220 protein-coding genes, 4 tRNA genes, 1 other RNA gene, 11 pseudogenes and 1 riboswitch (1 of these 237 running past the window's edge) are annotated in these 227,800 nt (G+C 60.2%); of the genes and pseudogenes, 112 read left to right on the plus strand and 124 right to left on the minus strand.

Annotated elements, in window-relative coordinates:
* Positions 1–190 precede the first annotated feature (190 nt).
* The 3 genes from ACWGKN_RS00515 to ACWGKN_RS00525 all read left to right on the plus strand — a co-directional run bounded on the left by ACWGKN_RS00515 (position 191) and on the right by ACWGKN_RS00525 (position 2,525).
* The gene (locus ACWGKN_RS00515) at positions 191–661 is read left to right on the plus strand and encodes a hypothetical protein (RefSeq protein ID WP_035229857.1); all 471 of its coding nucleotides are present in this window, start codon (positions 191–193) and stop codon (positions 659–661) included.
* Positions 662–861: 200 nt separating this feature from the next.
* Entirely contained in the window at positions 862–1,470 is a 609-nt protein-coding gene (locus ACWGKN_RS00520; RefSeq protein WP_035229883.1) for a hypothetical protein, read from the plus strand.
* A 149-nt stretch (positions 1,471–1,619) separates the two neighbouring features.
* A complete protein-coding gene (locus ACWGKN_RS00525; RefSeq protein ID WP_424256252.1) occupies positions 1,620–2,525 on the plus strand; it encodes a HAMP domain-containing protein in 906 nt (301 codons plus the stop codon).
* 390 nt (positions 2,526–2,915) lie between these two features.
* On the opposite strand, the gene ACWGKN_RS00530 is transcribed toward ACWGKN_RS00525, so the two are convergent.
* A complete protein-coding gene (locus ACWGKN_RS00530; protein WP_424256253.1) occupies positions 2,916–3,800 on the minus strand; it encodes a rhomboid family intramembrane serine protease in 885 nt (294 codons plus the stop codon).
* A 138-nt stretch (positions 3,801–3,938) separates the two neighbouring features.
* Positions 3,939–5,333, minus strand: a complete 1,395-nt coding sequence (locus ACWGKN_RS00535; RefSeq protein ID WP_035229859.1) for a sigma-54-dependent transcriptional regulator — start codon at positions 5,331–5,333, stop codon at positions 3,939–3,941.
* 678 nt (positions 5,334–6,011) lie between these two features.
* On the opposite strand from ACWGKN_RS00535, the gene ACWGKN_RS00540 reads away from it, so the two are divergent.
* The 6 genes from ACWGKN_RS00540 (at position 6,012) to ACWGKN_RS00565 (ending at position 9,780) form a co-directional block, all read left to right on the plus strand.
* Positions 6,012–6,494 carry a hypothetical protein gene (locus tag ACWGKN_RS00540; protein ID WP_424256255.1) on the plus strand — a complete coding sequence of 161 codons (483 nt, stop codon included), beginning with the start codon at positions 6,012–6,014 and terminating at the stop codon, positions 6,492–6,494.
* A 35-nt stretch (positions 6,495–6,529) separates the two neighbouring features.
* A complete protein-coding gene (locus tag ACWGKN_RS00545) occupies positions 6,530–6,916 on the plus strand; it encodes a response regulator transcription factor (protein ID WP_452094482.1) in 387 nt (128 codons plus the stop codon).
* A gap of 30 nt (positions 6,917–6,946) precedes the next feature.
* The gene (locus ACWGKN_RS00550) at positions 6,947–7,234 is read left to right on the plus strand and encodes a response regulator (protein ID WP_052159976.1); all 288 of its coding nucleotides are present in this window, start codon (positions 6,947–6,949) and stop codon (positions 7,232–7,234) included.
* Positions 7,176–7,805, plus strand: a complete 630-nt coding sequence (locus ACWGKN_RS00555) for a PAS domain-containing protein (protein WP_452094483.1) — start codon at positions 7,176–7,178, stop codon at positions 7,803–7,805. The genes ACWGKN_RS00550 and ACWGKN_RS00555 overlap by 59 nt, the downstream gene beginning before the upstream one ends.
* A gap of 118 nt (positions 7,806–7,923) precedes the next feature.
* On the plus strand, positions 7,924–9,063 hold the full coding sequence (locus ACWGKN_RS00560; RefSeq protein WP_424256257.1) for an MFS transporter: 1,140 nt from the start codon (positions 7,924–7,926) through the stop codon (positions 9,061–9,063).
* A 213-nt stretch (positions 9,064–9,276) separates the two neighbouring features.
* Positions 9,277–9,780 carry a hypothetical protein gene (locus ACWGKN_RS00565; protein WP_424256258.1) on the plus strand — a complete coding sequence of 168 codons (504 nt, stop codon included), beginning with the start codon at positions 9,277–9,279 and terminating at the stop codon, positions 9,778–9,780.
* Positions 9,781–9,850: 70 nt separating this feature from the next.
* Here the strand turns inward: ACWGKN_RS00565 and ACWGKN_RS00570 are convergent, their stop codons facing one another.
* Positions 9,851–10,165, minus strand: a complete 315-nt coding sequence (locus ACWGKN_RS00570) for a BON domain-containing protein (protein WP_035229874.1) — start codon at positions 10,163–10,165, stop codon at positions 9,851–9,853.
* Positions 10,166–10,296: 131 nt separating this feature from the next.
* On the opposite strand from ACWGKN_RS00570, the gene ACWGKN_RS00575 reads away from it, so the two are divergent.
* A complete protein-coding gene (locus tag ACWGKN_RS00575) occupies positions 10,297–10,866 on the plus strand; it encodes a YkgJ family cysteine cluster protein (RefSeq protein WP_035234446.1) in 570 nt (189 codons plus the stop codon).
* Positions 10,867–10,895: 29 nt separating this feature from the next.
* Here the strand turns inward: ACWGKN_RS00575 and ACWGKN_RS00580 are convergent, their stop codons facing one another.
* The 8 genes and pseudogenes from ACWGKN_RS00580 to ACWGKN_RS00615 form a co-directional block, all read right to left on the minus strand.
* On the minus strand, positions 10,896–11,507 hold the full coding sequence (locus ACWGKN_RS00580) for a nitroreductase family protein (protein WP_035234444.1): 612 nt from the start codon (positions 11,505–11,507) through the stop codon (positions 10,896–10,898).
* A gap of 158 nt (positions 11,508–11,665) precedes the next feature.
* Positions 11,666–12,040 carry a DUF2784 domain-containing protein gene (locus ACWGKN_RS00585; protein ID WP_035234442.1) on the minus strand — a complete coding sequence of 125 codons (375 nt, stop codon included), beginning with the start codon at positions 12,038–12,040 and terminating at the stop codon, positions 11,666–11,668.
* Positions 12,041–12,126: 86 nt separating this feature from the next.
* Positions 12,127–13,203 carry a peptide-methionine (R)-S-oxide reductase MsrB gene (msrB, locus tag ACWGKN_RS00590; RefSeq protein WP_035234439.1) on the minus strand — a complete coding sequence of 359 codons (1,077 nt, stop codon included), beginning with the start codon at positions 13,201–13,203 and terminating at the stop codon, positions 12,127–12,129.
* Positions 13,204–13,234: 31 nt separating this feature from the next.
* The gene (locus ACWGKN_RS00595) at positions 13,235–13,504 is read right to left on the minus strand and encodes a hypothetical protein (protein WP_035234437.1); all 270 of its coding nucleotides are present in this window, start codon (positions 13,502–13,504) and stop codon (positions 13,235–13,237) included.
* Positions 13,505–13,637: 133 nt separating this feature from the next.
* Entirely contained in the window at positions 13,638–14,711 is a 1,074-nt protein-coding gene (locus ACWGKN_RS00600; RefSeq protein ID WP_052160370.1) for a sensor histidine kinase, read from the minus strand.
* Positions 14,708–14,992, minus strand: a complete 285-nt coding sequence (locus ACWGKN_RS00605) for a winged helix-turn-helix domain-containing protein (RefSeq protein ID WP_424256271.1) — start codon at positions 14,990–14,992, stop codon at positions 14,708–14,710. Before ACWGKN_RS00605 ends, ACWGKN_RS00600 begins: the two co-directional genes overlap by 4 nt.
* Positions 14,993–15,121: 129 nt before the next feature.
* A pseudogene (locus tag ACWGKN_RS00610) lies at positions 15,122–15,412 on the minus strand (response regulator); the annotation flags it as partial.
* Positions 15,413–15,634: 222 nt separating this feature from the next.
* On the minus strand, positions 15,635–16,573 hold the full coding sequence (locus ACWGKN_RS00615; protein ID WP_424256259.1) for a DMT family transporter: 939 nt from the start codon (positions 16,571–16,573) through the stop codon (positions 15,635–15,637).
* Positions 16,574–16,858: 285 nt separating this feature from the next.
* On the opposite strand from ACWGKN_RS00615, the gene ACWGKN_RS00620 reads away from it, so the two are divergent.
* On the plus strand, positions 16,859–17,242 hold the full coding sequence (locus tag ACWGKN_RS00620) for a gamma-glutamylcyclotransferase family protein (RefSeq protein WP_035234433.1): 384 nt from the start codon (positions 16,859–16,861) through the stop codon (positions 17,240–17,242).
* A 124-nt stretch (positions 17,243–17,366) separates the two neighbouring features.
* Here the strand turns inward: ACWGKN_RS00620 and ACWGKN_RS00625 are convergent, their stop codons facing one another.
* From ACWGKN_RS00625 to ACWGKN_RS00665, 9 genes are all read right to left on the minus strand, one after another.
* Positions 17,367–18,752: an aspartate kinase gene (locus ACWGKN_RS00625; RefSeq protein WP_424256260.1), complete on the minus strand. Its 1,386-nt coding sequence runs from the start codon at positions 18,750–18,752 to the stop codon at positions 17,367–17,369.
* Positions 18,753–18,975: 223 nt separating this feature from the next.
* Positions 18,976–19,545, minus strand: coding sequence for an acyloxyacyl hydrolase (locus tag ACWGKN_RS00630; RefSeq protein ID WP_052159943.1), 570 nt, complete (start codon positions 19,543–19,545; stop codon positions 18,976–18,978).
* A gap of 31 nt (positions 19,546–19,576) precedes the next feature.
* Positions 19,577–20,503 carry a selenium metabolism-associated LysR family transcriptional regulator gene (locus ACWGKN_RS00635; protein WP_052159944.1) on the minus strand — a complete coding sequence of 309 codons (927 nt, stop codon included), beginning with the start codon at positions 20,501–20,503 and terminating at the stop codon, positions 19,577–19,579.
* 106 nt (positions 20,504–20,609) lie between these two features.
* Positions 20,610–21,521 carry a cysteine synthase A gene (cysK, locus tag ACWGKN_RS00640; protein WP_452094484.1) on the minus strand — a complete coding sequence of 304 codons (912 nt, stop codon included), beginning with the start codon at positions 21,519–21,521 and terminating at the stop codon, positions 20,610–20,612.
* 30 nt (positions 21,522–21,551) lie between these two features.
* On the minus strand, positions 21,552–22,535 hold the full coding sequence (locus ACWGKN_RS00645; RefSeq protein ID WP_424256262.1) for a serine O-acetyltransferase: 984 nt from the start codon (positions 22,533–22,535) through the stop codon (positions 21,552–21,554).
* Between the two features lie 45 nt (positions 22,536–22,580).
* Positions 22,581–23,213 (minus strand): methionine biosynthesis protein MetW, encoded by a 633-nt coding sequence (gene metW, locus ACWGKN_RS00650; RefSeq protein ID WP_424256263.1) that lies wholly within the window; start codon positions 23,211–23,213, stop codon positions 22,581–22,583.
* Positions 23,194–24,351 (minus strand): homoserine O-acetyltransferase MetX, encoded by a 1,158-nt coding sequence (gene metX / locus ACWGKN_RS00655; protein ID WP_452094485.1) that lies wholly within the window; start codon positions 24,349–24,351, stop codon positions 23,194–23,196. Before metX ends, metW begins: the two co-directional genes overlap by 20 nt.
* Positions 24,352–24,360: 9 nt before the next feature.
* The gene (locus tag ACWGKN_RS00660) at positions 24,361–25,650 is read right to left on the minus strand and encodes an O-acetylhomoserine aminocarboxypropyltransferase/cysteine synthase family protein (protein WP_452094565.1); all 1,290 of its coding nucleotides are present in this window, start codon (positions 25,648–25,650) and stop codon (positions 24,361–24,363) included.
* An 86-nt stretch (positions 25,651–25,736) separates the two neighbouring features.
* Positions 25,737–26,342, minus strand: a complete 606-nt coding sequence (locus tag ACWGKN_RS00665) for a tetratricopeptide repeat protein (protein ID WP_052159945.1) — start codon at positions 26,340–26,342, stop codon at positions 25,737–25,739.
* Between the two features lie 331 nt (positions 26,343–26,673).
* Between ACWGKN_RS00665 and ACWGKN_RS00670 the strand changes: the two genes are divergently transcribed.
* Complete coding sequence (locus ACWGKN_RS00670) at positions 26,674–29,181, plus strand: glycogen/starch/alpha-glucan phosphorylase (RefSeq protein WP_452094486.1); 2,508 nt, start codon at positions 26,674–26,676, stop codon at positions 29,179–29,181.
* A gap of 142 nt (positions 29,182–29,323) precedes the next feature.
* On the opposite strand, the gene ACWGKN_RS00675 is transcribed toward ACWGKN_RS00670, so the two are convergent.
* Positions 29,324–29,399, minus strand: a tRNA-Cys gene (locus ACWGKN_RS00675).
* A gap of 61 nt (positions 29,400–29,460) precedes the next feature.
* Here ACWGKN_RS00675 and rnc point away from each other — a divergent pair.
* The 7 genes from rnc (at position 29,461) to ACWGKN_RS00710 (ending at position 36,607) form a co-directional block, all read left to right on the plus strand.
* A complete protein-coding gene (rnc, locus tag ACWGKN_RS00680; protein ID WP_035229596.1) occupies positions 29,461–30,189 on the plus strand; it encodes a ribonuclease III in 729 nt (242 codons plus the stop codon).
* Between the two features lie 6 nt (positions 30,190–30,195).
* Positions 30,196–31,224: an elongator complex protein 3 gene (locus tag ACWGKN_RS00685; protein ID WP_052159946.1), complete on the plus strand. Its 1,029-nt coding sequence runs from the start codon at positions 30,196–30,198 to the stop codon at positions 31,222–31,224.
* Between the two features lie 186 nt (positions 31,225–31,410).
* A complete protein-coding gene (locus ACWGKN_RS00690) occupies positions 31,411–32,019 on the plus strand; it encodes a TetR/AcrR family transcriptional regulator (protein ID WP_424256267.1) in 609 nt (202 codons plus the stop codon).
* A complete protein-coding gene (locus ACWGKN_RS00695) occupies positions 32,016–33,167 on the plus strand; it encodes an efflux RND transporter periplasmic adaptor subunit (protein WP_424256268.1) in 1,152 nt (383 codons plus the stop codon). Before ACWGKN_RS00690 ends, ACWGKN_RS00695 begins: the two co-directional genes overlap by 4 nt.
* Positions 33,164–34,369 carry an ABC transporter permease gene (locus ACWGKN_RS00700; RefSeq protein ID WP_452094487.1) on the plus strand — a complete coding sequence of 402 codons (1,206 nt, stop codon included), beginning with the start codon at positions 33,164–33,166 and terminating at the stop codon, positions 34,367–34,369. The genes ACWGKN_RS00695 and ACWGKN_RS00700 overlap by 4 nt, the downstream gene beginning before the upstream one ends.
* 1 nt (position 34,370) lies before the next feature.
* Entirely contained in the window at positions 34,371–35,081 is a 711-nt protein-coding gene (locus tag ACWGKN_RS00705; protein WP_035229603.1) for an ABC transporter ATP-binding protein, read from the plus strand.
* A gap of 26 nt (positions 35,082–35,107) precedes the next feature.
* On the plus strand, positions 35,108–36,607 hold the full coding sequence (locus ACWGKN_RS00710) for an efflux transporter outer membrane subunit (RefSeq protein ID WP_452094488.1): 1,500 nt from the start codon (positions 35,108–35,110) through the stop codon (positions 36,605–36,607).
* A gap of 58 nt (positions 36,608–36,665) precedes the next feature.
* Here ACWGKN_RS00710 and ACWGKN_RS00715 read toward each other — a convergent pair whose 3' ends face one another.
* Entirely contained in the window at positions 36,666–37,691 is a 1,026-nt protein-coding gene (locus ACWGKN_RS00715; RefSeq protein WP_452094489.1) for a hypothetical protein, read from the minus strand.
* A gap of 361 nt (positions 37,692–38,052) precedes the next feature.
* Between ACWGKN_RS00715 and ACWGKN_RS00720 the strand changes: the two genes are divergently transcribed.
* Both ACWGKN_RS00720 and ACWGKN_RS00725 read left to right on the plus strand, forming a co-directional pair.
* On the plus strand, positions 38,053–39,315 hold the full coding sequence (locus ACWGKN_RS00720) for a M48 family metallopeptidase (RefSeq protein WP_052159949.1): 1,263 nt from the start codon (positions 38,053–38,055) through the stop codon (positions 39,313–39,315).
* 87 nt (positions 39,316–39,402) lie between these two features.
* Positions 39,403–40,110, plus strand: a complete 708-nt coding sequence (locus tag ACWGKN_RS00725; RefSeq protein ID WP_452094490.1) for an O-methyltransferase — start codon at positions 39,403–39,405, stop codon at positions 40,108–40,110.
* A 753-nt stretch (positions 40,111–40,863) separates the two neighbouring features.
* Here the strand turns inward: ACWGKN_RS00725 and ACWGKN_RS00730 are convergent.
* Positions 40,864–41,073: a phage integrase N-terminal SAM-like domain-containing protein gene (locus tag ACWGKN_RS00730; protein WP_452094566.1), complete on the minus strand. Its 210-nt coding sequence runs from the start codon at positions 41,071–41,073 to the stop codon at positions 40,864–40,866.
* On the opposite strand from ACWGKN_RS00730, the pseudogene ACWGKN_RS00735 reads away from it, so the two are divergent.
* From ACWGKN_RS00735 to ACWGKN_RS00745, 3 genes and pseudogenes are all read left to right on the plus strand, one after another.
* Positions 41,056–41,547 (plus strand): annotated as a pseudogene (locus ACWGKN_RS00735) (formate/nitrite transporter family protein); the annotation flags it as partial. The gene ACWGKN_RS00730 and the pseudogene ACWGKN_RS00735 sit on opposite strands and share 18 nt — an antisense overlap.
* Positions 41,548–41,718: 171 nt before the next feature.
* On the plus strand, positions 41,719–41,961 hold the full coding sequence (locus tag ACWGKN_RS00740) for a DUF6364 family protein (RefSeq protein ID WP_035229611.1): 243 nt from the start codon (positions 41,719–41,721) through the stop codon (positions 41,959–41,961).
* Positions 41,958–42,386 carry a type II toxin-antitoxin system VapC family toxin gene (locus tag ACWGKN_RS00745; protein ID WP_424255780.1) on the plus strand — a complete coding sequence of 143 codons (429 nt, stop codon included), beginning with the start codon at positions 41,958–41,960 and terminating at the stop codon, positions 42,384–42,386. Before ACWGKN_RS00740 ends, ACWGKN_RS00745 begins: the two co-directional genes overlap by 4 nt.
* Before the next feature lie 106 nt (positions 42,387–42,492).
* Here the strand turns inward: ACWGKN_RS00745 and ACWGKN_RS00750 are convergent, their stop codons facing one another.
* Complete coding sequence (locus ACWGKN_RS00750; protein WP_452094491.1) at positions 42,493–42,747, minus strand: Txe/YoeB family addiction module toxin; 255 nt, start codon at positions 42,745–42,747, stop codon at positions 42,493–42,495.
* A complete protein-coding gene (locus ACWGKN_RS00755; protein ID WP_035229613.1) occupies positions 42,744–42,995 on the minus strand; it encodes a type II toxin-antitoxin system Phd/YefM family antitoxin in 252 nt (83 codons plus the stop codon). The genes ACWGKN_RS00750 and ACWGKN_RS00755 overlap by 4 nt, the downstream gene beginning before the upstream one ends.
* Positions 42,996–43,218: 223 nt before the next feature.
* On the opposite strand from ACWGKN_RS00755, the gene ACWGKN_RS00760 reads away from it, so the two are divergent.
* From ACWGKN_RS00760 to ACWGKN_RS00780, 5 genes are all read left to right on the plus strand, one after another.
* Positions 43,219–43,476 carry a ribbon-helix-helix protein, CopG family gene (locus tag ACWGKN_RS00760; protein ID WP_424255774.1) on the plus strand — a complete coding sequence of 86 codons (258 nt, stop codon included), beginning with the start codon at positions 43,219–43,221 and terminating at the stop codon, positions 43,474–43,476.
* Positions 43,470–43,823: a type II toxin-antitoxin system PemK/MazF family toxin gene (locus tag ACWGKN_RS00765; protein WP_424255772.1), complete on the plus strand. Its 354-nt coding sequence runs from the start codon at positions 43,470–43,472 to the stop codon at positions 43,821–43,823. The genes ACWGKN_RS00760 and ACWGKN_RS00765 overlap by 7 nt, the downstream gene beginning before the upstream one ends.
* A gap of 358 nt (positions 43,824–44,181) precedes the next feature.
* The gene (locus tag ACWGKN_RS00770; RefSeq protein ID WP_452094492.1) at positions 44,182–46,158 is read left to right on the plus strand and encodes an ABC-F family ATP-binding cassette domain-containing protein; all 1,977 of its coding nucleotides are present in this window, start codon (positions 44,182–44,184) and stop codon (positions 46,156–46,158) included.
* A 396-nt stretch (positions 46,159–46,554) separates the two neighbouring features.
* Entirely contained in the window at positions 46,555–47,208 is a 654-nt protein-coding gene (locus ACWGKN_RS00775) for a DUF2231 domain-containing protein (RefSeq protein WP_035229621.1), read from the plus strand.
* Between the two features lie 113 nt (positions 47,209–47,321).
* On the plus strand, positions 47,322–49,835 hold the full coding sequence (locus ACWGKN_RS00780) for a CHASE4 domain-containing protein (RefSeq protein ID WP_452094493.1): 2,514 nt from the start codon (positions 47,322–47,324) through the stop codon (positions 49,833–49,835).
* A gap of 15 nt (positions 49,836–49,850) precedes the next feature.
* On the opposite strand, the gene ACWGKN_RS00785 is transcribed toward ACWGKN_RS00780, so the two are convergent.
* Positions 49,851–50,528 (minus strand): CBS and ACT domain-containing protein, encoded by a 678-nt coding sequence (locus ACWGKN_RS00785; RefSeq protein WP_424254181.1) that lies wholly within the window; start codon positions 50,526–50,528, stop codon positions 49,851–49,853.
* Positions 50,529–50,837: 309 nt separating this feature from the next.
* Here ACWGKN_RS00785 and iorA point away from each other — a divergent pair, with 309 nt between their 5' ends.
* From iorA to ACWGKN_RS00880, 19 genes are all read left to right on the plus strand, one after another.
* Positions 50,838–52,625, plus strand: coding sequence for an indolepyruvate ferredoxin oxidoreductase subunit alpha (gene iorA, locus ACWGKN_RS00790; RefSeq protein ID WP_035232477.1), 1,788 nt, complete (start codon positions 50,838–50,840; stop codon positions 52,623–52,625).
* Complete coding sequence (locus tag ACWGKN_RS00795; protein ID WP_424254179.1) at positions 52,626–53,210, plus strand: indolepyruvate oxidoreductase subunit beta; 585 nt, start codon at positions 52,626–52,628, stop codon at positions 53,208–53,210.
* Positions 53,211–53,220: 10 nt separating this feature from the next.
* The gene (locus ACWGKN_RS00800) at positions 53,221–54,531 is read left to right on the plus strand and encodes a phenylacetate--CoA ligase family protein (RefSeq protein ID WP_424254177.1); all 1,311 of its coding nucleotides are present in this window, start codon (positions 53,221–53,223) and stop codon (positions 54,529–54,531) included.
* A 15-nt stretch (positions 54,532–54,546) separates the two neighbouring features.
* Positions 54,547–54,978 carry an ACT domain-containing protein gene (locus ACWGKN_RS00805; protein WP_035233640.1) on the plus strand — a complete coding sequence of 144 codons (432 nt, stop codon included), beginning with the start codon at positions 54,547–54,549 and terminating at the stop codon, positions 54,976–54,978.
* A gap of 268 nt (positions 54,979–55,246) precedes the next feature.
* Complete coding sequence (locus ACWGKN_RS00810) at positions 55,247–56,398, plus strand: ABC transporter substrate-binding protein (protein WP_424254175.1); 1,152 nt, start codon at positions 55,247–55,249, stop codon at positions 56,396–56,398.
* 72 nt (positions 56,399–56,470) lie between these two features.
* Positions 56,471–57,358, plus strand: coding sequence for a branched-chain amino acid ABC transporter permease (locus ACWGKN_RS00815; protein ID WP_035233638.1), 888 nt, complete (start codon positions 56,471–56,473; stop codon positions 57,356–57,358).
* A gap of 2 nt (positions 57,359–57,360) precedes the next feature.
* The gene (locus tag ACWGKN_RS00820) at positions 57,361–58,440 is read left to right on the plus strand and encodes a branched-chain amino acid ABC transporter permease (protein WP_035233635.1); all 1,080 of its coding nucleotides are present in this window, start codon (positions 57,361–57,363) and stop codon (positions 58,438–58,440) included.
* A complete protein-coding gene (locus ACWGKN_RS00825; RefSeq protein ID WP_035233632.1) occupies positions 58,440–59,195 on the plus strand; it encodes an ABC transporter ATP-binding protein in 756 nt (251 codons plus the stop codon). The genes ACWGKN_RS00820 and ACWGKN_RS00825 overlap by 1 nt, the downstream gene beginning before the upstream one ends.
* Before the next feature lie 15 nt (positions 59,196–59,210).
* Entirely contained in the window at positions 59,211–59,933 is a 723-nt protein-coding gene (locus ACWGKN_RS00830; protein ID WP_452094494.1) for an ABC transporter ATP-binding protein, read from the plus strand.
* A gap of 122 nt (positions 59,934–60,055) precedes the next feature.
* Complete coding sequence (locus ACWGKN_RS00835) at positions 60,056–61,354, plus strand: phenylacetate--CoA ligase family protein (protein WP_035233629.1); 1,299 nt, start codon at positions 60,056–60,058, stop codon at positions 61,352–61,354.
* A gap of 92 nt (positions 61,355–61,446) precedes the next feature.
* Positions 61,447–62,151: a ribonuclease PH gene (gene rph, locus ACWGKN_RS00840; protein ID WP_452094495.1), complete on the plus strand. Its 705-nt coding sequence runs from the start codon at positions 61,447–61,449 to the stop codon at positions 62,149–62,151.
* A 21-nt stretch (positions 62,152–62,172) separates the two neighbouring features.
* Complete coding sequence (locus tag ACWGKN_RS00845; RefSeq protein ID WP_452094496.1) at positions 62,173–62,973, plus strand: hypothetical protein; 801 nt, start codon at positions 62,173–62,175, stop codon at positions 62,971–62,973.
* A gap of 17 nt (positions 62,974–62,990) precedes the next feature.
* Entirely contained in the window at positions 62,991–63,572 is a 582-nt protein-coding gene (locus tag ACWGKN_RS00850) for a pyridoxamine 5'-phosphate oxidase family protein (RefSeq protein ID WP_424254165.1), read from the plus strand.
* Entirely contained in the window at positions 63,572–63,781 is a 210-nt protein-coding gene (locus tag ACWGKN_RS00855; RefSeq protein ID WP_452094497.1) for a hypothetical protein, read from the plus strand. The genes ACWGKN_RS00850 and ACWGKN_RS00855 overlap by 1 nt, the downstream gene beginning before the upstream one ends.
* Positions 63,782–64,182: 401 nt before the next feature.
* Positions 64,183–64,794 carry a TetR/AcrR family transcriptional regulator gene (locus ACWGKN_RS00860; RefSeq protein WP_452094498.1) on the plus strand — a complete coding sequence of 204 codons (612 nt, stop codon included), beginning with the start codon at positions 64,183–64,185 and terminating at the stop codon, positions 64,792–64,794.
* Between the two features lie 554 nt (positions 64,795–65,348).
* Positions 65,349–65,468: an acyloxyacyl hydrolase gene (locus ACWGKN_RS00865; protein ID WP_452094499.1), complete on the plus strand. Its 120-nt coding sequence runs from the start codon at positions 65,349–65,351 to the stop codon at positions 65,466–65,468.
* A 430-nt stretch (positions 65,469–65,898) separates the two neighbouring features.
* Entirely contained in the window at positions 65,899–66,987 is a 1,089-nt protein-coding gene (locus ACWGKN_RS00870; protein ID WP_035233618.1) for an HlyD family secretion protein, read from the plus strand.
* Positions 66,984–69,752: a ribosome-associated ATPase/putative transporter RbbA gene (rbbA, locus tag ACWGKN_RS00875; RefSeq protein ID WP_452094500.1), complete on the plus strand. Its 2,769-nt coding sequence runs from the start codon at positions 66,984–66,986 to the stop codon at positions 69,750–69,752. The genes ACWGKN_RS00870 and rbbA overlap by 4 nt, the downstream gene beginning before the upstream one ends.
* A 2-nt stretch (positions 69,753–69,754) precedes the next feature.
* Positions 69,755–70,876 (plus strand): ABC transporter permease, encoded by a 1,122-nt coding sequence (locus tag ACWGKN_RS00880; RefSeq protein ID WP_035228793.1) that lies wholly within the window; start codon positions 69,755–69,757, stop codon positions 70,874–70,876.
* A 44-nt stretch (positions 70,877–70,920) separates the two neighbouring features.
* Here the strand turns inward: ACWGKN_RS00880 and ACWGKN_RS00885 are convergent, their stop codons facing one another.
* Complete coding sequence (locus ACWGKN_RS00885; RefSeq protein WP_424254153.1) at positions 70,921–72,621, minus strand: cation:proton antiporter; 1,701 nt, start codon at positions 72,619–72,621, stop codon at positions 70,921–70,923.
* A gap of 249 nt (positions 72,622–72,870) precedes the next feature.
* Positions 72,871–73,266 (minus strand): GatB/YqeY domain-containing protein, encoded by a 396-nt coding sequence (locus tag ACWGKN_RS00890; protein WP_452094501.1) that lies wholly within the window; start codon positions 73,264–73,266, stop codon positions 72,871–72,873.
* A 1,199-nt stretch (positions 73,267–74,465) separates the two neighbouring features.
* Here ACWGKN_RS00890 and ACWGKN_RS00895 point away from each other — a divergent pair.
* The 3 genes from ACWGKN_RS00895 to ACWGKN_RS00905 all read left to right on the plus strand — a co-directional run bounded on the left by ACWGKN_RS00895 (position 74,466) and on the right by ACWGKN_RS00905 (position 78,602).
* Complete coding sequence (locus ACWGKN_RS00895) at positions 74,466–75,725, plus strand: L-lactate MFS transporter (protein ID WP_452094502.1); 1,260 nt, start codon at positions 74,466–74,468, stop codon at positions 75,723–75,725.
* A 77-nt stretch (positions 75,726–75,802) separates the two neighbouring features.
* Complete coding sequence (acs, locus tag ACWGKN_RS00900; protein WP_452094503.1) at positions 75,803–77,839, plus strand: acetate--CoA ligase; 2,037 nt, start codon at positions 75,803–75,805, stop codon at positions 77,837–77,839.
* Between the two features lie 97 nt (positions 77,840–77,936).
* Positions 77,937–78,602 carry a site-2 protease family protein gene (locus ACWGKN_RS00905; RefSeq protein WP_452094504.1) on the plus strand — a complete coding sequence of 222 codons (666 nt, stop codon included), beginning with the start codon at positions 77,937–77,939 and terminating at the stop codon, positions 78,600–78,602.
* Positions 78,603–78,753: 151 nt separating this feature from the next.
* On the opposite strand, the gene ACWGKN_RS00910 is transcribed toward ACWGKN_RS00905, so the two are convergent.
* Genes ACWGKN_RS00910 through ACWGKN_RS00920 form a run of 3 tightly spaced genes read right to left on the minus strand, consistent with a single transcriptional unit; the run spans position 78,754 to position 81,553 of the window.
* On the minus strand, positions 78,754–79,392 hold the full coding sequence (locus ACWGKN_RS00910) for an HDIG domain-containing metalloprotein (RefSeq protein WP_052159869.1): 639 nt from the start codon (positions 79,390–79,392) through the stop codon (positions 78,754–78,756).
* Positions 79,389–80,411, minus strand: a complete 1,023-nt coding sequence (gene hemE / locus ACWGKN_RS00915) for a uroporphyrinogen decarboxylase (protein WP_035228822.1) — start codon at positions 80,409–80,411, stop codon at positions 79,389–79,391. The genes ACWGKN_RS00910 and hemE overlap by 4 nt, the downstream gene beginning before the upstream one ends.
* Before the next feature lie 20 nt (positions 80,412–80,431).
* Positions 80,432–81,553 (minus strand): radical SAM protein, encoded by a 1,122-nt coding sequence (locus ACWGKN_RS00920; protein WP_424254145.1) that lies wholly within the window; start codon positions 81,551–81,553, stop codon positions 80,432–80,434.
* Between the two features lie 409 nt (positions 81,554–81,962).
* On the opposite strand from ACWGKN_RS00920, the gene hisD reads away from it, so the two are divergent.
* From hisD to ACWGKN_RS01000, 16 genes and pseudogenes are all read left to right on the plus strand, one after another.
* Positions 81,963–83,276, plus strand: coding sequence for a histidinol dehydrogenase (gene hisD, locus ACWGKN_RS00925; protein ID WP_452094505.1), 1,314 nt, complete (start codon positions 81,963–81,965; stop codon positions 83,274–83,276).
* A complete protein-coding gene (rsmG, locus tag ACWGKN_RS00930) occupies positions 83,266–83,985 on the plus strand; it encodes a 16S rRNA (guanine(527)-N(7))-methyltransferase RsmG (protein WP_452094506.1) in 720 nt (239 codons plus the stop codon). The genes hisD and rsmG overlap by 11 nt, the downstream gene beginning before the upstream one ends.
* A gap of 82 nt (positions 83,986–84,067) precedes the next feature.
* Entirely contained in the window at positions 84,068–85,141 is a 1,074-nt protein-coding gene (gene leuB, locus ACWGKN_RS00935) for a 3-isopropylmalate dehydrogenase (RefSeq protein WP_035228818.1), read from the plus strand.
* Positions 85,142–85,159: 18 nt separating this feature from the next.
* The gene (gene prs / locus ACWGKN_RS00940; RefSeq protein WP_035228785.1) at positions 85,160–86,077 is read left to right on the plus strand and encodes a ribose-phosphate diphosphokinase; all 918 of its coding nucleotides are present in this window, start codon (positions 85,160–85,162) and stop codon (positions 86,075–86,077) included.
* 72 nt (positions 86,078–86,149) lie between these two features.
* Positions 86,150–88,819 (plus strand): sigma 54-interacting transcriptional regulator, encoded by a 2,670-nt coding sequence (locus tag ACWGKN_RS00945; protein ID WP_035228784.1) that lies wholly within the window; start codon positions 86,150–86,152, stop codon positions 88,817–88,819.
* A gap of 217 nt (positions 88,820–89,036) precedes the next feature.
* Positions 89,037–89,336, plus strand: a pseudogene (locus ACWGKN_RS00950) (helix-turn-helix transcriptional regulator); the annotation flags it as partial.
* Between the two features lie 226 nt (positions 89,337–89,562).
* Positions 89,563–89,895, plus strand: coding sequence for a response regulator transcription factor (locus tag ACWGKN_RS00955; protein WP_052159866.1), 333 nt, complete (start codon positions 89,563–89,565; stop codon positions 89,893–89,895).
* 60 nt (positions 89,896–89,955) lie between these two features.
* Positions 89,956–90,624 carry an NAD(P)H-binding protein gene (locus ACWGKN_RS00960; protein ID WP_052159865.1) on the plus strand — a complete coding sequence of 223 codons (669 nt, stop codon included), beginning with the start codon at positions 89,956–89,958 and terminating at the stop codon, positions 90,622–90,624.
* A complete protein-coding gene (locus ACWGKN_RS00965; RefSeq protein ID WP_424254135.1) occupies positions 90,534–91,400 on the plus strand; it encodes a DUF2867 domain-containing protein in 867 nt (288 codons plus the stop codon). The genes ACWGKN_RS00960 and ACWGKN_RS00965 overlap by 91 nt, the downstream gene beginning before the upstream one ends.
* Positions 91,401–91,833: 433 nt before the next feature.
* Positions 91,834–92,232, plus strand: coding sequence for an apurinic/apyrimidinic endonuclease family protein (locus ACWGKN_RS00970; protein WP_052159863.1), 399 nt, complete (start codon positions 91,834–91,836; stop codon positions 92,230–92,232).
* 16 nt (positions 92,233–92,248) lie between these two features.
* Entirely contained in the window at positions 92,249–93,154 is a 906-nt protein-coding gene (gene gnd, locus ACWGKN_RS00975) for a phosphogluconate dehydrogenase (NAD(+)-dependent, decarboxylating) (protein WP_035228779.1), read from the plus strand.
* A gap of 3 nt (positions 93,155–93,157) precedes the next feature.
* A complete protein-coding gene (locus ACWGKN_RS00980) occupies positions 93,158–94,528 on the plus strand; it encodes a glucose-6-phosphate dehydrogenase (protein ID WP_035228778.1) in 1,371 nt (456 codons plus the stop codon).
* On the plus strand, positions 94,528–95,181 hold the full coding sequence (locus ACWGKN_RS00985) for a cyclase family protein (RefSeq protein ID WP_052159862.1): 654 nt from the start codon (positions 94,528–94,530) through the stop codon (positions 95,179–95,181). Before ACWGKN_RS00980 ends, ACWGKN_RS00985 begins: the two co-directional genes overlap by 1 nt.
* Positions 95,182–95,641: 460 nt before the next feature.
* Positions 95,642–96,793, plus strand: a complete 1,152-nt coding sequence (locus ACWGKN_RS00990; RefSeq protein ID WP_424254466.1) for an ABC transporter substrate-binding protein — start codon at positions 95,642–95,644, stop codon at positions 96,791–96,793.
* A gap of 4 nt (positions 96,794–96,797) precedes the next feature.
* Positions 96,798–97,472, plus strand: coding sequence for a cache domain-containing protein (locus tag ACWGKN_RS00995; protein WP_424254468.1), 675 nt, complete (start codon positions 96,798–96,800; stop codon positions 97,470–97,472).
* A gap of 247 nt (positions 97,473–97,719) precedes the next feature.
* Positions 97,720–98,757: a response regulator gene (locus ACWGKN_RS01000; RefSeq protein WP_424254470.1), complete on the plus strand. Its 1,038-nt coding sequence runs from the start codon at positions 97,720–97,722 to the stop codon at positions 98,755–98,757.
* A gap of 322 nt (positions 98,758–99,079) precedes the next feature.
* Here the strand turns inward: ACWGKN_RS01000 and ACWGKN_RS01005 are convergent, their stop codons facing one another.
* Complete coding sequence (locus ACWGKN_RS01005; protein ID WP_035228772.1) at positions 99,080–99,985, minus strand: ADP-ribosylglycohydrolase family protein; 906 nt, start codon at positions 99,983–99,985, stop codon at positions 99,080–99,082.
* Between the two features lie 300 nt (positions 99,986–100,285).
* Here ACWGKN_RS01005 and ACWGKN_RS01010 point away from each other — a divergent pair, with 300 nt between their 5' ends.
* A complete protein-coding gene (locus ACWGKN_RS01010; protein WP_424254472.1) occupies positions 100,286–101,416 on the plus strand; it encodes an HD-GYP domain-containing protein in 1,131 nt (376 codons plus the stop codon).
* A 10-nt stretch (positions 101,417–101,426) separates the two neighbouring features.
* Here the strand turns inward: ACWGKN_RS01010 and dmeF are convergent, their stop codons facing one another.
* From dmeF to ACWGKN_RS01035, 5 genes are all read right to left on the minus strand, one after another.
* Entirely contained in the window at positions 101,427–102,395 is a 969-nt protein-coding gene (dmeF, locus tag ACWGKN_RS01015) for a CDF family Co(II)/Ni(II) efflux transporter DmeF (protein WP_424254475.1), read from the minus strand.
* 78 nt (positions 102,396–102,473) lie between these two features.
* The gene (locus ACWGKN_RS01020) at positions 102,474–103,166 is read right to left on the minus strand and encodes an ABC transporter ATP-binding protein (RefSeq protein ID WP_424254477.1); all 693 of its coding nucleotides are present in this window, start codon (positions 103,164–103,166) and stop codon (positions 102,474–102,476) included.
* The gene (locus ACWGKN_RS01025) at positions 103,163–104,389 is read right to left on the minus strand and encodes a lipoprotein-releasing ABC transporter permease subunit (protein WP_035228768.1); all 1,227 of its coding nucleotides are present in this window, start codon (positions 104,387–104,389) and stop codon (positions 103,163–103,165) included. Before ACWGKN_RS01025 ends, ACWGKN_RS01020 begins: the two co-directional genes overlap by 4 nt.
* Before the next feature lies 1 nt (position 104,390).
* Positions 104,391–105,914 carry a lysine--tRNA ligase gene (gene lysS, locus ACWGKN_RS01030; RefSeq protein ID WP_424254479.1) on the minus strand — a complete coding sequence of 508 codons (1,524 nt, stop codon included), beginning with the start codon at positions 105,912–105,914 and terminating at the stop codon, positions 104,391–104,393.
* 120 nt (positions 105,915–106,034) lie between these two features.
* Positions 106,035–107,366 carry a class I SAM-dependent RNA methyltransferase gene (locus tag ACWGKN_RS01035; RefSeq protein WP_424254481.1) on the minus strand — a complete coding sequence of 444 codons (1,332 nt, stop codon included), beginning with the start codon at positions 107,364–107,366 and terminating at the stop codon, positions 106,035–106,037.
* A 124-nt stretch (positions 107,367–107,490) separates the two neighbouring features.
* Between ACWGKN_RS01035 and ACWGKN_RS01040 the strand changes: the two genes are divergently transcribed.
* Together ACWGKN_RS01040 and ACWGKN_RS01045 are read left to right on the plus strand one after the other, a co-directional pair.
* Positions 107,491–109,242: an autotransporter assembly complex protein TamA gene (locus ACWGKN_RS01040; protein ID WP_452094507.1), complete on the plus strand. Its 1,752-nt coding sequence runs from the start codon at positions 107,491–107,493 to the stop codon at positions 109,240–109,242.
* Entirely contained in the window at positions 109,239–112,745 is a 3,507-nt protein-coding gene (locus ACWGKN_RS01045; RefSeq protein ID WP_035228761.1) for a translocation/assembly module TamB domain-containing protein, read from the plus strand. Before ACWGKN_RS01040 ends, ACWGKN_RS01045 begins: the two co-directional genes overlap by 4 nt.
* 13 nt (positions 112,746–112,758) lie before the next feature.
* Here the strand turns inward: ACWGKN_RS01045 and ACWGKN_RS01050 are convergent, their stop codons facing one another.
* From ACWGKN_RS01050 to ACWGKN_RS01070, 5 genes are all read right to left on the minus strand, one after another.
* Complete coding sequence (locus tag ACWGKN_RS01050; protein WP_035228760.1) at positions 112,759–113,253, minus strand: asparaginase domain-containing protein; 495 nt, start codon at positions 113,251–113,253, stop codon at positions 112,759–112,761.
* Positions 113,254–113,268: 15 nt separating this feature from the next.
* Positions 113,269–113,721, minus strand: a complete 453-nt coding sequence (locus tag ACWGKN_RS01055; RefSeq protein ID WP_035228758.1) for a DUF4442 domain-containing protein — start codon at positions 113,719–113,721, stop codon at positions 113,269–113,271.
* 51 nt (positions 113,722–113,772) lie between these two features.
* Positions 113,773–114,525 (minus strand): energy-coupling factor ABC transporter ATP-binding protein, encoded by a 753-nt coding sequence (locus tag ACWGKN_RS01060; protein ID WP_035228756.1) that lies wholly within the window; start codon positions 114,523–114,525, stop codon positions 113,773–113,775.
* A complete protein-coding gene (gene cbiQ / locus ACWGKN_RS01065) occupies positions 114,522–115,334 on the minus strand; it encodes a cobalt ECF transporter T component CbiQ (protein ID WP_035228752.1) in 813 nt (270 codons plus the stop codon). The genes ACWGKN_RS01060 and cbiQ overlap by 4 nt, the downstream gene beginning before the upstream one ends.
* Positions 115,335–115,434: 100 nt before the next feature.
* Complete coding sequence (locus ACWGKN_RS01070; protein WP_035228750.1) at positions 115,435–116,472, minus strand: energy-coupling factor ABC transporter permease; 1,038 nt, start codon at positions 116,470–116,472, stop codon at positions 115,435–115,437.
* Between the two features lie 298 nt (positions 116,473–116,770).
* Here ACWGKN_RS01070 and ACWGKN_RS01075 point away from each other — a divergent pair, with 298 nt between their 5' ends.
* The 7 genes from ACWGKN_RS01075 to ACWGKN_RS01105 all read left to right on the plus strand — a co-directional run bounded on the left by ACWGKN_RS01075 (position 116,771) and on the right by ACWGKN_RS01105 (position 124,764).
* Positions 116,771–117,190: a PilZ domain-containing protein gene (locus tag ACWGKN_RS01075; protein WP_035228749.1), complete on the plus strand. Its 420-nt coding sequence runs from the start codon at positions 116,771–116,773 to the stop codon at positions 117,188–117,190.
* A gap of 51 nt (positions 117,191–117,241) precedes the next feature.
* Complete coding sequence (locus tag ACWGKN_RS01080; RefSeq protein ID WP_035228746.1) at positions 117,242–118,603, plus strand: sigma-54-dependent transcriptional regulator; 1,362 nt, start codon at positions 117,242–117,244, stop codon at positions 118,601–118,603.
* A gap of 250 nt (positions 118,604–118,853) precedes the next feature.
* Positions 118,854–120,158, plus strand: coding sequence for a pyridoxal phosphate-dependent aminotransferase (locus tag ACWGKN_RS01085; RefSeq protein ID WP_035228745.1), 1,305 nt, complete (start codon positions 118,854–118,856; stop codon positions 120,156–120,158).
* Positions 120,159–120,387: 229 nt separating this feature from the next.
* Entirely contained in the window at positions 120,388–121,020 is a 633-nt protein-coding gene (locus ACWGKN_RS01090; RefSeq protein WP_035228744.1) for a nucleotide exchange factor GrpE, read from the plus strand.
* Positions 121,021–121,173: 153 nt separating this feature from the next.
* A complete protein-coding gene (gene dnaK / locus ACWGKN_RS01095) occupies positions 121,174–123,081 on the plus strand; it encodes a molecular chaperone DnaK (protein WP_035228741.1) in 1,908 nt (635 codons plus the stop codon).
* Positions 123,082–123,219: 138 nt separating this feature from the next.
* Complete coding sequence (gene trpS / locus ACWGKN_RS01100; RefSeq protein ID WP_035228738.1) at positions 123,220–124,185, plus strand: tryptophan--tRNA ligase; 966 nt, start codon at positions 123,220–123,222, stop codon at positions 124,183–124,185.
* A 12-nt stretch (positions 124,186–124,197) separates the two neighbouring features.
* Positions 124,198–124,764, plus strand: a complete 567-nt coding sequence (locus ACWGKN_RS01105; RefSeq protein WP_052159859.1) for an HDIG domain-containing metalloprotein — start codon at positions 124,198–124,200, stop codon at positions 124,762–124,764.
* 72 nt (positions 124,765–124,836) lie between these two features.
* Here the strand turns inward: ACWGKN_RS01105 and ACWGKN_RS01110 are convergent, their stop codons facing one another.
* Positions 124,837–125,802 carry a peptidylprolyl isomerase gene (locus tag ACWGKN_RS01110; RefSeq protein ID WP_452094508.1) on the minus strand — a complete coding sequence of 322 codons (966 nt, stop codon included), beginning with the start codon at positions 125,800–125,802 and terminating at the stop codon, positions 124,837–124,839.
* Between the two features lie 225 nt (positions 125,803–126,027).
* Here ACWGKN_RS01110 and ACWGKN_RS01115 point away from each other — a divergent pair, with 225 nt between their 5' ends.
* The gene (locus ACWGKN_RS01115; RefSeq protein ID WP_452094567.1) at positions 126,028–127,302 is read left to right on the plus strand and encodes a 3-deoxy-D-manno-octulosonic acid transferase; all 1,275 of its coding nucleotides are present in this window, start codon (positions 126,028–126,030) and stop codon (positions 127,300–127,302) included.
* Here the strand turns inward: ACWGKN_RS01115 and cfa are convergent, their stop codons facing one another.
* Positions 127,303–128,415: a cyclopropane fatty acyl phospholipid synthase gene (gene cfa / locus ACWGKN_RS01120; RefSeq protein WP_035228734.1), complete on the minus strand. Its 1,113-nt coding sequence runs from the start codon at positions 128,413–128,415 to the stop codon at positions 127,303–127,305.
* A gap of 223 nt (positions 128,416–128,638) precedes the next feature.
* A complete protein-coding gene (locus ACWGKN_RS01125) occupies positions 128,639–131,710 on the minus strand; it encodes a ChaN family lipoprotein (RefSeq protein WP_452094509.1) in 3,072 nt (1,023 codons plus the stop codon).
* A gap of 105 nt (positions 131,711–131,815) precedes the next feature.
* On the opposite strand from ACWGKN_RS01125, the gene ACWGKN_RS01130 reads away from it, so the two are divergent.
* From ACWGKN_RS01130 to ACWGKN_RS01190, 13 genes are all read left to right on the plus strand, one after another.
* Entirely contained in the window at positions 131,816–133,507 is a 1,692-nt protein-coding gene (locus tag ACWGKN_RS01130) for a B12-binding domain-containing radical SAM protein (protein ID WP_424254499.1), read from the plus strand.
* Positions 133,508–133,622: 115 nt separating this feature from the next.
* Positions 133,623–134,804, plus strand: a complete 1,182-nt coding sequence (locus tag ACWGKN_RS01135; RefSeq protein WP_424254502.1) for a 3-phosphoglycerate dehydrogenase family protein — start codon at positions 133,623–133,625, stop codon at positions 134,802–134,804.
* A 367-nt stretch (positions 134,805–135,171) separates the two neighbouring features.
* Entirely contained in the window at positions 135,172–136,107 is a 936-nt protein-coding gene (locus ACWGKN_RS01140) for a DUF362 domain-containing protein (protein ID WP_452094510.1), read from the plus strand.
* Between the two features lie 80 nt (positions 136,108–136,187).
* On the plus strand, positions 136,188–136,934 hold the full coding sequence (gene fabL, locus ACWGKN_RS01145; protein ID WP_452094568.1) for an enoyl-[acyl-carrier-protein] reductase FabL: 747 nt from the start codon (positions 136,188–136,190) through the stop codon (positions 136,932–136,934).
* Positions 136,935–137,013: 79 nt separating this feature from the next.
* Entirely contained in the window at positions 137,014–137,454 is a 441-nt protein-coding gene (locus tag ACWGKN_RS01150; RefSeq protein WP_452094511.1) for a hypothetical protein, read from the plus strand.
* 163 nt (positions 137,455–137,617) lie between these two features.
* Positions 137,618–138,562: an efflux RND transporter periplasmic adaptor subunit gene (locus ACWGKN_RS01155; protein WP_452094512.1), complete on the plus strand. Its 945-nt coding sequence runs from the start codon at positions 137,618–137,620 to the stop codon at positions 138,560–138,562.
* A gap of 44 nt (positions 138,563–138,606) precedes the next feature.
* Positions 138,607–138,759 (plus strand): hypothetical protein, encoded by a 153-nt coding sequence (locus ACWGKN_RS01160; RefSeq protein ID WP_452094513.1) that lies wholly within the window; start codon positions 138,607–138,609, stop codon positions 138,757–138,759.
* Positions 138,756–139,424, plus strand: coding sequence for an ABC transporter ATP-binding protein (locus ACWGKN_RS01165; RefSeq protein ID WP_035228728.1), 669 nt, complete (start codon positions 138,756–138,758; stop codon positions 139,422–139,424). Before ACWGKN_RS01160 ends, ACWGKN_RS01165 begins: the two co-directional genes overlap by 4 nt.
* A gap of 24 nt (positions 139,425–139,448) precedes the next feature.
* Positions 139,449–140,654, plus strand: coding sequence for an ABC transporter permease (locus ACWGKN_RS01170; RefSeq protein ID WP_452094514.1), 1,206 nt, complete (start codon positions 139,449–139,451; stop codon positions 140,652–140,654).
* A gap of 5 nt (positions 140,655–140,659) precedes the next feature.
* Positions 140,660–141,223 carry an ABC transporter permease gene (locus ACWGKN_RS01175; RefSeq protein WP_452094515.1) on the plus strand — a complete coding sequence of 188 codons (564 nt, stop codon included), beginning with the start codon at positions 140,660–140,662 and terminating at the stop codon, positions 141,221–141,223.
* Positions 141,223–141,858 (plus strand): ABC transporter permease, encoded by a 636-nt coding sequence (locus ACWGKN_RS01180; RefSeq protein WP_452094516.1) that lies wholly within the window; start codon positions 141,223–141,225, stop codon positions 141,856–141,858. Before ACWGKN_RS01175 ends, ACWGKN_RS01180 begins: the two co-directional genes overlap by 1 nt.
* 87 nt (positions 141,859–141,945) lie before the next feature.
* Positions 141,946–142,956: an amidohydrolase family protein gene (locus tag ACWGKN_RS01185; protein ID WP_452094517.1), complete on the plus strand. Its 1,011-nt coding sequence runs from the start codon at positions 141,946–141,948 to the stop codon at positions 142,954–142,956.
* Positions 142,957–143,268: 312 nt separating this feature from the next.
* Complete coding sequence (locus ACWGKN_RS01190) at positions 143,269–146,049, plus strand: PAS domain S-box protein (RefSeq protein WP_452094518.1); 2,781 nt, start codon at positions 143,269–143,271, stop codon at positions 146,047–146,049.
* Between the two features lie 56 nt (positions 146,050–146,105).
* Here the strand turns inward: ACWGKN_RS01190 and ACWGKN_RS01195 are convergent, their stop codons facing one another.
* The 10 genes from ACWGKN_RS01195 to ACWGKN_RS01240 form a co-directional block, all read right to left on the minus strand.
* Positions 146,106–148,742 (minus strand): ABC transporter substrate binding protein, encoded by a 2,637-nt coding sequence (locus ACWGKN_RS01195; RefSeq protein ID WP_452094519.1) that lies wholly within the window; start codon positions 148,740–148,742, stop codon positions 146,106–146,108.
* A 206-nt stretch (positions 148,743–148,948) separates the two neighbouring features.
* A complete protein-coding gene (locus ACWGKN_RS01200; RefSeq protein WP_035233193.1) occupies positions 148,949–149,224 on the minus strand; it encodes a hypothetical protein in 276 nt (91 codons plus the stop codon).
* Positions 149,225–149,413: 189 nt separating this feature from the next.
* Positions 149,414–149,857, minus strand: a complete 444-nt coding sequence (locus ACWGKN_RS01205) for a hypothetical protein (RefSeq protein WP_452094520.1) — start codon at positions 149,855–149,857, stop codon at positions 149,414–149,416.
* 76 nt (positions 149,858–149,933) lie between these two features.
* Positions 149,934–150,638, minus strand: a complete 705-nt coding sequence (locus tag ACWGKN_RS01210; protein ID WP_035233197.1) for a hypothetical protein — start codon at positions 150,636–150,638, stop codon at positions 149,934–149,936.
* A gap of 253 nt (positions 150,639–150,891) precedes the next feature.
* Entirely contained in the window at positions 150,892–151,398 is a 507-nt protein-coding gene (locus ACWGKN_RS01215; protein WP_035233199.1) for a hypothetical protein, read from the minus strand.
* Between the two features lie 102 nt (positions 151,399–151,500).
* Positions 151,501–151,974 (minus strand): Cys-tRNA(Pro) deacylase, encoded by a 474-nt coding sequence (ybaK, locus tag ACWGKN_RS01220; RefSeq protein ID WP_035233201.1) that lies wholly within the window; start codon positions 151,972–151,974, stop codon positions 151,501–151,503.
* Positions 151,975–152,110: 136 nt separating this feature from the next.
* Positions 152,111–153,658, minus strand: coding sequence for an AMP-binding protein (locus ACWGKN_RS01225; protein WP_452094521.1), 1,548 nt, complete (start codon positions 153,656–153,658; stop codon positions 152,111–152,113).
* Positions 153,659–153,728: 70 nt separating this feature from the next.
* Complete coding sequence (locus ACWGKN_RS01230) at positions 153,729–154,043, minus strand: hypothetical protein (protein ID WP_452094522.1); 315 nt, start codon at positions 154,041–154,043, stop codon at positions 153,729–153,731.
* 248 nt (positions 154,044–154,291) lie between these two features.
* Positions 154,292–154,999, minus strand: coding sequence for a 4Fe-4S double cluster binding domain-containing protein (locus ACWGKN_RS01235; RefSeq protein WP_035233203.1), 708 nt, complete (start codon positions 154,997–154,999; stop codon positions 154,292–154,294).
* A gap of 262 nt (positions 155,000–155,261) precedes the next feature.
* A complete protein-coding gene (locus ACWGKN_RS01240) occupies positions 155,262–155,453 on the minus strand; it encodes a hypothetical protein (protein WP_035233206.1) in 192 nt (63 codons plus the stop codon).
* A 507-nt stretch (positions 155,454–155,960) separates the two neighbouring features.
* Here ACWGKN_RS01240 and ACWGKN_RS01245 point away from each other — a divergent pair.
* Positions 155,961–156,863, plus strand: a complete 903-nt coding sequence (locus ACWGKN_RS01245; RefSeq protein ID WP_035233208.1) for a patatin-like phospholipase family protein — start codon at positions 155,961–155,963, stop codon at positions 156,861–156,863.
* 117 nt (positions 156,864–156,980) lie between these two features.
* On the opposite strand, the gene ACWGKN_RS01250 is transcribed toward ACWGKN_RS01245, so the two are convergent.
* Complete coding sequence (locus ACWGKN_RS01250; RefSeq protein ID WP_452094523.1) at positions 156,981–158,207, minus strand: hypothetical protein; 1,227 nt, start codon at positions 158,205–158,207, stop codon at positions 156,981–156,983.
* Positions 158,208–158,520: 313 nt separating this feature from the next.
* The gene (locus tag ACWGKN_RS01255) at positions 158,521–158,802 is read right to left on the minus strand and encodes a hypothetical protein (RefSeq protein ID WP_452094524.1); all 282 of its coding nucleotides are present in this window, start codon (positions 158,800–158,802) and stop codon (positions 158,521–158,523) included.
* Between the two features lie 218 nt (positions 158,803–159,020).
* Between ACWGKN_RS01255 and ACWGKN_RS01260 the strand changes: the two genes are divergently transcribed.
* Positions 159,021–159,650, plus strand: coding sequence for an outer membrane protein (locus ACWGKN_RS01260; RefSeq protein ID WP_424254527.1), 630 nt, complete (start codon positions 159,021–159,023; stop codon positions 159,648–159,650).
* 135 nt (positions 159,651–159,785) lie between these two features.
* Here ACWGKN_RS01260 and ACWGKN_RS01265 read toward each other — a convergent pair whose 3' ends face one another.
* The 3 genes from ACWGKN_RS01265 to ACWGKN_RS01275 all read right to left on the minus strand — a co-directional run bounded on the left by ACWGKN_RS01265 (position 159,786) and on the right by ACWGKN_RS01275 (position 161,169).
* Positions 159,786–160,103 (minus strand): transcriptional regulator, encoded by a 318-nt coding sequence (locus ACWGKN_RS01265; RefSeq protein ID WP_452094525.1) that lies wholly within the window; start codon positions 160,101–160,103, stop codon positions 159,786–159,788.
* Positions 160,104–160,188: 85 nt separating this feature from the next.
* Positions 160,189–160,938: a Mut7-C RNAse domain-containing protein gene (locus tag ACWGKN_RS01270; protein WP_452094526.1), complete on the minus strand. Its 750-nt coding sequence runs from the start codon at positions 160,936–160,938 to the stop codon at positions 160,189–160,191.
* An 18-nt stretch (positions 160,939–160,956) separates the two neighbouring features.
* Positions 160,957–161,169: a hypothetical protein gene (locus ACWGKN_RS01275; RefSeq protein WP_035233215.1), complete on the minus strand. Its 213-nt coding sequence runs from the start codon at positions 161,167–161,169 to the stop codon at positions 160,957–160,959.
* On the opposite strand from ACWGKN_RS01275, the gene ACWGKN_RS01280 reads away from it, so the two are divergent.
* On the plus strand, positions 161,157–161,315 hold the full coding sequence (locus tag ACWGKN_RS01280) for a hypothetical protein (RefSeq protein WP_452094527.1): 159 nt from the start codon (positions 161,157–161,159) through the stop codon (positions 161,313–161,315). The genes ACWGKN_RS01275 and ACWGKN_RS01280 overlap by 13 nt on opposite strands.
* A 181-nt stretch (positions 161,316–161,496) precedes the next feature.
* On the opposite strand, the gene ACWGKN_RS01285 is transcribed toward ACWGKN_RS01280, so the two are convergent.
* Positions 161,497–162,099, minus strand: a complete 603-nt coding sequence (locus ACWGKN_RS01285) for a DUF3786 domain-containing protein (protein WP_452094528.1) — start codon at positions 162,097–162,099, stop codon at positions 161,497–161,499.
* Between the two features lie 310 nt (positions 162,100–162,409).
* On the opposite strand from ACWGKN_RS01285, the gene ACWGKN_RS01290 reads away from it, so the two are divergent.
* The gene (locus ACWGKN_RS01290; protein WP_424254535.1) at positions 162,410–162,931 is read left to right on the plus strand and encodes a lipid-binding SYLF domain-containing protein; all 522 of its coding nucleotides are present in this window, start codon (positions 162,410–162,412) and stop codon (positions 162,929–162,931) included.
* 193 nt (positions 162,932–163,124) lie between these two features.
* On the opposite strand, the gene ACWGKN_RS01295 is transcribed toward ACWGKN_RS01290, so the two are convergent.
* Positions 163,125–163,391: a hypothetical protein gene (locus ACWGKN_RS01295; protein ID WP_452094529.1), complete on the minus strand. Its 267-nt coding sequence runs from the start codon at positions 163,389–163,391 to the stop codon at positions 163,125–163,127.
* Positions 163,392–163,776: 385 nt separating this feature from the next.
* Here ACWGKN_RS01295 and ACWGKN_RS01300 point away from each other — a divergent pair, with 385 nt between their 5' ends.
* Entirely contained in the window at positions 163,777–164,376 is a 600-nt protein-coding gene (locus ACWGKN_RS01300) for a PAS domain-containing protein (RefSeq protein ID WP_424254539.1), read from the plus strand.
* A gap of 129 nt (positions 164,377–164,505) precedes the next feature.
* Here the strand turns inward: ACWGKN_RS01300 and pckA are convergent, their stop codons facing one another.
* The 9 genes from pckA to sodC all read right to left on the minus strand — a co-directional run bounded on the left by pckA (position 164,506) and on the right by sodC (position 171,397).
* Positions 164,506–166,098, minus strand: coding sequence for a phosphoenolpyruvate carboxykinase (ATP) (gene pckA, locus ACWGKN_RS01305; RefSeq protein ID WP_035233222.1), 1,593 nt, complete (start codon positions 166,096–166,098; stop codon positions 164,506–164,508).
* 164 nt (positions 166,099–166,262) lie between these two features.
* Positions 166,263–166,517: a hypothetical protein gene (locus ACWGKN_RS01310; protein WP_052160304.1), complete on the minus strand. Its 255-nt coding sequence runs from the start codon at positions 166,515–166,517 to the stop codon at positions 166,263–166,265.
* A 288-nt stretch (positions 166,518–166,805) separates the two neighbouring features.
* Positions 166,806–167,234 (minus strand): hypothetical protein, encoded by a 429-nt coding sequence (locus tag ACWGKN_RS01315; protein WP_052160305.1) that lies wholly within the window; start codon positions 167,232–167,234, stop codon positions 166,806–166,808.
* 363 nt (positions 167,235–167,597) lie between these two features.
* The gene (locus tag ACWGKN_RS01320; RefSeq protein WP_452094530.1) at positions 167,598–168,062 is read right to left on the minus strand and encodes a YHS domain-containing (seleno)protein; all 465 of its coding nucleotides are present in this window, start codon (positions 168,060–168,062) and stop codon (positions 167,598–167,600) included.
* A gap of 92 nt (positions 168,063–168,154) precedes the next feature.
* Positions 168,155–168,589: a hypothetical protein gene (locus ACWGKN_RS01325; protein ID WP_452094531.1), complete on the minus strand. Its 435-nt coding sequence runs from the start codon at positions 168,587–168,589 to the stop codon at positions 168,155–168,157.
* A 59-nt stretch (positions 168,590–168,648) separates the two neighbouring features.
* Positions 168,649–169,227 (minus strand): class I SAM-dependent methyltransferase, encoded by a 579-nt coding sequence (locus ACWGKN_RS01330; protein ID WP_452094532.1) that lies wholly within the window; start codon positions 169,225–169,227, stop codon positions 168,649–168,651.
* Positions 169,228–169,858: 631 nt separating this feature from the next.
* Positions 169,859–170,071 (minus strand): hypothetical protein, encoded by a 213-nt coding sequence (locus ACWGKN_RS01335; protein WP_424254548.1) that lies wholly within the window; start codon positions 170,069–170,071, stop codon positions 169,859–169,861.
* Between the two features lie 253 nt (positions 170,072–170,324).
* Entirely contained in the window at positions 170,325–170,732 is a 408-nt protein-coding gene (locus ACWGKN_RS01340) for a DUF2703 domain-containing protein (RefSeq protein WP_035233228.1), read from the minus strand.
* Between the two features lie 137 nt (positions 170,733–170,869).
* Positions 170,870–171,397: a superoxide dismutase [Cu-Zn] SodC gene (gene sodC / locus ACWGKN_RS01345; RefSeq protein WP_452094533.1), complete on the minus strand. Its 528-nt coding sequence runs from the start codon at positions 171,395–171,397 to the stop codon at positions 170,870–170,872.
* Positions 171,398–171,810: 413 nt separating this feature from the next.
* On the opposite strand from sodC, the gene ACWGKN_RS01350 reads away from it, so the two are divergent.
* Positions 171,811–172,845 (plus strand): HD-GYP domain-containing protein, encoded by a 1,035-nt coding sequence (locus ACWGKN_RS01350; RefSeq protein WP_452094534.1) that lies wholly within the window; start codon positions 171,811–171,813, stop codon positions 172,843–172,845.
* 252 nt (positions 172,846–173,097) lie between these two features.
* On the opposite strand, the gene ACWGKN_RS01355 is transcribed toward ACWGKN_RS01350, so the two are convergent.
* From ACWGKN_RS01355 to ACWGKN_RS01365, 3 genes are all read right to left on the minus strand, one after another.
* Positions 173,098–173,343 (minus strand): hypothetical protein, encoded by a 246-nt coding sequence (locus tag ACWGKN_RS01355; RefSeq protein ID WP_452094535.1) that lies wholly within the window; start codon positions 173,341–173,343, stop codon positions 173,098–173,100.
* A 647-nt stretch (positions 173,344–173,990) separates the two neighbouring features.
* On the minus strand, positions 173,991–174,203 hold the full coding sequence (locus ACWGKN_RS01360; protein ID WP_035233231.1) for a hypothetical protein: 213 nt from the start codon (positions 174,201–174,203) through the stop codon (positions 173,991–173,993).
* Between the two features lie 274 nt (positions 174,204–174,477).
* Entirely contained in the window at positions 174,478–175,314 is an 837-nt protein-coding gene (locus tag ACWGKN_RS01365) for an OmpA family protein (protein ID WP_452094536.1), read from the minus strand.
* A gap of 251 nt (positions 175,315–175,565) precedes the next feature.
* Here ACWGKN_RS01365 and ACWGKN_RS01370 point away from each other — a divergent pair, with 251 nt between their 5' ends.
* Together ACWGKN_RS01370 and ACWGKN_RS01375 are read left to right on the plus strand one after the other, a co-directional pair.
* Complete coding sequence (locus ACWGKN_RS01370) at positions 175,566–175,823, plus strand: hypothetical protein (protein ID WP_452094537.1); 258 nt, start codon at positions 175,566–175,568, stop codon at positions 175,821–175,823.
* 129 nt (positions 175,824–175,952) lie between these two features.
* Entirely contained in the window at positions 175,953–177,011 is a 1,059-nt protein-coding gene (locus ACWGKN_RS01375) for a sensor histidine kinase (protein ID WP_452094538.1), read from the plus strand.
* Between the two features lie 84 nt (positions 177,012–177,095).
* Here ACWGKN_RS01375 and ACWGKN_RS01380 read toward each other — a convergent pair whose 3' ends face one another.
* Entirely contained in the window at positions 177,096–177,302 is a 207-nt protein-coding gene (locus tag ACWGKN_RS01380) for an excalibur calcium-binding domain-containing protein (protein WP_452094539.1), read from the minus strand.
* A gap of 281 nt (positions 177,303–177,583) precedes the next feature.
* Here ACWGKN_RS01380 and ACWGKN_RS01385 point away from each other — a divergent pair.
* A pseudogene (locus ACWGKN_RS01385) lies at positions 177,584–178,813 on the plus strand (IS1634 family transposase); the annotation flags it as partial.
* On the opposite strand, the pseudogene ACWGKN_RS01390 reads toward ACWGKN_RS01385, so the two are convergent.
* The 5 genes and pseudogenes from ACWGKN_RS01390 to ACWGKN_RS01410 form a co-directional block, all read right to left on the minus strand.
* A pseudogene (locus ACWGKN_RS01390) lies at positions 178,741–179,798 on the minus strand (DUF2235 domain-containing protein). The pseudogenes ACWGKN_RS01385 and ACWGKN_RS01390 sit on opposite strands and share 73 nt — an antisense overlap.
* Positions 179,799–179,872: 74 nt before the next feature.
* The gene (locus tag ACWGKN_RS01395; protein ID WP_424254341.1) at positions 179,873–180,346 is read right to left on the minus strand and encodes a CreA family protein; all 474 of its coding nucleotides are present in this window, start codon (positions 180,344–180,346) and stop codon (positions 179,873–179,875) included.
* 95 nt (positions 180,347–180,441) lie between these two features.
* On the minus strand, positions 180,442–180,882 hold the full coding sequence (locus tag ACWGKN_RS01400; RefSeq protein ID WP_452094540.1) for a hypothetical protein: 441 nt from the start codon (positions 180,880–180,882) through the stop codon (positions 180,442–180,444).
* A 165-nt stretch (positions 180,883–181,047) separates the two neighbouring features.
* Positions 181,048–181,920 carry a hypothetical protein gene (locus ACWGKN_RS01405; RefSeq protein ID WP_452094541.1) on the minus strand — a complete coding sequence of 291 codons (873 nt, stop codon included), beginning with the start codon at positions 181,918–181,920 and terminating at the stop codon, positions 181,048–181,050.
* A gap of 198 nt (positions 181,921–182,118) precedes the next feature.
* Entirely contained in the window at positions 182,119–182,940 is an 822-nt protein-coding gene (locus ACWGKN_RS01410; RefSeq protein WP_035232421.1) for a nitroreductase family protein, read from the minus strand.
* 188 nt (positions 182,941–183,128) lie between these two features.
* Between ACWGKN_RS01410 and ACWGKN_RS01415 the strand changes: the two genes are divergently transcribed.
* The 5 genes and pseudogenes from ACWGKN_RS01415 to ACWGKN_RS01435 all read left to right on the plus strand — a co-directional run bounded on the left by ACWGKN_RS01415 (position 183,129) and on the right by ACWGKN_RS01435 (position 185,767).
* Positions 183,129–183,479, plus strand: a complete 351-nt coding sequence (locus tag ACWGKN_RS01415) for a hypothetical protein (protein ID WP_452094542.1) — start codon at positions 183,129–183,131, stop codon at positions 183,477–183,479.
* 120 nt (positions 183,480–183,599) lie between these two features.
* Entirely contained in the window at positions 183,600–184,235 is a 636-nt protein-coding gene (locus ACWGKN_RS01420; RefSeq protein WP_052160246.1) for a DUF6448 family protein, read from the plus strand.
* 530 nt (positions 184,236–184,765) lie between these two features.
* Positions 184,766–184,876: pseudogene (locus ACWGKN_RS01425) on the plus strand (AzlC family ABC transporter permease); the annotation flags it as partial.
* A 73-nt stretch (positions 184,877–184,949) separates the two neighbouring features.
* Positions 184,950–185,441: an AzlC family ABC transporter permease gene (locus ACWGKN_RS01430; RefSeq protein ID WP_452094569.1), complete on the plus strand. Its 492-nt coding sequence runs from the start codon at positions 184,950–184,952 to the stop codon at positions 185,439–185,441.
* A gap of 14 nt (positions 185,442–185,455) precedes the next feature.
* Entirely contained in the window at positions 185,456–185,767 is a 312-nt protein-coding gene (locus ACWGKN_RS01435) for an AzlD domain-containing protein (RefSeq protein WP_452094570.1), read from the plus strand.
* A gap of 36 nt (positions 185,768–185,803) precedes the next feature.
* Here the strand turns inward: ACWGKN_RS01435 and ACWGKN_RS01440 are convergent, their stop codons facing one another.
* The 8 genes and pseudogenes from ACWGKN_RS01440 to ACWGKN_RS01475 form a co-directional block, all read right to left on the minus strand.
* Positions 185,804–186,187, minus strand: coding sequence for a C-GCAxxG-C-C family protein (locus ACWGKN_RS01440; RefSeq protein ID WP_452094543.1), 384 nt, complete (start codon positions 186,185–186,187; stop codon positions 185,804–185,806).
* Positions 186,188–186,394: 207 nt separating this feature from the next.
* The gene (locus ACWGKN_RS01445; RefSeq protein ID WP_035232440.1) at positions 186,395–186,754 is read right to left on the minus strand and encodes a DsrE family protein; all 360 of its coding nucleotides are present in this window, start codon (positions 186,752–186,754) and stop codon (positions 186,395–186,397) included.
* A 400-nt stretch (positions 186,755–187,154) separates the two neighbouring features.
* Positions 187,155–187,250: riboswitch (cyclic di-GMP riboswitch) on the minus strand.
* Between the two features lie 437 nt (positions 187,251–187,687).
* Positions 187,688–188,335 carry a hypothetical protein gene (locus ACWGKN_RS01450; protein WP_452094544.1) on the minus strand — a complete coding sequence of 216 codons (648 nt, stop codon included), beginning with the start codon at positions 188,333–188,335 and terminating at the stop codon, positions 187,688–187,690.
* Between the two features lie 170 nt (positions 188,336–188,505).
* Positions 188,506–189,153 (minus strand): annotated as a pseudogene (locus tag ACWGKN_RS01455) (IS66 family transposase); the annotation flags it as partial.
* Positions 189,154–189,424: 271 nt separating this feature from the next.
* Complete coding sequence (locus ACWGKN_RS01460; protein ID WP_452094545.1) at positions 189,425–190,081, minus strand: flavodoxin family protein; 657 nt, start codon at positions 190,079–190,081, stop codon at positions 189,425–189,427.
* Between the two features lie 93 nt (positions 190,082–190,174).
* The gene (locus ACWGKN_RS01465) at positions 190,175–190,597 is read right to left on the minus strand and encodes a lipocalin-like domain-containing protein (RefSeq protein WP_452094546.1); all 423 of its coding nucleotides are present in this window, start codon (positions 190,595–190,597) and stop codon (positions 190,175–190,177) included.
* A 117-nt stretch (positions 190,598–190,714) separates the two neighbouring features.
* Entirely contained in the window at positions 190,715–191,524 is an 810-nt protein-coding gene (locus ACWGKN_RS01470) for a crotonase/enoyl-CoA hydratase family protein (protein WP_035232408.1), read from the minus strand.
* A gap of 199 nt (positions 191,525–191,723) precedes the next feature.
* Positions 191,724–192,047 carry a hypothetical protein gene (locus tag ACWGKN_RS01475; protein ID WP_052160243.1) on the minus strand — a complete coding sequence of 108 codons (324 nt, stop codon included), beginning with the start codon at positions 192,045–192,047 and terminating at the stop codon, positions 191,724–191,726.
* Between the two features lie 109 nt (positions 192,048–192,156).
* Here ACWGKN_RS01475 and ACWGKN_RS01480 point away from each other — a divergent pair, with 109 nt between their 5' ends.
* The gene (locus ACWGKN_RS01480) at positions 192,157–192,297 is read left to right on the plus strand and encodes a hypothetical protein (RefSeq protein ID WP_452094547.1); all 141 of its coding nucleotides are present in this window, start codon (positions 192,157–192,159) and stop codon (positions 192,295–192,297) included.
* 238 nt (positions 192,298–192,535) lie between these two features.
* Here the strand turns inward: ACWGKN_RS01480 and ACWGKN_RS01485 are convergent.
* From ACWGKN_RS01485 to tadA, 19 genes and pseudogenes are all read right to left on the minus strand, one after another.
* Positions 192,536–192,612, minus strand: a tRNA-Pro gene (locus tag ACWGKN_RS01485).
* Positions 192,613–192,675: 63 nt separating this feature from the next.
* Positions 192,676–193,065, minus strand: a complete 390-nt coding sequence (locus ACWGKN_RS01490) for a MerR family transcriptional regulator (RefSeq protein ID WP_035232403.1) — start codon at positions 193,063–193,065, stop codon at positions 192,676–192,678.
* A 38-nt stretch (positions 193,066–193,103) separates the two neighbouring features.
* Positions 193,104–193,394 carry an integration host factor subunit alpha gene (locus ACWGKN_RS01495; RefSeq protein ID WP_035232401.1) on the minus strand — a complete coding sequence of 97 codons (291 nt, stop codon included), beginning with the start codon at positions 193,392–193,394 and terminating at the stop codon, positions 193,104–193,106.
* Position 193,395: 1 nt separating this feature from the next.
* Positions 193,396–194,445, minus strand: coding sequence for a phenylalanine--tRNA ligase subunit beta-related protein (locus ACWGKN_RS01500; RefSeq protein ID WP_452094571.1), 1,050 nt, complete (start codon positions 194,443–194,445; stop codon positions 193,396–193,398).
* Positions 194,446–194,454: 9 nt separating this feature from the next.
* Positions 194,455–194,733: pseudogene (locus ACWGKN_RS01505) on the minus strand (hypothetical protein); the annotation flags it as partial.
* 14 nt (positions 194,734–194,747) lie between these two features.
* Positions 194,748–195,227, minus strand: a pseudogene (locus ACWGKN_RS01510) (phenylalanine--tRNA ligase beta subunit-related protein); the annotation flags it as partial.
* Between the two features lie 187 nt (positions 195,228–195,414).
* Positions 195,415–195,843, minus strand: a pseudogene (gene ytpR, locus ACWGKN_RS01515) (YtpR family tRNA-binding protein); the annotation flags it as partial.
* Positions 195,844–195,872: 29 nt separating this feature from the next.
* On the minus strand, positions 195,873–196,889 hold the full coding sequence (gene pheS, locus ACWGKN_RS01520; RefSeq protein ID WP_452094548.1) for a phenylalanine--tRNA ligase subunit alpha: 1,017 nt from the start codon (positions 196,887–196,889) through the stop codon (positions 195,873–195,875).
* A gap of 103 nt (positions 196,890–196,992) precedes the next feature.
* Positions 196,993–197,349, minus strand: coding sequence for a 50S ribosomal protein L20 (gene rplT / locus ACWGKN_RS01525; RefSeq protein ID WP_035232396.1), 357 nt, complete (start codon positions 197,347–197,349; stop codon positions 196,993–196,995).
* A gap of 90 nt (positions 197,350–197,439) precedes the next feature.
* Positions 197,440–197,637 (minus strand): 50S ribosomal protein L35, encoded by a 198-nt coding sequence (gene rpmI, locus ACWGKN_RS01530; RefSeq protein ID WP_035232394.1) that lies wholly within the window; start codon positions 197,635–197,637, stop codon positions 197,440–197,442.
* A gap of 148 nt (positions 197,638–197,785) precedes the next feature.
* Positions 197,786–198,328: a translation initiation factor IF-3 gene (gene infC, locus ACWGKN_RS01535; protein WP_035232392.1), complete on the minus strand. Its 543-nt coding sequence runs from the start codon at positions 198,326–198,328 to the stop codon at positions 197,786–197,788.
* A gap of 102 nt (positions 198,329–198,430) precedes the next feature.
* Positions 198,431–200,374: a threonine--tRNA ligase gene (gene thrS / locus ACWGKN_RS01540; RefSeq protein ID WP_424252965.1), complete on the minus strand. Its 1,944-nt coding sequence runs from the start codon at positions 200,372–200,374 to the stop codon at positions 198,431–198,433.
* Between the two features lie 65 nt (positions 200,375–200,439).
* Positions 200,440–200,514, minus strand: a tRNA-Val gene (locus tag ACWGKN_RS01545).
* A gap of 125 nt (positions 200,515–200,639) precedes the next feature.
* Positions 200,640–201,242 (minus strand): recombination mediator RecR, encoded by a 603-nt coding sequence (gene recR / locus ACWGKN_RS01550; protein WP_035232389.1) that lies wholly within the window; start codon positions 201,240–201,242, stop codon positions 200,640–200,642.
* A 19-nt stretch (positions 201,243–201,261) separates the two neighbouring features.
* Positions 201,262–201,579, minus strand: a complete 318-nt coding sequence (locus ACWGKN_RS01555; RefSeq protein WP_035232387.1) for a YbaB/EbfC family nucleoid-associated protein — start codon at positions 201,577–201,579, stop codon at positions 201,262–201,264.
* Between the two features lie 27 nt (positions 201,580–201,606).
* A complete protein-coding gene (gene dnaX, locus ACWGKN_RS01560; RefSeq protein ID WP_452094549.1) occupies positions 201,607–203,418 on the minus strand; it encodes a DNA polymerase III subunit gamma/tau in 1,812 nt (603 codons plus the stop codon).
* 47 nt (positions 203,419–203,465) lie between these two features.
* An RNA gene (ffs, locus tag ACWGKN_RS01565) (signal recognition particle sRNA small type) lies at positions 203,466–203,563 on the minus strand.
* A 19-nt stretch (positions 203,564–203,582) separates the two neighbouring features.
* Positions 203,583–203,668, minus strand: a tRNA-Ser gene (locus ACWGKN_RS01570).
* A 109-nt stretch (positions 203,669–203,777) separates the two neighbouring features.
* A complete protein-coding gene (tadA, locus tag ACWGKN_RS01575; RefSeq protein WP_424252968.1) occupies positions 203,778–204,293 on the minus strand; it encodes a tRNA adenosine(34) deaminase TadA in 516 nt (171 codons plus the stop codon).
* Between the two features lie 112 nt (positions 204,294–204,405).
* On the opposite strand from tadA, the gene ACWGKN_RS01580 reads away from it, so the two are divergent.
* Entirely contained in the window at positions 204,406–205,824 is a 1,419-nt protein-coding gene (locus tag ACWGKN_RS01580; protein ID WP_035232383.1) for a sigma-54-dependent transcriptional regulator, read from the plus strand.
* A 71-nt stretch (positions 205,825–205,895) separates the two neighbouring features.
* Here the strand turns inward: ACWGKN_RS01580 and trpA are convergent, their stop codons facing one another.
* From trpA to rsmI, 14 genes and pseudogenes are all read right to left on the minus strand, one after another.
* A complete protein-coding gene (gene trpA, locus ACWGKN_RS01585) occupies positions 205,896–206,660 on the minus strand; it encodes a tryptophan synthase subunit alpha (protein ID WP_035232381.1) in 765 nt (254 codons plus the stop codon).
* Positions 206,661–206,704: 44 nt separating this feature from the next.
* Complete coding sequence (gene trpB / locus ACWGKN_RS01590) at positions 206,705–207,931, minus strand: tryptophan synthase subunit beta (protein WP_035232379.1); 1,227 nt, start codon at positions 207,929–207,931, stop codon at positions 206,705–206,707.
* A 377-nt stretch (positions 207,932–208,308) separates the two neighbouring features.
* On the minus strand, positions 208,309–209,919 hold the full coding sequence (locus ACWGKN_RS01595) for a hypothetical protein (protein ID WP_452094550.1): 1,611 nt from the start codon (positions 209,917–209,919) through the stop codon (positions 208,309–208,311).
* Between the two features lie 201 nt (positions 209,920–210,120).
* The gene (locus ACWGKN_RS01600) at positions 210,121–210,723 is read right to left on the minus strand and encodes an FmdE family protein (protein WP_424252975.1); all 603 of its coding nucleotides are present in this window, start codon (positions 210,721–210,723) and stop codon (positions 210,121–210,123) included.
* A gap of 24 nt (positions 210,724–210,747) precedes the next feature.
* Positions 210,748–211,515, minus strand: coding sequence for an ABC transporter ATP-binding protein (locus ACWGKN_RS01605; RefSeq protein ID WP_035232375.1), 768 nt, complete (start codon positions 211,513–211,515; stop codon positions 210,748–210,750).
* Complete coding sequence (locus tag ACWGKN_RS01610) at positions 211,512–212,582, minus strand: FecCD family ABC transporter permease (protein ID WP_452094551.1); 1,071 nt, start codon at positions 212,580–212,582, stop codon at positions 211,512–211,514. Before ACWGKN_RS01610 ends, ACWGKN_RS01605 begins: the two co-directional genes overlap by 4 nt.
* A gap of 1 nt (position 212,583) precedes the next feature.
* On the minus strand, positions 212,584–213,690 hold the full coding sequence (locus ACWGKN_RS01615) for an iron ABC transporter substrate-binding protein (protein WP_035232369.1): 1,107 nt from the start codon (positions 213,688–213,690) through the stop codon (positions 212,584–212,586).
* Positions 213,691–213,840: 150 nt separating this feature from the next.
* Positions 213,841–214,806: an FmdE family protein gene (locus tag ACWGKN_RS01620; RefSeq protein ID WP_035232367.1), complete on the minus strand. Its 966-nt coding sequence runs from the start codon at positions 214,804–214,806 to the stop codon at positions 213,841–213,843.
* A gap of 75 nt (positions 214,807–214,881) precedes the next feature.
* Positions 214,882–215,691 carry an ATP-binding cassette domain-containing protein gene (locus ACWGKN_RS01625; protein ID WP_424252979.1) on the minus strand — a complete coding sequence of 270 codons (810 nt, stop codon included), beginning with the start codon at positions 215,689–215,691 and terminating at the stop codon, positions 214,882–214,884.
* Complete coding sequence (locus ACWGKN_RS01630) at positions 215,688–216,506, minus strand: ABC transporter ATP-binding protein (RefSeq protein WP_035232364.1); 819 nt, start codon at positions 216,504–216,506, stop codon at positions 215,688–215,690. Before ACWGKN_RS01630 ends, ACWGKN_RS01625 begins: the two co-directional genes overlap by 4 nt.
* Positions 216,503–217,336 (minus strand): nickel ABC transporter permease subunit NikC, encoded by an 834-nt coding sequence (gene nikC / locus ACWGKN_RS01635; protein WP_452094552.1) that lies wholly within the window; start codon positions 217,334–217,336, stop codon positions 216,503–216,505. Before nikC ends, ACWGKN_RS01630 begins: the two co-directional genes overlap by 4 nt.
* A gap of 107 nt (positions 217,337–217,443) precedes the next feature.
* Positions 217,444–217,596, minus strand: a pseudogene (locus tag ACWGKN_RS01640) (nickel ABC transporter permease subunit NikB); the annotation flags it as partial.
* A gap of 36 nt (positions 217,597–217,632) precedes the next feature.
* A complete protein-coding gene (gene nikA, locus ACWGKN_RS01645; RefSeq protein WP_452094553.1) occupies positions 217,633–219,231 on the minus strand; it encodes a nickel ABC transporter substrate-binding protein in 1,599 nt (532 codons plus the stop codon).
* Positions 219,232–219,743: 512 nt separating this feature from the next.
* Complete coding sequence (gene rsmI, locus ACWGKN_RS01650; RefSeq protein ID WP_035232348.1) at positions 219,744–220,616, minus strand: 16S rRNA (cytidine(1402)-2'-O)-methyltransferase; 873 nt, start codon at positions 220,614–220,616, stop codon at positions 219,744–219,746.
* A gap of 158 nt (positions 220,617–220,774) precedes the next feature.
* Between rsmI and ACWGKN_RS01655 the strand changes: the two genes are divergently transcribed.
* From ACWGKN_RS01655 to ACWGKN_RS01665, 3 genes are all read left to right on the plus strand, one after another.
* The gene (locus ACWGKN_RS01655; protein ID WP_035232345.1) at positions 220,775–221,128 is read left to right on the plus strand and encodes an ArsR/SmtB family transcription factor; all 354 of its coding nucleotides are present in this window, start codon (positions 220,775–220,777) and stop codon (positions 221,126–221,128) included.
* A gap of 55 nt (positions 221,129–221,183) precedes the next feature.
* On the plus strand, positions 221,184–222,377 hold the full coding sequence (locus ACWGKN_RS01660) for an SO_0444 family Cu/Zn efflux transporter (protein ID WP_424252985.1): 1,194 nt from the start codon (positions 221,184–221,186) through the stop codon (positions 222,375–222,377).
* Between the two features lie 112 nt (positions 222,378–222,489).
* A complete protein-coding gene (locus ACWGKN_RS01665) occupies positions 222,490–223,620 on the plus strand; it encodes a 6-phosphofructokinase (RefSeq protein ID WP_035232343.1) in 1,131 nt (376 codons plus the stop codon).
* 59 nt (positions 223,621–223,679) lie between these two features.
* On the opposite strand, the gene ACWGKN_RS01670 is transcribed toward ACWGKN_RS01665, so the two are convergent.
* From ACWGKN_RS01670 to ACWGKN_RS01680, 3 genes are read right to left on the minus strand one after another with little or no spacing between them, the layout of a single operon-like run.
* The gene (locus ACWGKN_RS01670) at positions 223,680–224,561 is read right to left on the minus strand and encodes a hypothetical protein (RefSeq protein ID WP_035232341.1); all 882 of its coding nucleotides are present in this window, start codon (positions 224,559–224,561) and stop codon (positions 223,680–223,682) included.
* Positions 224,546–225,178, minus strand: a complete 633-nt coding sequence (locus ACWGKN_RS01675; protein WP_452094554.1) for a DNA-3-methyladenine glycosylase I — start codon at positions 225,176–225,178, stop codon at positions 224,546–224,548. Before ACWGKN_RS01675 ends, ACWGKN_RS01670 begins: the two co-directional genes overlap by 16 nt.
* 35 nt (positions 225,179–225,213) lie before the next feature.
* On the minus strand, positions 225,214–225,657 hold the full coding sequence (locus ACWGKN_RS01680; protein WP_452094555.1) for a flavodoxin domain-containing protein: 444 nt from the start codon (positions 225,655–225,657) through the stop codon (positions 225,214–225,216).
* Positions 225,658–226,248: 591 nt separating this feature from the next.
* Between ACWGKN_RS01680 and ACWGKN_RS01685 the strand changes: the two genes are divergently transcribed.
* Together ACWGKN_RS01685 and ACWGKN_RS01690 are read left to right on the plus strand one after the other, a co-directional pair.
* A complete protein-coding gene (locus ACWGKN_RS01685; RefSeq protein WP_452094556.1) occupies positions 226,249–227,331 on the plus strand; it encodes an acyltransferase family protein in 1,083 nt (360 codons plus the stop codon).
* A 246-nt stretch (positions 227,332–227,577) separates the two neighbouring features.
* Positions 227,578–227,800, plus strand: partial view of an IS1634 family transposase gene (locus ACWGKN_RS01690; RefSeq protein WP_452094557.1) — the start only. 1,469 nt of this gene lie beyond the right edge of the window; only the first 223 of its 1,692 coding nucleotides appear in the window; the start codon lies at positions 227,578–227,580; the stop codon falls past the right edge of the window.

Below are 227,800 nucleotides of genomic sequence, written 5' to 3' on the forward strand. Positions count from 1 at the left end.
CGAAACCGAGGATAACCGCCGGTGTTCAAAATTCTTGAAAATCCGGATCGAAAAAGGATTGTTGCCGGCCACGTTGCATGAAACGCGTAAAACAACAATTTGTCGCAACCTGGCGACACCACAATAGAAGGAGCCGCTCCATCAGTATTGATCATTACCGACAACATTAATTCTCCAACAAGAGGGCGATATGGCACAACTCCGGGATATGTGTTTTAAACGGACCGACCTAGGGACACTCGAAAAACATTTGAACTCGGATTCAATGAAATTATTGCAGCACTTCGATGGCCGTACCCCCTTTCATCAAATACAGCAGCTGGTGGGTCTTCCCGCCGCTGTTTTCAAAAGCAGCTTCCTCGAACTCTTTCAAAAAAAATTGATCGAGGAGGTCCACGATCCTCTCACGGCTTCGGCCGGACCGGTCTCATTCGTCAATACTTCTGTGCTGGATAAGCTTCGAATGGCGGCAATTCAGGTTGCCGGACCGATCGGCGAGCTTCTGGTGTCGGACTGCATTGAGAACATGGGGCTGCAACCCTCGAAGATCCCGGTTTCTCGGCTGCCTGAGTTGATACAGGCCATATCGGAAGACATTCCCGGAGAAAAGCAGAGAAGCATGTTCCTGGGTCAGCTTCCTCCGGACCTTCGGTTTCCCTGAGCTAACATGTTTGGCGGTTGATCTTCTCCCTGTCATCTTCAAAAAGGAGGAGCTTGAAGCAAGGCGTACATTGGGACTTCCGCTTATTTTTTAACAATTCAAGTGCTATCTGTTACCGGTGGAGTGGTTTATTGCCTGGGCCGTCAAACACATGAGGAGGATGACAAATGCAGAAGTGTAAGAGATGCTTGAGACTTTCGATGGGCCTGTTGTTGTCCGTTGTCGCGGTCCTGGCAGTACTCTCCGGTACGTCAACAGTCCATGCCGCGCCAGGTGTTTCCGGAGATGACCAGAATCTGGATAGTTTTGACAGCCAGGTGCTGGATCTTGCCAGGACCTGCGCATCCAATGTCACTCGGGAGTTGGAAAAACTTCTGGATTCCAACCGTCTGACCGAAGATCAATTATTCGACACCTTTTACATCCCTATTCCCAACACTTCACCGCAGAAATTCAACACCCAGTATGACAAATTCACCGACGAAGTCCTGATCGGGATCCTGGACTCCTGTCTGGGGAAGGATCAGAGGCTGGTCTTTGCCGTGGCTGTTGACGTAAACGGATACCTTCCCACGCATAACTCCAAATTTTCGAAGCCGTTGACGGACAACCAGGATTACAACACCAAAAACAACAGAACCAAGAGGATGTTCAATGATAAGACGGGAATCACTGCGGCCAAGAATACCAGATCTTTTCTGCTGCAGACATATCCCCGGGACACCGGTCAGAACATGTACGACATGTCGGTGCCGATTATGATTCGGGGAAAACACTGGGGAGCGATCCGAATCGGTTACGAGCATTAAGCCGTTGTACAACAATGAGGGAAACCAATATCTACCGAATCGGCATAAGGGGCCGTAACGAAATTGGAGGAATGTTTGTTTCAGCTATTTCGTAACGGCACCTAACCTCGAAGCCCAAGTTCATTATTTTCAAAGGAGAGGAGATCCACATGGTTAACGCGATCAGGAAAAAAGTAGGACTCAAGGTCTCATTGATAATCAATCTGGTCCTTTTCATCGTCATGGCTTGCGGCACCTTTTACTTGATCGTCAAACAGAGTAACAGCCTGGAAGCGGAACTGATGAATCGAGGAAAGATTCAATCGCTGATCGGGGCCAAGGTGGTCGGACGCGTTCTGGAAGAGGCAGTGGACAGCACCATGATCTCGCTGGATGACGTTTTTGATCTCGATTACCAGGTGTTCGGCAAATTTGAACCGCCAAAATACCATACCAAATACGATGCCTATCTCGACAGGGCCATCCTTGCCCTGGAAGACGAATTTCTCCAGGATCCCAGTAATATCTTCGCGGTAGCCGTGGATAAAAACGGTTATCTGCCGACTCACAATACTCGATATCAGCAACCGATTACCGGGGATCCAGCGAAAGATCTGACCGGCAATCGAACCAAACGGATATTCGATGATCCCATCGGTTTGAAGGCGGCGAAAAATACCGAGAAAGGCTTTTTGCAGGTCTACCACCGGGACACCGGTGAGGAGGTTTGGGACATATCCTCCCCGATTTATGTCAAAGGGAAGCAATGGGGGGGGTTCAGGATCGGTCTGTCGCTGAATGTCATCAATGCCGAAAAACGAAAGTTGATATTCAATCTGCTGGCTATCATGAGCGCCGTACTCGTGGCCTCGATCATACTTACCTTTCTGATCGTCAACTGGAGCCTCGCCCCAGTCCGGGCCCTTGCCCAGACTGCCAACAATATCGCCGATGGCAAAAAGCTGGAATCGGAAATCAGGAAAACAACCAGTGATGAGATCGGTGAGCTGCAAGCCGCCATCGAGCGGCTGCGGATGAGCATGTTGATCGCCCTGAAGCGGGGCAGGAAAATGTAGTATCGGAATGTGATTTGGGGGTCAGGCCTGATGAATAGGCAGGTCGATTCGTGTTTTGATCAGCGCTGCCAGCCACAAATGATTATTTTAGCCGCGATTGTGTCTGGCAGCATTCCGGTACCTGTTTTTCAGGACTGATCCCCGATATATCCCAATATGACACAACCACTCAGTACCTCTCCCTCGCAACTCGGAAGGCCGAGGTGATGTATTTTGTCACTGAGCGTTAGCGAGAAGTCTCGGCTTTCAGAGTCATGATATGCTCCCTCCGGTCGAAATGACGGGGATCGCAACCGTTCAGTTTGCAAATGGCTCAGTGGGGTTGTGAATATCCCGGTGCCGGGACATCGGCGGCACAATGGCCTGAATCCACTTCCCGGCTGATTCGAATCAGGAGAGGGCCATCTTCCAGGCGAGAAGGAAGATGGCAAGTGAAATGCCGGTGAGGATAGTCTGCAGCCAGAACGAGGAACGCAGGGCGAGAACCGGCTTCGTTCCAAAGAGATAGCCGGCGATGAGGCCGATCACCAGCCCGAAAAAATGGGCGCCGAGGTCGGTGCGTTCTCCTTCGCTGCCGACCATGGCGAGCATGGCCAGGCCGGCCATCAGCGGCATCAGCAGTTGGGTGCGACCGATGGCAGCATGGCGGCGGAAATTGAGGGAGGAGAGCATGCCGATGACGGCAAATATGGCCGTCGAGAAGCCGACGAAATGATGATCCCGGCCATGGGCGACGACATTGAGCAGGTTGGCCAGGCTTGCCGCCGTCAGGAGGGCCGCCAGGCCGATCCCGTTGCCCAGGAGCTGGAAGAGGTAATGGAGGAGGAAGGCGCCGAGTACGCAGTTGCTCAGCAGGTGGAGGGGATCGGCATGCAGGGTCAGGGCGGTCACCAGGCGGAAGTACTGGCCATCGTCCAGGATGGCGGTGGAATCCCCCGCCCCGGCGGCAAACCATGGCGAATCATGCCGCCATTCACCGGTCTTGAGGTAGAGAAGGATAAGGCAGCCGATGATGAATGGGCTGAGCAGTTGGAAGGCCGGCCTGTACCTGTCATTTTCAGGCCTCGGCGGCGGCCATTCCCGGTTTTCCTCCGTATAGGCGATCAGTTCGTAGATGGCCTTTTCGGCCGATTGTGCGGCTACGGCGATCCCCCAGGTCGATTTCGACAGGCAGGTGATCGTATGCGGTATATCGGCGGCTGAAAGCACCAGCGAGCAGATCCTGATCTCCTCCGGGTCATCGGTGGTGTGCACCAGTACCGGCGGTTCACCCATGCGTTCATCCATTGAGGTTCATGGAACATCTTCGGCCGCGATTTCCCGAGAGGCCGGGGTGCGGTCGTGACCGGGGGTGATGCCGTTCCGAAAAGATCGGGAGCGGTATACGGCAACGAATGACAGCGGATCGATCCTTCAAGGTGATGGCAGGGGTGTCCTGCGTGACGGGAGTCGATCGTACTTGCCGAGAAGCTGATACAGCCTGGCCTTTGAAATTCCTGAAATTTCGCATGCTTTTCTGGTTCTACCCTGGGCCGCGCGCATCAGCCGGTCGATGTACTCGGCCTCGAATTTTTCCTTCGCCTGACGCCATGGCAACAGGTTTTCCGCCGGCTCCCGGTCTTTGGGCGTGAGATAGCCGCGGCTATGGCTGATTCTGATCCTTTCCGGCAGGTGATGAGGAAAGAGGATACGGGCATGGGTGCCATTGGCGAAGACTTCTTCCATGGTCTGGAACAGTTCGCGGACGTTGCCCGGCCAGTCGTAGCTCGCCAGGGCCTCGATGAAATCCGGAGAAACCCCCTTCAGTTCGACCTTCATCCGGTCGCAGAGGCGGCCAATGCAGTGCATGGTCAGTTCAACGATATCTTCCTTCCGTTCCCGCAAAGGCGGGAGGTGGATGGTAAAGGCCTGGAGCCGGAAATAGAGATCGCTGCGGAAGGTCCCCTGCTGCACGCAGATCTCGAGGTTCCTGTTGGTGGCCGCCACCACCCGGAAACTGCTGGCCCGTTCCTCCAGGGAACCTACGGGGCGATATCGGTGTTCCTGCAGGACCCGGAGAAAGGATTTCTGGATCGAAGGGGGCAACTCGCCGACCTCGTCGAGGAAGAGGACGCCGCCGTCGGCATGGGTGATCAGGCCGTCCCGGGCCTGATCGGCACCGGTGAAAGCGCCTCGGCTGTGGCCGAAGAGGGCGCTTTCGATCAGCGTTTCGGGCAGCGCGGCGCAATCGACGGTGACGATGTTCCGGTCCGCCCGGCTGCTGTTTTCATGGATCGCCCTGGCGAACAGCTCCTTGCCGGTGCCGGTCTCGCCGGAGATCAGGACGTTGGCTTCACTGCCGGCCGCCTTGGCGACAATATCGAAACAGGCGTTCATCCTGATGCTGCGGCCGATGATCCTGTCTCGGTTGAGGTGGAACGGCGCGACCCGGCTTTTTCTTTTTTCCTCACGGTATTCAAGGGCCCTGGTCAAGGGCGGGGCAAGCTCGTTGATGACGTTGGCCTTTTCGATATATCCCCAGGCACCGCTCCTGATCGCCTTGCCGGCGCTGTCGCTGTCACCCCTCCCGGTGAAGATGATCACCTCGGGAGAAGAGGCGAAGGTCCGGAATCGGGGTATGTATTCCAGCCCATTGCCATCGGGCATCTGAACGTCGAGCAAAACGATATCGAACTCGACCCGCTCCGCCAGCCGCAGGGCGTCGGCCAGGGTGTGGGCGACGAAGTGGTTGTGACCGGATCGGCCGAGCCGTGTTTCGAGCATCCGGCAGATATCCCTGTCGTCATCGACCACGAGTATATCAGCCATTGCCTTTCCTCAATGATGGTGAGAGCAGTTTCATCTCGTCAGTGAAATCTATCCGGCGCTGTGGATCAACGCATTTTTTGGGCGGCTCCATGAAAAATGGCTGGCCGGCATGATGGGCGGCAGATCGGGTGTCGCCGACCTCAATCCGTCAAGGATATTCCCCGGATGACTCGCGGCCGATCCCTTTGGCGGCAATCCACGTGTCAACCACTCCATGACCGTTTGGCGAAGATGCTCCAGCTTAACGGACATGGCTGTCGATGGCAACTCGGGGTATGCTGTGCAGGCTGCATTCCATGTTTGTTGATACAGCCGGGATCGGCGATACTGCTCACGGGCCGGAATTTAGCTTGTTGCATGACGACTGGCGAGGGGAGGGGCCTCTCTGGGACGATGGGGCATCCCGACAAGGGGGAGAAATCCCCAGTCGGCTGGAGATCCGGTTTGGGGACCAGTCCAATGTAATGGACTTGGTCTCGTTTGGTGGACAGTAATCGGGCGATGAGCCCGGCTGAGACCGCATCTCGCTTTTTCCTTGCGGTTGTTGCCTGGGGCGGCCTTCCGGTTCGCCGGTTCGGGGCTGTCCCTGATTCAGTCTTCGAATGTAGACCCAGTCAGTGGCGGGATTGAGTCGGTTCGAGCAGGCGTCCGGCCTCCCCGGGTGCGGAAATGGCGGGAATGACCGATGCCTCAAGAGAGCGACGTTTCTGGTACATATACTGCACGAAATTTCGGGGAAGAGAGGTGCCACTCAAGAATTTTGCAACTCTCCCGGAAATCATGAATATATATCTCTATGCCGTCAACGATACGCCCCGTGTGGAGAAACTGGCGGCGAGCATTGGACCGATCGCCGGAGCGCAGGTGATACGGCTGGGCGAGGATTTTACCTTCGACCGCTGTCACAACAGGGGCATGCGGAACGACGATATCTTCGTACTCGTGCTTGACGGCGTCGCCGAGCTCAAACGCTTCCTGAACAATAAAGAGCTCCTTGCCGATTTCCGCCTCGTCATCCTGCTGGCCGATAACTCGCAACAGATGGCGGTGCAGGCGCATGCACTGATGCCGCGGTTTATTTCCCATCTTGATCGTGATATAGATGAAATCATTTGTGTTTTCGAACGGATGATCCGTTTTTGCGGCCGGAGCGAACGATGACAAGGAACTGGAAGAGGAATTAAATCCCGAAAACCATGCGTGAGATACTGCTCATCGATGACGACGAATGTTTTCGCGGCATGCTTTTCAAGCTGCTCAGCCGAAACGGTTACGCCGTTGTTGCCTGCAACGACGGCAGAGAAGCCGTCGAGCTGTTTCGCAAGAATCCGGAATTCCTCGTCATTACCGATCTTATCATGCCGGGTCAGGAGGGGATCGAAGCCGTCGTCCGACAGATCAATGTTCTATCTACCCGATGGATCGGCATGAGCGATCAGCAGTCTCTTCTGGTGTCGGACTTGGAGATTGGGCAACAGCGGCCGGTGGCATTGAAGATGGAGGAGTCCGGCCTGCGCAAGGTCTTCGGGTGCCTGCAAGCGCTCTGCGACACCGATCGGAGGAGGGGGCCGGTTACACCCTGATTTTTGAGACGGCAAAGGAGATCGCGACCGATGACGAAGCCGGTGGTGCTGATTGTGGAGGATGACGGGCGCCTGGCCATACATCTGGAGGGCATGCTCAATCGCCTCGGTTACGAGGTGGCGGGGCTCATCGCTTCCGGCGAGGAGGCGGTGGCCTTTGTCATGGAGAGAAAGGTGGATCTGGTGCTGATGGACATCGAACCGGCCGGTTCGATGAACGGTGTCATCGCCGCTCCCTGCGGCTACCTGATCAAAACCGGTGCTGGAGCGGGAACTGACGGCAACCATAGGCATGGCCCTGCACCGGCATTCCCATGACTGCAACCTCAGGGCGAACCAACTCGCCCTCAAGCAGAGCGAGGCCAGATACCGGCATATCTTCGACAGTTCACCCCTCGGTATTTTCCGCACCACCGTGGATGGCCGCGCCCTGGCGGTCAATGCCGAAATGGCGAGGATCGTCGGATGCGCCGATCCCGAGGAGGCCCTCAGCGATTTCACCGTGCTTGCCAGCCAACTCTATGTCGATCCCCAGCGGCGGCAGGAATTCATCAACCTGCTGCGACAGACGAAAGCCGTCAACCATTTTGAATATGAGGGGAAAAGGAAGGACGGCCGGCGGATCTGGATTTCGATGAACGCCAGGTTGACCTCTGATGATCCGGTCGATGGGAATGCCGGCGAGGAGATGATCGACGGTTTCGCCATCGATATCACCGAGCGCAAGCTGGCCGAGCAGGAGGTCCTGCTCGACGAGGCTCGTCTGGAGAGTCTGCTGCGCATCCATCAGCATCCGGCCGGAGGGAGGGGTCCAGGAACTGCTCGATTTTGCCCTGCGATAGATCCTCGCGCTCACCGGCAGCGAGGTCGGCTATACCTGTCAATATGATGATCTGAGGAAGGAATTCAGCCTCTGTGCCTGGTTCGACGGCGGAGTCCGGCAATGCGGCCTGATTGATCTCCAGGCCCGCTGGCCGCTGGAGCAGTGCGGGATCTGGGGGGAGGTGGTGCGTCGGGGGCGTCCCGTCCTGGTCAATGACGGCGCGGCGGCCGACCATCCGGGACAGGGCCTGCCGCCCGGTCAGGCACCGCTGGCCACAGTCAACCTGACCCCGGTCTGTTTTTTCGCCACCTACTGCGGGTTCCTGCTGGTCTATGGACCGTTGTCCGACAGGTACGGCCGCCGGCCGCCGCTGCTCGCCGGCATCGGTCTGTTCGTTGCCGCCAGCCTGTTCTGTGCGATGGCCGGAGGGGTGGAGACGATGATTATTGCCAGGATAGCACAAGGGGCTGGAGCTGCCTCGGCCTCGGCAAGCGCCCTGGCGATCAGCAAGGATATGTTTACCGGCCAGGTGCGGCAGCGGATCTTCATTCAGCTCGGCATCATAACGGCCGCCGCTCCAATGCTGGCCCCGGTGGTCGGCGGCTGGGTCATCAGCCTGACGTCCTGGCGCTTCATCTTCGTCATCCAGGCCCTGCTGGGGTCGGTGGCGTTCTTCGGGGTCGTGCGGCTTAAGGAAACCCTTCATACCATCGTCGCCGAACCCCTGTCGCGGGTGGCCTCCAACTATGCACGTCTGTTCCGCAACCGGCGTTATATCCTCCTGGCCCTGACGTTTGCCGTCATGGGAATGCCCTTTTTTGCCTTCATCGCCGCCTCGCCCGATATCTACATCACCCGGCTCGGCTACGGCGAGCGGCAATACGGCTATTTTTTCGCCCTCAACTCGGCGGCCTTCATGGTTGCCCCGATGGCCTTCTCCCGGGCGATACGAAAAAGACCGCTGATGCGTCTCCTGCCGTTCGGCTTCCTCGGAATGGCCTGCTCGGCCCTGGTGATGGCCGTGCCGCTGTTGCCCGACACCTGGCGGATTACGCTCCCGATGTGGTTCTTCACCTTCAGCTTCTCGTTCACCCGCCCCCCCGGCAACAACCACATTCTCGAGCAGGTCGAGACGGATGTCGGCACGGCCGCATCGTTCATGGTCTTCATCTTTTTCATCACCGGCGCCTGTTCGATGTGGGCCATCTCCCTCGACTGGGCCGACAAGATCACGACCCTCGGCTGGCTCGGGGTCGGGTCATCCGTCTTCACCATCTGTGCCTGGTATCTGCTGCCCCGCCTGGTCACCCTGCGTCAACCCTGATTCCGGCGGTGATGCGGGTCTCAGGGAGACCTCGGCCACCGATCAGTGGCCGGTGGTCTCCCGGTGATTGTCATTTCACCGCTGCTCTGGTACCATAGCCATCTTACAGTTCGGAATGTGCAGGGGAAGTTCGGCCCCGATGGCAGCGGATCGTCCGAGTTGCCGGGGCTGTCGTGTTGAAGTGGAATTAACTACAGGAAAGGAGGAATGACGATGAACAGACTGTTGATGGCGATCCTGGCTCTGGGCTTGGTGCTGTTCACCGCTGATCTGCAGGCCGGCGAACACCGGATTGGCGGCGGCGCCAATTACTGGGTTGCGGTCGATGATCTTGACGAGGAAGGGGTTGATGATGACGATGGTTTTTCCTATCTCGTCAGTTATCAGCACTGGTGGGATTTTCTCGGCATCGAGGTGGATATGGAGCTGCTGCCCGATCGCTTCGGTGAGACCGCCTATGCCCCGGAGGCCTATATCCTGGTCGGCAGCACGATCTATGCCGGAGCCGGAATGGGGCTCATCCGCACCGACGGCGATTTTGCCGACGACCCGTTCTATGCCTTCAGGGTCGGTTTGAATCTCGAAATGCTGCCCAGTGTCTACGTCGATTTGTCCGCCAACTACCGATTCAACGATTCGGCGCAGTTGGAGGATGACGACACCGATATCGATACCGACACCATCTTCTTTGGCGCCGCCCTCCGCTTCGCCCTGTAGTCCCGGTTACGGGCAGATGCCGGGGGGAGGAGTCGCACTGCCGGTCCACCCCCGGCAACCGAGTGAAGCGCTATTTCACCGTCACGAGATTGTTGACCTTTTTGACGCCACGGACGGAGGAGGCGATCTCCGCGGCCTTCCGCACCTGTTCGGGGGTATCGACGGCCCCGGTGAGGGTGACCTCGCCGGAGAAGGTCTTGACGGAAATCGCGAGCCCCTCGAGTGCCTTGTTGGCCAGAAGCGAGGTCTTGACCTGGGTGGTGATGCCGGCATCGTCCACTACCTCTCCGGCGCTTCTTCCGGCCGGGGTGTAGCAGGAGATCAGCAGGGCGGAACAGAGTGTGACGACAAGGGCGAAAACGAGTCGCTTCGATTTGTGCAGCATAACGATGTCCTCCGATGAATGGCAGCAAGAGACAGCATCCCCTCATGGACGCTGCCGCATACTGTGCGTAAAGCTTAAAATATAAACACAATTGCGCCGACCGGCAAGATGGGAGAATTACCTCTCCCGCCGTGATCGGCACCGTCCTCGCTCTACTGTCGATGATCGAACCCAGGAAATTGCCACCCCCCACCCGGCAGGTGCGCGACGCGTATCTCCAACTCGCCATGGAGATCGACCGGGTTGTGAGCGGACTTGCCGCGGGCCGGCTGGCCGGAAGAATCCGCTGCCGGCCGGGGTGTTCGAACTGCTGCATGGAATTTTCGGTCCTGCCGCTGGAGGCGGCGATGCTGCTTGCGGGGCTGGATTGGCGGGCGACCGGGGGGCAGCGCCGGAAGGGCCGGAAGGGCCGGTGCCTTTTTCTCCACGACGACCGCTGCACCGTCTATCCGCGGCGGCCGATCATCTGCCGCACCCAGGGCATGGCCCTGGCCTATATCGACGAAATCGAAGAGCGGATCGAGGTCTCGGCCTGTCCCCTGAACTTCGCCGTCGACGACGTCCTCGAGCAGGAGGATCTGCTCTTCATGGACGGCTTCAACGAACGGCTTGCCGCCCTCAATCTCCGCTACAGTCAGGATAACGGAGTAGCGGCGGCGGTCAGGATCGCCCTGGCCGACCTTGCCTGCCCGCCGGCCTGATTTCTTCTCTCCATTCCGGTTTTTCGCGATCAGTCGAATTCCTTCAGGACATACTCGAGCGGTTTTTTCTGCGGTCCTCCCTGGTTCTTTTTCGGGTAGCCGATGGGGATGACCGCCATAAACTCGCCCTTGCTCTCGCCGAGAAAGGTAAGGACCTCGTCCTTGATCAGGTAGAGGATGCCGAGCCAGACGCTGCCGAGGCCAAGGGAGGTGGCGGCGAGGAGGAGATTTTCGACGGCGGCGGCCGAACTCTGGATCTCCATGGTCCGGAAAAAATCGAGGGACCGTTCCCGTTCGATGTTGAACAGCTCGCTGCCGTGGGCGATCAAACTGCCGGTGTTATTGACGCTGATCACTACCGGGGCGCTGGCCAGGCAGCGCGAGGCCATCCGCAGGATCGACGACGAGGGCTTGGGGAAGTCGCCTGCCCGACCGGCGACGAGATGGGCCAGCTCCAGGCGTTTTTTCTCCCGTAGCACGACAAAGCGCCATGATTGCTGGTTATGGGCGGAAGGGGCCTGGTTGGCGGCATCGAGGATGATCTTGACCAGTTGTTCATCGACCTGCGTTTCCTGGAACTGGCGGATGCTGTGGCGGCGAAAGATGGTCTCGAGGGTGGGATTGGCGTGCGTACTGTTCATCGATCAATTTGCTCTTGCTGGAAAAAATGGAAGGAAACAAGGGACTGCCGTCCCTGTTCCGGCAAGGCCCAATTATACCAGAAGATGGTTTCGCGGCAAACATCTTGTGGCGACGATGGTCCCCTCTCCGCGGCAGAGGCGCGGATGGGGGGGCGCCGCTATGTTCGCGTCCGGCGGAGGGCGCTGCGGAGCAGCAGCAGATAGGCGCCGGCGTTGACGGCGACGACCAGCAGGCCGAGCCCGACCTGGATCTCCCGGGTCAGTCCATCCGGATAGATGATGGGGAGCAGATAGTGTTCGATGAAGCCGCCGGCATAGCCTTTGCGACCGGCGAGCCGGCTGAAGTGATTTTCAAGAGGGGTCAGCGGGCAGATGCCGCCCGTGAATTCGATGCAGGCGCCCCACGCGACCGCCGGCACATGCAGCACGGCGAGGCGGGGCCACCGCAGGACCAGCAGACCGCCAGCGGCGACGAAGAGGATGAACAGCAGGTGGAGGACGACGACCAGGTCGCTGAGGAGGCGATAGGGCATGGGGCGGTGATACCGGTCGACGGCACAGTGGCGGAAGAAATCAGCGGGGCGGGCGTGCTATGGCCTTCACCCCCGGGTGTTGCGGTTTATTTGAACTGCTCGACAAACTCTCCGTATCCCGATTCGGCGAGTTTTTCAACCTCGATGAAGCGGAGGGCGGCGGAATTGATGCAGTAGCGCAGTCCCGTCGGCGGCGGTCCGTCGTCAAAGACATGGCCGAGATGAGAATCGCCCTTGCGGCTGCGGACCTCGGTCCGGGCGGAGAAAAGGCCCCGGTCCTCATGCTCGACGATGTTGTCCGCAACCACCGGCCGGGTGAAGCTGGGCCAGCCGGTCCCCGAATCGAACTTGTCGCGCGAGCTGAAGAGTGGCTCACCGGAGACGATATCGACGTAGAGACCGGCTTTCTTGTTGTCCCAGTATTCGTTCTTGAAAGGCGGCTCGGTGCCGTTTTCCCGGGTCACGTGATACTGCATGGCGGACAGCCTCCGCCGTAGATCCTGTCCGCTCCCTTCCCCGGAGAGATCGATCGCGACCTTTTTCCAGGTCGTGCGGAGAAAATCATCTCGTCCCGACCGTGAACGGTAGAATTTGTAACGTATCGGATTGTTCTTGTAATAATCCTGGTGATATTCCTCCGCTTTCCAGAAACGGGGCGCATCCAGAATCTCGGTGACGACCGGCCCGTTCAGGATGCCGCTGGCTGCCAGCCGCTGTCTCGAGGCCACTGCCAACCGCCGCTGTTGTTCATTGTAGACGAAGATGGCGGAAATGTATTCGTGCCCACGGTCGACAAACTGGCCGCTGCCGTCGGTCGGGTCGATCTGTCGCCAGAAGACGTCGAGCAGTCTGCTGTAGGAAATTTTCTGCGGATCGTAGACGACCTCAACGACCTCGGTGTGTCCGCCCGCGCCATAGTTTTCATAGGTCGGGTTTTCCGTGGTGCCGCCGGCATAACCGGAAATCACCGAAACAACCCCTTCCAGATCTTCGAAGGGCTTTTCCATACACCAGAAACAGCCGCCGGCAAAGAGGGCCTTCTCGGTTGCCGGAGGTGGGGAAGATGTGATCACGTCTTGATTTTCCTTCTTTGCGGTTACAGTGAAGCCGGCAGTGAACAGTATCGCCAGCGCCGTGATGACGCCTGTCCGAACCCATTTCATGCCGGCCTCCCTGCAGGTTTCCGTTTAATGGTTAGTTCTCGTGCGATTCCGTGCCTCGTGCTTCATTGGTGGGCCCGAAGGCACCCTCGTTGTGGGTGTCATTGTCGGAGACACCTGCACCCCGAGTCGGGTCGGATCGTCCGGGACCTGCGTCCGAGAAGTTGTCAGCGGTCATGCCGCTTCCGGCGCCCGGGGCCGAATAGCCCTGATAGTCAGCGGATTTTGATCCACAGCCGGCGACGAACATGGAAAGGGACAATACTGCAACGAGTGCCAAGATCGATTTTGTAAGAGTTCTCATGACGATTTCTCCTCAGGTTCAGTTAATGAAGGCGATGAGAAATCACCTCCGATGACTCAAAAATAAGGCGCCGCTGTAAGGATGGTATAACGGCTATGTAAAGATCTGGTAAAGATGGCGGGAGCTGCAATTTTCAGCAGGGGAGGATGAACCAGATGCAGGTCCGTCCATCCTTGCTGTCGGCCCCGACCCGACCGCCGTGGGCCTCGATCAGTTCCCGGGTGATCGCCAGGCCGAGACCGGAGCCCCCGGCGTTGCGGCTGCGGGAGCGGTCGGTACGGAAGAAGCGCTCGAAGATGAAGGGGAGGTCATCGCTGGAGATTTCAGGGCCGCTGTTGCAGAAGAGGACCTGCAGTCCATCGGCGTGGCGTTTGCTGGAAATGGCAACCTGTCCCCCGTGCGGGGTGTATTTGACGCAGTTGTCGAGGAGATTGCGGACCGTCTGCAGGAATTTATCCCGATCTGCCAGTACCGTGTCGGCCTCGGCCGGAAAATCGGTCGCCACCTCGATGCGTTTTTCCTCGATGCTCGGCCGGTACAGGGCGAGCATCTCCTGCAGTTGCTCGGAGATCACCAGCTGCTGGCGGTGCAGGGATGTCCTGGCGGCATCGGCGCGGGCCAGTTGCTGGAGATTGTCGACCAGCTTGACCAGGCGCAGGGTCTCGCCCAGCAGCATGTGCAGAGTCTCGGGGGAAGGGATGAGGACATGGTCGTTCAGGGCCTCGAGATAGCCGCGCAGGTTGGTCAACGGCGTCCGCAGTTCGTGGGCGACATCGGCCACCATGTTTTTGCGCAGCTGTTCGATCCGTTCCAGACTGTCGGCCATGTGGTTGAAGGAGGTGCCGAGTTGTCCCACCTCATCGCCGGTGGTGACCTCCACCCGGGACGAGAAGTTGCCTGCCGCCACCGCGCGGGTGGCGGCGTTCATCTGCGAGAGCGGTTTCAGCACCCTGCGGGTCAGCAGGTAACTGAGGACAAAACCCAGCAGCAGGGCGGCGAGGCTGGCCAAGATCAGGGTGTGGTGGATGGCGGTGACAAACGTCTGGTGGATATCTGTCGGCGGCACCGGGTTGTTTCCTGCCGGATCGGGAAAATTGCCGGTAGCGAGGTGATCGAGGGCCAGCCAGATAACCAGGATGATCGTCACCACCGGGATCCCGTTGACCAGCAGCAGTTTCCACAGCAGGCGTTGTCTGATAGGGTTCATAGATCCCCCGGGTCGGCGAAGGCGTAACCGAATCCGCGGACGGTGCGGATGTAGCGGGGTTGGGACGGCTGCTGCTCGATCTTCTGCCGCAATTTGCCGATATGGACATCTATCACCCGATCGATGACGATCTCGCCGTCATGATAGACGGTATCGAGCAGTTCGTTGCGGGAGAAGACCCGCCCGGGGGCCTGCATCAGGGCCTGGAGCAGTTTGTATTCCGAACTGGTCAGGTCGATGGTCCGGCCGTCAAGGCTGACGCGGTGTTTTTCCAGATCCATCTCCAGCCCGCCGGAAATCAGCTTCTTGCCCTGACTGTTGGCCTGCAGGCTCGAGCGCCGCAGGATGGCCTTGACCCGGGCCACCAGTTCGCGAGGGCTGAAGGGTTTGACGACGTAATCATCGGCGCCGAGCGACAGACCGGTCACCCGGTCGATCTCCTCCTCCCGGGCGGTCAGCATCAGCACCGGCACGTTGGAGAAGGTCCGTACCTGGCGGCAGACCTCCCAGCCATCGAGTCTGGGCAGCATGATGTCGAGGATGATGATGCAGGGCCGGCGACGTCGGGCCAGGAGCACGGCCGTTTCGCCATCGGTGGCGATTTCACTGGTAAACCCCTCATGCTCGAGATAGGTTTTGACCAGATTGGCGGTGTTGAGGTCGTCCTCGACGATCAACACCGGTCCGGAGCAGCGCAGCATGATTTCCTCCGTGTCTGAGTCGCGGCAGGGATGGCGGCCGGAAAAGGGTGCTTGTCACAGAATGTAGGCACTTCCGGGGAGAAAATCCAACGTCAAAAAAACATCTTGACCGCCATGGCCGGCGCTCCCGGCCGATGTATGTTTTTTCCCTGGGTCCCGTCTTGTGATCAAGGGGCTGACTTGGTAAAGTCTCTGCGGCTGAAGCACCGGGGCCAGACGTTGTCAATCGCTGCGCCCCGGTTCGGCCGGGTCAAGGGCGACCGGACAGCCTTTGACCGTCACCGGCCTGGCGCTGAGCCAGGTCTTGAAGACTCCGCTGCCGAGTATCAGCAGGCAGCCGGCGATCTGCAGCGGAGCCAGGGTCTCGTTGAAGATCAGCCAGCCGAAGGCGATGACGGCGATCGGTTCGAAGTAGGCCAGGGTGCCGAAGGTTGCGGCCGGAAGGGTGCTGAGGGCGACGACAGCGAAAAGAATGGCGAGGAACCCGGGAAAAAGGCCGGTTCCGATCAGCCACAGCCAGTTGATCGTCGAGATCGCCGGCGGTCCGGCGACGAGGAAGGGCAGCATAATGATGGCCCCGGTCAGCAGCTGGTAGAAGGTCCGGCTGTAGACATGGACATGTTCCTTGATTGTCCGGTTGATGAGGATGAAGGCGGCATAGCAGCACGATGCCAGGGCCGCCAGGCAGATGCCGGCGAAATGATTGCTGCCGCTGGAGAAGTCGATGCGGAACTCCATCATCATCGCGAAGCCGAAAAGGGCCGTGGCGATCAGCAGGACACTGGCGCGGTTGAGCCGCTCGCCGAGAAAGAAGTGGGCGAAGATGGAAGCGGTCAGCGGGGCCAGGTAGACCAGCATGATGGCGTTGGCCATCGTCGTCAGATTCATCGCCTGGACATAGAAGATGATGAAGCCGGACAACATGCCGCCGTTGATCAGGACCGGCCAGGTAGGCCACCGCCGGAGACAGCCGGTCTGTCGGCACGCAACAAGGAAGAGCAACATGAAGCCGGCACCGAAAAAGAGGCGGAAGAAGGTGACGGTTTCGGCGGGCAGGCCGGTGATCTTCGAAAAAACGCCGATGGTCCCCATAAACAGGGCGGAGAGCAGGGCGGCGACAATTCCTTTCAGGTTCATCGTTTCGGCGGGCTGCGGCGGCATTGACGGTATCCTCCGATCAAAACGGGAATGAAAAAACGGTGCCCCGTGATACCACAGGAATCATCATACGGCAACGCGAAGATAGCCCCGGCGCTCATCCGAGGCATGAAAAGTGTTCCAAGACAAACCTTATGTGGTATGTAATGACTGGTAATTGTGCCGGCGGCATTTCGTTATTCGATTGCTTTTCACGAAGGTATCATTTAAATATTATAAATATTATATCAAATTCTTTGATTATGTTCGGCGGCAATGCCGGGGAATACTTCACAGGTGGAAGATTTCATGCATTATCTCGTATTTGTCTATGGCACCCTGAAGAAGGGGTTCAGCAATCACCGTCTGCTCAGTGGCGCCGAATTTCTTGGTCCGGCGCAGACAGTGCAGAAGTTTGCGATGTATACAACCGGGACGCCGATTGTCCTCAAGGAGGAGGCGGTTTCGCCGATTTTCGGGGAACTCTACCGTGTCGATGAGAAAATCCTGGCCGCCCTCGATAGCCTGGAGGGCCATCCCGACTGGTACCGGCGGGAGGAGGTCGAGGTCCTGGTCGATGAGGGAGAGCGGGAAAAACGCCTGGAGACGGCCTGGTTGTATTTCAGCCTCGACAAGCGTGGATTCCTGGTGCCGTCGGGAAAATTTCTGAAGGAAGTTGAGCCGTCACGCTGAGAAGGGGACCGGCTCGGGGGCGCAGCTGCTGCGGGCAGTGAACACCACTGCAGAAATGGCTGATTGAGGGGTACCGGCAAGGGCCGGGCGTGTCGGAGCGGGCATGCCCGGCCCTTGCCGTTTCCTACATGCAGAGCGCCCGGTGCAGGGCCCGCTGGGCCTGGGCAAACTGGATTCTTTCGACGATGAACTGCATATTGGTCTGGCGGGGAGTCTGGGAAACTGCCAGAATATTGATTTCGTCGGCGGCCAGCGCCTGGGCGGCCCTGGCCAGGATACCCGGTTGACCGATATTCGAGCCGATGGCGCAGACAATGGCCACCGGTCGGCTGGAGACCGATTCGAATTTGTCGCCCAGATCGCCCAGCAACTCCGGCGAGCAATCGCGGTCGGCGATGATCATCGCGATGGTGTTGGCATTCGTGGCCTTGCTGATATAGGACACCTGGTGCTTGGCCAGGACCTGCATGATGCGCAGGTCGAAGCCGACCTCGCCGACCATGCGGGTGTCATGGATCTCCAGGCTGACGACCTTGTCGGAGCCGGTGACGATTTCGACCTTGGATTTTGGGGCGATGAAATCCTTGGTGATCAGTGTCCCGGAGTGGTCGGGATCGAAGGCGTTTTTGATCCGGATCGGGATGTTGTTGATCTCGAGCGGCTTCGATGCCTTGGGGTGGATCGCCTCCATGCCGACGTCGGCCAGCTGGTCGGCCACATCGAAGTTGGTGTTGCAGACCGGGTGGATCTGGTCCTCGCCGATCACCAGCGGGTCGCCGGAACACAGATGGTACTCCTTGTGGATGATCGCCTCGGTGGCACCGAGGAGGACCGCCACCTTGGAGAAGGTCACCTCGGAATAGCCGCGGTCGAATTCCCGCATGATGCCTTCCTTGCCCTTGGTGTAGCCGGTGGCGAAACAGATGGTCGCAAACGGGTCGATCGAGCTGAAGCTGTCCTTGATCCGCTCGTCGATGGTCAGCTGCCGGCTATCCTCCCAACCGCTGAGATCGACAAAAGTCGAGTTATATCCCTGGTTCTTCAGGATATTCGCCGAATTGAAGGCGCTGTGCATCTCGCCGAGGGAGGCCAGCAGTTCACGGGCGGCCAGGAGCAGGGCCTTGTGCGAGACGTATCCCGAGGAGAGGACGTTATCCATGCTGCGGAGGATATTGATGGTCAGATCGATGTGATCGCCGATGAAATCATTGGCCTCGTCGAGGTTGAGTCCGACCGGCGCCAGGGCCTCGTTCAGTTTGAAGAGGTTGTCACGCAGGTCAAGCAGTTTCCGGGGATAGTTCTGCTGCTCCCTGAACAGCTGGTAGATCCCGGGATTGCCGGTCTTCTTGTGTTCGAGGAGCTCGTTGGTGATGCCGCTGTAGGCGGAGACGATATAGATGCGGCCGTAGATGTCGTCGGGGTTGCGGAGGATGATATTGTCGACGATCTCCGGAAATCGGGACATCGAGGTGCCGCCGATTTTTTCGACGCGAAGGGGTGGGGTATGCATGGGCTGTGGTCGGGACCGTGAGAGGGTGGACAATACAACGGGCGGGACCTGTCTCTTGGCTTGTGCCGCCCCGCCGGTCATGAGAGTGAAAGGCCGTTGCCGGCATGCAGCAGCAGACCAGAAACTGGCAAAGCTAGCACAGATGAGCGTTACAGATCAAGGTCTTTTTCTCCCCGTCCGTCGGAGGGCCGGGGAGAGGTTCGGGCCGGGATCCGCTCCTGCCTCAGAAGGTGAACCGCAACTCCACCATGTTCAGGTTGAGGCTCGGGTTCTTGTCGTAGATGCTGCCATTGGACATATGCGAATAACGGTAGCCCAAAGAGAGCCAGGGGGTGAGGCGCAGCCCGGCCCCGGCATGGAAGAGAAAGAAGACCGGGCCGCCGAAATCGATATCGCCGAGGATTTCGTCCTCGAGGACGCCGGCGCCGACTCCCGTCAACAGGAAGAAGCGGTGTCCCGGTGACGACAGGATCAGGTCGGTCGAGATCGATCCGGCCACGACTTCCTCGTCATCATGCTGGAGGATGCTCAGGTCCAGCTCACCGGCGGTGCCGAGATTCCAGCCGGACGACAGATCCCTGCCCCACGGCAGTTTTCTGGCGACGAAGATGTCGGCCTGATCGGTGTCCTCACCCCTGAACGATGTGCCGAAACGGGCCCCGATCGAGTACAGGCCGGTTTCCTTCGTTGTCGCGGTCGAGGTGGGATCCGCCTTCGCTGCCGTTCCGATTGCCGGGATGATGACGAGGAGGAGGGACACGCTGAGAGCTTGGAGATACCCGAGTGGCTGCATGATTGTATCCTTTGGTGTAATGGTGAGTGGTTCAGAGCCTCCGTTCTTCCAGAAGCCGGTGGAGAAAGAGGCGGTAGTGGTTGGGCAGGCTCCGTTTGGGGGCCGAGATGATGAAGAACGAGCGTTTCATCGTCATGCCCTTGATCCTGATTTCCTTGACCAGGCATCCCTGGAGTTCGTCGTGCACCGCCAAGCGGGAGATGATCGATACTCCGAGGCCGGCCTTGACCGATTCCTTGATGGCGGTGCTTGACCCCAGGGTGGCGCAGATCTTCAGGTGCTCGATGCCGAGGTCCTTCTTGGCGAGAAAGGCCTCGATATTCTTCCGCGTCCCCGATCCCTCCTCGCGCATCAGGAAGGGCAGGGCGACCAGTCCGGACACATCGATCGTCTCCGGAATATCGGCGTCGGCGGCGGCGATGAGGATCAGTTCGTCCTCGATGAAGGGCTGGTAATTGACCTTGCGGGACGGAATCCGGGCCCCGACGATGCCGATCAGCAGGTCGTTGTCGGCGACACTGTCGACGATGCCGGCGGAATCGCCGATCCTGATCTCGAACGAGACGCCGGGATACCTCGCCTTGAACGACGATGCCAGTCTGGGGATGAGGTATTCGCCCGGTATGGTGCTGGCGCCGATGATCAGTTCGCCGGCTACGCCTTTACCGGTGGCATTGAGTTCATCCTCCAGCCGGCGCAGGTCTTCGAGTATCGCCAGGGCCCGCGGATAGAGAAGCTGCGCCTCGAGGGTCGGCAGGATCGACCGGCCGAGGCGGTCGAAGAGCCGGCAGTCGAGCCGCGACTCGAGGTTATGGATATGCTCGCTGACCGTCGGCTGGCTGGTATGCAGCAATTCGGCGGCCTTGGTGAAGCTGCGGTGCTTGTAGACGGCGACGAAAACCTTCAGGTGACGTGTTTCGATGGTCTCGGTCCTCAGATTGGAGTTTGAATCAATCACATGCTCAGCCGGGAAGTTCTTACGGTCAACGCGAAGTATAGTGCCATCCTCCGGGCTTTTCCAGTATTTTCTTCGGCTTCGTCGGCCCGGGATGGCCGGATCGCCGTCAGTCGACCACGAGCGGGGTGCTCAGGTAGCGTTCACCGGTGTCGGGCAGGATGACGACGATGGTCTGGCCCGCATGTGCCGGCCTTCGGCCGAGCTCCCGGGCCGCCCAGGCCGCGGCGCCGCTCGAGATGCCGCACAGGATGCCCTCGCTCCGCGCCAGTTCCCGGGCGGTGGCGAAGGCGTCGTCATCGCTGACGGTGACGACCTCGTCGATGATTTCCCGGTTCAGCACCCTGGGGACGAAGCCGGCGCCGATGCCCTGGATCTTGTGGGGGCCGGGGCTGCCGCCGGAGAGCACCGGCGACGCGGCCGGCTCGACCGCGACCACCCGCAGGGCGGGGTTGCGGGCCTTCAGCACCTCCGCGACGCCGGTGATCGTGCCGCCGGTGCCGACGCCGGCGACGAAGACATCGACGCGGCCGCCGCTGTCCCGCCAGATTTCCTCGGCGGTGGTGCGGCGGTGGGCGTCCGGGTTGACCGGGTTGGCGAACTGGTCCGGCATGTAGGCGTCCGGGGTCTCGGCCAGCAGACGTTCGGCCTCGGCGATCGCCCCCTTCATCCCCAGTGCCGCCGGGGTCAGCAGCAGTTCGGCGCCGAGGTGTTTGAGCAGCTTGCGCCGCTCGATGCTCATGCTCTCGGGCATCGTCAGGATCAGGCGGAGGCGGCGGCTGGCGCAGACGAAGGCCAGGCCGAGACCGGTATTGCCGCTGGTCGGCTCGATGATCGTGGTGGCCGGGGTGATTAAGCCTTCGGCCGTGGCGGCATCGATCATCGCCACCGCGATCCGGCACTTGACGCTGCCCATCGGGTTGCGGGATTCCTGTTTGCCGAGGATGGACGCGGCACAACCGACGCCGAAGTTGTCGAGGGTAAGGAGCGGGGTGTTGCCTGTGGTTTCCGTCAGTTTCATGGCTGGCCTCGTCGCAGTGGGATGATTGGGCTACCTGGCACGACCGTTGGCGTAGATCAATTCCGGGCGCTTGAGTATGACCCGGGTGCCGGCCTCGACGCTCTCGGTGAGCCAGATGTTGCCGCCGATGACCGCGCCGCGGCCGATGACCGTGTCGCCGCCGAGGATGGTGGTGTTGGCGTAGATGATGACATCGTCCTCGATCGTCGGGTGGCGTTTCCGGTGCCGCAGTGTGGTGCCGGCATCGCGGGGCAGCGACAGCGCCCCCAGGGTGACGCCCTGGTAGAGGCGGACGTTGTTGCCGATGACGGTGGTCTCGCCGATGACGACGCCGGTGCCGTGGTCGATGAAGAAGCCTTCGCCGATGGTGGCACCCGGGTGGATGTCGATGCCGGTCAGGCTGTGGGCGTATTCGGTCATGATCCGGGGGACGATCGGCACCTTGAGCCGGAACAGCTCGTGGGCCAGGCGGAAGATCGAGATGGCGAGGAGGCCGGGGTAGCTGAAGATCACCTCATCGGGGCTGTCGGTGGCGGGATCGCCTTCGAGCGCCGCCCGGATGTCGGTGGCGAGGATGGCGGTGACATCGGGCAGGGTCTCGATGAAGGCCAGGGTCAGCTCCTGGCTCAGCTCCTCGCAGTTGGTGCAGGGCAGGTTGTTGCGCCGGCAGTCGTGACGGATGGCGATGACGATCTGTTCGCTCATCTTCTCGTAGAGGTCGGTGGTCTCCTTGCCGATGTAGTATTCGAGATTGGCGGCATGCAGCCGGGTCCTGGTGAAGTAGCCGGGGAAGAGGATGCGCCGCGCCTGCTGGACAATCTCGATGATCCTGTCGTGCGAGGGGATCGACACCGGACTGATATGGTCGTAGCATTCCTTGGTGCTCCAGGAGTTCAGCAGGCGATTGACGACCGCCGGGACCTTGTCGTGCCGGCTCGACTGGCTGATCTGGATATGGTTGCAGATGTCGGTGATGGTGTCGATGGTCGGTTGCGGATGAATTTTCAGTGCCATGGGTGCGGTGCTCGCGGTTGGGGTAGGGGAGGGAGGCGGAGACGGTCAGGCGCCGCCGGAGTTTTTCTGCTCAATGATGAAGATACCATAGGTGGCCCGCCAGTTGGCCAGAAATTCGACCACCTTGCCGCTGCTGCTGGCGGTGTCGATGGCGATCTCCCGGACGATCCGGTAGCCGACGTCGCGGGCGAACCGGCGGAAATCGGCGAGGGTGATGACCCGGATGTTGGGGGTGTCGTACCAGGAGTACGGCAGCTGGTCGTTTTTCGGCGCCATGCCGCGCCACAGCAGCTGCAGCCGGATCGTCCAGTGGCTGAAGTTGGGGAAGCTGACGATCACCCGTTTGCCGATCCGGGCCAGGGAGCGGAGGAGGCGGGCCGGTTCGTAGACCTGCTGCAGGGTCTGGCTGAGGATGACGTAATCGAAGCTTGCGTCCGGGTAATCTTCGACCTCGGTGTTGAGGTCGCCGTGGAGGACGCTGAGGCCGCGGGCGATGCAGCGGGCCGCCTTGTCCTTGTCCTGTTCGATCCCGGCGCCCCTGACATCCTTGGCTGCCGCCAGCCAGGCCAGCAGGTCGCCGCCGCCGCAGCCGAGGTCGAGGACCCGGCTGCCGGGTTCGATCAGCGAGGCGATGACCTGAAGGTCGAAGCGGATGTGTTCAGGCTGCGGCGATGCCATGGAGAAATCCTCGGATCAGGTTGGTCAGCCGCTCGTCCGGGAGAAGGAAGGCATCGTGGCCGCAGTCGGCCTCGATCTCGCAGAAGCTGACATCCCGGCCGGCCCGCTTGAGCCGCCGCACCAGTTCCCTGGCCTGGTAGGTCGGGTAGAGCCAGTCGGAACTGTAGGAGACGACGAGGTACTTGATGTCCGGCCGTTCGGCATCCACCGGCTCCGGCCGCTGGGTCATGTCGAAGTAGTCGGCGGCGCGGGTGATGTAGAGCAGGGAGTTGGCGTCGAAGCGGCGGACGAATTTGCTGCCCTGGTGGCGGAGATAGCTCTCGACCTGGAAATCGGCGTCGAAGCCGAAGGAGAAATCGTTCTTGTCCTGCAGCCGCCGGCCGAACTTGCGGCGCATCGCCTGGTCGGAGAGGTAGGTGACGTGGCCGACCATCCGGGCCACGGCGAGGCCGAGATCGGGACTGCGGCCGGTGTCGTAGTAGTTGCCGCCCTGCCAGTTGGGGTCGGCCATGATCGCCTGACGGGCGATCTCGTTGAAGGCGATGGCCAGGGCCGAGTGGCGCATCGTCGTGGCGATCGGGATCGCCGACCGGATGGCCCGGGGATAGCGCCGGCACCACTCGAGGACCTGCATGCCGCCGACCGAGCCGCCGATGACGGTCAGCAGGCGGTCGATGCCGAGATGGTCGAGCAGCCGTTTCTGGGTCTCGACCATGTCGCCGATGGTCACCATCGGGAAGTCGAGGCCGTAGGGGCGGCCGGTGGCCGGGTTGATCGAGGAGGGGCCGGTGGTGCCCATGCAGGAGCCGAGGATGTTGGCACAGATCACGAAATAGCGGTCGGTGTCGATCCCCTTGCCGGGGCCGATCAGAAAGTCCCACCATCCCAACTTGTCGTCCCCGCTCTCGCCGGCATAGCGGCCGGCGGCATGGGAGTCGCCGGAGAAGGCGTGGGCGACCAGGATCGCGTTGTCGCGCCCCTCGTTCAGCCGGCCCCAGGTCTCGTAGGCGACGGTGATCGGCCCGAGCCGGGCGCCGCTCTCGAGGGCCATGGTGTCGGGCGGTTCGGCGAAACGGTGGTACCGCTTTTCGACGCTGTCGGCCGCTGCCGGCCCGCTCTGTCCGGTGGCGGCGGTCATGGCCGGGGCTCAGCCTTCATTGCCAACCGCCTGGTCCAGCGCCTGGCCGAGATCGGCGAGGATGTCGTCGATATGCTCGATCCCGATCGACAGCCGGATCATCGAGGCATCGATGCCGGCCGCTGCCAGTTGTTCCGGCGAGAGCTGCGAATGGGTGGTCGATGCCGGGTGGATGGCCAGGGACTTGGCGTCGCCGACGTTGGCCAGATGCGAGAACAGCCGCAGGCCCTCGATGAAGCGGCTGCCGGCCGCAGGACCCCCTTTGATGCCGAAGGCGACCATGCCGCCGAAGCCGTGGCGCAGGTATTTATGGGCGATCTCGTGACCGGGCGAGCCGGGGAGACCGGGATAGTTGACCCACGCCACTGCCGGGTGGCGGGGGAGGAAGTCGGCTACGGCCTGGCCGTTGGCGCTGTGCCGCTCCATCCGCAGGGCCAGGGTTTCGATGCCCTGGAGGAAGAGCCAGGCATTGTCGGGCGAGATGCAGGCGCCGAGGTTGCGCAGCGGCACCAGCCGCAGCCGCAGGGCGAAGGCGATGCGGTTCATCTCGCCGAGGTCGTGGGCGTAGCGCAGGCCGTGGTAGCTGTGGTCCGGCTCGTTGTAGAGGGTGAATTTGGGGTCGGTCCAGTCGAAGGTGCCGGCGTCGACGACGATGCCGCCGATGCCGGTGCCATGGCCGCCGATCCACTTGGTCAGCGAGTGGACGACGATGTCGGCGCCGTGTTCGATCGGCCGCAACAGGCAGGGCGGGGTGAAGGTCGAATCGACGATCAGCGGCAGCCCACGGCTGTGGCCGATATCGGCCACCGCTCGGAGGTCGGTCATGTTCAGCGCCGGGTTGCCCAGGGTCTCGCAGTAGAGGGCGCGGGTCCGTTCGGTGATGGCGCGGGCGAAGTTCTGTGGATCGCTCGGATCGACGAGATGGACCTTGATCCCGAGCTGCGGCAGGATCGAGTCGAACTGCGAAAAGGTGCCGCCGTACAGATTGTTGGCCGCCACCACCTCGTCGCCCTGGCGGCAGATATTGATGATGCTGTAGAAGATCGCCGAGGTGCCGGAGGCCAGGGCGACCGCCGCCACCCCGCCTTCGAGGGCGGCGACCCGCTCCTCGAGCACGGCCTGGGTCGGGTTGCCGATGCGGGTGTAGATATTGCCGAGCTCCTTCAGGGCGAAGAGGTTGGCGGCGTGCTCGGTGCTCCGGAACAGGTAGGCGCTGGTCCGGTATACCGGCACCGCCCGCGACAGGCTGTCCTGGTCGACGGTGTGGCCGGCATGGAGGGCGAGGGTCTCGAATTTCATCATCTCTCCTATATGGTTCGGGGCTGCACGTGCATCTTCGTTCGTTGCGCCGGGAAACACCCATTGCGGGACGGGAGCGGGCGCGGTTACTTGTCCTTCGGCTTCGCCGGATCCTTCTGCAGCCCGTCGATAAACTGGCGGACCCCGCTGCCGTCGGTCATCTTGGCCTCGGGGTTGAGGCGGAGCAGTTCCTCCCAGCTGGCGATGGCCCCCTGCGGATCATTGAGGTCGAAGAGCTGAACGATCCCCTTGTTCAGCCGCGATGGTTCGTGTTGCGGATCGAGCTGACGGGCGCGGTCGAAGGATTCGATCGCCTTTTCCTTCTGTTCGGTGTTGCGGTACATGACGCCGAGATCGGTCAGCAGGTTGGCGTCGGGCGGATGCAGCTCGATCGAACGGGTGTAGGCCTGAATCGCCTTCTCGGGCTGGTGGGTGTCGAAGTAGAGGTGGCCGAGCCTGATCCAGGCCTGGTAATCGTTCGGCTGGCTGGTGACCGCGCCTTCGAGCTGGGCGATGGCCTCGGCCTGTTCCTTCGGGATCTGCTGGGCGGCCTGTTCTCCCGTCGCCGTCGGCGGTGCCGTGCCGCTCATCTTGTAGGAGGTGAAGGCGACGCCGGTGAGAAAGCCGCCGATGAAGATCACGAGGAGGAGGATCAGGTTTCGGTTTTTCGCTGCAGGCTGTGGTGTTTTCATGGGTCTTCCGCTATCGGGGGGAACGGGTTGGCGACGGTCTCGGATGCGGCGGGGCGATGACAGTCGGATAAATTTCCGGGCACGGTCTTCCTGTATACTGCAATGTGGTACAATCCTCAACAAAAAGACGGAATGGTCTGCAAGGTCTGGACATCTTCGCTGCCGTCATGGCAGACTGAAATGATACAGATTGTTTCCCCGTCACCGGCAGCCCATAGGGATAGCAATAAGCAGGCTGCGTCCGCTGTCAATGTCAGGGAAGCGGGAAGGGGGACGGGGAAGATGCGAAAAGTGAACCGGGTTTCCCGGCAATGAGCAATGGAGACGGAATATGAAAAAGCTGCAGAAGGTCGAGTCCCAGTCGGGTCCGGGCAAGGAATCACCTTCCTGTCCCGAGGCGTTCTTCAAGACCAATACCGAGGCGATCAAGGACAACATCATCCACCATCTGATGAGTTTTCAGGGGCGCGACCCGGAGCGCTCCGGTCCGACCGACATTTACAAGGCCCTGGCCTATACGATGCGCGACATCATGGTGGAGAAGTGGATTTCGACCCAGAAGACCTTCTACGCCAAGAAAAAGAAACGGGTCTACTATCTCTCGCTCGAGTTCCTGATCGGCCGTTCGCTCGGCAACAGCCTGATCAACCTCGGGATCATGGAGGATGCGAAGAAGGCCATCGAGGATCTCGGCTTCGACATGAGCGAGATCCGGGACCAGGAAGAGGAGGCGGGGCTCGGCAACGGCGGTCTCGGCCGGCTCGCCGCCTGTTTCATGGATTCGATCGCCACCCTCAAGATCCCGGCCTACGGGTACGGTATCCGCTATGAATACGGGCTGTTCTATCAGCAGCTGATCGACGGCTACCAGGTCGAGACCCCGGACAACTGGCTGCGCTACGGCACGCCGTGGGAGTTCGAGCGGCGGGTGCCGGTCTTCCCGGTCCGCTTCTATGGCAATGTCTCCGGTTATCTCGACGACAACGGCCGCTACCGGGCCAAGTGGGTCAACACCACCGACGTCATGGCCATGCCCTGCGATATCCTGGTTCCGGGCTACCGCAACGATCATGTGATCAACATGCGGCTGTGGACGGCGCGGGCCTCGCGTGAACTCGACCTCGGCTTTTTCAGCCAGGGCGATTATATCAGCGCCGTCCAGTCCAAGGTCAGCTCCGAGACCATCTCGAAGGTCCTCTACCCGCCGGATCACAACCTCGCCGGCCAGGAACTGCGGCTCAAACAGCAGTACTTTTTCGTCGCCGCCACCCTCCAGGACGTGATGCGGCGCTTCAAGAAGAACAACAGGGACGGTTTCGACAAATTCAGCGAGTCGGTGGCGGTGCAGCTCAACGATACCCATCCATCCATCGCCATTCCCGAACTGATGCGGATGCTCCTCGACACTGAGGGCCTGACCTGGGAGAAGGCCTGGGATATCTGCGTCAAGACCTTCGCCTATACCAACCATACCCTGATGTCCGAGGCCCTGGAAAAATGGACCGTCGATCTGCTGGGCCGGGTCCTGCCCCGTCACCTTGAGATCATCTACGAGATCAACCGCCGCTTTCTCGAGGCGGTGGCCCAGTGCTATCCCGGCGACATCAACCGGTTGCGGAATATGTCGATCATCGAGGAGGGGCCGCCGAAGAAGATACGCATGGCCCATCTTGCCATCATCGGCAGCCATTCGGTCAACGGGGTGGCGGCGCTGCACACCCGGCTGTTGAAGGACCGGCTGTTCCACGACTTCCACCAGTTCTATCCGGGCAGGTTCAATTCCAAGACCAACGGCATCACTCCGCGGCGCTGGCTGCTCCATGCCAACCCCGAGCTGGCGGCGCTGATCGGCGAGTGCATCGGCGATGGCTGGATCACCGATCTTGCCCAGCTGCGCCGGCTTGAACCCCATGCCGACGACCCGGATTTTCGCCGCCGCTGGCGGGAGGTCAAACGGGCCAACAAGGTGCGGCTGGCCGGGTACGTCAAGGACCTGTGTTCGCTGACCATCGACCCCGACTCGATGTTCGACGTCCAGGTCAAGCGGATCCACGAGTACAAGCGGCAGCTGCTCAACGCCCTGCACGTCATCTATCTTTATCACAGGATCCTGCGCAACAGCGATGAGGTAATCGCCCCCCGGACCGTGATCTTCGCCGGCAAGGCGGCCCCGTCCTACTGGCGGGCGAAACTGATCATCAAGCTGATCACCTCGATTGCCGACGTGATCAACAACGACCCCCGCATCCTCGGCCGGCTGAAGGTGGTCTTTCTCCCCAACTACACGGTGTCCCAGGCCGAAAAGATCATCCCGGCGGCCGACCTGTCCGAGCAGATCTCCACCGCCGGCACCGAGGCCTCCGGCACCGGCAACATGAAGTTCGCCCTCAACGGAGCCCTGACCATCGGCACCCTCGACGGGGCCAATATCGAGATCCGCGAGGAGGTCGGCGAGGACAATATCTTCATCTTCGGCATGACTGCCGAGGAGGCCGAGTACGAGCGGCTCAACGTCAGTCGCACGCCCCTGCAGATCTGTCAGGCCAACGCCGAGGTGGGTGACGTGATCGAGAGCCTGAAGAACGGCTGTTTCAGCCCCGGCAACCGTGAGCTGTTCATGCCGCTGGTCGACAGCCTGATGAACCAGTACGATCCCTACCTGCTGCTGCTCGATCTGGAGTCCTACATCCATTGTCAGCATCGGGTCAACGCCGCCTTTCTCGAGCCGGAGAACTGGACGCGGATGGCGATTCTCAACGTCGCCCGGATGGGCAAGTTCTCGACCGATCGGACGATCAGAGAGTACTCCGAGGAGATCTGGGGGATACCGGTGGCCTGATGAAGGTGCGGCGGCTGAACTTTGGCGTGCGAATCGTCTTCGTCTGTGCTATACAGGGGCAGCCTCGGGCGGGCCGGGTCGGGTGATCGGGTCGGAAATGAAAAAGGGGACCATGGCTGATACCATGGTCCCCTGCATCTGCTGGAGGCGGCGAGCGGATTCGAACCGCTGAATAATGGTTTTGCAGACCACTGCCTTAGCCACTTGGCTACGCCGCCGCAACGGTGAGGCCATCTTTATACCATAGTTAATCATTTTGACAAGAGGAATTATTTGAGCATGGCAACGGATCTCGACGCCTTGGTGCAGGAGAACAAGGAGCCGCTGAGCGAGTTAGAGAAGATCCTCGGGTACCGTTTCACCGACCTGCGGCTGTTGCAGCTGGCCCTCGTCCATTCGTCCTATTCCTTCGAACAGCCGTCCTTCGGCAAAAACAACGAGATTCTCGAGTACCTGGGCGATGCGGTCCTGTATCTGGCGGTCGGCCACCTGCTGCATAAACGGTATCCGGAGATGCGGGAAGGAGAGCTGACCCGGCTCCGTTCGGCCCTGGTCAACGAGATCCACCTGGCCCAGATGGCGCGCAACATCGAGCTCGGCCGCTTTCTTCGCCTCGGCCGGGGGGAAGAGGCCTCGAGCGGCCGCAACAAGTCCTCGATCCTCAGTTCCGCCTATGAGGCGGTGATCGGAGCGATCTTCGAGGATGCCGGGTACTACCTGGCCGCAGGGTGCATCGAGACCTTCTTCATCCCGGCAATCTCCGGCAAGAAGGAGGAGCTGCTGGTGGCCGACGCCAAGAGCCGGTTGCAGGAGGTGCTGCAGGACCGCTTCAACGAGGGGCCCCAGTACCAGCTCGATCAGGAGGAGGGGCCGTCGCATCAGCCGCTGTTCACCACTTCGGTCGTGTTCCGCGGCGAGGTCCTCGGCACCGGTCAGGCCCGGTCGAAGAAAGAGGCGGAACAGCGGGCCGCCGCTGCCGCCCTCAGTTTGCTGAAGGAAGGCGAATGAACCGTCATGCCCCTGATCATTCCACTCTTCATCCCCCATCGGGGATGCCCCCACCTCTGCCTCTTCTGTAACCAGCACAGCATAACCGCGGCGGGACAGGCGGCGAACGATGTGACGGCCATCGGCGCTATCATCCGGACCTGGATCAGGCGCAGCCCGGGGCGCGACGAGGTCCAGGCCGCATTTTTCGGCGGGTCCTTCACCTGTCTGCCCCTGGCGGAGCAGCGACGGCTGCTGGCGGCGGTGCAGCCGTTCGTCGCCTCGGGCGAGGTCCATACCATCCGTCTGTCGACCCGCCCGGATTGCATCGATATCGAGGTGTGCCGGTTTCTCCGCGACCATCGGGTCGGCATCGTCGAACTCGGTGTCCAGTCGTTCGACGACCAGGTGCTGGGGGCGGCACGGCGCGGCCATACGGCGGCCGACAGCCGGCAGGCGGTGCGGCGGCTGCGGCAGGCCGGGATCACGGTCGGCATCCAGTTGATGCCCGGTCTGCCGGGGGAGACGCATCGGTCCTTCATCGCCGGCATCCGCCAGACCATCGCCCTGGCCCCGGCCGTGGTCCGGCTCTATCCGGCGGTGGTGCTGCGCAATACCGGCCTGGCCGCCGAGTGGCTGGCCGGCCGCTATCGGCCGCTATCACTCAACCAGGCGGTGGCCAAGACCGCCCGGGCCAAAGAGATGCTCGATGATGCCGGGATCCGGGTGATCCGCATGGGTCTCCAGCCCTCGCCCGAGCTGGAGGCCGAGATCATGGCCGGCCCCTATCACCCGGCCTTCGGCGAGTGCGTCCAGTCGCGGCTGTGGTTTACGCGGCTCCGGCGGCGGCTGGCGGACCTGGCGGCCAGCGAGCATCTGACGATCCGCATCTGCCACCGCGACCGCTCGGCGCTTGCCGGTCACCGGCAGGCCAACCTCCGACGCCTGGCCGCCCTCGGCTATGGCGGGCGCTTCACCCTGGAGGAAGATCGGCAGGCGGCGCGGGGCAGCGTCGAATATCTCCTTGGTCCATCTCCCCCTCCCCGCTTGCGGTGATCACACCTGCAATGTTGTAGGACATGAACTCGGCGACACCGGCAGCCTGCCATCGATGCCGGCCGGTAACCGGCCGACCGGCTTTGGCGGTGCCTCCTGTCACAGACCGGTCCAACGCCCTTGACAACAGCGGCCGAGGTCATATATTCAAGATAGTAATCAATTACTATCCTGAATGGAGGGCGTATGCGCACCCGTGACCATCATCTCCCGGCCGAGGAACGACGGGCCGTGATCGTTCAGACCGTGATCGAGCTGGCCGCCGAGCGGAACCCGAACGGGATCACCACGGCGGCGATCGCCGAGCGCATGGGCCTGACCCAGGGGGCCCTGTTCCGCCATTTTCCCAACAAGGCCGCGGTACTGGAGGCGGTGATGGGGTGGGTGGCGGAGCGGCTGTTGGCCCGCTTGGCAAGGGCGACGGAGGGAGCGACCTCGCCCCTCGCCGCACTGGAGGCGATGTTTCTGACCCATGCCGAGTTTGTCGCCGAACACCCGGGCGTGCCCCATCTGCTGTTCGGCGAGCTGCAGAACGCCGATAGGACGGGCTCCAAGGCCAAGGTGCAGTCGCTGGTAGAGCGCTACGCCGGGCAGTTGCGGGGGCTGATCGAACAGGGCAAGGCGTTCGGCGAAATCGACCCCGACCTGGACACTGAGGCCGCCGCCATCCTGTTCATCGGCACGCTGCAGGGGTTGGTCATTCAGTCACTGCTGGCCGGTGACGTCGGCCGCATCCGCCATGACGCGCCGCGGGTCTTCGCCATCTACCAGCGCGGCATCCGGAGGAGATCATGAAACCATTCCCTGTACACAAGCGCACCCTGGTAATGCTGGCCGGGTTTTTGCCCCTGATCGCCCTCTTCGTCTATGTCGCCGTGCGGTCGGGGGCGTTGGCCCCGGTGCCGGTGACGGTGGCCAGGGTCGAAAGCCGCCCGATCGCACCGGCGCTGTTCGGCATCGGCACCGTCGAGGCCAGATACACCTACCGGATAGGGCCCACCTTCACCGGGCGGGTCAAACACCTGGAGGTGGATGTGGGCGATCGCGTCGAGGCCGGACAGATCCTCGGCGCAATGGACCCGATCGATCTCGCCGAGCGGATCCGCGCCCAGGAGGCGGCGGTCCAGCGCGCCGCAGCCCAGGTGAACGAGGCCCGGGCCCGCCATGACTACGCCCTGGCCCAGGCCCGGCGGTACCAGCAGCTGCTGGAGGCGCGGACGACCAGCGAAGAGATCGTCCTGACCAAAGAGAATGAACAACAGGCCGCCGAGGCGGGTCTGAACGCGGCGCGCGGGGAAGCGGCCCGGGTCCGCGCCGAACTGGCGGCCCTGGTCGTCCAACGCAAGAACCTCGATCTCGTCGCCCCGGCCGCCGGGCTGGTCACCGCCCGCCATGCCGATCCCGGCGTCACGATCGTCGCCGGTCAGGCGGTCATCGAACTGATCGACCCCGCACACCTGTGGGTCAATGTCCGGTTCGATCAGATCAACGCCCGTGGCCTGACTGCCGATCTGCCGGCCCGTATCGTTCTGCGCTCGCAGGGGGTCGAGCCCCGGAACGGCCGGATCATGCGGGTGGAGCCATTGGCCGATGCCGTGACCGAGGAAACCCTGGCCAAGGCGGTGTTCGACGCGTTGCCCGAACCGCTGCCGCCAATCGGGGAACTGGCCGAGGTCACCGTCGATTTACCGCCGCTGGCGGCCGGGCCGGTGATTCCCAACGCCGCCATCCAGCGAGTTGATGGCCGGTTGGGGGTGTGGCGGCTCAGCGATGGCGACCTGGGCTTCACCCCGGTGACGTTGGGTGTCGCCGATCTCGACGGCCAGGTCCAGGTGCGCGATGGCCTCGAGGTCGATGACGAGATCAGTGTGTACAGCGCCAGGGTCCTGCATTCACGCAGCCGCGTCCGGGTGGTCGAACAGCTGACGGGGGTGAAACCGTGATCAGTCTCGCCGGCCGCGATATCATGCACTCGCTGGGCAAGTTCGTCTTCACCGGCATGGGCCTGGGACTGCTGATCGGCATCACCCTGTCGATGGCCGGCATCTACCGCGGACTGGTCGATGACGGCAAGGCGTTGCTCGACAACAGCGGCGCCGACCTGTGGGTGGTGCAGCAGGACACCCTCGGGCCGTACGCCGAATCGTCGAGCATCTACGACGATGTCTGGCGGAGCATCCGCGGCCTGCCGGGGGTGGCGCGGGCGGCCAACGCCACCTATTTCACCATGCAGGTGCGGCAGGGCGAACGGGACGTCCGGGCGATGGTCGCCGGCATCGCCGCCGGCGCCCCGGGAACCCCGGGCTGGCCGCCCTATCTCGTGGCCGGCCGCCAGATCACCCGGGGCCATTACGAGGCGGTGGCCGACATCGCCACCGGCTTCGAACTCGGCGACCGCCTCCGGATCCGCCGCAATCTCTACACCGTCGTCGGGCTGACTCGGCGGATGGTCTCCTCCGGCGGCGACCCGATGGTCTTCATCCCCCTCAAGGATGCCCAGGAGGCCCAGTTCCTCAAGGACAACGACGCCATCCGGCAGCAGCGCCAGCGCACCGCCGAAAACCCGGCGTTCAACCGGCCCCAGGTGCCGGGGCTGCTCGAGGCGGTCATCGCCTCGCAGAGCACCAACCCCTACGTCAACGCGGTGCTGGTGCAGATCGAACCGGGGCATGAGGCGGAGGAAGTGGCGCAGGCGATCCGGCGCTGGAAACGGCTGACCGTCCATACCCGGAGTCAGATGGAGGAGATCCTGGTCGGCAAGATGATCGCCACCTCGGCCCGGCAGATCTTCATGTTCCTGGTGATCCTGTCGCTGGTCAGCGCCGCCATCGTCGCCTTCATCATCTATACCCTGACCCTGGGCAAGATCCGCGAGATCGCGGTGCTGAAGCTGATCGGCACCAGGAACCGCACCATCGTCGGCCTGATCATGCAACAGGCCGTCGCCCTGGGGGCGATCGGCTTCATGGTCGGCAAGATCACCGCCACCCTGGTGATGGCGCCGATCTTCCCCAAATACGTCCTGCTGCAGCCGCTCGACTCGGTCATCGGCTTCGGCGCCGTCATGGTGATCTGCCTGCTGGCGAGCATCGTCGCCATCCGCGCCGCGTTGAAGGTCGATCCGGCCGAGGCCATTGGAGGGTGACATGGATGGCAGAGGGATTCGCATCGAAGGCCTGAAAAAGCGCTACGGCCGCGGCGATACCGCCGTCGATGCCTTGAAGGGGGTGGATATGGAGGTTGGCCAGGGCGAGGTGGTTGGCCTGGTCGGCCCATCCGGATCGGGCAAGAGCACCCTGCTCAAATGCCTGGGGGCGGTGATCGAACCGACCGCCGGGCGAATGATTCTCGGCGATGAGACCATCTATGACGACGGCTGGAAGGTCGCCGACCTGCGGGCCCTGCGCCGCGACCGGATCGGCTTCATCTTCCAGGCGCCGTATCTCATCCCGTTTCTCGATGTCACCGACAACGTCGCCCTGCTGCCGATGCTCGCCGGCAGGCCCAACCCCGAGGCGCGGCGGATGGCGATCGAGCTGCTGGCGGCGCTCGAGGTCGAGCATCGCGCCCGGGCCATGCCGTCGCAGCTCTCCGGCGGGGAACAGCAGCGGGTGGCCATTGCCCGGGGGCTGGTCAACCGGCCGCCGGTGATCCTCGCCGATGAACCCACCGCCCCGCTCGACAGCGAACGCGCCCTGGCGGTGATCCGGATATTGAACGATATGGCGCGGCAATTCGAAACGGCGATCATCGTTGTCACCCACGACGAAAAAATCATCCCGACGTTCAAGCGCATCTATCACATCCGTGACGGGGTGACCTACGAGGAAGCCGGCGAAGGGCGGGACATCGCATGAGCATCGAGCGATTGGGAGGGGCGAAGATGAAATCTGCCAACCTGTTGACCTGTATTGCTGCCGCGGTCACGATCGGCCTGGTGGGAGGCTGTGCGGTGGGCCCCGATTATCAGCGCCCGACCGGACCCGGGGTCTCGGCGTATACGCCAACCCCCCTGCCTCCCCACACTGTCGAGGCTCCCGCGGCGACGGGGGAATCCCAGCGTTTCGTTGCCGGAGGAGCGGTCGAGCGGCAATGGTGGCGGGAACTTGGGTCGTTCAAGCTCGATGCCCTGGTCGACCGAGCCCTGCAGGCCAACCCGACCCTGGCGGCAGCCCGGGCCACCCTGCGCCAGGCCGAGGAGGTGTATGCCGCCCGGTCAGGATCGACCTTGTACCCCCAGGTCGATGCCAACCTCGGCGGCCAGCGGCAGCGCTTTGACCCCGGCGCCTCGGGGCAGGCGGGCGCGGCCCGGGAGTTCAGCCTGTACCATGCCGGCGTCGACGTGCGGTATACCTTCGATGCCGCCGGCGGCAACCGCCGCGCCCTCGAGGCCCTGGCGGCCAGGGTCGACCAGCAGCGTTTCCAGGTGGAGGGGGCACGGCTGACGCTGGCGGCCAACATCGTCACCACCGCCGTCACCGAGGCCCGGCTGGCAGCACAGGTCGAGGTCACGGAGGCCATCCTCGCCTCCCAGGAGTCGCAGCTGCGGTTGACGCGGGAGCGGCTGCGCCTGGGCCAGGCCGCCCCCGACGAAGTGCTGGCCCTCCAGACCCAGGTGGAACAGACCCGCGCCGGCATCCCGCTGTTGCGTCAGCAGCGCCAGCAGAACGAACACCTGTTGGCGGTGCTCGTCGGCCAGGCGCCGGGGAGCGGCGGCCTGCCCGCCATCGCCCTGGCGGAGCTCACGCTGCCCGTCGATCTGCCGCTGGCCGTGCCCTCGGAACTGGTGCGGCTTCGCCCGGACATTCAGGCCGCCGAGGCCATGCTGCAGGCAGCGAATGCGGAATACGGGGTGGCCGTCGCCAAACTCTATCCCCAGCTGAATCTGAGTGCCAACCTCGGTAGCCAGTCCTTGACCACCGGGGCCTTGTTCGGCAGCGGTTCGGCGATCTGGAATCTGGTCGGGCAGCTGACCCAGCCGCTGTTCAACCCCGGCCTGCCGGCGGAAAAACGGGCGGCCCTGGCCGCCTTCGAGGCGGCGGCGGCCAATTACCGGGTCGTCGTCCTCGAGGCGCTGCGCAATGTCGCCGATGTGCTGCGGGCGCTGGACAACGACGCCCAGCGGCTGGCGGCTCTGGCGGTCGCCGATGCCGCCGCCCGGGGGTTTCTGGCCTCGATCGAGCGCCGGTATGGGCTGGGGGCGGCCAGTTATGTCGAGCTGCTCATCGCCCGGCAGCAGGCGCAGCAGACGAGTCTGACCCTGATCGAGGCCCGGGCCGCCCGTCTCGTCGACAGCGCCGCCTTCTATCAGGCGATGGGCGGCGGGATGTTGAACGCCGCCGGAACCGTCGCGCGGTCATCCCCGACCGATGGGCTGAAGTGACCGGCGGCGGTGCACCGCGGGGCGATTGATGGGGCCACCGGTCGCCCGGGCCGATCGTTCAGGCGAGCTTATATTTTACTCTCAGCATCTGCGAAAGGTGGTTGACCAGCGTGAAGGCGTTTTCCACCGTTTTGCCCCGGTCCGGGTTGACGAGGCAGCAGGTCGCCGGCGACAGCAGGCTGCGGTCGAGGAGCAGTTCGAGATCGATCCCGTTTTTGCCTAGATGCTGCCAGATGCCTTCCAGCTTCATTGCCAGCAACCCCAGGCTTTCCTTGGCGAATACCTCATAGCCGGTCGGGACGATCCCCCAGACCAGGACCCCGCCCCGGTCAAGAAATTTTCTGATCGATCCGGTGCATGAGGCAAAGATCTCGGCATTGGTAGAGATATCCAGCGACAGGATATCGAGGTCGAGACCGAGCATGAACTCCCAGTCGGGATTGCCGCAGAGATGGATCCCCCGCGGGCCGTCGACCGTCGCCAGAAACGCATCCAGATCGGCCTTCGCCTGCTGGTCGTTGTAACCGGACATCGCCGAGAAGATGAACTGCATTCCCGGTTCGTCGATGAACATGAAGGCATTGGGGTTGCGTTCCTTCAGTCGGGCCAGTTGGACATTGATCCGTTTGGCCATGAACTCGAACATGAACGGCCGGATGGTGTCATCGAACAGGATCGGGCGGTCGTCCTGGTCGAGGATGTTGAAACCGAAACTGACCGGCCCCTCGAGCTGGCCGCGGATCGCCGGACGCCCGGCGAGATCTCTGGATAAAAAATCATGGTAGACGACCGAGTACTGCTCGCTGATATCGAAGTAGGCCGGATCGTCGAACCGGCTCATGGTCTCTTCGAACTCGTCGATGAATTTGGGCAGCGAGAAACGCAGGGTCCGTTGGTCCATATCCAGCACGATGCCGGGAAAATGCTCCGCCGCCTGGACATACATGTCTTCGTAATAACTGGAGTTCGGCAGCTGCGGCCAGAAGGGGATATCGAGGGTCAAGGCGAGATCGAGGGCCTGCCGAACATCGGTCTGGGGCATGACGGCCATGGCGGTGGTCAAGAGGTTTCCGGGGATCGGCATGGGTTGTTCTCCTGTAGACAAATCGGATAGCGGTATCGGTCTGATGGCGAGGTAGTGGTTGTGGTCAATCGGTTGCTGGAGGATTCAGTTGTTCCCGATTCCACGATACCATTTCAGGGGACAGGGATAAACGAGATCTTTCCATTCCTTTGTGTCCCAGGGGGTACGCCGACGATCTCCACCGGCACGGGCGCGAAGCAGACACCATCCTGGTGCCGACAGCTCTCCCTTGGTACCGTTGAGACAGCCGGAGAATACTTTTGCAATTTACCTGGAAGCGGCAGTCTGCTATGCCTGTTACCTGGAAAGGCCGCCGGCAACCCGCACCTGAACCATGACAATCAAGGCATTGATATCCACCATGAACAGTTATCTCATTATTATTCTATCCATTCTCCTGTTGCACTACCTGCTCGAACTGACGGCGGCCCTGCTCAACCTGCGCGCCCTCAGTCCCGAACTGCCGGCTGAATTCGCCGATGTCTATGCTGCCGATGTCTATGCCCGCTCTCAGCGATACACCCGGGCCACTACGGGCTTCTCCCTGATTCAGGCGACGATAGTGCTGGCGGTGACCTTGGCCTTTATTCTCGCCGGCGGTTTCAATCTGATCGATGGCATGGCCCGCGGTTTCGGCTTGTCCCCGATCCCCACCGGGCTGATTTTCCTCGGCCTGCTGGCCCTGCTCCAGGCGTTGCTGCACCTGCCTTTTTCGATCTACGCCACCTTCGTCATCGAACAGCGCTTCGGCTTCAATACCACCACCGTGGCCACCTTTGTCGCCGACGGCCTCAAGGCCGCACTGGTCGCGGTGGTGCTCGGCGGCCCGCTGCTGGCCGCCATCCTCTGGTTCTTCGAGACCAGCGGCCCGCTGGCCTGGCTCTACTGCTGGAGCGCGGCGGTGGTGTTCATCGTGGTGGTCCAGTTCCTGGCCCCGGTGCTCATCATGCCGTTGTTCAACCGCTTTACGCCGCTGGCCGCAGGCGAACTGAAGGAGGCCATCACCGCCTATGCCGCCGGACAGCGATTCGCCCTGCAGGGAATCTACACCATGGACGGGTCCAGGCGTTCGACCCGGGCCAACGCCTTTTTCACCGGCTTCGGCCGCTTCCGCCGCATCGTCTTTTTCGATACCCTGATCGAGCAGCTGACCACCGCCGAGATCGTCGCCGTCCTCGCCCATGAGATGGGGCATTACCGGCTCAGGCACGTCATCGGCATGATGGCGCTCTCGATCCTCCAGACCGGGCTGATGTTCTTCATCCTCTCTTTGTTCCTCGACAGTCCGGGGTTGTTCGCCGCCTTCGGGATGGAACATATCTCCATCCATGCCGGGCTGGTGTTCTTCGGTTTCCTTTACGCCCCGATATCGACGCTGATCGGTATCGGCCTCAATGCCTATTCCCGGCACAACGAATACCAGGCCGACCGTTTCGCCGCCCGGACCGGTGCCGGTGCCGAGGCCCTGATCAGCGGCCTGAAGAAACTGAGCGTTCGCAACCTCGCCAACCTCACTCCCCACCCGTTCAACGTCATTGTCCATTACAGCCATCCGCCGATGCTGGCGCGGATTGCCGCTCTCCGCCGTTGTTTTTCCGCTGCCGATACCTATTGTTCGAGGTAGGTCGACGTTACCAATCGTGACGGATCGGCGGCGAGAAGGCCGCCTGGACCATAACGGCCGCAACGCTAGCAACAACAGGAGGGAGACATGGATCGACTGCCTTCCCCGACTTCGACCCGACCGAGGGGCACCTCAAGCGATGCTTACAGCTTCATGGACATGGTGGCCCGGAACGCCGGGCTCTATGCCGCGGATCACACCTCGCCGCTGTCCGATCTCCTGGAAGAGGTCGAACGCTATACCCTGACACAGACATCCTATCCCAGCATGCTGACCGGACGAGTCGAAGGCAGATTCCTCCAATTGATCGTACAACTGGCAAATGCCCAGGACATCGTCGACATCGGTACCTTTACCGGTTACTCGGCGCTGGCGATGGCCGAAGCGATCTCCCCCTGGGGAAAAATCCTGACCATCGAACACAATCCCGGCCACGCCGATATCGCCCAGGGATTCTTCGACCGTAGCCCCTGCCGCACCAAGATCACGTTACGCCGAGGAGAGGCCCTGGAAATCCTCAGAACCCTGGCGGACGGCAAAACCGACATGGTCTTCATCGATGCCGACAAGCGCAACTACAGTGCCTATTACGGAGAATCGATGCGGCTGGTGCGGGCCGGCGGCCTGATCGTGGCCGATAACGCCCTGTGGTATGGCGAGGTGCTCGATCCGCAGGACGATGAGAGCAGGGCGATGGCGGATTTCAACGCCTTGGTGCAGGCAGACGACCGGGCCGACAAGGTGTTCCTTACCATCCGGGACGGCATCTACCTTATCCGCAGGAAACCCGATTGACGCGTCTTGCGAGATGACTCCAACCAGTCAGGGATCTGATCGGCAGGATCTCAACCAACGATGTCGTTGGTTTTTTTGTCACACTCACTGCCATGACACCTCTTGTCCCCGGCCTGTTCGTCGCTTGAATTTCCCGTGATGGTAGTTACCGTTAACTGTGTGTTTCAGTGTATTTGAGGCGCGGTTTGACCATCCCCTGGATGCAGGCGGCCTCAGGGACGCTGATCATGATTCTGTCGATGCGGTGGCGACGGAAGGCGTTGCCGCCATCCACGACCGGGAGGCCCGGGAGGAGGGTGTGCAATCGCCTCTGCCGGGGCAAATCGGAAGGAGGTGCCCGATGGTACTCAACGATACTTTACAGAAGCATCTGGAATGTCTCGAACAATGCGATCTTGAGCACACCGCGTGTGCGCTTGACCGCGAAGATGACAACACGTGCGACACCGAAAGGGAACAATGCGCGATCAACTGTGATCTCGACTACGGACCATGAGAGGTCGCCCTTCCGGCCTCCCGAACCGGCAGTTGGGCAGGGCCGGAAGCGGGGGACGGGAGGATACCGCCCCCGCTTCCGGTGATATACGAGAAGATAGTCGCTGCCCGTCAGGCCAAAGCCAAGGACATCGGCAAAAAAACCTCGTGGTCGTGGCCCGAAACTACCCATTCCGGGGGCGCACAAGAAAGATCAGGTTGATTTGACTGACGAGGAGTCCCGCATCATGCCGTCCTCGGACAAGGGCTTTGTCCAGGCTAATAATGGCCAAGCGGCTGTGGATGTCGAGACTGAGTGGAGGCCGAAACTTTACGCTGCATCGCCAGATACGCAAGGAAATTGCTGACAAGTTCGGAAGAGATTGCCGAGACCTCGCCGGTCTGTCTTTCGGCACAATAGCGCAGATTCTGCCGGGTCCAATTCAGATACGTTTTTTCCGTCCGTCTGCTGTTGTCTGCTGTGCAAATTTTATAGGTGCAGCTGGATTAGCGCTGCTGGTGTTCCTTTCCGGGCATCCTGAAATGAACAACGGCGCAATTGCAGATCAATATCTCAAAATTGCCGCTGCTAAATGCACCATGCCGTTCTGGACAGCTTTCTTTAAAGGAGTTCTGTGCAATGTTTTGGTTTGCATGGCCGTGTGGATGGCATTTGCCGGGCGAAGCGTCATCGATAAAGTCGTGGCGATCGTCTTTCCGATATCGGCATTCGTTGCCGCCGGCTTCGAACATAGCATTGCCAATATGTACATTATCCCCCTGGCCATGCTGCTGAAAACTTTTGGTCACACTGGATTGAACACCGATGCCATCACTTGGGTTGGATTTTTCAGCAATCTGGGTCCGGTAATTCTAGGCAACCTCATCGGAGGCAGTGTGATAGTGGCACTTGTTTACCACGTCATCTATCGAAGGGCGGCAAGTGGGGACGAAAACCCCTGACATGTTGCAGGACGAGGACTCATTTGACGGCTTGCCCGTTTGCAAACCATTGTGTGCAAAAATTACGTAATAATAGCAATATAAACAAAAACGCCCAAATATGATTGACTCTCTCAAAATTGTGACGTATTAATATAAACATAATATACGTCAAACGAACAGGAGGATACCATGCTTACTAAGCTGACATTACGGATGGACGACAATTTGATTGAATCAGCCAAAGAGTACTCCGCGCAAACTGGAAAATCTGTGTCGCGGATCGTTGCTGATCTATTTGAAATAATAAAAAATGAGAAGTTGAATAAGGAAGAAACGCTCACTCCAACTATAAGATCATTGAAAGGAATACTTAAAGGGAAGCAAGTAGACGAAAAAGATTACAAGAAATATCTAGACGAAAAATATTTATGAAAACCTTCTTTGATACCAATGTCATTTTAGATGTTCTTTTGGACAGAGAGCCTTTTTCAAACGAGGCATCTTTTTTATTGTCAAAAGTTGAACAGTCTGAAATTATAGGTTTTATTTGTGCAACAACAGTAACAACTATCTATTATATCGCCAGCAAAGCTCTTGGACCTCAGGAGGCTTCCCGTCATATTCAATCCCTCCTCTCGCTTTTCGTCATTGCCCCTGTAAATCGTTTAGTGCTTGAAAATGCAATTGCGTCAAAATTCAAAGACTTTGAAGATGCAGTTCTGTATGCGGCTGCATGTCATGCCGGGGCAAAATATATTGTAACAAGAAATATTGCCGATTTTAAAAATTCAAAACTACCAATTTTCGAGCCAAAAGAATTTATCAATGCTCTAGAATCATTAAAAAATAACACATAACAAGCCGATAAACCTGATTGGAAATAGCCGCGTTCTTAAAGTGGGCAGCCCCTCGGCCGGCAGGTTATTTCACCGTTATGTTGGGAAATTGATGCGAAAGGGAATATCAATAATGATATCGAAGTTGGGCAATTATGAGGGAATCATTTTCAACCTTATAAACGATGCGGTGCTCATCCGTGATTCTACGAGACCGATATCCGGAGAGGCTATGTTTCAGAGGTTCAGGTTTCCCTATCCCCTCGTATGGCATTCGTTCAATGGCTCGAACTAATGTTTTGATCCGTTGCAAAATTTTTTTATCGGTATTTTGCCAGTAAAGATATTCGTCCCAGGCATGTTCTGAAAATATGAGCTTCAATCTGCAAACTCCCTTTCAGTCCCCTTGCCTGCTTCAAGTTGCGCAATTGACTCAAGCAATCGGCGAGCATTTTTGGGACTTCGCAGGAGGTAGGCAGTTTCTTCGAGGGCTTCATAGTCATCAAGAGACATCATTATGACGGGTCTAGCTGCTTTTCGAGTGATAATGACCGGGGCGTGATCATCGCAAACTTTTTCCATCGTTTGTGCGAGGTTGCTTCGAGCCGAGCTGTATGTAATTGTATTCATGTTATTCCTCATGGTTGATATGTACTGTTAATTGTACAATAGGTCAAAATACAGAACAAGTCAATAAACCTGAACGGAATACAGCGCGTCCTGAAAGTGGGCAGCGCTTTGGCCGGCCGGTTATCTCACCGTAGGCAGTCTCACACAAATTCCCACCGTAAGTATTGACAATAGTATAAACCGATTGCATATTATAAATATTCAACATTGCATGAGGTGAATTATGGGTGGAGTAAAAACAGCAATTTCGTTAGATGAAGAATTATTCAACAAAGTCAATAAACTAGCAAGAGATATGCACGTTTCGCGTAGTCGACTGTTTACCATTGCAGTCAAAGATTATTTGAAAAAGCAAGAAAACCAATCGTTACTTGCCCAATTAAATGAAGCATATAGTGACTACCCAGATGATGAGGAGAAAAAAATTTCTCAATCCATGAGAGCTGAACACAGCAAAATCATTAAGCAAGAGTCATGGTAATCGAACAAGGTGAAATATATTGGGTCGACCTTGGCCAACCAACGGGGTCTGAGCCAGGCTATCGCCATCCACACGTCGTTATCCAAAATAATTTATTTAACGCGAGCAGAATAAACACAGTAGTGGTTTGCGCACTTACTTCAAACCTTAAAAGATCTCAAGCACCTGGCAATGTTTTGCTCAATAAAGGTGAAGCCAACCTCTCCAAGCAAAGCGTTGTGAATATTTCTCAAATTTACACTGTCAACAAAGCAGATTTGGCTGAAAAAATTGGAAAAATTTCAGAAAAAAGATTTGATGAAATTCTTTATGGCATAAAACTCCTCACTGAGCCACGAGAGGCATAACTATTAGAATTCATATTTAAAAAACTTCTACCGTAGGTTCAGGACGAGCGCCGGGAAGCACGCGCTCCGAACCAAAGTCATGTGCGGGGGCGGCTTACCCCTGCGCTGGTGCAAAGGTCTTGCACCACAATTCACCAGGACGGCTTTCTGCTTACGACCTCTTTTGGACAGCAGTGAAAGGAATTTCAATTATTCCGCACCGCTGGTATACTCTTCCGTGCCTCTGATAACATTGTAATGTTAATACAGATATTTGGTATAAGGCAGGGGTTGCGGACATCCTTGGTGTCCGGACTCGGTAATGATGCGTTTTGCCTGGTATAACAGTTCAATATAACAAGAATAATTATATACAAGCATGTTATCGGTCAATCACCTTGATGTCCGTTTCGGCGACAAGTACCTGTTCAAGGATATTTCGGTTCAGGTCCATGCCGGCAACCGTATCGGTCTGATCGGAGTCAACGGCGCCGGCAAGTCGACGCTGCTGAAGATCATGGCCGGGATCACCGCCACCGACGACGGCGTCGTCAACCGGTCGCGCCATTTTACCGTCGGCTACCTGCCGCAGGAATCGAGCGCCCTGTTGTCGCAGAAGACCCTCTACGAGGAGGCGGAGAGCGCCTTCGCCCCGTTGCTCGCCCTGCAGCGGGAGGCCGACCAGCTGCACGAGGAACTCAAGACCTGCGATCCGGCCGGCGACGAGTTCCGCGAGATGCTGGAGCGGCAGGGGGAGATCCAGCACCGCCTCGACGGCAGCGACATCTATACGGTCCGGGCGCGGATCGAGAAGGTCCTGCTCGGTCTCGGCTTTTCCCAGCATGACCTGGCGGCCCCGGCCTCATCCTTTTCCGGCGGCTGGCTGATGCGGCTGATGCTGGCCAAGATGCTGCTCGAGGCCCCGTCGCTGCTGCTGCTCGACGAGCCGACCAATCACCTCGACCTCCAGTCGCTGACCTGGGTCGAGGAGTTTCTGCGCCACCACCGCGGGGCGATGGCGATCATCTCCCATGACCGGACCTTCCTCGACCGCACCACCGAGATCACCTGGGAGATCAGTCTCGGCCGGTTGACCGCCTACAAGGGCAATTACTCGTATTTTGTCCGGGAGAAGGAGGAGCGGCGGACGGTGGAGAAGGCGGCCTATGACAACCAGCAGGCCAAGATCCGCCAGACGATGCGGTTCGTCGAGCGGTTCCGGGCCAAGTCGACCAAGGCCAAGCAGGTCCAGAGCCGGGTCAAGCAGATGGAGAAGCTGGACTTGATCGAGCTGGAGGACGACGAACAGCAGATCCGCTTCACCTTCCCGCCGGCCCCGCCCGCCGGCCGCGATGTGCTCCAGGTCGAGGGGCTGGCCAAAGGGTTCGGCGACCGGCAGGTCTTCGGCGATGTCGAGCTGCAGCTGCAGCGGGGCGACAAGGCGGCGGTGGTCGGGGTCAACGGCGCCGGCAAGTCGACCTTCCTCAAGATCCTCGCCGGGCTGATCGAGCCGGATCGGGGCGAGGTCCGGCTCGGCGCCAATGTCCGCCGCTCCTACTTCGGCCAGCACCAGGCCCAGGAACTGTCGCCGCAGTTGTCGGCGCTCGAGACCATGGCCCTGGTCGGCGAGGACCTGACGATCACCCGGATGCGCTCGCTGCTCGGGGCCTTCCTGTTCCGCGGCGACGAGGTGGACAAGAAGGTGGCGGTGCTTTCGGGCGGCGAGAAGAGCCGGCTGGCGCTGGCGCGGATGATCGCCACCCCGGCCAACCTGATGCTGCTCGACGAGCCGACCAACCACCTCGACATGAGTTCGCAGGAGGTGCTGCAGGAGGCGATGGCCCAGTACGACGGCACCATCGTCGTCGTCTCCCACAACCGCTATTTCGTCGACAGCTTCGTCAACCGGGTGATCGAGGTCAGAGATGGCCGGATCACCTTGTATGAGGGCAATGTCTCCGACTATCTGATCAAGCAGGCCGAGCTGGGCGTGGAACAGGAGGCGGCGACGGCGGCGGCCGCCAGGGGCGAGGCGGCCGGCGACGGCGATACCTCCCGGGATAACCGGCGTGAGCGTAAGAAACAGGAGGCCCAGCTGCGCCAGGAACGCAGCCGTCGGGCCGGTCCCTGGCTGCAGAAGGTCGGGGAGGCGGAACAGCAGGTGGAAAAACTCGAGGCGGAAAAGGACGAGTTGGAGGCCCAGATGGCCGACCCCGACCTGTACCGCGACGAGAAGGCCTGGGCGGCGACCAGCCGGGCCTACGAGGAGTGCAAACGGCGATTGGAGAGATGGTATGAGCGATGGGAGACGGCCCAGGGCAAGGTTGAAGAGATCGACCGGGACCTGGCCGGCTGAATGGTTCATCTGCCTCGATCGGGCAGAGATCGGGGCGCCCGATGAAAATGAATCCCGTTGTCGAAAGGTCGCAATCACTGTATGGTAACCGACATTGATGGTTGCCCGGAATCTTTTGTAAAATGATCTGCTACAGATTCCGTCATTTCGACCGGAGGGACAAATCTCATCGTCCTGAAAACCGAGATTTCTCTCTATCGCTCGAAATGACGATATAAATTGTATCGGTCCTCCGAGATACGAGTGGGACGAACGGTGTTATTTTGTTCATTTTGCTAAAGGCTCCATGTTCAGGAATTGCAGGGGCAACAGCGACGGAACAGGGAGGTGGCGTCGTTGGCAGGAAAGGGCTTTTCCAGCCATGACCGATTGATACTCTATTGAAGGGGGATTGCGATGCGAAGGTGGAAGTGCAAGGTCTGCGGCTATATTCATGAAGGGGCGGAACCCCCGGAGAAATGTCCGATCTGCATGGCCGACAGGATTCAATTTGCCGAGATCGATGCGAATGGCAATGAAATGAACGCCGCTCCGGCCGAGGAGGCCACGACGGCGCCTGTCAGCCAGGAGACGGCTGCGGTTCCCGGACCGCAACCATCACGATTCGGCGGGATACTGGTCAAGCTGGTGCTCCGACTTCATCTGCACCCTATATCGGTTCATTTTCCGAACGGCCTGCTGCCGGCATCGGTGGTTTTTCTCGTCATCGGTGCGTTTCTCGGCCTCGAAAGCTTCAGGGAGGCAGCCTTTTTCAACATGGTCTTCGTCCTGGCGACGATGCCGTTCGTCATCGTCACCGGCTATCTCGAGTGGCAGCGGCGCTACCAGGGGGCAAAGACCTTTCTCTTCCTGCTCAAGATATCCTGCAGCATCATTGTTCTCGTCTGCCTTCTCATCCTGGTGATCTGGCGGTTCATCGATCCGATGGTGACCGATCCGGCTTCGACCAATCGGCTGGTCTATCTCGGCATCAGCCTGGTCATGCTTGCCGGTGCCGCGATTACCGGGCACATCGGCGGCAAGCTGGTCTTTGCCGGCCGGGGGAGATGAACGGAAACGGATGAGGTCTGAAAAACGCCTCGGGAATTTTACATAGGGTTGAATCTGGGAGATTGATCGGCGGCGAGGGGACATTCTCCGAATTTACGGAATATCCATTAGCCATGCGCATTGACACGAAAAAATGGGTCGTCCTTGTCACGGTTTTCACCCTCACGATGGTGGCCGGTGATCATTTCATCCGCTTCAACCTGATCCTGCCCGGTTTCGCCGAGCTCGAACTCAGGCAACTCGCTATGAATCTGGCCCGTAGCAAAGGCGCCATCGAGCGGGAGGTCCTCCATGTCCAGACCCTGACCACCGACTGGGCCCAGTGGGATGACATGTACACCTTCGCCGAAGATGGCAACCAGAAGTTCATTGAATCGAATTTCGCCTGGGATACCCTTGTCACGACCGGCATTCACCTGATCTACGTCCTCAATGTCAAAGGGGAAATTGTCTACGGCAAGGCGATCGACCCGGCAACCGTCGAACCGGTCAGACTGGAGCAGTTTCCCGACAAGGTCTTTCCTCCCGGTCATCCCCTGTTACATTCTTCCAATGACAAGGCGATCAACTTTTCCGGCATTCTCCTCACCCATTACGGTCCGCTGCTCATCACCTCACACAAGATCCTGACCAGCGACGCAAAAGGCCCGAGTCATGGGACCATGTTCCTCGGCCGTTTCCTGGAGAAGGAGACAGTCATCGATCTCAATCGGCAGACTCAGGTCGACTTCACGGTCAAGGATCCTCTGACATCGGTCTTTACGGAAAAGGAACGGAGACTGGTCGCCGATCTGCAGGACAAAGAGCTGATCAGCGAACCGGTCGATGAAAATTTCATCAACGCCATCGGCCTGCTCAAGGATCTGCGGGGGCGGCCGGGCCTGCTCGTCACCGCCTCCAACCCCCGCACGATCATGGAGCAGGGGAAAAAAACGGCACATGTTTCGTCGTTTGTCGTTCTCATCAGTCTCAGTCTGGCGATATCCTTTATTGTCATCCTTGCCTTCATGTCGATCCACAAGTCACGCCGGCGACAGGTTGAGATCGAGGAATTGGTCGATCAGCGGACCGATCAGCTGCGCCTGTCGGAAAAGCGGTTGAATGCCTTGTCAGATGCGGCCTTCGAGGCAATTTTTCTGACCGAGAAGGGCTGCTGCCTGGAGCAGAACCGGGCGGCCGAGGCGATGTTCGGTTACAGCCGGGAGGAGGCGATCGGCCAGCATGCGAATATGTGGGTCGCGCCGGAGGACCGGGAGTATGTCATTCGCAAGGTTCTCGAGAAGGAGGAACGGCCGTTCGAGGCCACCGGGCTGAAGAAGGATGGCAGCACGTTCCCGGTCGAGATCCAGATCCGCGGGGCCGAGTTTCTGGGACGCCGGATCAGGGTCAACGCTATCCGCGATCTCACCGAAAAGAAGCGGGCGGAGCAGGAAAAGGAGGCGATGGAGGACAAGCTGCGCCGGTCGCAGAAGATGGAATCCCTCGGTCTGATGGCCGGCGGTGTCGCCCACGACCTGAACAACATCCTCTGCGGCATTGTCAATTATCCGGAACTGATCCTGATGAGCCTGTCGCCGGACAGCCCCCTGGGCACGCCGCTCAAGGCCATCCGCGAATCGGGCAAGAGCGCTGCGGCGGTGGTCGACGATCTGCTGTCGCTGGCCCGCGGCGTTTCCACCAGTCGCGAGAACAACAACCTCAACGCCATTATCGGTGAATATACTGCGTCCTCGGAATTCAATGCCCTCAAGGCATTGCACAGCCATGTGACCTTCAGGGCCGTGCTGGCGCCGGATCTCCTCAACATCAGCTGTTCGACGATCCACATCAAGAAATGCGTGATGAACCTGGTGACCAACGCCGCCGAGGCGATCCGCGACAAAGGGGAGATCCGGGTGTCGACCCGCAACCAGTACTGCGACGGAGATCTGCCGGGTCATCCGGGGATGGAGCGGGGCGAGTATGCAGTACTGACGGTGGCCGACACCGGCATCGGGATTCCGGAAGGGAGCCTGGAACGGATATTCGAGCCCTTCTATTCGCGCAAGGTCGTCGGCCGGAGCGGTACCGGACTGGGGCTGGCGATGGCCTGGAGCACGGTCCAGGACCATCATGGGGTCATCACCGTTGAAAGCGGCGAAGGCGGAACGACATTCGAGCTCTATTTCCCGGCCAACAGGGATGAGATCGATGCCGTCTCCGAAAACGTCGACCTCGATCGCTACCGGGGCAATGGGGAGACGGTGCTGGTGGTGGATGACGACGAGCGGCAGCGGATGATCGCCCTCCATATCCTCAAGAACCTCGGCTATCGCGGCGAATCAGTCCCCAGCGGCGAGGAGGCGGTGCGGTACCTGGCCGAGCGCAGGGTCGACCTGGTCATCCTCGATATGGTCATGGATCCCGGGATCAATGGCTGCGAAACCTACCGCCGCATCATCGAGACCCATCCGCGACAGAAGGCGATCATTACCAGCGGCTTCTCCGAGAGTGCCGATGTCCAGCAGGCGCTGGCTCTCGGAGTGCACCGATTTGTCAAGAAGCCATATTTCGTCGGCAGGATCGCCACCGTCATCCATGACGTCCTGCAGGCCGACAGCGGCCGGGACGGCCGCAGCCAGAGCTGACCCCCGGGTGCCTGGTCAGGTCATCGGCGGCAGGAACGGGACGATATCCTTCTCGTAGCGGGTCTTGACCTTGAAGCCACCATCGGTCAGGGTCCTGATCGCGCTGTCGCCGTCGGCTGCCGCCACCCGTATGACCAGCTGGGTGACGCCGGGATGATCCTTTTCCGGCCAGCAGAACAGGCTCTGGATGTTGATCGCAGCCTTGCGCAGCAGTTCCATGACCTCGGCCAGCGCCCCGATGCTGTCGCGGACGAAGATGCCGAGACGAACGCTGTCGTCGCTGATGCCGATGGCCTCGAGCAGGACCTCCATGACATCGGTGCTGGTGATGATGCCGACCAGCTCTTCCCCCTCCATGACCGGCAGCGAGCTGATGTCCCGGGTCTGCATGATGTAGGCGGCGCGCTCGATGGTGGTGTCCGGTGACACGGTGACGACCGTTTTGGTCATGATCATCTTCACCTCGACCTTCTGCAGCAGATAGTTGAGTTCGTGGACGCTGAGCGAGGTGGCGGGCGAGGCCCAGTTCTGTTTGAGATCGCGGTCGGAGACGATCCCCACCAGCTTCTTGTGCCGGTCGACCACCAGCAGGTGGTCGATCTTCTTTTCCTCGATCAGATCCCGCGCATCCGACAGCGAGGTCTCCGGGGCGACTGTGATCAGGTCGGTGTGCATGATTCTGCCGATATACATGACATATCTCCCTATGCAGAAGGTTGTTGACTGGTGGCGACTGTTTTCCGGTACTGCCGTCAGTATATCATAATGACGGTGATTGCAGCCAGTTATATTATAAATGCAGCGATGCCGATCCCGGTTCGGCCGGGCATGGCGGCGGGCCGTGAGAGGGACAAAAAAAGGCTTGCCGGGGAGAAGACTTTCAGGGTAACTTGCTCTGTTATTTCACTGCGGGTGCGCTGCTGTCGGGGCCGCTGGGCCTGTTGTTCGGCGTATCGAGAAAAACAACCATCAGGAGAAACCGTGACGAACGCAAAGGACGAAATGCTGTGGATGTCCGGCAATGAGGCCATCGCCCTCGGCGCCTGGGAGGCGGGAGTGAAGGTAGCCTCCGGTTATCCGGGCACCCCCTCGACCGAAATCCTCGAAAACCTGTGTCGGTATGAGGGGGTCTACAGCGAATGGGCGCCCAACGAGAAGGTCGGTCTGGAGGTGGCAATCGGTGCCTCCTTCGCCGGGGCCCGGGCCCTGGCGACGATGAAGCACGTCGGGGTCAACGTCGCCGCCGATCCGCTGTTCACCGCTTCCTATACCGGGGTCGGGGGCGGCCTGGTGCTGGTGACCGCCGATGATCCGGAAATGCATTCGTCGCAGAACGAGCAGGATAACCGCAACTACGCCTTCGCCGCCAAGCTGCCGATGTTCGAGCCCTCCGACCCGATGGAGGCCAAGGAGATGCTGAAGGCGGCCTACGTCCTGAGCGAGGACTTCGATACCCCGGTCATGCTGCGGATCACCACCCGGGTGGCGCATGTCAAGGGGGTGGTGGCACCTGGCAAAAAAATGGTGCCGCAGGTGGAGGTCGGGATCACCAAGGTGCCGGCCAAGCTGGTGATGCTGCCCGGCCTCGCCAAGAAACGCCGCGAGGTAGTCGACCAGCGGATGCACCGGCTGCGGGAACTGGTGGAGATCTCGCCGTTCAACAGTATCGAGATGGGGGACCGGAAGCGCGGCTTCATCACCTCCGGGGTATCCTATCTCTACGTCAAGGAGGCCTTCCCCGACGCCTCCGTTCTCAAGCTCGGGATCTGCTGGCCGCTGCCGTCCGAGAAAATTCGTGAATTCGCGGCGTTGGTCAATGAACTGTATATCGTCGAGGAACTCGATCCCTTCCTCGAGACCCATGTCAAGGCGATGGGCATCAGCTGCCACGGCAAGGACCTGATCCCGGCCATCGGTGAACTGAACACCGCGATCATCCGGGGCGCCATCGATCCGACCTCCCGCCGGCAGGGTTTCGCCCCGGTGGAACTGCCGCCCCGGCCGCCGAACATGTGCGCCGGCTGCCCGCACCGCGGCATCTTCTACAACCTGTCGCGGATGAAGGTCTTCGTCTCCGGCGATATCGGCTGCTACACCCTGGGGTTCCTGCCGCCGCTGTCGAGCATGGACGCCTGCGTCTGCATGGGCGCCTCGGTGCCGATCGCCCACGGCATGGCCAAGGCCCTGGGTGAAGGCGCCCACGACAAGGTGGTGTCGATCATCGGCGACTCGACCTTCGTCCATTCCGGCATCACCGGCCTGATCAACACCGTCTACAACCAATCCGCCTCGACGCTGATCATCCTCGACAACCGGATCACGGCGATGACCGGCCAGCAGCCCAACCCCGCCTCAGGGGCGACGATTACGGGCGAGCCGGCCCATGCCCTCGATATCGAAGGGCTGTGCCGGGCGATCGGCGTCAAGCACGTCTTCGTCGTCAACCCCCATGACGTGCCCGAGACCCGGAAGGTGCTGAAGGAGGCGGTCGATTTGAGCGAGCCGTCGGTGGTCATCTCGCGGGCGCCCTGTGTCCTGCTGCCGGAGATGAAGGCGCGCCGGCCGGTGTCCTATTTCACCAACCAGGAGAACTGCGTCGGCTGCATGGCCTGCATCCGCCTCGGCTGTCCGGCGATCAGCTGGAATTCCTTTGCCGAAGGCGAGGCTGAGAAGCGTGGCTACAAGAAGGGCCAGAAAGGGGTGTCGAAGATCGATGAGATCATCTGTAACGACTGCGGCCAGTGTGCGTCGCTGTGCAAATTCAATGCAATTACCAGGAAGGAGGAGTAGATGATGGAGTCGATGGGAAACATCCTCTTTTCCGGGGTTGGCGGCCAGGGCATCCTGCTCGCCAGTGAGATCACCGCCTATAGTCTGCTGGCGGCCGGCTACGACGCCAAGAAGAGCGAGGTGCACGGCATGGCCCAGCGCGGCGGATCGGTCACCGCCCAGCTGCGCTACGGCAAAAAAGTCTGGTCGCCGCTGATCGAACCGGGTTGCGCCGACATCCAGGTGGCCTTCGAGATGATGGAGGCGGTGCGCTATGTCGGCGCGCTGCACCAGGGCAGCACGGTGATCGTCAATACCCAGCGGATCCTGCCGCCGGCGGTGGCCACCGGCCAGACCGCCTATCCGGAGAATATCCTCGATCATCTCACCGCCCTGGGCATCAAGGTGGTGCCGGTCGACGCCTTCGAGCTGGCGCGGCAGGTCGGGGAGGTGCGCACCGCCAATGTGGTAATGGTCGGGGTCCTCTCGGTTTTCCTGCCGGTGAAGGCGGCAATCTTTGCCGAGGTGATCGGGAGCCGGGTGCCGGAGCGGTTCCGGGAAGTGAATCTGAAGGCGTTTGAGGCCGGGCGTAAGGCCGGCGCATAGGAGAAGAGCAATGACGACAACGTATTGGGAAGAGGAGATGGAAACGCTGCCCCGGGCCGGTCTGGAATCGATCCAGCTCAGGCGGCTGCGGCGGCTGGTGGCGCGGGTCTACGACAAGGTCGAGCCCTATCGGCGGAAGATGGATGCGGCGGGGGTCAAACCCGACGACATCAGGACCCTGGCCGATCTGCAGAAGCTGCCCTTCACCTACAAGGATGATCTGCGCGACAACTATCCCTTCGGCCTGTTCACCGTGCCGCTCGATGAAGTCGTCCGGGTGCACGCCTCCTCCGGCACCACCGGCAAGTCGACGGTCGTCGGTTACACCAGGAAGGATATCGACACCTGGGCCAATCTGATGGCCCGGGCCATGACCTGCGCCGGCGCCGGTCGGGGGGATATCGTCCACAATGCCTACGGCTACGGTCTGTTCACCGGCGGCCTCGGCGCCCATTACGGCGCCGAACGGCTCGGTGCCGCGGTCATCCCGGTGTCCGGCGGCAATACCAAGCGCCAGGTCACGATCATGCAGGACTTCGGTCCGACGGTGCTGATGTCGACGCCCTCCTATGCCCTCAACCTCGCCGACACTATGGACGCCATGGGGGTCGATCCGGCCACCCTGTCGCTTAGGATCGGGATCTTCGGCGCCGAGCCCTGGAGCGAGAACATGCGCGAAGAGGTGGAGAAGAAGCTCAACATCAGGGCGGTCGACATCTATGGCCTGTCCGAGGTCATCGGCCCGGGGGTGGCGATGGAATGCCTCCAGACCAGCGGCGGCCTGCACATCTTCGAGGACCACTTCCTGCCCGAGGTCATCGATCCCGATACCGGCCGCGTCCTGCCGCCCGGCGAACTGGGAGAACTGGTCTTCACCACCCTGACCAAGGAGGCCATCCCGCTGATCCGCTACCGGACCAAGGATATCTCCCGGCTGTTCTACGAGACCTGTGCCTGCGGCCGGACCCTGGTGCGGATGGAGAAGGTCTCCGGCCGTACCGACGACATGCTGATCATCCGCGGCGTCAACGTCTTCCCGTCCCAGGTCGAGCATGTCCTGGTCGGCATCGAGGGGGTCGAACCCCATTACCAGATCGTCGTCGAACGGCAGGGCAACCTCGACACCATGCAGGTGCGGGTCGAGGTCAGCGAGAAGACCTTCTCCGACGAGATCCGGATCCTGGAAAATCTCGCCAAGAAGATCCAGGTCGAGATCAAGGATATGCTCGGGGTGACCTGTACGGTCAAACTGGTCGAACCGAGGACGATCCAGCGCAGCGAGGGCAAGGCCCAGCGCGTCATCGACAAACGCAAGATATAATCGCAGGAGGCCACAATGCGTGTTGAACAGATTGCAGTGTTCCTGGAGAATAAATCCGGGCGGTTGGCGGAGATCACCGCGGTTCTCGCCGACAACAACATCAACATCAGGGCCCTGTCGGTGGCCGATACCGCCGATTTCGGCATCCTCCGGCTCATCGTCGACAAGGTCGAACTGGCCAAGAAGGTGCTCAAGGAAAACGGGTTCACCGTCGGCAAGACCAATGTCCTGGCGGTCGAGGTGCCGGACCGGACCGGCGGTCTGGCGACCGTCCTGAAGAGCATCGAGAAGGCCGGTCTCAATGTCGAGTACATGTATGCCTTCGTCAACAAGACAGGCGAGAACGCGGTCCTGATCTTCCGCTTCGAGGACATGGACAAGGCCATCAGCTCGCTGCAGGCCGCCGGTTTCACGATGCTGACCGGTGAGCAGATCTGCGCGTTATAGTCCTTTGCAACAGCAGGTGATCATGGTAGGTACACAATTTGATTGCAGGTGATCAACAGCAGGAGCGGGAGGGCAGGGCGGTTGAGGGATCCTTTATCCCTACAACGGCACTTATGAACATGCGTTCCGCATGCTGTGGGTCGCTTCGGAGTACGAATACTGCATGTTGTGTCTATATTGACATGTTGCGTTGTAGGGTTATTGGCTCCGGCTTTGCTGGTTGCCTATTCGAACCATGCGGGGCGATTTCATAAACAGGAGGAGATTTATGAAGGGAATCATGCGCAGGACTGTAAGTGCGGCGGCCGCGGCCTGTCTGTTGCTGGCCTCGTCGTCCTGGGCCGAGACGATCAAGGTGGGGGCGGTCCTGGCCGTCACCGGACCGGCCTCGTTTCTCGGGGGGCCCGAAGCCAACACCCTCGAGATGCTGGTCGAGGAAGTCAATGCCAAGGGCGGTATCAACGGCCGCAAGGTCGAGCTGTTCCTGAAGGACACCGCCGGCAGCCCGGAGAAGGCGATCTCGATGGCCAAGCAGCTGCTCGAGGAACAGCAGGTCGTGGCGGTGCTCGGCCCGTCCACCTCCGGCGAGACGATGAGCCTGAAGAAGATCTTCGAGGACGCCAGGACCCCGCTGATCAGCTGTGCCGCCGCCGAGGCGATCGTCGACCCGGTGGCCTCCTATGTCTTCAAGACCCCGCAGAACGATTCCTACGCCGCCCGCAAGATCTTCATGGAGATGAACAAACTGGGGATCTCCAAAATCGCGGTCCTGGTCGACAATTCCGGCTTCGGCAAGGCCGGCCGGGAACAGATCCTCAAGATCGCCCCCGAGTACAAGATCGAGGTGGTCGAGGCCGAGGTGTATGACGCCAAGGCCACCGACCTCTCCGCTGCCGTGGCCAAGATCAAGGCCAACCCCGCAATCCAGGGCGTCATCAACTGGTCGGTGGTTCCGGCCCAGTCGATCGTCGTCAAGAATATCCGCCAGGCCGGGTGGAAGGTCCCGATCTTCCAGAGCCATGGGTTCGGCAATATCAAGTATGTCGATGCCGCCGGGGCCGCCGCCGAGGGCGTCATCTTCCCGGCCGGCCGGCTGCTGATGGCCGACCAGCTGCCCGACGGTCATCCCCAGAAGGCCCTGCTGGTCAAATACGTCAAGGACTACGAGTCGAAATACAAGGAAACCGCCTCCACCTTCGGCGGCCATGGCTACGACGCCTTCATGATCTTCGAGAAGGCGGTGACCGTCGCCGGCCCCGACAAGGACAAGATCCGGGCGGCGATCGAGGGTCTGAAGAACCTGCCGGGGACCGGCGGCGTCTACAATTTTTCGGCCACCGATCATAACGGGCTGACCCTCGATGCCTTCGAGATGATGACCGTCAAGGATGGCAAATTCGTCCCCTATATCGGCAGATAGCCGGTAATTCCAGGCCGGGACGGTGATCGTTCCGGCCTTTTTTTGTCGATTCGTTCCGGGACGTTGTATCCTATGACAGTGGAACTCTTCATCCAGTACCTGGTTGCCGGCATCACCTACGGCAGCATCTACGCGATTGTCGCCATCGGCTTCAACATCATCTACAACACCACCGGCATCATCAATTTCGCCCAGGGAGAATTCGTCATGCTCGGCGGTATGCTGGCGATCACCTTTCTCCACTTTCTGCCGCTGCCGCTGGCGATCGCCGTCGCCGTTCTCTGCACCATGGCCATCGGCGCCGCCATCGAGATCCTGTTCATCCGCTGGCTGCACAATCCGGGCGTGCTGCGGTTGGTCATCATCACCGTCGGCATTTCGATCCTGATCCGGGAGGCGGCCCTCCATATCTGGGGCGACAATGTCCATTCCCTGCCCTATTTCGTCGGCAACGAGGTCAGCACCATCGCCGTCCTCGGTGCCCGGGTGTCGCCCCAGGTCCTGTGGGTGATCGGCGCCTGCGGTCTGATGGTCCTGTTTCTCAACGTCTTTTTCCAGATGACGTCGGTTGGGCGGGAGATGCGGGCCTGCGCCGCCAACCGCACCGCCGCCGTCCTCTGCGGCATCGATACCCGCAACATGGTGACCCTGTCGTTCGTCCTCAGCGCCGGCATCGGCGCCGTGGCCGGGGCGGTGATGTCACCGATCACCTATACCCAGTACGATATCGGCACCGGTCTGGCGATCAAGGGCTTCACCGTCGCCATCCTCGGCGGGCTCGGCAACTCGCTGGGCGCCGTCGCCGCCGGGTTGCTCCTCGGGGTGATCGAGGCCTTCTCGGTGTCCGTGGTGCCGCTCGCCTTCCAGGACGCCATCTCCATCGCCCTCCTGCTCGTGATTCTCTTCGTCCGACCGCACGGCCTGTTCGGGTCGAGCGCCGCCGGGTTGAAGGAGTTCTGACCGTGAAGTGGAGCAACCTCGCCCTGCTGCCTCTTTTTGCCGTCATTGGCCTGGTCCAGGTGGTGTGCAGCGCCACCGACAGCCTCTTCTACCTGACGCAGTTGACGATGTCGGCCTACTATTCGCTGCTCATCATCGGTCTCTGCGTGCTGATGGGCTATGCCGGCCAGATCTCGATGGGCCATGCCGGTTTTTTCGCCATCGGCGGCTACCTGGCGGCGGCCCTGACCACCCGGAGTCTCGTCGCCTTCCAGGACACTCTCCTCGTGCGGCTGCTCGATGCCGCCGGCTGCCTGATCGCCGGCCAGGACATCTACGGCGAGGCCCAGCTGGTGGTGACGCCGTGGGCCGCCTGCGCCATCGCCGTCCTGACGGCCGCCGCCGTCGCCTTCCTGCTCGGCATTCCGGTCCTGAAGCTGAAGGGCCATTACCTGGCGATGGCCACCCTCGGTTTCGGCATCATCATCTACCGGATCGTCCTGGCCAGCAGCTATTTCGGCGAGGCCGACGGCATTTCCGGCGTTCCGGGGTTCACGCTGCTGCCGGGACTCAGTGTCAGCGGCGAGTTTTCCAGCCGGGTCGAAAACTACTACATCGCCTGGGGCGTGCTCCTCCTCGGCATGCTGCTGCTGCGCAACCTGATCGACTCGCGGGCCGGCCGGGCGCTCAGGGCGATCCATGGCTCGATCGAAGCGGCCGATGCGGTGGGCGTCGATACCGCCCGTTTCAAGCTCTATACCTTCGTGCTGTCGGCGGTCTTCGCCGCCCTCGCCGGGGTCCTGCTTACCCATTACAACGGCGGCATCGGCCCTTCCGAGGCCGGTATCATGAAATCGGTGCGCTATGTGGCGATCGTCGCCGTCGGCGGCATGGCTAACATCTGGGGCGCCATGATCATGGGGGTGGTTCTCAATTTCCTGTCGCTGCGCGGCCTGTTCGGCTCCTACGACGATGCGGTGTTCGGCCTGATCCTGATCCTCATCATGCTCTTCGCTCCCGGCGGGATCCTCAATCTTCGCCTCGGTGCCCTGTGGAACCGGGTTGGATCGAAGGCCAAGGGCAGGAAAGAGGGGGCATCCTGATGGCGCTCCTGCGATTGCAGCAACTGGGCAAGCGCTTCGGCGGCCTTCAGGCGGTCAACGATGTCAGCTTTTCACTGAAGGAAGGGGTGATCAAGGCGGTCATCGGTCCCAACGGGGCCGGCAAGACGACGCTGTTCAACCTGATCTCCGGGGCCCTCGCCCCCACCTCAGGCGAGGTCCGTTTTCACGGCAAGGCGATACAGGGACTGAAGCCGTACCGCATTGCCGCCCTCGGTATTGCCAGGACCTTCCAGAATATCAAGCTGTTCGCCGGGATGACGGCGCTCGAGAACGTGATGGTCGGCCGCCATGTCCAGTCGGGAGTCGGCTTTATCGCCTCGATGTTGCGGACGCCGCGCTGTCGCCGGGAGGAGTCGGCCATCCGGGCAAAGGCGCTGGAACTGCTTGATCTCCTCGGCATCGCCGACTGCGCCGACAGCGAGGCGACCAGTCTGTCCTTCGGCCAGCAACGTGCCGTCGAACTGGCCCGAGCCCTGGCCCTGGAACCGAAACTCCTCCTTCTCGACGAACCGGCGGCCGGTCTCAACATCTACGAGACCGCCGCGGTCGGCCGGCTGATCACCAGGATCAGGGACCTGGGGGTGACGATCCTCCTGGTCGAGCATGACATGTCGCTGGTCATGGATATCTCGGAGGAGATCGTGGTCCTCAGCTTCGGCGAGAAGATCGCCGAGGGATTGCCGGCCGAGATCCAGAAGGATCCGGAGGTGATCAAGGTGTATCTCGGTGAATAGGGGGACGGCGACGGGATGCTGAGAATACGGAATCTCGAGTCCGGTTACGGCCGGCTGCGGGTATTGAAGAATACCTCGATGCATGTCAATCCCGGCGAGATCGTTACCATTATCGGGGCCAACGGCGCCGGCAAGACCACCCTGCTGTCGACGATCGCCGGCCTCATCCGCGCCACTTCCGGGGAAATCCGCTTCCAGGGCCAGGAGCTCACCAGGCTGGCGGCCTCGAGAATACCGCGTCAGGGCTGCGTCATGGTACCCGAGGGACGGCAGGTCTTCGCCTCGATGACGGTGGAGGAGAACCTGCTGCTCGGCGGTCATTGTCTGGGCCGGGCGGGGCGAAGGGATCTGTCCGCGCTGCTCGAGCGCCAGTACGGTCTGTTTCCGATCCTCCGGGATCGCCGCAGTCAGTTTGCCGGGACCCTGTCCGGCGGCGAGCAGCAGATGCTGGCGATGGCCAGGGCCCTGATGTCGCGACCGTCGCTGCTGATGATGGACGAACCGTCGACCGGTCTGGCGCCGCTGATCGTCCGCGATATCTTCCAGATCATTGTCCGGCTGCGGCAGGAGGGCAACACCGTCCTCCTGGTCGAGCAGAACGCCAAGGCGGCGCTGGGCATCGCCGATCGCGGCTATGTGCTCGAAACCGGCAAGGTCATTCTCCAGGGATCCGCCGAGGACCTGCTGGCCAACAAGGATGTCCAGCGGGCCTATCTCGGCCGGGAAAAGATCGAATAGCCGGAACGTTCCGACAGCGGGCCTCCCCGGCGACAACCGGTTCCGCGGGGGCGGCGGAGTCCGGCCGGAGCCCCTGGAACCGGGGCCAGGGAACAATTTCAACTTCAGCCGGAGAAGATCCTATGTTTTGGGAAAAGGAACTTGAATGCATGGCCAGGGAGGACCTGGAGCAGCTCCAACTGGAACGGTTGCAGTCCACCCTCTACCGGGTGGGGACGCATGTGCCCTTTTATCGGCAGAAATTCAACGAGCTCAAGGTCGATTACGAGGCCATCACCTCGCTGGATGAACTGCGGCGGCTGCCGTTCACGACGAAGCAGGACCTGCGCAACAACTATCCCTACGGGCTTTTCGCCGTGCCCCTGCGCGACGTCGTCCGGGTCCACTCCTCGTCCGGGACGACCGGCATGGCCACCGTCGTCGGGTATACCCGAAACGATATCAGGACCTGGTCGAATCTGGCGGCGCGGATCCTGTGCAGCGCCGGGGTGACCGCCGACGACGTGATCCAGATCGCCTTCGGCTACGGGCTGTTCACCGGCGGCTTCGGTCTGCACTACGGCGCCGAACGGCTGGGGGCCTCGGTCATCCCGATCTCCTCCGGCAACACCAAACGCCAGATCCAGATCATGCAGGACTTCAAGACCACGGCCCTGGTCTGCACCCCGTCGTATGCCCTGAAGATCGCCGATGTGATGATGGAGATGGGGATCAATCCGAATGGTCTGTCGCTCAGGTACGGGCTGTTCGGCGCCGAACCATGGTCGGAGGCGATGCGGCGGGAGATCAACGAGCGCCTCGGCATCATCGCCACCGACAACTACGGCCTGTCGGAGGTCATGGGACCCGGGGTGGCCGGCGAGTGCCTGGAATGCAACGGCCTGCATCTCAATGAGGACCATTTCCTGGTCGAGATCCTTCACCCGGCGACCCTCGAGCCGGTGCCGCCCGGCGAGGTGGGGGAACTGGTCATCACCACCCTGACCAAGGAGGCCTTTCCGGTGATCCGCTACCGCACCCGCGACCTGGCCCGCTTCCTGCCCGGAGACTGCCCCTGCGGCCGGACCTTGAAGCGGATCAGCCGGATCATGGGGCGCTCCGACGACATGCTGATCATCAAGGGGGTCAATGTCTTTCCGACGCAGTTCGAGTCGGTGCTGTTTGAAATCGAGGGTACCCAGCCGCATTACCGGATCATCGTCGAGCGCGAGCGCAATGAGGACAAAGTGACGGTCATGGTCGAGGCGGTCGAGTCGATCTTCTTCGACGAGATGAAGAAGCAGCGGGCCCTGGTCGAGACGATCCAGCGCCGCCTGGCCTCGGAACTCGGGATCAGCGTCGAGGTGAAACTGGTCGAGGAGAAGACCCTGGAGCGGTTCGACGGCAAGGGCTCCCGGGTGATCGATAAGAGAGAGTTCTAGCCGTTCAGCCGGGAACTACCTTGTTCCAACCCACGGCCTGGATCGCCCGTCACGGTGGCCAGGCCTTTTGCATCCGAGGAAACCGAAACACCATGCGTTATCTGAACCGGGCCGCCGACTGCCTGCGACCACTGTCCATCGAGAGAGGTTTCCAGCCCCAGGCCGATGCCTCGGTGCTGATCAGGATGGGTCATACCCATGTCCTCTGTGCCGTCACGATCGAAGAGGCGGTGCCGCCCTTTCTCAAGGATCGGGGACAGGGCTGGATCACTGCCGAGTACGGCATGCTGCCCTGTGCCACCTCGACCCGTCATCGCCGCGAGACCGCGGGCCAATCCGGCCGCAGCCTCGAGATCCAGCGGTTGATCGGCCGCAGCCTGCGGATGATGGTCGACCTGAAGGCGCTCGGCGAACGGACCCTGCGGGTCGACTGCGACGTGCTCAACGCCGACGGCGGCACCCGCACCGCCTCGATCACCGGGGCGGCGCTGGCCGTCCGTGAGGCCATCGGCCGCTTGGTTGCCGACGGACGCCTGGCGGTGCTGCCGCCGGTCCTGCCGGTCGCCGCCGTTTCGGTCGGCCTGGTCGGCGGCCTGGCCTTGCTCGATCTCGACTACGCCGAGGACTCGGCGGCCGAGGCCGATGCCAATTTCGTCATGGCCGGTGACGGCCGCTGGATCGAGATCCAGTCGACGGCCGAGGGAGTCCCCTTTGCGCACGAGAGTTTTGTGGCGATGGCGGCGTTGGCGCGCAAGGGGATCACCGATCTCCTGGGACTCTGGGAGGACGGGCGGTAGCAAGCACGATCGCCCGGACGGATGGAAAGGGAATTCAAAAAACCGGTCCGCGGCACCGCCGAGTGGGCTGTCGCCACCGTCGACTGCGGCCTCGGCTGCCCCCACGGCTGCCGCTATTGCTACGCCCGCGCCAAGCAGGTCGACCGCCTGCGCCTGGTATCGGCGGCGGACTGGCCGACCTTCCGGATCGATGCCGGGGCCGTGCAGCGCCGGTACCCGTTGTATCCCGGCCAGGTGATGTTTCCGGCCCACCACGATATCGTCCCGGAAAATCTGGCTGTCTGCTGTGCCGTTCTGGTCAACCTGCTGGCGGCCGGCAATCGGGTGCTGGTGGTGTCGAAACCGCATCGCCGCTGCATCGAGGCACTGTGCCGGGAGTTGCAGCGGTTCCGGCGGCAGCTGCTCTTCCGGTTCACCATCACCGCCCGCGACGACGGCATCCTGTCGTTCTGGGAACCGCAGGCGCCGGGGTATGCCGAGCGTCGGGCCAGTCTCGCTTTGGCCTTCAACCAGGGATTCGCGACCTCGGTGAGCGTCGAGCCGATGCTCGACAGCGGTGATGTGGTGGCAATGGTCCATGACCTGTTGCCGGTGGTCAGCCACTCGATCTGGATCGGCAAAATGAACCGGATCGGCGAACGGGTGCTCTGTGATTCGCCGGAGATGGCCCGGGAGATCGAGCAGATCGAACGGCAGCAGGATGATGCCCGGATATGGGAGATTTATCGGCAACTCCGTGATCTGCCGACCATCCACTGGAAGGAATCAATCAAGGAGGTGGTCGGTCTCGAAGCGGCGGCCGTCCCAGGTCTGGATATATAATAACGAGGGGGAGAGCAATGCGGCGCAGCCAGTGCGAGGTGCAGGACAAGGAAAAGATCGAAGAGATTCTGGGGCGCTGCCGGATCGGCAGGCTGGCCACGGTCGGCGCCGATGGCTACCCTTATATCACCCCGCTCAACTATGTCTACTGGCAGGGGGCGATCTATTTCCACTGCGCCCGGAAAGGGGAAAAGCTCGACAACATCGCCGCCGACGCCAGGGTCTGCTTCGAGGTCGATATCCCGCTGGCCTACAAGGGGACCGATTGCGACCCCGAGGCCCCGGCCTGCCAGGTGCACCAGTTCTACCACTCGGTGGTCATCCGCGGCCGGGCTGAGGTCGTCACTGCGGTAGAGGAGAAGGTTGCCGCCCTCAACGCCCTGATGGCGGTCCACGAGGGGGAACCCGGGTTCAGCCGGATCACCGCTGCCGATCCGGAGGCGGCGGCTTGTCATGTGGTCGCCGTGCGGATTGAGAGAATGACTGGGAAGAGCGACCTGGCCCAGAAGAAGAACGAGGCCGACAAGGCCAGGATCCGCGCCTATCTCGAGAAACGGGGCCTGCCGGGTGACCTGGAGGCGTCCCGGTTGATCCGCTGATGCCCCCCGTCGTCCTGTTTGACTGGGGGGACACCATGATGCGGGATTTCCATCAGTATTCCGGCAGGATGTGCGACTGGCCGGAGGTCGCCCCCATGTCCCTGGGGATTCAAGTTGTCCGTACGCTGGGTGAACTCTACCGGCAAGAGATGGGGAACAGTTCCGGCATCAGGGTTGCTGCCCCGGCGGTGATTGTCCGACAACCTTAACCGGCAATGCGATCTAACCAACCGTACCCGTCTACCGGTAGCGATTGAATACCGGCTATACTCTCGTAAGATTCCAGCGCATTATTGGAGGACTGCACGTCGATATTCCTCCGAGGGCTCTCTTCCTTTCAACTTTCATGATACATCGCGCCTCGACAGTATAATAACCGATACGATCTGTTGCGGTCAGAACCGGCATATCTGATCAATTCCGCCATGCACCAGGGGAAATCAATCGCCTGAGACAGGCTGGAAGAGATCTGAAGGGGTGATCGGAGCCTCCTCTTGCTTCGATAATAATCAGCTGGCCGACTTATATATTTGACAAGGAAGAACCTTGCTTCTATTATTTTACTAAACGTTCGTTTAGTTTCTGAGTGGCCTTTAACCAAGGTGATTCAATGAGTCAATTTATCGGCAAGGGAGGAAAACGGGAAGAGATTATGGAATTGTCAGTGCCCCTCTTCGCGGTGTTCGGCTACGATGGGGTTTCCATGCGGGACGTCGCTGCCGTCTGCGGTCTCACTCCGGCAGCACTTTACTATCACTTTTCCCACAAGGAGGATCTCTATCTAGAGGTTGTGGCGCATGCATTCAGGGAAAAGTCGACTGCCCTGTTAATCAATCTCAAGGACTCTGATTCACCGTGGGTGCAACTCGAGAATTTCATTACCAACCTGGCCGATCTGGCGGCAAAGGACGAAGACTTCCTGCGTCTTATGCAATGGGTGAGACTGGACAGCGAAGAGGTGCGGCAGCAAAAGCTGGCGACCCATGTCTTCAAGGATCTCTTTCTCGCTGTGCATGCATTGGTGGCCAAATTGAATACTCGTTACGATCCCTATATGCTTTCCATGTCGATCATCCATCTGGTGCTCATCCCTTCTGAGGGGAAAAAGATTCGTAAGTTCATGCCGGGATACAGGCCTGAACATGATCAGCCTGATCTGTTGGCAAGACATGTCATCGATCTGCTGCGAATGGGGTTATTCGAATACCGTACTTCTGATTAGAAGGTGCTGTATCAGTTTTTGGCCAATCCGTGCCATAGTACTCATCGGGAAGAGGATCTGTAGCTCTGCCGGCAACTGGTGGAAAGATTCCCGGAAGGACAGTTGACGTATCAACACATTTTCAAAGGGGAAGGAATGCGGGTAAACAGGATTGGTCTGGTGCTCATTGTTTTTGTTGGCTGCCTTCTCCACATGCCGACAGACGGGGTGTCGGCAGCAACGGGCGCGTATTCGGCGGGAATGCGTGTCGGTGATTCGATTAATGGAGAAGAAATCGAGCAGTATGACATCTTCGTCGCCAGGAAATTGCCGTGGAGTCGACAGCTTTCATCCGGCTGGAATCTCGGTACTCTGTGTGAATTTTCTGTGAACGTCCTGAACCGGGATGAAGAGGATGGATTGAGCGCCTCTATTTCCACCGACTTATTGCTGACTTCCCCTCAACACAAAGTAGTCTATTTCGCAGGAGTCGGGGCTGGCGCCATGGAAGACTCGGTTCTGGGTGATTACGACTTCGGGGGGCTCTATTTTTCCTATCCCATGCAGGAGTCAGATTGCCCCTGTCCTCCATCTTCTCTGTCGCCGTACGATTGTCCCATCAGTCGAATGGCAGCATTTATGACAAGAACCCGAGTTTGAACCTCGCCCAGATCGAACTTCGTTTCACTTTCTGATGTGGATCTCGACAGGAAGTGGAGAGAAAATCAACAACTTGCCCGGAAAATGATCGCGCTAACCCATCAGGTCAATTGGCTTGATTCCATTGTCATGCAAGCGCAACTGCAACATATTGGTGGAGCGGCAATCATGCGTTGGGAATGACAGGTTCTATAGGATAGAAACATGTCGGGGAAAAACCTGAGACAGGTTGTCACAGGGCGACGCTCCAACAGACTGCACGAGCGGAGGAAATTTCCTATGGTAAAGGAAGGCGGAAATATCATAACAAGAAACATACTCCTGCTATTCCTGTTTGTGACGTACTGCTGGTGTCGTCTTTCGACAAGACGGAATGCGGCGTCCCGGCAGCCCTGCAACATCAAGAATCGAACGATTTGATGCGTGACCAGGGAACACGCCGTCCACAAAGATGGAGGTTTTTTGATGGGTAATCTGAATGGAAAACGGCTATGGCTGATCGTCGCTGTCGCCGTGGCCGCTGGTGCTTTCTACTCCTGGCGATACATGCAACCGAAAGCATCGGAAGATAGTTTGGTCAGTGGTAACGGCAGGATCGAAGCGGTTGAGCTCGATATCGCCGCCAAGAGCGCCGGCCGCATCCAGGAAATCCTGGCGGATGAGGGCGATTTTGTGACCGCCGGACAGATTCTGGCACGCATGGATACCCAGCAACTTGAGGCGCAGCGTCGCGAGGCCGAGGCCCAATTGCAGCAGGCCCATTATGCAGTCGAAACGGCCAAGAGCCAGGTCAACCAGAGACTGAGCGAAAAGGAGGCCGCTTTGGCCGGGCTCGCCCAGCGCAAGGCCGAACTGGAGGCATTGCGAAAACGACTGAATCGCTTTGAGGTCCTGGCGAAAAAGGATGCGATTGCGGTGCAAGAGCTTGATGATGTTCGGGCCCGCTTTCTGAGCGGACAGGCAGCCGTCAGTGCCGCCGAGGCCCAGATTGCGGCAACCGAGGCGGCTGTAGCGACGGCCAGATCGCAAATTCTTGGCAGTCGGTCGGCGATAACAGCGGTAGAGGCCAGTATTGAACGCCTGCAGGTTGATATTGAAGATGGCGCCCTCAAGGCGCCCTGCGATGGCCGCATTCAGTACCGGGTGGCTCAGCCGGGTGAAATTTTGGCCGGAGGCGGCAAGATTCTCAATCTGGTCAATCTCTGGGATGTGTACATGACATTTTTCCTGCCGACCGCTGTTGCCGGGAAAATAGAACTTGGCTCTGAAGTCCATCTGGTGCTCGACGCCGCACCCCAGTTTGTAGTTCCGGCACGGATTTCCTTTGTCGCCGATGTTGCCCAGTTTACCCCCAAGACTGTGGAAACAGCCAGTGAGCGGGAAAAGTTGATGTTCCGGGTCAAGGCCCGAATCGATCCCGAATTGCTGAAAACCAATATAACCCGGGTGAAAACGGGCCTGCCCGGCATGGCGTATGTCCGTCTGGACCAAAGCCGTGCCTGGCCGTCCCACCTGCAGGTCAAACTGCCCGAGGCACCAACGACGCAACCATGAAAAATGACCAGGCAATTTCACCGGTCGCGCGTCTGCTGGGGGTCAGCCAGCGCTACGGCAAGACCCTGGCGCTGGATGCTGTCGACCTGGAATTGCCGGCCGGCTGCATGGTCGGGGTCATCGGCCCCGATGGCGTAGGCAAGTCGACGCTGTTGTCACTGATTGCCGGTTCAAAACGGATCCAGTCCGGTCAGGTTCATGTGCTGGGTGGCAGCATGGCCGACAGGGGCCATCGTCAGGCGGTTTGCCCACAGGTGGCCTACATGCCCCAGGGATTGGGCAGGAATCTCTATCCGACGTTGTCGGTGTTCGAGAATGTCGATTTTTTTTCCCGTTTGTTCGGCCAAGGCCGTCAGGAGCGTGAACGGCGCATCAATGAGCTGTTGCAGACAACCGGCCTGGGGCCTTTTGCCGGTCGTCCCGCCGGTAAGCTCTCCGGCGGCATGAAACAGAAACTGGGGCTCTGCTGCGCCCTGATCCACGATCCGGAACTCCTTATCCTCGACGAGCCCACAACCGGCGTCGACCCGTTGTCGCGACGCCAGTTCTGGGGGCTGATCGACCGTATTCGGAGCAAACAGCCGGGCATGAGCGTACTGGTAGCCACTGCCTACATGGAGGAGGCAGCGCGTTTCGACTGGCTGGTGACGATGAACGGCGGGCGGGTTCTTGCCACCGGCGCCCCGAAAACACTGCTGGCGCAGACCGGAGCCGCGACGCTGGAGGAGGCGTTCATCGCCCTGCTGCCTCAGTCGCAGCGGGACGGCCACCAATCGGTCATCATCCCGCCCCGTCAGGACGACGCAACCGGAGAAGCTGCCATCGAGGCCCACGACCTGACCATGCGCTTTGGGAATTTCACCGCCGTCGATCATGTAAGCTTCCGAATCGACCGGGGAGAGATCTTCGGCTTCCTCGGTTCCAACGGCTGCGGCAAGACCACCACCATGAAGATGCTCACCGGCCTGTTGCCCGCCAGCGAGGGACAAGCCTGGCTGTTCGGCCGTCCGGTGGACTCGCACGATATCGACACCAGGCGGCGGGTCGGCTATATGACTCAGTCCTTCTCCCTGTATGGCGAGTTGACGGTGCGGCAGAACCTGGTCCTCCATGCCCGCCTGTTCAAAATACCGGAAGAACGTATTGCCACTCGGGTACAGGAGATGGTGCGGCGTTTCGGTCTGGAAAAGGTTCTGGAGAGCCTCCCCAACGCCCTGCCGCTTGGCCTGAGACAGCGGCTCTCCCTGGCGGTGGCGATGATCCACGGGCCGGAGATGCTGATCCTCGACGAACCGACTTCGGGGGTTGATCCGATTGCCCGGGACGCCTTCTGGCGGATGATGATCGACCTGGCGCGCCGGGACAAGGTGACCATCTTCATCTCCACCCATTTCATGAACGAGGCCGAACGGTGCGACCGGATCTCGTTGATGCACGCGGGCCGGGTGCTGGTCAGCGATGCACCGGCGGCGCTGATCGAGAAGCGCGGGACCAGGACGTTGGAGGAGGCCTTCATCAGCTATCTTGAAGAGGCGGCTGATACAGGCGAGAAGAGGCCTGCAGCGGCTGCCGGGAGGGTGGCCGTCGCTGCTCCCCGGCTCGGGGAGCAGCCCCCGGCCTTGGCTGCACCGAGCGGTTGGTTCAGTCTCCGTCGCCTGCTCAGCTATACCCGGCGAGAATCCCTTGAGTTGCGACGGGATCCGATCCGCCTGACCCTGGCTTTGCTGGGCAGCGTCATATTGATGTTCGTCATGGGCTACGGCATCAGCCTGGATGTTGAGGATCTCGCCTTTGCGGTGCTCGACCGGGATCAAACCGCCACCAGCCACAATTACGTCCTCAATCTCGCCGGTTCGCGCTACTTCATCGAACGTCCTCCTATCAGTGATTACGCTGAGTTGGATCAGCGCATGCGGGCCGGTGAGATCAGCTTGGCCATCGAACTGCCGCCCGGCTTCGCCCGTGACATGCAACGCGGCACTCCGGTTGCCGTCGGCGCCTGGATTGACGGGGCCATGCCGACCCGGGCTGAAACGGTACGCGGCTATGTCCAGGGAATGCATTCCCACTGGCTGTCGACCATGGCGCGACAGGCCTCCGGCACCAAGGTAACCGCCGGAGCGGCCACGATCGAGACCCGCTTCCGCTACAATCCGGATGTGAAAAGCCTGCCGGCCATGGTGCCGGCAGTGATTCCTCTGCTGTTGATGATGATTCCGGCCATGCTGTCGGCGTTGTCGGTCGTGCGGGAAAAGGAGCTGGGCTCCATCGTCAATCTCTACGTCACCCCGGTGACCCGGCTGGAGTTCCTGCTCGGCAAGCAGATACCCTATGTGCTGCTGGCGATGATCAACTTTCTGCTTCTGACCATGCTGGCAGTTGCCCTGTTTCAAGTCCCGGTCAAGGGAAATTTTCCGACCCTGGCACTTGCGGCACTTCTGTATGTCATTGCCGCCACCGGGTTCGGGCTGGTGATCTCGACCTTTATGCGCAGCCAGGTGGCTGCCCTGTTCGGAACTGCCGTCCTGACCCTCCTGCCGGCGGTCCAGTTCTCCGGGATGATCGATCCGGTCTCTTCCTTGGAAGGGGTCGGCGCCGCCATCGGCGGGGTCTACCCTACCACCCATTTCCTGACCATCGCACGCGGGACCTTCTCCAAGGGACTCGGGTTCCATGATCTCCAGGCTTCGTTTGTTCCTCTGCTTCTGGCCGTGCCCATCCTGATCGTTCTGGGCACAGTCCTGCTCAGGAAACAGGAGCATTGATCATGCGCACCGCCAACATTCTCCACCTCGGCATCAAAGAGCTGCGCAGTCTGCTGCGTGACCCGATGATGGTGGTGCTGATCGTCTACTCTTTCAGCTTTTCCATTTACACTGCCGCCACGGCCATGCCCGAGACCCTGCACAAGGCGCCCATCGCCATTGTCGACGAGGACCGCTCCCAGCTGTCAGAGCGAATTATCGACGCCTTTTATCCGCCATACTTCGCCCCGCCGGCGTTGATCATGCAGGCGGAGATGGACGCCCGGATGGATGCCGGCCTGGATACCTTCGCCGTCAATATTCCACCGGATTTCCAGCGTGACGTGCTGGCCGGACGCGCTCCCGCCATCCAGCTCAATATCGACGCCACCAGGATGAGCCAGGCCTTCACCGGCAACGGCTATGTCCAATCCATTATCGGCAGCGAGGTGAGCGCCTTTGTGCAAGGCTACCGGTCGAATGCGACCCCGACAGTGGATCTGGTCTTGCGGGCGCGTTTCAACCCCGAGATGAACAAGACATGGTTCGGAGGTGTCATGGAAATCATCAGCAGTATTACCATGCTCTCCATCGTCCTGACCGGAGCGGCTCTGATCCGCGAGCGCGAACATGGCACGGTCGAGCACCTGCTGGTGATGCCGGTCACCCCCTTCGAGATCATGGCCGGCAAGGTGTGGGCAATGGCGCTGGTGGTCCTCGTCGCCTCGGCCTGTTCGTTGCTCTTTGTGGTCCAGGGACTGCTGAAGGTTCCGATCGAAGGCTCTATCCCCCTCTTTCTCGGCGGAACGGCGCTGCATCTGTTCGCCACCACGTCGCTCGGGATCTTTCTCGGTACGCTGGCGCGCACGATGCCGCAATTCGGCCTGCTGCTGATGCTGGTTCTGCTGCCGCTGCAGATCCTTTCCGGGAGCGTCACCCCCCGCGAAAGCATGCCCGGCTTTGTCCAGGCAGGCATGCTCGCGGCGCCGAATACCCACTTCGTTATGCTGGCCCAGGCGATCCTGTATCGTGGTGCCGGGTTCGAGGTTGTGTGGCCACAGTTCATCAGCCTGGTTCTGATTGGGCTGTCCTTATTCGCCCTTTCCCTGGCGCGGTTCCGCAAGACGCTGGCGACGATGGCTTGATTGGTGTCCGGAGCGGTGACGATTCCCGGGAACTGACTGGCCGTTTATGCCGATTTCTCCTCTTCCGCCAGAAAGGGGGCATAGAGCTTCTCGCGCACCAGATCGGTGAAATGACGGACATCGCTGTCCGCAACATTCATTTCCAGCAAGGCCTGACGGGTGATCTCCAGCCCGGCCTCGAATTCCGGCTGGACCACCCCGCGCACCCCGAGATCCCGCAGCAGCCGCATGTGTTCCCGCCCGCCCGAGCGGGCAACGATATGCAGCCCCGGGTTGAGCGCCAGGGCCTGCTCGGCGATGGTCTTGGTGGTGATCGGTGAGGGGGTGGTGATGATCAGCAGCCGGGCCTTCTCGATCGAGGCCGCCTCGAGCACCAGATGCTGGCTGGCATCACCGAAGACCAGCGGCATCTTGATCTCCTTGAAATGGTCGACCTGGAGACTGTTGAACTCGATGATGACGAAATCGAGGCCCAGGTGTTTCAGAACCTGGGCGGTATAGGCCCCGGTCTGGCCGCCGCCGGCAATGACGACATGGTCGTGCAGTCCCGATTCGGGGATGTTGACGGTCTGCAGGATTTCATGGCGGAACCATTTTTTCTTCAGGGCGTACAGGGGTGCCGTCAGGCTCGACAACGCCGGGGTCAGGAGCATCGTGAAGATGGCGGTGTTGAGCATCAGGGCGTAAAGATCGTTGTCGATCGATTTGCTGCTCAGGCCGACGCCGGCCAGGACGAAGGAGAACTCGCCGATCTGGAACAGACCGAAGCCGACGGCGAGGGGGATAACGTTGCCGTAGCCGAAAAAACTGACCAAAGTCGCAAAAATAAACCCCTTGCCGACAACGATCAGCAGCACCAGCAGCAGGATCTCCTTGAAGTGGGCGAAGAGAAAGGACGGGTCGAGCAGCATCCCCACCGAGACGAAGAACAGCAGGCCGAAGATGTCGCGCAGCGGGATGATCTCGCTTAAGGCCTGGTGACTGTACTCCGACTCGCTCAGGATCATGCCGGCGACAAAGGCGCCGAAGGCGAAGGACAGGCCGGACAGGTAGGTGGCGTACCCGACGCCGAGACCGATGGCGGTGACCGAGAGGAGAAAGAGTTCGCGCGAGTTCCAGGAGGCGATGTAAGTCAGCAGTCGGGGGATCAGTCTGGTGCCGACGACGACCATCGTCGCCAGGAAGGCGGCGGCCTTCAAGGCGGCCCAGGCGACGAGCGGCAGGCCGGCCTCGGGGTCGCTGATCTGGGGGAGGATGATCATCAGCGGGATGACCGCGAGGTCCTGGACGATCAGCATGCCGATCATCACCCGGCTCGACAGGGTTCCCATCAGGCCGCGCGCCATCATGGTCTTGAGAATCACCATGGTGCTGGAGAGCGACATGATCGATCCGATCCACAGCGAGGGGATGCGGTCATAGCCGAGCCAGCGGCCGGCGGCGTAACCGTAGGCGATGGTCAGCAGCATCTGGATCGGCGTCCCGATCAGGGCGACATGGCGGACCGGCTGCAGGTCGCGGAAGGAAAACTCGAGGCCGAGGGCGAAGAGCAGCAGGGCGACGCCGATCTCCGCCAGCAGTCCGATGTCGTGGATCTCCGAGACCGTGATCCCGCCGGTGTTGGGGCCGACCAGGATGCCGGCGAGGATATAGCCGAGGATCAGGGGCTGCCTGAGCCTCTGGGCAATGAGACCGCCCAGCAGGGCGGCGACGACGATGATGGCGATGTCGGCGGCAATTCCCATGTTCACTTCACGGATTGGTTGGTGACGGCATATCGGCACCCCGGCACAGACGGAACCGGCCGGCGGCCGTACGGTAGCGCCAGGATGTGAGATCGAGACGGCCGGGAGGGTTGGAGCGGTCGGCGTCCGGTTGGACTCTGCTGCAGTGATTGCTGTTATTCGGCAGAATAGGATGACCTGTCGCTCATCCCCCGGTGCGATGTTCGCCGACCTGGATCCTGTCCGGCCATCGACCGGAAAGAGCCGCTATCACATGTTCCGGAGAATATCCTTGACCGTCTTGCCATCGACAGCGCTGCCGAAATGGGCCATGATCGGTTTCATCGCCTGCATCTTGTTGGCGTAGGTCGAGAAATCGATGTTGGAATTGATCCAGGCGACGATTTCGTCCCTGCCGGCCTGACGGGGCAGATAGCCTTCCATGATCGTCAGAAAATCGGATGTCTCCTGTTTTGCCGATGCCAGGAACTCTTTTTCGGATTTGATCAATTTCTTGATAATGGCGATCACCTGATCATCGGTCAGGGTTTTCTGCGGCTGACGCTGGAATTCACCGATCAGAATGCGGACCGCGCCGGTTCTGGCCGCGTCTCTGGCCTTGATGGCGGTCTTCAACTCCGCCTGGATTGTTTCCTGTAGACTCATTGTGTTCCTCTCTGGCGGCAGTGCAATTTTATCGCAGGCGTTGTTGGGTGTTCTTGAAATCTCCGTGAATTCGAGGGCCTGATGAACGACCGGATTGAACTCATCCCGCCAGAATACCCAGTTTGACGACAAAAGTAAACAATTCCCATGTGTTCAGATATGTATCACGGTGTTTTGCCACAAGAAGAGGGGTGGCGGCAACGCAACTGCAACCGTGGGGATCTCCGCCGACAGGATGGAGTTGCCACGGAGTGCCGGCACTCTTGTCGCCAAGTCCCCTCGGCTTTGAGATCGGCGAAATATGTCCGGGCCGGTTATCGGAGGTGATGAGCGCCGATGCATGAACGTTCCTCGAACCTCTTTCTCGATCCTATCGTAAAGTACTTTGCGATACAACCATTGGCGAAGAAGTTTCCATCATCTTGAGGATCCCTGGCGGTTTTTTGTTTTACTCACATCATCCATCAATTTAGTTCAAACGAAATTGATTTTGGCGGCGATCTGCAGCGCATCCCGTTGATACCTGGTCTACAAGGATACCATCCCGCAGGTAAAGCGGATGAGTTGCATTGAGAAAGATAAGATGAGAATTAGTCTCACTTTTTCTTTGTGAAAAATAGTTGACGAATGAAAAATTATGGAATAATGGTTTATCTAAATACTTAATGCACTTTATTTGTAAAATTGATGTATATACTTCATTTACAAAATTGATAAGTGCATCCAGGTCACCATCAGGAGAGGTGGCCGGTATCCTTATCTTTGCAGATCCTGAAAGCGCTTTGTTGTAGTTGCAGGAAAAAGCTGGCTTCACGGATTGCGACTGATCCGTTTGTTATCCGATTTACTGGAGAAATGGTTTTCGATTGGTATTTTTTTGAAACCGGTTTCTCTCGTGCAACACATCTTCCGTCAGTAAAGGTTGAAGAACGACCGGTAAAAGCATGCGCTTGACCTGATGGAGCAGTATTATTGCCCTTTGGTTGATAAATAATCTGTGATAACAGATTGATACAATATAAACGCGTTGTTTCTGGCTGAGATGGGAAGCAAGGGTGCCACATGGAATACTTAAAAAAGGAGGTGGATTAATAAAAAACCGCAGGACCTGAAGCTTTATTTGCTCTCTTAAACTTAACTTTTCGATAAAGGAGTGGGAAATGGGGCAGACGATGCAAAAAGAACCAACGCAAGCGTGGGTGACAGTTCTTGCCGGAACGGCAATTAATCTCTGTCTGGGCATCCTCTACGCCTGGAGCATGTGGGGGACTGCCCTGACCGATGTGGAAAAAGCCGGTCAGCCGATGACCGGCCTCAATGAAGGTTGGATTTATCTGACCAATGCGCAGGCTTCAACACCGTATTCTCTCTGTGTCATCATCTTTGCTTTGCTGATGATCCCCGGCGGTAAAATTCAGGATAAGATCAGCCCGAAGTTCGGCGCCACCCTGGGCGGTCTTCTTCTCGCGGCAGGTTGTATCATTGCCGGAATGATGAAAAGTTATACCGGCCTGATCATCGGCTTCGGAATCTTCGGCGGTATCGGTATGGGCATCGGTTATGCCGCTCCCACCCCGGCAGCATTGAAATGGTTCGGACCACACCGACGGGGCCTGATCGCCGGTATCGTGGTCGGCGGCTATGGCGGCGCCGCCCTGTATGTCGGCCCGCTCGCCAATTATCTGATCAAGAACTTCGGCCTTACAGGAAGTTTCGTGACCCTGGGAGTCCTCTTCGCCGTGGTATGTATCGTCGCCGGGCAGTTGCTGAAGACTCCTCCGGCCGGCTATGTTCCGCCGACCCTGGCCGGAGCAGGTATTGCGACCAAGGGTTCGACCATTACCAACTGGGAACCGGGCGAGATCGTCAAGACCTGGCAGTTCTATGCCCTGGTCGTCATGTTCATCCTGACCACCCAGTCCGGCCTTTTGATCATCGCCTTTGCCAGCAAGATCCTCAAGGAGGCGGCCAAGGATTCGCCATTCCTTATCGCCAACAGCTGGATTCTCGTGTCCTTCGGCGGGCTCATCAATGCCAGCGGCCGCGTCGGCACCGGTTTCTACTCGGACAAGATAGGCCGGCTCAACGCCTACTGCCTCAACTGCGGAGTATCGGCTATCTGTCTGTTCTCGCTGCCATATATCATGACTTCCGGGAGCATCCCGCTGTTGTTCCTGGCCGTTGGTATCGCCTACTGGCAGTACGGCGGCGGACTGTCGCTGATGCCGTCCTTTGCCGCTGACTTCTATGGTCCGAAGAATCTCGGTGTGAACTACGGGTTGATCTTCCTCGGCTGGGGGCTCGGTTTCTTCATGGCCCGTCTCGGCGGCACCATCAAGGATCTGACCGGAAGCCTGGATATGGCCTTTTATATCTCCGGCGCGTTGCTGGTCTCGGCTGTCGTACTCGCTAAGTTGACCAGAAGACCGATGTACCACGGTGAGACTGTCGTGGCGTGAGTGATAACGGGCAGGGTGGTCAAGTTGGCCCATTCTTGCCCACAGGGTTCATCCATTACGTAATGAGGAGTACGTATATGTCTGAAAAAACGAAAGATGTAGTCGAAACATCAGAAGCTGAAATCGCCGTCCATTGGCAGGAAGAAGCATATTATCATGCATCGCCGGGGTTTATCGGTCAGGCCAACCTGACGGATGAATCGATCTTCGAGCGGTTTGCCCTGAAGAATTTTCCCGATTACTATACTGAATTCGCGGAGATGCTCACCTGGTACAAGTACTGGGACGAGGTCCTCGACACCAGCGATGCCCCCTGTTTCAAATGGTTCAGGGGCGGCCAGATCAATGCCAGCTACAACTGCATCGACCGTCATCTCAAGGCCAACAAGAACAAGACCGCGATCCATTTTGTCTCCGAGTTGGAGGAAGAGGCGATTCAGCACATCACCTATCAGGAACTGTATGTCCGGGTCAACGAGTTTGCCGCCCTGCTGCGCGACACCGCGAAGCTCAAACGCGGCGACCGGGTGACGATCCACATGCCGATGTCGGCCGAGCTGCCGATTACCATGCTGGCCTGCTCGCGTCTCGGCGTCATCCATTCGGTGGTCTTCGGCGGATTCTCGGCCAGCGCCTGCGCCGACCGGATCGTCGACTCCCAGAGCCGGGTCCTGATCACGATGGACGCCTATTACCGCGGCGGCAAGCTGCTCAATCACAAGGCCGTCGATGAAGAAGCCTGCCAGATAGCCGCCGAAGGCGGCCAGAAGGTCGATACCCTTCTGGTCTGGCAGCGTTATCCCGGCAAGAACTCATCGGATACCCCAGCCGTTGAGGGCCGCGACATTATCGTCAATGATGAATTGAAGAAGTATTACGGGGTCAGGGTCGAGCCGGAGAGGATGCTGTCGGAAGATCCGCTGTTCCTGATGTATACCAGCGGTACGACCGGCAAGCCCAAGGGCTGCCAGCACGGCACCGGCGGTTACCTGGCCTATGTCACGGCGATGTCGAAATATATCCAGGACATCCATCCCGAGGATGTCTACTGGTGCATGGCCGATATCGGCTGGATCACCGGCCACAGCTTTATCGTCTACGGCCCGCTGGCCCTGTGCGCTTCGACGGTCATCTACGAGGGCGTGCCGACCTATCCCGATGCCGGCCGCTGCTGGCGTATCGCCCAGGCCCTCGATGTCAATATCTTCCACACCGCGCCGACGGCTATCCGCGCCCTGCGGAAGGTCGGACCGGACGAGCCGGCCAAGTACACCTACAACTTCAAGCACATGACCACGGTCGGCGAGCCCATCGAGCCCGAGGTCTGGAAGTGGTACCAGAAAGAGGTCGGCAAGGAGAAGGCGGTCATCGTCGACACTTGGTGGCAGACCGAGACCGGCGGTTTCCTCTGTTCGACCGTACCCGGTCTTCAGCCGATGAAACCGGGCAGCGCCGGCCCAGGCGTACCGGGTATCCACCCGGTCATCTTTGATGAGGACGGTAACGAACTGCCTGCAGGCTCCGGCAAGGCCGGTAACATCTGCATCCAGAACCCGTGGCCGGGCATGTTCCAGACCATCTGGGGCGATCGGCCCCGATTCGTCAAGAACTACTTCGAGCGCTACTGCAAGAACCCCGACAGCAAAGACTGGCGCGACTGGCCGTACCTGACCGGTGACGCCGCAGTCCAGGCACCGGACGGCTATTTCCGTATCCTCGGCCGGATCGATGACGTCATCAACGTCTCCGGGCATCGTCTCGGTACCAAGGAGATCGAGTCGGCGGCCCTGACCGTGAACGAGGTCGCCGAGGCTGCGGTTGTGCCGGTCGCCCATGAAGTCAAGGGCAAGGAACCGGATCTGTACGTCGCCCTGAAACCTGGTTTCAAGGCCTCGGATGAGATCGTCAAGAAGATCGATGACGCCATCACCTACCAGATCGGCAAGATCGCCAAATGCCGCAGGATCTGGATTGTGCCGGATATGCCCAAGACCCGCTCCGGCAAGATCATGCGGCGTGTTCTCGGTGCCATCTCCAACCACGGTGATGTCGGCAACGTCATGACCCTGGCCAATCCAGAGGTTGTCGAGGAGATCAAGAAGATGGTAGGATAACGGGCATATTCGGTTGAATATCTGCCTGTTGGGAGGGCGGAGGTCAGTCCTGCGGCCTTCGCCCTCCCGTTTTTTGTCGAAACATAAAGAGAGAACGATGCCTGCACCGCTTGCCGTACCCGTGCCTTTCCTGCTGCACCTTCCCGGATCGACGGTGGAGGATGTCGCCATCTTCTGCGTCGCTGTCCTCGTCGCCGTCACTGTCAGCGCCGAAAGCCAGGGTCTGGCCGCCACCCTCCTTGGCGACCGGCAGCCCGGCGGGGGAACGCGATTCCAATTCAATGCCTTTCTCCATCTCGATCCCATAGGCACCCTCTGTTTTTTCGTCGCCGGTTTCGGCTGGGCGAAAGAGGTTAAGATCAATGTGGCCAATTTCAGGCATCCCCGTGTCTATCTGATGTTGAGCCGGCTCGCCGGTCCTCTGGGCAATTTCATGATGGCCAGCATTGCCGCCAGCATCTATGCGTTGCTCACGAATTTCGGGTTCGAGGACAAGGCCTTCTCGTCCGTCGTTGTCGTCAACCTGATGATGGCGGTCTACGGTTGCATATGCATATATCCGCTGCCGGGGTCATCAATCGTGGGCGCCATCTTCCACGGCGGCGAGGGTTTTGCTAAGATGGTGCGCTATTTCTGTCTGGTCAGCCCGTTCCTGCTGCTTGCCTGGTTCATCGTGGCCAGACTGCTCGATCGGGATGTGATCGGAGCAGTCCTCCATCCAATCGTTCGATCGATCGCCCATTTTCTGGCGACCGGGATGTAAATCCACGAGCGAAAAAGATCCGGACTTCGCCCGCCTGTTCCAATTCCCGGTCGAATGCAACGGAATTATTCGCGATAGGAATGGTCAATCCGATCGTTGGGTCCGGAGTGGCTCCTCACTGCAGCCGATCCCGGTATCAACTGAAGAGGAACTACAGATAAGATCGGCTGGGTTCTTTCCGGGCTGCAGACAGGGCCGTGGGGATGAAACGGGGCAGCTCTTCGGGCAGGTAGTCGAGGAATTCGAAGAGGTGGCGTTCGAGTTCCTGGCAGCGCCTGAAGTTGGTGACGATCATCCTCTCCCTGAGGGGATCGTTGTCCCCGTACCGCTCCAGGATGTATGCCAGGCGGCTTTCCAGCGGCACCACGACATCGTGCCGCACCCGTTTGTCGGCGTAGTAGACCAATTCGCCGGCGGTGAAGATGCCCCGGCGATAACGTTCGATGGAAAAATCGGAGAGGACCACGTGCTCGCCGACGATCTCGCCGATCTCGGGGTAGCCGAGATCCCGGCAGATCTCCTGGCCGACCTCGGCATGACGGCAGTTTTCCTTGAGACACAGGGTCTTGGCGATGTCATGGAGCAGGGCCCCGGCGATCACCAGGTCATCCGGCGGCAGGGGGCAATCGACCCTGTCCGCCCGCTTCAATCCCTCCAGCAGGGCCGCGGCCGCCTTCGCCACCATGAAGGAGTGGTCGCGGATGTTGGCATACATCGCGAAATCGTCCATGTAGGCGACACACTGGGCGATGGTCGGGACATTCATCTGCAGCTGCCGGTCGTGGTTCATCGTCTGCGGCTCAGTTCGTGCACCGCATCGACGGCGATTCTGGCCTGCTGCGGCGGGGTAAACTGGTGGATGCCGTGGCCGAGGTTGAAGATATGGCCGAAGGCCTCCTTCGCCCCGTCGAGGATGCCCTGGATCCGTTGGCGCAGTTCGTCCTTCGGCAGCAGCAGGGCGAAGGGGTCGAGATTGCCCTGCACCGCCTTGCGGCCAACCCGCCGCACCGCCTCGCCGATGTTGATCCGCCAGTCGAGGCCGATGACGTCGGCTCCGGAAGAGACCGAGAGGTCGAGCAATGTCGCGCCGTTGTTGGCAAAATAGATGATCGGCAGCCCGGTCTGCCGCAGCCCGATGATGATCTCCCGGACATAGGGGAGGGCAAATCGTTCGAAATCGCAGGGGGCGAGGATGCCGGCCCAGGTGTCGAACAGCTGCAGGGCCTGGGCTCCGGCTTTGGCCTGGGCCTCGAGGTAGAGGAGGATGGTGCGGGTGATTTTGTCCATCAGGTGGTGAAAGACCTCGGGCTGGGTGTACATCAGCTTCTTCGTTTCCCAGAAGGTCTTCGACGAGCCGCCCTCGATGATGTACGTGGCGCAGGTGAAGGGGGCGCCGGCAAAACCGATCAGCGGTACCTTGAGTTCCCGGCGCAGCTGGCGGATGGTCTCCATGACGAACGGCATCGTCGCGTCGGGATCGGGGACGATCAGCCGATCGATCGCCGCATCGGTCTTGATCTTGTCCGGCAGGAGCGGTCCCTGTCCTTCGTGGAACTCCAGCCTGGCTCCCATGGCCTCGATCGGGATGAGGATATCGGAGAAGAGGATGGCCGCATCCATGTCGAGGAGATCCACCGGTTGCAGGGTCACCTCGACGCACAGTTCCGGTGTCTTGCACAGCTCGAGGAAGGAGACGTTGCCCCGCACCTTCTGGTATTCCGGGAGATAGCGGCCGGCCTGGCGCATCATCCAGATCGGGGTGTAATCGGTCTTCTCGCCGCGGCAGGCCTTGAGAAAGGTATCGTTCATGGTGATCACCGGTGTGGGGTTCATGGCCGTTCCGCCACCGGCAGTTTGCCAGTGCCGGGAGTGGTGGCCGTCTTGTCGTGTTCCCGCCGCAGTTTGAGCGGGATATAGCTGCAGAAAGGCTCCTGGGCGAGATAGTCGCCGGTCATGGCGTAGGCCCTGGCCCGGCAACCGCCGCAGACCCCGACGTATTCGCAGCTGCCGCAGTTGTTCTTGTAACTCTTGAAGTCGCGGAGCTGCAGGAAAAGCTCGGATTTCTCCCAGATCTCCCGGAACGGGGTCCGAAAAACATTGCCCGCCGATTTGGGGAAGTAGCTGCAGGGCAGGACCTCGCCGTCGACGTCGATCAGGCAGATCAGCTGGCCGGCCAGGCAGCCCTTGGAGCCGCCGGTCGAGAATTGCAGGTTCCGACGCTTGAAGGAGGAGCCCTCCTCCTTCGCCTTCTGGCGAACGATGCGGTAGTAATGCGGGGCGCAGGTCGGCCGCATCAGCAACTCGTCTTCTTCCTTCTCCACCCGGTAATGCCAATCGAGGATCTCGTCGTAGATGTTCTCCGGGATCAGCTCGTCCATGATGTCCTCGCCGCGGCCGGTCGGCACGATCATGAACATGTACCAGGCCTTGGCGCCGAGTTGTTTGACCAAGCGGTAGATGTCCGGGATCTCCTCCCGGTTGCGGACGGTGAAGGAGGAATTGACCAGGAAGGGGATGCCGCGCTCGTTGAACAGGCGGATGGCGTTCATGGTGCCGGCGAAGGCCCCGGCCTGGTTGCGGAAATTATCGTGGGTCTCGGCCCTGGCGCCATCGAGACTGAGGGAGACCATCTTGATGCCGCTGTCCTTGATCCCGTCGCAGACCGCCTCGGTCACCAGGGTGCCGTTGGTCGCCATGCACATCCGCAGCCCGAGGGCGGTTCCATGCCTGGCGATATCGAAGACGTCCGGGCGCAGCAGCGGCTCGCCGCCGGACAGGACCACGACCGGGCTGGCATAGGAGGCGATGTCGTCAAGGACCAGTCGGGCCTGGTGAAGGGAAAAATCGGGATGATTCCCGGCCTCGAGCAGGGAGGAGGAGCGGCAATGGACGCATCTGAGGTTGCAGCGGCGGGTAATTTCCCAGGCGACCCATTTCGGTTCGAAATCCATGATTGCTCCGCAGAAAGAATATCAGGAAGGAATGCAGCGGCAATCTCCGCCTGGTCGGCGGGGAGCCGGATCATCCTCCAAGTAATTCAGTATATTGTCTTTTCTCAGGATAAAAAAGACAAAATGGCCATCAATCGAAAAACAGTAAACATTTCCACCGGTGAAATAAAGGTCCGGCATGCCGGGTTGGATCCGGCAACCTTGTGCGACGGGGACAATCCATGCGCACCGAGGATTTCTGTTTCCACTTGCCTTGAAGTTGAATATACTTTCCCTTCGTGCCGTCACTGCCGCGAACCTGGAATCGTCAGCCGGTTGCGACCTGCCGTCATGGAGAACTTCGCCGCTGTCGTCATAATCGCCAAAACCAACGGGCCTCGGGCCTGATTCAGAGAGAAACGGAAACACTATGCCAATCGTGCCAGTAACCACAGCCAGCCCGGCGGGCCGGGAACGGATCACCAGCCTGCTTAACCGGTTCCAGGCCGCCGATTCCTCCTGTCGCACCGCCGTGGCCGAGATCCTGCAGCGGGTACGGACCGAAGGGGACGCGGCGGTACTCGACTACTGCCGGCGGTTCGACGCCCCGGCGATGACCGGCGCCGGTCTGCGGGTGACGGAGACGGAGATGCGGGCCGCCTACGACAAGGTCGACCAGGAATTTCTTGCCACGCTGAAGGTGGCGATCGACCGGATCCGCGTCTTCCATGAGCGGGAGATGGAGGACAGCTGGCTGCAGACCCGCAATGACGGGGCCATCGTCGGTCGGCTGGTCCGCCCCGTCGATTCGGCCGGCCTCTACGTCCCCGGCGGGCGGGGCGGCTCAACGCCGCTGGTGTCGTCGGTGCTGATGAACGGCATTCCGGCGGGGATCGCCGGGGTTGGCCGCCGGGTGATGGTGACCCCGCCGGACGACAAGGGCGGGGTCAGCCCCCACCTGCTGGTGGCGGCGCAGGAGATCGGCATCGCCGAGGTCTACAAGGTCGGGTCGGCCTGGGCCATCGCCGCCCTGGCCTTCGGCACCGAGACCATCCCGCGGGTCGATGTCATCGTCGGACCGGGCAACCAGTATGTCGCCGAGGCCAAGAGCCAGGTGTCGGGGATGGTGCGGATCGACATGATCGCCGGGCCGTCCGAGGTCCTCATCGTCGCCGACGGCGGCGCCAATGCCGCTGCGGTCGCCGCCGACATGCTGGCCCAGGCCGAACACGATCCCCAGGCCCTGTCGGTGCTGGTGACGACCGACGCCGATCTGGCCGGCCGGGTCCCGGCCGAACTCGAGCGCCAGCTCGCCGCCCTGTCGCGGCAGGAGATAGCCCGTCAATCCCTGGCCGACCGCGGGGTCATCCTGGTGGCGGCCGACCTTCCCGAGGCCATCGCCCTGGCCAATGCCGTCGCCATCGAGCATCTCGAACTGATGATCGCCGATCCCTGGTCCCAGATCCCCCATATCCGCCACGCCGGGGCCATCTTCCTCGGCCATCATACCCCGGAGGCGGCCGGCGACTACCTCGCCGGCCCCAACCACGTCCTGCCGACCATGGGAACGGCCCGCTATGCCTCGGCCCTCGGGGTCGACACCTTCCTCAAGAAGAGCTCGATCATCTCCTATTCCCGGACGGCGCTGGTTCAGGACGCCGACCATATCCGCCGCCTGGCCGGTCTTGAAGGATTGACCGCCCATGCCGCCTCGGTGACGGTCCGGCTCGGGGATGGGGAGTAGGCCGGAGACGGGGCGGCGGGAGGCATTCCAGGACCTCCTGCTGCGCGGAGCGGCGGCGCTGGGGCTGGAACTCGATCGGGAGGCGGTTGCCGCCCTGGCCCTTTACCATCGTGAGCTGCAGCGGTGGAGCGGCAAGGTCAACCTGATCGCCAGGAATACCCCGGAGGCGCAGGTCGTCGAAAGTCATTTTCTCGATTCGCTGACCCTGCTGCCGCTGCTGCCGCCCGCTGCCCGTTTGCTCGATATCGGCACCGGCGCCGGTTTCCCGGGGCTGGCGTGCAAGGCGGTGCGGCCGGATCTGCTCCTGACCCTGGTCGAACCGCGGCTCAAGCGGGTCTCATTCCTCCGTCATATCGTCCGGACCCTGGGGATGAACGAGGTGACGATCGTTGCCGACCGCATCGAAGATGAACGGCAGCTGCCCGCGACGACGCCCTTCACCAATGTCACCAGCCGGGCCGTTGCCGATATCGCCGGTTTTTTGACGATGGCCGGACGGTTTTCGCAGCCGGGACTGAAGCTGGTCTGCATGAAGGGGCCGAAATGGCGGGAAGAACTCGCCGCCGCCGGTCCCGTCATCGCCACCCTGGCGTTCGCGCTCGAAGAGGTGATCGAGACAACCCTGCCGTTTTCCGGCGCCATGCGGGCGCTGCTGGTCTTTGCCGCCACCGGTGACGCGATACTGGCCAAACCGGCCGCATTCTGTTAAAGAAGAGCACGCAGCGTACCAGTTTGTCATACCCAGAGGTTCCGAAAGGAAGAAATCGATATATATTATTCAGGTGATACCAATGAAGAAGATAGCGGTGCTGGCCGGCGACGGGATCGGCCCGGAGGTGATGGCCGAGGCCGTCAAGGTTCTCGAGGCGGTGCAGAAAAAATTTTCCGTCGAATTGTCCTTTACCGCCGCCGATGTCGGCGGCTGCGCCATCGATCGGCATGGCGAGGCCCTGCCGGCGGCTACCCTGGCCCTCTGCGAAGGAAGCGATGCCATTCTCTTCGGCTCGGTCGGCGGGCCGAAGTGGGAGAACCTGCCGCCGGCGCAGCAGCCGGAACGGGCGGCCCTGCTGCCGTTGCGCAAGCATTTCGACCTGTTCTGCAATTTCCGTCCGGCCAGGGTGTTCAAGTCCCTGACCGCCGCCTGCCCGCTCCGCCCCGATATCGTCGGTGACGGGTTCGATATCCTCTGCGTCCGCGAACTGACCTCGGACATCTACTTCGGCCAGCCGAAGGGACGGGAGGGCGAGGGACCGGAAGAGCAGGCCTTCGACACGATGCGCTACAGCCGCTTCGAGATCCAGCGGATCGCCCGGATGGCCTTCGAGGCGGCCCGCCTCAGGCGCAAAATCGTCACCTCGGTCGACAAGGCCAACGTCCTGACGACGATGGTCCTGTGGCGCGAGGTCGTGATCGAGGTGGCACAGGAATACCCGGACGTGCAGCTCAACCATATCTATGTCGACAATGCGACGATGCAGCTGGTCCGCGACCCGCATCAGTTCGACGTCCTGCTGTGCGGCAACATGTTCGGCGACATCATCTCCGACGAGGCGGCGATGCTGACCGGATCGATGGGTCTGCTCGCCTCGGCCTCGATCAACAAGGACCGCTTCGGTCTCTATGAGCCGGCCGGCGGTTCGGCCCCGGACATCGCCGGCCGTGGCATCGCCAACCCGATCGCCCAGATCCTGTCGGCGGCGATGATGCTGCGCTACGGTTTCGGCTGGGACGAGGCCGCCGCCGCCATCGATCGGGCGGTCGAGACGACCTTGGAGCAGGGCATCTGCACCGCCGACATCGCCGTCGATCGCAGCCGGGCGGTGGGCACGGCGGCGATGGGCGATGCCATTGTCGCGGCGCTGTAATACCAGGGGGAGGAGGAGATGTCGCTGAAGGAAGATATCATCCTGGTGGCCAACGAGGCCTCGACCGATCTGGCCTGCAAGGTGGCGGCCCGGCTGGACGTCCCCTTCTCCGAGATGCTGCGCCGGCGGTTCGCCGACGGCGAGACCTATCACGCCTTTCCCCGTTCGATCTCCGGCAGGAACCTGATCATCATCGGCGCCACCCATACCGAATACTCGTACCAGGAACTGCTCGACCTGATCCAGGGCGGGCGGTACTGCAACGCCGCCTCGATCAACGTGGTCATCCCCTATCTCGGCTATTCGACGATGGAGCGGGCCAAGCCCGATTCGCACGAGATCCCGAAGGGGATCACCCGCACCCGCCAGATCTTCAAGTCCAGGCCCGATTTCGTCGCCTTCGTCGACCTCCACTCCGAGGCGGTGCTGCACGCCCATGGCGGCGAGATCAGCACCAAGCATGTCTGGACCGACAGCCTGGCGGTGGAGAAGATCCAGTCGATGGGGCTGGAGGATTTCGTCCTCGTCTCGCCCGACTACGGCTTTTCGAAGCGGGTCGCCCGGCTGGCGAGCATGCTCGACTGTCCGCATACCGCTGCCGATAAGGACCGCTTCGACACCGACAAGACCATCGTCGGCCAGATCTCCAGCGTCGTCCATGGCCGGACCGCAGTGGTCTGCGACGACATGATCCGCACCGGCGGCTCGATCATCCAGACCGCCCAGCGCTGTCTCGATGCCGGGGCCGCCGATGTGGTCGTCATGGCCACTCATCTGGTGATGGCGGGGGATTCGCGCGAAAAATTCAAGAAGAGCCCGATCAGCAGGATCATCGGCTCCGATACCTACCCCGGCTGTGTCTCCGACGACCTTCTCGATGTCTATTCGGTGGCCCCGCTGCTGGCGGAAATCCTCGAGAAACATCTCCAGCTCTGAGTCCGGCGGAGGGGAGGACCGGTCGGGCAGGACGCCGGAGGGTGGGATCACGGCCGTCGGTGACCCGAGCGGTTGGCCCGTATCAATGCGGCGAAGTACGGCATGAACAAGGGACACATCCAACAGAGCCTGCAGCGGTCGATTCTTTTTCGCGACGTCGATGCCTCCGACCTCGCCGCCTTCAGCGAGGTCTGCCGCGTCCAGACGGTCCCGGCGGGGAGGTACGTCTACCGGCAGGGCGAGGCCAGCGAGGTGTTCTATATCATCGCCTGCGGCGAGGCCGAGATGATCCTCGAGCGGGGCGAGAAGGGGACCTGCATCGTCGGCCGGATCGGCCCCGGCGGTCATTTCGGCGAGACCGGCCTGCTTGCCGGCAAGCCCCATTCCCTCAGCCTTCGCGCGCTCTCCGATCTGACCCTGATCTGTTTTGACCGGCGGACCTTCCGCAACGTGCTGCTGGCAAACAGCCGCATCCACCGGCAGCTCGATGCGATCCTGGCGGAGCGGCTGCGCGTCGCCTTTCTCGACCAGGCCGATACGCTCTCCAGTCTGCGGCCGGCCACCGAGCCGACGAGCGGGTTCGACGAGGTCATCCTGATGAAGGAGAAGGTCCCGAATCTGATCCGCGCCAAGGGGCAGGCCGCCGAATGGCAGAAGGCGATCTGCGAGTCGCCGACGGCCCGCCGGACCCATATCATCATCAATCGGTTCGCCGCCAACAGTGAGCCGTTCATGGTGACCGGGGAGGCCGGGACCGGCAAGGCCATCATTGCCCGCCAGGTTCACAACCAGAGCGGCAGGAGGGATGGTCCGTACATGGAGATCGATGTGCGGCAGCATGACCCGATCGATCTCTACAAGGACCTGTTCGGCAACGAGCAGACCCCCTTCCCCTTCGTTCAATCGCGCCAGGCCGGCTATCTGGAACAGACCTGCGGCGGTACCCTGGTTTTCTCCCATGCCGAACGGCTTGCCGCCAACCTGCAGCACAGGATTCTCCAGGCTATCGACAGCGGCTCGTTTACCCATACCGATAGCGACCGGCCGATCGTCCTGCAGTCTCGGATCGTTTTCGTCTGCAACCAGGATCTCGATCATCTGAAAGAAAACGGCAAGCTGCTCCCGGGCCTGCTCGCTCTGTTCGCCAGGCAGCACTTCTGGGTGCCGCCCCTGCGCGAGCACAAGCGCGACCTGCCGCGCCTGATCGAACATTATCTCGAGCGGTTCGGCAAGGAGTTCGGCAAGAAGATCAAAAAGCTGTCGCCGGAGACACTGGGCCTCCTGATGAACTACGACTGGCCGGGCAACCTCACCGAGCTCTCGAGCGTGATCCGGCGGGCGGTAATGCTGGCGAAAACGGACGAGATCATCGCCAACCAGATCCTTCTTGGCCTGCCGAAGACCGAAGGCAAATGGGAGTTCAACATCCTGCGGATCGGCTGGATCAGCAGGATTCTCAGGAGTCCGTTTTTTCCCAGGGTCCCCCGGATGATTGTCGGCGCGATACTGCTGCTGGCGGTGGTCACCCTGTTCTTCGGGCCGCAGGAGGCGGAGCGCAACCTCGGCATCACCCTGAGCTGGTCGATCGGCTGGCCCCTGCTGTTCTTCTCCTTCTTCTTTCTGGCAAGGACCTGGTGCAACGTCTGCACCCTGGCCATGCCGGGCCTGCTGGCGCAGCACCTGCTCAAGCCCCAGCGCAAGTTGCCGGAGATCATCAAACGGTTCTCCGGCTGGATCATGGCCGTCTTCTGCATCCTCGTTCTGTGGGTCGAGGTCGTCTGGAACTCCTATCAGAATCCGGTGCTGACCGGCTGGATCATCCTCGTCATCACCCTCGGTTCGCTGCTGACAAGCATCATTTACTCCCGGCGGGCCTGGTGCCGCTATCTCTGTCCGCTGGGGGCGATCAACGCCATCTTCGCGATGCCCTCGATCATCGAGCTGCGTTCCAATCGCCACGTCTGCCTCAACCGCTGCGAGACCCACACCTGTTTTGCCGGCGGCGAAGAAAACACCGGCTGCCCGATGTTCCGCCATCCGTACCTGGTCGACAACAACCGGGACTGCATTTTCTGCGCCGCCTGCATCAAGAGCTGCACCCACCGGGCGGTCCATCTCAACCTGCGTCTGGCCCCGCAGGAACTGTGGACCCTGCAGACCCCGCGGTGGGAGGACAGTTTCCTCATCGTTTCCCTCGGGGCGATCTTCTTCCCCTTCGCCCTGCACCAGAGCTATACCGAGCTTATAACGGCCATCCAGGAGCTGAGCGGACGATACGGTCTCCACCTGCCCGGCCCGGTCGTCGGCAGCCTGATCTTCTTCTCGATGATCCTGATCTTTCAGGTGGTCTACCATCTGATGGTCACCGTCGAGGCGCGCACGTTGAAGGTCAACAAGAAGCTGCTGCTGCCGCTGCTTGGTTACGGCTTCATCCCGCTCATTCTCGGCGGCTATCTGGCGGCCCATCTCGAGTTCTTCGTCAGGGATTCCTGGAATCTGGTCCTGATTGTCCAGGAGGCATTGAAACTGCCGGTTTCCACCGGCGACACCCGTCTGATCAGCCGTGATTCGACCGCCGTTCTCCAGACACTGACGGTGATCGGCGGTCTGCTCGCCTCGATGTACGCCACCTACCGGATTGTCAATCGGGTGCTGGAGGGTGACAATCTGGAGTCGAGGATGGTCGTACTGCCCTTCGGTTTCCTGATCACCATGGCCGCGCTCTTCATCGTCATGCTCTGATTCCGCTCCAGCCGCATACCTGACGGAGCAAGGATATCCAGCGATGCCCCGCCATCATCGGGGGACGGCGGCGATCCCTGCTGTTCCACCTTCCCTCCCACGATTCCACAGGCGAACGTGGCGCAGCAGCCCGATGTCCCGCAAATTCATCCTTGACGCCGTGACCGACAGGCCATATGACCACAGGAAGAGCAACCCGCAACGGAGGGACGATTTCATGGCCGGCGATGATCTGTACCAAGTGGTGGTCAATTCCGTTTCGGCGAATATCGCCATCCTTGATGAACGTGGCGTTATTATCGAAACCAACGATGCCTGGCGGGAGTATGGCCGCAGCAACGGCATGCCGGATTCCTACGACAGCGTCGGGATCAACTATCTCTCCGTCTGCCAGGTCGCGAGCGCAGAGGAGGATATCGATGCGGGACGGGTGGCCGAAGGGATCCGGCGGGTGATGCAGGGAGAGATCGAGGAGTTCTTCATGCAGTACCCCTGTCACTCGCCGGAGGAAAAACGCTGGTATGCTCTCCGGGTTGTGCCCTACCGCGATGCCCGGGTCCACCGGGTGATCGTCACCCATGACAACATCACCCCGATCATGGCCGCACAGGAGGAACTGGAGCGAAAGGAAGCCGAACTGCGGCGGCAGGCCGAGCGCCTCGAAGAGACCAATATCGCCCTCAAGGTGGTGCTGCGCCAGCGGGAGGAGGATCGCCGCCATATCGAGGCGACCGTCCTCGCCAATGTCGAGCGGCCTGGTCCTTCCCTACGTGGAACGCCTGCTGCAGGTCAATCTCCCGGAAAAGCAGCGGACCCTGGCGGAGATCATCGACACCACTATCAGGGAGATTACCGCCCCGTTCCTGCGATCGCTGTCCAGTCTGGCGCTCAAGCTGACCCCGCAGGAGATCGAGGTGGCCGGCATGGTGCGCAACGGCCGGTCCAGCAAGGAGATCGCCGACATGCTCAACCTCTCGGTCGCCGGAGTCGATTTTTATCGCAAGAGCCTGCGCCGGAAACTGGGGTTGACCCACTCGGCGCAGAACCTGCGCTCGTATCTGCTCTCCCTCGAATGACGGAAGGTGTGCGGGAATCGTATCGCCTGCCATCAACCGTGTGGCCAAGGAGGAACGCAAGTGACCGATCCAACCCCAAAAACCGTGCTGATCACCGGCGCGACCGGCTATATCGGCCGCCGCCTGACCCATCGGCTGCTTGATGCCGGCGATTGCCGGGTGCGTCTGCTGGTCCGCAACCGCAACAAGGTCCAGGTGGCGATCGCCGGGCGGGTCGACGTCCGCGAGGGATCGACGTTCGACGCCGCATCGCTTGCGGCCGCGCTGGACGGGGTCGATTGCGCCTTCTACCTGATCCATTCGATGGGGGAGGGCGAGGATTACCGCCGCCTCGACCGGGAGAGCGCCGAGAACTTCCGCCGCGCCTGCATCGCCGCCGGGGTGCGCCGCATCGTCTACCTGGGCGGTCTCGGCCGAAAAGAGAGCGCCAGCACCCATCTGCTGAGCCGGATCGAAACCGGGGAAGTGCTGTCGGCCGAGCCGGACAAGATCCAGACCATCTGGCTGCGGGCCGGGGTGATCATCGGTTTCGGCAGCGCCAGTTTCGAGATCATCCGCAACCTGGCCCAGAAACTGCCGCTGCTGATTCCCCCCGGTGGGTCCGCACCAGAACGCAGCCGATCGCGATCGCCGACGTGTTGTCCTACCTCCAGCATTCCGCCGACCTGGAGGTTGCCGGCAATCTGGTGGTCGACATCGGCGGGGAGGCCCTCCGCTTCCAGGACATGATCGGCCAGGCCGGTGCGGCGATGGGGCTGAAGCGCGTCATCCTCCCCGTTCCGGTCCTTTCGCCCCGGCTGTCATCCTACTGGCTGATCCTCTTCACCCCGGTTCCCTACAAGATCGCCTCGGCCCTGGTGGAGGGGCTGAAAAGCGAAACCATCCTCCAGAACGACCACGCCGCACGCTACTATCCGCAGGTCCGGCCCCGGAACTTCAGGGAGGCGGTGGCCGCCGCCGAGCTCGACCTGGCCCACAACCAGGTCGTCAGCCGCTGGTGCGACAGCTGCGCCCTCCGGGCCTGCGATATCCGCGATTACGATGATCCGGCCGGGGCGGTCCTGCGCGATGTCCGGGTTGTGCCGTTCGCCCGGGGCGAGAGGCAGCAGGATGTCTTTCGCTCTGCCTGCCGGCGCGGCGGCAAATTCGGCTGGTCCAGGTATACCTTCCTCTGGCGTCTGCGCGGCCTGATGGACAAAATGGCCGGCGGCTACGGTCTCAACCGCGGCAGACGGGCACCTGACAGTCTGCGGGTCGGCGACGCCATCGATTTCTGGAAAGTCGTCGATATCCGCGAAGACAAACTTTTTATGTCGTTACCAGCGGTCGGTGCCGATGAAGTCGTTGGTGTTGATGCAGTCGGCCCGCTCGCTGTCCGACAGGGCTTCGAGTTCTTTCCTGTTGACCGCCTTGTCACTGGCGATACAGACGTATTCGTGTCCTTGCCTGTCATTGACCCATACCAGGGATCCGAAATCAGCGTTCATGATACACCTCTCGTGTAATTGTTGTCGTTGTCAGGGAATCCTTGCCTGTTGTCTTCCCTTGCCTCTACTATAGGTCTGGCAGCTATGTATACAATGGGAGTTTTATAATAAGAAAATGATAGTGATAGCTATCATTGAAAAACCTGTCATTCATGGGCTTGTACGAGGTATAAAGAACGAGAGAGAACAATTTGCAGCAGGTTGCCGTACTGGAGCGGCGATGTCAGGATGGATGAGGAGCTGGTGAGGTGATGTGTGCGACTGGGCTTGTGCTGCCTTTTCAAAACAGAAGCGATCTCCTTCAAGACCATTACGGCCAGGACGTTGCTGAACGTGGCTGTCGAGGACCGGCCGCACCGGCTATCCGCGGTCTGCGTCGCCAACGCCGACAGTCTGCTGCGGGCGGTCAAGGCCGTGCAGCGGCTCGGCATCGGCGCCTTCCGCATATACCGTGCGGGATCTGCTGCCGCTGGCCGAATGCCTGCGGATTCCCCTGGTCTATGATGTCCACCACCACCGCTGCCTGCCGGACGGGTTGTCGGTCGAGGAGGCGACGAGGCTGGCGGGGGCGACCTGGCAGGCGACCGGCGGTGAACAGTACTGCCATATCTCATCGCCGCGTCTGGGCTGGCAGGGCGGCAACCCGAAACCGCATGCCGATTATATCGATCCGGATGATGTGCCGGTCTGCTGGCGGGGACGGTCGATGACGGTAGACGTCGAGGCCAAGGCCAAGGAACTGGCGGTGCTCCGCCTGATGCGGGATCTGGCGGAGGCGGCGGGGCCGGCGGCTGCAGCCCGTGAGCCGGAATGGGCCGGGGTGGCTGGGCCGGTAGAGGGTGACAACTGAAAGGGGAGGAAAGCGCATGGAACTCGGCATCATCGGCATGGGAAAAATGGGTCTGCCGCTCGCTTTGAACGGGCGGGACAAGGGGCTCGCTATCGTCGTCCACACGGAAAAGAGCGAGAAGCTGGCGCTGCTGGAACGAGAGGGGGTGCGGGGATTCGCCCGGCTGGAGGAATTCGTCGCCGCCTTGCACCGCCCGCGCGCCGTCTGGCTGATGGTGCCGGCCGGCCAGGCGGTGGATGACACCATCGCCAGACTGCTGCCCCTGCTCGAGGGCGGCGACTGCATCATCGACGGCGGCAACTCCCACTACCGTGACAGCCGGCGGCGGCATCGGGAACTGCGCGACCGGGACATCCGCTTCCTCGATGTCGGCACCAGCGGCGGCACCGGCGGGGCCAGGCACGGCGCCTGCCTGATGATCGGCGGCGATGCCGAGGTCTATGCCGGGCTGGAACCGGTGTTCAACGCCCTGAGCGGGGGCATGGGCTGCGCCCTGCTCGGACCGGCGGGGTCCGGCCACTACGTCAAGATGATCCATAACGGCATCGAATACGGGATGATGCAGGCGATCGGCGAGGGGCTGGATATCCTCCGCCACAGTCCCCTGCCCCTGGAACCGGACCGGGTCACCGCGGTGTGGCGGCGGGGCTCGATCGTCTCCGGCCTGCTGATGGATATGACCGCGGCGGCGCTGGCCCGGGAGCCGGGGCTGGAATCGATCCAGGGCGTCGTCGCGGTCTCGGGCGAGGCCAACTGGACCGTCGAGGAGGCGGTGCGTATCGGCGTCTCGGCACCGGTGATCGCCACTGCCCTGTTCTCCCGCTTCAAATCCCAGGACCGGGAGAGATATGCGGAGAAGACCGTGGCGGCGATGCGCCGCGAATTCGGCGGCCACAGCGTCGTGGCCGACGCAGGGGAGTGAGCCATGGAAAAGAAGGGAGCGCTGCTGTTTATCTTTGGCGCCACCGGCGATCTGGCCACCAGGAAGATCCTGCCGGCCTTGCAGCAATGGGATGGCGAGGATTTGCCCTTTGCCCGGATCTGGTGCATCGGACGACGGTCCCTGGACACGCGGGGCTATTGCCGTCTGGTGGAGAAAAAAGGCGGTTATCACCTGTCCGAGCCCCTGCGGACGCGGATCGGCTACCACCGTCTGGAGTTCGATGACCCCTGGGCCTATGCCGACCTGCGCGACCGGTGCGATACGGAACCTGCCGTCGATGGACGGAGGCTGTTCTTCCTCGCGGTCAAGCCCGAGGCCTTCGTCACCATCGCCACCCGCCTCCACCAGGCAGGCCTCTTTGTCAGTGGCGATTCCAACCATCGGTTGCTGTTTGAAAAGCCTTTCGGCGAGAGCCGGACCTCGGCCGAGGAGATCCAGGCCAGACTGATGACCCTGGCCGACGAGGAGCAGGTGTACCGGATCGATCATTATCTCGGCAAGGAGATGATCCGCAATGTCCTCGCCATCCGCTTCGCCAACCGGATCTTTTCCGAGAGCTGGAACGGACGGGCCATCGAAACGGTCGAAATTTCCAGCATTGAGACCGCCGGGGCCGAGGAGCGGTTCGAGTATTACGACCGGGCCGGCGCCATCAACGACATGGTCCAGAGTCATCTCCTGCAGATGCTGGCGTTGGTGGCGATGGCGGCGCCGGACAACTTCGAGGCGGAGCCGGTCCGCCGGCGCAAGATCGACATTCTCCATCATGTCGGCCTCGCCCCCGATCGCCCACCCGTTCTCGGCCAGTACCGGGGCTATGGACCCGAGGGGTTCGCGTCGACGACGGAGACCTATGTCGAGGCTGCCTTGCGGGTCGATACCGGGCAGTGGCCCGACACCGTCTTTGTCCTCCGGACCGGCAAGAAAATGGGGGAAAAACGCACCGAAATCCGCCTCCGCTACCGGCCGAATTCGATGTGCCTGAACTGCAGCGAAGTGGTGACGGCGGAGGCCAACGAACTGGTGATCGAGGTCTATCCCCGGGAAGGAGTCCTCTTCCGTTTCAATTCCAAGGTCCCAGGCTACGGTTACGCGCTGGAACCGGTGCTGGCCCGCTACTGCCACAGCTGCAGGGTCGAGGGTGACATGCCGGAGGCCTATGTCAAGCTGTTGAAGGACGCCCTGGCCGGCGACAAGACCCTGTTCGCCGGTTTTGCCGAACTGCTGGTGCAATGGCGGATTGCCGACCGGATCCGCGGTGCCGCCCGGATCCGCGGTGCCGCCCGCGGCCAAAGCCCGGTGATCTATGAACCCGGGGCGATGACGGTCAGCGGCGAAGGAGGGGCGGGGTGATGAACTGGATAGCGGTGTCGCAGCCGATCCACGAGGACATGGCGGTGTACAGGAATGATCCGCAAAAGCGGCCGGTCATCGAGACCAGCCGGGAACTTGCTGTGCACGGGATGCATGAGAGCATCCTCCACCTGCCGCTGCACACCGGCACCCATATCGATTATCCCCTGCATGCGCTTCCGGGAGGTAAAAGTTCGAGCGATTACCGGATGTTCCCGGCCGAATTCGACGCCCTGGTGGTCGATGTGACGAGGGCTCCGGTCTGCATCGGCCTGGACGAGGTGCGCGACCTGCCGCTGCCGGGGGTGGAGGCGGTGTTCATCAAGACTCGGCGGACCCTGCTGCGGCGATTTGATCCCGACTTTCCCTGGCTGACCGGCGAGGGTGCCGCCTGGCTGGCGCAATTTCCCCTGCGTTTCGTCGGCATCGACCAACTCGGGATCGAACGCAACCAGCCGGATCATCCCACCCATCGTCACCTCCTGGGGCGGGATATCCTCATCATCGAAGGTCTGGACTTATCATCGATCGATGCCGGCCGGCGCCGTTTCCGGGCCTTCTCCCTCGGCCTCAGGGGGGTGGAGGCGGAGCCGCTGCTGGTCTTTGCCGCCCCGGTGCAGGGCCGGGCACAACCTTCTCTCACCTTCTGGTGATCCCCGCGTCTTCTCAATATCCCTCAGGTGGTCGATCTTCTTCTCCATGCCTGTCAAATTCATTCTGCAAAAAGCCGTGGACGGGAACGGGACAGCGAAAGCTTCAGGGGCAGTTACGAGATAACCATGACATATTCATCCATTTGGTTACGGCCTCTGATGCCGGTAACGACGCTCCACTGCGGCGGTCATGTTTATACAACGGCTTGCCGGAGTGCGCCGTGCAGGGCAGCCGATCAGGGGTCCGGACCGGGTCCGGGGCCGGCCGGAGAATCCGTCATTTCCTTGAATTCAAATTGAGTTTGCATATACACTGGACCTAGCCGATGATGGTTGCTGTTGTGCGGCCGATCGGCCGTACCGTCTGGCCGACTGGATATCACCGGGACTGCAATTGCATGCTCATGAACACGCGCGTCCGAGGCCTGTTTTTTACCGGTTTGGATAGAAGAGGAACCCCATGTCTCAGGTTCACCGTAACTTCCTGGTTTCCGGCGCGCAGCGGCTCCCGCTCGCGCTGCTGGCCGCTTTGCTCCTTCTCGGCGGTTCCTCCGGCTGTTCGCCTCCGGATCCTGTGCGCATCGGCTATGTCGGTGGGATCTCGGGAAGGGTTGCCGATCTCGGGATCACCGGGCGGGATGGGGTGCAACTGGCGGTGGAACGGATAAACCAGGCGGGAGGTGTTTCCGGCCACCCCGTCGAAATCATCTCCAGAGATGATCACCAGGATCCGGCGGCAGCGCGCAGGGTCGTTGAAGAACTCATCGAACTTGGCGTTTCGGCTATCGTCGGGCCGATGACGAGCGCCATGGGGGTGGCGGTGGCACCGATCGTCAACGAGCACAAAGTCCTTATGGTCAGCCCGACCGTCACGACCGAGGAACTGTCCGGCCTCGACGATTATTTCTTCCGGGTTTCATCGACAACCGGATATTTCTCGACCAGAAATGCCAAGTACCAGTTGAGCCAGAAAAAGCTGAGGCGGATGGCGGCAATCTACGACCTGGGGAATCGGTCCTTCAGCGTCAACTGGCTGCAGAACTTCCGTCGGACCTTCGTCGCCGGAGGCGGCGAGATGGTCACCGAGGTAAGCTTCGTGTCGGGAGGCGATGAGAAGTACATCGAGCTGGCGAGAAGGGCGTTGACGAGTGGGCCGGACGGGGTCCTGATCATTGCCAACTCCGTTGATTCGGCGCTGCTCTGCCAACAGATCCGCAAACTCGACAGCATGGTTCCGATCACCCTGGCGGACTGGGGGGCAACCGAGAGGCTCCTGGAACTCGGCGGGCGCGCCGTCGAGGGGGTGACCGTCATCCAGACATTCGATCGCGCCAGCAACAATCCCCGCTACAAGGAATTCCGGCAGGCATATCTGCTGAGATTCAACCGTGAGCCCGGATTCGCCGGGGTCTATGCCTTCGAATCGATCAACGTCATTCTCAAGGCGCTGGAGAGGATGGAACAGGGAAAAGACCTGAAGCAGGTCCTGCTGGACATACCGGAATTCGAAGGCCTGCAGAGTTCGTTTCGTTTCGATCGGTTCGGTGATGTAACGCGACCTCATGCCTCGATCAGCATCGTTGAAAACGGACAATTTGTCGTCAAGGACTGAATCCATGGCATCGCAACGGCCGCTTGGACAATTGCTGGGGATACAGATGACGTTCATCGCCGTCATCCCCCTGCTGATGGTCGCGTTGCTGCTGTGGCAACTGGCCCTCCCGCGGATCCACGAAGGTATCTCGGTCCGGCATCAGGTACTTGCCGGCTCGATATCGGGGCGGATTACGACACTGCTGGCGGGGGCGGAACATGAACTGGAGTCCCTCGGCACCTATATCGAGACCCGGGGAGTCCAATCTCAGGAGTACTGGTGCAACCTTCTGGATTCCCATGTCGGCGAGGGAGAGATCTTCGAGGTCGTCTACCTCAGCGATGAAGGCGAACGGGTCGAGGCCGTCGGTCTGCCGGTCTCCCAGAACTACAAGAGGGAGGACATGCTGGGACTGGACCTGTCCCTCAGACCCTTCTTCCGCAGGGTGAAGACCGGATACGCCTCGACCTGGTCGGAAACCTTCCTCTCCACGATCAGCGGCAGACTGGCCATCGCCTTGCTGATCCCGGTTGAGGACAGGGTCCTGATCGGAGAGATCACCATCGAACACCTGTCGGAGTTCATCAGCTTCAAATTCGGCGGGTCGGCGCTGCTCATCATGATCGTCGACGGGGACGGCAGGGCCATCGCCGACTCGCAGAACGTCTACAGCTGCCAATCGCTCGATACCTCGTAGATCCCTGTCCTGCGGCAGCAGTCCCCGGGCGAGGCGGTGTCGGCAACGGCACAGGTTTTCTTTGCCGATCACGAGTATATCGGCACCGCGGTGACGGTGGGCAAACTGGGGTGGAGGGTTCTCGTCGCCCAACCTTCCAGGGAGGCATTCCAGGACCTGACCGAAACCTTCTGGTTCGTGGCCGCCGCAGTCGTGATCGCCCTGGTGTTGGCGGTGGTCGCGCTCGTTCAGGCGCTATATCACACAGGTGCAGGAGATAGCCGGCGGGAACTACGACCGGCCATGGCCAGGGTCGACCATAGCCGAATTTTCCGAACTGGAAGGCCATCTGCAGACCATGGCTGTGGCAATCCAGGCGCGGGAGAAGGCATTGTCGGCAAGCGAGGCGAAATACCGGCCGGTGGTCAGCAATGCCCCGGTCATCATCGTCCAGATCGACCCCGATGGAATGATCGGCCTCATCGAGGGGAAGGGGCTGGCGGCCATGGGCATGAAACCGGGGGAAGGCGAGGGAAAATCGTGGTTCGACCTGTTCCGGTATGACAACGACCTGTGCGACCGTGTCCGAAAGGCGATCGCCGGCAAGGAGCAGCAGTTCACCTCGGAGCACGAACGAGGGGTCTTTGACATCCACCTCGCACCGGTGCCCGATGGCGGCGACTCCTGTTCGGTTCTCTGCATCGCCGTAGACATCACCCGGAGGGTCATGGCGGAAAAGGCGCTCCAGGAATACGCCTGTCTGCTGGAAGAATCGCAGAAGGTGGCCCGGCTCGGATTCTATATCTTTCATCCTCCGGCAATGACCTGGCAGGCTTCCGAGGTGCTTGATGAGATCCTCGGCATCGACGATACCTATTCCCGGTCGCAGGAGGGTTTTCTCGACCTGGTGCATCCCGAGGACCGGCCGATGATATCCGCCTATCTCTTTAGGTCGATGCAGAAACTCCATGTTCCGTTTGATGAGGACTTCAGGATCGTCCGGGCCGACAACCGCAAGGAACGGTATATCGCCGGCAGCGGCGAAGATGGCCTGCGTTTTCTGCAGACGGCCGAGGTCGACCTGGTGATACTCGATATGCTGATGGGACCGGGAATGAACGGATACGAGACCTACTTGAAGATCCTGGAAATACACCCGGGACAGAAGGCGATCATCGCCAGCGGCTATTCGCAGAGCGCCGATGTGCGGGAGGCCATGGAGTCCGGGGTGAAGAAATTCGTCAGGAAACCCTACTCGATCCGCAAACTGGCCGTAGTTCTCCGGGAAACGCTGCGGCAGGAGTGATCCACGACGGAGGCTGTGCGGCGGGATTGAATAAAAAAACCGGGGAGAACCAGCAGACTGCACTGGCTCAACCCGGTTGGGGGGGCTTGGGAATCATCCTCGTGTGGATTGATAACAATTTTGCAATTCCCATGCCACTGACACGCAGCGGTTTCTTCGCGGTTTGAATTAAATGTTCTTATGCCATGTGCTGGAGTTTTGCTCTTCCCCCAACCGGTCATACCGGTTTCATAATCCTCCTCCAGATTACAAAACTGTCGGCGGGATAGGGTTCTTGTAATTCCTGCCGTCCATTCAATTGCCCGGCGGATGTCCGTGCCCTTCAGGGGATGCGGGACAGGCAGAGGCGGATCTGCGGCAGGGCAATCAGGTCCTCGATCCAGTCCGTGGGGATCGCCGACGGTCCGCCGGCCGCTCCGAGGATCATCCCGACCACCAGACCACGGGCCGCCGAATCGCCACCGGCCATGACGTTTTCGATCAGGGCCTCCCGCAGATTCGTCTCGTATCGAAGGATGAGATGGACGGCCGCCGGCAGGGCGGCATTGACGGCGCACATCTGACCGAATTCCTTGATCACCGTCAGGCTGTCGCGGCCGGCCGAATCGACCGCCGTGCGCAGCCGGAGATCGAGATCGATATCGCCGATACCATGCTCCAGCCCCTCGGTGATCGCCTCCTGCGCCGTCGCACCGTGGAGCACGGCAAAGGCGCACCGGGCGATGAAGGCGGTGCCGTCCTTGATCCCCGGACCGGCATGGGTCATTGCCGTCTGCTGCTGCGCCGCCTGCAGCAGGGTGTCGAGATCGTCACGGTATCGGTAGACCAGCGGGGCGATCCGCGCCGGCCCGCCGAGATCGGTCGATGGCGACCCGCTGTCGGCGGCGGTCAGGCCCTGGGCGAAGCGGGCCAGGGTGTCCTTGGTCGCCCGGTCGAGATAGCCGGTGGTCGTCGTGCCGAAACGCCGCCAGCGGTCGGCGAAATCGACCAGCGAAAAATCGCCGGTCTCGGCCAGCGACTCGAGCAGGAGCAGCGTCTGATCACCGTAATGGGTGAATTCGCCGCGGTTTTTGGTCGGGTGATAGGATCCATGGGGCGGCGCCAGCAGGCGGTCGACCCGTCCGATCTCCTGGGCGAGCTTGGTGGTATCGTAGATCCAGTGCGCGCCGAGGGCGAGTGAATCGGCTGCCAGCGAGGCGAGCACCATGGCCTGGGCCTTGTCGTTCATGGCATCTCCTTCAATGTTGAGGAACAGTGGTGGCGACCGGCAGTCGCCGTCTATCGTCTACGATAAGGATGGATGATCGGCTGTCAAAGGATTGAAGCGGGGAACCGGCTGCCATTCCGCTCCGGCGGTGATTTTTTTATTGGCCGAATAGGTGCCTGTGGGGTAAATGAATGCCCGGTGCCGTAACACACGTCGAGGTCTACCGGTTTTGGGCACCCATCGTCATCTCAATCCGGACCCGGGAGAAGCAGGCCGCCGCCGCCCCGGTTTCTCTCCGGCCATCAGTGAAAGGAAGATCCCGTGTCATCCACTGCCATTCGTTATTTACTGGCCAGACCCCTGGCCATACCCTTCGCCGGCGGTCTTCTGCTGGTAGCCGCCCTGATCCTGATCGATTGTCCCAACGGCCCCATCTGTCCGGTCATTGACAAAGGTCTTGCTGCCGGACTGGACACATATCTCCACCTCCCCGTCCCGGCTGGACCCGATATCCGGCCACCGGCCGCGTCCCTGGTCCCGCTGGCCCTCAGCGGTGCCGTGTGGCTGATTCTGACAGCGGTTTTCATCCTGCGCCGTCCCCTTCTGCCCGTCGCGTCGCTGCTCCTGCTCGCGGTGATGATCGGGGCCGACATCCTCCTTGTCCAGATCAAGGGATGGCTTGTCTCTCCGTCCCTGCCCCTGCTTTCGGTCCTGTTGTATACCCTCTTCCTGACCGGGTTCGGGTCGCTTCCCCTCCGTTTGCGGCGTTCCTTCCGGATGCACCGGCAGGGCAACTTCCAGCAGCGGGTGCTCGAATTGCTGGCGACGCTGGTCGAAACGAGGGACCCCTCATGTATCGGTCATATCGCCAGGATGCAGAACTATGTCCGGGTCCTGGCCGAGCGCCTGGCGCGCGGCGGCAGGCATGCCGCCATTCTGACCCCGCGCTACCGCGAGCTTCTGGTCCTTCTCTGTCCGCTCCATGACATCGGCAAGGCGGCGGTGCGGGATGCCGTGTTGTTGAAGCGGGATCGGCTGACGGAGGAGGAGACGGTGGAGATGCAGCGGCATGTGGAACACGGTGAGGCCCTCCTGCAGGCGGTTAACTGGCGGGCGGTTGATCGGGAATTCGTCGAACTGGCACTGGACATCATCGGCAGCCACCATGAGCGTTGGGACGGCGGCGGCTACCCCCGCGGGCTCCGGGGAGAGGAGATCCCGCTGGCCGGGCGGATCGTCGCCGTCGCCGAGATCTACGACGCCCTGATCAGCCGCCGCTGCTACAAAAACGCCTACACCCGCGAGCAGTCGCGGGCCATCCTGATGAAGGGAAAGGGAACCTCCTTCGAGCCGGCCCTGGCTGACGCCTTCCTCGAGGTTGAGGAAGAGTTGTGGAAGATCAGTCTGACCTACAGCGATACCGCCGATATGTTGGAAGGGATGCGTCCCTGAAAAAATTGACTCACGGGCCGGCGGCGAGGACGGGGATACAGGGTTCGCCGTCGCAGGCATGGATCTCGATCGAGACATGCGACAGCGTGGCGACCTGCTGCAGCAGGTCCTTGTAGTGGTCGATCGGCATCGGCGCATGGGTGACGATGGCGATGATCGCGGCGTAGTCGGCCGGACCGACCCGCCAGATATGGATGTCGGAGACCCGGTTGTCCCGGTCGCGTTCGATCGTCGACCGGATCGTTGTCAGAATCTCCCTGTCTATGCCGCTGTCGAGCAGGATCGGACCGGTCTGCCGCAGGAGGGAGAGCGACCAGCGGGTGATGACCACCGCCCCGACGATCCCCATCAGCGGGTCGAGCCACTGCCAGCCCAGGTACTTGCCGAAGACAAGGGCGACGATGGCCAGCACCGATGTCAGGGCGTCGGCCATGACGTGGAGATAGGCCGCCCTGAGGTTGTGATCGTGGTGGTGATGTCCATGTCCAGCCCCGTCGCCATGGTCGTGACCGTCGTCATGGTGGTGGTGATCCTGCAGCAGGAAGGCGGAGGCGATGTTGACGGCCAGGCCGAGACAGGCGACGGCGATCGCCTCGTTGAAGCGGATGGTCTGGGGCTCGGCCAGGCGCAGGAGCGATTCGGCCATCATCATCAGGGCGACGCTGGCCAGGGCGATGGCGCTGGCGAAGCCCCCGAGGACGCTGACCTTGCCGGTGCCGAAGGCGAACGAGGGGTTGCCGGCGTTCTTCGCCGCGTAGCGGTAGGCGAAGATGGTGATGAGGAAGGCGGCGGTGTGGGTGCCCATGTGCCAGCCATCGGCGAGCAGGGCCATCGAGCCGAAGGCGAGGCCGGCGGCGATCTCGGTCACCATCGTCAGGGTTGTCAGGTAGAGGACCAGGCGGGTCCTTTTCTCGCCGTGCCGGCTGACGGCGTTGAAGTCATGACTGTGCTGCCATTGTTCGATCGTGTGATTGTGCATGGATATCGTGGGTGGAGGTGTCGTCTCCGGTGGGAGACGGCAAAGCGTACCGTCTCGTCCACCGGGACCGGGCGGGTTTCAGGCTTTCTCTCTCCGGCCTGCCAGCAGCACGCCGTCCTTCAGGGTGCAGCAGCGGTCCATGCGTTCGGCCAGGTCCATGTTATGGGTCACCATGACGGTGGCAAGCGAACGTTCACGGCACATGCCGTGCAGCAGGTCGAAGACCAGGTTGCCGGCGCGGCTGTCGAGATTGCCGGTCGGTTCATCGGCGAGGAGCAGGGCCGGCTCCATGATCAGGGCCCGGGCCAGCGCCGTCCGCTGCTGTTCGCCGCCGGACAGTTCGGCGACGCGGTGGTCGCGACGGTGGTCGAGTTCGACCCGGGCCAGCAGTTCCCGTGCCGCCGGTTCGATCTGGGACTTTTTCCTGCCGGCGATCAGGGCCGGCATCATCACATTCTCCAGGGCGGTGAATTCCGGCATCAGGTGGTGGAACTGGAAGATGAAGCCGAGGGCGCTGTTTCTGAACCATGCCAGTTCCCGGTCGTTTTTCCTGGCCAGGGAGTCGCCGTTGAACAACAGTTCGCCCCCCGAGGGGGTATCGAGGGTGCCGAGGATCTTCAGCAGCGTGCTCTTGCCCGAACCCGAGGCGCCGACGATGGCCAGCATCTCCCCGGCCTCGACCTCGAGGTTGATCTCGTGCAGCACCGTCAACTCCCCGTCGCCGACCGTAAAGGTCTTCGATATCGCCCTCGCCTCGAGCAGCGGCCTCATGACAGCACCTCGGCGGGCCGGACCTGGGCGGCCTTCCACGACGGGTAGAGGGTGGCGGTCAGGGTGATGATGATCGAACTGACGGCGACGATGGCGACGTCGAGCGGCAGTACCTTGATCGGCAGGGTGGTCATCGGATAGACGTTCGAGGGCAGCTCGATGAACTGGTAGCGGGACAGGATCTCGCACAGGCCGAGGCCGCCGATCACCCCGAGGGTGGTTCCGGCCAGGGCGATGACCGCCCCCTGGAAGAAGAAGATCCGCATGATCGAGGTCGAGGTCGCGCCCATCGACATGAGGATGGCGATATCGCGTCCCTTCTCCATCACCACCATCACCAAAGCGCTGATGATGTTCAGCGCCGCCACCAGGATGATCAGGGCCAGGCAGATGAACATGCCGATCTTCTCCAGTTTGAAGGCGGCGAAGAGGTTGTGGTTCATCGACATCCAGTCCTTGCCGATGAACCCGGGCCCCAGTCCGGCGACGAGCCGGCCGGCGACCTGGTCGGCCCGGTTCAGCTCCCGGTCCTCGATTTTGACCTCGATGCCGTGGACGATATCGCCGCTGCCGAGAAAGGCCTGGACGTTGGCGATCGACATGTAGGCCAGGGTCGAATCGTACTCGAACATTCCCGATTCGAAGATCCCGGTGACCAGGCAGGTCTTGACCTTGGGGATGACACCGGTCGGGGTCAGGGGCCCCGAGGGCGAGATCAGCCGGACCCGGTCGCCGACCCCGACCTGCATGTCCTGGGCCAGGTTCTTGCCGAGAATGATGGGCGGTATCCTTGCCGTTTCGTCCTGGACCAGATCGCCGATGCTGCCCGACTTCATCTGTGTCGGCAGTTTGATCACCGTTGCCGCCGTCTCCGGGTCGATGCCGCGCAGGACGACGCCGGTACCGCCGCTGGTGCCGCTGAGGAGGGTCTGGGCATAGAGATAGGGGGTGGCGGCAACGACGTTGTCGGCGTCGAGAATCTGCTCGCGGACCTGGCGGTAGTTATGGATGCTGCCGCCGACCTGCTGGACGATGATGTGGGAATTGATGCCGAGGATCTGGTCGCGCAGCCCGTCGGTGAATCCCGAGTAGACCGAGAGGACGACGATCAGGGCGATGACCCCGACGGTGATGCCGGCGACGCTGATCAACGAGATCAACGAGATGAAGCCGTGCCGGTGCTTGGCCTTGAGATACCTGCGGCTGATGAACCACTCGTACATTTCAGCCCTCTGCCCCTGCCGCTTCCCGGTCCTTTGCCGCTCCCCTGGCCTCCGGCTTGAGGTGGGGGAAGAGGATGACGTCGCGGATCGACGGCGCATCGGCCAGCAGCATGACCAGCCGGTCGATGCCGATGCCTTCGCCGGCGGCCGACGGCATCCCGTACTCGAGGGCGCGGATGTAGTCCTCGTCCAGTACCGGATGGACCTCCTCGTCGTTGCCGCGCTCGGCGATCTGCTTTTCGAAGCGCCGGCGCTGGTCGACCGGGTCGTTCAGTTCGCTGAAGGCGTTGGCGATCTCGCGGCCGGTGATGAACAGCTCGAAGCGGTCGGTCACGGTCGGGTCAACCTCGTTGCGGCGGGCCAGCGGCGACACCTCGGTCGGATAGGAGGTGATGAAGGTCGGGTCGATGAGCAGTTCCTCGACCAGCAGTTCGAACAGCTCGGTCTTGGCCTTGCCGACCCCGGCCTGGGGCTCGAGCTTGATCCCTTTTTCCTGTGCCAGGGCAAAGACCGCCGCCTCATCGGCGAGCACCGCCGGGTCGAGGCCGGCGATCTCGACCAGGGCCTGCTCCATGGTCAGCCGCCGCCAGGGCGGAGTGAGGTCGACCGGCGTCCCCTGGTAGCTGATCTGCAGCGTGCCGTTGACCTCCCGGCAGATCGACGCGATCAGCTCCTCGGTGAGGTCCATCAGGTCGTCATAGGTGGCGTAGGCCTGGTAGAACTCGAGCATCGTGAACTCCGGGTTGTGGCGGGTCGACAGGCCTTCGTTGCGGAAGTTGCGGTTGATCTCGAAGACCCGCTCGAGACCGCCGACCAGCAGCCGTTTGAGGTAGAGCTCGGGGGCGATGCGGAGAAAGAGGTCCATGTCGAGGGCATTGTGGTGGGTCCGAAACGGCTTGGCGGTGGCGCCGCCGGGCACCGGCTGCATCATCGGCGTCTCGACCTCCATGAAGCCGTGATCGTTCATGTATTGCCGGACCAGACGGATGATCTCGACCCGCTTGCGGAAGGTCTCGCGGCTCTCCGGAGTGACGATCAGGTCGACATAGCGCTGCCGGTAGCGGGTCTCGACATCGGTCAGGCCGTGCCATTTCTCCGGCAGCGGTCTGAGCGATTTCGAGATCATGGTGATGGTCGAGGCCATCAGCGACAACTCGCCGGTCTTGGTCTTGAACAGGGTGCCGACGACCCCGACGATGTCGCCGATGTCCCATTTCTTGAAGATGTCGTACTGAGCCTCGCCCAGGGCATCGCGCTGCAGGTAGACCTGGAGTCGGCCGGAGGCGTCGGCGAGATGGCAGAAGGCGGCCTTGCCGAACTTGCGCAACGACAGCACCCGGCCGGCGATGCTGTAGCGGCTGTTGCCGGGTTCGGCCTGTTCCGGCTGCAGGCTGTCGCCCCTGGGCAGCAGGTCCTGCACCGAATTGGCAGGCTTGAAGGAGTTGCCATAGAGGTTGACGCCAAGGGCGGCGAGGGCGTCGGCCTTCTCCCGGCGCTGGGTCAGTACTTGGTTGTCCTTGTTCATGGTCCGTGATGGGCTGAGATTGACCGAAGGTCTTCGGCAGGCTATAAAAAAAAGCGGCAGAATCTGCCGCTTCTCCAGGTACACGAGTACCCTACGACTTACCGGGATTCATCCGCGCTGTCAATTCTTTTCCAATAGGGCGACGGTCTCGATATGGTGGGTCTGGGGGAACATGTCGACCGGCTGCAGCCGCCTGACGGTGAAGCCGGCGGCGAGCAGGTCGCCGAGATCGCGGCACAGGGTCGCCGGATCGCAGGAGATGTAGACCAGGCGGCGGCCGGTGAGCTCCGCCAGCTGCCGGGCCAGGCCGGGGGTCCCCTGGCGCGGCGGGTCGATGACCACGCAGTCGAAGTCCGGCCCTTGGGCGGCCAACTGGTCGCAGGCGGCATGGATCGGCGACTGGTGGAACTCGGCATTGCCGAGACCGGCGCGTCGGGCATTGGCCCTGGCGCTGCGGATCGCCGAGCCCTGGCCCTCGATGCCGAGCAGGCGGCGGCATTCCCTTGCCAGCGGGATCGAGAAGTTGCCCATGCCGCAGAAGAGGTCGAGGACCGATTCCTCCGGGCCGGGCGCGGCCAGTTCGACGACGGCGGCGATCAGCCGGCGGTTCTGTTCGAGGTTGACCTGGCAGAAACCGCCGGCCTCCCAGCCCAGCGCCAGCACCGGTCTTCCCGCTTCCGCCGGATAGGTGACGGAAAGGCCGTGGCCGATCTGCGGGTCACGTCCGGCGGCGGGGGTGAGGGGAAAATCCCGGCCGGCGAAGAAGATCCGGTCGATGGGCGCCGACTCGCGGCAGAGTATGGCCGCCTGGTCGAAATCGCGGGGCCGCGGCCGCCGGTTGAGGACAAAGACGCAGACCGTGCCGCCGCCGTCGGGATCGGCCATGATCTCCAGTTCCGTCGTCTGCTGCAGCAGGGAGGAACACGCCGGGTGGGAGCGGAGGGCGGCGAGGGTCCGGTTGACATCGTCGCGGGCGATCAGGCATCGTGCCACCGCCACGATCTCGTGGCGGTGAAAGCGGCGGAAGCCGGCCCGGCCCCGGGAATCGATCTGCAGGCGGATGCGCTGGCGGTAGCCGAAAGCGAGGGGCGAGGGCAGCGGTTCGGCGAGGATGGCCGAAGCTTGCCGCACCGCCGGCTCGGGATGGCGCTCGAGCAGATCGCCGATGATCGCTTTTTTGAGCGCGAGCTGGCAGGGGTAATCGCCGTGCTGCAGGTCGCAGCCGCCGCAGGCGCCGTAGTAGGGGCAGGGCGGCTCGACCCGCCGGGGATGCGGAGTATGGACTCGGACCGCCACCCCTTCGACGAGCGATTTCCCTTCCCGCTCGATACGGACATCGACGGTCTCACCGGGCAGGGCCAACCGGACCATGGCCGCCCGGCCGTCGTCGAGACGGCCCAGGCCGTAGCCGCCGTTGATCACTTTGCTAATCGCGAGGTGATGGATATTCATTTTCCAAATACCGACCAGTGGTGTAGAATATCTGAAATTACACCAGGAATTAAGGCGGTGGGCCGATCTTCCGGGTGCCGCGGGCGACCCGCCCGGATTCTGAACCTTTCATACTATAACATCCTTGTCTTGTCGAAACCTCTTCTTCCTGCTGGCCCTCTTCTTCCTGCTGGCCCTCTTCTTCCTGCTGCCGTCGCCGCTGGCTGCCGCGGTGACGGTCGATGTCCAGGTCAAGGGGGTCAAGGATGCCATCTATGACAATATCCTCTCCCGCTTGAAGATCTTTCTCCACAAGGACAGCCGGCGTCTCACCGCGTTCGAGATCAGGCGCCTGCACCGTCGGGCGCAGGCCGATATCGAGGAGGCCCTGGCGCCGTTCGGCTACTATGCGCCGGTCATCGTCGGCACCCTGGAACAGGAGGGGGACACCTGGAGGGCCGTATATACCGTCAGCCAGGGAGAACCGGTGCGGGTGTCGGCGGTGCGGGTCGAGGTTGAGGGGCCGGGCTGGTCCGACATGGCCGGGGGGGGCGAGGATTTCCCTCTCAAGGCTGGTGATGTCCTCAACCAGCATCTCTACGAACAGGGCAAGAAGCGGCTGCTGCGCTGGGCCTTGCGGATGGGGTTTCTCACCGCCCGCTATTCCCGGAACGAGCTGCGGATCAACCGGATGGCGAAGACCGGCGAGGTCGACCTGATGCTCGATACCGGGCCTCGTTATCTCTTCGGCGTCACCACCTCCGACCAGGAGAGCATCAAACCGGGGCTGCTCGCCCGTTATCTGCCCTACAAGGTCGGTGACCCTTGGGCCCCGGCCAGGCTCTTTGAACTGCAGCGGATCCTCTATGCCACCGATTTCTTCAGCCGGGTGTCGGTGCGGGGCGATATCGGCGCGGCCAGCGACCTGCAGATTCCGGTGACCGTCGAGCTCGAGACGCCGGAGCACCTGAACCGCTACAGCTTCGGTCTCGGCTACGCTACCGACACCGGCGCCAGGACCCAGTTCGAGTGGCGCAACCGCCTGCTCAATACCAGCGGCCACAAGGCGCGGGGGACGCTGCAGGTCGCCGAGCGGGAGAACAAGTTCACCTTCCGCTACGACATCCCGCGCGGCGATCCCCGCTATGACAGCTATGTCATCGGCACCTCCTATAACGACCAGTCGTGGGACCAGACCGAAACCCAGCTGGTGGCCGCCGGCCTGACCCTCGACCATGGCGAGCCCCGCATCCGCTACGGCGCCTCGATCGAGGTGCGGGACGAGCAGTACGATGTCGGGGCCACCAGCGGCACCAGCAAGCTGCTGATGCCGGGGGCGAACCTGGCGATGATCTGGGCCGACAGTCTGCTCAACACCAGAAATGGTCTGCAGCTGGCGGTCAATCTCAACGGGGCGAGCGAGGCGACCGGGTCCGACGCCACCTTCCTCCAGGTCACCGGGTCATCGAAACTCATCCTTTCGCCGTTCAGGTCCTGGCGGCTGATCGGCCGCGGCACCCTCGGCGCGACCCTGGTGGACTCGATCGATGACCTGCCGCCCTCACTCAGGTTTTATGCCGGCGGCGATCAGAGCATCAGGGGATTCGACTACAAGGAGCTGGGCACCAGGGACTCTTCCGGGACGGTGGTCGGCGGCCGCTACCTGGTGGTCGGCAGTGCCGAACTGGAGCGGATCATCAACGAACGCTGGAGTCTTGCCACCTTTTTCGATGTCGGCAATGCGATGGATGATCCCAAGGTCGATTTTGAACAGGGGGCCGGTTTTGGGCTGCGGTTCCGGCTGCCCTTCGGTCAGGTGCGGCTTGATCTGGCGTCGGCGATCTCCGATGAAAACCATCCGGTCCGGCTGCATCTCTCCGTTGGAGGCGATCTATGAAAAAGTTGCTGCTGCCGGTACTTCTGTTGTTTCTTGCGGCCGGGATCGTCGTCTTTGCCGCGTCGCCTACAGGGCTCCGTTCCCTGCTGCGGCTGGCCGCGGATCTCTCGCAGCGCTCGTTCGCCATCGGTCAGGCGGAGGGAAGGCTGTTTTCCGCCTGGCACCTGCGGGGTCTGGAGGTCAAACTGCCCGGGGCCGACATCGTCATCGCCGACCTGGCCTGCAGCTGGCGGCCGACGGAAATCATGAAGGGAAGACTGGCCATCGGCCGTCTCGCCGCCGACGGCATCGTCATCACCCTGAAGAAAGGGCAAGGCGAGCAACCGGCGACCGAGGCGGGGCCTTTCACCCTCCCGGCGATGCTGCTGCCGTTTGCCCTTGACATCGACGAGGTCGATATCGAGGGACTGAAGGTCGTCCTTGCCGACGGCGACATCGCCACCGATATCCACCACCTGCGCCTGGGGCTGAGCGCCGACCGGGAGCGCATCGAGATCCGCGAAGGGGCGGTCGACGCTGCGCGCTACGGGCTGCGGCTCAGCGGTTTCATCGATGCCGGCGCCGGCCGGGCCACCGACGTCATCGGCGCCTGGCGCATCAGCCCGGCCGGCGGCTATGCCGAGATGGCCGGGACCTATTCCGCCCGCGGCCCCATCGGTCGCCTGCAGGTCAACGCGGCGGCGAACCGGCCGGCCGATGTCCGGGTCGCCGGGATCCTGCAGGATCTCCCCGCCGATCCGCACTGGCAGGCCCGGGCCGTCGGCCGCCAGGTGTGGTTCCCGGTGTTCCATGACGGCTGGCCGCGGCTGATGCTGGATGCCACCGTCGACGCCGCCGGCGATTTCGGCCGCTACCACGGCACCGTCAAGGCCGGCGGCTCCTTCCTCGATTTCCATGATATCACCGGGACCGCCGCCGTCGACGGCAGCGGCCGGGGGCTGACCGCCAGGGTCGTGCAACTGAGGTCTCCCGATGGCGAGGTCGATGTCGCCAATCTCGTCCTGGGGTGGATGGACGCCTTCAGCTGGAGCGGCGAGGCCAAAACCAGAACCTTCAATCCCGCCGGATTCGACCAGCGTTTCGAAGGCGTCCTGACCGCCGATCTGCGGTCGACCGGCCATCTCGGCTACGAGGATGCCGACGAACTGCAGACGGAGACCGACGTTCATTCCGTCGAAGGCACCCTGCGTGGCTTCCCGGTCGACGGCAAGGGCCGGATCCGCTCCGATGCCGCGCGCTTCGAGATGGAGGAGGTCTTTGTGCAGAGCGGCGGCTCCTTCGTCAAGGCGGCGGGAACGATTGCCGAGACGTATGACCTGCAGTTCGAACTCGCCTCCCCCGATATCGGCGAGGTGCTGCCGGATGGCGAGGGGGAACTCAGCGCCAGCGGCCGGGTCGGCGGCGACCGGGATTTCCCCGCCCTTGATCTCGAGCTCGATGCGGCCGGCATCCGCTACGGCGGACAGCAGATCGGCCGGATCACCGCCCAGGTCCATGCCGATACCCGAGCGGGCGCCGGTATGGAGGCGACGGTGGACCTCGCGGATATCGACTGGGCCGGGATAGTCATCAACGAGGGGAAACTGCATCTCGACGGAACCACCGAGACGCATGCTCTCTCGGCATCTCTGCACTCCGCCGCCGGCGACCTGCAGTTCGCCATCCATGGCGGGATCAAGGATCGGCAGTGGCAGGGCCGGCTCGAGGATACGATCCTGTCCGGAGCCGATCTCGGCACCTGGCGCCAGCCCGCCGGGGCCGATCTGCAGATTTCGGAGACGGGTGCCGATCTCGTCGGCCTGTGCCTGGCCCGCGACCCGGGGCGGATCTGCCTTCATGCCGATTGGCGCAACGACGAGGCCCAGGGCGGCTGGACGGTCAAGGGTGAGATCGCCGACCTGCCGCTCGAGTTTTTCAGCGACAGGGGGCTCACCCCCTGGCCACTTGCCGGTAACCTCACGGCGGCGCTTGCGGCGAGCGGCGACAGGGAACGGGTGGAGAGCGGCGATTTAACCGTGTCGATTCCGGAGATCCGCATCGAGTCGGGGTTGGCGGAAGAAAATTTCGAAAATGTCGCCCTGCATGACAATGCCCTCGAGTTTCATCTTGCCGACGGCCGGCTCGAGGCGGCACTGCAGTCGCATTTTCAGGACAAGAGCTCGCTGGTGCTGGAGTTGGCGATCGCCGACGCCGGCAACATCTCCGCCTCCCTGCTGCGGCAGCCGGTCAACGGCCGACTGCGGCTCAACTTCCAGGATCTCGGGCCGATCGCTCCCCTGACCGATTTCCTGTTGCGACCGACAGGCAGGATCGACAGCACCCTGGCCATCGCCGGCACCTTGTCGCGCCCGGTGTTCGAGGGGCGCATCGACCTCCAGGATGGACGAATTGCCCTGCCGTCGCTCGGTATTTTTCTCGAGGAGGTCGGGATCTCCCTGGCCGCCGCCGGCGAGGAGGTCGAGATGCAGGTCGAGGCCAGGTCCGGTCCCGGCAAGGCTGCGGCCGAGGGCACTCTCAGCTATGACGACGGGTCCGGGCTGCGTGGCGATTTCGCCGTCACCGGGCAGCAGTTTGAGGCGGTCAGCCTGCCGGAGTACGAGGCCCTCGTCGATCCTGATCTCCGCCTCACCTTCACCCGGGAAGGGGGGGAATTGAGCGGGGTCGTCACCGTGCCGAAGGCCCATATCGCCCCCAGCGAGATGAAGGACACTGTCGCGGTGTCCAGGGATGTGGTCTATACCGATCTGGAGAAGGAGGAAAAGGTCCGGCACTGGCCGCTCGTCTCGCGGGTGGAACTGCGACTGGGCGACGACGTGCGGCTCGAAGGGTATGGCCTGAAGGGAAGGCTGAGCGGCTCGCTGGCCATCCGCGACACCTCGGATACCTTTGTCAGCGGCAAGGGCGAGTTGTCCCTCCACGACGGCACCTTCAACTTGTATGGCCGCTCGCTGGCCATCGAACGGGGTCGGATGTTTTTCAGCGACGGTCCGGTCGACAACCCCGGCATCGACGCCCGCGCCGTTCAGTTTATCCGGGAAAAGAGCGATCTCGGCGGCAACATGACCATCGGTGTCGACGTCAGCGGTTCTCTCCAGGAGCTGGAATTCAAGCTCTTTTCCGATCCGAGCATGGATGAGGGCGATATCCTCGCCTATATGGTGGTCGGTCACTCGATGGCGGATGTCAAGGAGGGGGAAGGCGGGGTGCTGCAGGCGGCGGCCTCGACCATCGGTCTGGAGGAAGGGGCGGGACTGGTGACGACCCTGACCGGGTTGCTGCCGGTCGACGAGATGCATCTCGAAGGAACCGAGGAGGACGGCGATTACTCGCTGGTGGTCGGCAAGAAGCTGACCGACCGACTGTATATCGGCTATGACCACAATTTCTTCGACCAGAAGGGGTCCTTCCTTGCCGGCTACGACCTCGGCCTGGGATTTTCGGTGGTCACCAGGAGTTCCGCCGATTCGAATGCCGCCGATATTTTCTACTCGATCGAACGGTAAGCGGTTCCTCGTTTCATCCTGTCGCTTCACTTTCCTCGAAGCGGTTCTGCTCCAGGTTCTTGACCACCCGGTCGGCGGCGAAGATCGCTCCATTCATGGCGATATAGACCCCGGCCGGCAGGATCTGGACGGCCGCCAGGGCGCAGCCGATGTTGAACACGGCGTCGCTGGTCTTGAACAGGGCCGGTTCCATGGCCCCGGTCAGAACGATGGTCTTGGCCGGGACCGCGGCCAGGCGGCGGGCGGTCGTGATCATCGTGTCGGTCCCATGGGTGATCAGGATGCGCGGGGCGGGATCGGCCTGGACCGTGTCGTAGATGAACCGGCGGTCGGCATCGGTGAGATCGAGGCTGTCCTTGCGCAGCAGCGGGTTGACCGTATAGCTGATCGACAGGGTCAACTCGCCGAGGATTCTGGCGACATTCGGCGGCCCGACCTCATAGCGGCTTTTGGCGTCGAAATAGACCTTGTCGATGGTGCCGCCGACGGTGATGATCGAGACGTGCATGGCATATCCTCTCATTCAGCCTGTCTTTCTTTTGATATAGAGGGTTTTCTGGACCCGGGCCACCGCTTCCCCCTTGTCGTCCTCGATGTTGATCGTGAACTGTGGCAGATACCTGCCGCCCCCTTTGGTATTGATGCGGATCTGACTCAGTTCGGCGTCGGTGACGGCGATGTCGGCGTGCACCTTTCCCCGTCCGGGGCGAAGGAATTCGATCGCGGCCGATCGGTCCCGGACGATATACTCCTTGCCGAGGAGGTTCATCAGCATCAGCATCGGGTGCGGGTCAACCATCGAGTACAGGCTGCCACCGAAATGGGTGCCGACGGCGTTGCGATTGTACCATCGCAGCTGCATCGATAGCCGGATGCGCCGCCAGTCGGTGCTGATGGAGTCGGTATGGATCCCGGCCCCGAGGTAGGGGCTGTAGATATTGAGGATCAGCCTGAATAGCTGTGGCGACAGGTACATGGGGGCTCCTGTACGGTGGGGGGATGGTGGAAAGGGATGGACGGGACACGGTCAGCGTTGCGAACAGATCGGGCAGGCCTGCATCCGCAGCGGTCGTTCGAGATGGCTCTTCCTCAGCAGGAGGTCGTCATTGAAGATGTCGGCGGTCAGTCCATCGGCCATGATCGTCCCCTCATGGATGACGATGGTCCGCTCGCATAGATCGATGACCATGTCAAGGTCGTGGGTGGCGATGATCTTGGTGTGATGAAAACCGGCCAGCAGTTCGATCAGGGTCCGGCGCGACAGCGGGTCGAGATTGGAGGTCGGCTCGTCCATGACTAAAATATCCGGCGACATCGCCAGCACGGTGGCAATCGCCACCGCTCGTTTTTCCCCGCCGGAGAGTTTATAGGGCGGCCGGTCGCGGAGATGCTCGACGCCGGTCCGCTGCAGCGCCTGCTGCACCCGGTGCTCGACCTCCTCCGGCGGCAGACCGAGATTGAGCGGGCCGAAGGCGACATCCTCATAGACGGTGGGCATGAACAACTGGTCGTCGGGGTCCTGGAAGATCATGCCGACGGTCTTACGGATATCCTTGACCGTCTCTTTGGTCAGCGGGAAATCGCCGATCCGCACCGTCCCGCTCTGCGGGGTGAGATAGCCGTTGAGGTGGAGCAGCAGGGTCGACTTGCCCGCGCCGTTGGCCCCGACCACGGCCACCGCCTCTCCATGATGGATGCGGAAGGAGATCCCCCTGACGGCGGCGGTGCCGTCGGGGTAGGTGTGGGTGAGATCCTGGACTTCGACGATATGATGGCTCATTGCAGCAGTTCCGTGATAAAATTGCCGAGCAGCAGGGCGATGTTGAACCGGCGCATGGCGACCAGGACCATGCCGCCGGCCAGGAACACGACAATATCCCGGGTGGTGATCCGCAGGGTCTGCCTGATCCTGATCGTGCCGTCGAAGCCGCGGCAGAGCATGGCCAGATGGATGCGCTGGCCGCGATCGATCGTGCGCAGCAGCAGTTGGCCGAGGAGGTAGGCGTACTGCTTCATGCCCATGCCCCGTTGCTGAAAACTGCGGAGGGTGCGGGCCCGGTGCATGCGCTGACCCTCTTCGAGCAAAACAAAGATGTAACGGTAGAGCATCAGCAGCTGGGCCGCGAAGATATTCGGGATGCCAAGTCGTTCCAGGGCCAGGCAGACCTGATTGAAACCGGTGGTGGCGATCAGGACCAGCATGGCGGTCACCGTCAGGCAGAAACGGAGCAGGATCGACAGAAAGGAGACCCAGCCGCCGGATATCGCCCATGACCCAAGCAGGAGGACGGTCTGCTGGTCCAGAAAGGGATTGAACATCCCGACCATGAGCGCAAACGGCGAGGCGACGATGAGCTTGTTGATGACATACCCCGCCGGGATCTCGCCCAGCCGCATGATGATCATCAGATACACGGCGAACGGCAGCATCGCCGCAACCACGTATTTGTCGAAGGAGACGACGCAGACCACGAACAGGGCGGCGGTCAGCACCTTGACCCGGGGATCCAGTCGATGCACGACGGTGGTGCCGGTGGCCAGCCTGTCGAGATAGGTCAGGTCGAGAAATGCGGATTCGATTTTGGCCATGCAGGGTGTGGTTGAGGGGCTGGGCGGAATTGGCTGCGCAGCGGCGGCGCTTGCCCGCCGCTGCCAGAGGAACACGAATGGCCGCGACCGGCGTCGCCGGTTACGGGGTCTGTTTCCGTTTTCTGAACAGCAGGCCGATCATGATCGCCAGGGCCAGGGTCAGGCTGCCGCCGACCAGGCCGGCGGTACTGGTGCCCTTGTCCACCGCCGGCCATGAAGGTTGAGATTGTGCGGCGCTTGCCGGTTCGGTGCCGTTGTTCTTGAAACCGTAATCAGGCAGAAACGAGGTGTGTTCCTGGATCCCGGCCAGCAGCCGGTGGATGCCGGTAGCCGGGGTCTCCAGTTCTTCCCTGCCGGATGCTTTCGCCATTGACCATTCCAGACCATCGGGATTCGATGAGGCAAACCAGGAGAGGGCGCCGCCGGTGATCAGGGCTGCCGCCCCGAGCCCGACCAGCACCTTTTTCAGGCCGAGATGGCCGAGAGGGCGCGACTCGGCCGTATACCGCAGAATCTCCGGACGGGCCTTCCAGATGAAGGAAACCACGGCCGCCGTCACCAACCCTTCCACCAGGCCGATGCCCAGATGGATCGGCAGCATCGCCGCCAGGAATGCCTGCAGCGGCAATTCGGATATGTTCGACAGAACGGTCTCGGTCACCACTGCCAGGGCGCCCAGCTGCAGCCCGACGATGCCGCCGAGGACGGCGCCGACAGCGATGCGCATCGGGGTCGGGTTGCTGCCGGCAAACGGACGGTAGAGGAAAGGATAAGCGATGAAGCAGGGGAAGAACCCGAGATTGAAGATATTGCAGCCGAGCGCCAGAAGACCGCCATCGGCAAAAAACAGGGCCTGTACGGTGAGCACCGAGGCAATGGTGAGAAAGGCCGCATACGGGCCCAGCAGGATCGCCAGTATCATGCCGCCGCCAAGGTGGCCGGAGGACCCGGTGGCCGGGATCGTGAAATTGATCATCTGGGCGGCGAAGACGAAGGCCCCGAGGACCCCCATCAATGGGACCTTGCGGTCGTCGAGATCCCGCTGCACCTTTCTGGCGCAGACGGCGATGGTGCCGGCGGTCGCCGTCCACATTGCGCCGCCGACGGTTGGGGAGAGAAGGGCGTCTGCCATGTGCATGATATTTCTCCTGTGAAGTCGATCAGGTCGAGGAAGATCATTGTAGACACACAATGTGTAACACAAATCAACAATCGGTAACACATTTTTCTTACAAAAATTCATTCCGTGTGTCGATCGGGGGGGAGACGATGACGACGCCTGCGGTCAAGGCCTGATAGACATCCTTTTCTTTGACTTTTTGGAAATGACATGACAATATCGGCCCAGGGGCGGCGACACGGACCAGGGTATCGAATTCCAGTCCCCGCCGGCGGGTTTCAGGCAGTGCAGCATGGCGGGGGATGGGAGAGGTTGAATGGGATACAGAAGGATCCATGTCCGCGTGCCGTTTGTCGCTGATGCGACCCTGCCGGGAAAAAAGAAGGAGGGCGTCAAGGCCCGCACGGTCGATATCGGCGAGGGAGGGTTCTGTATCACCGAACCGTCGGACGTCCTGGCCGAGTCGTACTACCATATCACCATCACCACCGCCGGTGGCGACCAATTCGGGATGTTCGCCCGGCTGGTCCGCCAGGACGGCAACATTGCCGGATTCCAGACCGTGGAGATGGACAGCCGTGCCAGGGAGGTGATCACCCTCCTCGTCGCCGAATACCAGATGACCCCGGAATTCATCCGGCAGCTCGACGAGTTTGAACTCCTCAGTCAGCGGTTTGTCGACGATCAGGGCAACGAGCTGGATATCAGCTTCGATACCGATACCGACAGCGACTGACGGTCCGCCCGGCTGATCGGCTGCGGCCGGTCAACGGGGTAAAGGGAAACCATGGGCAGAAAGGAAAGGCAGACGACGATACTGGTCGTCGACGACGAACAGGTCCACCGCTACATGCTCTGTTCGATGCTGCGGGAATGGGGGTGGCGCTGTGTCGAGGCCGACGATGGCGAAACTGCCGTAGCCGCAGTCGAGAAGCATACTTACGATGCCGTGCTGATGGACGTGCGGATGGCGAGGATGGATGGGCGCGAGGCGTTCTCCCGGATCCACGCCCTGCAGCCGTCCGTGCCGGTCGTGATCATGACCGCCTATTCCTCGGTCGATGATGCCGTCGAGGCGATCCGCCACGGGGCCCATGACTATCTCACCAAACCGCTGGATTTCGACCGTCTGCGCCTGACCCTGGAGCGGGCGGTCGACCGCCGCCAGGTCATCGAACGGCAGCAGCACGGCACGGAGGAGCAGACCCCGCTCGAGACCGCCATCATCGGGACATCGCCGCCGATGCTCGAACTGCTCGAGATGATCCGTTACGTGGCGCCGACCGAGGCGACAGTACTGATAGCCGGAGAATCCGGGACCGGCAAGGAGCTGGTGGCCGAGGCCCTGCACCGCAACAGCCTGCGGCGGGACCGGGCCTTCGTCAAGGTCAACTGCGCGGCGCTGGCCGAGAGCCTGCTCGAATCGGAACTCTTCGGCCATGAGAAGGGGGCCTTTACCGGCGCCGACCGGCGGCGGGAAGGCAAGTTCGTCCAGGCCGACGGCGGCACCCTGTTTCTCGACGAGATCGGCGAGACCACCCAGGCGATGCAGGTCAAACTGCTGCGGGTCCTGCAGGAACAGGAGCTGCAGCGGGTCGGCGGCGAGGAGACGATCAGCGTCGATGTCCGGATCATCGCCGCCACCAACCGCGACCTGGAGGAGGAGGTGCGCCGCGGGGCCTTCCGCGAGGACCTCTACTACCGCCTCAACGTGGTGATGCTGACGGTGCCGCCGCTGCGGGAGCGTGGCGATGACATCACCTTGCTGGTCCGCCATTTCGCCGCGCTCTTCGCCCAGAAAAACCGGCGCCGCCTGGAAGGGATCACTTCGGAATGCATCGACCTGCTGCGGCATTATCCCTGGCCCGGCAACGTCCGGGAACTGGAGAACGCCATCGAGCGGGGGATCATCCTGATGCGGGGCGAACAGTTGACGGAAAAGAGCCTGCCGCTGACCATCCAGAAGATGGCGGAGGGGCAGGATGCCGTGGCGAATGCCAGACCCCTGTCGCTGTCGGAGGTGGAGAAGGAGATGATCTTCCAGACCCTCGACGAGACCGGCGGCAACAAGAGCGAGGCCGCCCGGCGGCTCGGGATCACCAGGAAGACCCTCCTGAACAAGCTCCATAAGTATGACGAGGAAGGCTGAACCGGGCGATACCCTGACCAACTCCCTCGGTTGTGTAACTCCTTCCGCCTTGCCTGCAGGAGTGGCCGGTTCCGCTCCACGCCGTCTTTTGCGGCCCGGTGTTCTCTTTCCCGGGATTTCTCCTGCCCGTTGTTCGAAGCTTGCTTGACTTGACTCCATTGCTGTGGTAATTCTGCAGGTTTCCGGCTCGCCGGAGGATTGTGCGAAAATGGCGAAGGCCGACTATACGAGAACTGTGGAGTGAGAAGGGATGAGAACGGATATTGTTCATAGCGGTGCCGGCGAATTGACCTACGAGATTCGCAATATTGTCAATGTCGGCAACAAGCTGGAAAAGGTAGGGCTGAAGGTCAACTGGGAGAATATCGGCGATCCGGTCGCCAAGGGGGAGGTGATCCCCCGGTGGATGAAGGAGATCGTTGCCGAGGCGGTCATGGAGGATCGCAGTTATGCCTATTCTCCGACCAAAGGGGTGCTGGCGACCCGGGAATTCATCGCCGCCCAGACCAACAGCCGGGGCAAGGTGCAGATCACCGCCGAGGATATCATCTTCTTCAACGGCCTCGGCGATGCCATCTCCAAGGTCTTCGGCTTTCTCCGCCGCACCGCCCGGGTCATCGTCCCCACCCCGAGCTACACCACCCATTCCTCGGCGGAGGCCGCCCATGTCGGCGACCGGCCGCTCACCTATATCCTCGATCCGAATCACCATTGGTATCCGGATATCGACGACATCGAAAAGCACGTCAAATTCAACCCGGCGGTGGCGGGGATCCTGATCATCAATCCCGACAATCCCACCGGCGCGGTCTATCCCACCGAGATCCTCGAGCGGATCGTCGAGATCGCCCATCGCTACGATCTCTTCCTGATCTGCGACGAGATCTACCACAACATGGTCTACAACGGCACCAGCACCTCGCCGCTCTCCGATGTCGTCGGCGATGTGCCGGCGATCGCCATGCGCGGCATCTCGAAGGAGATGCCCTGGCCCGGCTCCCGCTGCGGCTGGATCGAGGTCTACAACGCCGACAAGGACCCGATGTTCGCCAGGTATATTACCTCGATCCTCCATGCCAAGATGGTCGAGGTCTGCTCGACGACCCTGCCGCAGTTGGTCTATCCGAAGGTCGTCACCCATCCGAAATACCCGGAATATCTGGCTGAACGGATCAATCGTTACGAGCGGTTCTCCAATATCGCCTACGATTGTCTCAAGGATCTCAAGGGGGTCCTGGTCAACCGGCCGAACGGCGCCTTCTACATGAGCGTCTGCTTCGAGCGCGGCATCCTCACCGCCCGCCAGACCCTGCCGATCGAGAACCGCGAGATCAGGGATCTGGTGGAGCAGCTGGTCAGCCCGCCGGATACGGCGATGGACAAGCGCTTTGTCTACCACCTGCTCGGCGCGACCGGGATCTGCGTCGTGCCGCTGACCTCCTTCGCCACCGATCTGCACGGCTTCCGCATCACCCTGCTCGAACGCAATGAAGAGGAATTTCACAAGATTTTCTGCACGATTGCCACCAGTATCAAGAAGTATCTGAAAAGCTGATCATCCCGCTGCCACACGGTTTACCGCCAACGGCCGGTGCCCGAGAGGGTTCCGGCCGTTGGCGTTTCCGGTCCCTACGCATGGTTTCGGAAGGGGATCCCGCCTTGACAATAAAAAATCGGCTACTTATTGTTGGCACAAGTTTTTATCCATACCACAAGACGGCGCCGGCGATCCCTGATGGTCCGGGCTGTTGCGAATGAGATTATATTGAAGAGCGGAGGACTGGGTGAGCGGGAATACAAAAGATAACAAACAGGAATTGCAGGAAGAAATGGAAGTGACCGGTGATGTCGAAGAGACCGTGGCGACCGGAAAGGGTGAAGTGGCTGACGATGAGAATCAGGTGGAGGCCGGGCCGACGGAGGAGCGGAATGTCGAGGCGGAACTGGCCACGGCCCTGGACGAGGTCGTTTCCCTGAAGGACCGGATGCTTCGTCTGGCGGCCGATTCCGAGAATTTTAAAAAGCGCATGGAGCGGGAGCGGGTTGCCGGCCTCAAGTATGCCGGCGAGCAGATCTTCCGGGAGATGCTCCCCGTCGTCGATAATCTCGAGCGGGCGATCGGCCAGATATCGACGGATATGCTGGCCACCGACAAGAATCTTGCCGCGCTCCACGAGGGGGTGCAGCTGACATTGAAGAGTCTTGTGACAATCCTTGATAAGTTCGAGGTCAAACCCATCGACAGTGTCGGGCTTCCCTTCGACCCGAACAGACAGGAGGCCCTGACCATGGAGCCGCATGAAACGGTGCCGGCCAGCCATGTGGTCAGCGAGTTTGAAAAGGGATACTTTTACAAGGATCGGCTGCTTCGTCCGGCCCGGGTCATCGTCTCCTCCGGCAAGCCGGCGGCGCAGTAGGAGGGCGGAAAAAGAAGGAGTTGTCTCTTGACAAATCAGTGAAGATGACCACTTTAGAAGAGGTTGCGGCAGTTTGATATCTACGTAGTGGAAATGATGGAAATTCAGAAAGGATACAGTATCCTGTCAGATTGATATAAGGAGAGAGAAGACATGGGGAAGATTATCGGCATTGATCTGGGAACCACCAATTCATGCGTGGCGGTAATGGAGGGCGGTGAACCGAAGGTCATCACCAATCTTGAGGGAAACAGAACAACGCCTTCGGTTGTGGCGTTTACCGATAATGGCGAGCGGCTGGTCGGCCAGGTGGCGAAACGCCAGGCGGTGACCAATCCTGAACGCACCCTGTATGCCATCAAGCGGCTGATCGGGCGGAAGTACACCGACAACGAGGTCAAGCGATCGATCGGGGTCAGCCCGTTCAAGATCGTCGAGGGGACCCACGGCAGCGTCTCGGTCGCCGTCGGCGACAAGACCTACACCCCGGCCGAGATCTCGGCCATGATCCTGGTCAAGATGAAACAGACCGCTGAAGAGTACCTCGGCGAGGAAGTGACCGACGCCGTCGTCACCGTTCCAGCCTACTTTAACGATTCGCAGCGCCAGGCCACCAAGGATGCCGGCAAGATCGCCGGGTTGAATGTCCAGCGCATCATCAACGAGCCGACCGCCGCCTCGCTGGCCTACGGGCTCGACAAGAAGGGCGAGGAGAAGATCGCCGTCTACGACCTCGGCGGCGGCACCTTCGATATCTCGATCCTCGAGATCGGCGACGGCGTCTTCGAGGTCAAGTCGACCAACGGCGACACTTTCCTCGGCGGCGAGGACTTCGACATGCGCATCGTCAACTGGCTGGCCGACGAGTTCAAACGCGAGCAGGGGATCGATCTGCGCTCCGACAAGATGGCGCTGCAGCGCTTGAAGGAAGAGGCCGAGAAGGCCAAGATGGAACTTTCCACCACCAAGGAAACCGACATCAACCTGCCGTTCATCACCGCCGACGCGACCGGCCCCAAGCATATGAACGTCAAGTTGAGCCGGGCCAAATTCGAGGCCCTGGTCGACGATCTGGTCGAGCGCACCGTCGGCCCCTGCCGGACTGCGCTCAAGGATGCCGGTCTCTCCGCCTCGGATATCGACGAGGTCATCCTGGTCGGCGGCATGACCCGGATGCCGAAGGTGCAGGAGAAGGTCAAGGAGATTTTCGGCAAGGATCCCCATAAGGGCGTCAACCCCGACGAGGTGGTCGCCATCGGCGCCGCCATCCAGGGCGGCGTGCTCCAGGGCGACGTCAAGGATGTCCTCCTGCTCGACGTCACCCCGCTGTCGCTCGGCATCGAGACCCTCGGCGGCGTGACCACCAAACTGATCGAGAAGAACACCACGGTGCCGACCAAGAAGAGTCAGATCTTCTCGACCGCCGCCGACAATCAACCGGCCGTGTCCATCCATGTCCTCCAGGGCGAGCGCGAGATGGCCGCCGACAACAAGACCATCGGCCGGTTCGAGCTGTCGTCGATCCCGCCGGCGCCGCGCGGCGTGCCGCAGATCGAGGTGACCTTCGACCTTGACGCCAACGGCATTCTCCACGTCTCGGCCAAGGACCTGGGCACCGGCAAGGAGCAGTCGATCAAGATCACCGCGTCCTCGGGTCTGACCGATGCCGAGATCGAGCGGATGACCCGCGATGCCGAGATGCACAAGGAAGAAGACCGGAAGCGGCGGGAACTGGTCGACACCCGTAACCAGGCGGATGCGATCGTCCACGCCAGCGAGAAGAGCCTCAAGGACCTCGGCGACAAGGTCGATGCGGCGACCAGGTCGAGTGTCGAGAAGGAGATCGAGAACGTCAGGAAGGTGATGACCGGCGATGACATCGATGCCATCAAGGCGGCCATCGATGCGCTGACTACGGCCTCGCACAAACTCGCCGAAATGATGTATGCCCAGGCCTCCAAGGACAATCCGGACCAGGGCTCCGGCGGCGGTGGCGCCGCCGGCGGCAAGGGCAAGAAGGACGACGACGTCGTCGATGCCGATTTCGAGGAAGTGAAGTAGCGCAATCCTCTCAACGACCGAAAAGGGGGAGCATGGAAATTTCTTTCCATGCTCCCCCTTTTTTTGCTTTTGTAGTAGGATGCCGGGATATTTTGTCTCAACCGCCGTTGATTATCAACCCACACCTGAAGTCGCACAATGAAAATACTCTCTGGAATACAGCCCTCCGGTCAGCTGCATATCGGTAATTATTTCGGAATGATGCAGACGATGATCGCCCAGATGGAGACTTCCGAGCTCTACGTCTTCATCGTCGATCTCCATGCCCTGACCTCGGTCCGGCAGCGCGAACGTCTGGCCTCCGGCACCCTCGAGGCGGCGGCCGATTTCCTGGCCCTGGGACTCGATCCGGACAGGTGCCAGTTCTGGGTCCAGTCCGATGTCCCCGAGGTCTGCGAGTTGACCTGGATCCTCTCGACCGTGGCGCCGATGGGCCTGATCGAGCGCTGTCACGCCTACAAGGACAAGGTCGCCAAGGGGATCGAGGCCAGCCACGGGCTCTTCTCCTATCCGGTGCTGATGGCGGCCGACATCCTCCTGTACCAGGCGGACCGGGTGCCGGTCGGCAAGGACCAGAAACAGCATCTCGAGGTGGCGCGTGACCTGGCTCAGAAATTCAACAACGAGTACGGCGAGACCTTCGTCGTTCCCGAACCGGCGATCAGCGAGTCGACCGCCATCGTCCCCGGCCTCGACGGTCAGAAAATGTCGAAGTCGTATGGCAACACCATCCCGATCTTCATCTCCGGCAAGGAACTGAAGAAACGGGTAATGGCCATCGCCACCGACGCCACGCCGGTCGAGGCGCCGAAGAATCCCGATACCTGCACCCTGTTCAATATCTTCAAACTCTTCGCGCCGCCGGACCGCCTTCAGGAGGTACGCAGCCTCTACCTCAATGGCGGGGCGGCCTACGGCTACATCAAGTTGGAACTGGTCGATCTGATTGAAAACTACTTTGCCGAGGCGCGGCGGAAGAAAGCGGAATTTCTTGCCAACCCCGATGGATTGCGAGCCATCCTGAAGAAGGGGGCGGAGAAGGCCAGGGCCAAGGCGACTGTCACCCTCGACCTGGTCCGGGACCGGGTCGGCCTCAAGTACTGAGCGGGAGGGGATATGGGCTATGGCATCACCAGGGAGGCGGCCCTCGAACTTGTCCACCGTCATCTCGACAATCAGAACCTCATCAATCATTCGCTGGCCTCGGAGGCGGTGATGCGGGCGGTTGCCGCTCGTTTGGGAGAGGATCAGGAACAATGGAGTCTGGCCGGTCTGCTCCATGATCTCGACTCTGAAAGCAATCCCGACCTCGTCACCCATACCATTGAAACTATACGGATATTGACTGAGTTGGGTGTCGATGGCGAGATCGTTGAGGCCATCCGGCTCCATAACCCGACTGCCCATCCCGGCAGCGAGCGGTCGACCCGCTTTCATCATGCCCTGGCGGCCAGCGAGACCGTGACCGGCCTGATCGCCGCCACCGCCCTGGTCTATCCCGACAGGAAGTTGGCGTCGGTCAAGCTCAAGTCGGTGACCAAACGCTTCAAGGAAAAGGCCTTCGCCCGCGGCGCGAGTCGCGAGGTCATCGCCGAATGCGAGTTGATCGGCCTGCCGCTGGCCGAGTTCTGTGCCGTCAGTCTTGCGGCGATGCAGGAGATCGCCGCCGAAATCGGTCTGTAGGCGAGTGGAGAAATAGCGGAATGAACCAAGGGGCCCCTGGTTGACCAGGGGCCCCTTGGTGTTTGGAGCAGATCAGAAGTCGACGAGTTCGACGTCGAAGACCATTGTTGCGTTGGGGGGGATCGGGCCGCGGCCGTGGACACCGTAGCCGAGGTCGGAGGGGATGATCAGCGTCCGCTTCTCGCCCTTCTTCATGCCGAGAAAGGCCTCGTCCCAACCCTTGATGACCCGGCCCTGGCCGATCGGGAAACTGATCGGCTCGCCGCGGTCGTAGGAACTGTCAAATTTCTGGCCATCAAGCAGTTTGCCGGTGTAATGGGCCTTGACCATCGTCCCGGCCTTCGGGGTTTCCTCGCCGGTTCCCTTGGCGGTGACGACATACTTGAGACCGGTGGGGGTGGTGACCGCCTCCGGCCATCGTTGCCTGATCATCTTGGCCGTTTCCTCGACGGCAGCCCGCTCCTTTTCCTTCGCCCGCCCCTCCATGCCTGCCAGCAGAGCGTCGAAGGCCTGCTGGTCGCTCTTGAAGGCCTCGGCCTCACTTCCTACCCTGATGATCTCGATGGCGTTGATGACGTCTCCGCCGGCGATCTTGTCGACAACGTCCTGGCCGGAGACGACGTGGCCGAAGACCGTGTGCTTGCCATCCAGCCAGGGGGTGGCGACATGGGTGATGAAGAACTGGCTGCCGTTGGTATTCGGTCCGGCGTTGGCCATCGACAGGATGCCGGGGCCGGTGTGCTTGAGACTCTGATCGATCTCGTCCGGGAAGGTATAGCCGGGCCCGCCGGTGCCGGAGCCGAGGGGGCAGCCGCCCTGGATCATGAAATCGGCGATCACCCGGTGGAAGGTGAGGCCGTCATAGAATCGGTCCCCTTTGGCCTTGGCGCCGCCGCCCAGATCCTTGGTCCCTTCGGCGAGGCCGACGAAGTTGGCGACAGTCAGTGGGGTCTTCTTGAACTCGAGTCTGCAGAGGATGTCCCCTTTGGTCGTTCGGAAATTGGCGTACAGGCCGTCCTTGAGTTGTGTCGTTGCCATTGCTGGTTCTCCGGCTAGAATTGTAAGTGAGATGATGAGTATGGACAGAAGTGACAAAGTATGCATACTTTCTCCAATTGCAAAGGGAAAAAGACGGTTCTTGACGGTCAAGCCTTTTCTGGGTCTATTGCCATTCGTCTGGTTCCCTGGAGTACAGGCACCCTGATCACCGGCAGATACCCCCCCATACTACCACAACAGACTTCCGGAGAGAAAGCCTTGTATGTGCTGTACCGCCTGATAATCGGGCTGATCTTTTATTGTCTTTTGCCGCTGCTGTTGCTCTTCGTGCTGATCACCGGCAGGCACCGGCAGGGGCTTGGTGAGCGGTTCGGCCTCTATCCGGCTCTTCCCGTGGAGAAGAGGGGAAAGAGGATCTGGCTGCACGCCGCCTCGGTCGGGGAGGTGCAGGCGGCGCGGGTCCTGATCGCCGAACTGCGCGCCCTCCGGCCCGACACCGGGTTCGTGGTCACGACCATGACCCTCCACGGCCGCAACGTCGCCGCCCGGCAGCTCGGACCGGATATCCCCTGCCTCCTGGCGCCGCTCGACGTCCCCGGCATCGTCGAGCGGGCGGTGACCAGGATCGGCCCGGATGCCTATGTCTGTCTCGAGACCGAACTCTGGCCGCTGCTGCTGCGGACGACCGCCGCCCGCGGGATTCCGACTGTCCATCTCAACGGCCGGCTGTCGGCCGGGGCGGCCGCCGGCTATCGGCGCTGGCGCTGGCTGTTCCGTCGGGTCCTCGCCAATTTTGCCGCCATGGCGGTGATCAGCGAGGTGGACCGCGACCGCTACCTTGCCCTCGGGGCGATCGCCTCGCGGCTGCAGGTGCTGGGAAACGTCAAGTACGACCTGCAGCTGCCGGAGCAGCCGGATCGGGTGCGGCAGGAGCTTCGACGGGTGCTGGGCATCGAGGCGGGGACCAGGGTGCTGGTGGCCGGGTCGACCCATGGCGGCGAGGTGGAACTGCTGCTGCCGCTGGTGCAGCACCTTGCGGATGACGGGGGATGGCTCGTGGTCGTCGCCCCCCGCCATCTTGAACGCCTTGCCGCCCTGGAGGCGCTCTTCGATCGGCGTGGAATCGAATTCGACCGCTTTACCGCACTCCGCGGCGGCAGCAAACGCCGTCATCCGGTGGTGATCCTCGACTCGCTGGGGGAGCTGTTCGCGATGTATGCAGTCGCCACCTACGTCTTCTGCGGCGGCAGCCTGGTCCCGCGCCACGGCCACAACCTGATGGAGGCGGCGATCTGGGACAAGGCGGTGTTCTATGGGCCGAGCATGGATGACTTCCGGGATGCGGTCCGGCTGCTCGAGGCGGCCGGCGGCGGTTTCAGGGTCGGCAGCGCGGCCGAACTGACCGACCGGATCCTGGATTTCGAGCAGGACCCCGAAGCGTACCGGATCGCCTGCCGCAATGCCGGTGTGGCGGCCAGGGCCCAGCTGGGGGCGGCGAGGCGGCAGGCACGGCTGGTCGTCGACTGCCTGGGCGGTTGATCAGGGCCGGCGGTCGGGTTGGCGGCGGCCGATGCCGAATTTGGTCATGACGATCTGCCACAGCTGGATGTTTCTCGCCCGGAAGGCCCCGGCGCAGCTCAGCAGGTAATACTCCCACATCCGTTTGAAGCGGATGTCGTAGCTCTCCTTCAGATTCTGCCATGCCTGCTGGAACCGGTCGTTCCAGGCCATCAGCGTCTTGTCGTAATGCGGGCCGAGGTTGTGGACGTCCTCGACGACGAACAGCTGGTCTGTGGCCCTGGCTATCTGCCGCATGCTGGGCAGCACGCCGTTGGGGAAGATGTACTTGTTGATCCAGGGATCGCAGCAGGTCTTCGAGGTGTTGCCGACAATTGAATGGAGGAGGAAGATGCCGTCATCCTTGAGGCAGCGGCTCACGACCTGCATGAAGGTGCGGTAGTTCTTCTGGCCGACATGTTCGAACATCCCGACCGACACCACCTTGTCGAATCGGCCCGAGAGCGAGCGGTAGTCGCAGTCCTGGAACTGGACGGGCAGCCCCTTGCAGCGCTGACGGGCGTGCTGCAGCTGTTCCTGCGAGATGTTGACCGCCGTCACCGTGCAACCATAGTGCTGCGCCGCATAGCGGGCGAGGCCGCCCCAGCCGCAGCCGATGTCGAGCAGGTGATCCTCGGCCGAGAGATCGAGCTTGTCGGCGATGAGCTGCAGTTTCCGCTCCTGGGCCCGGTCGAGGTCGTCGGTATCCTGGAAAAAACCGCAGCTGTACTGCTGGTGCGAGTCGAGGAAGGAGAAGAACAGGTCATTGCCGAGATCGTAGTGTTGCTCGGCGACCATGCGGCTCCTTCGCCGCGATTGGAGATTGACCAGGGAACCGGGCAGCAGGCGGCTGAGATACAGCAGCCCGCCTTTGATCCGTTCTTCCAGGCCGCTGCGCAGCAGTCGATGGAACATCTCGTCGAGCCGGCCGCAGTCCCACCAGCCGTCCATGTAGGATTCCCCCAGTCCGAGGTTCTTTTCCCGCAGGATCCGGCCGAACCACTTCCGGTCATGGACCTGGATATCCCACGGGTTGCCGCCGTTGATCGTAATCCCGGCGGGTTCCAGCATCTCGTTGAATTTTCTTGCCAACATGGTTCACCTCTATCGATCGCTGTTTTTCGGGTACCGGATATTCCGCTCCCCGGCCGAACAGATGGAGAAAGATGATGTGCATGCGAAATGCACGACAGAAACGCAGGGTGATGATATGGATAAGGATAGCACGACCGGCATCATGTTTTCAATGCCGGGACCGCTTCTTTCCTGACATTGGCATCGGGGCGTCCGGTATGACCGCCAGCGTCGGTCGAATCCGTTACCGCGGGTGGCCGGACGGCGTGACAAGCTCGATGGTCAGCTGCATCCGCTGCATCGCTCCCTCCGACCCCGGGCGATCGACATCGACTCTGATCCGATCGCCGGCCCTGGCGTCGAGCAGGGCGATGCGGACATCTTCCATCGCCTCGACCGGATGGCCGTCGATGGCACGGAGGATGTCGTTCTTCCGCAATCCGGCCTCATCGGCCTTGCTGGCCGCGGTGAAGTCCCCGACCTTCAGTGCCGGCCGCCCGTCCGGCGATTGCGATTCGAGGACGACGCCGATCATCGCCTGGCCGGGCAGGGAGATCGGTGCAGTGACAAAAATGAAATCGGCCGTTGCGGCCAGGTCGGCAGAGGCGTCATCGGCCGGGAGGGCGGCGACGGTCGCTTGCCGCAACTCCAGCCGCCGGGCCAGGCGGGGCGGGATGCCGGTGTCCTTGCGGGTGTGCTGGGTGCCGGCGAGGACGACCATCCGCCGGCCGGGGTGACGGGTGAGGTACTGAGCGATATGTTCGGCCATCGCCTCGTCCCACAGGGCCTGGGCCTGGATGAAGCCGCCGAGGGAGCCGTTGCCGTGGCCGGCCGTCTGGTGGAGGCCGTGGATGATCTCCAGCCGGTCGGCATAGCCGGGCAGGCTGAGGTCCCGATCGACCGGCAGGCTCTTTCTCGTCGATTCCGGCAGGGTTTCGGTCGACCCGGTCTTGAACACGGTGCTCGTCACCTCCTTGTCGATATTGAGGCCGACGAGCGGTATTCCCTTGCTGCGGGCGAAGGTGATGATCTCGCGGTAGTAACGATAGTCGTGGCTCCAAACCTGGAAGTATTTGGAAGATTTCAGGAATTTTCGTTCGTCGAAGACCTTGTCGCCGCCGCTGTAGGCATCCAGGGCCTGCTGGCTCGAGGCCGGGAACATCTCCAGGCCGATGGCCAGGTCCGGCTGCAGCCGGTACAGGGCCTCGATGATCCGCAGCTGCAGCTGGTGGTCGGCCATGCTGGTGTGGGTTTCGCCGACGAACACCACCCGGTTGTCGGCCAGTCGGGTGACGATACCGGCGAATGGCTGGAGGGCGGAGGTGGCGACCCCGGCCGGCAGTTGATCGAGGATGAACTGTATCCCGGTGTCGGCGTCGGCAATCTGTTGCCGGTCGTTGCGGCCGCCGGTGAAGTGCAGCCGGGAATATTTGCCGTAATGCCGAAGTTTATGGGCGACTGCGGCCGTTTCCTCCCGATCGGCACCGGAGACCAGGACCGCCGGTTGTCCGGGATTGAGGGGGTTGCGGCGGACATCGAGGGAAAAGCCATGCTCCGGGAGATCCGGCCGGGCAAAGAGCGAACGGCTCAACGGGTGAGCCAGGCCGAGGAAGAGCACGGCGCTGTCTCCCAGGTCGCCGGTCTTGACCTCGTCCGCCCGCTTCACTGTCCAGCTGTCGTCGGCCAGGGTGTCCAGGAGGGGCTGGTAGAGCGGTTGCATCGCCGCTGATTCGACAATCGCCAATTTTTTCGCCGCCCCCAGGAACTGCGACCAGACCGGCGGCCGCTCGGCCGGGTCGAGCCGGCGGAGAAAGGTGTATTCCGGGTCGATGCTGAATTGAAGCGGCCATCCATCTGTGGTAAGGGATACCGGTGTGTCGCCCCTGGTGGAATCGACGGTGAAACGGCTGGTGCCGCCGGCGGTGGTGACCAGGACCGGCACCTGGAGGGCAAACGGCGGGTCCGTTTTCTGCCGGAGATGAAAGGAGAGACGCGGGCCGGTCTCGGTCTGGCGGACGTCGATTTCCTCGACCGCTAGTTCCGGGATGTCCGCCCGCTCCAGTCGCTCGGTGAAGAAGGCGGCGAGATCCTGTCCGGACTCCTCGCTGAAGCCCTGCTGCAGGTCGCTCCAGCCGGCGGTCGTGCCCTGATGGCGGTTGTAGAAGCGGCGGATCGCCCGGGTGAAGACCTCCGGACCGAGTCTGGCCTCCAGTTCGGCGAACAGCAGGGCCGCCCGGTTATAGCCGATGGCCCGCACCGCCTCGGCCTGGGGCTGGCGATGGTCGGCCGAGGAAAAGGCCGCCAAGGGGACGGCGTTGTGGTCGTTGACGTAACCGAGATAGTTGACGATCCGCTCCCGGCGGTCGGCCGCCGCCTCGCCCCGGTCGGCGCGGAAGGCGTGATCGGCGAGGTAGGTGGTCAGCCCCTCGACCCAGTTGCCCCCGGCGACCGCGACCTCGACGCTGTTGCCGAACCAGGAGTGGAGGATCTCGTGGCCGAGCGAGGTCTCGCGGATGAAGGGCAGCCGCAGGACCTGCCGCCCCATCAGGGTGAAGGTCGGCAGGCCGAGCCCGGTCGGCAGCCGGTTGGCGGCGATGACGTAGTGGTTGTAGGGGAAGGGGCCGATCTGCTGCTCGTAGCGCCGCAGGTAAGCGACGGCCGATTCGAGATAGGAATCGGCCAGTTCCTGCTCCTCGGGGAAGAACAGGGTGTGGACCTGCAATCCCGGCCGGACCTCGCGACTGCTGTGCGAATATGGGGCGGCGACGAAGTGGAGGGCGTGGAGCGGCTGGGAAAAACGGGCGATGGACGCGTCACCTTCCCGGGTCAATGGAAAACGGTCGGATTCGGCAATGGCGGTGAAGCCCGGCGGCAGTTTGGCCCGGAGCGAGAACCGCATCGGCCGGTCCGGCAGCGGATGCCACAGCCCGAGCAGGACGATGCCGGATTGATCGAGCAGGTCGTCGCCACCGCCCTCCACCTGGCGGCTGTAGGAGATGTAGAGCTCGCGCGGTCCGTTCTCCGCCGTCAGCTGCAGTGTGCCCCCTTGCCCTGCGGCCGGAACGGCCTCGCTGCCGTCGGCTCGGCGGAGCAGCATGCCGCTGATCGCCAGATCGCCCATCTCCAGCCGCAGCCCGGTGCCCGCCGGCAGGGTGATCCTGGCCGTGGCGGTCAGGGTGTGGGAATTCGGCGAGAAAGAGACGGCCAGGTTGTATTCACCCGGTGGATCGGTCGTTGTCGCCATCAGGGCCGGGGCATGGGAGAGGTTGGTCGGCAGGAAAAGGACCAAGGCAAGGAAAGTCAGTAAAATCGGCATGCTGCACTCCTTTCTGCTCTGGATGGATCGGCAGGGCGACACTTCCGCCGCTGTATCGTCTAAGAGTAATGCCGTCAACGGCCTGATGCCAAGAAAAAGAGAGAGATGAAGAAGATGCGTATCCGCCTCGTCGGCCTCAATGCCCGCTTCACCCATTCCTGCCTGGCCCTGTTCTGCGTCCGCAACGAGCTGGAGCAGAACTGCCCGTCAGCGGAAATCGAGATCTATCAGGGAACGATCAACGACGGCTACTTCCAGACCCTGCTGCGGCTCACTGCGGGGGCGCCGGATGGGCTGTTTTTCTCGGCGGCAATCTGGAACAGCGAACTGGTCGTGCGGTTGATCGGCGACTGCCTCCGCGTACTCCCCGGTGTTGCGGTCGTGGTCGGCGGTCCCCAGGCGGGAGAGGTGGGCAGGTTGCTTCCTCCCGGCGGTATCACCGTGGTGCGGGGAGAGATCGAGGCCATCGGTACCGACTTCTATGCTGACCTGCCGGCCGGCCGGCTCCAACCGCACTATGCCGGTTCCTTCCTCCGGTTGCCGGTGAAACGGCTCGATTTCCCCTATCGCGACGAAGACTTCCGCTTGCACCTGCGGCATCGCCATATCTATTATGAGAGTTCGCGGGGCTGTCCCTTCGCCTGCAGCTACTGCCTGTCGGCGGCGGAAAAGGGGCTCTGGCACAAGGACCTCGAGCAGGCGTTTGGCGAACTCGGCGAGATTCTCCGTCATCGGCCGCAGGTCGTCCGGTTCGTCGACCGCACCTTCAACGACATCCCGGACCGGGCCCTGGCCATCTGGCGGTTTCTGGCGGCGCAGGGCGGTGATACGCTCTTTCATTTCGAGATCGCCCCGGACCGCTTCAGCGAGGAGATGTTGGCCTTCCTGGCGCAGGTACCGCAGGGCCGGTTCCAGTTCGAGATCGGCATCCAGTCGACGAACAGCGAAACCCTGGCCGCCATCGACCGGCGCATCGACCCGCAGCTGGCCCATGATCCGATCCGCCGGCTGGCGACCGCCGCCAACATCCACCTCCATGTCGACCTGATCCTCGGCCTGCCGCATGAGACGCGCGCGACCTTCCTCCGTTCCTTCGCCGCGGTCTTCGCCATGGGGGCCCATTACATCCAGATGGGCCTGCTGAAGATCCTGCCGGATACCCCAATCCAGCGCAGTGCCGAGGCGATGGGATATCTCCATTGCAGCGAGCCGCCCTACAGCGTCCTCGCCAACCGCTGGCTGGGGCGGGAGGACCTGGCCTCCCTCTACTGGTTCGGCGAATGTGTCGAGAGATTCCACAACAACCGCTACTTTGTCTCCCTGTGGCGCTACCTGCGCGCCGGCGGCGAGGATATGGCCCGCTTTTTTCAGGGGTTGCTGGCCCTCTGCCAGCAGCAGCGCTTCTTCGAGCTGGCGGCCACCCAGGAGTTGATGTGCCGCCTGCTCTGCCGGTACCTGACGGGACGCGACGACGAGGAGTTGACCCGGGATCTGCTCCGCTACGACTGGCTGCGCTGCGGCCATCGCTTCCTGCCGCCGTGCCTGGCCCTGGAGGAGGGGCGGGAGCAGCCCGCGGCGACCAGGGACCGTCTCTACCGAACGATGCCGGTGGCGGTGGAGGGGGTCTATGATCTCGGCGGCAGGAACCATTTCTTCCGCAAGGCCTCCTGTCTCCGCCTGTCCGCGGCGGCCATGCAGGTTCTCGGTCATGCAGGACCGGACGGCAAATCGGCCCTCTGCTTCACCGCCCGGCAGGAGGATTCGCTGTTCCGGTTCAATCAGGTCATAATCCTCTGAGGATTGTGTCCCCCGACGGGGAAAGTATTTGACGTGAGCGGCAATAGACGTATAGTGAGAACCCGCATGGCCCCGTGACGCCCCGGTACAAAGGATTGAACCACAGGAGAAGACGATGCCCGCTTTCAAAATCCGCAGGATCAATGCCATCGCCAGGGAAGGGCTCCGGCTCTTCGGCGACAACTATGCCGTTTCCCCCGAGGAGGCCGATCCCCAGGGCATCCTGGTCCGCAGTTCCCCGGTCGATGTCGACGACTATCCGTCGCTGCTCGCCGTCGCCCGGGCCGGGGCCGGGGTCAACAACATCAATGTCGACCGCGCCACCGAGAAGGGGATCTGCGTCTTCAACACCCCCGGCGCCAACGCCAATGCGGTCGTCGATCTGGTGTTCCCGATGATCGGGGTGTGGAAACGCAATATCTATGCCGGCATCCAGTTCTGCCGCTCGCTCGCCGAGATGGAGCCGGACAAGGTCGGCGCCGAGGTCGAAAAGAAGAAGGCGGCCTTCCGCGGCGACGAAATCGCCGGCAAGACCCTCGGCGTCGTCGGCCTCGGCCAGATCGGGGTGCGGCTGGCCAACGGCGGCATCCATCGCTTCATGAAGGTCAGGGGGTTCGATCCATCACCGGCCCTGGTCCATATCCATCAGCTGCTGCCGGAGGTGACGATCTGCCGGTCAATCCGCGATACCGTCGCCACCGCCGATATCGTCAGCCTCCACCTGCCGCTCACCGATGGCACGCGGGGCATGGTCAACCGGGAATTCATCGCCAGGATGAAGAAGGGGGCGATCCTCGTCAACTACTCGCGTGGCCCGATCGTCGATCAAGAGGCGGTGATCGAGGCCCTGGACTGCGGTCATCTCGAGGCCTTCATCTGCGATTTCCCGACGGCGCGGCTCGTCGCCCACCCGAAGGTGCTGACGACCCCGCATCTCGGCGCCTCGACCGCGCAGTCGGAGGAGAACTGCGCCTGCATGGCGGTGCGGGAACTGTCCAATTATCTCGAATACGGCAATGTCGTCCACAGCGTCAACTTCCCCAATATCGAATCGACCCCGACCGACAAGGTGCATACCCGGATCATCGTCATCAACCGCGACGTGCCGGGCATGATCGCCCTCGTCTCGAACATCATCGGCCATCACGGCATCAACATCGCCAGCTATTTGAACCAATCGAACGGCAAGGTCGGCTACAACATCATCGATGTCGAATCGGCGGTGCCGCCGCAGGTCCTGGCGGATATAGAGCGGAATGCCGATGTCGTCAGGACCCGGACCATCACCTTCGCCTGAGCGATGAGGGCCCGCAAACATCCTGGCTCAGGGCCGAAGGCCGACAGTAAAAAAAACTCGACATCCAACATATCGTATTTATAAGCAAAATATGAAATATAGAAAAAATTTTCCCGCCTGAATCGCTAATCGGTACAAATAATTGAATATTCTGCATGCGGCAGCGACCGGTCTGGAATTTTTATATCGAGATAAATCAGCAAGTTAATTTGATCTTAGAGCTATATTTTTATCTGGCACGCATGTTGCTATATATCAGGCATAATCTCTTCTCTCCTTTCTCCTGGAAAAGCCGGTTCTGCGCAAGTGGAACCGGCTTTTTCCGTTGTGTCCATCCCCTGTTCCCCTGTCGATGGCCGGGATGGCTGTGAATGCGATTCCTGTCTATCTCGCCAGGTGCGCCGGCTACGACCGGGCCGCCGTGGCGTCGCTCGTCGAGGAGATGGCCGGCCCCCTTGGTCTGGCGTCGTCCTATGCCGGGCGGACCGTCATCCTCAAGCCCAACCTGATCAGCGCCTCGGCGTCCTCCCTGGCCTGCACCGATGCCGGCTTTATCGCCGGTGTGGCCCTGTGGTTTCTCGACCATGGGGCTCGGGTCCGGATCGGCGATTCCCCGGCCTTCGGCACGGCCGTCCGGGCCCTGCGGCAGCATGGGATCACCGCGGCGCTGCGTGGGCTGGCGGTCGAGCCGGTGGAGTTCGTCACCCCGGTGCCGACGGTCCTTCCCTGCGGCTGTGCCGTCGACCTCGCTGCTGAGGGCCTCGACTGCGACCTCCTCGTCAACCTGCCGAAGATCAAGGCCCACAACCAGATGTATGTGACCCTGGCGGTGAAGAACATCTTCGGCCTCGTCATCGGCATGCGCAAGGCGATGCTGCATATGCGCGAGGGAGGCCGCGGCGGGCGGTTTGTCGCGGCCATCGTCGATCTCCTTGACCTCCTGCCGCCCCACCTGGCCATCGCCGACGGCATCGTCGCCATGCACCGCGACGGACCGCTCAACGGCGAGGCGTTGGCGCTCGGCTGCGTTGCCGCCTCCGGCAACTCCATCGCCCTCGATACCGCCCTGCTGTCGCTGCTCGAACTCGATCCGTCCAGGAGCCCTCTGTGGCGCGAGGCGGCGAGGCGCGGGCTGGCCGGCAGCCGCCTGGCCGATCTCGTCTATCCGGCTGTGCCGCCGGCGGCCTTCGCCGGGGCCGGATTTTCAGCCCCGGCAGAACTCAACGGCATCCGTTTCGATCCCTTCCGATTTCTGCGGGGCATGGTGCGCCGCTTTGTCCTTGCCTTGCACCCGCAACTATGATGCAATGGAATCAGCGGATTCGCCAGGTGATAGGGGGAACAGGATGCATCTTCAAGCGACGGGATTGATTTATGTTTGAATTGGACGGGAAGATCGCGCTGGTGACCGGCGGTTCCAGGGGCATCGGCCGGGCGATCGCGATCAGGCTGGCGGAGCACGGGGCCGACCTGGTTGTCAACTACGTGCGGCATCGCAAGGACGCCGAAGCAACCGCCGAGGCGGTTGAAAAACTGGGGCGGCGCTGTCTGCTCGTCAAGGCCAATGTCGCCAACGAGGCGGATGTCAGGGCGATGTTCGGCCATCTGGCCGAGACCTACGGCCGTCATCTCGACATCCTGGTCAGCAATGCCGCCTCCGGGGTCCTCAAACCGGCCCTGGAACTGACCGAGCGCCACTGGAACTGGGCGATGGAGATCAACGCCCGGGCCCTGCTGACCCTGGTCCAGCAAGGGGTGCCGCTGATGCAGCGGGGCGGCAAGGTGATCGCGGTCTCCAGCCTCGGCGCCGTCAGGGCCATCGATAACTACACCACCATCGGGGCCTCCAAGGCGGCGCTCGAATCGCTGGTCCGTCACCTGGCGGTTGAACTCGGCCGGCTGGGGATCAACGTCAACACCATCAGCGCCGGGGCAGTCGACACCGATGCCCTGAAGCACTTTCCCAACCGCGAGGAGATCCTGGCGGCGGCAAGGGAGCGAACTCCCCTTGGACGCTTGACCACCCCGGCCGATGTCGCCGATGTCGCCCTGTTCCTCTGCAGCGACCTGTCGACGATGATCCAGGGACAGGTCATCACGGTCGACGGCGGCTACGCCATACGCGGCTGACGGGATAGACCCATGTAGAGGATGTCTGTTTCGAGTCGGCCCTTGATCAGGAGTGACGCAATCAATCGAGGGGAAGGAAATGACTGAGCGTCGCTATGCCATCGCCGACCACCACCGGTATGTCACGGTCTCCTTTCCCCCCGCCACCCGGATCACCAAAGACCTGGCGAAGGAGATCCTTGCCCGTGAAATCGAGCTTCTCAGGGGGACAGGCAAGAATGATCTCTGGGATGTCCGCGGCTGCCCGATCGACCCGGATATCAATTTCGAGAGTCTCCGGGAGATCGTCCTTTTCCCGAGAAAGAACGAGGCCAGAAAAGCGAAAAGCGGGAAGACCGCTCTGCTTGTCGACACGGCGATCGCCTTCGGAATCGTCCGGACCTTCCAGTCGATCGCCGAGGTCAAGGACCTTGGCTATGAAATCGAGGTCTTTCAGGATGAGGACAGGGCCCTCGCCTGGCTGTGCCGGACCGGCACCACGGGAGATGCGGACAACGAGCGGCATGACGGCGGGAGATAGCAGCAAAGCCCCGTCGTCCAGCTGTTTACCTCCGATGTTAATTTCCATGGAATTGAGGCGGGATGCGCAACAGTTTCGAATTTCGATCGAGTACGGTAGTGATTGCTGATAAAACATCAACCTGTTTGGTCCTGGGGGGGAGTGGAGGGAGAGGATGCGCGGAATGATGCGATGGCTGGCGCTGTTCATCCTCGCCGGGGCCGTTGCAGTCCTGGTGTGGGTGAAGACGCGGCCCCAGCCGCTCGAGATCATCATCCAGCCGGTGGTCCGCGGCAAGGTCGAGCAGACCGTCGCCAATACCCGGGCCGGCACCGTCGAGGCCTGCCGCCGGGCCAAGCTGTCGCCGAGCATCGGCGGCCAGATAGGCCGGCTGCCGATCCGCGAGGGGGATCATGTCGAGACCGGCGATCTGCTGCTCGAGATCTGGAATGAGGACCTCGCGGCCCAGCTGAAGCTGGCCGAGCTCGAGGAACAGTCCGCCCGGGCCCAGGCTGCGGCCACCTGCCTCTCGGCCGCCGAGGCCGAGCGCCAGGCGAGGCGGACCAAACAGCTCCGGGATCGGGAGGTAGTACCGGAAGAGGACGCCGACCGGGCACTCACCCAGGCCGGCGCCCTCCGCGCCCAGTGCGAGGCCGCCCGGGCGGGGGTCACGATGAGCGCGGCCCGGATCGATGTCGCCCGGGCCGGTCTGTCGCGGACCCGGCTCATCGCCCCCTTTGCCGGGGTGGTGGCCAAGATCGAGGGTGAACTCAACGAGTACGTCACCCCTTCGCCGGTCGGGGTCCAGACTCCGCCGGCGGTCGACCTGATCGAGGACAACTGCTTCTATGTCACCGCCCCGATCGATGAAGTCGACGCGGCGGCGGTGCGGGTGGGGATGACCGCCCGCATCACCCTCGACGCCTTCAAGGGGCGGCAGTTCGTGGGGAAGGTCCGCCGCATCGCCCCTATGTCCTCGACGTCGAGAAACAGGCGCGGACCGTCGATGTCGAGGCATCGTTTGTCGACAAGGGCGACTTCAAGGACCTGCTCGCCGGCTACAGCGCCGATGTCGAGATCATCCTCGCCACCAAGGCCGAAGGGCTGTATATCCCGACCGAGGCGCTGATCGACGGCAAGCGGGTCTACCTCTACTCGCCGGAGAAGAAAACGGTGCACACGGTCGAGGTGACCACCGGTCTGGCCAACTGGGCCGTCACCGAGATCGTCGCCGGGCTGGCCGAGGGCCAGCAGGTAGTGGTCAATGTCGACAAGCCGGGTCTGGCCGACGGCGCCGCCGCCGTCCCCGGCGGGGGCCGGCCGTGATCACACTGGCCGGGATCTGCCGGGAGTTCATGGTCGGTGATGAGCGGGTGGCGGCGCTGCGCGATGTCGATCTGACCATCGCCACCGGCGAGTATGTCGCCGTCATGGGGCCGTCCGGGTCGGGCAAATCGACCCTGCTCAACATCATCGGCCTCCTTGACCGCCCCGATGCCGGCACCTATCTCCTCGACAACGAGGACATAACCGGTCTGAGCGATCGGCAGCAGGCGGCGCTGCGCCGTCACAAGATCGGTTTCGTCTTCCAGTTCTTCCACCTCGTGCCGCGGATGACGGCGGCGGAGAACATCGAACTGCCGATGATCCTGGCCGGCATCGATCCGGCCGAACGGCAGCGGCGGGTGGCCGAGACCATCGAGGCCTTCGCCATCGGCAACCGGGCCCGGCACCGGCCGGACCAGCTCTCCGGCGGGCAGCGGCAGCGGGTGGCGATCGCCCGGGCGGTCATCATGCAGCCCCATACCCTGCTCGCCGACGAGCCCACCGGCAACCTCGACCGGGTGTCGGGCGGCGAGGTCATCGACATCCTCGAAGGCCTCAATCACCAGGGGCTCACGCTGATCATGGTGACCCACGACCCGGAACTGGGCCACCGGGCCGGGCGGCGGATCCGGATGGTCGACGGGCGGATCGAGTCCGATTACTGACTGCGGCCCGGGAGGCGACGACCCATGTACCTGCGCGACATCATCGGTTTCAGCCTGCGGGCCTCGCTCGGTTATCCCACCAGGACCGCGCTGATGCTGCTGGCGATGGCCATCGGCGTCGGCTCGGTGGTCATCCTCTCGTCCCTGGGGGAAGGGGCCCGCCACTATGTCATCGGTCAGTTTTCCAACATCGGCACCAACCTGATCATCGTTCTCCCCGGCCGGTCGGAAACGGTCGGCGGCCCGCCGCCGCTGCTCGGCATCACCCCGCGCGATCTGACTCTCGACGACGCCATGGCGCTGCGCCGCTCGTCGGCGATCCGTTACGTGGCGCCGCTTGTCGTCGGCGCCGCCCCGGTGTCGGCGGGGGTGCGGCAGCGGGAAACCACCGTCCTCGGCTCGACCCCGTCGCTGTTTGCGCTCCGCCAGTTGGAGATGGCCCAGGGCCGTTTCCTGCCGGAGGGCGACCCGACCCGGGCGGCGGCGATCTGCGTCCTCGGCTATGAGATCAAGACCGAACTGTTCGGGGCGGCCCCGGCCGTCGGCGAGTCGGTCCGGATCGGCGACCGGCGTTTCCGGGTGATCGGGGTGCTGTCGGACAAGGGGGAGTCGGTGGGGATGGACATGGGCGATATCGTCATCGTTCCCGTGGCCTCGTCCCAGGCCCTGTTCAACACCTCCTCGCTGTTCCGGATCATGATCGAGGCCAGCGACCGCGACGCCACCGGCCGGGCGAAGGAGGCGATCGCCGCGATCATCCGCGAGCGCCATGACGGCGAGGACGATGTCACCATCATCACCCAGGATGCGATTCTCGCCACCTTCGACCGGATCTTCGTCGCCCTGACCCTGACGGTGGCCGGCATCGCCGCCATCAGCCTGGCCGTGGCCGGGATCCTGATCATGAACGTGATGCTGATCGCCGTCTCCCAGCGCCGTTCCGAGGTCGGCCTGCTCAAGGCCATCGGTGCCCCGGGCAACCGGATACCGACCCTCTTCCTGGCCGAGGCGGCGATCCTGTCGCTGATCGGTGCCGCCTTCGGCCTGGCCTTGGTCGTGGTCGGCATCTGGGTGCTCGGCCGGGTCTTTCCCGACTTCCCGCTCTCGATGCCGCTGTGGTCGCTCGCGGCCGCCGTCGGCGTGGCCCTCGGCACCGGTCTGATCTTCGGCGTCCTGCCGGCGCGGCGGGCGGCCCGGATCGACCCGGTCCAGTCGCTGTCGCGGAGGTGAGGGCCATGTTGCTGCGCGATCTGATCAAGCTCTCCCTCGGTTCCCTGGTCGACCAGCGGCTGCGCAGCTTCCTCACGGTCCTCGGCATCGCCGTCGGCATCGCCTCGGTGGTCCTTCTGACCTCGATCGGCGAGGGGGTGCGGCGGTTCATGCTTTCCGAGTTCACCCAGTTCGGCACCAACCTGATCAGCATCAATCCCGGCAAGACCACGACGATCGGGGTCTCCGGGGCGATCATCAACAACATCCGGCCGCTCTCGATCGCCGACGAGGAGGCACTGCGGCGGATCGCCGGGGTCATCGACACCATTGCCGTGGTCCAGGGCAACGCCCCGGTCGAAAGGGAGAAACGCAGCCGCCACACGACGATCCTCGGGGTCGGGCCGACGGCGGCGGCGGTCTTCACGATCGACGTGGCCCGGGGGCGGTTCCTGCCGGTCGACGACCAGCGGGCGGCGCGGGCCTATGTCGCCCTTGGCAGCAAGGTGGCCTTCGAACTCTTCCGGGAGACAAGCCCCTTGGGCAAAATCGTCCGGATCGGCGGTGAACGCTACCGGGTGATCGGGTGATGGAATCGAAGGGCCAGATGCTCGGCTTCGATCTCGACGACGCGGTTTACATCCCAACGATCCGGGCCATGAGCCTGTTCAATCTCGACAGCCTGATGGAGATCGATCTCCTCTACCAGGCCGGCATCGAGTCCAAAACCGTCGCCGACCAAGCCAGACGGGTGCTGATCGCCCGTCATGGGGCCGAGGACTTCACCCTCACCATCCAGGAGGAGATGCTCGATGTCCTCGGCTCGGTGCTCGACATCATCACCCTCTCGGTCGGCGGACTCGGCGCCATCTCGCTGCTGGTCGGCGGGGTCGGGATCCCGACGATCATGACCATCGCCGTCACCGAGCGGACCCCGGAGGTCGGACTGCTGCGGGCGATCGGCGCCGGGCGGGGCCAGATCCTGCTGCTGTTCATCGGCGAGGCGGTGGTGCTGGCGGCCATCGGCGGTCTCTGCGGCCTGGTGATCGGGGCGGGCGGGGCCTGGCTGCTGGGGGCCCTCGTCCCCAGCCTGCCGACCCACACCCCGTGGCTGTACGTCCTGTACGCCGAGATCCTGGCGGCGGCGATCGGCCTGCTGGCCGGGGTGCTGCCGGCCCGCCATGCCGCTGGTCTCGATCCGATCGAGGCCCTGCGGGCCGAGTGACGGGAGGCTGGCAATGGGTGGTGCCGGCCGGCAACTGACCTGGAGTGGGGTGACGAGATGAACTCCATTGCAAAAAGGAGAGCAGTGATGAGTGATATCCATGCCGTCCGCGCCGGCCGGCTGATCGACGGCAGCGGCGGACCTCCCGAGCGCAGCGTGCTGGTGCGGATAAAGGACGGGACCATCGCGGCGATTACACCGTATGGGCCGGGCGATGTGGCTGACTCCCCGTCGATCATCGATCTGTCCTGCGCCGTCCTCTGTCCGCCCTTCATCGACTGTCATGTCCACCTCGCCCTATCCGGCACGACCGATCTCCAGCTGAGAAGGCGGCTGGCCGAGGCAGGCTATGCGGATATCCGGCCGGTCATCCGGCGCCATCTCGACGACCTTTTCGCTCACGGCGTTCTCGCGGTACGCGATGCCGGTCACAGGCACGGATTTCTCCAGCATTACGTCGAAGAGCCGGTCCCGACAGGATCGCCGCCGGTCGTCATATGGGCCGCTGGTCAGACGGAGTGTGCCGGGGTCACGGTCATGGTCCACGCCAACGGCCGGGAGCCGGTACACACGGCCATCACCGCCGGTTGCGATGCGATCGTCCATGGCTGCGGGATGGGGCGGGACAACCTGGAGCGGATGGCGGAGAGGGGGGTGGTCCTGATCCCGACCCTCCAGGCGATGAAGGCCGCCGTCGAACAGGCGGCCGATCCATCGGCGAAAAAGCTCGCCGCCAAGGCCCTCGCCACGCAGCTCGAGCAGGTGGCCCTGGCACGGGAACTGGGGGTGACGGTGGCCCTCGGCACCGATGCCGGCAGCCCCGGCGTCCTCCATGGCGAGGCGGTGGTCGAGGAGTTGAAACTGCTGATCCGGGCGGGGTTTTCCCTCACCGAGGCGGTCCGCTGCGCGACGGTCAACGGTGCCGATCTGCTTGGCCTCGACCGGGGGCGCATCGCCGTCGGCAGCCGGGCCGATTTTCTCGTCGCCCGCGGGACGCCGGCCCAGCTGCCGCGCAAGTTCTCGTATCTCGAGGCGATCTGGCTGGCCGGTCGCCCCAGCCCGATCTATCAGAAGAATCCACAAAGGAGCGAGCGATAATGCAATGGCAGCAGGATAACTACACATTGAAGGAGCCGGGAAAATTCATGGAGATCGTCCGCCCCAACCCCTATCATGCCGCTCACTCCAGCGGATGAGCCGATCTCGGTCGGTCGCCGGTATCGATCGGGTTGATCGCCGTCCGCCATCGTTTTCACAGATTTGACAACCGGGGTGGGAGGCCATTTAATGAAATGAGGAGAGCGGGTGGAAAAATGATGGCGGTAATCGCGACAGGGACCGGATCCGGTGCATCTGTCGGGTGTCGGGTGGGTGCGGGGTGAGACGATGCCGGCGAGAAAGGGGATGGAGATGGTACGACGACTGGGCCTTGCGCTGCTTGTGAGTTTCCTGCTGCTGAGTGCGTATCCCGCCGGTGCGGAGGTAGCTGACGGCAAACGGCCGGATGCGCCCGAGTCGATCAGGGTGGTGATGGACAACAACTATCCCCCCTATGTCTTTCTCGGCGGCGATGGCCGGGTCCAGGGCCTGCTCGTCGACCAGTGGCGGCTGTGGGAAGGCAAGACCGGCATCAGGGTCGAGATCATGGCCATGGATTGGAACGATGCCCTCGCCGGGATGCGGGAAGGCCGGTTCGACGTCATCGACACCATCTTCAAGACCGAGGAGCGCCAGGGATGGCTGGATTTTACCGAACCCTACGCCCGGCTGGAGGTTCCGGTCTTCTTCAACAAGGAAATCAGTGGCATAACCGACATCGAATCCCTGCGGGGCTTTGCCGTCGCCGCCAAAAAGGGGGATGCCGTGGTCGAACTCCTCCAACGCCACGACATCGACAACCTGGTGCTGTTCACCGGTTATGAGGAGATTGTCCGGGCGGCGATGGAGCACAAGGTCAACGTGTTTGCCGTCGACAAACCGCCGGCCCTCTACTTCCTGTACAAATACGGGATCCAGGACAGGTTCAGGGAATCCGAGCCCCTCTATGTCGGCGAGTTCCACCGTGCCGTCGGCAAGGGAAATGCCGCTTTGCTCAAGGCAGTCGAGGCGGGCTTCGCTCGGATCTCGGCAACGGAATTCAAGGCGATCGAGCGGAGGTGGTATGGCGCCTCGATCAGCAGCCTCATCCCCTATCGTCTCATCCTGCCGGCGCTTGCCCTGCTGCTGCTCCTGATTCTGGTCCTGATCGGCTGGAATCAGATGTTGAAACGGGCGGTGGCCCGGCGCACCGACGATCTCAGGCTCAGTGAGGAGAGATACCGCCTGCTGTTCAACGTCGGATCGGACGCGCTGCTCGTAGTCGATGCCGACACGCATCAGCTGATCAATGTCAATGAGGCGGCGGTCGAACTGTATGGCTACTCGCGGGAGGAACTGCTCACCCTCCGCAACACCGACCTGTTCGCCGACCCCAAAGACAGCGGTCGTCAGGCCGTCAGCAGCAGCGGCAGGCTGCACATTCCGCTGCGGTACCACCGGAAAAAGGACGGCACCGTCTTTCCGGTGGAGATATCCTGCAGTTTTTTTGAGCTCAATGGACAGCATTTGCGCCTGGCGGCGATGCGGGATATCAGCGAGCGGATGCGGACGGAACAGGAATTGCGGGAGAGCCGCCGGTTTCTGAGCGAATTGATAGAGAACAGCGGCAACCTCATCTTCGTCAAGGATCACGATGGCCGCTATACCATGGTCAACCGCAAATGGGAGAGTACCAGCGGGTTGCTGCGCGAGAACGCCATCGGTCGGACCGACCACGAGTTGTTCGCTGCCGCCGATGCCGAACAGTTTCGTCGCCACGATCTCGAGGTAATGGAATCGGGGCAGGTGATCGAGCAGGAAGAGTACCTCGAGGATGCCAAGGGGCGGCGGACCTTTTGGTCGATCAAGTTCCCGCTGTTCGATGGCGAGGGCAGGATCAGCGGGATCTGCGGCATGGTGGCCGATCTGACGGAACGGCGTCAGGCCGAAGAGGAAAGGGAAAGGCTTCGTGAACAGCTGGCACAGGGACGCAAGATGGAGTCAGTCGGACGTCTTGCCGGGGGGATTGCCCATGATTTCAATGATATGATTGGTATGATCCTTGGCCATGTGGAGCAGGCGCTGTCGAACATCAAGCCGGACGACCAGCTCCACGAAAATCTCCGGGAGATCGAGACGGCGGCAAGGAGATCGGCCGATCTCACCCGTCAGCTCCTCGCCTTCGCCCGGCGGCAGACGGTCATGCCGAAGGTGCTGGACATCAACGATGCCGTGGCCGGCATGCTCAAGATGCTGGACCGGCTGATCGGCGAAAACATCGAGGTGCTCTGGCGGCCGGGTGCGAATATCTGGCCGGTGTGGATCGATCCTTCCCAGATCGACCAGATCGTGGCGAACCTGTGCACCAATTCGCGGGATGCGATCGCCGAGGCCGGCAGGATTGTCATCGCCACCGAAAATGTCGGTCTCAGCAATTCGTTCTGCACCGGCCATGAGGGATGCACCGCCGGTGAATTTGTCCTGCTCTCGGTCGCCGACAATGGCTGCGGCATGGATGAGGACGTCATCGACATGCTGTTCGAGCCGTTTTACACCACCAAGGAGATGGGCAGGGGGAGTGGACTCGGGCTGTCGACGGTCTACGGCATCGTCCGCCAGAACAACGGCTTCATCAAGGTCGACAGCAAGGTGGGCAAGGGAACGACCATCAGGGTCTACCTGCCGCGGTATGTCGAGGCCGGTGACCGGAGGGAGGGGCTGAAGACCGTCGGCGGATATTCGACCGGTCATGCAACGGTGCTGCTGGTCGAGGATGAGCCGGCCATCCTGGGCATGGCCAGAGAGATGCTGGAAAAAATCGGCTGCACCGTCCTGACGGCGACCACGCCGGTGGAGGCCATCAATCGGGTTGCCGAATACGGCGGCACGATCAACCTGCTGGTCACCGATGTCATCATGCCGGAGATGAACGGTTGGGAACTTTCCCGGAAACTGCAGGCTATCCAGCCCGGCCTGAAGCTGCTGTTCACCTCGGGCTATCCCGCCGATGTGATCGCCCGCCACGATGCCCTGGCGGAAGCCGTCCACTTTATCCATAAACCCTTCACGTTCGACGACCTGGCGGCCAAAGTTCACGAGGCCCTGGAGATCTGAGCGACGGCAGGGCGTCGTGACGGGTTCCGGACAGTGATCCTGCGTTGGACCGGTCCTCAGCTGTCGGTGTCGAGGACCTCGCGCAACTTTCGCAGCAACTGGGTTGGAGTCGCCGGTTTGGATATGAAATTGAGATGTTGTTCAAGGATGCCCTGCCGATGGATGATATCGGCGGTGTAGCCGCTGGTGAACAGGGCCTTGATGCCGGGTCGCCGCCGCCGGATCTCTTCAAAGACTTCCCGGCCGTTCTTCCTGGGCATGATGACGTCGAGGAGAAGGCAGTCGATCCGTTCGCCATACTTCTGATACTGCCGCAGGGCCTCCTCGCCGTCCGCCGCCTCGATCACCCGGTATCCGAACTGCTCCAGGACCCCCTTCTCGAGCCGGCGAAGGATCTCGTCGTCCTCGATCAGCAGAATCGTTTCGTCACCTCCGCGCGGCGTCGTGCTGTGGTTGATACCCTTTTCGGTGATGGCCGTGGTCGCCGGCAGGTAGATCCTGAAGGTCGTGCCCTGTCCCACCTCACTGGTGACATTGACTTCACCGTTGTGCTGCCTGACGATGCCGTAGAGGATGGACAGGCCCAGGCCGGTTCCCCTGCCCATATCCTTGGTGGTGAAGAATGGCTCGAAGATCCGCTGCCGGGTGGTCTCGTCCATACCCGTGCCGGTGTCGGAAACGGCTATTTCGACGTACCGCCCGGGCGTGAGGGTGGCGCAGGCGGCAACATCATGGCCATTGACATCGAGGCCCCGGGTGATGATGTGGAGCCTGCCGCCATGATCCATGGCATCCCGGCCGTTGGTGGCGAGGTTCATCAGCACCTGCTCGATCTGCCCTCTGTCGGCGAGGACGACCAGCTGTTCATCGGCCAGGGAGGTCACCAGTTCGATATCCTCGCCGATGATCCGCGACAGGAAGGACCTGAACTGCCTGATGCAGTCGTTGATGTCGAGCGGTCTGGTCTCCATCTCCTGGGTGCGGCTGAAGGTGAGAAGGCTCCTGGTGAGCGCCGCCGCCCGCTGTGATGACCGCAGGATCTCGTCGACATAGGAGCGGCAGGGATCTCCATCGTCGATTCGCATCTGCAGCAGGTTGGAATAGCCGATGATCGCCGTCAGGATGTTGTTGAAGTCGTGGGCGATGCCGCCGGTCAGGGTGCCCATGGCCTCCATCTTCTGGGTCTGGCGCAGCTGCATCTCGAGTTTTTTCTTCTCGGTGATATCCTCGAAGGTCCCGTCGATCCAGTCGATCAGCCCGGAACTGTCATGGTGGGCCTTGGCGTTGACGGCAACCCAGATAGTCGAGCCGTCTTCCTTCCGCATCTGAATCTGACGGTCGGTGAGGTCTCCGGTCAGTTGCAGGTCGTCCAGCAGCTGATCGTTACCCTGGCCATCGGCGTAAAGGGAGGTGACGGAGGCGGCCATCATTTCCCCCATCGTATCGAAGCCGAACATGGCCGCCATCGCCGGGTTGATCTGGATGAACCGGCCCTCGGCATCCGGCGATCGGCGGTAGACCCCGAGGGTCAGATTGTCGACCAGGGTGTGGAAACGCTCCTCGCTGTCGCGCAGGGCGGTTTCGGCGATGCTGCGCCGATGGATGTTGATCAGGAGGACGACCAGGGCGATGAACATCCCGGTGAATCCGATGGCGAGGCCCCAGATCAGTTTTTTGTTCACCGTGTAGAAGGAGGGAGGACGGTTGATGATGTCGCTGCCCTCGGGCAGGTCTTCCGGCCGGATGGCGAATCGCTGCATCTGCTTGAAATCGAAGCGATAGCGATTCGGACTCTTCATCACGATCGGGATCGTTTCCGCCGGCTCCCCATCGAGGATACGTCGGGCGAGCCGGCCGGCGGTCCTGCCCTGGGAATATCCGCTGGTCAACATGCCGCCGACGATGCCGTAGCCGAGATGGAAATCCCAGAGCCCGTAGACCGGCACCTTGCTTCGAAGCGACAATTCGCCCGGCACCTCGAAAAAATCGATATAGGCGCCGCTCTGGTCCTGCTGGTAGACGGTGAGCAGGACGAGATGATCGTCGGGGAGAGAGGATATGTGGGCGATGAGATCCTTGGCCGCCATGTCCGGGACGATCTGCAGCCCCACCCGGCCGCTGTAGCGGGGGTACAGTTCGAGCAGCTGGCTCTCGACGATGCGGCCGGTCGTCGTCTGGTCGGTGATGATATTGATCGTCCTGGTGCCGGGGTGGAGCATCAGCATCAGGTCGACGGTGGCCCCGATGTCCGCATCCTCGTTGACTCCGGTATAGTATCGGCGATCGGCAATCTCCTCCGGGGCGAACCAGTTGATGCCGCAGAATACCACCGGGACCTGACCGAAGATGTCGTCGCGGAAGAGCAGGAGAAAGTCGAGGGCGTCGTTGTCGGTGGCGATGATCAGGTCGAATCGGGTTTTCCGGTACTTGGTCGAGTACAGGGAACGCAGGGTGGCGGAATAGATGGGGCCGTGGATCCATTTGGTGCCCATGAACTCGATGAAGAAGCTGCAGTCGTTCCTGTCCGGATCAAGGTTCTCGAGGATGCCCTTGAGTTGCTTGTCCGTCCATTTGTACCCCTGATGATAGGAGTTGAGGACCAGCACATTCTTCTTGTCGGCAGCCATGGCGACCGATGTCCACAGGAAGAAGACGGTGGCGGCAAGAAGAAGGAGCGGACGTAAACAGCGCACGATGAATTTCTCCACAATAACGGGGCCGCCTGGTGTAACGTCGTCGGATTGAATGATCCGGTGCGGCACTCCGGGCCAGGCGTCACCCGGTCTCCGGATTGCGATGGCGTGGTCGGCCGGCCGCCTGGCGCTCCTCCGTTTCACGGTACATGCCGTCGGGACGAACGGTGGTATTGAACGCCCGGACTGATTGCCGCAGGCCTTCCTCAGTCCGGCTCTATAACATATTTTTTGCGGATTGCCTCGAACGATCCCTTGGCTTTGGCCCGGACATAGGCATCCCGGATTCTGTCGAGCAGTTCTGGCGGAACGGATTTCTTCGATACCCCGAAATAGACCCATCTGCCGGACTCGTCCTGGATGAACGTGGGTGCGTAGGCGTTGCTTTCCGGCACCCTGATCCGCATCTCGCAGCCGAGCCCGATTTCAACCGACGCCAGGAGTTGGATGATGAGCAGGAGCAGAGGCGTAAACCTGTTCATCTCCGGCCCGACTTCATCGGTTTGTCTTTTTGATGACGGTTAAGCCGGAGCGGCCGGTACCGGTACTCCGGGGACGTGGAGGTCCGGTCCGCCGGTCTGTCATCCCGACTGCAACCGGGGAACGAATCTTCAACAGGTATATGCACCACCGCCAGATATCGCATGGAAATTCCCGAGGTAATCGCTGCGTCAGTGCCACTCGAAGTGGGCCCGGATATTCTTGGCAACGATATTGATCGGCTGGGAGACGGCCCGGGGGAAATGAGCGACGTTCGGAATGGCCGGACTGATCGAATGGACGCCGACCACCGCGGTACGGACGAAATGCCAGCCGGCCTCGAGGAAGGCGTCGATATAGGTCTGGGCATCCGGATAGGGAATCGGAAAGAGTGGGTTCGGGTCCGGCAGCAGGCTGAAGATGACGTTGGGGCAGTTCCGCCTTGCGACCTCGGCGAGGAAATCCCGGGCGTTCGTCTTCGATTCCTGCAGGGTCGAAACCCGGGCATAGATCCTGATCGTCGTGCCGTCCAGCAGCTGGATATCCCGGTCGCTCCGGTTGAAGCAGCCGGTGAGACTGCGCAGCAGCGATGACTTACGCGTTCCCGGCTCGCCAATGATCAGATAGGCATTCACGTCTTTCTCCTTTTTTCTCTGGGCGCCGCTCAATTAGGCATTGACTCTGCAATGAAATAGACCGCCACCTTGGGGCTCAGCCCTTTTTGGCCCCCGGTTCGAGCCGCATGATGCACTTCCGGAAGAGATGTTTGCCATGAACCGTTATCAGGTCCCCCGATTGCCTTTTCAACGCGCCGAGGTCGCCGGCGACCACCGGGCCGATAAGTTTCATGTATTCGTATATGATCCGCAGGTTCCCCGAGTGGAACGAGACATGCAAGCCATTGGCCCACAGCGCGGTCTTGCCGAACATCCCGCTGATATGGGAGGAGACCAGGTTGTGCTCGTCGGCGTTGTCGAAGATGAAGGTCGTCACACCCAGTGCCTTCAACCGCTGGGCCAGGGGGCGGATCTCATTCTCCAGGGCCTTCGATTTGGCCGGCTGCCTCTGGCTGGCGGCGAAGATGATCAGACCATGCAGGGAGGTGTGTTCGGCCTCATCCAGGGCGTAGCGGAGGATCGCCGGGATATCGAAGTCGCAGGGGCCACCCTTGACCGTTTCGGCGAATTGCTGCAGCACGCTGTGTTTGCGGATCACCCTCAGGCTGGCATTGAGCCGGGCCTCGTTGTCCTGCCGGGTAATGCAGATCAGCCGTTTGCTGACATCCGTTCCCATCTCGTGGAAAGACTGGGCCAGGAAGGGCATGTAGTCGGTGATGACCGATGTCCAGAATGATTCGTTCATGTAGGTCGAGTCAACCGCAAGAATAACATTATAAATTTTCGTGTTTTCCGTCATTTTGCATCCTTGTTCGAAGGGGATCGCACTGCACCGAAATCATGGGAAAACCGGGAAGATCATCCAATATGCCGTTTTTCTCTCACATTTTCAAGCATCTCGACTGCTTCCAGAGAACATTGTGCCGTATCGATACGAGGAACCCGCCCAGGACGAGCGAACCAGGCGGAAGACACGGTCGGTCAGGCCGGTGGGCGGACAATGGCCGGGACGCGTCCGCCACAGGGTTGGTCTGTCGTCCGGCAGCACCGATCTACAACAGCTTTTTAATATGGCGGGCGAGCAGTTTGAGATCCTTGTACTGGTGGTTGTCTCCCGGAATTTCGACGATCTCTGCCGCCTTCATGCCGGATATCTCCTGCCGCAGGCTGGCGCAGGACCCGACGATGTCATGGGCCTGCTGGATGAAGAGCAGGGGAATGCCCAGGCCTGCCACCAACCGGCGCAGATCGATATCCTTCTCCCGGAAACCGCTCACCGGAGTGCCGATCAAAATCATTTTCTTCGGGGCGATGACCCCCTTGCCGCAGGCGACCAGGCCGATCATCACCCCCAGGGATTTGGCGATCAGGATGTCGATGTCGCGCCCTCTCAGGTTCTCGACCTCACCGTTGAAATCGAGGCATTGATCACCGCCGCCATCCCAATGGGCGTAGTGCTGCACGGCCATGGTCCGGTCCGGCCCTTCTAGCTCCTTCAGCAGGTTGGCGGCCCATTTTTCCGTCTTCTGGTTGATTCCCGGCAAGACGAAGATGTTCATGGTGTCCTCCGTGTGGTATTCCGATTGCCTGGCATGGCGGCGATACGGTTTGTTCTGGCGCCGGACCGCGATGCCGGCACCAGGTTCAATGCAACGATTATCCTAACGCTCCTGCTGGCATATCGCCGCAAAGGTGGCGCCGGTCATGCCTTTCAGGTCCATCGGGCTGAGTTCGAGCGACAAGCCGCGGCGGCCGGCGCTGACGAATAATGCGGCCAGGGCTTCGGCCGAGGTGTCGATGATCGTCTTCAGCCTTCTTTTCTGGCCCAGGGGACTGACCCCTCCCAGGACATAGCCGGTGGCGCGTTCCACTTCGGCCGCCGCCGCCATGTCCGCTTTTTTGGCTCCCGCCGCCCGGGCGAAGAGCTTCATGCTCAGCATGGATGACACCGGGATGACGGCGACGGCAAGGGCGTCATCGAGACTGACGACCAGTGTCTTGAAGACCTGCGCCGGCGGTACGCCCAGTTTTTCGGCGGCCTCGACGCCGTAGGAATCAGAGGCGGGATCGTGGGTGTACTGGTGGATCGTGTACCGGACCTTGGCCTTCTTGGCGGCGTTGATTGCAGGAGTCATAGGGAAGAAGGGCCTTCGCAGGGGAGAGGCGGTTGCAGGCCGGCGGCCGTCGCCGGAGGTGTTAAGCGGAGCTCTGATTTCATGTCGTACTTTTCCGGTTGCCGCCTGCGAGGGCGGTGGCACGATGTCCGGTCCATTACCGGGGCTGTGGCGCCGGCTCGACACCCGGGGGTGAATAGAGCTGCTTGACCTGTTTCCGGTCCGGGGCCCCGCTTGTCAGCAGCGGCATCGTGTCGACAAATTCCACATACTGCGGTTTCTTGTAGCGGGCGATCTTTTCACCGACGAAATCGATCAACTCCCGGGCGGTGAGGCGGCATCCGTCCTTGAGCTGACAGACCGCCTTGATCCCCTCCTTCCATTTCGGGTCGGGGACCCCGAAGACCACGGTCCGGGCAATGGCGGGATGCAGCAGGATCGCGTTTTCGACCTCGGCCGGATAGACGTTTTCCCCGCCCGGTTTGATCAGTTCCTTGTCGGGCTTGCGCCCCATGTAGAAGAGGAACCCGTCCCGATCGAACCGGCCGAGGTCGCCGGTATGGTGCCAGCCGTTGCGGAAGGTCTGCGCCGTGTCTTGCGGCAGGTTGATATAGCCCTTGAAGACGATCGGCCCCCGGACCACGATCTCCCCGGTGTCACCGTCCCCGACCGGCCGGTCGTCGTCATCGACGAGGCGGACCTCGGCGGCGAGGACGGGTCTGCCGGCCGATCCCGGCCGGTGATTGCAGGGGCTGACCGAGGCCAGGCAGGAGGTCTCGGTCTGGCCGAAAAAACAATAAAAAGTGCCGCCCGTCCGCGTCTGGTATCTGGCGATGGTCTCCGGCGAATCGAGGCCGATCACCTTCTGCAGCGCGGAGATATCGTTCCCCGTTTTGTCACTCTCGTCGAGTATCGCGCCGAGAATCGGGGCGAAATCGAACATCACCGTCGCCCGTTTGTCGCTGATCAGACGGACGGCGGCGGGGGCCTCGAATTTTGCCATGTTCAGACAGGATGCCCCGGCATGGAAGGTGCTGATCGTCATGAACAGTCCGCCGACGTGAAACAGGGGCAGGATGTTGAGGTGGACGTCGTTGTCGTTCAGTGCCATCGCCCGGATGAACTCGAGGCTGGAGAAGACGATATTGGCGTGGCTGAGCATGGCGCCCCGGGGGCGGCCGGCGACGGCGGCGGTATGGATGATGACGAAATCGCTGTCGTCCGGGATGTCCTCGGCTTCGAAGTCGGCGGCTGACGCCGTAAGGCCTGAAAACGAGGGCAGGGCGCCGTCCTGGTTCGAAAGGGAATAATAGTGCTCGACGGTCGGCAGGCCGTCCTTGATTTCGCCGATGATCTTCTCGAACTCCGGGTCGACGAACACGATCTTCGCCTGACCGTCGTCGAGGTTGAAACGGATCTCGCCGGCCGACAGCCGCCAGTTGATCGGCAGCATGACCGCGCCGAGGGCCGCGGCGGCGCCGTAAAGCAGGAAATATTCCAGGCTGTTCTTGCCGAGGACGCCGATCCGGTCGCCCTTGCCGATTCCTGTCGCCTTGAGCCCGGCGGCCAGTTCGTCGGTCATTCCCCTGATCTCCAGAAAGGATATCGACCTGCCGCTTTCGGCCTCAAGCCAGGCCGGCCTGTTGCCGTAAAGAGCGGCATTCCGGCTGATGATGCGGTAGTAGGTAAAATCGGACAGAGCCATGTACGCCTCCTCGTTGTGTGCCGGTCAAAACATCCGTTGCCTGAAAACAGGCCATTTCACCAGCCGTCGATCATCTGTCGGAAGATGGACGACGGAATGAGTATCCTTGCCGGGAATAGTACCAGGATCCACAATACGCTGTCAAACTGCCGGGTGACTGGGTGCTGCACCCGCCCCTGAGGTCGACGAAATCACGCCGCAGCGCCTCGTGGTTCCTGTGGTAATCGATACCGTCGCCATACTCCATGAACTTGTGGTGGCGGTTGTGAATGGCCTTCATCTTTCTCGCGTGCTTGATCGGGCACCCGTACTGTTCCGTCCCGGCCCCCATCGCCTGGACGTAGGCTATCGGGCCATTGAGGTATCCGCAAGAGTCGCAGTTCATTTTTTCTTTCGGATTGAGGGAGCTCAGATTGTGACGATCGATCCCAATATAGTCGCCTCTCCTCACTTTCGGAATCCCATGGCCCCTGAACCTCTTGCAAAAAGACCCGTTGCAGACTCTGTCATTTCGACCGGAGGGAGAAATCTCAAATTCGTTGTATTGACATACCGTGGGATCTGGTCCCCGTGACCTTCCCTTTCTGGTTCGGCGCTGTGGTCGAGGATACGGTTGCGCAGGGAGGAGGCGGGTTATCCCCGCCCGAACGGGCAGATGCGGAGGCACAGTCCGCAAACGGCAGTATCCGGATCTTTTGCCCGCATCATGTTGAAATAGCGATCGCATCTGCCGGCGTCGAACCGGACCGATCGAGGATCTTGCGCTCGAAACGACCGGCCGGTAAAGGCCCTGACCGGGCAGATGGCGACGCATTCCCGGCAGTCACCGCAACGCTCGGCCATGGCCTGGCCGGTCGGGACCAGGGGGGCATCCGTCAGCAATGTCGCCCACCGCACCCTGGGGCCCATGTCCGGGGTGATCAGCAGGCAGTTTTTGCCGATCCATCCCAGGCCGGACAGGTGCGCGCTCAGCTTATGCGGGAAGACGGCGCAAAGCCGCTGGTCGTCGACCCGTTTCGAGGCGGCAACGGGGAAGGCGCGGCAGCCGCTGCGCTGGACGATACCGGCGAGGCGGGAGACGATCTGGTCGAGCCGGGAATTGATGATGTCGTAGCAGTGGGAGAGATAGCTGACGGCAGCCGGTCTTGTGACAGTCCGGGAAAGCTGGTCGACGATTGGATGGAGGAGACTTATGCCGATCGAGATGGATCGCGGGTACACGCTGATTGGCGTGCCGCCCTGTTCGTGGATCGCGTCATGGGCCGGGGTCAGATCGGCTATCCCGAAATAATCGGCCCCGAGGGCCATGGCCGATTCGTGCAGGTGACTGTCGAGGTTCATCCGGTCCGGATCCTGCTGGGTCGGGGAAGACAGTATCTTATCTCATTGCTCATCTTCTGTGTTCCCTCCTGGCCGATTCGATGATCCCCTGTCTGATCCTGCCTGGTGAACAGCACAGTCCACCGGCGGTGGAGAAGAGATAACGTGTCGGCCATTCCGGTTGCCGCCGTCAATGGACGTCATGGTCGGCGGCCGTCGGGTGCGGGGAGGGGTCATGGCCGACCGGCGCCACGAGGGGTCCTCCCCGCCTGTTGCGTTCCCCTTATACGCTGTCCATATGCTGTTCCCGATAGGAGCGGATCGTCTCTTCATCGACAAAATTCCTGATCTGCTCGAGACAGGCTTCATCGTTGCACACCTTGGGCAGGAGTTCCTTCAGCACCTCCATGACAAGTTGTTTCTGTTGGCTCTGGTCAAGATCAAGTACAGCGGCTTTCAGTTCGTCGTATCCCATGGCTGTTCTCCCGCTGCTTTTTTAATCCGCCGGATTGCGGAAAATTGACCGATCACCGATCGATCGGGTCAGCGAAAAAAGGCGACAAGTAAACGCCTGTCGTTGATTTCTGAACACCCCTGTCTGCATTGGTGACCGAGTAAAATGGTGCTCGTATCCGGTGCAGATATATCCGGAAATCCTACATGATTATAGTTTGGACAATAAGACCTGTTTTGGCAAGGACAACCTCGATTATTCGGCAATGCAGCGAAATTGGATCGGGGAAGGATGGGGCGGGATGTTTTTCCCGGCCGTGACGGGGAATGACTGCAGATCGGTATTTAGGTGCTGGCAGGGGCGACCGCCGCCGCGTATACTGTACTCGGAGGGATTGCCGTGTGACGAGCCGCGCAAGAAAAACGTACCGTCGGGTAGAAGGTGATCCCGCCGATGGCCTGGCATTGACAGCACCATCCGGTGATTGTTGAGCGGCATCGAACAACGTGTGTTCCAACGGAGCATGGAATGAAAATCGGTTTGGCCCTCGGCAGCGGGTCTTCACGCGGGTGGGCGCATATTGGTGTCATAAGCGCCCTGATCGAACTGGGAATCGAGCCCGATATCATTTGCGGTACGTCGATTGGCTCATTGGTCGGGGCATCGTATGTGTCCAATACCCTGAATAAACTGGAGGCATGGGTGTGTTCGCTGACGAAATTCGAGACCGCCCGGTTTTTCGAGATCAACTATTCCCTGAATGGTTTTGTGAACACGGAACGGCTGAACCATTTCCTGAACGAATACGTGGCGACCGATGATTCGTTGATCGAAGACCTGGGCAGAAAGTATGCGGCGGTCGCAACGGAACTGGAAACCGGCAGGGAGGTGTGGTTGACGCGAGGGCCGGTGCTCGAGGCGGTCTGGTCGTCCATCTCGTTGCCCGGTCTCTTTCCGGCAATCCGCAACAGCAACAAATGGCTGGTCGATGGCGGCCTGGTCAATCCGGTTCCCGTCTCGGTCTGTCGGGCCATGGGTGCGGATCTTGTCATCGCGGTCAATTTGAACGGCGATATTGTCGGCAAACATTTCAAGAGACCGAAAAAACATCATAAACAAGAGGAGATTCAAGGTGTAGTCGGAAAATTCACGAATCTGGTGACGGAATATACGGCCTCGCTGCTTGCGCCCGCCAAGGTCGATGTCCAGCCGCCCAACCTGTTTGAGGCCATCGCCGCCTCGGTCAATATCACCCAGGACAGAATCACCCGCAGCCGGATGGCTGGGGACCCTCCCGAAATTCTGCTGTCACCGCGACTGTCGCATATCGGATTACTGGAATTTTACCGCGCCAATGAAGCCATCACCGAGGGGAAAGGCTGTGTCCGCAGGATGTTGCCGGCACTGCAGGAAGCCTTGGGGATGGTCTAGACACTGCCCGTCCATTGGCCGGAATGACGGGGCGGCAGGCGATGGAGGTTCGCGCCGCATCTTCGCCCGAGGCATACAAGGGTAGTTAAGGTCCTGAGATCGAAGATGCCCCACCTGTCAGCCCGCCGGTGTCACGTCGATCAGCTTCGCCAGTGCATGCCCATCTTTACCTCCCGGCCCCAGACGCTCGACGCAGAGGTCGAGAAAGTCGGTGTCGGGGACGACCACGCTCTGCCATCGGGCGCAATGGCGAAGCAGAACCTGCAGCAGATCCCTCTGCTCGGCGGGTTGCAGGTGCATGCCGTTGACATCGAGCAGGAAAATCGGCTGATTGCCGTGCAGTTGCCCGTGCAGGACGGAGGCGGCCGCCATCAGCGCCTCGATCCTGCGGACAGGCGGCAGTTCCGGCGATGACAGGGGCGCGGGCCTCTGGCGGCTTTCCAGTGTAGCTTCGCCGCCTTCAAGATCGCAATGGAGTATCAGCCCGGGATACAGGGCCTCCAGTTGACGGTTGACCTGGGATAGCCGCTGGTCCCATGATGTCCTGCCCGTATGGACTGCTGCGAGACGTGCGGCGAGAAAGGTCAGCGGCGCGGCGCCCGGTGCCTTGAATCGGGCGGCGTCTGTTTCGTCGCCCGCGAGGCCGGCGGTGGCGGCGGTGATGAGCACAAAATACGGCAGCCAGGCACTCGCCCGGGCCTTGGCCTGGCGGAAATGGTCGGCCCGATCGATGGCATTCAGGCACTGGTCGAGTTGCTCCTGTTCATATTCCGGCAGCAAGGGCCACAGGGGCTCCAGGTGCTCTTTCAATATCTCCGCCACCGGTCCCTTGATGCGATCGGTGCCGCGCAGCGGGGCAACAGCAGGGTGCAGCAGCTCGCTCAGTTCTTTGCCGGCCACGCCGGCACGGTCGAGCAGGGAGCTGATCGTCGGTTCGATCTCGCTCCAGCGGGTCGACCCGGCCAGTTCGACGAAATTCACCCACCGGCTGTGATCCCGCCGTCGGCCGAATTCGATCCGGTCCGTCGCATAGTACACCGAATCGATGGCGGTCAGTTCCCGCACCAGCTGCGGCGAAGCCGCGAAGATAGCCAGGGCGGCCGTTTTCTTGGAAGGGATGATCCTGCGGCGATATCCCGGACCGTCGAGGTACTGGAGGAGATTGCGAAACGGGTCTGTCTCGTTGATATCATACGGCGGATTGATGGTCTGGAGCATGTGGGCGAGGGCCTGGGCCTGGTCCGCATGAAAGGTCTTCAGGACATTCAGCCCTCTGCCGATCTCGATCCAGGATGAGTCGGGGACGGCTGGATGACCGATGATCCGGAACATGAGCAGATGCATAGTGGCAATTCCGATGGTGATTGCATTCCGGCATATTGCGGAACGTCGGGCATGGCTGCCGCGATAACCTGGGTCCTGTTCCCGTTGCCCCCCTGCCGTCCGACCTCACCGGTGCCCGGAGGGAGGTTGCCGGTGATCGCCGCCGCTGCCCGTTAACGGCGGCCTGAAACGGCCGATGGCGGTTGCCGGGTCTTTGTAACTGCAACATCCTCTAGTCAGAACGTCTCATAACTCCCGGGAGATGTCCAGCAGATAGTTCCTGATGACGACAGCTGACCATGGTTCGTCGGCTGCCTGACGGGACCGGTGATGGTCATCGATGGTGAACGGGTTGTGGCCAGTCGACCGGCTGCCGGTTCAGTATCGGGGAGATGAAATTGTGGGCCGCATAGGCGGACGCGGGCAGGGTGTGATCGATGAACCGGTAGGTGAGCCGGGCCAACAGGACGTTGAGCGCCAGCGTCGCGGCGCGCAGACCGGGCGAGGGGGGATCGATCTCGGCGATGCGGGGGAAGGGGAGCAGCGGCCAGTGCCAGCGATAGAGCGGGAAGCCGATCAGCTCGATGGTTGCCATCAGCGGTTGGGCGAGGATCATGTGGTTGATCCAGGCCGCCGGTCCGGCGGGATCCCGCGTTCTTTCGGTGGAGCCGGATTAAAAAAACTGTACCTTGACAAAAATTGATACGTTCCCATATGATTATAAGAGACGTTTTCATCACTCTTTGATCAAGGAGGATCATTGCATCAAGAGATGTGCTTGATGTAATGATTACATGTAGTAACGTGAACCTTATTTTGTATGAGGAGGTAGTCATGAAGAAAGTATTCTGCACTTCACTGGTTGCGGCGACGTTCGTGTTTACCGCCAGTGCCTACAGCGCCGACGGGGTGTACATCAGTGCCGATGTGGGTATGGCCCTGGCCGAGGACGCCGACATGGGAGTCGAAGGTGATCCCTTTGAGTTATCGACGGAGTTTGATTCGGGTTTGGCGGTTACCGGCGCGATCGGTTACCGGCTGGGAAGTTTCCGTATGGAAGCGGAAGTCGGCTACCAGGAGAATGATCTGGACGAATGGAGCGCTTTCGGCGTGGGCGTTCCTTTGAAGGGAGATATGAATGCTACGTCGTTTCTCGCCAATGGCTATTATGATTTTGCCAACAGCAGCCGATTCACCCCCTTTGTCACTGCCGGCATCGGTATGGCCAACGTCGAGATAAATGATCTTGCTATCCCTGGTTCAGGGCTGCAGCCGACGAGTGATGATGATACCGTGTTCGCCTGGCAGGTTGGGGCAGGGGTGAGCTATGCCGTCAATGCAAATTTCGATCTCGAAGTGAAATACCGGTATTTCATGACCGATGATCTGGAATTTTCGGATGGCGTTTATGTAGACTCACCCTCCAGTCATAACATCTACTTAGGCATGCGCTATACGTTCTGAGCTGTTGCAGCCAATCGTCTCCCGGTCGGTTCCGTCGAGGCGATTGGCTGTTCCCCCCTTCCCCTTTTTTTTCCGGAATTGCCCGATACTCCCCCCTGGTCGTGACGAACGGAGACAACCCGCTTGGGCAACTGATTACGCCGCGGCTATTGAAAAGAGGGGCGGCTCGATGCGGGTCCCCTTGCAGCGGGGGCACTTGCCGGGTTTCCGCGGTCTGGCCCGGTGTTCGAAGATATAGCCGCAATCACCGCATTCGGCGGGGATAATGACCAGGATTCCCGACCGTTGAAGGTGGTCGAGATGGTCGTAGAGCTCTTTTTCAGATTTCCTGATCTCTTTCGAAAGAACGCTGACGGGCAGCTGTCTGCCTGCAAGGAGGTGCATCAATTCCCGTCTGATGGTGGCGTCGCGTTCTTCCGGGACAGTCTCTTTTTTTCTGAGTGGACGGATCACAGCCGATGCTCCGCGTTGCCGATATCTTCAATCCACGATACCGGCTGATCTCTGTTGGTTTCGACAGCGGCTCGGAGGTAACGCCCTAATGACCCTCCAGCATCCGCTGCATCCTCGCGACATGACTCCCTTCCCAGTAGATCTTATCACATCGGCTGCAGATGCTGAAAGCATCGACATGGCGGATGGTGAGCGGTTCCAGGCGCGGCAGTATATCCTGTTTCGGCACCGGCTCCAGCACTGTGTTGCACTGAAGACAGCGGCTGAACGCCCGGAGCAGTTCCGTGACGCCGAAGACATCGAATACCTCCCGCATCTGGGCGACCGGCGACTCGGCCCTGATATAACGGCCGTATACCACCTCTTTCCTCTTCAGCAGGTCGAGGCTGCGGGTGAGAAGGATGCGCGGCTCCAGTTGAAGCACCTGCAGGATCTTCGCATCGTCCCAGGTGGAATCGTACAACGTGTCGAACCCGGCCATCCGCAGGTAGCGGGCCAGCCGGCCGGCATTGATATCGACGACAAAGCCGAGGCCCTGGAGGGGATGGGGGTGCAGCAGGGTGGGTTGTGTCACCTCCCGGGGGACAGGGATCGGGAGGATGTCGAAGCGTCGACCGGCCGCCACGAGTCGGGAAAACTGCACCGGCATGCCGTCGCAGAGAATTTCGCCGACCTCGGTGTGCGGCACGCCGAAGGACTCGATCACATCCTTGATGGAGGCGGAGCGGGTGACGGGCTGGATGATCGGCGTGGCGCCACGCCAGCGGCGGCGGAGCAGATTCGTCAGATCACCGTGAAAATGAAAGAAGGCGTTCATGTCACCAGAGCCGGCCACCGATCGTCTGCCCGGATTTCAGTCGACCCGGCTCGGACTGCACAGCGTGTTCGAGTCGGCTGAAAAGCTGCCGCAGGTCGTACAGACGAAAGTCATGTCCACCAGTTTGCTGTCGCAGATCTTCTCCAGTGAAGCGCCGCAGAACTTGTGGTTCAGGACTTCATTGGTCGGGTTGCAGAGTTTGCTGGAGTCTTCGCCGGATGCACCGCAATTTCGGCATGAATACACCATTGGGGGACCTCCTCTTGCTGGAAATGCACGGCAATCCCGTTACCCGCCGCCATGATCGGCGCCCGGTATTTCCATGGCAGTCAAATAACGAAATCGTACTGGAAGATACCTGGCTGATGAAACAGATTGCCCATATCGAAAGCTAAGAGGTGGACGCTGCATTGTCAATAGAGCCGTGGCCCGGGAACCGTGCCGGCGGCGGTGCTGCATGGCGGCAGGACACCCGGCGCCGAGGGCGGCCTTGGTGTGGAATCAAGCGGTGCCATTTCGGTTTCCGCAAACAGCGGCTCAAGGCGAGGTCGGGCGGGGCCGCTATCGATCGCTTGTTCAGCCGGATGCTGCTCCCAGCCGTTCGCATATCCCGACCGCTACGGCAAAGACGATATCGGTCGCCAGATGCTGGGCGATGGTTCGATCGAACAGGATCCCGGCCTCCGCCGGAAATTCCTCGTCACCACGCCAGTACAGGGCCGCCACCGAGATTCGTGGCGCTATCGCAAAGACATAGGCGGCATCGGCGAGGGCGAGGGGAAGGCCTCGCAGCTGTTGGCATCGGCGTTTGAATGCCGGGAGATCGTTGCCGAAACGATTGGAGATGCATTCTGTCGGGATGGCATGGGGACCGCGGAAAAAAGTGGCGCCGCCCGGGATATCCTTCTCGGAAATCCATTGCCCTGCCGGCTCGATCGCCTTTGCCCGCAGCAGGTAGTGGACGATGAAGAGGTCAAAATAGGGGTGAAGCCGTTCCGACCCGTCACCAGTGGACTCGACCTTCATCAGGTGCGGATAGACCCTGTAATCCTGATCCCAGACGGCGACGGTGTAGTACCTGTCCGTCCCGTCATAGGCACACTGGGCCCGGGTGCAGACCTCAACCGGCTCCAGGGCCGAGAGCTGTTGAAAATACATCCTGTCGATCAAGTCCGGCATAATCTGTTCAAGGAGGTTGATGGGTGTAACCAGGCCATAGCCATCGGCAGACTGGCGTCATCAGGCAAAGTGGTTATGGTGTGCCCATGCCGGAAACCCCGACGAGTAGTGATTCAGGTGCTTCCGGGGGTGGGTCCTGTCGCGGGATCCTTCACCGCACACGTGGTGCCGCGCTGGATGTGATCGGCTGTGGCGACGGATGTGGTGCGGAGGACCCCGGATCAGCGAAGATCATACCAGCAAAAGGAGGACGAAAATGAGACTATTACCGATTTCATTCATTGTCGCATGTATTTTCGGGATATCAACCATGGCCGCTGCCGCTGAAATCGAGGATTATTCGGCGACCATCAAGATTTTTCGAGAATCCCCTGTCGTTGAAAAGTTTTTCAATAATTCATATGGATATGCCGTATTCCCGCTGATCGGCAAGGGCGGGTTTGTCGTCGGCGGCTCCTATGGCAAAGGCCAGGTCTACCGTGGGGCTGCAGTGACCGGGAAATCATCGGTGATCGAGGGAACGATCGGATTTCAGGCGGGAGGGCAGGCCTTCAGTGAGATCATCTTTTTCCAGGACAAACGGGCATACGATGAATTCACCAGCGGGAATTTCGAGTTCGGCGCCACTGCCCAGGCGGTCGCCATAACGGTGGGGGCAGGGGCCAGGGCCGGAACCACAGGTGTCAGCGCCGGCGTCAGTACCGGTCCGGAGAGTGGATCCCATGCTGAGACCAAATATTCGAAGGGGATGGTTGTCTTCGTGCACGCCAAGGGCGGTCTGATGTACGAGTTTTCCGTCGGTGGCCAGAAATTCACCTTCGAGCCTCTGTAATACCTGAGAAAGACGTGGAGAACTGTTGCGAAATTCCTTCGTCACCTTAACGCTGACCTCGGGATCGTATGCATGCGTCGTCCATGTCATATCTCCGGTGGAGGCAGGCCTGAATACAGAAAGGGACCGTCCGGTTGGACGGTCCCTTTGTTGATTGCCAATGCCGATCAGGTCCCGCATCGCTTCCCATATGTCAGTGTTCGCTGCAGGTCAGCAGGTCGAAGTTATGCTTGAGCTGCCCCACCTGCACGCCGAGAGGGATGCAGAGCTTGCCTTCCAGGCAGACGCTCGCCTCATCTACGTCGACGAATGTGCGTAAATGACGATCCTCATGATGCAGGTCCACCGTCCAGGCCTGGACCTTGTCGTCAAATTCGACATCAAAATCGATGCCGCACGCTCCCACCTTAGGAAAGACCTCCTCTATTTTTTTACATAGCGCTTCTTTGGTTATCATCATTGTATCCTCCATTCTTCAAATGGATTACACAGCAGAGATGAAACTCTACTGCTACATTCACTATAAGGATGAGCCCAAGATAAACAAGAAGCTCCCCTGTGTGGCGATTTCGACAAGGTTCCGGTTGCCGGGTCTCGGCAGCGGGGTTCCGTCGTTTTTACTTGTCAGTCTTCGGAGATTGTTCTATTGTAAAAATATACATTATTCCTGATAGATGAAGATGGATTGGAGTTGAAAAAACGGATGGGGAGCGGGAATAACGATGCTCTTTCGACGTATTTCGAGGAGCGAGTGCTTGGGGCGGACCTTCCTCGGCTCCGGTATATCCCCGGTAGACAGTATTGATTCTGATATCGTTGAATTACAGCATGAGGATGTGCTGACCATGGGTGAGAGAGACAATACCGATATTCTGAGAGCGGTATTCGATGCGTTGCCGTCGCTGGTCTTTGTGGTCGACCAGGATGTCAGGATTCAAGAGTGCAATGCCGCCGCCGCCGAACTGCTGATGGCCGACAAGGGGACGGTGATCAAACAGCGCGCCGGCGACATCATGCACTGTGTGCATTCGCACGAAGGGATTGAGGGTTGCGGCACCACCCCGTCCTGCAGAAAATGCATCATCCGCGCTTCGGTGACCGAAGCATTCAACGGCGGGCGCGTGGTGCGGCGGCGGACCAGGATTGATCTTGTCAAAGGCGGGGAAAAGGTCGAGATATACGCTCTCATCACCACTTCCCCGTTTTTCTTTGAGATGAGGACCCTGGTGCTGCTGGTGATCGAGGACATCAGTGAGATCGCCGAGTTATATCGTATGATACCGATCTGTTCCGTCTGCAGAAAAGTCCGGGACGACCAGAAATCCTGGATGGTCGTTGAGGCCTATTTCAAGAATAACTGGGGTGTCGACTTCTCCCACGGCCTGTGTCCGGACTGCTACAGGATCGAGCGGGACAAGCTCGAGGCCTGCTTCAAAACCGGCTAGACCGGCCTCGCCGGGCCAAATCAACAGCCTGGTAACCTGGCCCGCCTCCGGGCCAGGTTATGATCTCACACCCGTCCTGTAATCATATGCGGGCCTGATCGCCATCGGGGCGATGCCCCCGGTCACCACTCACATGACATTGGCCACATTGGCCGTGACATCCGGTTCGTACTTCCTGAAATTTTCCTTGAACATTCCCACCAGCCTGGTTGCCGTTTCGTCATATTTCTGCTTGTCGGCCCAGGTTTGGCGCGGGTTGAGAACCTCGGCCGGCACCTCGGCGCAGCTGGTCGGGATGTCGAGGCCGAAGAATGCATCCTTCTCGAAGCCCCCGGCGTTCAGGGAGCCGTTCAAGGCCGCATTGACCAGGGCCCGGGAGTAGCCGATCTTCATCCGCGAGCCGACGCCGTATGCTCCGCCGCTCCAGCCGGTATTGACCAGCCAGCAGGTGACATTGTGCCTGGCGATCTTGTCCCGCAGCAGCTCGCCGTACACGGTCGGGTTGAGCGGCATGAACGGACCGCCGAAACAGGTGGAAAAGGTGGCCGTCGGTTCGGTGATCCCGGCCTCCGTTCCGGCCACCTTGGCGGTATAGCCGGAGAGGAAGTGGAACATTGCCTGGGCCGGGGTCAGGCGGGCGATCGGCGGCAGGACGCCGAAGGCGTCGCAGGTGAGCATGATGATATTGGCCGGATGGCCGCCGCAGCCGCTTCCGACGATATTGGGGATGTGGGTCAGCGGGTACGAAGCGCGGGTATTTTCGGTGAAGGAATCGTCCGCCAGGTCGACCCGGCGGCTGAAGGTATCGATCGCCACGTTCTCGAGGACGGTGCCGAAGCGGCGGGTCGTCTCGTAGATCTCCGGCTCGGCCTCCCTGGAGAGATTGATGATCTTGGCATAACAGCCGCCTTCGAAGTTGAACACCCCCCTGTCGTCCCAGCCATGCTCGTCATCGCCGATCAACGAGCGGTTCGGGTCGGCGGAGAGGGTGGTCTTGCCGGTGCCGGACAGGCCGAAGAAGACGGCGGTGTCGCCCTGCGGCCCGACATTGGCGGAACAGTGCATCGCCATGACCTGCTTTTCCACCGGCAGCAGGTAATTGAGGATGGTGAAGATCCCCTTCTTGATCTCGCCGGCATAGCTCGTGCCGCCGATGATGATCATCCGGCGGGCGAAATTGATAATGATGAAGGTCTCGGAATTGGTGCCGTCGATCGATGGGAGGGCGTGAAAGTTGGGCATGTTGACGACGGTAAACCGGGGTGCGTGGTGCTGCAGTTCCTCCTCCGTCGCATTGATGAACATGTTGCGGGCGAACAGGGAGTGCCAGGCCTTCTCGGTGACGACCCGGATCGGCAGCCGGTGCTCCGGGTGGGCGCCGGCAAAACAGTCCTGCACGAACAGGTCGCGGCCCTGCATGTAGGCGCACATCCGTTTGTAGAGCGCGTCGAACAGTGCAGGGTCGAAGGGCCGATTGACCTTGCCCCAAGCGATGTTGTCGTGGCTGGTCGGCTCGTCGACGATGAATTTCTCGTTGGCGGCCCGACCGGTGTAATGTCCGGTCTTGACCGCGACGGCGCCGAGGTGGGAAATCAGGCCTTCGCCGCGCTTGACGATCTGCTCGTAGAGCACCGATGTCGGCGGCGTCCAGTAGATCAGGTTGGCATTGGTGATGCCATGCGCTTCGAGCCCCGTGCCTCTGGTGATGTCGTTCAGCCTCATTGTCTCGCTCCCCCGTTGTAATAGTAAGTCTTGCCGATCAATCCTGTGTTCTTCATCATTGATCCGCCAATTGATACAGAAGATTATCCCGGTTGCTGCCGGGCAGTTGGCTGTGACCGCGCGGCTTGAGCGACGACCGGCTCCAGCGGGTTGTGGCGACGCCGTTATTCAGGATGCGGCCACGGACCGTGCTTCTCTTCGACCAGGTAACAAAAGCGATCCCACTCCACCTCCCGTCCCGAGAAGGGGCAGCGGAGCCTGATTTTGCGATCGCTCAGGCCGATCACCTTCCAGTCTCCCCGCCGGGGGCCACTTTCGATGAAGATCCGATGGCCGACCTGCAGAGGGTATGGCTTGAAAACCAGATAAGAAGACTTGGCTCCCTCTCCGTCGGAAGAGGTGACGTTGTCATCGGTCATGATGCGTACTCCTGTCACTGTGGGTGTGTGTGGCTGAATCCCGGGTTCGTAGTGGCATAAGGGTCCTGAAAATGGAAGTCGATCAGTCAATTATAGGGGACAGGGGAGAGGCGGGTCAAGGGCGGGACCAAATGATGCCGGGAGGACGAGCGACGCGTTTTCCGGGGGCGATGGGGAAATCCGCCGTCGATTGTATCCGGGCAAACGAGAGCAAGCGTGCCGCAGCCTGGCGGGTCGGGATGATCGATCTGGTGCAGCCGCCCTCTGGGCACAGGTATATGACCGGGGCTATTGCGCCGTTTCACCCGCGGCATGCTCCACTTCCCCGGCATTTTCCCCGGTGGCGGGCACACTCTCGCCAGTGATTTCCTCGGCCTTTTGCCTGACCTTGCCGGCGGCCTTTTCCGTTGCCGTTGCCGCCTCTATTGTCACTTCTGCGGCTTTTTTCTTGATCTCGCCAATGGCTTCCCTGGTGGCAGGGGCAGCCTCCTTGGCAAAATCCTCGGCCTTTTTCTTTGCTTCCCCGGCAGCTTCCCTGGCAACTGATGCCGCTTCCCGGGTCACCGCCGCTGCCCTGTCCTTCAGGTCAGAGGCTTTTTCAGTGGTGACGGTTGCGGCTTCTTCGGTCTTTTTCGTCATTTCTTTCGTTTCTTCGGTGCGGCATCCATAGCTCATCATCAGGAGAATGCCGGCAAGAATGATGGCGATTTTTTTCATGGTGCGACTCCTTTGAGTTGAATGTTGACACCGGCAGCAAGCAGCGAGATTTCTCGCTATCGCTCGAAATGACAACAGAGGAAAGCTCGAAATGACAACAGAGGAAAGCTCGGAATGACAGCAGAGGAAAGCTCGGAATGACAGCAGAGGAAAGCCCGGAATGACAGCAGAGGAAAGCCCGGAATGACACGAAAGAAAAGGTTGAAATACCTTCAAATGGCGAAATACCTTTATATGACAGACGAAAGGAAGTTGGAATAGCCCACGGAGGAAAACTCGAAATGGCGGAAATCAACGCCACCTCCGGTATTTTTCCCACACACAATCCGGTTATTTCGCCAGAGGCTCCTCTTGTCTTCACGATTACTTGCCTTGTTGAAATTCCAGCCAGTTGGCGTCGGCCTTTGCGATATTTTCGGGGATGTCCCGGCTCCATTTTGCATATGCCGCCATGCTGCAGTTGAGGTAGAGCTTGCCGTCAACGATCTTCCAGACTTCCGGATCGGTTATCGCCTTGCGCTTCTCGGTCATGGCCCAGGCACAGTACCCGTCATATTGCGGGGCGAATTCCTCCGGCGTGGCGGCAAACAGATCCCGGTTGCCGCCGGATTGGAAATGCCAGGTCAGGTTGTGCCACCGGTAGGTATGGGCTTCGCTGCCTTTCATCGCCTTGCCGGCCAGAAAATAGGCAACTGGGTCATACCCCTTGATTGCGGTATCGCTTGCCGCCGAGATCCCGACGGCCGTACCTCCCAGTCCAGCCACCAGCAGGCACGCCAGCAACCAGATGGTCAGCCTTCTCCCGGTCGAGTTCAGTGATGTCGACATCGTTCACCTCCAGATAGTATTTTTCCTGACTTCCGATACGCTCCAGCCGGTTCATCGGATGTGAAGGCGATCGTGATGAACCAGCGGGATACTCATCTTTGGATCCATTGATGGACATACATTACCCGGCGCAGTGTTGTGACGGCGAACAAGGCGGTGCGCTCAAGTTCGTTCCTCAACTCTTCCGGGGACTGTATCAGCTTGTCATCGTTCCACGGGTCGTTGATATGAACCCATTGATTGCGATACTTCCTGAGGGTGTGCAGATCTTGTCTCAGGTCTTCATCGACGGTTGCATCGTTGATCAGATCGTTGAGGCCTTGTCGCTCGCCGGCGCGGTACTCGAAGCGAAAACAGGTCTCGATCCCGGCGACGGCCGTCAGGATCGCGGCGAGAAAGGCCCCGTGGACAAAGGCGGTATCCGTCTCGTTGACGATGAAGGCACACCATGCAGAGAGGAAGACCTGCCCCCCGAGCATCTCCGCATCCAACTGGCTGATTCGTTGCCTGCGTTCCTGTTCGTTCATGGTAGGGCAGGATGATCGGAAAAAAGGCCGGGCGGTCGTGTTCCGCCGTCAGGCCTTCTTCACCCACTGATAAATACGCATCGGCGGGATGTTGAGTAACTCCATCGAAGTCTCCCAGGTCCCATGAAAGGCTGGCACAGCGTCGCGACCTGGCCGTTGACCTGGTAGGCGACGAACCGGCCGTTGGGCGGCAGCAAAGAGGTGACGGTCTCGAGAATTTGAGAGCCGGTGCTGCGGCTCATGGTTGAAAAAGGAATGCCGGAAACGATGGCGTCCGGCGGTTCCAGGCCATAGGTGGCCATGATCTCCCTGAGGTCGCCGGCGCTGCCCAGGTGCGCTATGAGCCGGCTGTCTTCTATGCTGCGCACCATCCTGTTGAAATTTTGGTTGATTTCGATGGTCAGCAGTTTGGCGTGCTGAGGCATTGCCTGCAGCATCGCCCGGGTGACGCCCCCTGTTCCCGGGCCCAGCTCGATGATGACCTTGCCGGCAGCCACTCCGGAGGCCTCGACGATTCGCCGCTCCAGATAACGGGAACTCGGGATGATCGATCCGATCTGAAGCGGATGCTTGAAGAATTCCTGAATAAAAACAAGACTACCATTAACTTTGGAGTTATTTGATTTCTTGTTGGTCATCCATGTATTCCTGAGAATGTGTTAACTGACCTTGAGTATCACCGCGGAGTGGATCGCATGCCGATGTGGAAGCGATCATCACGGTCAAATATCGGCTGAAATCATATCTCGAATTAAAAGAAACACACGAAAATTTCATTTATCAAAATGTAGGTATTCTGGTCAATCATATCAATGACTCCGCTGTCTCTTAAGCCTGAGAGGTGGTATCGCCGGCTACAGGTTCGAAGATTTGCGCATCTTATGATTAATTTGAAAAAACATGCAATAACAATAGGATCAGGTCAATATCTCACCATAACACAATGCTTGATTAAGTCATCACCGATTTTTCCGGAAGCTGTTATTTGTTGGTGGTCCAGTGATCCGCCAGTATCGGATGAACCCGCGAGCTGGCTGGTGGTGAGGAAAAACGGGCTGGAGATGACTGCGGATCCCGCTCTCGACGCGTGATGGGAATGGCGATTGTCAGGGGGCGGCGGGCGTTCGGATAACGCCTGATGGGGCAGTCTCGATGGGCGTGCCGTACCCGCTTCAGCGGCGGGGGCACCAGCGGGGAAGAGGACAGAATAGAGGGGTGGACCAGGGGCGTCCCGAGCGGCAGGTCATGGTCCACCCGCTCTGCCCGAGTTCACTTGATCGCACTCGGGCTGCAGAGATTATCAGAGGTGGCTGAAACGCTGCCGCAGGCATCACAGGCATATTTCATCTGCTCCATATTGCCGCCGCACACCTTGTCTGCTGGAACTCCGCATAAATTTCCGCTCTCCAAATCACTGGCCGGATTACAGAGCTTGCTGGACTCCTCCGCAGTCACCCCGCAGTTCTGACATGTATAGGACATTGTGTAACCTCCTTTCGTTGGAATTGCTCGCCCCACCCGTTCTCTACGTTCCAGGAACACCGGAAAGCACCCACCGGACTTGATGATAGTGTATTCATGAGATGAAAATGGAAACCATCTCCCGCGGGACAGGGGGGCCTTATGGAAAAACTAAGGGGAGGTCTGCAGGTTGTCAATGTTGGCTGAGGATAAGGAGGGGAGCCCAGCACGCTCCGTTCGGCGCCGAAAAGGCTATCGCCCCATGACGATCGCTTCATTCTGCCCTCTTGCCGTTGAACAGTGCCGCCGCCGCCAGCAGACTTGCCTTGACGATCAAATGTTCAGGAATCGCCTCATAGGTTCCGTCATCGACCGAAATCGTCCGGCAGTCAACTTCGCCGCACACCTCGCAACATCGACTCCGGCCTTCGGTGCCGCCGAGCCATTCTTCAAGGAGCCGTCCGCCGATCCAGATGCGGTTGGATTGCAGTGGATCGTTGGCAAACATTGGAAAGTCGATCGGTTCCATTTTCAACTCGACGTCGATGCCAAGTTCCGCCAGGGCCTTTCCGATCTTCTGGAACGTCTCCGAAACCGTATCGCCGGTGGATCGGCAGCGGGGACATGTCCGACCCTGTCCATCAACGAGTCTCTGCCATCGAATTGTCAATGTCTTGAGCATATTCCCGTCCTTGTGTCGATGATGCGCCGGCTCGCGGCAGCGGGATGATCCGTGCCGCCGATGCCGTATTGACGAAGGGTTCCATATCGCACTGTCCCGCAGATATGGTCCCCATTTTTGGCCCTCCGCCTTGTGGACTATTTGATGACGCCGCAGGCGATCCGCGCACCTCCACCCCCCAGCGGGGCCGGCTGGTCGGAATAGTTGTCTCCTCCGGCATGGATCATCAGCGAACGATTCCTGACATCCGACAGCTTGAGCCTCGAGGCCGTCACCGCGGTTGTGGCGGCGCCGTCAGCGCCGACGTCGAGCGACGGGAGGTCGCCGAGATGCCCCATCCCCTCGAAGCCTTCATGTTTTCCCGTTCCGTCCGGATCGTAATGGCCGCCTGCGGCAAGACCGGGGACGACCTTGCCGTCCTTGGTATCTGCGGCGCAGTCGGGGTTCTGGTGAATATGAAAACCGTGCAGGCCCGGCGTCAGGCCGGTGAGCTTCGGGGTGAAGACCAACCCATCCGGCCCTTCGGATATCACAACTGTGCCGATGCTCTTGCCGATCCCCTGTTCGTCGGTCAGATTTATCGTAACCGTCGAGTCGGCGGCGAATGCCGGGGGCGTTGCGATGAATCCCGCAATGATCGCGGCAAATAATAGTGATCGTTTCATGTGTTTTCCTCTCTCATGGTCTGAACGTGTATTCCATTGGATTTGTTGTTTATTTTGCATCAGAATAACCCAATGGCCTGATTGGCGATCAACGGTTTGTTGCGATGATCACGGTAAAAAAACCTTTATCAGCCAACCTCCGTCTCTCCGAAAGATACACAACAGTATAAGTCCTCACCTTTATGAAGTGAAGGATTGCATCGATGAACATCGAGCAGGGGATAGTCGCTGCATCCGCTCACGCATCGATGCGGCACCTTAAGAAACGATTTTTATTGCGGTTCAACGCCACAGACGAACGCCAATCATTTCGGTAAATTTCTCATCTACTGATCATCATTCTCGGCGATGGTCGGCGCCGCTTTCGCTCATCGCCTCAATTTGAAGGGATGCACCGGCGGTCTTGCCCATGTATGATGGGATCATTGCCTTGGCGTCCAAGGTTTGAACCTCCATCACCCGAGAAGGACATAGAGATGCAGGCTGCCACAATACGGGGACGAGGAAAGATCATCGTGCTCATTCTGTTCACAGGGTTGATCACTCTGTTCCATTTCCTGATCCCGACCGATCAACACTCGTTTCACGTTCTCCATATCGCGTTAAGAAAGCTCTATTTCCTCCCTCCGGTGATGGCGGCCGCCTGGTACGGGATCAGGGGGGCTGTATATGTAACCTTGTTGACCAGTCTCCTTTTTTCTCTGCACGCGATTCTGGACTGGCCGGGGAACTACATGGAACAGGCCAATCAGGGGGGAGAACTGGTCAGTTTCTGGGTCGTGGGGCTGGTGGCGGGCTGGCTGTTCAGTCGAGAACAATGTCATCTCAGGGATCTCGTGCAGGCCAACGAGGAAACGCTCCTCGGCCTTGTGTCGGCACTTGATATGAAGGAGCACAATACCAATCTCCATTCCCAGCGGGTCAGGCAGTATACGCTGCTGTTGGCCGACAGGTTCCATCTTGATGAGGCCGAAAAAAAGGCTATCGGTTTCGGGGCGCTGTTACATGATGTCGGTAAGATTGCCGTCCCGGACCACATTCTCCTGAAATCGACACCGTTTACCGGGGAAGAGCGGCGAATCATGAATGAACATCCTGCAGTTGGTTACAATATCGTCAACAGGATCAAATTTCTTCGGGGGGCCGCGGAAATCGTTCATGCCCATCATGAGCGCTTCGACGGCAGCGGATATCCGCGTGGTCTGAAGGGGAAAGATATTCCATTCGGGGCGAGGCTCTTTGCGGTGGTGGATGTGTACGATGCACTGACTTCGATTCGACCTTACCGCACTCCGGTGAGCCATGAGGAAGCGCTTGCCGAAATCGGTAAAGGAAGCGGCGGCCATTTTGATCCGCAGGTGGTCGAAGTGTTTCTAACCTTGCCCCGGCAGGAGTTCGATGCCATCAATGCCGCTGTTGCCGCGGACTCGATGTTATCAACACTGTAATTCGAAGGCGGCTCGTGCGGCCATTGACCGCAAATCCATCAGGCTCATGCCACTCATTGTATCGAATCGAAGTGGAGAAAATGACGATTCCCCGATCGCCTCGCAGATCAGAGGCGGCATGGCGCAGCCGCTAACGCCGCGGAGCCGAGTCGGACCGTGCGGTGGCCCCCTCTCCTTCAGGGCCTGGTCCAGGGTGCAGACCATATGATTGCCGGTGGGCGATCGATACGCCGATGACGCCGGTTTCTCTCGTTACAGGGTCGCCTTCAATGGACACAATTCCCATGTAAACGTGAGACCGTCGCTATGAATCTTCATTACACCGCAGACATCCAGGCCGGAGCAGTATTCGAAATTTTTGGTAATCGGGTAAATATCTTCTTTGCGGATTTCCAGCGCTTTCGATCTGGTGGTTATTTGCTGAATCAAGACGGTCTCTGTTTTTTGCGTTACCGGACACAGATATCTTTCTCCCACATGGTCGATAATCTGAATCATTCAACCCTCCTCTTGGTGGTCTACTTCGGGCATGCACGTACAGAACTGGTTTCTTACCTCACCGTTTACAAAATGATTCTAAAAAAGTTTCAGCAAACAGCCTCAGCGTAAGGTTATCGATAGGATCGACCGGCGGAGGCGCCTGATCATTCTTGAACGACAAATGCCGTACCGCGACGCCAAGAAAAAATGAAAAGGGATGACAGCAATCCTGTCCCTGGAATGGTTCGGATATTGCGATCGGCATTACCTACCTAACAGGTGACAGGCAATTTTCGCAAGAAAAAAACAGTATGTGATACTAACCTGCTGTTATAAAAAAGAAAACATGATGTAAATCAATACGGTGATGACGTCTGAATTCAATCTGTCGGCAGATTGTGAGGTATTTCGCCGGGCTGAAAAGCGGATAAACGGGAAGGGGATTTTCGTAACAAAATTGGCAGTTGCTGCTGCTCACACTGCAGATGAACCGGGCTTCTCATCCCACCCCGGCGGTGTTGCCTCCGGGCAACCCCTGGCGGAAAATATCGGACAATAAGGAAAAACGGTGCATTCGGCCCATCTTCGTCTTGAAAACGAAGGTTGAAATAGGATGGATGGTGATCTCGAATTTTCCCAATCACCGTCCATCCCTTCGCCGCCAATTATCTGATTTCGATCGGGATGCACAGATTCTCCGAGGATGCCGAAACGCTGCCGCAGGCCTCGCAGGAAAATTGCATCTCATCTTTTTTGTCGCTGCAAACTCTTTCCGCAGTGACTGCACACAAGTTTTCGAGGTCTATTTCGTTCGCCGGATTACAGAGTTTGCTGCGTTCTTTTGCCGTCGCACCGCAGTTTTGACATGTATAGGTCATGGGTGGCCTCCATTGGTTAGAGTTATCCGACAACCCCTTTCATAATTTCCCGATCACCCGGAAAACACCCGGCAGTCTGGCTGATGCAGATGAACTAAAAAAAAACTCAACACATCTGCCGGGAGAAACAGGCCGTCTTTCTGAGAAGCTAAGAGGAGGTTGCCGTCTTGTCAATATTGCCGGCGCCAGGCACACGAAGGGCGGACAGGGACGGGCGTGGCCCCGACAATCCAAACGTGCCATATTCATCGGTGCACCGGATCGCCCTTTGCCCTTATTGTTTGACCAATTCCACCCGCCGGTTTTTGGCCTTTCCATCCGCCGTGTCGTTCGATGCGACCGGAGAAAGGGACGCCACGCCATAAGAATCCATGCGAGCGGCGGCGATCCCGTGTTTGCCCGACAGGCTCCTGGCCACCGCCTCCGCCCGATCCTTTGACAGCTTCATGTTGAAATCGAAGGAGCCGTCGTTGTCCGTATGGCCGACGACATACACCTTCAGTGCCCCGACGTCCTGGAGGAGTTTGGCGATTTCCGCGATGGCGGCGTCGGACTCCGGCTTGATTTCCGATTTGCCGCTGTCGAAGTATATGCCGTAAATCGCAACATGACCGGTCGAATTTATGTCTTTTCCCATTACTTCGGCACTGGCCGCGACCTCCTGCCGCATGGTCTCCCTAACCACAATCGACAGGCGGTACTTGTTGTTGAATGACCGCACCTCGACCCACGTTTCATTACCCTCTTTCTGCAGAACGATGGTGGAAACCCTGTTGAAGTTGTCGTCAAAGACGACTTCCCCGCCGATCTTCTTCAACGCGTCCTGGATGTTTCTGCGTATTTTCAGTTCTCCAGGTTCAGCCGCCCCCTTATTCAAATTGTAGCCGATGTAGTACTTGTGGCCTTCGATGACGATCGGTTGTTTGTTCCGACCGATGAATTTATGGCTGTCGAACTCGTTATCCTTGTATTCCGAGATGAAGAAGTTCGGCATTCTGGTCAGCAGCGGATGATCCTTGCTCCCTTTCAGATCCTGATCGGCGGCCATGGACAGACTGGAAGCTGCCACCACAACAAGCAGACCGAAGATCACCGTCATTGCATTTTTCATTTTATCCCCTGGATTTCTCTTGTAGTTTTTTAGGGCAAACACCCCGAAACTCAGGCACCGCGGATCGCCGCGCCTGTTGTACGACACTGTCGTTGCCAACCTATTTTCAACGTATTGAAACCTTTGTCAATAAATTCTCGAACTCCGGATGCTTGCGGTGTTTTTTTCAGATAAATCCGATTGGTCACTGCACCACCTTTTCCCGCTGCGCGGTTGTGAATTGAAGTAATTCAAATAAGCATTTGGTATTAATGGGGAATTTCTACGTGATGGTGGTCGATGAGGAGGTGGTGGTTGAGGCAACTGTTGGGTGGAAACAGGAGCCGAACCCGATGATCCCGGTTGACGGGGCATCGGCAGCCTTTCCTGAACGCGCAGAATTTGTCATCGCCTGGTGCGCGTTTCTGTTTCCATATTCCGATATCTCAACATATACTTTTAAAGGGACGGCCGTGTTGAATATCAACCTGGCCGACAGCGGCCGGGAAGCCGGCCCAGAAAAACATTGAGAAATTCCGGATAAGCACCTTGGGGAAAAACGAGTCGGACGGTGTCCGCCGAGCGAACGGATAGTGAGAGTTGTCCTGGAAAGCGGTGGAACTTCGGCCTCGTTATCCTCTTTTTGGAGGTCCACAGGCATGGCAGATAATTTCAACCAGAGGTGCCCGGAGATGATGGCGCTTTTGGATCACACGGAAGATTCCATATTCTTCAAGGACATGGACGGAAGATTTGTCCTGGTGAGTGAAGCCAAGGCAAGGAGGTCAGGGGTAGGGTTAAAGGATATGGTCGGGAAAACCGATTTTGATTTTCTTCCCCGGGAGGAGGCCGTCAGATGCCGTGAGGATGAAATATTCGTTATGGAGACAGGCGAAGCAATCCTGGATAAGGAGGAGGAACTGACACGTCCGGACGGAACCCATACCTGGGTATCAGTCTCTAAATTTCCATGGAAACATACTGACGGAGAGATTATCGGAGTAATCGGAATTTCCCGTGATATTTCTAAACGAAAAAATCTGGAACACCACATTTTGCAAATGCTTTCAATGGCAACGCACGATATGCGGTCCCCCATAATCTCGATTGCTTCGACCATCAAATTATTGGCAAGAGGAAGATTCGGGGCGGTGAGCGAAAGCGTGAAGCAAACGCTGAACGATGTTTTCAACCGTATGGTTAAACTTGAAAAAATTGTCGGGGAATATCTGACCAAATCATGCGTGATGAATTCCAGTCGAATCGGAAGGAAGGAAAGACTCGATCTCCGAGAGGATATCATCGACCCTCTTCTCGAGGAATTTTCGCAGGAGATCGAAAATGGAGAGATTTTGATCGACAATCGGCTCGGTGGGATACCAGGTGACAGGATCTTGATATCCGCCAATAAAAATTGGCTTGTTATCGTTTATCGGAATCTTTTTTCCAACGCCATACGGTATACCCCCAGAGGGGGCGTCATTGCCTACGGTTTTGAGGATAAAGGGCAGGTGTATCAACTCAACGTTTTCAACAGCGGTCAATCAATTCCCGAGGAGAAGAGACAATCGATATTTGAAATGTATGAAAGCGAGTCCAGTACCGGGATTGGATTGACTGTGATTCGTGAACTGGTACGACGCCATGGCGGCGACTTGTGGTACGAGGATTCCCCGGGAGGGCATCCTAATTTTGTCTTTACTCTCCCCAAGGAATGAGCTGCTGGCCGGCCGGGTTGATCGAGGGGGGTAATCAATCATAATCCACATTGCTGAGGGCGGAATCGTTCATTTTCTACTTATTCAGCGAAGGCACCATTCGCTTTCGCAAGGAATGCCGTCGAGATCGCCGTCCATATCTTCGACAGGGCAATTTTTTTGAAAAAATTTCGCTTCGTCGCAGGATGTCATTTGAGGACAAGTGGTCCGACCGTCACATGCAAAACTGGTTCCCGTCGCATCTTGTCCAGACTGGCCTTTGTTCCCGTTAATTCTGAGGAAATTCACCATTTGGCTGATTATCGGGAATTCAAACTTGGGTTTGCGGCCAGTAGGCAGAAAGCCGGCCGGTTTTACTCCTGGGACAAACCGTGGATCATGTAAAATCAGCTGCTTGAATTTTTTTGTTGTTAGGGTCCGGTTGTTTTATGTAGGCATACGAATTGATAATTAATCTTTGCATAGAGTGGATTAAGATGCTATTCATGTAAGCATGTATCTACGAACAACAAAACGTACCAACAAGGACGGCTCGGTCGCCGAGTACTTTCGAGAAAACCGCCGGGGTCCAAGTCCCGTACGAGCGCGCCCTGCTGGCCATGGTCGCCAACCGGCCGTGCGATCCGGAATCGAAACTCGGCGTCCGGGACCGCTGGCTGTCCACCGTCCACCCGCCTTCCTGCCAGAACCTGAAACTCAGGCATATGTATGAGGCGATGGACCTGCTCCATGCCAACATCGATGAAGTTGAGAAGACGGTGTTTTTCAATACCGCCAATCTGTTCAACCTGGAAGTCGATCCGATCTTCTATGACACGACGACCGCTTCCTTCCATGTCGACGCCGAAGACGATTCGGATGCCGACGCCAACGCTACCCTGCGCAAATTCGGGCATGGCAAGGAAGGGGGCTGGGCGCCCCAGGTCGTGGTGGCTCTGGCCGTTACCCGCGAAGGTGTACCGGTGCGCAGCTGGGTGTTGCCCGGCAACACTGCCGATGTCAGCACCGTCGCGCGGGTCCGTGCCGATCTGCGAGGCTGGAACCTCGGCCGGGCGATGTTCGTTGCCGACTCGGGCATGAACTCCGAGGACAATCGAGCCGAGTTGGCCAAAGCCTGCGGCAAGTATCTCCTCGCCTGCCGCATGGCAAGCGTCTCCGAGGTCAAGCGGGAGGTTCTCGGCAAGCGCGGCCGCTTTACCAGGTTCAGGGACAATCTCTATGCCAAGGAGGTCATCGTCGGCGATGGTGAAAGACGCCGACGTTACATCCTCTGTTACAACCCCGGGGAAGCCGAGCGTCAGAGCCATCACCGCCGGATGATCATCGAACTGCTGGAGAGTGAACTCGGACGGCATCAGGATCTTGGCGCTACCGCCCAATGGGCCATTGAGTTGCTGGCTTCGCGACGCTTCAAGCGCTATCTGCGGATAACCAAAGCCGGTCTGATCCGTATGGATCGGGCGGCGATAGTTGCGGCAACCAAATACGACGGCAAATGGGTGATCGAGACCAATGACGACACCATCAGCCTGGAAGATGCCGCCTGCGGCTATAAAGGCTTGATGGTCATCGAACGGTGCTTCCGCTCGCTCAAGCGCACCCAGATCAAGCTGACACCGATGTACCACTGGGCATCCCGGCGGATTGAGAGCCATGTGAAGATCTGTGTGCTGGCATTGCTCATCGAGAGGATCGCCGAGCCGGCATGTGGCCGGTCCTGGCATCATATTCAAAGGGCTCCGGACATGCTCCGGATCACAGAATTTTTTGATTTAAAATACCGTGTGCTCATGCGCAACGAGTTGACCCAAGTTCGGTTCCAGTCGTTGTCTTTGCCTTTCAAAAATCTGGTGAGTGCCCTGCTTGTCCTGCGGTAATTGTGAATGTTTTCTTCCCAGCGGTTTTTGACAGAAATATGAAGCGGTTCGGATACGTTCCGCGTCATTTTGTGGTCGAGGAGGTAAAATCCCTTCCTTTCGTCATGCTGCACATCGGTGTGATCCGGATGGATGGTGTCATGCAGGTGATCCTCAAACTCAAATTGAAGGATCTTCGCCTCCTGAATCATCCATTCCATCGCGCAGTGGCTCAGCCCGGTCTCCACATACCCTCCGCCGATATCCGAATGCACTCCCGCAAACCAGACCTGCTGGATGTCGACCTCTTCCTTGCGAGACCACAGCGTGGGATCAAAATGCTTCCGGTTTTCGTCGATTGATACGGCATGCCGGGCGTGCTGAATGATCCTGCTCGGTTCGGTGTCGTGGAAAACGTAGTCGCTTTCCCCCAGTGACCCCAGGAAAGGAATCGGAATGCCAAGCGCTCCGACGGTGTCCCAGACGCCGACGAATTCAATGCTGGTCAGATCTTCGATCGCGAAATCCTGGCGGAAGCGTACCGCCTGATCGGAATTCGGATGGGTGTCATTCGATCTTTGCCTGTACAATCGATAGGCGTCCTGAACCTTGCCGGCATGTTCGCGTTTGAGCAGACCGCAATTCCGTATCAGTCCGGCCAGCGAACGCACGGTATACGCGCCTCGGCTGAATCCGAAAAAGAACAGTTTATCCCCGGGTTGAAGTTATGGATGATGAACCTGTAGCAGTCGGTGATATTCTTGTCGATTCCGACGCCAGTCATCCCGCCGGCGATTGTGTGCTGATCGGTGCCGATGCCCCAATCATAGAAGACGACCTGTGCCGCTCGATTGGCCACCGGTTTGACTGCCTGAGCCATATTACAGGACGTTGGTGGGGAATCCATGCTTGGGAGAATTCCAGGTGCCATCACAGAATACCGCTATTCTTTTCATGGCTCACCTCCTTGCAGGGTTGAGGACGGGGATTATTCCCGCAAGTGCATTACTTGCCACCCCAAGGCATAACAGGCACGGTGGAGATGGCATTCTCCGGACTTCCTTCGATAACTCTCTTGCTGATAGCCAGGTAGACAAGGGTGTTGTGCTTCCTGTCGAACATCCGGATGACTTTGGTGTTCTTGAAGAATGCGCTGGTCTTCTCGCTGAAGACGTTCTGCTGGGCCGGCAGTTTGGCCGGCAGGGTGATGGGACCGGTCTGCCGGCAGGCGATGGAAAAACGCGACGGGTCTTCGGTGAGACCGACCACGCTGGCCCAGCCACCCTTTCGGGCCTGGCTGATATGGCAGGTCACACCGGGCACACTCGGATCCTCGAAGGCCGAGACGCAGACCGAATCGTTGGGGCTCAGCAGTTTGAACGTCGTGTCGAGGCACCCAATGTCTTCGGCCAGGACCAGGCTGGTCCCGGCAATCTGCAATAGAAAATTCAGCATCGCTGCCATTAACGTATTTTTCATATTCAACCTCTTCACCGTCTGCTGGTCCCTGGGAACGGAAAGATTGTGACGCCGATGTCCCTTTCGAAGGCAACGCCATTTCCTGACCGTTGCGATCATCGTCCGTCGATTTCGGAGGTCTTTTCCTCGTACCACTTCGAAATCTGACGCATTTTCTCTTCAAATTGCAATCCGAGGTCATTGCGCTTATCCTGGAATTTTTCCTGGGCCCTGGATGGATCGGCCTCTTCCGCGATATCCCGTTGATATTCTTCCTCGATCTTGTTCAACTCCCGGTTATATTCGTCTTCCAATTCGACCGTTTCTCGCTCTCTTTCTTCCTCGAGTTGGTTCAAATCACGATAATATTCATCCTCGTCTTGATTATGTTGCCGAACATCTTCATTCTGCCGGTACTTTTCATCGTCCCCCCTGTCAGCCATTACGGGTGTCGGGGTCAGGAGTCCGCCATCAGGCATGCCGAGGAGCAGGCCGCAATCGAGGACGACGACCAATACCAGCAGGAATAGATGATTTCTTGAGTGGGTGCGGTCCATTTTGTTTATCGGTGAAAAGACCATATCGAGGTTTGTGGATAACTTTGAGCCCATACAAGCCCATATCAATGAAAGAACTCTGATGAGCCACAACCCGGACAAGGGGCACGAAGATGCATTGACAAATCGGAGCCCCGTTCTTCCTGGATAGCTGTTCTATAACTATCAGCCAATTAATTTTTCAACCTGATCGAGAAAATTCCGTTCATTGACAAACGTTAAATCGTACATGCTGCTCAAGCCCTGAACCTGTTCCTGGCTCAAGCCAACCACGCAGAGCAGGAAGTTGGACTTGTCCATATGAATTCTTGTACGTAATTTCAGATATTTTTCAATATCGGGACGGAATTCGCCGGTCTTGCATTCTATGCAGATTGGAAGTCGGCCATCCACCAGGAAGAAGACATCCAGTTCGTGTAAATCCTCATTCGCAAAGGTGACAGAGATATTGCGCGAGCAGGAAAAAGCGCGCCCCTTGTCTCGAAGCAGTGCCGTGAACTTGATAAATACATACCATTCGAACCATCTCCCATCGAAAAACTGGACAATTGCCGGAGCCGGCTGGAGCGCCAGGCGGATAATCTTCTCTTGTTTTTGGTAGAAGTATTTGGCAACAAAAGAATATTCATAAAGCTTCTGACAGAATTCGATTATTTCCGTGGCTTCCTTTTGACTTTTCTTCGCGAGAGGAATGCTGAGGTTCTGATATCCTTTTTTCTGCGTTCGTTTGATTTTTTCGCCGATATCTTTCAGCCGTTCGTAATTGTCGCCGAGGGCTACGGCCACCTCGTCAAAGAATCCGGTGGTATCGAGGTGTTTTGAGTCGATGTCAATTTTTATCTTCTTTTTCCTGAACCAATCAACGATTGGCGCAAATTGCCCATCTTCCGCTAAGGCAGTGGTATTGAACAGATCGATATCGGCAAGGGAGGGTTGAGCGGTGTTGGCATCGTAGATTTCCTGGACCGTATTGCATTGTTGTCGCAATTTCTGCAGTTCATTCCTTTGTGCAAGGAACTTTTCCAGAAGTTTTTCCACAAATACCGTCGTGTCGTAAATCGGCGTAGCCTGGGAGCAGTGGGGACATTTGACAGACTTGCCGATGTATTCATTGGGTACTTCCCTGAGGTGACCGCACTTGTTGCAGCGAAAGAGAGCCATAGGGATTTTCAACCTATTGATATTGGATTAAATGGGAGCAGCCCTGAGATTTGCGGATGGTTGGTCCTCTGGAGATCAACCCCAATGGATAACCGGCGGTTGGCGCTCCGGCAGGCGGTAATAGCGCACCCTGGAGTAGCCGATCATCAGCGGGAAGTGATACGGGTAGTCCTGGGGGATACCCACTGCCTGTTTCAGGGCGGGATCGGCGAGCATCGCCCCCTGCAGCAGCCCGGCCCAGCATGTCCCCAGGCCATATCTGGGAGCGGCCAGTTCCAGGTAGCTGAGCGCCAGGGTCACATCAACAATCCGGACCGATGCCGGGCCCTTGGCCATGGCTACAACCAGACCGGGGGCGGAGCGTAGAATCGAATCGATGCCGGCATCCCAGGCGTTCACCAGCACTTGATAGTAGGGCATCACCGTCGCTTTGGGGTTTTGCAGCAGGGCGCCCATCCAGTCGATCACCTTGGCGGAGATCGCCTGCAACCGCTGCGGATCGTCGATGACCAGCCACTCCACCAGTTGGGCGTTACTGGCCGAGGGGGCATAGCGGGCGGTCTCGATCAACCGTTGCATTGTGGGTCTTTCCACCGGCTTGTTCTTGAACTGCCGTACCGAGCGCCGCGAGCGCAGGAACTGGTCGGCCTGAGCCGATGATATGACGAGTGCTTCGTCGAGGGCCGTGCACGCGGCCAATGGCACCTCGGTGTGATCCAGGGCGCCGTGCGGACAAACCGCAACGCAGTGGCCGCAGCGGATACACGCGGATTCGTTTTCGGGCGAAATCTCCGGGAAATGGCCTTTCCCTTCGAATCGAATGATCCCCATCGGACAGTCGGCGGCGCAAAGGCCATCCTGTCCGCATTTCTTCTGGTCGATGATCAACATGCTCATTGAAAACCTCGATTGTGGATGGGAGATGATTTCAAGACAACTCTTCAACTGCGTGAATCTGCGGCCGGTCCCCGATTTTGATAAAACCTTGGCAGATATTGACCTGGGTCAAGGATTACGCGCCGTGCCCGTGATATCTCGATCGTAAGGATATCATCAATTTCTCGTGTTCCGGTGGATGGTGCATCATGATCAGTCTATACAGACGACATCTCAAAGCGTTCATACTGCTGCTGCTCGTAATTCAACTCTGTGCTCTGGCATACGGCCCGGTACTTTTCACCGATCTGTTGAGTGCTGAGGACGTGAGCCATGCGGGGCTTGTCTGTACCCACGCTGAATCGGATTCCAGCCATGGATCGCCGGACGTTCCCCTGAGCATTGCCCGGTGTTTGGAACTGGATCAACCCGGCCTTATCGCCTCCGGCCTTGCCTTGCATCCTGTGCGTGTCGGTTCGACACTGGCAGCGTCTGGCACAAGCGCCTTGCTTCCAGGCTTCGCCCCTCCTATCGACTTCCCTCCAAAATACGTGGCTTGATATGCTGACGGCCAGGACGAATCCCGTCCAGCGCGGATCTTTCATTGTAATTTGATTTGGTTTTTTCACCACTCAAATCGCAATCAACATCTCAATTAAACATCATGGAGGAGATCTCGAATGAAGACCAGAAACGTATTTAAAACACGAGTATTGGGGATCGCAGCGCTTGCAGTTGTATCGTTTGCTTCTCCGAATGGAGCTTCGGCGCATTGCGATACCCTTGACGGCCCGGTCATTCAGGACGCCGGAAAGGCCATCAAGGCCAAGGATATCACCCCTGTTCTCAAATGGGTGCAGCCGAATGATGAAAAGGCCGTCCAATCGGCTTTCCAACATGTGCTGGCCGCAGAGCAGCAAAATGTCGAAGCGGCCGAACATGAGTTTTTCGAAACTCTCGTCAAGGTCCATCGTGCCGGTGAAGGTGCGCCATTCACGGGGTTGAAGCCTGCCGGGGAAGTCGAACCTGCGGTTGCCGAGGCGGACAAGGCCTTGGCCGGCGGTTCCGCCGATGCGCTCGTAAAATTGGTCACTGCAGATGTTGAGTCCGGGATCAGGAAACGCTTCGAACATGCCGCCGCCACATTCAAATTCAAGGATGTGAGCGTTGCCCGGGGCAGGGAATTTGTCGAGGCCTATGTCGCTTTCACCCACTATGTCGAGCGCCTTCACCAAGATGCGCTGCAGGATGTCGGACATGGCGAACAGGGTGGGCATGACGCGCCCGCAACAGAGGTCGATCACTCCAGGCATTGATCGGCATAGAAGTTGATCGTTGCCTGGTCGCCCTGGAACATTGCCCGGCAGGGATTAGTCCTGCCGGGCAGTGTTATTGCTCCGGTGAGGAAATAACTCAAGCGTTCGGCCTAATCAAAAAATATCGGCTAAAACCAACCATCAGCCAAATAGCCATCGTCAGTTCTTTTTATATGTGCCTGCCGTGGCAATAACCGCGATCCGCGGATGGAATGACGATCCGCGTTCAGCGCCGCTCTGTCTTCAGTCGTCCTCCCGAATGGATATATGCGCCTGGAAAAAATGAAAAGGGATAGTGCCGGGATCATTGCACGGCGGCGGAGCGGCAACGGTTGTTGGCCGCCAGTCGCCGCCAATCTGTGCCGGCAGAAAATGACGGGATCTGTATCTGCAGTTATCCACCGGATGGTGTATGATGCAAGGTTTGCGAGATACGCCGGACATTCCCGGCTGCCAACCCGTCCCCGGCGAATGCCGAGTTTATTATGAGCGATTCCATACCGATATCGACCGCATCGATCTACACCAGCATGTATCGGGGGGCTGTGGCCAATATCCCGCTTGCGGTCAGCGCCGTCACCTACGGCGGTGTGCTCGGGGTTCTGAGTGCCCAGAAAGGAGTGACCTGGGCCGAGATGTCGGCGATGAATGTCCTGATGTTTGCCGGTTCCGCCCAGTTCGTGATGGTCGATATGTGGCAGGAACCGCTTGTCGGTGATCGCCGTGGCGATGGCCGTTTTCATCATCAATCTGCGCTACCTGCTGATCGGCGCCTCGCTGCAGCCGGTGTTTGCCGGCCACTCGCTGTGGCGCAAGGCGCTGTTCATGCATCTGGTGGCGGACGAGAACTGGGCGGTGACGATTGCGGAGCATCGGAAGAACGGCACCAATCCCCATTTTCTCTTCGGCGGCGGTATGTTGCTGCTCTGCGCCTGGTCCTGCGGCACGCTGGGGGGAAATCTGCTCGGCAGCTTCATCAGCCAGCCGGAAAAATACGCGCTCGATTTTGCCTTTGTCGCGGTTTTCGCGGCCTTGACCCTGAGTCTGTGGCGGGGACGGGGCGATGGTCTGCCCTGGGCCGGCGCCATCGTCCTGGCGCTGGTGAGCGAAAGGCTCCTGCCGGGGAAGTGGTACATTGTCATCGGCGGCGTGGGAGGGGCACTGGTCGCCGGCGTGATCGAATATTTGAGATTGAAGAAGCGGTAACGGGAGCCAAGCGCATGTCAGCCGATCTGTTTATTGAAAATGGGCCTGCCGCGATCATTGCCGCCGCGCTGATCACCTATTGCTTCCGATTCGGCGGCCTTCTGCTGGCGGACCGGCTGCCGCGCACCGGTCCGCTGCGGATCTTTCTCGATGCGCTGCCGGGGACCATTCTGATATCGCTGGTCGTTCCCAGTGCGGTTCACAGTGGTTGGCAGGGGGTGGTCGGGGTCGTCGCCTGCCTGGCCGTCTATATGGGCACACGGCGACTGCTGCTGACGATGTTCAGCGGCGTGCTGACGGTGTACCTGCTGCGTCTGGTGAGTTGACCACCCGGCAGTGACGGCCGGCGGGTGATTGCCCCGCTAGCCTTGCCGGATCAGGTCTTCAAGGATCGTGGCGACGCTTCGGACGCATGGCACGCAGATCCTGTTCATATAGTCGTTCTCCATGAAATGCCTCTGTCCGTCGGCGATGGTCAGATTACATCCCTGCAGGAGCTGGCGACAGATAACGGAGCCATGTTGCTCGGCAAAACGGTCCATCAGGGTATTGGTCCTGGCATAGGTTGTTTCCGTAGCTGTACGATTCCCATCCCCGCCACTGCCGTATCTGGCCCCGATAACCAGAATTCCGCCAGTGATCGCTCCGCACACCTCCTGCCTTCGCCCCATGCCCGCCCCCAACCCGCACGCAAGCTTCAGCGCCGTCTCCGCCGGCAGGTCGCCTTCGTCCCGGAAAGCGTACACGATCGCCTGGGCTCAATTATAGCCGCTCGAAATCTTTGCAGCGGCGATTTCAACTCTGGTTGGCATATCCGTTGTTCCTTTTTTCATCTCCAATGCACGTCTGGCCGGGCCACGCTGTCGGCGGGAGTCGACCCGAGTCGCTGGCTGGGGATGAAGAGGGTTTTTCCCGTTTGGTAATTTTGGTCTGGGCTGCGGGCAGTCTGAGCATTACAGGCTGATGACCGCTGCATCGCAGGCGAGATGAATCAGCTCGATAGCGGTACCCATTCTGGCGCCGTCGATGAGGTCGGTCTCGGTAATCCCGCGGGCCTTGGCGCACGGAGTGCATGCAAGTACAGGTACCCCGTGGGCCTGCAGATAGGTCATGAGATCATCGGCCACATCCCCGGTTGCGGCCCTGAGGTTGTCAAGCAATCCCTTCTTGGCGAGGTAAACTCCTTCGTCGAGAAGAAAGAGGGTGACGTTTTTTCCCTCTCTGTGGGCGACGGTAGCCAGGTGGATCGCCCTGGTGGCACGATTCGGGTCGTCGGTACCGCAAGCAACTGTGATGACAACATTGTTCGTCATGTTTGCCTCCATTGTATTTTTGGCTGATGGAAATCCTTGTCAGGGTCATGAAACACAACAATCATATCACTGTCTTCATGAATGGAAAGTGAAAAGTCTTCCCTGGCTGCCAGTCAATCTTTGGCCTTGCAATCGATGTGATCGAATTGAAATCAGCCTCCGGGCAATCACCGCTGGGGCATCAAAAAAAAGCGTGAGGCCAGGCACCGGACCGGCCACAACGGCGGGCCATCGCCAGGCCCGGGGCACAATCGGCAACTGCCGCGAGATGAACTATCAGGCCTTGAGGCAGGCAAAAAAAAGAGCTGCCCGTCACCGGGCAGCTCCTTGGTCTATTATGTAAACGCAATGAGGATAAATCAGTCAGAACTCTTGCGGTGGTCGTATATCAAAAGAAATTTGAGGTAACCCTGCTACCATGTCTCCGCTCGGGAACGGCGATTTAGGCCAGCGGCTTTGCGTCCCATCTTTTCAGAATGGTTTGCTTTTCCCTAGAAAATACTGTGCGCATCATGACGGAATGTGTCAAGGGGCATGCCCATGGTCGGCAGATCCTCCCAGACGTTGCCGCTACCTGCAGCTGAGTTCTTCTTCCAGTGATCTTACCTATTCTTCCAGGCACCTCCTTTGCGCTGAGGTCTGAATGATTGTTTTGCTTCAGTTGGAAATCGAAATTCCGGCTGCTGTTGTTAGTTGAAAGCCATTGAGGCCCTGAGTCTGAGTCCTGCCAGAGGCGGGGGCGGCTTGTGCCGCCCCATCGCCTTCGCTATTTTCAGGCCCGTCGTATTTGGACTGCCCTGTCAAGGCAGGGTCAGCGCCCGAAGGGCTTGGTGGAAGACGCGCCTCGGCATTGACCGGAATTTCGCAGAGGAGGCATTGGGGGGTTATATGGTGGCCATATGGCCCTACTAAAAAACAAAGGACACTAGATCGTTAAAAGGTTTGAAAGTCTTCTAGTTTAACAGTTGTGTCTTGAATAAAAACCACCTGATTTGAATTGCTGGTATCGACGTAACCAATGACATACGTGTTGTTGCTGAAGCGAAGTCCATCAAACCAAATCTTTCCATCTGATTTAATATTGACATGGTAGATTTCAATGTCATCAGAAGGTAACAGGTCGGTTTCTGCTGATGATATAAGATCGTATTTAACAAGCTTGTTTTGCGTCAAGGTGTTGAGGCCGTGAACAATGAGAGAAGAACCATCAGTCTTGAACAGGCGGACATCTTCAACCATGGTAAAGTCTATATATTCAACATTGGGATAATAACTCCATATCTGCCTTGCATAAACACCAACAAGCGCTAATACGCTGCTGTTCGTTGACTGTATGTCAGTCACCTCTGCTCCATTAGTACCATATATCCCACACTGATAGTTGTCTAATACTAATCCGTTAGCGGTACAGGTAGAAACTACCTCATATTCATTACCAAGGGATCCTCCTGTGCCACATAACCCATTTGCAGAATCACCAAGTAAGCACTTTTCTGAAAGTAAATCATCGGTTGGTAGAATTTTACCTACACCAAATAATTTCATCCATTCGCCAAAATAAATTTTGTAATTATTCAGCACAAATTATTTTCATCAAATCCAATAAAGTTCTTGACAGGGTTTTCGTTAAATTTTTTCAGAATCCAACCAGTTTCCGACTCAGCACAGAGCACTGCTTTATTCGCCCCAAGTGAGCTGTTTTGGCAACACCGTAACACTGGTGCATACCCCCGGGTGTAAAATTTTTGTAACTATTCAGCATCCATGATTGGAACCGCACTTGTCATGAATGATGGCCATTTCCTCTGGAAGAGCAAGCGCAAGGCTTCAGAGGCGGTTAGATCGTGTTTTCTGCAGGTTGAAAGATAGCTGCGGATGCGGCAAAATATCTTAGCGCCTTCCATCGACCTGAAACACCCCGACACTTTCTGTTGAATCTTGAGCATGCGTAGATCGTTTTCAGCCTGAGTGTTTGAGAAGGGGACGATGGGGTCATCCATGAATCGCAGGATATCGTCCTCAAATTTTTGCAGCCGCTCGAGAAGATTTCTCGATTTTGATCGAGCGACTTTTCCCCGTTTCCCGTTTTTATCTGTGGCATCTGGGGCGGGGCATTCGGATTTGGCTCCATGCAGCAGGTCTCGATAGTGTTTGCTGTAGAGCTCCGACGTTGGCCGGTCATGGCAGCCGCCTGCATCATGGAATGCCTGGTTGATTTGCTTGAGCAGGATATTCATCTGCTCCGCCCACTGCTGCCCGTCCTGCTCCCAGGCTCTTTCAAGTTCGTGCAGGTGGCATGCGTTGCAGAGGGCGTGCACCAGGCCATAATTGAAATAGGGTTTCCAGTGATCATGACAGAGGATTCCCTGGTAGTTTGGCAAAATCCCCATCTCGTCCAGCGTCGGCTTGCTGTTTCAGAGTGAGGACAATGAATACATTATTCACAGCGATGGTGTTTTCACCGTCGATGTGGTTCCGGCCTTTGAATGGTGGGTATCCTGGCCGCTTCAGAGAAGAGGGGCATTGGGCGTCGCCTTAGCAATGGGCTGCACACGAGCCTTATTTGCTGGCGCAGCCCCCATGCATTGGCCGAAATTGCAGGAGGCGAAACCTCTGGGAACCGCCCGGTGCGGACTCGCATGCCGTAAAGTCCGATTTTGACAAGTACCGTCAAGAATTGAATAACTTCCCGGAAGCCAACTGTTCACCCAACTGCCGGGCATTCTGACAATCATCACTGAAATGAGCGTCTCGGTAGGCTTTTTTTATTTCGCTGGTGGAGTTGGCTTCGTACAGACTGTAATCGTCGTATTGCGTGGTGTTGTTCGCGAAGATCATTTTGCATGAGCCAAATTCCCGTCCCAGGGTGTCCCTGGTGCGTCCAAAATTTACATTGTACCCAACTTTTTCAAACAGTTCGATTGGGACATTCATCGTATAAATGAGGCCAACGTTAATTCGTCGTGGAAAATGGCTCTTGGCATAATCCGCATAATTCAGATACGGAAAACACAGGCGTTCGATAAGTGCCCGGGTCGCGGCTGATTCACTGCCGAAATATACGGGGGTGCCGATAAGGATAGCGTCGGCCTCTCGAATTTTTTCCAGCACCGGCTGAAGATCATCCTTAATGACGCAAACGATAGGACGCTCTTTGCTGAGAAGTTTGCAAGTGAAACAACTGATACAACCAGAAAACTGCATCTTGTACAGATTGAACAGCTCAACCTCGGCACCGTTTTCACGTGCCCCACTGATGGCGCTGTCAAGCATAGTCGCTGTATTCCCCTTGAGACGGGGGCTACCGTTAAAAGCCAAAATTTTCATATAACTTTCCTTGTGTTTGTTTAAAAGCGGACCCGCATGCCGTGTGGTGTGGGGAGGGGGAGAGATTCCCCCGGCTACCCGATTAACAGTGCCTTAGGCTACGTCTTTTAATAAACCGTACCGCCTCCAGATAAGTTTTGTTTCGTAGACATTCCCTGACTTAGTGGTTTCAGGTGCGGTCGTAAGTTCTATTTCGTTTTCACTTAGAAAATTCAAGTGACGGACAAAGGTTGTGCCAATCTTCGACGGAGCCGAGCAGAACTCGATAAAATGGCTTATCTTGCTTCCCTTAAGCTCCCATCGTCCAGCGTAAGCAAAAAATCTGTCGGACTCCTCCACCGCATTCTTTCCTGTTCGTGCCCAATCCGGATCCATTAAAAAGGCCGACATTCGACCATCGCTCGTGTACTGAATTTGCCCAGACGGTGGATCACCAAAGGTTAGGGATATAACATTATTTCGAGTCTGAATGGAGGAGATGAGCGACCATGCACCAATCAGTTTATCTGTATTCATTTCTTTTCTCTTTCTTTTAACGTGATGGTACCCGGCTGCTGCGTGGCTTTATCATTAGCAAGAATTCTCTTTTAATACTAACGATAGGAGTAGGCAACAGCTCATGAGTTGGGCGGCTCAATCCTCAAATCGCCCTTTGCGCTTCTGTTGCGCTGCTGACATAGCCTCGGAGAGGTCGGAAGAAAACAATATGGCTGCATTCTTGGCCGAGACGTAAGAAAGGCCTTCTGCAACCGAGTGATCCCGGCTGTAGTTCAGCGTGTCCTTGATGCCGCGAATTGTCAGCGGTGACTTGCTCGCAATCTCGGCGGCCGTTTTCAGGACAGCTGTCATAAGGCTATCCTTGTCGGTAAAGACCTGATTCACAAGCTTCATCGCATGGGCTTCATTGCCGTCGAAAACTCTACCTGTAAATGCAAGTTCCCGTGCGAGCCCTTCGCCTATGATCTTTGGAAGCCGCTGGAGCGTACCGACGTCCGTCACGATCGCCAGATCCACCTCTTTTACCGAAAACCTCGCGTCTTCGGTGGCATATCGCATGTCGCAGGCGGTGACCAGATCGATTCCCGCTCCCATGCACGCGCCATGTATTGCGGCAAGAATGGGTTTTTTGCACGACTCTGCGGCGCTTATCGTCTCTTGAAGCTCGACGATGATCTCCTTCAGGCGTTCTTGTCTCCTGCCTTCGGACAGGTCGGCAATCTCAGATCTTATTTCAGTGAGCATATCCAGGTCGATTCCGGCCGTGAAATGCTTGCCTTGGCCGCTCAGCACCCCAACACGCGCGCTGCTGGTGCTGAGCCAAGCGAAAGCCGATCTCAATTCCTTCCACATCGCCCCGTTCATCGCGTTCGCTTTATCCGCTCGATTTAATTCAATATGGACGACTCCATCCGTTTCACTGATGGATAATGTCTCGAAATTCATTCTGGTCTCCTACGGTAGAAGCCGGCTAATGTTACATTTCACCGGACCGGCGCTGTTTGCTGGTGCGTTGAGGCAACTTGATGTTATGAAAATAATTTGAAAATTGATTAATGAGAAAAATTGCAAATACTATGAGCCTGTTGCAAATTGAAAAGCGTAGCAATTTGGGGGTAAGCCGCTCCCACTGATCTTTGACATTCTACCCGGCCGCCAGCCGAAGCAACTGGTCGGCAAACAGGACGACAATGCCGAGCATCAGGTGAAGGGTTACCTTGCTGTGTCCCTTGACCATGACATTGTTGGCGCCGAAGTCTTCCTTCAGACGACTGTTCGCTCGTTCCGCACACGATCGAATTTTGTATCGTTCTGCTTCATGAGGCGCCATTTGGACAACTTCCTTGCCTCGTCCGTTTCTATCGGCAATCGGGACATGGCCAAACTTCCGGCTGGTCTCTTCAATCAACTGGGCGTCGTAAGCGGCATCCATCAGATCGTAGAGGTAGGTTACCTTTTTGCTGGTCATTTTGATCAGCGGATAGCCACTTGGCTGTCGTGCAGAGAGGCTGAGGTGACAAGACCGGATCGAGAAATATGGATTCACGGAAAATCAAAACTTTGATTGCTCCCCTATTTTGGGGAGCGAAGGAAGAGGCGGGCTCAATCGTATCGACCACCACCTCAGCTTCGACACGGCGAAAGAACCCTCCTTGGTCGAGCGCAACCACAAGGGCAGACAGAGTCCTGTGAGTATTTCCTGGAATGCGAGCGGGTAGCCAAAAAACAGCCCATCGTTGATCCGGTACAAGACACCCTTTTGCCTGTTTCGTTCTTCGATATAGGCCATCGGTTGCTCCTGCCATTTCTTGGGGGAATATGGGAGAAACGATGGGTCTTTTATAGTCACTTAGCGCATACTTTGTCAATATGTGTCAATTGGAGGCAAACTGAAAAAAACCATAAAAAAAAAGGGCTTAACAGCCAGTTATGACTGTTAAACCCTTTATTTTCAGCTGGTCGGGATGAGAGGATTTGAACCTCCGGCCCCCTGAACCCCATTCAGGTGCGCTACCAGACTGCGCTACATCCCGTCTTTGTGACGCTCTATGTAACATGAGTCGCCGAGGCTGTCAACAGAAGGTATGGCAGGATAGTCAAGGTCCTTTGCCATTCAGAAGCCGCTGCAGGTCCCGGAGTTCCTTCTTGATTCTGCCGAGAGTGGCGGGGAGCCCTTCACGCCCGGGGGATGGTGCGGCGGGCTCGACCTGGCCGTCTTCATGGTTGTCATCGGGCGGGCCGCCTTCATCGGTAAGGAATTTTCTGGCACCGGCGATGGTATACCGGCGTTCGTGCAGCAGTTCCTTGAGTTTGAGGATCAGTTCGACATCGGCACGGCGGTAGAGCCGCTGTTTGGAGTTGGCACGCTTGGGGCGAATGGCACTGAATTCGCTCTCCCAGTAGCGAAGGACGTGGGGGGGGACACCCGCCAGTTTGCTCACTTCGCCGATCTTAAAATAGAGCTTGTCTGGGATCTCCACGTTCATGCGCCAGCCGAACTCCTTGTAAGATGCGTAGGAAACAGCTATCTGTTGATCTCTTCCCGCAATTGTCTGCTTGGCCGGAAACCGACTGTCTGCCGTTTTTTAATGGTGATGGCCTCTCCGGTGCGGGGGTTCCTCCCGTTCCGCGACGACTTGCTGCGAACCGAAAAGGTGCCGAAGTGCACGATCTTGATCGGTTCTCCCGCCAGCAGTGTCTGCTTCATGGTATCGAAGACGGAATCGACAATATCGGCGCAGCTGCTCTGGGAAAAGCCGAGTCGTTCGGCAATGGCCTCGGCCAGTTCTCTTCGGGTCAGGTTGGATAAATTCATATCAGGCATCACGCAAGCTCGCTCCAAACTGCTCTGTCAGCAAGTCTACTATCTTTTTGTTGGATTTTTCAACATTCTTTTCCGTCAGCGTCTTGGCTGAAGAGCGGTAGGTAACCGAAATCGCAACACTTTTGTAACCATTTTGGATTGTTTTGCCCTGGTAGACGTCGAAGATGGCGACATCTTCGATCAGAGCGTCGCGGCTGGTGCGTATCGCGTTGACCAGATCGCCTGCGGCCACGGAACCGGGCACCACGAGGGCGATGTCGCGCTTGACGGCGGGGTATACCGGCAGCGCGGTGAACGATTTCGGGGCGGCGACGAGGCCGCACAGGGCATCGAAATCGAGATCGAAGTAGTAGACGTCCAGTTTGATATCGAAACCGCGCAGGATTTCCGGCCGGATCCGACCGACACTGCCGAGGATGGTCTCACCGAGGCGGAGCTGCAGGGTCTCGCCTGGAACGACAAAGGGCTCCCTGTCGTCAGCTCCCGGAAGATCAAAGCCGATGCTGGTCGGGCCAGCCGGCAGGTTGAGCCGCATCTGGCCAAGGATGAATTCCACCGCCCCCTTGGCGTCAAGAAAATCAACCTTGTTCTCTTTGAAATGCAGCGGCGAGGCATAACCGTGACGATTACCGCAGAGGATGCCGGCCAGTCGGTTCCTCTCTATCGGCTGAGTGGCTGCACCGATGTCGGTGAAGACCTTGCCGAGTTCGAAGAGCTTGACTTCCGTCTTCTGGAAGCGGATGTTACGATCGACATTTTCGAGCAGACCCGGCAGGAGCGATGTCCGTAAAACGCCCTGCTCCTCGCTGAGCGGGTTGAGCAGCCGGACGGTGTGACGGCGGTCGTCGTCTGATGCCAGTTGCAGCAGATCGAGGTATTTATCGTTGGAAAAACTGTAGTTGATCGCCTCGCTGAACCCGATACCGGTCAAGAGTCTGGTGATGGTGGTCCTCTTGATCCTTCCCTGGTCCTGTTCCGGGTAACTGAGGCTTACCTGGGGCAGTGTCACTGGAATGTTGCCGTAGCCATGGAGGCGGGCCACCTCTTCGATCAGATCGGCCTCCCGGTCGATGTCGACTCTGTAGGTCGGAGATCCTGACCCATAAGGTATCGTCGTCTTTGTGGCTTGCAGAGAAAACCGATCGATTGGAGCAGAGTGGTGATCGTCGCGGCATGAAGATCGATGCCGAGGAGGGAACAGGTGCGGGAGACCCGCAGGGTCAGGGTTTTCATCGGCAGTCTGCCCAAATAGACATCCCGCCCGGCATCCTCCGCCGTACCGTCGGCGAGTTCGGACAACAGCTGTACCGCCCGGTCCATGGCGTTGCACACGCCATCCGGATCGACGCCGCGTTCGAAACGGTAGGAGGCGTCGGTGGCAAGGCCGAGTCTGCGGGCGGTCTTGCGGATCGAGACCGGGTTGAAGCAGGCGCTCTCCAGCAGGACGGTGGTCGTGTCTTCGGTGACCTCGGAGTTCATGCCGCCCATGATGCCGGCCAGGGCTACCGGTCGGTCACCGTCGCAGATCAGGAGCATCTCGGGGCTGAGTTTGCGCTCGACTCCGTCGAGAGTGGTGAACGTCGTCTCGCCGTCCTTCGGGGAACGGACGATGATCTTTCCCCCTTTGAGGTTGTCGAAATCGAAGGCATGCAGGGGCTGTCCGTACTCCATCATTACGAAGTTGGTGATGTCGACAACGTTGTTGATCGGGCGGAGGCCGATGGAGGTCAGGCGGTTGCGCAGCCACATCGGTGATGGGCCGATCTTGATCGCCGGTGACCAGGCGGGCGGCGTAACGGGGACAAAGTTCGGACGATTCGACATCGACTGAAAAGCTCCTGCTGGTGTGATCGACTCTGGCGCCTTCGACCGGCAGACGCAGCGGGCGCTGGAGTTTGCCGGCGATTTCGCGGGCGATGCCGATGACCGAGGCGCAGTCGGGCCGGTTCGGGGTCAGATCGACCTCGATCATCGTATCCTCGAGGCCCAGAGCGGTGATGAAGGACTGGCCATGGGCAGTGCCTTCCGGCAGTTCCATGATCCCGGTATGGGAGTCGCTCAGCGCCAGTTCACGTTCGGAACAGAGCATGCCGCAGGACTCGACTCCGCGGACCTTGGACTTCTTGATTTTCACCTCTCCGGGCAAGGTCGTGCCGGGCAGGGCGACGACGGTGTTGAGCCCGGAGCGGGCATTGGGAGCGCCGCAGACGATCTGCAGGATCTCGTCGCCGACGGCCACCTCGCAGAGGGTCAGTTTGTCGGCATCCGGGTGGGGTTGCGCCGAGATGATCCTGGCGGTCTTCAGCGGAGCCAGCTCCTGATGCAGCGGGGTGACGGCATCGACTTCCAGTCCCAGCATGGTCAGGTATTCGGCCAGCTGATCGGCGGTGTGCCCATCGGTGTCTACATAGTGATTCAACCAGTCAAGCGTGAACTTCATGGCAGTTGTCGTGTGATGATAAAGGCTCGTTAGAACTGAGACAGGAATCGTTGATCGTTTTCGTAGTACAGACGGATGTCGTCGATACCGTACTTGAGCATGGCGATCCGCTCGACTCCGAGACCAAAGGCGAAGCCGCTGTAGACCTCCGGGTCATAACCCACCATCCGGAAGACTTCAGGATCGATCATGCCGGAGCCGAGAATCTCGAGCCAGCCGGTTTTCTTACACACCCGGCATCCTTCGCCGCCGCAGATGACGCAGGCGATATCGACTTCGGCGCTCGGTTCGGTGAACGGGAAGAAACTGGGGCGGAAACGCAGCGGCAGATCCCGCTCGAACATCTTCTGCGTGAAGACCGTCAACACTCCTTTGAGGTCGGCGAAGGAGACCTGCTTGTCAACGAGAAAACCTTCGACCTGGTGGAACATCGGGGTGTGGGTGATGTCCGAATCGCAGCGATAGACCTTGCCCGGGGCGATGACCCTGAGCGGCGGCTGGCGGGTTTCCATGATCCGCGCCTGCATCGGCGAGGTATGGGTGCGCAGCAGGATCGAGTCGCTGACGTAGAAGGTGTCGTGCATGTCCCTGGCCGGGTGGTGCGCCGGGATGTTCAGGGCCTCGAAATTATAGTAATCCTGCTCGACATCCGGCCCTTCGGCGACCGAAAACCCGAGATTCTCGAAGATGGTGCAGATCTCCTGCATGATCTGGGTGACGGGGTGGAGCCGGCCGATCTCTGCCACCCTGCCGGGCAGGCTGAGGTCGAGTCGCGCCTCGGTATCGACCGCGGTCGAAGCGGTCTGCCGGATTGCCTCCTGACGATGTTCGAAGAGCTGCTCGATTTCCTTCTTGATGGTATTGGCCAATTGGCCAAGGCGCGGGCGGTCTTCGTCAGACACCGAGCCGAGCTTGCGCAGGATGGTGCTGAACTGGCCCTTACGACCGAGGAAACGGATGCGGAATTCCTCCAGCTGGCTGTTGGCGGTAATGGCGGCAAGCTCTTGCCGTGCTTCCCGTTCCAGGCTCTGTAACTCGTGTTCCATAGCTAGTGATCGGATGAGATGCTCAATGAAACAGCATGCCGGCGATGGCTTCAACGAAACCACCGCCGGCATGCGCGAAAATACAGGAATAGCGGGAAGTTGATCAGGCGTTGGCTTCTTTTGCGAGCCGCACCAACTTCGAGAAGGACTCGGCATCGAGGATGGCCATATTGGAAAGGACCTTCCTGTCGAGTTCGACTCCGGCCTTTTTCAAGCCGCCCATGAATCTGCTGTAGCTCATGTCGTTCATGTCGGCGCCGGCATTGATCCGGGCTATCCACAGTCGGCGGAAATCGCGTTTTTTGGCGCGGCGGTCACGGAATGCATAGTTGAGGGCGCGATCGACGGCCTCGGCGGCGGAACGGAACAGACGCGATCGTCCGCCGTAATAGCCTTTGGCCAGTTTCAATACCTTGTTTCTTCTCCGGCGTGCCTTGAATCCTCGTGTTACACGTGGCATTGTCTTGCTCCTTTATTCCTTGCCCGAGTGCTCATTGTCGGGCCTTATGGGCTTATGGTCCCTGTCTCCAGGGTGGATCGATAGCCGCGATTACAGATACGGCAGTATCTTTTTGACTGATTTGAGATTGGCGGAATCGACAAGACCGCTCTTGCGCAGACCACGCTTCCTCTTGGTTGTTTTCTTGGTCAGTATATGGCTGGAAAACGCCTTGTTGCGTTTGATCGCTCCGCTGCCGGTCGCTTTGAAACGCTTGGCGGCTCCTCGTTTGGTTTTCATTTTTGGCATGACACAACTCCTTTATGCTTCTTATGCAGTGCTGTTGAACCGCTCTGCCGGTCCCTGGCGGATGACAGGGCAATCCAGCAACATTTATGAAACTCAATAACTCTATAGTATTTCAACGGGGGCTGAAAAATATATTTTATTTCGCGCTCTATTTCGGACCTACGAACATGACGAGCTGCCGGCCTTCCATTTTCGGCGGCTGAAGTATGATAGCATCCTCTTCGAGGGTCTCCATGATCTTGTTCATTGCTTCGAGACCGAGTGTCTGGGCATAGACGATCTCCCGCCCCCGAAACCGCATGGTCAGTTTCACCTTGTTCTTCTGGCTGAGGAACTTTTTGATGTGGCCGATCTTGAAACTGAGATCGTGCTCCTCGGTCTTGGGGCGGAACTTGATCTCTTTCGTTTCGACAATAGTCTGTTTTTTCTTCGCTTCCTGCTGTTTTTTCTTCTGCTCGTAGCGGAATTTGTCGTAGTTCATTATCCGGCAGACCGGAGGATCGGCGTTCGCCGACATCTCGACCAGATCGAGGCCCTCGCTGTAGGCCATCTGCCGTGCCTCTTCGGCTGTGAATATACCCAACTGGCTGCCGTCGCTGCCGATCAACCGGACCTTGGCGTAACGGATGCCGTCGTTCGTTGTTGACTGTTCTTCACGTTGAACCGTCGTCGTCTTTCCCTTTTTGTTAATAGTATTACCTCCTCGATTCTACGAGCATTTACGATTGTTTTTCATCTGGGCCAGCCCTGTTGCCGATGGCGGAAAGCTGGTTCCGAATTCCTCGTCCGTCGTTCAGATTCCGCGACCGGCCCGGCACTCTTCGTCAACTTTGCGGGCAAATTCCTCGACTGAAACAGGCGGCAGGTTCTTGCCGTCACGCAGGCGCACGGTGACCGTGCCGCTCTCCTTTTCCTTGTCGCCTACGATCAGCATGTAGGGGATTTTGGCGAGTTGGGCCTCACGTATCTTGTAGTTCAATTTTTCGTTTCGGACATCCTTCTCGATCCGGACGCCGGCCTGGCGCAGCTGTTCGTAGACCTGCTGGCAGTAAGCGGCCTGGTCGTCGGTGATATTGAGAATGCGGGCCTGGACCGGGGCGAACCAGAGGGGGAAGACCCCGGCGTAATGCTCGATGAGGATGCCGATGAACCGCTCGAGCGAACCCATCAGGGCCCGGTGGATCATGATCGGCTGGTGCTCGGCATTGTCGGCGCCGGTATAGGTCATCTCGAATCGTTCCGGCAGGTTGAAGTCGACCTGGATCGTCGAACACTGCCAGGACCGGCCGAGGACATCCTTGATCTTGATGTCGATCTTCGGCCCGTAGAACACACCCTCGCCGGGATCGATCATGAAGGCCAGGCCCTTTTTCTCGAGGGCCAGCTTCAGCGCCTCGGTCGCCCGCTGCCAGTTCTCGTCGCTGCCGACATATTTCTCCGGCCGGGTCGAGAGATAGATATCATAGTCGGAAAAACCGAAGGTCTGCAGGATATGGAGATTCAAGTTGAGGATGTTGAAGATTTCCTCTTCCAACTGGTCCGGACGGCAGAAGATGTGGGCATCGTCCTGGGTGAAACCGCGGACCCGCAGCAGTCCGTGCAGGGCTCCGGCCCGTTCGTAGCGGTAGACCGTTCCCAGTTCGCACCAGCGCAGCGGGAATTCCCGATAGCTCCGCTTGCGGGTGCCGTAGACGCCGATATGGAAAGGGCAGTTCATCGGCTTGAGCTGGTACTTGATCTCATCGATATCCATGGGCGAGTACATGTTCTCGCTGTAGAAATCGAGGTGCCCCGATGTCTTCCACAGGTCCTGCCGGGCGATATGCGGCGTGTACAGCAGCTCGTAGTCGTGCCGGTAGTGCTCGTCCTTCCAGTAATCTTCGATCAGACGGCGCAACTGGGCGCCCTTGGGCTGCCAGAGGATCAAGCCGGGGCCGATATGATCCTGGGTGGTGAACAGTTCGAGTTCGCGGCCGAGCTTGCGATGATCACGCTTTTTCGCCTCCTCCAGATCATGGAGGTATTTGGCCAGGGCCTTCGGGTCGAAAAAGGCGGTGCCGTAGATGCGCTGGAGAACGTCATTTTTCTCGTCCCCGCGCCAGTAGGCTCCGGCCACCCGCAGCAGCTTGAAGACCTTGACAAAGGAGGTGTCGGGAAGGTGCGGTCCGCGGCAGAGGTCGGTAAACTCGCCGATCCGGTACAGGGAAACGGTTTCCGCCTCGAGATCCCGGATCAATTCGACCTTGTATTTCTCATCCTGCCGCTCAAACAGCGCGATGGCCTCATCGCTCGCCAATTCGGTGCGGATAAAGGGCTGGGAGGCATCGGCGATCTCCTGCATCCGCTGCTCGATCCGCTCGAAATCTTCCGGGCTGAAAGGGGTATCCCGCAGGAAATCGTAATAGAAGCCGTTTTCGATCGCCGGCCCGATCGCGACCTTGACCTCGGTGCCGAAGACATCACGCACGGCCTGGGCCATGACATGGGCGGCGCTGTGACGCAGGATGTCGAGACCGTCTTCGGTATCGATGAGGATTGGCTCAAGCGTCGTGTCGATTTCCAGCAACCGGCTCAGATCGACGACCTGTCCATTGGCCCTGGCGGCGATAGTGCGTTTTTTCTGCTTGTTGGATTGGAGACGGTCGAGCGCTTCACGCACGGTGATCGGTGCGGGCACATTGATTGGTTCTCCATCCTGCAGGGTGACGACTATTTCCATCGCTTTTGGTGGTTCCATATAAAAATAAAGGCTAAAGAGCGAACGACCCATTGTCAAGGTCGTTCTTACTTTAGCCTTCTATTTGGTAGGCGCGGAGGGGATTGAACCCACGACATCTACCACGTCAAGGTAGCGCTCTCCCACTGAGCTACGCGCCTGTTCAAGCTATCTTTGATGCTTCGCTGAACGTATGGGATCAGAAGCATTGAACCTGCTTGAGATACCAATAAACCGAGGGATCTGTCAAGGGAAAATATTGGAGAGACCGGAAGAAATTGGAACCTTACCGGGCCTTGGCCCGGCCTTCGATCGCCCTTGCCAGCGTGTGTTTGTCGGCATATTTGATATCCATGCCCATCGGGATGCCGCAGGCCAGCCTGGTAAGGAGGATCGGTGCCCCCTGAAGCCGGTCGATCAGGTAGGAGGCGGTCGCCTCTCCGGGCACGGTCGAACTGGTGGCGATCAGCACCTCCCTGACGGCCCCGCTGGCCACCCGCGCCAGCAGTTCCCGGACCTTGATCTCTTCGGGACCGATACCGTCAAGCGGTGACAGCACCCCATGGAGGATATGGTAGTGGCCGCGGTAGGAACCGGTTTTTTCGATGGCCATCAGGTCGCCGGACTGTTCGACGACGCAGACGATCTCGCCGTTGCGTTTCGGATCGGCGCAGATGGCGCAGGGATCAGTCTCGGAAAAGGTGAAGCAGCAGGAGCAGAGCTTGATCGCGCCGTGCAGGGCGGTCAGCGATGCAGCCAGTTCAATAGCCTGCGAAGCCGGCCGCCGAAGGATATTGAGGGCGAGCCTGGTGGCGGTTTTCCTGCCGATGCCCGGTAACCGGGCCAGATTTTCGATCAGCCTGTCTAAGGCAGGAGGGACGACCTGCATGGGAGTGCTATCCGGAGGTTCAGATAAGATTCGACAATCCGGGGATATTGACGCCATGGGTGAGTTGCCCCATGGCGTTCTTCCCCGCTTCCTTGGCCTTGCGCAGTCCGTCGTTCATCGCGGCGGTGATCAGATCCTGAAGCAGTTCGGCCTCATCCGGGGTAAGCAGCTGTTTTTCGATGGTCACTGAAATAACCTCGCCCAGGCCGGTGACACTGGCCTGCACCATCCCGCCGCCGGCGGTGCCGGTGACGACCATTTTGGCCAGATCCTGCTGGATCTTGGCAATCCTGCCCTGCATCTGCTGGGCCTGCTGCATGATGTTATTGATATCCATAAATGTATATCTGATGGTTTGCTGTGGTTATCGGCTTTGCTGGCCCACCCGTATGTCCCCGACCTGGCCCCTGAAGATCTCGGCGGTCATGATGACCAGCGGGTCGCCGGCAAGCTGCTGCCGCTTGGACTGCGGGGTTTCGGCATCGACGGCATCGGCGTTGTCCTGCTGGTCGGGGACGATGAATAGAATCTTGATCTCCTTCTGGAAAAAATCAAGGGCGTATTCGGTCAGCAGCAGGCGGTTGTCTTTCTGGCGCAGGAAAGCGCAATTGGCCGGGTCGTTGTAATGGAGGCGGATTTCCTTGTCGACCTGGCGGATGGAATCGGCACGTTGCAGGTCCTGCGCCATCCACACCTTGTGGCTGTGGACATACTTGACGAAGTCGAGCCAGTCGCGGCGGATATCCTTCTCGTGGGGACGAACCTCGATCGATGCCGCAGGCGGTGGCATCGGCGGGGATTCTTCGCGGCGGGGGGGGGTGCGGCTTTCAGCCTCTGCCGCCGGCGACGGGGGTGTATCTGCCTGGGCCGCATCCGGGCCGACCACTGCGGATGACGGAGCGGGTGTGGGATCGGGCGTCGTGACCGGGGCGGATGGGGCGGCGGCGGGTGATTGCCGGGAAGCACCTGTCGAAGGCGGAATCGATGCGGCCGGGGGCACCACTGACGGCGGGGGTGGGGAACCCGTGGCTCCGGGTTCGCGGCCCAGCAGTTGCTCGAGGTGGCCGAGCAGGGTGGTGACGGCCACGACATTGCCCGCCTCGATGATCTTGAGAAAGGATGTTTCCAGGGCCAGGCGGGGCTGGCTGGAGTGGCGGATCTCCTCGACAGCCTGCATCAGCAGGTTCAGCTTCTGGTGCAGGGTCTCGAGCGTGTATTTCTGCGCAGTTTCCTTGAAGACGGCGAGTTCTTCTCCGGGCAGATCGAGGAGGTGGTCGCAGCCGGGGACCTTGCACAGGATCAGCGTGCGGAAATACTCCATCAGGTCGGCCGAAAACCGCTTGATGTCGAGCCCGTAGGCATAGATCTCGTCCAGCGTGGTGAGTGCGGTGCTCCGGTCGCCGTCGAGCAGGGCGGCGGTCAGGCGCATCAGGGCCTGACGGTCGACCAGCCCCAGGACCTCGATGACGTCCTCGGTACGGATCAGCCGCTCACCGAACGAGAAGACCTGGTCGAGCAGGCTCAGGCCGTCCCTGACCGAACCCTCGGCCTCGCGGACGATCAGGGCCAGCGCCGCCGGTTCGATCTCGAAGCCTTCGGAGTCGGCGAGCTTGCGGAAGTGGGCCGACAGCTCGGCGGCCGGAATCCGCTTCAGCTCGTACTGCTGGCAGCGGGAGAGGATGGTGACCGGGATCTTGTGCAGCTCGGTGGTGGCGAACATGAAGTAGACATGGGCCGGCGGTTCCTCGAGGGTCTTCAGCAGGGCGTTGAAGGCCTCGGTGGTCAGCATGTGCACTTCATCGATGATAATGATCTTGAATCGCGAGGAGGTCGGCAGAAAACGGATCCGGTCTTTCAGTTCCCGTATTTCCTGGATGCCCCGGTTCGAGGCGCCGTCGATTTCATGGAGATCGAGGGCGTTGCCGGCGGTGATCTCGATGCAGGAGCGGCAGCGGTTGCAGGGGGGCTGGTCGGTCTCGCCTTCGCAGTTGATGGCCTTGGCCATCAAGCGGGCCAGGGTGGTCTTGCCGACGCCGCGAACCCCGGAAAAGAGGATGGCGTGGGCGACACGCCCGCGGGCCAGGCTGTTCTGCAGCGTCTTGACGACCGGGCGCTGGCCGACAACCTCGGCGAAGGTCTGGGGACGTGATTTTCTGGCGAGGACAAGATAGGACATGCGGTACCGTGGCCCGGGGCGGGGAGGACTCGCGGAGTGGAAAAAATGATAGCCGGGTTACCTGTAACACACGAAGAGTGTCACTACCGTTGCTTCCTCCCGGACCTGGCGGGGTTCGTGATTCTCCGTTGCACAAGGCCCGGCTATCAAACTGAAATCGGAACTGGCGGAGAGGGTGAGATTCGAACTCACGGTACTTGCGTACACACGCGTTCCAGGCGTGCACCTTAAGCCGCTCGGTCACCTCTCCAGGCATCGAATTACTCGACGCAAAGTGGACTCTACTATCTATACTGTCGGGCCCCGTTTGGCAATCAAAAAGTCGCCGGGGGTGAAAAAAACCGAGACCTGATGCGGACTCACGCCGACCGGCCGCAATCGCGGCGAAGGCGGAAAAAGTCCCGGAGCAGGGCCGAGCACTCGTCTTCAAGGATGCCGGCGGTAATTTCAATATCGTGATTGAGCCGACCGTCACTGCCGACCCGGTAGCGCGACAAAGCGGCCCCGGTCTTGGGATCGAAGGCGCCGAAGACGAGACGGTCGACCCGGGCATGGATCATCGCCCCCATACACATGAGGCAGGGCTCGAGGGTGACATAGAGCGTGGTCCCGGTGAGACGGTAGTTGCCGATCCGGCCGGCGGCGCGGCGGAGGACCAGGATTTCGGCGTGGGCGGTGGGGTCGCACAGGCCGATCGGGCTGTTGCCGGCGGTTGCGATCAGTTCATCGCCGGCCGTCAGGACCGCCCCGACCGGGACCTCGCCGAGTCCGGCCGCCGATCGCGCCTGCTCCAGCGCGACACGCATCCACTGTTCATCGCTGGCCGGAGGCGGACTGAAGGCCTTGGGGGTGTCGGCGGCGGGCGGGGGGGTCATGGGTCAATTCGGAAATTCACTTCTTTTATTTGCATTTTGTCAGCCTGTCCAGTATAAAAAAGAATATGAATTACGATATCGAAATTTTGGATACATTCTCGGTACAGCGATTATGAATACGATTCTGATCTACGATTCGTCACCAGATACCGCTGCCGCCACGGTCGCCGCCCTGGAGGAGCGATGTGTCCTGACATGTACGCTGGATACCGCCGAATTTCAAGAGGAGATCAACGAACGCCAGTACGACCTGGTCTTCCTCGATATCGATTCGGCCGAGGGGCAGTCGATGGGACTGCTGGAGAAGGTCCACGGCAAGAACCCGTTCCTGCCGATCATCATCACCAGCAAATCGGAAAGGGTGGAACTGATCGTCAAGGCGATCAACGCCGGCGCCAGCGACTTCCTGGTGCATCCGCTGTCGAAAGAGCGGATCAATCTCTCCGTCGACCGGGCCATCGAGATTCGCGACCAGCGTAACGAGATCGCCTATCATCGGCGCAAGCAGGACATCGTCTACGACTTCAACGATGTCATCGCCGAAAGTCCGCAGATGAAGGAAATCCTCAAGAGTCTCGAGCGTTTCGCCAAAACGGATTCGACGATCCTGATCACCGGCGACACCGGTACCGGCAAGAGCTTTCTGTCCGGCACGGTGCATTTCAACTCCCCCCGCCGCAAAAAACCCTTTGTCAAGATCAACTGTGCCAACATTCCGGTCGATCTGCTCGAATCGGAGCTGTTCGGCCACGAAAAGGGGTCGTTCACCGGGGCCGACAAGCTCCGTATCGGCCGCTTCGAGCAGGCGAGCGGCGGCACGATCTTTCTCGATGAGATCGGCGAGATGAGCATGGGATTGCAGACCAAGCTGCTGCGGGTGCTGGAGGAGAAGTCCTTCGAAAGGGTCGGCGGCAACAAGACCATCCATGCCGATGTCCGCATCATTGCCGCCACCAACAGGGATCTGCTGCGGCAGGTGGAGAAGGGGTTGTTCCGGGAAGATCTGTACTACCGGATCAATGTCCTGCCCGTCCGCCTGCCCTCGCTCAAAGAGCGCCGGCAATGTCTTGAGCCCCTGGCCAGGACCCTGCTGCAGAAGAGCTGTCAGTCGCTGCGTCGCCATATCCAGGGGTTCACCGACGAGGCGATGGCCCAGATCGTCGCCTATGAATGGCCCGGCAATATCCGCCAGATGGCCAATACCATCGAGCGGGCGGTGATCATCGAGGATGCCGAACTGATTCATGCCGAAAACCTGGCCCTGCCGGTCGCCAGGGGCGGCATCGTTTTCCCCTCGTCCCCGGGGGCGACGGTTGTGACCGGGAGCGCTGCCGGGGTGACCAACTCCCTCGCCAATCAGGAACGTGATCTTATCCTCAAGGCACTCGAGGAATGTCTCTGGGTGCAGAAAAACGCCGCCGGTAAGCTGGGGATCAGTCCCCGGGCCCTGAATTACAAGATCAACAAACTGGGGATCACCCACCCCCACTGGCGCCGCAATGCCACTCCGGATTACCAGGAGCAGCACTGATCTGGAGATGGGAGACGCAACCGGCTGTGGCGGGACGTCCGAAGCGGGTGCGGGCGCCCGGGGGTAAGGGGTCAGCGCAGGGAGGCGATGAAGGGGCCGACGGCCTCGGGGCCTTCCTCGTCGACGAGGCGGATGGTCCGGGATCCGATCACCGCCAGGTCGGCGCGACCTATCAGGGCGGCGACATCCTCCCGGTTCTGGATGCCGAAACCCACCGCCAGCGGCAGGCTGGTCGCCCGACGGCAGCGGGCCAGGTAATCGTAGAACTCGCTGCCGAACTCCGATTTCTTTCCCGTCACCCCGCGCCGGGCGGCACAGTAGACGAAACCGGCGGCCCAGTGGTTCAGTTCCCCCATCCGCTCGTCGGTTGAGGTCGGGGCGAAGATGAGGATTGCTGCGATCCCCCGGTCCCTGGCCATCGTCATGAATTCCCCGCCCATCTCGGGCGGCAGATCGGGGATGATCAGCCCCGTGATTCCCGCCGCCTTCGCCGCATCGAGAAACCGTTCCTCACCGTATTTGAAGATGATGTTGTAATAGGTCATGAACAGGAAGGGGATGTCGTAACTGGCGGCCATCTCCCTGCCGAATTCGAGACAGGCGGCGACGGTGGTGCCGGCGGCGATGCTGTCCTGGTTGGCCTTGAGGATGACCGGGCCGTCGGCCATCGGTTCGGAGAAGGGGATCTGCATCTCGATGCAGTCGACCCCGTTGTCGACCATCTGGCGGATGATTGTGCGATTGACCTCAAAGGAGGGATAGCCGAGGACCAGATGGGTCATCAGCAGGATGTCCTTCTCCTGCCGTCGTTTCTTCAGTGTCTCTTCAAGCTGCATGGCTGTCACCTGTATCTGAAATCCGGGAAATCGGGAAGGCCGGATTATTTTCTGTATTCCTCGGCGCGGGCGATGATGAACTCCTTCCACGACGGATCGTCGAAGGCATGGGCGATGGTGAAGATGTCCTTGTCGCCGCGGCCCGACATGTTGATGATGATCGCCGCCTCCTGCGGCAGCTCGGGTGCCTCTTTGAAGGCCTGGACGAAGGCGTGCGACGATTCCAGCGCCGGGATGATGCCCTCGAGGCGCATCGTCAGGTCGAGGGCGGCGATAACCTCCTGGTCGGTGGCCGACTCGAAGCGTACCCGTTTTTTGTCGGCCAGATCGGAGAGGATCGGGCTGACCCCGACGTAGTCGAGCCCGGCCGCCACCGAGTGGGTCTCGAGCATCTGGCCGTCCTCGTTCTGCAGGAACATCGACTTGTAGCCCTGGGCCACGCCCGGGCTGGCATCACGGCCGCACAGCCGGGAGGCGTGTCTGCCGCTGTCGAGGCCATGACCGCCGGCCTCGACCCCGACCAGCTCGACGTCATCGCCGAGAAATCCCTGGAATACCCCCATGGCGTTGGAACCGCCGCCGACGCAGGCATAGACGCGGGCCGGCAGTCGGCCGTGCTGCTCGAGGATCTGCCGTGCCGCCTCCTGGCCGATGATCGACTGGAACCAGCTGACCATCTCGGGAAAAGGGGCGGGGCCGCAGGCGGTGCCGAAGACGTAGTGGGTGTCGTCGAGGTTGGTCACCCAGTCGCGGAAGGCCTCGTTGATCGCGTCCTTCAGGGTGCGGGAGCCGTCCTTGACCGGCACCACGGTGGCCCCCATCTTCTCCATCCAGAAGACATTCGGCCGCTGCCGCCGGACATCGACCTCGCCCATGTAGATGGTGCAGGCGAAACCGAACTTGGCGGCCATCGTCGCCGTGGCCATGCCGTGCTGGCCGGCGCCGGTCTCGGCGATCACCCGTTTCTTGCCCATCCGCTTCACCAGCAGGCCCTGGCCCATGACGTTGTTGGCCTTGTGGGCCCCGGTGTGGTTGAGGTCCTCGCGCTTGATGTAGATCTGCGCCCCGCCGAAATGCCGGGACAGGTTGGCGGCGTAGGTCAACGGTGTCGGACGGCAGGAGTAGTTCGACATCAGGGCGGTGTATTCCTGCCAGAAGGAGGGGTCCTGCCGGGCCCTGCCGTATTCCGCCTCGAGTTGGCGGAAGGTCTGATTGAGCACCTCCGGGATGTAGGCGCCGCCCCAATTGCCGAAAAATCCTTTTTTTGACATCGATTACTCCATTACATGCGATATGCTGAGCCCCTGCAGGACGTCGACGCGTCCGGGTGACCGTGACGACCGCAAGGTGGCCTGAAAACAGGACGTACGGGAATGTACCATGATATGGGCGCGATGATCCCCTTATCCGACCGGGATCATCCCGCTTTCCTGACACCACGGGGAGACGTGCATGGCGCCTGTGGATGCTGCTGCGTACCGATCTCTGATTGACCTGGAGAAGATTCCTCCCTTCCCGCAGGGCATTCCCGGATTCGAAACGTACACCAGGGGCCGCATTTTCCACAAGGAAGAAAATATTGGCGGCACAGATTGGCCGGAGATCCGGACCGGGCCCTCGATCACCGGGCCGGCGGATTGTGACTGCCTCAACCGAGCCGGCGCCGGCACACGGCGGCGAAATCCTCGGGGTAGTGGCCGTTGATGAACCGCAGCTGCGCCTCGCTGAAGGCCCCGGGCGATTCCGGCAGCCGGGGCAGGAAGGCGTAGAGCAGCGGCTGGTTGCGATCCTCGCCGCCGCCAAGCCGTTTCGGATACTCGATCGAGGTGACCATCCGGGCCCCGAGGCCGGCCAGGGCCTTCTGGGCCAGCAGGATCCCGGTATCGAGGGAATCCCTGACGCCGCTGTCGGCCTCGACGATATTGCCGACCGTGCCGCCCCAGGCCCTGACCCTGGTCATCAGCTGCAGTTCCCACTGCGAGGTCTGGGCCTTGGGGACGAACAGCAGGCAGTTGGCGTCGCTCCAGACGACCAAATCGCTCTCCAGGTCGTTTCTCCCGTCCATCCGCCGGTTGGCGGCGATCGCCTGCTGGTAGTCGGCGAAGAAATCGCTGCCGCAGGTGAGGCGGTACTGGTCGATGACCTCGGCGATCAAGTCGCCGCAACCGAAGGCGTCAAAATGGCCTTCAGGGTGGTCGCAGCCGGCGCTGTAGGCGGCCACCGTGGCGGGGAGCAGGGCGTACTGCTGGTGCACCTGCTGGTGTGAGGCGTGGAGCCGGTAGCCGGTCGGGGCGTAATCGAAACCGAAATTCCAGCCCCACAGGGTGGCCGAGGAGGCGGGTGTCCGGCCGGTCTCGAGCTGCCGGCCGATGGCCGGCCGCAGTTGCTCCAGTTCGTCCGGCGCCAGGTTGCGCCGGGCGGCCGGGATCGCCAGCCCCAGTTCGGCCGCCAGCCGGGTATAGGTCCGCTGGTAGTAGAGATGGCGCAGGGCCCGCATATCGCCGGGGCCCAGATCGGCGACGGCGTAGCGGATGGCGTCGTCGGCCATGTTGGCGGCGTAATGGCCGCCGGCGATGTAGGAGTTGCGCCGCAGGTATTCGAAGACGTGGGTGGCGCCGTCGGCCGGCCATTCGCCGACGATCTCGCTCCGGCCCTGGGCTCCGGGGCGGATGACCATGACGATCTTGTAGCTGTCGGGCAGCCGGGGATTGTTGGCGACCGCCTCGAACAGCAGGTGATCGCGGATGACCGGCCGCAGCGATCCATCCGGCCGCCGGTCATAGCGGAGGCCGGTCGGCTGGCCGGCGGCATCGAATTCCAGGGCGCAGCTCAACCGGGCGAGGCGGATCAGGTCCTCCTCGTCGGTCGAGGTGGTCGCCAGGGCCAGTTGCAGCGGCGCCGGCAGGCGGTCGATCAGCTCCGGGCCGGTGCCGGCGCCCCGCAAGGTGTCGCTCAACGAGACCGGGGGCGGGGCGGCGATCCGGATCCTTTCCGGATTCGCGGCGCTGGCGTCGGCCCATTCCTTGTCGATGAAGGTCGTGCCTTTGAACGGCAGGGGGTTGGGGATCTCGAAGATCCAGTCGGCGGTGCCGACCTGTATGTCGCCGGGCGGAAAATTGGCGGTGTTGTAGACCGGGTTGGCGGCGCCGTCGCTGCCGAGCCGCTCCTCGCGGCTGTCGCGGCGCAGGTTGGCGACGGAGTAGGCGGGTTTGTGGATGCCGTAGCGGAAACGGCCGGCCGGGGTGACACAGGTTCGCATGGGGCGCATAGGGAATTGGGCTGTCGGTCGGTTGGTCTGGTGCCGCCGGGGCAAGGACCGCCGGCGGCGGATAGTCGTCACCGGAAAATACCGCAGCGGGCGGGAGAAAGCAAAACAATCCCTTGCGCCGGCCTCAGGACCGCCAGCCCCCTCTATGAGGGCCGCTCCCACGACTCATACCTGTCCCCGAGACCCTGCGGTCTAGATTTTCTGCTCGATCCGGGCGAAGCAGGGGATGCACAGGGTCCGGCCGGCGAAGCGGCGGGTCCGCGATTCCATCGTGCTCTCGCCGCAGTCGTCGCAGACCAGGCTCTGCAGCACCCGGGCCGGGCGGGGCGGGGCCTGGTCGAGGGGCTGGACCGCGAACAGCTCGTCGGCGGGCAGGGTCATCAATCGCTGCTGCATCTCGGCCCGCAGGGCCTGGAGGCGCTGCTGCTCGGTCTCCGCCAGCAATCCCTTGCCCATCAGTGCCACCATCTCCCGATGCAGTTCACCCCGCGCCTGCTGGTTGAACACCAGGCGGAAGCCCCGGCCGCTGCGGCGGTCATGGAAGGAGAAGGCCAGCTTGCCGCAATCGCGGTGGATCAGGTTGCCCTTGCCGTAGGTGCAGCCGGTGAGGAACTGGATGGCGTCGACGCCGCACATGTCGGTCTCGGTGACGCAGACCAGGTCGGCCTGGTCGACGCCGGGCAGCTCCCGCAGGGCGATCTCGGCAGCGCGGATGCCGATGGCAAGGCCGGGGCAGCTGTGGCCGTGGAAGGCGATGGTGGCCTCGATTTTCGTCGGTTCAATCTGACAACTCATCTGTGGACTCCTTGTTGATATTGGTCAATGGGACGGTTCTTCCCGTGGTGCAACCAGAGGATAACCATTTATGCGATGAATTTCCACCGCCAGGCCGTAGACGGCCTCGATCATTGCCGCGGTAACCTGAGATGCCGGGACATAACTGTGGATTTCGCCGTCTTTCAGCAGCAGGATCGTGTCGGCATACCGCAGGGCCTTGTTGAGGTCGTGCATGGTCATCACCGCCGCGATCCCGTGGTCGCTGACCACATGGCGCAGCAGGCGCATGATCTCGATCTGGTTCTTCAGGTCGAGGGCGCTGGTCGGTTCGTCGAGCAGCAGCAGTCGTGGTTCCTGGACCAGCGCCCGGGCGATGCAGACCTTCTGCAGCTCGCCGCCGCTCAGCTGGTCGATGTGGCGCAGGGTCTTGCCTTCGAGGTGGAGATGGCGCATGGCCGCCTCGACGATCTGCAGGTCGCGGGGGGCGGTGCGCCAGCGGATATGCGGTTTGCGGCCCATCAGCACCGCATCGAAGACGGTGAGGCGGGCGGTCTCGCTTCTCTGGGCGACGTAGCCGACGCGGGTGGCGATATCGTTCGGCCGCATCCGCAGCACGTCCGTACCCTCCACCAGTATCGCCCCAGCCCGGGGGCGATGGATGGTGTTGATGCACTTGAGCAGGGTCGTCTTGCCGACCCCGTTCGGCCCGAGGATCGCCAGCAGCTCGCCGGGGCTGACCCGGAAATCGATCTTCTTCAGGACGTCCACCCCGTTGTAAGCGAAGTGCAGTTGTTGCGCATCGAGAATCATGTTCGACCTCCGCGGATGATCAGCCAGAGAAAAACCGGGGCGCCCACAAAGGCGGTGAGAATCGACACCGGCAGGACGTGGGGCGCCAGCAGCAGCCGGGCGCCGGTGTCGGCGACCAGGAGCAGCAGGGCGCCGCCGAGGCACGATGCCGGCAGCAGGAAGCGGTGGTCGGCGCCGATGAGGCGGCGGACCATGTGCGGTACCACCAGGCCGACGAAACCGATGATGCCGAGAAAGCTGATGATCACCGCGGTCAGCACCGAGGCCAGCATCATCCCGGAGGTCCGCACCCATTCGACCCGGATACCAAGCCCTCTGGCGGTTTCGTCGCCGGCATCGATGGCGTTGTAGTTCCAGCTGTTGGCGAAAAAGATGATGGCGACGGCAAAGGTGGCTGCCGTCATGTAACCCACCTCCCGCCAGCTGGCGCGGGCGGCGTCGCCGAAGGTCCAGAAAACCATGGCGGCGAGTTGGACATCGTCGGCGAAGAACTGCAGCAACATCGTCCCGGCGGTGAAGAAGGCCCCCAGGGCCACCCCGGTCAGTACCATGACCTCCGGGGTGGCACCGCGCAGGCGGGCCACCCCGACGATGGCCGCGGCGGCACCGATACTGAAGACAAAGGCCGAGAAGGTGGTCAGCCAGGGGTTGGTGACCTGGATCGCCCCGACCGCATTCGAACCCATGATGCCGCCGCCGAGCAGCATCACCGACAGAGCGGCGCCGAAGGCGGCGGCATGGGAGATGCCGAGGGTGAAAGGGGAACCGAGGGGGTTGCGGAGGATCGACTGCATCGCCGCCCCGGCCACCGCCAGGCCGGCCCCGGCCACCATGCTGGCCAGGGCCTGGGGCAGACGGATGTTCCAGACGATGATCTCCGTCTGCCTCGTGGTTTCCATCCCCAGCAGGCTCTTGATCACCGCCGGAACCGGCACATTGGCGGCCCCGAGCGAGACGGCGACCACCAGGGCGGCCGCCAGCAGGATGGTCAGGACGATGAGAAAGGCCACCTTGCGCCCGACATAACGCCGGTATTCCTCCGGTATCCGGCCGTTGTGGAAATGCATGTTATTTCAACGGCACCGGTCGGAAGGCCAGGCCCTGGAACCGGGCGTTCATCTCGGCGAACACCGGTCGGCCGACCAGGAAGGTAAAGATCTCGTCGGCCTTGGCCGCTGGGTCGATATCGGCGAAACGCTCCGGGTAGAGCAGCGTGCCGATGAAATAGGCATCGGCGAAGATCGATTCGAAATTCTGGTTGTACAAGTTGTATGGCAGCACCCCATAGACTTTGCCGGTCTTGACGGCGGTGAGGGTCTGGCAGGCCGGGTCGGTCTTGAGTTCGTACAGGCCGCCGGCCTGGTCGCCAAACTGCAGGGTCGAGAGATCGAGGAAGAGATAGTCGGGGTTCCATTCGACGAGCTTTTCCTTGGCGATGTCGGTGCTGGTGATCTCCCCTGCCTTCGGGTTGGTGTGGTCGGCCAGGTTGCGGGCATTGACGAACCGGAACGGCGGATAGGTCGGCTCCGTCGACTGGAAGCCATGCGGGCCGGCGTAGGCTACGCCGCCGAGGTAGACCGACGGCCGTCGCGCCTCCGGGATGTCCGCCGTCCGTTTCTTCAGATCGGCGATGTGATCGTCAAAGAAACGGCAGATGGCGATGGCGCGCTGCTGTTTGCCGACGACGTCTGCCATGATGCGCAGCGATCCGTAGAGTTCTTCCTTCATCTTGCCGAGGTTGCCGTATTTCAAAGCGACAACCGGGATGCCGGTCTTTCCCTGGAGTTCGCCGGGTTCCATCCCAACCGTGCCCTTGCCGGTGCCGACCAGCTTGAGGATCACCTGCGTCCCCGGATCGAGCGTCATGATCAGCTCGGGGTTGTCCTTGCCGCGGAATTCGCCGAAGACCGGTAGGGACTTGAACTGAGGGTTGGCCATCGCATAGGGGCGGGCATCGAACTGTCTGCGCCTGCTTTCGATATCGTCGACCGCCACCACCATATCCTGGGCCTGCAGGTAGGTGAGCAGACGCAGGCAACCGGAACCGGAGCAGATGACCCGCTCAACCTTGTCCGGTATCTCAACCTTCCTGCCCAGGGCGTCGGTGATTTCTCGGGTTGCTGCAGTCTGTGGCCAGACAAAAAGTGCTGTAAGGAAGAGCAAAAAAAATCGCATGGAAACCTTGCAGGGTAGAGGTTGATAGCACTAAAATCGAAATAATGTTATGTGCAATATTCATAAACTATTCTCAGGCGAACCGTCAATATCAAAGAATACAAAAATTTATTTTGTGTGATCGATTCCCGGCTCGGTGGCGCTGCCTCTTCAATGCATACCATGCATCTGACAGCCGGGATGCGTTTGCTGAAAACATGGCAGGCAGTAGATAGAACCGCCGTTTTCGATGCTCCTGCTTGCAAGCACCTGTTCGCCGCAGAGGGTACATATGCGGTATGTGCCGGATATCTCCTCCGGACGGGAGCCGCCGTCGATTTCCTCGATGGAAAAAAGCTCCTCGGGAGTCAGCATGATAAGGCGTTGGATCCGGGTATCCAGGAGTCGCTGGAAGTTCAGGAGGTCTTCGAGGGTTGCCTGTTCTTGCAGGATCTTTTCTTCGATGGCGTTGTATTTTACCTCGTCGCCGTATATCTGGGGTTTCATCCTCAGTTTCCATCCATGATCGTGATCCTTGCAGAACAGACTGTAGGAGTGTTTGCCGTAATCGAGCACCAGCAGCCGCTGGTTGCCGATGGTCGTGCCGAGCAGGACCTGGATGGCGTCCAGCGCCGAGGTGGTGTTTTCAGAGACCACGGTAAGGCCGGTCTCCGGGATACCGCCTTTTTTCACCTGATTCTGCACAAATTCGCAGAACTTTCCCCCGATGGCCAGCTCCGGACAGATATGACCATGGAAATCGATGACGCGTTTCAGTGAGATGTTCGCCAGCATGTTTCGTTCCTCCCTAAACCATTGCATCAACTCGTGATCTTGCAGGATACGGTATCCCAATACCCAGAAACCAGCCCCGACAGGGGCCCGGTTCAGAAATCCCTCGAGCTGATAATATAGAAAATAGACAGCATGATCGGAGTCTTCGAGCAGGTAGCTCCTGTGTGGTCGGTCATCTGTAAGTTTGAAGCGGGCAACAACTGAGAGGATGGCATGCTCCCGACCGGCGTGGATGAAGCTGACCGGTTGCTGCCGTCTGTTGTCATAATCGACCCTGACTTTCTGTTGGATGTACTGGATCTGGTCGTTGTGTATTGACCGGAGGATTGCCGTCTTGTCCATGGTCGTTCTGCTCTTCATCGAATGGAGGGGAACAGGGATCGTTCTTCGTGTACAGTTTGGAGGACGGATCCACAGTCAGGGGTTCTCCGCATGCGTCCATCCCTCCGGCCAGGCGGGCAGCACCGCCCTGGCCAGTTGTCGCAGGATCGGGTCGTCGGCCTCTTTCGCCTCGCTGAGATCGGTTGCCGTCGAGGTGATCCGCCCCTGGTGCATGACCGCCACCTGATCGCAGAAGCCGGCGACGATGCGGATATCGTGGGAGACGAAGAGATAGGCGATGCCGGTCTGCTGCTGCAGCCGGCGCAGCAGTCTCAGGGCCTGGGCCTGGATCAGCATATCCAGGCTGCTCACCGCCTCGTCGAGTATCACCAGCCGCGGTTGAAGCGCCAGGGCGCGGGCGATGCAGATCCGCTGTAGCTGACCGCCGCTGAACTGGTGCGGATATTTGTCGGCGTCACTCGGCTCGAGTCCGACCATCGCCAGCAGGAAGTCGATCTTCCGGCGAAGCTGGCTGTCCGTCAGGTCGTCGAAATTGCGCAACGGCTCGGCGATGATATCCATGGCCGGCCATCTGGGGTTGACTGAGCCCAGCGCGTTCTGGAACACCACCTGCACTTCGCGGCGGAACTCACGCCAGTCTCCGCCGGTGAATGTCTGCATTTTTTTGCCGCGGTACCCGATTGTGCCGGAATCCGGCTGCTCGAGGCCGAGGATAATCCGCCCGAGGGTACTTTTGCCGGCGCCGCTGCGGCCGATCAGGCCAATGCTGCTGCTTTCCGGGATTGTCAGGGTAACTTCCACCACCGCCGGCACCCGCTCACCTTTACCGAACCAGCCGCCGCGGTGGTACGATTTGCCGACTCGATCGAGCTCGAGCAGATTCATGCCCGCCCCTCCCCGGCCAGCCGACCGTAAAGGCTGAAGTGGGCAGCCAGCAGGTCGCGGGTGTACGCCTGACTCGGTCCGGAAAAGATGTCACGCACCGGACCGGACTCGACGATCCGGCCGTTCTGCATAACCGCCACCTGGTCGGCCAGCCGGGCGATGACGCCGAGGTCGTGGGTGACCAGCAGCACCCCGACATTCTTTTCCCGCCGGAGCTGATCGATCAGGTCGAGGATACGGGCTTGGACGATGACGTCGAGGTCGGTGGTCGGTTCGTCGGCTATCAACAGCTCGGCTTCAAGGAGCAAGGCCAGACTGACCATGATCCGCTGCAGCATGCCGCCGGAAAGTTGGAAGGGGTAGGCAGCGAGAATTTCGTCGGGCTGCTCGAAACCGAGCTCAACAAAGGTTGCCCGGATTCGTTGAGTATGACGGGGGGCATTGAGACCGTGGGCGACGAGCGTCTCAGTGATATGGCGGCCGATCGTGAATATTGGATCAAAGCAGCTCATCGGATTCTGCATGATCATCGCCGCCTGCCTGCCACGGAAACAGCCGCAGGGCGACAAGGTTGGGCCCGGTGCTGCGGTCAGATCGATCCGGCCGCCGCTTTGCCGCATGGCCTTCGGTAAAAGGTCCATCACCGCCAGGCAGGTGAGCGACTTGCCGCTGCCCGATTCTCCGATCAGGCCGGTGACCCTGCCCCTCCTCACCTGCAAACTTAAATCGCTGACCAGATGCCGGTCGGGGCAATCGCTCCGGCAAAGGGAAACCCGTAAGCCGGCAATGGTGAGAATGGTCGTTCCGCAGCTCATTGTTTTTCTCCCATGGTCGGATCGAGGGCATCACGAAGGGCATCGCCCAACAGGTTGAAGGACATGACGGTGACGAAAATCATCAGGCCCGGGTAGACGATCAAGCCTGGTCTGGTCCAGAGGAACTGGCGGGCATCGTTGATCATCACCCCCCATTCCGGGGTTGGCGGAGAAACCCCCAGGCCGAGGAAGGACAGGCCGGAGACGTGGAGCATCATATGTCCGATGTCGAGGGTGGCGAGAACGATCAACTGGGCAAAGACAGGGGGTACGATGTGCTGGATGACTATTTTCACCTTCGGCGTTCCCGCCACCCTCGCCGCCAGGATGTAATCGCGGTTCTTCAGCGACAACACGAATCCCCTGATCAGGCGGGCATACCAGGCCCAGTGGGTGAGGACGATGGCGATCACCACGTTGGTCAACCCGGTACCGAGAATACCGATGAGAAACATTGCCAAGATGAAGGTCGGGAAGACCAGGAAGACGTCGCAGATGCGCATCAGGAGCGCATCTATCCGCCCTCCCGCATAACCGGAGAAACAGCCGACCGCAAAACCGAGGACGAGGATACAGGCGATGATCGCGGTCACCGAACCGACCGAGGTTCGTGCGGCGTGGATGAGCCGGGAGAAAATGTCGCGGCCGAGGTGGTCTGTGCCGAGCCAGTGGGAGGTACTCGGCGGTTGCAGTTTCTCCGCGAGCACCACCGTGATTGGATCGTAAGGGCTGAGCAGCGGCGCGGCAACAGCTGCAGCGAGCACCAGTCCGGCGAGCAGAAACGCCACCTGGGTCAGGCGGCGATGGAGGAGTCGATTGAGGACGTTCATGGGTTTTCCTCCCCGGCCAGACGGATGCGGGGATCGAGTCCGGCATAGCAGATGTCAACCAGCAGGTTGCAGACGACAAAGATCGTCACCATGAACAGCAGAAAGGCCAGAGCATCATCAGTCGGCGGGATCTGCGATAGCCGGAGATAGGACATTGCCGGATCGTTGGGCCCCAGCCGCAATATCAGAAAAACCACCACCGACACGGCGAACATGATAGGCACCAGCAGTAGCAGACGTCGTGCAATGAAACGCAGCATTTTCTTCCTCCTCGTTTATCCCGGCCCCGGCGTCCCTTACTGCCGTTTGATCAGTTCGAAGGGAATCTCCCACTTGAGCTGTCCGTAGCGCGCTCCCTCGAGATTATTCCTGTGCACGATGATACCTCGGACATAGGTCAGCGGCAGATAGACGGCCTGTTCGTGGAGGGTGGTGAGGATATAGCGGTAGAGTTCCTGCCTCTTGGTCTCGTCCGTGGACAGCAGCACCTCACTGATTTTTGCGTCGATTTCGCCCTTCATCGAGAGGCCGGCCTGGGCTTGAAAATCGGCGTGGGATGGGGTTCGCATCGAGCTGCAGAACGAATGCGGATCGTAGGGGGCACCCCAGGTCTCGTTGAAGACCAGGCCGAACTCGCCGGTCTTCTGGCGGTTCATGTTGGCGTCCGGTTCCTCGCCGATCATGTTGATTTTTATGCCGATCTCCTGCAAATCCCCCTGAATCACCTCGGCGATGGCCTTTTGTTGGGCGTCGTTGCCGACGAAGCAAAGATCGATGGCAAGTTCCTGGCCGTCCTTGCTGCGGACGGCGCCGGGGGCCTCCTGCCGCCAACCTGCCTCCTCCAGTATCTTCTCAGCCAGCTTGGGATCGAAGGCGTAGGGCTTGAGGTTGAGGTCGCAGTAGGGGATGTCGGTCGGATAGAGGGTGTCGGCCTGCTGCTCGACTCCATAGAATATCGCCTTGACCAGCGCTGCCTTGTTCACCGCATGCTGGATGGCCTGGCGGACGGCAAGATCGGCAGTGGGGCAGCGCTTGGAGTTGATCGCCACTACCCTGCTGGCCAGGGGTTGGGATATCCGGGTGACGAAGCCGGGCATCGTGGTGAAGCGCTCAAAGGCGTCGAGACTGATCTGGCCGCTGCCATGCCCGGCTACGCCATGGATCAAATCGATTTCGCCGGTCTCCATGGCAACTGCCCTGGTTGTCGAATCAGAGATGACCTTTACCAGCAGCTTTGCGAATTTCGGTTTGACACCCCAGTACTGCTCGTTGCGCTCGAAGAAGTCGTATTCGCCCTTACGGGTCTCGACCAGTTTCCATGGACCGGTGCCGACCGCCTTCTTGATCCCTTGTGAAGTGTTGCCGTCCGCAGGCATCGCCAACGGGCTCATGAAGCGGATCGGTCGAATCAGGCAGAGTTCCTGCACGGTGGGGTAGTAGGCGTTCTTCATCGTCAGCCGGAAGATGTGCTTGTCGACCGCTTCGACCTTGTCGATCTGGGCGACAAGTTCCAACCATTTATGGCGCTCACGGTTCATCAGCACGGCCTCGAAATTCTTCTTTACCGCCTCGGCGTCGAACGGAGCGCCGTCGGTGAATCGCACATCCTTACGCAACGTGAAGGTATAGACCTTGCCATCCGGGGAGATCTCCCATTTTTCGGCCAGCCAGGGAATCACCTGATTGCCCTCGGCGTAGCGGACCAGCGGTTCATAGACCATGGCCTGGGCGAACATCTGGTTGGGCGAGTACAGGTGGGGATTGAGCTCGCCGACGTTGGACGACCAGGAATAGACAAGGGTATCCTGGTCGGCGCGGGCCGCACCGGAATACAGGCCGAGGAGGAATATACACAGGAGACAGGCGAGAGTGGACTGCCAGCGGAAAACCATCATTGTGACACCTCTTGATGTGTTGTTTGTGAGAGAAATCTTTTTGGCGCCCGGCAAGCGGTACGACATAACTCCGATAGCTATCGTTGGTAATATGAATTTAATAAAAGTGTGATTACAGGTAACTGATTACCCGGAAGGGCATGGGTATGTCAAATAAAAATAAGATGAAAATTTTAAAAATATTACCTACACTTACTATCTACCAATATAATTACATGAAATCGTTTATGTTGTAGATAAATTTTCGTGGTGATGGAATCGGGTGGAGATGTCAGGAGTGTGCGTCAGTAAGGGTTGGTACGGCGATATGGCGGGTGTCGAGGGGGACGGGGGGAAAGGTCTTTTTCAGGGGGTGCCGCTCACCGGTAAGGGAACCTCTACCCGGCTGCGTTGAGATGTGTCTTCAACGGCAGGGGATGGGCGAAACGCCGTTGGGGCAACAGCGCGGTGTTCGTCCCCTCCGGTGCGGGTACCGAAAGTGATGGTGGATGGCGTCGTCGCTGCGGGTGCGATTAATCGGGCGGTCTTCCGTCTCCGCTTTTCCAGATCGCCAGCGCCTGCTGGTAGATCTGGGAGCGGGACAGGCCGAGGTCGGCGGCGAGTTTGCGGCAGGCATCCTTGAGCGACAGCCCGGAGTGGTCGCGATACCAGCACAGCAGTTCCTCGATATTGTCGCCTTCCGGAGCGTCGGCGCCGCCGGGGTGGATGATCACCACCGATTCCCCCTTGTTCTGCCGTCCCGCCGCCAGGGCCTGCAGTTCGCTCAGCTGGGCCTCCCGCAGTTCCTCGAAGGATTTGCTCAATTCCCGGGCCCACAGGGCCAGACGGTTGCCGAGGATGTCGAGGGCATCGGCCAGCAGGCCCTCGATGCGTTGCGGTGATTCGTAGAAGATGATCGGGTAGTCGCAGGACTTCAGCGAGGTCAGCACCTTCCGGCGCTGCGATTTCTGTGACGGCAGGAAGCCGAGAAAGAGAAAGGCACCCTGCTCGAGACCGGCGACGGACAGGGCCGTGGTCAGGGCCGACGGTCCGGGCAGCGGCACGATCGGGACCCCGGCCTGGCGGGCCAGCCGCACCAGCACCGCGCCCGGATCGGAGATCCCCGGGGTGCCGGCGTCGCTGACCAGGGCGACATTTTCCCCCGCCTGCAGCCTGGCGACGATCTCCCGGCCCCGATCCATCTCTTTTTCCCGGTAGTAGCTGAGCAGCCGGGTATGAATAGCGAAGTGGTTGAGCAGTTTGCGGGTGTGACGGGTGTCCTCGGCGGCGATCAGGTCGACCTCCTTGAGGATCCGCAGGGCGCGGAGGGTGATGTCCTCGAGGTTGCCGATCGGGGTGGCGACGATGTAGAGGGTCCCGGCGGCGGTGTTTTCAGGTGGCTGCATGATGGGTCGGAGGAAGAGGGGGGCTGGATTCCGCGGCTTGAAATCGCAGCCATTATGATCAATCCATCGGGAAAATGCATCTCCTTTGTTGACAGCGACAGATTGTCATGTATTATATGAGCAAGTATGCATATAATACCCACGATGTGAGAGGGACAATGGAACAGGACATCTGCGGCAGTCGGATCATTCACCCGCACAAGATCGCCAGGGCCAGGGAGAAGGCCCTGCCGGCCACGGAGATCGAGGATCTCTGCCGGATATTCAAGGCCCTCGCCGATCCCAGCCGGCTGCGGCTGCTGTACGCCCTGGCCCAGGAAGAGATGTGTGTCTGCGATCTCTCGGCCCTGCTCGAGATCACCGAATCGGCGGTCAGCCATCAGCTCAGGCTGTTGCGCACCCTGCAGATCGTGACCAACCGACGGGAGGGAACGGTGCTGTACTATCGGCTCAAGGACCGGCATGTCACCGAGTTGATCGCGCTGGCGCTGGAGCACCTGCGCGAGGGGTGACGGCGTGATGTGTTGCAGTCTTCAAAATTAATATAACCGGCGGTAGGCACACAATATGTTTCAAGACAGCATTCAGTTTGGCGTCGCCATCGCGGCGGCGGCCCGGGATATCCTGCTCGATTCCTCTATCTATATCCTGTTCGGCATCGTGGTGGCGGGCCTGGTCAAAGTCAGTCTCAATGCCGCCACCGTCGCCAATCATCTCGGCCGGGGACGCTATCTCTCCGTCATCAAGGCTGCCTTTTTCGGGGTGCCGCTGCCGCTCTGATCGTGTGGTGTGCTGCCGGCGGCAGCATCCCTCAAAAGGCAGGGAGCGAACCGGGGGGCGGTCTCCGCTTTCCTGATCTCGACGCCGGAATCGGGCATCGATTCCATCTTCATCACCTATGCCCTGCTCGATCCGATCATGACGGTGATCCGGCCGATCGCCGCCTTTATCACCGCCGTTTCGACAGGGTTTGTCGAAAATTTTCTGCACCGGCCGAAGGATCTGGGCCCGATGCAGGTCGACCGCAGCTGTCCGGTCGATAACTGCTGTGACGGAGTCGACTGCCCCGAGGAGGTCCACCGCCGGCATCATGGACCGGGCGAAAAACTGGCCGCCGGTCTGCGCTTCGCCGCAACCGATGTCTGGGGCGATATCGTCGGCTGGTTCGCCGTCGGTCTGCTGCTCGCCGCCGTCATCACCGTCCTCATCCCCGACGATTTCATGGCCCGCTGGCTGGGCGGCGGCATCACCTCGATGCTCGTCATGCTCGTGATCGGCATCCCGCTCTATATCTGTGCCAGCGCCTCGACCCCGATCGCCGCGGCCCTGATCCTGAAAGGGGTCAGCCCCGGCGCCGCCCTGGTCTTTCTCCTTGCCGGCCCGGCCACCAACGTCACCTCGTTGACCGTTCTCGTCGGCATGCTCGGCAAACGGGGGACTGTGCGCTATCTGCTCATGCTCTCGGTCTGTACGGTGGCCTTCGGTCTGCTGGTCGATCACATCTACCGCGTCCTCGGCATCGTCCCGTCCGCGGTGATCGGCGAGGCGGCCGAACTGGTGCCGGAGCCTTTGAAATATGCCGGGGCATTGGTTCTGATCGCCCTCTCGGTCAGGCCGTTGACTTCCCGGTTTCGCAGAAAGAAATCCGCTTCCGGGGAGCAGGTGACCTTTCACAGCGGCTTCCCGATCCCGCCGATGGCCAAAGGGGATGCGACGCAGAAAAAGCCCGGCCCCTCATCCTGCGGCTGCGGCATGCATTGAAATGCCAGGGCCTGCCGATCGGGCGCATTGTCTGTTTGAAAAAGGGCAGGGGACCATGTAAGAATACTTGTGATACGTATCGTTGAGGCCATTCATTCCAACAGGCGGAAATATGAATAAACATATCGGCATATTGACGGCAGGTGGCGACAGTCCGGGGCTCAACGCGGCGATCCGGGCCATCGGCAAGACGGCGCTGGGGACCGGCAGAATGGACATCGTCGGCTTTCGTGACGGTTTCCGCGGCCTCCTCGAAAACCGGACCATGCGCCTCGACCGCGAAGGCCTTTCCTCCATCCTCACCCTGGGCGGGACCATCCTCGGCACCAGTCGCGACAAGCCGCACAAGATGCCGGTCGGCGGCGAGGTCATGGATATGACCGAAGTCATCTGCGAAAACTACCGCCGCCATAACCTCGACGCCCTGATCTGCATCGGCGGCGGCGGCACGCAGAAGAACGCCTTCCGCCTGGCCCAGAAGGGCCTCAACATCATGACCCTGCCGAAGACCATCGACAAGGATGTCGGCATGACCGACCTGACCTTCGGCTTCCACACGGCGATGGAGATCGCCACCGAGGCCATCGACCGGCTGCACTCGACCGCCCACAGCCACCACCGGATCATCGTCGTCGAGGTCATGGGGCATAACGCCGGCTGGCTGGCCCTCGGTGCCGGACTGGCCGGCGGCGCCGACGTCATCCTGATCCCGGAGATTCCGTACGACCCGGTGAAGGTGGCCCAGGCGATCCGCCTGCGCCAGCAACGGGGCACCAACTTCAGTATCGTCGCGGTGGCGGAAGGGGCCCTGTCGGCGGAGGATCACAAGAAGTACCAGATCCTGAAAAAGAACAAGACCAAGGCCAAGGAAGACAAGAACACCAAGGCCGAGAAGAAGGCCTCGGAGGCCCTGCAGCAATTCGACGTCTACCGCAGCACCAACACGCTCAAACTCAGCCGCCTGCTCGAGGAGATGACCGGTCTCGAGTCGCGGATCACCATCCTCGGCCACCTCCAGCGCGGTGGAACGCCCAGTGCCGCCGACCGGGTGCTGGCTACCCGTCTCGGCAGCGCCTGCGTCGGCTATATCGAGCAGGGCCTGACTGGAATGATGATCGCCGTCCGCGGCGAGGGCACCGAGCCCATCCCCCTCGACCAGGTGGTCGGCAAGCGGTCCACCGTGCCGCTCGACCACTGCTGGGTCAGCAGCGCCCGCAATGTCGGGACCTGCCTCGGCGACTGAGGCGGGACGCCCTTTCCCCTGTCCTTGGTGCGAGCCGACCGGCGTCCGGTCGGCTCGTTTTAATTCTGCCGCAGAAAATCGATCAGTATTTTCCGCTCGGTTTGCGTCGGCACAACATAGCGGCGCCGATCAGGCGGCTCCGACACGTGTCCGAGGCCCTGGTATCCGGCATTCCACAGCAGAAAGATGCTGCCCATGTCGCCGGTATGGCGTTGTACCCCGATAAGATCGGCCAGCGGCAGCCAGGGGAGAAAATCGGGTTTTTCGCCGGGATAGGCATAGGTGCAGCCGTCGTTGGAGACGACCCCGCCTTCGACGGTGAAGTCGGTCGAGGCGGCATGGTGGTGCTCCTCGAGGAAACAATCGTCCGGCACCCGCCCCTCGTTGCCGGGCCAGCAGCCGACGCAGGGGTTCCTGCCCAACCGCGCCGCCGTTCCCGGCGGCAGGGATTTTTTCACCAGCTCGACCATTGCCGCAAAACTCCGGTTGCTCTGGTTATCCTCCAGCTGCGGCACGACGCCGGCCTGGCCGCCGGCCCGGCCGATCTGGACGAGCAGCGGGGCCAGTCTCGCCGCCAGGTCCTGGAACGATCGGCGGAAGGGGGCATCGTCAAGGATTTTGCGGCGGAAGGTCTCGGGGGCGATGCGGGAACCGAACCCGTCCGGATTCTGTTCCTTCCAATGCCGTGACGCCGGTCCGTTGGTCAGATAGAACAGGACATGGGCGATCCGGCCGCCCTGGCTGTATTTCCGCACCAGTCCGGCCACAAACTGCGGGTCCCAGCCGAAATCGCCGCTGCACAGGATATTCAGGGCCGGTCGGCGAATCCGGCTGGCGACCACGATGTCGCTCAGCGCTTCGATCTGCTCTCTCGCCTGCGGCTGGCAGGCGTGGAGCAGGGCGAGCCCGCGGGGGGGAAGATCGATCAGCTGTTCGGCCATGCTGCGCTCCTTGCGGCACTCATTTCTCTTGTCTCTTCATAGCGGAAGCAATCGACCAGGTGATCGTTGACCATGCCGACGGACTGCATCAGGGCATAGCAGATCGTCGAGCCGACGAAGTTGAAACCGCGTTGCTTCAGGTCCCGGCTCATCGCGTCGGATGCTCCGCTGCGGGCCGGGATCTCCGCCAGAGTCCGCCAGGCGTTGTCGAGCGGGCGGTTGTCGACGAAGCGCCACAGGTAGGCGGCCAGCGACCCGAATTCCTCCTGGATCGCCAGCACGCCGCGGGCGTTGCGGATGGCCGAATCGATCTTCAGGCGGTTGCGGACGATGCCAGCGTCGGTGATCAGGCGCTGGCGGTCGGCGTCGGTGAAGGCGGCGACCCTGTCGATGGCAAATCCGGCGAAGGCCAGGCGATAGCGCTCACGCTTTTTCAGGATCGTCAGCCAGCTCAGCCCGGCCTGCGCTCCTTCGAGGACCAGCATCTCGAACAATCGCCGGTCGTCGTCGACCGGAACACCCCATTCCCTGTCGTGATAGTCGCGATAGAGCGGGTCGCTGCCGCACCACGGGCATCGGATCCGGCTGACTTCGGGGGAGATGAGGGTATCCGGCATCGTTTTTTTCACAGGATGGGTGTGGCCCGCAACTGCTATGCCAGCATCGCGCCGAGGGAGCGGCCGTAATCCTGGCAGGCCTTCATCCCCTCGTCGGAATCGAGGGCGCTTTCCTTCAGATTCAAGGGACCGAGGGCGGTCATCTTCATCGAAAAGACAAACTCCATGGTGTCGAAGATGATCCCGGGCGCCTCGCCGCTATGGGTGCTCGAGCCGAAGGCCCCGCCGGCCTTGCCCTTGAGGCCGGCCTTCTGGGCCATGAAGAGAAAGGTCTTGAAGTTCTCGGTCATGTGCTTGTGGTAGGTCGGGCAGCCGAAGATGTACCCGTCATAGCCCTCGAGGTCCTTTTCGTTCTCGATGGTCATGATTTTCTTGAGCTCGACGACATTGCCGCTCAGACGCACGCCCTCGGCGATATATTCCGCCATGATATCGGTATTGCCGGTCCTGCTGTAATACGCGATGAGCACCTTTTTCATGGGAGACCTCCATGGTGGTCAGTGGGCACGGCATCGCACCGTGCAGTGATGGATCGGCCGGCCTGCTTTCAGCCTACTGGAAGCAATGACGTTTTACAAGGCGCCGCGGTGCAGTGGCAAAATGTTTCGATCCACACCCCCCAGGCGAAGGCGACTGACCAAACCTGGGGGGTTCGCCTGGGTGTCTTGAAGGGGGACCATGGGACGACCAGAGATTGGAAGGAGTCAACTGCTGAGATGACGATGTCTTGAATCCAGGACGTGAAGGTTGCGTTCATCACATAAAATAGCCAAAATATGCGTTGATTTCTGCGTCAAAATAGCACACTACTAAACAGGTTTTCCCGTAAAAAGGGTGAAATTCACTTTGTATTTATGGTGATTTCACCGTAGAAATTATAGTGGGCCTCAACGGAGGTCCGGTTTTTTGGGGATGAGATGTAGTAAGTGAAAACTGCTATTGACCCGATTACTTCATACCGCCTTTCCTGCTGTTTTCCCCCTACCTTTAAACTTTTGCCAACTTCACAAGATGTTGCCTAACTACCAGCAACACCACGGAATTTTTGCCTGGCATATAATGTGGAAAGGATGAGAGATTATTACAGAGGCATAGATGGATTGCGAGCTGTCGCTGTTCTCACGGTCATGCTATCCCATGCCGAAGTTCCCGGCCTGCTCGGCGCTTATATCGGGGTCGATATATTCTTTGTGATCAGTGGTTTTCTCATCACCGGTATATTACTGAAGGAGCATAGAACCAGGGGGGTAATTAATATCGCAAATTTCTATATGCGCAGAATTTTGAGATTAATACCAGCTCTATTGGTGCTTATAGCCTTTATTGTTGCGTATGCCTGGCTATTCACAGATACAAAAACTTTGATATCTACGCTTCACGATGCCGCAATCACCCTGTTGTATTCTCAAAACTGGACCTGGGCGTTCAATCTCCATTCTGGTGGTTATCTTGCCCATACTTGGTCACTATCTCTTGAAGAACAGTTTTATATCCTCTGGCCACCGCTACTGGTTGTCGCACTCAGGTTTTTCAGTACTCCTCAAAAACTCATAACTTTCCTTGTCATTCTCATCGGCATAGTAAGCTGCAATCGTATTCTTCTTACTTTGACGGGAACATCATACCACCGCATGTATCTGATGCTCGATACTCGTGCCGACTCTCTGTTGATTGGTGCTCTTCTAAGCATTTTAGCTTCTTACAAGTTGTTCCCTTCTAAAGAAAAATTACGAACAATACTGACATTTCCTGTCGCATTCTCAGTGTTCCTCTACTGCTTCCTAATATTTTGTAGCCACAGAGATTATTTTAATTATTATTATGGTCTTACCCTTATTGCCATAGCCTCGGCGAGCGTTTTGCTCTTGCTTACAGAATTTCCCGAGAGCCTGTTGAGTAGAATATTATCTGACTCCAGACTCCGCTGGATTGGAAAAATTTCCTATGGACTGTATTTGTGGCATTGGCCTATTTATACAATCCTGAGGGAGAAACTGAACTGGCGATGGTATTCCCTGATATCACTCGGTTCAGTGGCCGTATTTTTCTGCGCAACTTTATCATTCTATGTCGTTGAAAAACATTTTCTACAGAAGAAGGAAAAATACTCGGCACCCGTTGATACAGCAGATGCTATTCTCGTAGAGCATTAGATTTCCTGATTCGTTTCCAGGCTCACTAGTTAATCGACTTGGTTCAGTTTGCGCCCGGCATTCGTCTGACTTGCGTTTGCGGCCAGTAGGCATAAAAATGCCCAATTCCGCTCCGGCTTCAAAAAAATTATCTGCAATAACTGCTTGGTACAAGATGTCGATGTTAGGATATGATTTAAATTTGTAGTCACACACTTTGAAATTTATTCCTTGTAATAAAGCAACGTACATGCTAATTCGGTAAGCATGTATTTACGAATTACAAAACGCACCAACAAGGACGGCTCGGTCGTCGAATACTTCCAGCTCGCCCATAACGAGCGGCATCCAGACACCCGCAAACCCGTCGCTAAAATCATCCACAACTTTGGACGGGTCGACCAGCTCGATCGCCAGGACCTGGTGCGTCTCTGCCAATCCATCGGTCGCGTCTGCGGCCTGCAGATCAACGATCCGCTGGGTTCCAACC

The sequence above is a fragment of the Desulfoprunum sp. genome (assembly GCF_053613775.1).

Bases quoted from the DNA above. Each gene is read 5' to 3' on its own strand.
- ACWGKN_RS00515 (WP_035229857.1), top strand. From the start codon at position 191: ATGGCACAACTCCGGGATATGTGTTTTAAACGGACCGACCTAGGGACA.
- ACWGKN_RS00520 (WP_035229883.1), top strand. From the start codon at position 862: ATGGGCCTGTTGTTGTCCGTTGTCGCGGTCCTGGCAGTACTCTCCGGT.
- ACWGKN_RS00525 (WP_424256252.1), top strand. From the start codon at position 1,620: ATGGTTAACGCGATCAGGAAAAAAGTAGGACTCAAGGTCTCATTGATA.
- ACWGKN_RS00530 (WP_424256253.1), bottom strand. From the start codon at position 3,800: ATGGGTGAACCGCCGGTACTGGTGCACACCACCGATGACCCGGAGGAG.
- ACWGKN_RS00535 (WP_035229859.1), bottom strand. From the start codon at position 5,333: ATGGCTGATATACTCGTGGTCGATGACGACAGGGATATCTGCCGGATG.
- ACWGKN_RS00540 (WP_424256255.1), top strand. From the start codon at position 6,012: ATGACCGATGCCTCAAGAGAGCGACGTTTCTGGTACATATACTGCACG.
- ACWGKN_RS00545 (WP_452094482.1), top strand. From the start codon at position 6,530: ATGCGTGAGATACTGCTCATCGATGACGACGAATGTTTTCGCGGCATG.
- ACWGKN_RS00550 (WP_052159976.1), top strand. From the start codon at position 6,947: ATGACGAAGCCGGTGGTGCTGATTGTGGAGGATGACGGGCGCCTGGCC.
- ACWGKN_RS00565 (WP_424256258.1), top strand. From the start codon at position 9,277: ATGAACAGACTGTTGATGGCGATCCTGGCTCTGGGCTTGGTGCTGTTC.
- ACWGKN_RS00570 (WP_035229874.1), bottom strand. From the start codon at position 10,165: ATGCTGCACAAATCGAAGCGACTCGTTTTCGCCCTTGTCGTCACACTC.
- ACWGKN_RS00580 (WP_035234444.1), bottom strand. From the start codon at position 11,507: ATGAACAGTACGCACGCCAATCCCACCCTCGAGACCATCTTTCGCCGC.
- ACWGKN_RS00585 (WP_035234442.1), bottom strand. From the start codon at position 12,040: ATGCCCTATCGCCTCCTCAGCGACCTGGTCGTCGTCCTCCACCTGCTG.
- msrB (WP_035234439.1), bottom strand. From the start codon at position 13,203: ATGAAATGGGTTCGGACAGGCGTCATCACGGCGCTGGCGATACTGTTC.
- ACWGKN_RS00595 (WP_035234437.1), bottom strand. From the start codon at position 13,504: ATGAGAACTCTTACAAAATCGATCTTGGCACTCGTTGCAGTATTGTCC.
- ACWGKN_RS00600 (WP_052160370.1), bottom strand. From the start codon at position 14,711: ATGAACCCTATCAGACAACGCCTGCTGTGGAAACTGCTGCTGGTCAAC.
- ACWGKN_RS00605 (WP_424256271.1), bottom strand. From the start codon at position 14,992: ATGGATCTGGAAAAACACCGCGTCAGCCTTGACGGCCGGACCATCGAC.
- ACWGKN_RS00615 (WP_424256259.1), bottom strand. From the start codon at position 16,573: ATGCCGCCGCAGCCCGCCGAAACGATGAACCTGAAAGGAATTGTCGCC.
- ACWGKN_RS00620 (WP_035234433.1), top strand. From the start codon at position 16,859: ATGCATTATCTCGTATTTGTCTATGGCACCCTGAAGAAGGGGTTCAGC.
- ACWGKN_RS00625 (WP_424256260.1), bottom strand. From the start codon at position 18,752: ATGCATACCCCACCCCTTCGCGTCGAAAAAATCGGCGGCACCTCGATG.
- ACWGKN_RS00630 (WP_052159943.1), bottom strand. From the start codon at position 19,545: ATGCAGCCACTCGGGTATCTCCAAGCTCTCAGCGTGTCCCTCCTCCTC.
- cysK (WP_452094484.1), bottom strand. From the start codon at position 21,521: ATGAAACTGACGGAAACCACAGGCAACACCCCGCTCCTTACCCTCGAC.
- ACWGKN_RS00645 (WP_424256262.1), bottom strand. From the start codon at position 22,535: ATGGCACTGAAAATTCATCCGCAACCGACCATCGACACCATCACCGAC.
- metW (WP_424256263.1), bottom strand. From the start codon at position 23,213: ATGGCATCGCCGCAGCCTGAACACATCCGCTTCGACCTTCAGGTCATC.
- metX (WP_452094485.1), bottom strand. From the start codon at position 24,351: ATGACCGCCGCCACCGGACAGAGCGGGCCGGCAGCGGCCGACAGCGTC.
- ACWGKN_RS00660 (WP_452094565.1), bottom strand. From the start codon at position 25,650: ATGAAATTCGAGACCCTCGCCCTCCATGCCGGCCACACCGTCGACCAG.
- ACWGKN_RS00665 (WP_052159945.1), bottom strand. From the start codon at position 26,342: ATGAAAACACCACAGCCTGCAGCGAAAAACCGAAACCTGATCCTCCTC.
- ACWGKN_RS00670 (WP_452094486.1), top strand. From the start codon at position 26,674: ATGAAAAAGCTGCAGAAGGTCGAGTCCCAGTCGGGTCCGGGCAAGGAA.
- rnc (WP_035229596.1), top strand. From the start codon at position 29,461: ATGGCAACGGATCTCGACGCCTTGGTGCAGGAGAACAAGGAGCCGCTG.
- ACWGKN_RS00685 (WP_052159946.1), top strand. From the start codon at position 30,196: ATGCCCCTGATCATTCCACTCTTCATCCCCCATCGGGGATGCCCCCAC.
- ACWGKN_RS00690 (WP_424256267.1), top strand. From the start codon at position 31,411: ATGCGCACCCGTGACCATCATCTCCCGGCCGAGGAACGACGGGCCGTG.
- ACWGKN_RS00695 (WP_424256268.1), top strand. From the start codon at position 32,016: ATGAAACCATTCCCTGTACACAAGCGCACCCTGGTAATGCTGGCCGGG.
- ACWGKN_RS00705 (WP_035229603.1), top strand. From the start codon at position 34,371: ATGGATGGCAGAGGGATTCGCATCGAAGGCCTGAAAAAGCGCTACGGC.
- ACWGKN_RS00710 (WP_452094488.1), top strand. From the start codon at position 35,108: ATGAAATCTGCCAACCTGTTGACCTGTATTGCTGCCGCGGTCACGATC.
- ACWGKN_RS00715 (WP_452094489.1), bottom strand. From the start codon at position 37,691: ATGCCGATCCCCGGAAACCTCTTGACCACCGCCATGGCCGTCATGCCC.
- ACWGKN_RS00720 (WP_052159949.1), top strand. From the start codon at position 38,053: ATGAACAGTTATCTCATTATTATTCTATCCATTCTCCTGTTGCACTAC.
- ACWGKN_RS00725 (WP_452094490.1), top strand. From the start codon at position 39,403: ATGGATCGACTGCCTTCCCCGACTTCGACCCGACCGAGGGGCACCTCA.
- ACWGKN_RS00740 (WP_035229611.1), top strand. From the start codon at position 41,719: ATGCTTACTAAGCTGACATTACGGATGGACGACAATTTGATTGAATCA.
- ACWGKN_RS00745 (WP_424255780.1), top strand. From the start codon at position 41,958: ATGAAAACCTTCTTTGATACCAATGTCATTTTAGATGTTCTTTTGGAC.
- ACWGKN_RS00755 (WP_035229613.1), bottom strand. From the start codon at position 42,995: ATGAATACAATTACATACAGCTCGGCTCGAAGCAACCTCGCACAAACG.
- ACWGKN_RS00760 (WP_424255774.1), top strand. From the start codon at position 43,219: ATGGGTGGAGTAAAAACAGCAATTTCGTTAGATGAAGAATTATTCAAC.
- ACWGKN_RS00765 (WP_424255772.1), top strand. From the start codon at position 43,470: ATGGTAATCGAACAAGGTGAAATATATTGGGTCGACCTTGGCCAACCA.
- ACWGKN_RS00770 (WP_452094492.1), top strand. From the start codon at position 44,182: ATGTTATCGGTCAATCACCTTGATGTCCGTTTCGGCGACAAGTACCTG.
- ACWGKN_RS00775 (WP_035229621.1), top strand. From the start codon at position 46,555: ATGCGAAGGTGGAAGTGCAAGGTCTGCGGCTATATTCATGAAGGGGCG.
- ACWGKN_RS00780 (WP_452094493.1), top strand. From the start codon at position 47,322: ATGCGCATTGACACGAAAAAATGGGTCGTCCTTGTCACGGTTTTCACC.
- ACWGKN_RS00785 (WP_424254181.1), bottom strand. From the start codon at position 50,528: ATGTATATCGGCAGAATCATGCACACCGACCTGATCACAGTCGCCCCG.
- iorA (WP_035232477.1), top strand. From the start codon at position 50,838: ATGCTGTGGATGTCCGGCAATGAGGCCATCGCCCTCGGCGCCTGGGAG.
- ACWGKN_RS00795 (WP_424254179.1), top strand. From the start codon at position 52,626: ATGATGGAGTCGATGGGAAACATCCTCTTTTCCGGGGTTGGCGGCCAG.
- ACWGKN_RS00800 (WP_424254177.1), top strand. From the start codon at position 53,221: ATGACGACAACGTATTGGGAAGAGGAGATGGAAACGCTGCCCCGGGCC.
- ACWGKN_RS00805 (WP_035233640.1), top strand. From the start codon at position 54,547: ATGCGTGTTGAACAGATTGCAGTGTTCCTGGAGAATAAATCCGGGCGG.
- ACWGKN_RS00810 (WP_424254175.1), top strand. From the start codon at position 55,247: ATGAAGGGAATCATGCGCAGGACTGTAAGTGCGGCGGCCGCGGCCTGT.
- ACWGKN_RS00815 (WP_035233638.1), top strand. From the start codon at position 56,471: ATGACAGTGGAACTCTTCATCCAGTACCTGGTTGCCGGCATCACCTAC.
- ACWGKN_RS00825 (WP_035233632.1), top strand. From the start codon at position 58,440: ATGGCGCTCCTGCGATTGCAGCAACTGGGCAAGCGCTTCGGCGGCCTT.
- ACWGKN_RS00830 (WP_452094494.1), top strand. From the start codon at position 59,211: ATGCTGAGAATACGGAATCTCGAGTCCGGTTACGGCCGGCTGCGGGTA.
- ACWGKN_RS00835 (WP_035233629.1), top strand. From the start codon at position 60,056: ATGTTTTGGGAAAAGGAACTTGAATGCATGGCCAGGGAGGACCTGGAG.
- rph (WP_452094495.1), top strand. From the start codon at position 61,447: ATGCGTTATCTGAACCGGGCCGCCGACTGCCTGCGACCACTGTCCATC.
- ACWGKN_RS00845 (WP_452094496.1), top strand. From the start codon at position 62,173: ATGGAAAGGGAATTCAAAAAACCGGTCCGCGGCACCGCCGAGTGGGCT.
- ACWGKN_RS00850 (WP_424254165.1), top strand. From the start codon at position 62,991: ATGCGGCGCAGCCAGTGCGAGGTGCAGGACAAGGAAAAGATCGAAGAG.
- ACWGKN_RS00855 (WP_452094497.1), top strand. From the start codon at position 63,572: ATGCCCCCCGTCGTCCTGTTTGACTGGGGGGACACCATGATGCGGGAT.
- ACWGKN_RS00860 (WP_452094498.1), top strand. From the start codon at position 64,183: ATGAGTCAATTTATCGGCAAGGGAGGAAAACGGGAAGAGATTATGGAA.
- ACWGKN_RS00870 (WP_035233618.1), top strand. From the start codon at position 65,899: ATGGGTAATCTGAATGGAAAACGGCTATGGCTGATCGTCGCTGTCGCC.
- rbbA (WP_452094500.1), top strand. From the start codon at position 66,984: ATGAAAAATGACCAGGCAATTTCACCGGTCGCGCGTCTGCTGGGGGTC.
- ACWGKN_RS00880 (WP_035228793.1), top strand. From the start codon at position 69,755: ATGCGCACCGCCAACATTCTCCACCTCGGCATCAAAGAGCTGCGCAGT.
- ACWGKN_RS00885 (WP_424254153.1), bottom strand. From the start codon at position 72,621: ATGGGAATTGCCGCCGACATCGCCATCATCGTCGTCGCCGCCCTGCTG.
- ACWGKN_RS00890 (WP_452094501.1), bottom strand. From the start codon at position 73,266: ATGAGTCTACAGGAAACAATCCAGGCGGAGTTGAAGACCGCCATCAAG.
- acs (WP_452094503.1), top strand. From the start codon at position 75,803: ATGTCTGAAAAAACGAAAGATGTAGTCGAAACATCAGAAGCTGAAATC.
- ACWGKN_RS00905 (WP_452094504.1), top strand. From the start codon at position 77,937: ATGCCTGCACCGCTTGCCGTACCCGTGCCTTTCCTGCTGCACCTTCCC.
- ACWGKN_RS00910 (WP_052159869.1), bottom strand. From the start codon at position 79,392: ATGAACCACGACCGGCAGCTGCAGATGAATGTCCCGACCATCGCCCAG.
- hemE (WP_035228822.1), bottom strand. From the start codon at position 80,411: ATGAACGATACCTTTCTCAAGGCCTGCCGCGGCGAGAAGACCGATTAC.
- ACWGKN_RS00920 (WP_424254145.1), bottom strand. From the start codon at position 81,553: ATGGATTTCGAACCGAAATGGGTCGCCTGGGAAATTACCCGCCGCTGC.
- hisD (WP_452094505.1), top strand. From the start codon at position 81,963: ATGCCAATCGTGCCAGTAACCACAGCCAGCCCGGCGGGCCGGGAACGG.
- rsmG (WP_452094506.1), top strand. From the start codon at position 83,266: ATGGGGAGTAGGCCGGAGACGGGGCGGCGGGAGGCATTCCAGGACCTC.
- leuB (WP_035228818.1), top strand. From the start codon at position 84,068: ATGAAGAAGATAGCGGTGCTGGCCGGCGACGGGATCGGCCCGGAGGTG.
- prs (WP_035228785.1), top strand. From the start codon at position 85,160: ATGTCGCTGAAGGAAGATATCATCCTGGTGGCCAACGAGGCCTCGACC.
- ACWGKN_RS00955 (WP_052159866.1), top strand. From the start codon at position 89,563: ATGTCGAGCGGCCTGGTCCTTCCCTACGTGGAACGCCTGCTGCAGGTC.
- gnd (WP_035228779.1), top strand. From the start codon at position 92,249: ATGGAACTCGGCATCATCGGCATGGGAAAAATGGGTCTGCCGCTCGCT.
- ACWGKN_RS00980 (WP_035228778.1), top strand. From the start codon at position 93,158: ATGGAAAAGAAGGGAGCGCTGCTGTTTATCTTTGGCGCCACCGGCGAT.
- ACWGKN_RS00985 (WP_052159862.1), top strand. From the start codon at position 94,528: ATGAACTGGATAGCGGTGTCGCAGCCGATCCACGAGGACATGGCGGTG.
- ACWGKN_RS00990 (WP_424254466.1), top strand. From the start codon at position 95,642: ATGTCTCAGGTTCACCGTAACTTCCTGGTTTCCGGCGCGCAGCGGCTC.
- ACWGKN_RS00995 (WP_424254468.1), top strand. From the start codon at position 96,798: ATGGCATCGCAACGGCCGCTTGGACAATTGCTGGGGATACAGATGACG.
- ACWGKN_RS01005 (WP_035228772.1), bottom strand. From the start codon at position 99,985: ATGAACGACAAGGCCCAGGCCATGGTGCTCGCCTCGCTGGCAGCCGAT.
- dmeF (WP_424254475.1), bottom strand. From the start codon at position 102,395: ATGCACAATCACACGATCGAACAATGGCAGCACAGTCATGACTTCAAC.
- ACWGKN_RS01020 (WP_424254477.1), bottom strand. From the start codon at position 103,166: ATGAGGCCGCTGCTCGAGGCGAGGGCGATATCGAAGACCTTTACGGTC.
- ACWGKN_RS01025 (WP_035228768.1), bottom strand. From the start codon at position 104,389: ATGTACGAGTGGTTCATCAGCCGCAGGTATCTCAAGGCCAAGCACCGG.
- lysS (WP_424254479.1), bottom strand. From the start codon at position 105,914: ATGAACAAGGACAACCAAGTACTGACCCAGCGCCGGGAGAAGGCCGAC.
- ACWGKN_RS01035 (WP_424254481.1), bottom strand. From the start codon at position 107,366: ATGAATATCCATCACCTCGCGATTAGCAAAGTGATCAACGGCGGCTAC.
- ACWGKN_RS01045 (WP_035228761.1), top strand. From the start codon at position 109,239: ATGAAAAAGTTGCTGCTGCCGGTACTTCTGTTGTTTCTTGCGGCCGGG.
- ACWGKN_RS01050 (WP_035228760.1), bottom strand. From the start codon at position 113,253: ATGCACGTCTCGATCATCACCGTCGGCGGCACCATCGACAAGGTCTAT.
- ACWGKN_RS01055 (WP_035228758.1), bottom strand. From the start codon at position 113,721: ATGTACCTGTCGCCACAGCTATTCAGGCTGATCCTCAATATCTACAGC.
- ACWGKN_RS01060 (WP_035228756.1), bottom strand. From the start codon at position 114,525: ATGAGCCATCATATCGTCGAAGTCCAGGATCTCACCCACACCTACCCC.
- cbiQ (WP_035228752.1), bottom strand. From the start codon at position 115,334: ATGGCCAAAATCGAATCCGCATTTCTCGACCTGACCTATCTCGACAGG.
- ACWGKN_RS01070 (WP_035228750.1), bottom strand. From the start codon at position 116,472: ATGCACATGGCAGACGCCCTTCTCTCCCCAACCGTCGGCGGCGCAATG.
- ACWGKN_RS01075 (WP_035228749.1), top strand. From the start codon at position 116,771: ATGGGATACAGAAGGATCCATGTCCGCGTGCCGTTTGTCGCTGATGCG.
- ACWGKN_RS01080 (WP_035228746.1), top strand. From the start codon at position 117,242: ATGGGCAGAAAGGAAAGGCAGACGACGATACTGGTCGTCGACGACGAA.
- ACWGKN_RS01085 (WP_035228745.1), top strand. From the start codon at position 118,854: ATGAGAACGGATATTGTTCATAGCGGTGCCGGCGAATTGACCTACGAG.
- dnaK (WP_035228741.1), top strand. From the start codon at position 121,174: ATGGGGAAGATTATCGGCATTGATCTGGGAACCACCAATTCATGCGTG.
- trpS (WP_035228738.1), top strand. From the start codon at position 123,220: ATGAAAATACTCTCTGGAATACAGCCCTCCGGTCAGCTGCATATCGGT.
- ACWGKN_RS01105 (WP_052159859.1), top strand. From the start codon at position 124,198: ATGGGCTATGGCATCACCAGGGAGGCGGCCCTCGAACTTGTCCACCGT.
- ACWGKN_RS01110 (WP_452094508.1), bottom strand. From the start codon at position 125,802: ATGGCAACGACACAACTCAAGGACGGCCTGTACGCCAATTTCCGAACG.
- cfa (WP_035228734.1), bottom strand. From the start codon at position 128,415: ATGTTGGCAAGAAAATTCAACGAGATGCTGGAACCCGCCGGGATTACG.
- ACWGKN_RS01125 (WP_452094509.1), bottom strand. From the start codon at position 131,710: ATGCCGATTTTACTGACTTTCCTTGCCTTGGTCCTTTTCCTGCCGACC.
- ACWGKN_RS01130 (WP_424254499.1), top strand. From the start codon at position 131,816: ATGAAGAAGATGCGTATCCGCCTCGTCGGCCTCAATGCCCGCTTCACC.
- ACWGKN_RS01135 (WP_424254502.1), top strand. From the start codon at position 133,623: ATGCCCGCTTTCAAAATCCGCAGGATCAATGCCATCGCCAGGGAAGGG.
- ACWGKN_RS01150 (WP_452094511.1), top strand. From the start codon at position 137,014: ATGACTGAGCGTCGCTATGCCATCGCCGACCACCACCGGTATGTCACG.
- ACWGKN_RS01155 (WP_452094512.1), top strand. From the start codon at position 137,618: ATGATGCGATGGCTGGCGCTGTTCATCCTCGCCGGGGCCGTTGCAGTC.
- ACWGKN_RS01170 (WP_452094514.1), top strand. From the start codon at position 139,449: ATGTACCTGCGCGACATCATCGGTTTCAGCCTGCGGGCCTCGCTCGGT.
- ACWGKN_RS01175 (WP_452094515.1), top strand. From the start codon at position 140,660: ATGTTGCTGCGCGATCTGATCAAGCTCTCCCTCGGTTCCCTGGTCGAC.
- ACWGKN_RS01180 (WP_452094516.1), top strand. From the start codon at position 141,223: ATGGAATCGAAGGGCCAGATGCTCGGCTTCGATCTCGACGACGCGGTT.
- ACWGKN_RS01185 (WP_452094517.1), top strand. From the start codon at position 141,946: ATGAGTGATATCCATGCCGTCCGCGCCGGCCGGCTGATCGACGGCAGC.
- ACWGKN_RS01190 (WP_452094518.1), top strand. From the start codon at position 143,269: ATGGTACGACGACTGGGCCTTGCGCTGCTTGTGAGTTTCCTGCTGCTG.
- ACWGKN_RS01200 (WP_035233193.1), bottom strand. From the start codon at position 149,224: ATGAACAGGTTTACGCCTCTGCTCCTGCTCATCATCCAACTCCTGGCG.
- ACWGKN_RS01210 (WP_035233197.1), bottom strand. From the start codon at position 150,638: ATGACGGAAAACACGAAAATTTATAATGTTATTCTTGCGGTTGACTCG.
- ACWGKN_RS01215 (WP_035233199.1), bottom strand. From the start codon at position 151,398: ATGAACATCTTCGTCTTGCCGGGAATCAACCAGAAGACGGAAAAATGG.
- ybaK (WP_035233201.1), bottom strand. From the start codon at position 151,974: ATGACTCCTGCAATCAACGCCGCCAAGAAGGCCAAGGTCCGGTACACG.
- ACWGKN_RS01225 (WP_452094521.1), bottom strand. From the start codon at position 153,658: ATGGCTCTGTCCGATTTTACCTACTACCGCATCATCAGCCGGAATGCC.
- ACWGKN_RS01230 (WP_452094522.1), bottom strand. From the start codon at position 154,043: ATGAACTGCGACTCTTGCGGATACCTCAATGGCCCGATAGCCTACGTC.
- ACWGKN_RS01235 (WP_035233203.1), bottom strand. From the start codon at position 154,999: ATGAACCTCGACAGTCACCTGCACGAATCGGCCATGGCCCTCGGGGCC.
- ACWGKN_RS01240 (WP_035233206.1), bottom strand. From the start codon at position 155,453: ATGGGATACGACGAACTGAAAGCCGCTGTACTTGATCTTGACCAGAGC.
- ACWGKN_RS01245 (WP_035233208.1), top strand. From the start codon at position 155,961: ATGAAAATCGGTTTGGCCCTCGGCAGCGGGTCTTCACGCGGGTGGGCG.
- ACWGKN_RS01250 (WP_452094523.1), bottom strand. From the start codon at position 158,207: ATGCATCTGCTCATGTTCCGGATCATCGGTCATCCAGCCGTCCCCGAC.
- ACWGKN_RS01255 (WP_452094524.1), bottom strand. From the start codon at position 158,802: ATGATCCTCGCCCAACCGCTGATGGCAACCATCGAGCTGATCGGCTTC.
- ACWGKN_RS01260 (WP_424254527.1), top strand. From the start codon at position 159,021: ATGAAGAAAGTATTCTGCACTTCACTGGTTGCGGCGACGTTCGTGTTT.
- ACWGKN_RS01280 (WP_452094527.1), top strand. From the start codon at position 161,157: ATGAATACACCATTGGGGGACCTCCTCTTGCTGGAAATGCACGGCAAT.
- ACWGKN_RS01275 (WP_035233215.1), bottom strand. From the start codon at position 161,169: ATGGTGTATTCATGCCGAAATTGCGGTGCATCCGGCGAAGACTCCAGC.
- ACWGKN_RS01285 (WP_452094528.1), bottom strand. From the start codon at position 162,099: ATGCCGGACTTGATCGACAGGATGTATTTTCAACAGCTCTCGGCCCTG.
- ACWGKN_RS01290 (WP_424254535.1), top strand. From the start codon at position 162,410: ATGGCCGCTGCCGCTGAAATCGAGGATTATTCGGCGACCATCAAGATT.
- ACWGKN_RS01295 (WP_452094529.1), bottom strand. From the start codon at position 163,391: ATGATGATAACCAAAGAAGCGCTATGTAAAAAAATAGAGGAGGTCTTT.
- ACWGKN_RS01300 (WP_424254539.1), top strand. From the start codon at position 163,777: ATGGGTGAGAGAGACAATACCGATATTCTGAGAGCGGTATTCGATGCG.
- pckA (WP_035233222.1), bottom strand. From the start codon at position 166,098: ATGAGGCTGAACGACATCACCAGAGGCACGGGGCTCGAAGCGCATGGC.
- ACWGKN_RS01310 (WP_052160304.1), bottom strand. From the start codon at position 166,517: ATGACCGATGACAACGTCACCTCTTCCGACGGAGAGGGAGCCAAGTCT.
- ACWGKN_RS01315 (WP_052160305.1), bottom strand. From the start codon at position 167,234: ATGAAAAAAATCGCCATCATTCTTGCCGGCATTCTCCTGATGATGAGC.
- ACWGKN_RS01320 (WP_452094530.1), bottom strand. From the start codon at position 168,062: ATGTCGACATCACTGAACTCGACCGGGAGAAGGCTGACCATCTGGTTG.
- ACWGKN_RS01325 (WP_452094531.1), bottom strand. From the start codon at position 168,589: ATGAACGAACAGGAACGCAGGCAACGAATCAGCCAGTTGGATGCGGAG.
- ACWGKN_RS01330 (WP_452094532.1), bottom strand. From the start codon at position 169,227: ATGACCAACAAGAAATCAAATAACTCCAAAGTTAATGGTAGTCTTGTT.
- ACWGKN_RS01335 (WP_424254548.1), bottom strand. From the start codon at position 170,071: ATGTCCTATACATGTCAGAACTGCGGGGTGACTGCGGAGGAGTCCAGC.
- ACWGKN_RS01340 (WP_035233228.1), bottom strand. From the start codon at position 170,732: ATGCTCAAGACATTGACAATTCGATGGCAGAGACTCGTTGATGGACAG.
- sodC (WP_452094533.1), bottom strand. From the start codon at position 171,397: ATGAAACGATCACTATTATTTGCCGCGATCATTGCGGGATTCATCGCA.
- ACWGKN_RS01350 (WP_452094534.1), top strand. From the start codon at position 171,811: ATGATGGGATCATTGCCTTGGCGTCCAAGGTTTGAACCTCCATCACCC.
- ACWGKN_RS01355 (WP_452094535.1), bottom strand. From the start codon at position 173,343: ATGATTCAGATTATCGACCATGTGGGAGAAAGATATCTGTGTCCGGTA.
- ACWGKN_RS01360 (WP_035233231.1), bottom strand. From the start codon at position 174,203: ATGACCTATACATGTCAAAACTGCGGTGCGACGGCAAAAGAACGCAGC.
- ACWGKN_RS01365 (WP_452094536.1), bottom strand. From the start codon at position 175,314: ATGAAAAATGCAATGACGGTGATCTTCGGTCTGCTTGTTGTGGTGGCA.
- ACWGKN_RS01370 (WP_452094537.1), top strand. From the start codon at position 175,566: ATGGGGAATTTCTACGTGATGGTGGTCGATGAGGAGGTGGTGGTTGAG.
- ACWGKN_RS01375 (WP_452094538.1), top strand. From the start codon at position 175,953: ATGGCAGATAATTTCAACCAGAGGTGCCCGGAGATGATGGCGCTTTTG.
- ACWGKN_RS01380 (WP_452094539.1), bottom strand. From the start codon at position 177,302: ATGGTGAATTTCCTCAGAATTAACGGGAACAAAGGCCAGTCTGGACAA.
- ACWGKN_RS01395 (WP_424254341.1), bottom strand. From the start codon at position 180,346: ATGAAAAATACGTTAATGGCAGCGATGCTGAATTTTCTATTGCAGATT.
- ACWGKN_RS01400 (WP_452094540.1), bottom strand. From the start codon at position 180,882: ATGGACCGCACCCACTCAAGAAATCATCTATTCCTGCTGGTATTGGTC.
- ACWGKN_RS01410 (WP_035232421.1), bottom strand. From the start codon at position 182,940: ATGAGCATGTTGATCATCGACCAGAAGAAATGCGGACAGGATGGCCTT.
- ACWGKN_RS01415 (WP_452094542.1), top strand. From the start codon at position 183,129: ATGATCAGTCTATACAGACGACATCTCAAAGCGTTCATACTGCTGCTG.
- ACWGKN_RS01420 (WP_052160246.1), top strand. From the start codon at position 183,600: ATGAAGACCAGAAACGTATTTAAAACACGAGTATTGGGGATCGCAGCG.
- ACWGKN_RS01435 (WP_452094570.1), top strand. From the start codon at position 185,456: ATGTCAGCCGATCTGTTTATTGAAAATGGGCCTGCCGCGATCATTGCC.
- ACWGKN_RS01445 (WP_035232440.1), bottom strand. From the start codon at position 186,754: ATGACGAACAATGTTGTCATCACAGTTGCTTGCGGTACCGACGACCCG.
- ACWGKN_RS01460 (WP_452094545.1), bottom strand. From the start codon at position 190,081: ATGAAAATTTTGGCTTTTAACGGTAGCCCCCGTCTCAAGGGGAATACA.
- ACWGKN_RS01465 (WP_452094546.1), bottom strand. From the start codon at position 190,597: ATGAATACAGATAAACTGATTGGTGCATGGTCGCTCATCTCCTCCATT.
- ACWGKN_RS01470 (WP_035232408.1), bottom strand. From the start codon at position 191,524: ATGAATTTCGAGACATTATCCATCAGTGAAACGGATGGAGTCGTCCAT.
- ACWGKN_RS01475 (WP_052160243.1), bottom strand. From the start codon at position 192,047: ATGACCAGCAAAAAGGTAACCTACCTCTACGATCTGATGGATGCCGCT.
- ACWGKN_RS01490 (WP_035232403.1), bottom strand. From the start codon at position 193,065: ATGAACGTGGAGATCCCAGACAAGCTCTATTTTAAGATCGGCGAAGTG.
- ACWGKN_RS01495 (WP_035232401.1), bottom strand. From the start codon at position 193,394: ATGAATTTATCCAACCTGACCCGAAGAGAACTGGCCGAGGCCATTGCC.
- pheS (WP_452094548.1), bottom strand. From the start codon at position 196,889: ATGGAACACGAGTTACAGAGCCTGGAACGGGAAGCACGGCAAGAGCTT.
- rplT (WP_035232396.1), bottom strand. From the start codon at position 197,349: ATGCCACGTGTAACACGAGGATTCAAGGCACGCCGGAGAAGAAACAAG.
- rpmI (WP_035232394.1), bottom strand. From the start codon at position 197,637: ATGCCAAAAATGAAAACCAAACGAGGAGCCGCCAAGCGTTTCAAAGCG.
- thrS (WP_424252965.1), bottom strand. From the start codon at position 200,374: ATGGAACCACCAAAAGCGATGGAAATAGTCGTCACCCTGCAGGATGGA.
- recR (WP_035232389.1), bottom strand. From the start codon at position 201,242: ATGCAGGTCGTCCCTCCTGCCTTAGACAGGCTGATCGAAAATCTGGCC.
- ACWGKN_RS01555 (WP_035232387.1), bottom strand. From the start codon at position 201,579: ATGGATATCAATAACATCATGCAGCAGGCCCAGCAGATGCAGGGCAGG.
- dnaX (WP_452094549.1), bottom strand. From the start codon at position 203,418: ATGTCCTATCTTGTCCTCGCCAGAAAATCACGTCCCCAGACCTTCGCC.
- tadA (WP_424252968.1), bottom strand. From the start codon at position 204,293: ATGACCCCCCCGCCCGCCGCCGACACCCCCAAGGCCTTCAGTCCGCCT.
- ACWGKN_RS01580 (WP_035232383.1), top strand. From the start codon at position 204,406: ATGAATACGATTCTGATCTACGATTCGTCACCAGATACCGCTGCCGCC.
- trpA (WP_035232381.1), bottom strand. From the start codon at position 206,660: ATGCAGCTTGAAGAGACACTGAAGAAACGACGGCAGGAGAAGGACATC.
- trpB (WP_035232379.1), bottom strand. From the start codon at position 207,931: ATGTCAAAAAAAGGATTTTTCGGCAATTGGGGCGGCGCCTACATCCCG.
- ACWGKN_RS01595 (WP_452094550.1), bottom strand. From the start codon at position 209,919: ATGCGAACCTGTGTCACCCCGGCCGGCCGTTTCCGCTACGGCATCCAC.
- ACWGKN_RS01600 (WP_424252975.1), bottom strand. From the start codon at position 210,723: ATGAGTTGTCAGATTGAACCGACGAAAATCGAGGCCACCATCGCCTTC.
- ACWGKN_RS01605 (WP_035232375.1), bottom strand. From the start codon at position 211,515: ATGATTCTCGATGCGCAACAACTGCACTTCGCTTACAACGGGGTGGAC.
- ACWGKN_RS01610 (WP_452094551.1), bottom strand. From the start codon at position 212,582: ATGCATTTCCACAACGGCCGGATACCGGAGGAATACCGGCGTTATGTC.
- ACWGKN_RS01615 (WP_035232369.1), bottom strand. From the start codon at position 213,690: ATGCGATTTTTTTTGCTCTTCCTTACAGCACTTTTTGTCTGGCCACAG.
- ACWGKN_RS01620 (WP_035232367.1), bottom strand. From the start codon at position 214,806: ATGGACAAGACGGCAATCCTCCGGTCAATACACAACGACCAGATCCAG.
- ACWGKN_RS01625 (WP_424252979.1), bottom strand. From the start codon at position 215,691: ATGAATCTGCTCGAGCTCGATCGAGTCGGCAAATCGTACCACCGCGGC.
- ACWGKN_RS01630 (WP_035232364.1), bottom strand. From the start codon at position 216,506: ATGAGCTGCGGAACGACCATTCTCACCATTGCCGGCTTACGGGTTTCC.
- nikC (WP_452094552.1), bottom strand. From the start codon at position 217,336: ATGAACGTCCTCAATCGACTCCTCCATCGCCGCCTGACCCAGGTGGCG.
- nikA (WP_452094553.1), bottom strand. From the start codon at position 219,231: ATGATGGTTTTCCGCTGGCAGTCCACTCTCGCCTGTCTCCTGTGTATA.
- rsmI (WP_035232348.1), bottom strand. From the start codon at position 220,616: ATGCAGCCACCTGAAAACACCGCCGCCGGGACCCTCTACATCGTCGCC.
- ACWGKN_RS01655 (WP_035232345.1), top strand. From the start codon at position 220,775: ATGGAACAGGACATCTGCGGCAGTCGGATCATTCACCCGCACAAGATC.
- ACWGKN_RS01665 (WP_035232343.1), top strand. From the start codon at position 222,490: ATGAATAAACATATCGGCATATTGACGGCAGGTGGCGACAGTCCGGGG.
- ACWGKN_RS01670 (WP_035232341.1), bottom strand. From the start codon at position 224,561: ATGGCCGAACAGCTGATCGATCTTCCCCCCCGCGGGCTCGCCCTGCTC.
- ACWGKN_RS01675 (WP_452094554.1), bottom strand. From the start codon at position 225,178: ATGCCGGATACCCTCATCTCCCCCGAAGTCAGCCGGATCCGATGCCCG.
- ACWGKN_RS01680 (WP_452094555.1), bottom strand. From the start codon at position 225,657: ATGAAAAAGGTGCTCATCGCGTATTACAGCAGGACCGGCAATACCGAT.
- ACWGKN_RS01685 (WP_452094556.1), top strand. From the start codon at position 226,249: ATGAGAGATTATTACAGAGGCATAGATGGATTGCGAGCTGTCGCTGTT.